We start from the raw sequence: 230,686 nt of genomic DNA, 5'->3' as shown, positions 1-230,686 counted from the left end.
GTCACGCAGCCACTGCACGGTCGAGCCACCGTTGAACACGGCACCTTCCAGGGCATAGGCCACTTCGCCACGCGGGCCGCAGCCGATGGTGGTGAGCATGCCGTGCTGCGACGTCACGGCCTTCTTGCCGGTGTTCATCAGCAGGAAGCAACCGGTGCCATAGGTGTTCTTGGCCTGACCAGGCTCGACGCACATCTGGCCGAACAAGGCGGCTTGCTGATCGCCGGCGATCCCGGCAATGGCGATGCCGCTCTTGGTATGGCCGTAAATTTCCGACGACGACTTGACCTCTGGAAGCATCTCGCGCGGGATGTCCAGGGTCTGCAGCATCTTCTCGTCCCACTCCAAAGTGTGGATGTTGAAGAGCATGGTGCGCGAGGCGTTGGTGTAGTCGGTGACGTGCACCTTGCCGCCGGTGAATTTCCAGATCAGCCAGCTATCGACGGTGCCGAACAGCAGTTCGCCGTTGCGTGCGCGCTCGCGGCTGCCTTCGACGTTGTCGAGGATCCACTTGAGCTTGGTGCCGGAAAAGTACGGGTCGACCACCAGGCCGGTGGTCTGCTTGATGTAGTCTTCCAGGCCATCGCGCTTGAGCTGCTGGCAGATCTCGGTGCTGCGTCGGCACTGCCATACCACGGCGTTGTAGATGGGGCGGCCGCTGTTCTTGTCCCACACCACGGTGGTTTCACGCTGGTTGGTGATGCCGATCGCCGCCACCTGGGCGTGGCTCAGGCCAGCCTGGGCCAGGGCTTCGACCATGGTCGCGCTCTGGGTGGCGAAGATCTCCATCGGGTCGTGCTCGACCCAGCCGGCCTGAGGATAGTGCTGGACGAATTCGCGCTGCGAGGTGCCGACGACATTGGCGTCGCGGTCGAAAATGATGGCCCGGGAGCTGGTGGTGCCCTGGTCCAGGGCAATGATGTAGTTCTTGTTGTCGGTATCGGTCATGTCGATGGCCTTGCGCAAGTGTGCAATAAATGCGGAATGTGGTGTTTGCGCAGGCTCAGGAGGCCTGCACCTTCGCTGCGGACGCTTCGGCCGACTCGCTGGCCGAGCTTGGCAAATGGCGTGCGATCAGTACCCGGTAGGCGCCGGCGCCCAGGCAGGCACCTACGATCGGCGCCACGATGGGAACGATGAAATAGGGAATCGTGCGGCCACCGGTGAAGGCTATTTCACCCCACCCGGCGATGAACGTCATCAGCTTTGGACCGAAATCCCTGGCCGGGTTCATGGCAAAGCCGGTCAGCGGGCCCATGGCACTGCCGATCACGGCGATCAGCAAGCCCACCAGCAGGGGCGCCATGGCCCCGCGCGGAAGACCGTTGTGCTCGTCGCCCAGAGCCATGATCACAGCCATCAGGATGGCGGTGATGACCATCTCGACCAGGAAGGCCTGACCGACGGAAAGCGCCGCATGGGGGTAGGTGGAGAAGATACTGGCCGTTTCAAGGCTCGCTTGCGTACCCCTGACGATGCCGTGGGTCTGTTCGTAATCGAAGAACAGGCTGCTGTACAGAGTGTAGACCAGCGCCGCGGAGCAGAACGCGCCGGCTACTTGAGCCAGAATGTAGAAAGGCAGTTTGCGTTTCTCGAAGCCGCCGAACAGGCACAGGGCGATGCTGACTGCCGGGTTCAGATGGGCCCCGGACACGCCGGCCGTGAGGTAGATCGCCATGCTCACGCCGACGCCCCAGATGATGCTGATCTCCCAGAGCCCCAGGCTGGCACCTGCGACCTTGAGCGCCGCGACGCAGCCTGTGCCGAAGAAGATAAGCAGTGCGGTGCCGAGAAACTCGGCCGTGCACTGGCCCGACAGGGTCGGTTGTTGCTGTGCGGTCATCGTGTATTACCCCAATTGTTTTTTTTGTCTGACGCGGTTTTCGGCGCCTGGAATCTGCCGTCGTGCGATCCCCATCGCACGCCGGAGTACAGCCTTCTTGCACATTGTACTATCGTGCCTATCTTCACAAACGAAAAAATATAGACAAGAAACGCCGCTGTCAAAGGTCGAAAGCGAACGAGTTCGTTCACTGTGTGCGAACTTTTCCGCGCATTTCCAGCAAAGCCACGGTTGGCGTGGCTTGCCTGCCTGTGTCCTAATGCCGGGCATGTTTTTTATTTGTCTGGAGTCCCTGCATGACACCCGCCCTGGACCTCTTGAAGAAGCACCGCGCCGAGCATCGGGTGCATGCCTATGAACATGATCCCAAGGCGGCTTCGTATGGGCTGGAAGCGGTGGAAAAGCTCGGTCTGGCCGCCGCGCAGGTATTCAAGACGCTGCTTGCGGCGACTGAAAGGAGCGAGCTGCTGGTGGCGGTGGTGCCCGTGACCGGCACGTTGGATCTCAAGGCGCTGGCACAGGCCGCGGGCGTGAAGAAGTGCGAGATGGCCGATCCGCAGGCGGCGCAGCGGGCCACGGGGTATCTGCTGGGCGGGATCAGCCCGCTGGGGCAGAAGAAGCGTTTGCGGACCTTCATCGATCAAACCGCCGAGGCATTGCCCAGCATGTTCGTCAGCGCCGGTCGGCGCGGGCTGGAAGTCGAGCTGGCGCCGCACTTGCTGGCCGAGCATACCCAGGGACGCTTCGCCGATATCGGCCGCGCCTGATGAACCAAGGAAATTATTCATCGACTTGACCAGTCGAACGCCGATAGCCAGACGGCTTGGCCACCACCCCCTTTCCGCAACAGCGAGGATTGCCATGCAACTGGATTTCCATCAGGTCGATGCGTTTACCCAACATCCCTTTGCTGGCAACCCGGCGATGGTCTACCGCCTCGATAGCTGGCTGGCCGATGAGCTGATGCAGAAGATCGCCGCCGAGCACAACCTGGCGGAGACCGCGTTCATGGTTCGCGAGGCTCAGGGCTGGCACATCCGCTGGTTCACCCCGCGCACCGAGGTCCCTTTGTGTGGCCATGCCACCCTGGCCAGCGCCTACGTGCTGTTTCATGTCTATGGGGAGACAGCGTCGAGCCTGTCGTTCGCCAGCCGTTCGGGCAACCTGACCGTCAGCCGCGAGGGCGACCGCCTGTGGCTCGACTTCCCGGCGATGATGCCCGAGGAGCAGTTGGGCCTGACCCTGGAGGTGGAACGTGCCTTGGGTTGCGAAGCGGTCGATGTAATGGCGGCGGCATCGCTGTTCGTCCTACTGGAGTCGGAGCAGGCGGTGCGCCAATGTCGTCCGAACATGGCGGCCCTGGCACGCTTGCCGTGGCCTGGGGTGATCATTACCGCCCGGGGCGACCATCAGGACTTCGTTTCGCGCTACTTCGCCCCTGCCATCGGCATCGACGAAGACGCGGTCACCGGTTCCACCCATTGCAGCCTCATCCCGTACTGGTCGAGGCGTCTGGTCAAGACCAGCCTCACCGCTTATCAATGCTCGGCCCGTGGTGGCGAGCTGTTTTGCCGGATGGAAGGCGGGCGGGTGAAGATCGGCGGCTATGCCACCTTGATCAGCAGCGGCCGCCTATTGCTCGGCCCCCAGCTCTGATTCAGCCGCAGCCAATGTGCCGGCCTGGTCGTCGAGCAGCGCCATGAACGCCCGCGCCGCATTCGACAGGGTCCGTTCGGTGTGCAGGATGTAGCCTAGCTGGCGGCTCAGCTGCACGCCGGGTAGTTGGAAGCGTGCCACCTGCTCGTCAAGCATGGTGCGCGGCAGCACGCTCCACGCCAGGCCTATCGACACCATCATCTTGATGGTTTCCAGGTAGTTGGTACTCATGGCGATGTTCGGGCTCAGGCCTTGCGCCTCGAACAGGCGGCTGACGATGTGGTGGGTGAAGGTATTGCCGCCCGGAAACACCGCCGGATGTTCGGCGATATCGCTGAGCTTCACCTGCGCCTGCAGGGCCAGTGGGTGCTCGGGGGCGGCGACGAAATCCAGCGGGTCGTGCCACACCGGTACCGAGCGCACCAGGTGATGCGGCTCGGGCGCCAGGGTGATTACCGCCAGCTCTGCGCGCCCGTGCAGGATCTCTTCATAGGCCACTTCCGAGTCGAGAAACTGGATGTCCAGGGCAACCTTGGGGTACATCCGCGTGTAGGTGCGCAGCAGCGAGGGCAATCGGTGCAGACCGATGTGGTGGCTGGTGGCAAGGGTCAAGCGGCCTGTCACGTCGCCGCTCAAGTTGGTCAAGGCGCGGCGGGTGTCTTCCAGCACATCGAGAATCTGGTAGGCGCGCGGCAGCAGGGCCCGGCCGGCTTCGGTCAGATTGACTTCACGGCCCAGGCGATCGAACAAGCGCACGCCCAACTGCGATTCCAGCCCGGCGATACGTTTGCTGATTGCCGGCTGAGTCAGGTGCAGGCGATCCCCGGCCCTGGAAAAACTGCCCACTTCGGCGATGGCTATAAATGCATTGAGACTGGCCAGGTCCATGCGCTGATTCCTTTTGGTTATCCAAAGTATGAAAATTATGAATTTGAGTTATTCAAGATAACCTCATAGCATCACCCCTACAAGCCAAGCGGTTATTGGCATAGAAAAGACAGCAAGACTGATGAGGAAACGTCTGATGGCCGGCAAAACGCTCTACGACAAGCTCTGGGATTCGCACTTGGTCAAGCAGCGCGACGATGGCTCGGCGCTGATCTACATTGACCGTCACATCATCCATGAAGTGACCTCGCCCCAAGCGTTCGAGGGCTTGCGCCTGGCCGGCCGTAAACCGTGGCGCATCGACGCCAACATTGCCACCCCCGACCACAACGTACCGACCACCCCGGAACGCAAGGGCGGCATTGACGCGATTGCCGACCAGGTGTCGCGTCTGCAGGTGCAGACCCTGGACGACAACTGCGATGAGTACGGCATCACCGAATTCAAGATGAACGACGTACGCCAGGGCATAGTCCACGTGATCGGTCCGGAGCAGGGCGCGACCTTGCCCGGCATGACCGTGGTCTGCGGCGATTCGCACACTTCGACCCATGGCGCATTCGGTGCCCTGGCCCATGGCATCGGTACCTCGGAGGTCGAGCACGTGCTCGCCACGCAGTGCCTGGTGGCCAAGAAGATGAAGAACATGCAGGTGTTGGTCGAAGGCACCTTGCCGTTTGGCGTGACCGCCAAGGACATCGTGCTGGCCGTGATCGGCAAGATAGGCACCGCCGGCGGCAATGGCCATGCCATCGAGTTTGCCGGCAGCGCCATTCGCGATCTGTCGGTTGAAGGCCGCATGACCATCTGCAACATGTCCATCGAGGCCGGCGCCCGCGTGGGCCTGGTGGCTGCCGATGAAAAGACCGTCGCCTACGTCAAGGGCCGGCCGTTCGCGCCCAGTGGCGCCGATTGGGACAAGGCGGTGGAGTCGTGGAAAGGGCTGGTGTCCGACGCCGATGCCCACTTTGACACCGTGGTACGCCTGGATGCGGCGCAGATCAAGCCGCAGGTCAGTTGGGGAACCTCACCGGAAATGGTCCTGGCCGTTGACCAGAACGTGCCGGACCCGGCGCGCGAGTCGGATCTGGTCAAGCGCGGCTCCATCGAGCGTGCCCTGAAATACATGGGCCTGACCGCCAACCAGGCGATCACCGACATTCAGCTCGACCGCGTATTCATCGGCTCGTGCACCAATTCTCGCATCGAAGACCTGCGCGCCGCTGCGGTGATCGCCAAGGGCCGCAAGGTGGCCTCGACCATCAAGCAGGCCATCGTCGTGCCAGGCTCTGGCCTGGTCAAGGCGCAGGCCGAGCGCGAGGGTCTGGACAAGATTTTCCTCGAGGCGGGCTTCGAATGGCGTGAGCCGGGCTGCTCCATGTGCCTGGCGATGAACCCGGACCGGCTGGAGTCGGGCGAGCACTGCGCATCGACCTCCAACCGCAACTTCGAGGGCCGCCAGGGCGCCGGTGGGCGTACCCACCTGGTCAGCCCGGCCATGGCCGCCGCAGCCGCCGTCGTCGGCCGATTCGTCGACGTTCGTGAATTGATCCAGGGGAACGCAGCATGAAAGCCTTCACTCGACACACCGGTCTGGTCGCTCCGTTGGATCGTGCCAACGTCGACACCGACCAGATCATTCCCAAGCAGTTCTTGAAGTCGATCAAGCGCACCGGCTTTGGCCCGAACCTGTTCGACGAATGGCGCTACCTGGATGTGGGCCAGCCTTACCAGGACAACTCCAAGCGTCCGCTGAACAAGGATTTCGTGCTCAATCACCAGCGCTACCAAGGTGCCAGCGTGCTGCTGGCGCGGGAGAACTTCGGTTGCGGTTCCAGCCGCGAGCATGCGCCCTGGGCGTTGGACGAGTACGGCTTTCGCGCGGTGATCGCGCCGAGCTATGCGGATATCTTCTTCAACAACAGCTTCAAGAACGGCTTATTGCCGATCATCCTCAGCGATGAGCAAGTGGATGAGTTGTTCCAGGAAGTCGAGGCCGCGCCGGGTTACCAGTTGACCGTGGACCTGGCGACCCAGAGCGTGACCAGCCCGAGCGGCAAGGTCTACAGCTTCGAGATCGACGAGTTTCGCAAGCATTGCCTGTTGAATGGGTTGGACGATATCGGCCTGACCTTGCAGGACGGTGAGGCGATTGCGACGTTCGAGGCCAAGCATCGGGCCAGCCAGCCTTGGTTGTTTCGTGATTGATTGATGTAGGCCCGCAAGGCCACCGAAAATCCAGGCAAAAGGAAGCCCAGCCCATGACCCGGCACACTCAAGTTGTGCAGAAACAGTTCGGCGAACAGGCGTCGGCCTACCTGAGCAGCACGGTTCACGCCCAGGGCGCTGAATTTGCGCTGCTCCAGGCGGAACTGGCGGGCCAGTCCGAGGCTCGGCTGCTGGACCTGGGGTGTGGCGCCGGCCACGTCAGCTTCCATTGCGCGCCACTGGTCAAGCAGGTGGTGGCCTATGATCTGTCGCAGCAGATGCTCGACGTGGTGGTCAGCGCAGCTCGCGAGCGAGGGTTGGGCAACGTAGACACGCAGCTCGGCCCGGCCGAGCGATTGCCGTTCGCCGATGGCGAGTTCGACTATGTGTTCAGCCGCTATTCGGCGCACCACTGGAGCGACCTCGGCCTGGCCCTGCGCGAAGTGCGCCGCGTACTCAAGCCCGGTGGCGTGGCCTGCTTCATCGACGTGATGTCGCCGGGCAGCCCGCTGCTCGATACCTATCTGCAGAGCGTGGAAGTGCTGCGCGACACCAGCCACGTGCGCGACTACAGTGCGGGCGAATGGCTCAGTCAAGTCAATGAAGCGGGTCTGCAGGTACGTGGGCACACTCGCCAGCGCCTGCGCCTGGAATACGCCTCGTGGGTCGAGCGCATGCGCACGCCCGAGGTGATGCGCGCGGCCATCCGCACCTTGCAGCAAGCCGTGGGCGCCGAGGTGCGCGAGTATTACCAGATCGACGACAATGGCTCGTTCAGCACCGACGTGCTGGTGTTGTGGGCCCAGCGTTGAGCATTCATTCACGGCCTGCCCGAGGGCATGCCGTATTACCGGAATTAACGAGGAACGCATGAGCAAGCAGATTCTGATTCTCCCAGGCGACGGCATCGGCCCGGAAATCATGGCCGAAGCGGTCAAGGTGCTGGAACTGGCCAACGACAAGTTCCAGCTGGGCTTCGAGCTCGCCCACGACGTGATCGGCGGCGCTGCCATCGACAAGCATGGCGTGCCGCTGGCCGACGAGACCCTGGAACGTGCCCGTGCCGCCGACGCGGTGCTGCTGGGTGCGGTGGGCGGGCCGAAATGGGACAAGATCGAACGCGATATTCGCCCGGAACGCGGACTGCTGAAGATTCGCTCGCAGTTGGGTCTGTTCGCCAACCTGCGTCCGGCCATCCTTTATCCGCAACTGGCCGATGCTTCCAGCCTGAAGCCGGAAATCGTTGCCGGGCTGGACATCCTGATCGTGCGTGAGCTGACTGGCGGGATCTACTTCGGCGCGCCGCGTGGTGTCCGCGAACTCGAAGGCGGCGAGCGCCAGGCCTACGACACGCTGCCCTACAGCGAAAGTGAGATCCGCCGCATCGTCCGCGTCGGCTTCGACATGGCCCAGGTGCGTGGCAAGAAGCTGTGCTCGGTGGACAAGGCCAACGTGTTGGCGTCGAGCCAGCTGTGGCGCGAAGTTGCCGAGGAGATCGGCAAGGATTATCCGGACGTGGAGTTGAGCCACATGTACGTCGACAACGCCGCGATGCAGTTGGTGCGCGCGCCGAAACAGTTCGATGTGATGGTTACCGACAACTTGTTCGGCGACATTCTTTCCGATGAGGCGTCGATGCTCACCGGCTCCATCGGCATGTTGCCTTCGGCGTCCCTGGACGCGCGCAACAAGGGCATGTACGAGCCGTGCCATGGCTCGGCGCCGGACATCGCCGGCCAAGGCATCGCCAACCCGCTGGCGACCATCCTTTCGGTGTCGATGATGCTGCGTTACAGCTTCAACCAGCATGACGCTGCCGCTGCCATCGAGCAGGCGGTCAGCCTGGTTCTGGACCAGGGCTTGCGCACCGGCGATATCTGGTCCGAAGGCAACGCACGGGTCGGTACGCAGGAAATGGGCGATGCAGTAGTCGCCGCGCTGCGGAATCTGTAATCTCTTGGGCCCGCTGCGACTTTCAATCGAAAGCAGCGGCCCACTTTTCAAGAAGGTGTAGTTGCGATGAAACGTGTAGGTCTGATCGGTTGGCGCGGTATGGTCGGTTCCGTGCTTATGCAGCGGATGCTGGAAGAGCAGGACTTCGATCTGATCGAGCCGGTGTTTTTCACCACTTCCAATGTAGGCGGCCAGGGCCCTGCGGTCGGCAAGGACATTGCCCCGCTCAAGGATGCCTACAGCATTGAAGAGCTGAAGACGCTTGACGTGATTCTGACCTGCCAGGGCGGCGACTACACCAGTGAGGTATTCCCCAAGCTGCGCGAGGCCGGCTGGCAGGGTTACTGGATCGACGCCGCTTCCAGCCTGCGCATGCAGGATGACGCGGTGATCGTGCTCGACCCGGTCAACCGCCGGGTGATCGACCAGCAACTGGATGCCGGCACCAAGAACTACATCGGTGGCAACTGCACCGTGAGCCTGATGCTGATGGGCTTGGGCGGGCTGTTCGAGGCCGGTCTGGTGGAGTGGATGAGTGCCATGACCTACCAGGCAGCTTCGGGCGCCGGTGCGCAGAACATGCGCGAGCTGATCAAGCAGATGGGCAGCACCCATGCCTCGGTGGCCGATGACCTGGCCAACCCGGCCAGTGCCATTCTCGACATCGATCGCAAGGTCGCCGAAGCCATGCGTGGCGAAGGTTTTCCGACCGAGAACTTCGGTGTGCCGCTGGCCGGCAGCCTGATCCCCTACATCGACAAGGAACTGCCGAATGGGCAGAGCCGTGAAGAGTGGAAGGCCCAGGCCGAGACGAACAAGATTCTGGGTCGCTTCAAGAGCCCGATTCCGGTGGATGGCATCTGCGTGCGCATCGGCGCCATGCGCTGCCACAGCCAGGCGTTGACCATCAAGTTGAACAAGGATGTGCCGATGGCGGACATCGAAGGGCTGATCAGCCAGCACAACCCGTGGGTCAAGCTGGTGCAGAACAGCCGCGAAGCGAGCATGCAGGAACTGACACCCACTCAAGTTACCGGCACGCTGAACATCCCGGTCGGGCGCCTGCGCAAGTTGAACATGGGCTCACAGTACCTGGGCGCGTTCACGGTCGGCGACCAGCTGTTGTGGGGCGCCGCCGAACCGCTGCGCCGCATGCTGCGGATCCTGCTGGAGCGCTGATTCCTCCAGCATGACCGCATCCACCGCTGACGCGGCTTGCGCCGCTGCTACGGGGGCGGTGCGCGGGGTGGTGCGAATCCCTGTAGCAGCGGTGCGAGCCGCGTCCGGGTTCAACGCGTTCTTTCAGGAATGCTGCACCCACCGCCGACGCGGCTCGCGCCGCTGCTACGGGGGTTGCGGTGTGGGGGGGTTATTGGGCTGGCAAGGTTTCAAGCGCGTGCTGCAGGCTGGCTTTCGACAATTCGCCGAGATGACTGCGCAGCAGTTTTCCTTCGCCGCTGTAGAACAGCGTGGTCGGCAGCGCGACTGAACCCAGCGCGCGGCCCAGTTCGCCCCGGGCGTCGAATAGCACCTGAGTCAAATCCAGCCCCGTCGTTCCAGCGAAACTCGCCACGATCTGCGCGGTTTCGCCATGGTTCACGAACAGAAAAAGCACCTCAGGGTGAAGTTTCTGCATTTCCAGCAGCACAGGCATTTCTCGCCTGCAGGGCGGGCACCAGCTTGCCCAGAGGTTGACTACCATAGGCTTGCCACCGTAGCTGCCCAGCGCTACGGGTTGGCCTGTGGCAGTGTGCAAGGTGACCTCGGGCAGCTGTGAGTGTCGCGCCTGCTGATACCAGTGGCTGCCGACGCTGGCGACCGTCCAGAACAACAGACCGCTGGCCAGGCTCCAGCCCAGCGTGCGGCGCATTGAAGGGCGCCGCCAGGCATACACCAACGCCGTCAGACCGCTGACCGCCAGCCCAGGCCACAGCAGGAAGCCACCGTCGCGGATATCGGGAATCTGCCAGAGATCCTGCCGATACTGGGCCCAATAGCTCAGCACGAAAGCTGCGCGCGCGACCACCAGGCACAGCAGGAACAGGCGAAAGATCAGCGCCTCGGGATTGCTGCCGACCCCCCTGCGAGCCATCTGCCAGCCCACGACACTGGCCAGGCCCAGGGCCAGCAGTATCAGCAGGTGATGCAGGGAAAGCGCGAATGGCCCCAAGGATAGACTGAGCATGGAGATGGGTCCTGATGAAATGATCCAGCGAGTATTGCGCAGGCAGGGTTAACCGATGGTTAACCAGATCCAGACCATTGTCGCTGTGTGCACTCGATATCAACCCGTAGGAGCGGTCCGTGGCCGCGAAGGGGCGGCGCGGTGTATCAGACAGACCGCAGCGCCAGCTTCGCGGCCAATGACCGCTCCTACAGGGGGGCGCTGTTCAGCGCATTGTAGGAGCGGTCCGTGGCCGCGAAGGGCCAGTGCAGTTCGCACAGATGCACCGCGCTGCGTTGTTCGCGGCCAATGACCGCTCCCACCCTGTATCAGGGGCATAATGTTGTGTTAATCACGGCCTGTCACTGTGGGGCCTTCATTCTTCGAGCGCTGTCATGCACGTATTGCTTTGCGAAGACGACGACCTGATCGCCAGCGGCATCGTCGCCGGGCTCAATGCCCAGGGTCTGAACGTCGACCGGGTGGCCACCGCCTCGGCCGCCCAGGCCATGCTGCAGGCAGCCAGCTTCGATGTGATGGTGCTGGATCTGGGCCTGCCCGACGAAGACGGCATCAAATTGCTTCACCGCCTGCGCCAGCGTGGCGAGGCCCTGCCGGTGCTGGTGTTGACCGCCCGCGACAGCGTCAGCGACCGTGTCGCCGGGCTGCAGGCCGGCGCCGATGACTACCTGCTCAAACCCTTCGATCTGCGCGAACTGTGCGCGCGCCTGCACACCCTGCAGCGCCGCGTGGCCGGCCGGGCCCTCAACCTGATCGAACATGGCCCTCTGCGGCATGATCCCAGCACCCGCCAGACCTGGCTCGGTGACCAGACCATCGACCTGTCCCGCCGCGAACAGGCGCTGTTGTACGCCCTTCTGCAGAACCGCGGCCGCGTGCTCTCCGGCGAGCAGCTCAAGGACAGCGTCTACGGCTTCAGTGACGAGGTGGAGAGCAACGCATTGAACGTGCACATTCACCATCTGCGCCGAAAACTGGGTAACGGTATCGTCGAAACCGTCCGCGGGCTGGGCTACCGCCTGGGCCCTGCCCACGCCGAAACCAAAGGGGTCCCATGAGCCTGCGACTGCGTTTGAGTCTGATCCTGGGTGCGGCCTTCGTGCTCATCTGGGCGCTCGCCGCCACCTGGATGTTCCGCGATCTGCGCAGCCAGATGATGTTCTCTCTGGACCAGCGGCTGGTGGCCTCGGCACGCATGGTCGCCGGCATGGTCGACCGTTTGCCGCAACCGCTCGCGGCACTTGGCGAAGGCACCCGCTTCAGTGCCGACCAATGGAGCATTCCCGATGGCATCGCCTGCCAGATCAGCTCGTTGCGCGGCGAGATCCTCGCTCGCAGCCACAGCAATGCCGACCAGGTGCTGGACGATGAGCGCACCGGTTTTCATGATCAGGAAATCGAAGGTGAACACTGGCGCAGTTTCACCCTGGCCCGGGAAGACGTGCGAATCACTACCGCCGACCGCGAACTGGAGCGCGAAGCCTTGAACCGTTCGGTCATGCTGGCTGCCTCCGCGCCGGTGCTGATGGCCCTGCTCGGCAGCATCGCGATGCTCTGGCTGGGCATCGGCAAGGGCCTGGCGCCTCTGAGCCGGATGTGCGAGGCGCTGCGCAAGCGTGATGTCGATGCCCTCGACCCGTTGGTGCTGAAGTCATTGCCGAGCGAACTGCAACCGTTGCTGGACACCCAAAACCAGCTGTTCCTGCGCATCGGCCGTACCCTCGAGCGCGAGCGGCAACTGACGGGTGACGCGGCGCACGAATTGCGCAGCCCGCTGACCGCGATCAAGACCCACTTGCAGGTGGCCCGCATGACCACCGGCCTTGCCCATGAACAGGCACTGGCCCATGCCGAGGAAGGCGCCGACCGGCTGCAGCGCACCCTCGAGCAGTTGCTGCTACTGGCGCGGGTCGAAGGCAGTCTGTCGTTCGACGATGGTGCATCGTGCAGCGCCGAACATGTGGCGCGACTGGCCATCGGCGACGCCAGTCAGGAGGACCGCTGGCGGGTCGAGTTGCACATGCCGCCGCAGTTGCCGTCGATCGCGTTGGGCATGCCGTCGACCCTCGCGGTACAGGCGCTGCGCAACCTGATCGACAATGCCCTGCGACACAGCCCCGATCAGGCGCCGGTGTGGCTGACGCTGGCCACCGAGCCTGGCTGGGTATGCTTCACGGTGCGCGACTTCGGCCCCGGCATCGGTGCCGAAGACCTGCAACACCTGACCCAGCGCTTCTGGCGCAGCCGCGCCAGTGCCGGCTGCGGGCTGGGCCTGGCGATCGTTCAGGCCATCGCCCAGCGTTGCGGGTGTACCCTGGACTTCGACAGTGGCGAAGATGGCCTGCGCGCCAGTTTCAGGATTCCGGTCCGGCCGGTGTGAGCGGCAGTGGCTCAGCGCGCCGAGAGCGCGCTGGCCAGTTGCTGCGGGTCATTGAAGGTCTTGATGTCCACCACTACGCCATCCTTGAGTTCCAGCCACTGCACGGTTTCGCGGTCGCCGTTGTAGCGCGGCGCCACCCGGCCTTCTTCGTCCAGCAGGATGCGGTAGTTGAGTTTCTTCATGCCTGGAATGGCGATCCACTTGGCCACCGAAGGCATGTGCTCGATATCCGCGATGTAGGCCGCATGCCGCGATTCGAGAAAGTCCTTGGGCCGCTTCTCCATGGCAGTGCCCATCAACTGGGCGGCGTCCATGCTGCGCGCGACGATGATCAACTGGGTCTGGTCGCTGAGCGAGTAGGGTTGTTCGAATTGGTCAAGCAGGGTCCAGGGGCCCAGGCGTTCACCGATTTCCGTGGCCTGGGCAGTAAGGGACAGCAAGCTGAGAAGTAATGCGCAGCAGTATTTCATTGCGGCAAGGTCCTGGGACAGTGGGGTTTACATTAGAGCGGATTGGCCAGGTGGGTACAAAGGTTTAGCGGCACCGTGGGTGACTTTTCCATGCTGGTCGATCGCCCGAGGTGTTGCCGGAGCGCGGCGCCGTGGCACAATTGCGCATGTCCAGACCCCAATGCCCTCGCTGCCATCGCCCCCTTGCACAGTGCCTGTGCGCCCTGATCCCGAACCTGCGCAGCCATACGCGGGTGCTGATTCTGCAGCACCCCAGCGAGGTCGATCACGCCCTCAACACCGCGCGCCTGGCTGCGTTGGGCCTGCAGCAGTGCGAAATCAGGGTCGGCGAAATCTTCGAAGACCTGCCCCAGTGGCTGGCCCAGCCGGGATATCAGCCCTGCCTGCTGTTTCCCGGCGAACACAGCGAAGCATTGAGCGCCTACGAGCCCGCCGCCCAGCCCAGGCTGCTGGTGGTACCGGATGGTACCTGGCGCAAGGCACGCAAACTGCTGCACCTCAATCCGTTACTGCCCGCCTTGCCCAGGGTTCAGTTGGCAGCCGCCGAGCCTTCGCGCTATCGGCTGCGCAAGGCACCCGGCCCCGGCGCGCTATCGACCCTTGAAGCCATCACCCAGGCGCTGGAAGTGCTCGAATCACCGGCATCCTTTCAGGCTTTGCTCAGGCCCTTCGACGCGCTTATCGAAGGTCAGATCGCTGCCATGGGCGAGGACGTCTATCGGCGCAACCATCAGCGCCATTGATGGATCGGCCAGCCGGCCTGTTCGGCATGCTCGCGCAGCACCGGGTCGGGATTGACCGCATGAGGCGACGGTACCTCCAGCAGCAGCGGCAGGTCGTTGCGTGAATCCGAATAGAAGCTTGCGCCTTCCAGGGTTTCACCCTCGTCGTGCATCCATTCGCGCAGGCGCTTGATCTTGCCCTCGCGGTAGGTCAGTACACCCACCGTATTGCCGCTGTAGGTACCGTGCTTGAGCTCGAGCTCGATGGCCAGCACATCGTCGACGCCCAGGCGCGCTGCGATGGGCCCGACCAGGTGAACGCCCGAGGCGGAAATGATCAGGATGCGATCACCGGCGGCGCGGTGGGCGGCGATGGTGCGCGCGGCGTCGCTGAAAATGATCGGCTCGATGAAATCTTCCACCCACGGCTCGACCAGGTGTTCGACCTCTTCCGGCGTGCGCCCGAGCATCGGCTCCAGGCTGAACGCCATGTAGTCTTCCATGGCCAGCCGGCCCTCGTTGTAGGCCTGCATCAGCTCGTGATCGCGGCGCATGAAGGACTCGGGGTCGACCCAGCCCAGGCGACCCATCTGTTCGCACCAGAGCGAAGCACAGTCACCGTGGATCAGGGTTTCGTCGAGATCGAAAATCGCTAGAGCCATATGAAACCTCCCTTGGAAAGACGCTCAGGCTACCTCACAAAGTGCGTCGGGCCCAATCGTCAGGGACACCTTGTGGCCGTCGGGCAGCAGGTCGGCGGCGGTACGGTTGAGCACGTCCACCAGCAACTGCACGCCACGGGCCTGCACCCGGTAGCGGATCACGTTGCCCAGCAGGCTATGGCTGCGGATCTCGCCGTCCAGTACACCGTCAGTCCCCAGCTCGATGGCTTCAGGGCGGATCGCCACGCGGGTGTGAATCGGTCGCTGCAGCAGGGCGCTGGCCTGGGTGGCATCGAGCAGGTTGTAGTTGCCGATGAAACCGGCAGCGAACGCATCGACCGGCGCCGTGTACAGGCTCTGCGCATCGCCGCTCTGGACGATGCGACCCTTGTTCATCAGGAAGATGCGGTCGCTCATGGTCAACGCCTCTTCCTGGTCGTGGGTGACGAAAATCGTGGTCAGGCCGAGCTCGCGCTGGATCTGCCGGATCTGCTCGCGCAGGTGCTTGCGGATACGCGCATCCAGCGCCGACAGGGGCTCGTCGAGCAGCAACAGGCGCGGGCGGGTGACCAGCGAGCGGGCCAGGGCCACCCGTTGGCACTGGCCGCCGGACAACTGATGGGGATAACGCCCGGCGAACTCGCCCAGCTCCACCAGTGCCAGGACCTCGCCCACGCGGCGGGTACTTTCGCCGCCCTTGACCTTTTGCATGCGCAAGCCGAACGCGACGTTCTGCTCCACGGTCATGTTGGGAAACAGCGCATAGCTCTGGAAGACCATGCCGATGTCGCGCTTTTGCGGGCCGAGCGGAGCAAGGTTTTGGCCATCGAGCAGGATCGTGCCGGCATTGATCGGGGTGAGCCCGGCAATGGCGCGCAACAGGGTCGACTTGCCGCAGCCCGAGGGCCCGAGCAGGGTGATGAATTCGCCTCGCTCGACCGTGAAGCTGATATCGCTGAATACCTCGGTAGTGCCGTAGCGCTTATCCAGTCTTTCGACGCTGACGAAGCTCATATCAGTCTTTGTCCTTGTTCAAGCGATTGGCACCCCAGGTGAGCAGCAACACGAAGAGAAAATAGGAGATCACCAGCGCACTGTTGAAGTGGCCACTGCTGTTACGCATGTTGTTCAGGTAGACCTGCAAGGTTTCGTAGCGGGTGCCCACCAGCAGGTTGGCGAACACGAATTCACCGAACAGGAACGAGAACGAGAGCAGCAGGGCGATCATCAAGCCCTTGCGCAGGTTGGGCAGCACCACCAGAACAGCCGCCTGGAACGTACTGGCGCCCAGCAGTTGCGCCGCGTCCATCAGGTCGCGCAGGTTGATCGCCTGCAGGTTGTTGGTGATGGCGCGGTACATGAACGGCAGGGCCACGGTGAAATAGCAGCCGATCAGGATCCAGGGTGTGCCCACCATGGCCAGCGGTCCCGAGCCGTACAGGTTCAACAGGCCAACCGAGGACACCACCGGGGGCACGGCGAAGGGCAACAGAATGAGAATGTTCATCAGCGCATCCAGCCGCGGAAAGTGGTAGTGCACCACGAACAGCAGCGGCAGGATCACCAGCACCGACAGCACCAGCGCACCGACGCAGACCACCAGCGACTGACCAAAGGCCTGGAGGAATCGCGGGTCGCCCCACAGCTGCAGGTACCACTTGAAGGTCAGCCCGCTGGGCAGGATCGACGCCGACCAACTGGTGGCGAACGAATACAGCAGGGTGCCGGCCAGCGGCAGCAGGAGAATCAGGAACAGCAGCCAGACCACGGTCTTGTGGTAGAGGCCGGGGGCGTCGAGTTCAGCGCGCGACATGGTAACTCCTGCGCAACAGCCATTGATGGGCCAGGGTGACCAGAGTCATCAGCCCCACCAGAATCATCGCCAAAGCGCTGGCCAGATTCGGGTCCAGACTGATGTCGCCGGCGACCATGGCGGCGATGCGGATCGGCAGCACGTTGAAATTGCCGGTGGTGAGCGCGTACACCGTGGCATACGCGCCCAGGGCATTGGCCAGCAGGATGACGAAGGTGCCCAGCAGTGCCGGTGTCAGCACCGGCAGGCCGATGTAGCGCCAGTAGGCCCAGCCGTTGGCACCGAGCAGGGCGGCGGATTCGCGCCAGTCTTCGCGCAGGGCGTCGAAAGCGGGATAGAGCAGCAGCACGCCCAGCGGGATCTGGAAATAGGTGTAGGTGATGATCAGGCCGGTCTTGGAGTACAGGTTGAAATCGTCGATCAGGCCGCTCTGCTTGAGCATCATGGTGATCGCGCCATTGAAACCCAGCAGGATGATGAAGGCGAAGGCCAGCGGCACGCCGGAGAAGTTGCTGGTCATGTTGGCGAAGGCGCTGACGAAGTCCCGCAGCCGCGAGTCGACCCGGCGCAAGGAGCTGGCGCCGATGACGGCGATGATGATGCCGAACAGGCTCGACCAGAAGCTGATTTCCAGGCTGAACTGGATGGCCTGGCGATAGAACCGCGAGCCGAAGGCCTTGCTGAAGTTGTCCAGGCTCCAGCCGGCGTCGGTCTGCACGCTGTGGACCGCCACCCAGGCCAGGGGAGCGATCTGGAAGACGAAAAAGAACAGGGCGAAGGGCACCAGCAGGAGCAGGGCCAGGGTTCTGCCACGGGTGGGGGTGGTCACTGCTGGAGGGCTCCGGGGTTGCGGGTTTCAGGGATGTCGGCGTTGGCTGCTTCGCGGCCGCTGACCGCTCCTACAGGTGTTGCGGGGTAGCGGAGGGGATCGGTGTTGGCCTCTTAGCGGGCCGAGCCCTCTGCCCGCGAAGAGGCCCTACCTGATGCACCGCGATCACTGCATCTCGAAGATCACCTGCTCCTGCCACTGCTGGGGCAGAGCCTTGGAGCTCGCTTCCCAGACGTCCGGATTCTTGATTGGCGTGACATGGCGATACTGCTCGGCTGGCAGCAGCTTGGCCGCGACATCATCCGGCAGCTTGATGTGGTCCGCACGGATCGGTCGGGCGTAGCCGCGTGCCAGGTTGATCTGCCCGGCATCGCTGAGGATGTACTCGCGGGCCAGCTTCGCAGCATTCGGGTGCTTGGCGTACTTGTTGATGATGGTGGTGTAGCCGGAAATCACCGACCCGTCCGAAGGAATCAGCACATCGAAGCGTTTCGGATCGATCTGGTCGCGATAGCTCAGGCCATTGAAGTCCCAGACCACACCCACTTCGATTTCGCCTTTTTCCAGGGTCTGGATGGTTGGGTTGGCCAGGGACAGGCGTTTCTGCTTGGCCAGTTCGGTGAACAGTTGCAGGCCCGGCGCCAGGTTGCTTTCATCGCCCTTGAAGGCGATCGCTGCCGCCAGCACGCCGTTGGCTGCCTGGGCTGCGGTGCTGACATCCCCAATGGCCACCTTGTACTTGCCGTTCTTCAGGTCTGCCCAGCTCTTTGGGGCATCTTCGGGTTTGACCAGCTGCTTGTTGACGATGAAAGCGATGGTGCCGGTGTAGGCCAGCATCCAGTGGCCATCGGCATCCTTGGCCCAGTCGGGGATCTGCGCCCAGGTGGACGGCTTGTAGGCCTGGGTCACGCCCTGTTTGGTGGCGATGGGGCCGAACGCTGCACCGACATCGCCAATATCGGCACTGGCGTTGTCTTTCTCGGCGGCGAACTTGGCCACTTCTTGCGCCGAGCTCATGTCGGTGTCCATGTGCTTGAGGCCGTACTTGTTGGCCAGGTCGTCCCAGGTGCCCTTCCAGTTGGCCCAGGCGTCGGGCATGCCGACGCTGTTGACCATGCCTTCGGTCTTGGCCGCGGCTTCAAGGGTTTGCAGATCGGTATCCGCGGCCGAGGCCACGTTGCACAACGCGATGCTCGAACCTAACAATGTGGCCAGGAAAAGCTTTTTCATCCGGTGCTCCTATAGGCGCCTATCGAAACGAGGGGGCGGTCGACGACTGGATTGATCTGGATTCAGCAATACCCGAGCCAACGTAGGTGACGCGCATGACATTTTGACGTCGAGCGCGTCGGCCACAGGCATGCCCAAGGCAGTCGTTCCCCTGGAGGCTAAGCGTAGACGAGATTTGCCGCTTTGATCGGTGCTACGGCAGGGCAGTTGCAAGCAGGCATGTACGGGAAAGCCCGCACATGCAGGGAATTGCTGCAGGACCGCGAGCCGGGCCCTGCAACCAAACGGATGTATCAGCGCATCAGTGCATCAGTGCATCAGTGGTTCACGGTAAACGCGAGCATCGCCGACAGCTGGCACATCGGCCGACCGCTTTCGGCATGCCACTGGTTGAATGCGGCCTGTACGGCCGCCTGATCGCGCTTGGAGCTGGGCACCTTGTCGACGATCTCCTGGGCGTTCAGCGCGGCCACCACGTCCCAGCTGGGAATGAAAGTGTCCTTGCCGATCATGCGCAGGAAACGCGGCGCCGACAGCCCACCCATCTGGTTGCCGTGCTTGGCGATGTACTGCCACAAGCCGGTGATGTCTTCCACCGGCCAGTCGGCGATGAAATCACCGAAACTGCCGTGCTCCATGGCCACGTCGAGAATCATCTGGGCGTTGCGTGGGACGCTCTTGAGCTTGCCGAAATGGCGAATGATGCGGGTGTCCTGCATCAGCCGTTCCAGGCGCTCGGCGCCCATGAGCACGATCTTCTCCGGGTCGAAGCCGAAGAACACCTCTTCGAAGGCAGGCCACTTGGAGTCGACCAGGCTGTGCTTCAGGCCTGCCCGAAAGACCCGCAGGGCCATGGTCGACAGGTAGCGGTCGGCGCTGATCTTGCGCAGTTGCGCCGCAGACTTGGCCGTCGGCAGACGCGCCTCCAGCGCTTTCTGCGAGCCGAAGCGATTAAGGCAGTATTCGTTCAGCCACTTGTAGTCTTGCATGGAGCCGGTGTCCTCAACTGCTGGATGAATGCACGGGCAGGTCGCCTTCGCGCAGCCAGACCTCGTCGATGCGGTGGTCCGGTGCCTTGTGCAGAACCATCTGCGCCCGATCGCGGGTCACCAGGATGTTTTCCGTGAGGTTCTTGAGGTTGACCTCTTCCCACAAATAGTCGGCGCGCGCCTGTGCAGCGTCGCCCGATAGAGTGGTCAGGCTCATGAAGCGTTCCATGTACCAATGACGAATGTCGGCGGTGGGCGCATCCAGATAGATGGAGAAGTCGTGGGCGTGGTCTAGTTGAAGAATGTTGAGCCCCTCCAGAATGAGGATGTCCGGCTGGTCGATCAGGTGGAAGTGCTCGTCGATGTCCTTGATCGCCTGGGAGTACACCGGCACCTGCAAACCGCGCGCACCTTGCCTGAGGTCGTGCAGGAACGCCTTCAAGTCGTCGGTGCGGTAGCTTTCCGGGAAGCCCTTGCGCGGCATCAACTGACGCTGTTCCAGAATCCGGTTGGGATACAGAAAGCCATCGGTGCTGACCACCTCGACCCGCGGTGCTTCCGGCCAGCCCTCGAATCGCTCCTTGAGCAGCGTGGACAGGGTGCTCTTGCCCACGGCGACGCTGCCGGCAATGGCCACCACGAAGGTGTGCCGATGGCCTTGATAATGCTTGCGGATGTGTTCGCTGATCCAGGCCAGCGGCGACTCTTCGCCGAGCGCCGTGGCGGGGTACTTGGTGTAGGTGTGGATGCTCAAGCGTGACCCACCATCGTGCGATTCAACCTGAGATTCGACTTAGCCACGCGGTGTGCTCAACAGTTGTGCGGTCTGGCCCAGACGCTTGCCCAGCGCTCGGCAAAGGGTTTTCTCGTGCTCGTCGAGCAGACGCTTGCCGTCGGCGCCTGCGTGGTGGCTGGCGCCATAGGGAGTGCCGCCGCCCTGGGTTTCCACCAGTGCCGACTCGCTATAGGGCAGCCCGGTGATGAGCATGCCGTGGTGCAACAGGGGCAGCAGCATCGACAGCAGGGTGGTTTCCTGACCGCCGTGCAGGCTGGCAGTGGAGGTGAACACCCCGGCCGGCTTGCCGACCAGGTCGCCACTGAGCCACAGGCTGCTGGTGCCGTCGAGGAAGTACTTGAGCGGCGCGGCCATGTTGCCGAAGCGCGTCGGGCTGCCGAGCGCCAGGCCGGCGCAGTTCTTCAGGTCGTCGAGGCTGGCGTATACCGCGCCTTGCTCGGGAATTGACGGTGCGACGGCCTCGCACTCGGTGGAGATCGCCGGCACGCAGCGCAGACGTGCCTCCAGCCCGCTGGATTCGACACCGCGGGCGATCTGTCGGGCCATCTCAGCGGTGGCGCCGTGGCGGCTGTAATAGAGCACCAGGATGTAAGGTGTGTTCACGACAGAATCTCCAGTACGTTTTCCGGTGGGCGGCCGATCACCGCGCGCTCGCCGTTGACCAGAATAGGCCGCTCGATCAGTTTCGGGTGCGCGACCATGGCGTTCACCAGATCGTCCTCACCCAATGTCGCGTCGGCCAGGTCCAGGGTCTTGTATTCTTCTTCACCAGTACGCAACAGGGCACGGGCACTGATGCCCAGCTTGCCCAGCAGGGCGTGCAAGGTGACCGCATCGGGAGGCGTTTCCAGATAGAGCACGATGACCGGCGCAAGCCCGCGGGCCTGCAGCAATTCCAGCGTCGCGCGCGATTTGGAGCAGCGTGGGTTGTGGTAAAGAGTGAGTTGGGTCATGGGGAAAAGTCGCCTCCGGCAGCCAGTGGCGGGTATTCTAACCACGTGGCGGTATTCGGTCGCCTTTTTCGCATGGCCGCAGGAATAAGGAAGGGTAGACCCATGAACTGGCGTATCAAGACCAACCTCGCGCCGTTGGCAGGGCTGCTGCTGGCTGCGGCACTGCTGGGCGGTTGCGGGGGCGACTACGGGCCCGATCAGCATGGCACGCAGGTCAGCGCCAAGACGCTGGACAAACAATGGCTGGTGGTCAACTACTGGGCCGTTTGGTGCGGACCGTGCCGTCGCGAGATCCCCGAACTCAATGCGCTGTCGCAGAGCCTGCAAGGGCAGGGCGTGCGCGTGCTCGGCGTGAATTTCGACAACCTTCAGGGTGACGAATTGAGTGCCGCCGCGAAGACCCTGGGAATCGACTTCACGGTGCTGGCCCAGGACCCGGCACCGCGCTTCGAGCTGCCGCGCAGTCAGGCCTTGCCCGTCACCTACCTCATCGATGCCCAAGGCAAGGTGCGCGACCAGTTGCTCGGTGAGCAGACCGCCGCCGGCATCAAGGCGCGCCTGACAAGCCTGCAGCGCGGCGAAGGCTGACACGCCGATCGCCCACCGCTGGTGCGACGCGCTCGGTAAAAGTGCATTTTGCGGTTTCCTCTATGGTCCGTTGCACAGGGCAATCTCCTGAATCTCAGCCCTGAAGCGCGCCATTGATTGTGGCGCACGGATTGCAAGCACCCTCGTACACAATGCAATCGATGCCGATTGCCCCCACACGACAACGGTGCCGTGCTGCCCGCTCTGATGAGCGAAGGCAGCCGGCGCCGTTTTTGTTTTGTAGCCAGCAGCGAGGAACGCCGATGACCCGTACTTCTGTCCGTAGCGTGTGCCCGTACTGCGGCGTCGGCTGCGGTATCGTCATGACCGTCGAGAATGATCGGGTGGTCAAGGTCAGCGGTGACAAGCAGCACCCGGCCAACGCCGGGCGCCTGTGCACCAAGGGCAGCACCTGCGCCCAGCCGCTGACTGATCCGGGCCGGATGCAGCATGCCTACGTGCGCCACGGGCGCGACCACGAGCCGGTGCAATCGAGCATGGACGCAGCCATCGCGGACGTCGGTGGCCGTTTGCGGCAGATCCTCGATGAACATGGCCCGGATGCACTTGCCTTCTACGTCTCCGGGCAGATGTCGCTGGAAGCCCAGTACCTGGTCAACAAACTGGCCAAGGGCTACGTTCGCACCCGGCACATCGAGTCCAACTCGCGGTTGTGCATGGCCAGTGCGGCCAGCGGCTACAAGCTGTCGTTGGGCGCCGACGGCCCGCCCGGCTCCTATGATGATTTCGATCACGCCGACGTGTTCCTGATAATCGGCGCGAACATGGCCGATTGTCATCCGATCCTGTTCCTGCGCCTGCTGGACCGACTCAAGGCGGGAGCCAGGATGATCGTGGTCGACCCGCGGCGCACGGCCACCGCCGACAAGGCCGACCTGTTCCTGCAGATCGAGCCGGGCACCGATCTGGCCTTGCTCAACGGCTTGTTGCACCTGCTGCATGCGAACGACGCTACCGACTCGTCTTTCATCGCAGCGCACACCGAGGGTTGGGACGAGCTGCCGGCCTTTCTGGCCGACTACACCCCGGCCCGGGTAGCCGAGATCACCGGCCTCGACGAACAGGCGATCCGGCAGGCCGCGCAGTGGATCGGTGGCGCCGCGAACTGGATGAGTTGCTGGACCATGGGGCTGAACCAGAGCATCCAGGGCACCTGGAATAGCAATGCGCTGTGCAACCTGCACCTGGCAACTGGCGCCATCTGCCGTCCGGGCAGCGGGCCGTTTTCCCTGACCGGCCAGCCCAATGCCATGGGCGGGCGCGAAATGGGCTACATGGGCCCTGGTCTGCCCGGCCAGCGTTCGTTGCTGGTGGACGCGGACCGGGCCCATGTCGAGCGGCTGTGGAACATCCCTTCCGGCAGCCTGCGCAAGGAAGGCAACGCCGGTACCATCGACCTGTTCCGGCAGATGGGCGAGGGCGCGATCAAGGCCTGCTGGATCATCTGCACCAACCCGGTGGCCAGTGTCGCCAACCGCCAGCAAGTGATCGAGGGCTTGCAGGCTGCCGAACTGGTGATCACCCAGGACGCGTTTCTCGATACCGAAACCAACCGCTACGCCGACGTGCTGCTGCCGGCCGCACTGTGGGCCGAGGCGGAAGGGGTGATGATCAACTCCGAGCGCAACATGACCCTGATGCCCAAGGCCGTGAATGCACCGGGTCAGGCCTTGGCCGACTGGCAGATCATCGCCCGGGTGGCCTGCGCCATGGGCTTCACCGAAGGCTTCGACTACGCCAGCGCCGAGCAGGTCTACCAGGAACTGCAACCGTTCGACAACCCGCAAAGCGGCTACGACATTCGTGGCGCAGGCTATGCGCAACTGCGCCAGCAGCCGCGGCAATGGCCCTCTGCGCCCGACCAGAACGATCCGCGCAGCCCGATTCGCTACCTGACCGACGCCGGGCCGCGTTTTCCGACCGCCAGCGGCCGCGGTCGCTTTTTCGCCCGTCCGCACCTGCCGCCCGCCGACCTGCCCGACGGACAGTTCGCAATGGTGCTCAACACCGGTCGTCTGCAGCACCAGTGGCATACCCTGACCAAGACCGGCAAGGTCGCTGCGTTGAACAAGCTCGATCCTGGCCCGTTCATCGAGATCCACCCCGACGACGCCGAGCGTCTGGGCATCGGCGAGGCCGATCAAGTGCAGGTACGCTCGCGGCGCGGCCAGGCGGTATTGCCGGCACGCATCAGCGACCGCGTGCGGCCAGGCAACTGCTTCGTGCCATTTCACTGGAACGATATGTACGGCAGCGACCTGGCCATCAATGCGTTGACCAGCGACGCTGCCGATCCACTGTCGCAACAGCCGGCGTTCAAGTATGCCGCCGTGGCCCTGCAACGGGTCGGCTCGCCGAAGATCAGCTTGCACAACCTCGATCCAGAGCGGGCTCACGCCGTTGCGCCGCTCGCCGGACAAGCGGGGACCCTGGTGCTCTGGGCCTCGCAGACCGGCAACGCGCAGACCATCGCCGAGCGCTGCGCGCAGACCCTGCGCGAACGCGGTGCCCTGGTGCTGCTGCGCGGCATGGACGCGATCACCCCCGCCGACCTGTTGGCCGCGCGCGACGTATTGCTGGTGACCAGTACCTTCGGCGACGGCGACGCACCGGACAACGCCGTGGGCCTGTGGGCGCAGCTGCAGGCCGAGGGCATCGAGCCCTGCTCGGGCCTGCGCTACGCTGTGCTGGCACTGGGCGATTCAAGTTACGGACAGTTCTGTGGCTTCGCCCGCAAGCTGGACGAACGCCTGCAGCAACTGGGTGGGCAGCGCCTGCTTGCCCGTGTCGAGTGCGAACCCGACGATCAGGAACTCGCCGAGCAGTGGACGCAGGCCGTCGGCCTGCTGCTGGCTGGCGCAGCGATTGGCAGCACGCCTTCGTTGGCGACGGCGACCCAGGACCCGCCGCTGTACACCCGCAAGCGGCCATGGCTGGCGCGGGTCCTGCACAATCAAGTGCTCAATGTAGCAGGTACCGAGAAGGAAGTTCGCCATGTGGTGTTCGACCTCCAGGACAGCGGACTGGTGTACGAGGCCGGCGATGCGCTTGGGGTGTGGCCGAGCAACTGCATGAGCCTGGTCGAAGAGCTGCTGGCGTGCCTGGGCCTGGACAGCAGCGAGCGGGTGATGCTCAAGGGGCAGGGCGAACAGCCGCTTGCGGTGGCGCTGCACAAGCATCTGGACATCACTCGCATCACCCCGCAGTGGCTGGCGTTCATTGGCCAGCGCTGCGCCGATCCGCTGCTGGCCACGCTGCTCGCGCCGGAGCGCGCCGGCGAGTTGCAGCAATGGCTGTGGGGTCGGCAACTGATCGACCTGCTCGAAGCCTTTTCCATCACGCTCACCACGCCGGAGCTGCTCGGTTTGCTCAAGCCACTGCAGCCGCGGCTGTATTCCATCAGCTCGAGTGCCCGCACCGACCCGCAGCAGGTGCACATCACCCTGTCGACGGTGCGCTATCACTGCAACGAGCGCGTGCGCAGCGGGGTGTGTTCGGGTTTTCTGGCGGATCGCTCGGCCGCCGCGCTGGTACCGATCTTCGTGCACAAGGCCAGCGGGTTTCGCGTACCCAGCCAAGCCGACACTCCGATGATCATGGTCGGGCCGGGGACGGGCATAGCGCCGTTTCGCGCCTTCCTCCACGAACGGCAGGCGCTCGGCCACAGCGGACGCAACTGGCTGCTGTTCGGCGAGCAGCGTGAGCTCAGCGACTTCTACTACCGCGACGAGCTGCACACCTGGCTGCGCAGTGGCCATCTGCACCGGCTGGACACTGCGTTCTCCAGGGATCAGGCGGAAAAGATCTACGTGCAGGACCGCCTGCGCCAGCACGGCGCTCAGGTCTGGCAATGGTTGCAGCAAGGTGGCCATTTCTATGTGTGCGGGGATGCCAGCCGGATGGCCAAGGATGTCGATGCGGTGCTGCGGCAGGTAGTGGCCGAGCACGGCGGCATGAGCGAGGTACAGACCGAGGCCTATATGGCGCAGCTCAGTCGCGACAAGCGCTACGTGCGGGATGTGTACTGAAACGGTGCGTGGTGCACTGGGATGGGTCTTGTTGTCAGTGAGGGCCTCTTCGCGGCGAGCCCTCTGGCTGCGAATAGACCCTACCTGACACCCACCAAACCACCCTGGCACGCAATCTGCTTCCACCTTAGACAAGTCCCGGTGATCAACGACGATCACCCCACCAGACAACCTCAATTCGACCATCAGGCAAAGGCGCCTGGAGCATTCGCTCCAGGCGTTTTTTTTTGCCCGATGGTCAAGGCACCGTGATTCGCTTGGAGATACCTATGAATGCGCTCGTGAACCTCAGGCCCCGGCAAAAGCTCATCGTTATCGGCAACGGCATGGTGGGTCATCATTGCGTCGAGCAACTGATCGAGCGCAGCGCGGTCGATCGCTACGAGATCCATGTCTTCGGCGAAGAGCGCCAGCGCGCCTACGATCGGGTGCACCTGTCCGAATACTTCGGCGGCTCGTGCGCCGAAACCCTGGCCCTGGGCGACGCCCAGCTGTATGGCCTGCACGGTGTCACCCTGCACCTGGGGCAGCCGGTACTCGAGATCGATCGCCAGGCCCGCGAAGTGGTCACTGCCACTGGGCGGCATGGCTACGATGTGCTGGTACTGGCCACCGGCTCGTTCCCCTTCGTGCCGCCGATCCCAGGTTGCGAAGGCAGCGCACGGCTGGTCTATCGCACCCTGGATGACCTGGACGCCATTCGCGCAGCGGCAGCCGGTGCGCGCCGTGGTGTGGTGGTCGGCGGCGGGCTGCTCGGCCTGGAAGCGGCGAATGCCTTGAAGTCGCTCGGCCTGGAAGCTCATGTAGTGGAATTCGCTCCGCGTCTGATGCCTGTGCAACTGGACGTCGACGGCGGCGCTGCCTTGCGTGCGCGCATTGAAGCACTGGGTGTGGGCGTGCACACCTCCCGTGCCACGCAGAACGTCGAGGCTGGCGAGACCCATCGCTACCGGATGAACTTCGACGGCGGCGAGTTTCTGGAAACCGACCTGATCGTGTTCTCCGCCGGCATTCGTCCCCAGGATGCGCTGGGCCGCGCCTGCGGGCTGGAGATCGCCGCCCGCGGCGGCATCGTCATCGACCCGCACTGCCGCAGCAGCGACCCGGCGGTGTATGCGATCGGCGAATGCGCTTCGTGGAACGGCAGCGTCTTCGGCCTGGTGGCGCCGGGCTACAGCATGGCCCGCAACGTCGCCTGCGAGCTGGCCGGGGAGGCGCCGGTGGCGTTCAGCGGGGCCGACATGTCGACCAAACTCAAGCTGCTGGGCGTCGACGTCGGCTCCATCGGTGATGCCCATGCCACTACGCCGGGCGCCAAGAGCTACCGTTTCATCGACGAAGCCAACGCCAGCTACCGTCGCCTGGTGGTGGACGCCAGCGGCAAGCAGGTGCTGGGCGCTGTACTGGTCGGCGACAACAGTTACTACGACACCCTGCTGCAATACGCCCAGAACGGCATCGCCCTGCCGGCCGACCCTTCGACGCTGATCCTGCCGTTGTCCGACGGCGCACCGACCCTGGGCGCCGATGCGTTGCCGGACACCGCCATGATCTGCTCCTGCCACAACGTCAGCAAAGGCGCGATTTGTTCTGCCATCGATGGAGGCTGTGGCGACCTGTCGGCGCTCAAGTCGCAGACCAAGGCCTGCACCGGTTGCGGCGGCTGCGCCGCGCTGCTCAAGCAAGTGTTCGAGCACGAGCTGATTGCCCGCGGCGTCAGCGTCGACAAGAGCCTGTGCGAACACTTCGCCTACACCCGCGCCGAGCTCTATGCCCTGGCCCGTGTCGAGGGCATCGCCAGCTTCGAGGACATGCTTGCCCGCCATGGCCGCGGCGCAGTGGGGTGCGACGTGTGCAAGCCCACCGTCGGCAACATCCTCGCCTCCTGCTGGAACCAGCCGATCATGGACCCCTCGCTGGTGCCGCTGCAGGACACCAACGACACGTTCATGGCCAACATGCAGAAGAACGGTACCTACTCGGTGGTACCGCGTATTCCGGGCGGTGAGATTACCCCGGACAAGCTGATCGCCATCGGCGTGGTGGCGAAGAAATACGATCTGTACACCAAGATCACCGGCGGCCAGCGCATCGACCTGTTCGGCGCCCAGTTGCACGAGTTGCCGGAGATCTGGAGCGAATTGATCGAAGCCGGCTTCGAGACCGGTCATGCCTACGGCAAGTCGACCCGCACGGTGAAATCCTGCGTGGGCAGTACCTGGTGCCGCTACGGCGTGCAGGACAGCGTCGCCATGGCCTTGCGCATCGAGGATCGCTACAAGGGCCTGCGTTCGCCGCACAAGCTCAAGTTCGCTGTCTCGGGCTGCACTCGCGAGTGCGCCGAGGCGCAGAGCAAGGACATCGGTGTGATTGCCACCGAGAAGGGCTGGAACCTGTATGTGTGCGGCAACGGCGGCATGCGTCCGCGGCACGCCGAGCTGTTCGCCACCGACTTGGACGATGAACAGTTGATCCGCTACATCGACCGTATCCTGATGTTCTACATCCGTACCGCCGACAAGCTGCAGCGCACCTCGGTGTGGCGCGAAAATCTCGAAGGCGGGCTGGAGTTTCTCAAGCAGGTCGTGCTGGAGGACAGCCTGGCCCTGGGCGCCGAACTCGAAGCGCAGATGCAACGGGTGGTCGATCACTATGAATGCGAATGGGCCAATGCCCTGAAGGATCCGGAAAAGCTCAAGCGCTTCCGCACCTTCGTCAACGACAAGCGTGCGGACCCCGGTGTGCAGTTCGTCAAGGAACGTGGCCAGCGCCGCCCGGCGCAGGCGGGCGATGTGGTCACATTGATCCCGGTGATGGAGGAGGTGTTGTGATGCAGGCAGCCAAGGCGGTGCAAGCGATGGGCTGGCAAGCAGTCTGCGATCGAGCGGACTTGATCGCCAATTCCGGTGTAGTGGTATGGCTGGACGGCGACCAGGTGGCCGTGTTCTACCTCCCCGAAGCGGGCGAGGGCAGGGTGCTGCACGCCATCAACAACCACGACCCGCGCTCGGGCGCCAATGTGCTGGGGCGTGGCATCGTCGGGTATCTGCAGGGCGAGCTGGTGGTGGCTGCGCCGCTGTACAAGCAGCATTACTGTTTCAGCGACGGGCGCTGCCTGGAGGCGCCGGATCAGGGCATCAGGGTGTGGCCGGTGCGCTTCAATGGTGATCGGGTGGAGATTGGCAGGGTCTAGGGTGGTCTTGCTGGCCTCTTCGCGGGCAGAGCCCGCTCCCACATTGGTGTGCGTACGCCGGACTATTGTGGGAGCGGGGCGGGCGGCGAGCTCTCTGCCCGCGAAGAGGCCCTCACTACCAAAGCAAACCCCATGGCCCAATGCTACGATTGGCGCCATGAACCTCGACAGCCGTATCAAATTCCGCCATTTGCTGTGCTTTCTCGAAATTGCCCGCCAGGGCAGCTTCGCCAAGGCCGCCGATGGCCTGTCCATCAGCCAGCCGGCGATTTCCAAGACGCTCAAGGAACTCGAAGACCTGTTGCAGACACGCCTGTTCGACCGCGACAAGAGCGGAGTCGAACTGACCGCCGCCGGCGTGCGCTTCATGCGCTATGCCGGGCCTTGTGTGCAGGCCTTGCGCGATGGCGTCAGCAGTCTGCGCGGCGAGCCCGACGAAGCCCCACAGGTGCGCATCGGTGTGCTGTCAACCGTGGAAAGCCAGCTGTTGCCCGAAGTACTCTGCCGCCTGCACGAACGCCACGCCGCATTGGTGGTCAGCGTGGCGACCGGGCCGGGGGCCTACCTGCTGGCGCAACTGCACGTCGGCGAGCTGGACCTGGTGATCGGCCGCATGACCGATAGCCCGCAGATCCAGGGCCTGTCGTTCGAACACCTGTACAGCGAATCCATGACGCTGGTGGTGCGCCCGGCGCATCCGCTGCTGGAGATGCGTCCGCCGAGCGCCGAGCAGGTCGGCCGTTACCCCTGGGTGCTGCCGCTGGCCGGCACGACCATCCGCAAGCATGCGGACAGTTTGTTCGTGCAGTGCGCCATCACGCCCTCGGCGCAACGTCTGGAAACGCTTTCACCGACCCTCAGCCGACGCTACGTCGCCAGCAGTGACGCCATCTGGGTGGCCCCGCGCGATGCGGTGCAGCGCGATATCGTCACCGGACAACTGTGCGAGCTCGATCTGGGCGTGCACGAGCCGGGCGGTTCGGTCGGCATTTGCCGCAACGCCGCATTGCCGCTGGCGTTGCCGGCCCAGTGGCTGTGTGAAGTGGTGCGTGAAGTGGCTGCGCACTACGGGCAGGCACCCAGCACTGCGTGACACATGTTTCATCCAGCCGCTGCCGAGCCACTTTCCTTTTGCTGGCCTGAACTTATCGTCTTTTTGCCTCTCTCATGCCGGTAGCCATTGGTCGTGGCCGCCTGATAAGCTCGCGGCCTCATTCGATTGCCCTTATGGCGCATGAACAAGGAAATAGCATGAAACAGCATCGGTTGGCGGCGGCAGTTGCCTTGGTCACCCTGGTCCTCGCAGGTTGCGATTCCCAGACCAGCGTCGAGCTCAAAACCCCGGCGCAGAAAGCTTCCTACGGTATCGGCCTGAACATGGGCAAGAGCCTGGCTCAGGAAGGTATGGACGATCTCGATTCCAAGGCCGTTGCCCTGGGTATCGAAGACGCCGTTGGCAAGAAAGAGCAGAAGATCAAGGACGACGACCTGGTCGCAGCCTTTGCCGACCTGCAGAAACGCGCCGAAGAACGCATGACCAAGATGAACGCCGAAGCGCAGACCGCCGGCAAGAAGTTCCTCGAGGACAATGCCAAGAAAGACGGCGTCGTCACTACCGCATCCGGCCTGCAGTACCAGGTCATCAAGAAAGCCGAGGGCGCCCAGCCCAAGCCGACCGATGTGGTCACCGTCCACTACGAAGGCAAGCTGATCGACGGCAAGGTCTTCGACAGCTCCATCGAGCGCGGCGCGCCCATCGATCTGCCGGTCAGCGGCGTGATCCCGGGTTGGGTCGAAGGCTTGCAACTGATGCACGTGGGCGAGAAGGTCAAGCTGTTCATCCCGGCTGACCTGGCCTACGGCGCCCAAAGCCCGAGCCCGACCATTCCAGCCAACTCGGTGCTGGTGTTCGACCTCGAGCTGATCGCTATCAAGGACGCTGCCAAGGCCGCCGCTGACGCTGCAGCCGAAACCGACGACGCTGAAGTCGAAGAAGCCGCTCCCGCCAAGTAACCCGCTGCGTTGTCCTGAACGCCCCGTCTCGACGGGGCGTTTTCGTTTGAACCGGGCCTGTGCCAAAGAGTCTTAAAGGAAGCGGCATTAGCTGTTTTCGGAACACTGCGTCAAGGATTTTCGTGGCTTTTTTGTGTGAGTAAAAAACGCCCGATTTGACCTCAGCCCTTGAAAACCGGGCAGGTCAGGCACGAAAAGCAGCTCTGTTCACAAGGTTATCCACAAATACTGTGGATAACCTCAAACTGTCATTCGGCACCGGAGGGCTCATGAAAGCACCGTGGAATTTCACCCGTTTCCTGCCCATTGCCGAGCGCGTCCTGAGTCGAGGCCGCCTGCCGGCCCTGATCTTCGCCGTGGCACGCAAGGGCAAGGGCTACCGGCTGGGCGCCCTTAAAGAAGACGTGCAACTGTTGCAGGCCCTGTGCCTGGCCTACTGGCGCGGCGAGTACCGCAGCATCAGCCCCAAGGCATTGGTGTCCATCGTTGCCGGCTTGGTCTACTTCGTCAGCCCCATCGACGCGATCCCGGATTTCCTGATCGGTGTCGGCATGCTCGACGACATCGCCGTGCTGGCTTGGGTGATGAAGACACTGTCCGGCGAGCTCGACGCGTTCCGCGCCTGGCGTCAGCGCCAGTCACCGGAAAAATTGCGGGTGCTCGAACGCCTGCCGGCTTCGGAGAAGGATCTGGAACTGGAGAAGTCCCATCGCTGAATCCGCTCGCTGAACTTGCTCGCTGACTTCGACGCGCAGTTAACGCCCCGAAGTCGGCAATCCCCTGTTAACATTCCGCCATTACGCTCGCATCGTCCGATGTGCGCGCTTATCGGGCGGGAGGATGCAATGGGGGTTCAGGTGATAAGCCGCGACGGCCAGCCGGAGTATGCGGTAGTGCCATGGGCCGAGTACCAGCGGCTGCTGGCTGCAGCTGCCGGTACCCCGGTCAGCGCCTCTGCAGATGTCGTCACGAACGCGCAGTCCGCTGCCGACCCTGTGGGCGCTGCAGCTGCACCACCACCCAGTTTCGAGCGCCTGCGTGAACTTCGCGAGGCCCGCGGCGTGCCGCTCGAAAGTCTGGCCCGCGCCGTAGGCATCAGCCCCTCCTACCTGTCGATGATAGAAACCGGCGAGCGCGAACCGGACGCCGCCATACGCCGCAGTCTCGCCTGGGAGCTGGGGGTGCCGGGCTGGAGCAGCAGCTCGTGAGCCTGCGCATCAGTCGCCTGCAATGGGAGGGCCTGCTCGGCGAGCTGGATCATGCTCGGCGCCAGCGGCACCTGCTCACCTATCGCGCGCTGCTCGAGCGCCTGGAACTGCCCACACCCGCCATGCAGACGCTCACGGCGGCACTCGAATACCTGGCCATGATCGACGCCCGCGCCGATCAGCCACTGCGCAGCTCCTTGGTGATAAGCCAGGGTGCCAGCCGCCTGCCGCGCACCGGTTTTTTCGAATGCGCGGAAAAACTCGGACGCTTCTGCGGTCCGTCGGATGGCGTTGCCGCCGCCTCCTGGCACGCCTCGGAAGTGGCGCGCGTGTTCGAATACGCCTATCCGCCGACTACCGTGGCCTGAGCCGCTAGGCCGACTCGGCGAGCTGCGTGTCGATCACGTGCACGCTGGACCCCAGGACTTCTTTGGCCAGGTGCTTGGCCTGCGAAGCCATTTCCGCCAGTTGGCTGCTATCCATGAGAGCGCAAGCCTCGGCCCGCAAGCGAACCACGCCGATGGACAGCGACAACAGCGCAAACCGTTGCTGCTCGCCGCGGCGATCCTTGGCCAAAAAACAGCCCGCGTGCAGATGCTCCGGGCGATAGAAGCGCCGGCACTGGTGCTGGAAATCTTCCTGTAACTGGCTCAGGCGACGGCACCAATCGGTCGGGCTGATGACCAGGATGAAATCGTCTCCGCCGATGTGACCGACAAAATCCCGGCTGGGGTCCACGCGTTCGCTCAGGCACTGGGCCAGGCACAGCAGCACTTCGTCGCCACGCGCGTAGCCGTAGATGTCGTTGAAAGGCTTGAAGTTGTCGATGTCAACATAGCAGATGATCGCCTCGCGGCCTTGTTCCAGCACACGGGTCAGGCACTGCTGGATCGGCACGTTGCCAGGCAGCACGGTCAAGGGGTTGGCATGCCGGGCCTGCTGGATTTTCAGCTCGGTGATCAGCTTGAGCACGTCGATGACCCGCCCCAGTCCCAGGTATTGTCCACCCTGGATGACAATGAAGTCTTCCTCGATCCGCTGCCGTGCACGCCCGGTCAGCAACCGGCTGACCTGTTGCAGCGACTGCTTGCTGTCTACTGCGAGAAAATCATTGCTCATCAGTCGGCTGATCGGCTTGCGCGCGAATAGTTCGGTGGCGAATGGCTTGAGCAAGGCGTCGGACAGCGAGTGTCGATGGACGATGCCGCAGGGGCGCCGGTCGCTGTCGACGACAGCGAGGGTGTTCAGGTTGGCCTGCAGGCGAAAGGCTTCCAGAACCTGCTGCGTCGGGGTATCGCGGTGCACCGCAGCCTGCTCGATGATCAGCGGTGCGAGATCGCTGCCGTGGTCGCCAAGGGGTGGATTGCCGTCCTCGAACCGCGGGATCAGCCCACGCACGTCCCGCGGCGGCTGTTCCTGAGGGCGGCAAAGCAGATAGCCCTGGACCAGGTCGACACCCATTTCGATCAATACCAGCAACTCCTCGACCAACTCGATGCCTTCGGCGATCACCTGCGCTCGAGAAGCCTTGGCGATCTGCAGGATGGAACCGACGAATTCGCGCTTGAGTGCATCCTGGTGAATGCCGTCGATGAAGTGTCGGTCGATCTTCACATAGTCCGGACGCAACTCGGACCACAGGCGCAGGCTTGAATAGCCTGCGCCCAGATCGTCCAGGGCAATCGAAAAGCCCATGGCGCGATAATGATGCAGCGCGTTGAACAGCAGTTGGAAATCGTCGGTAGGAGTCTGCTCGGTGAGTTCGATGACCACTTGGCTGGGGCTGATGCCGTAGCGCTGCAACAACTGCAAGGTACGGCCGTCCTCGTGCAGGGGTTCGAGCAGCGACTCGGGCGAGACGTTGAGAAACAGCTTGCCGTCCAGGCGCTGTTCGCTGAAGCGGCGGCAGGCGGTTTCCCGGCACATCACTTCCAGCTCGTTGAGCCGACCGGCCTGGCGCGCCACTGCGAACAGATTGATGGGCGAATGCAGCGGGCTGTTCGAGGGCCCTCGACTCAATGCCTCGAAGCCCAGGATCCGCCTTTGCGACAGTGACACGATCGGCTGGAACAAGCAGTGCACACCGCCTTGGGCAAGAATGGTGTCCAGGGCGCTGAGCTGTTCTATGACGGTCATCGGTTCCTACCTTGCTGAATGTCGTGCTGGCCAGTCGCGCGAACGGGTCGAAAGCCGCGGGCCAGACGCAAAAAAAGACCCGCTGCATACGCAGCGGGTCCCTATTTCACGACAGCTTCATGTCGGTTTGATGACCGTCCTGTCACCTATCCGTCAATGCAGGGCCAAGTCCCGGTCAATGCTTGGCCACCGATGTGTTGAGCTTCAGGTAGTCGAGCAGGATACGCCCGGTTTCCGCGAGGTAGGCGTCATCTTCCGGCTTGGTCTTGTCCGGATCGGCGCCCAGGGCATCCTCGTCTTCCTTCTTCAGCTCTTTCAGCGGTTCCTCGCCCTTGGCCTTGCGTCGAGTGTTTTCCAGGGCCAGTTGCTTGGCTTCGATATCGCTGTGCTGAGCGCGACGGTCGGCCTCGTTGAGGCTGACGGTCTTCTCTTTCATCAACTGCTCGGCCAAGGCCAGGCGATCGCGGATGTAGATGAACTCCGGGTCCTTGACGGTGCGGGCGTCGTGGTCGGCGGTCAGCTTGGCCAGGTACGGCTTGAACGGATCACTGGCCGGTTTGATGGCCGGGCGGATCGTGTCCCAGGGCATGGCTTCGGGCAGGGCGCTTTCACCGATTTCCTTGGTGTCGATGATCGACGGGTAGGCGATATCAGGCAGTACACCCTGATGCTGCGTGCTCTGCCCCGAGACACGGTAGAACTTCGCCAGGGTCAGCTTGAGCTCGCCGTGGTTGAGCGGCTGGATGGTCTGCACCGTGCCCTTGCCGAAGGTCTGGCCGCCGACGATCAACGCGCGGTGGTAGTCCTGCATGGCACCGGCGAAGATTTCCGACGCCGAAGCCGACAGGCGATTCACCAGCAGCGCCAGCGGGCCCTTGTAGAACGCACCGGGGTTTTCATCTTCAAGTACGTCGACGCGGCCATCGGCGTTGCGCACCAGCACGGTCGGACCTTTCTCGATGAACAGGCTGGTCAGTTCGGTGGCTTCCTGCAGGGAGCCACCGCCGTTGTTGCGCAGGTCGATGACCACGCCGTCGACTTTCTCTTTCTGCAATTCGGTGAGCAGCTTGCGTACATCGCGGGTGGTCGACTTGTAGTCCGGGTCACCGGCACGGAACGCCTTGAAGTCCAGGTAGAACGCAGGGATCTCGATGACGCCCAGCTTGTAGTCGCGGCCGTTTTCCTTGAGGTTGAGGATCGACTTTTTCGCCGCCTGTTCTTCAAGCTTGACCGCTTCGCGGGTGATCGAGACGATCTTGCTGGTCTGGTCGTTGGGCGCATTGGTGTGCGGAATCACTTCGAGGCGCACGGTGGAGCCTTTAGGGCCGCGAATCAGCTTGACCACTTCATCCAGGCGCCAGCCGACCACGTCGACCATTTCCTTGTCGCCTTGGGCAACACCGATGATCTTGTCGGCGGGGGCGACCTGCTTGGTCTTGTCGGCCGGGCCCGCGGGTACCAGGCGGACGATCTTGACCTGATCGTTGTCGCTTTGCAGGACCGCACCGATGCCTTCGAGCGACAGGCTCATGTTGATGTCGAAGTTTTCCGCGTTGTCCGGAGACAGGTAGTTGGTGTGCGGATCGTAGGACTGGGCGAAGGTATTGATGTACGCCTGGAAGATGTCTTCGGCGCGGGTCTGGTCCAGGCGCGCGAGCTGGTTCTTGTAGCGCTTGGACAGGGTGTCCTGGATCTGCGCTGCGTCCTTCCCGGCGATCTTCTGGCGCAGCACTTCATCTTTCACGCGCTTGCGCCACAGGTCGTCGAGCTCGGCCTCGTTTTTCAGCCAAGGGGCATCCTTGCGATCTACCAGCAAGGTTTCCTTGGTGGTGAAGTCGAACTTGTCGACGCCCTTGTTCAGTTCGGCCAGGGCGAAGTCCAGGCGTGCCTTGACCCGGTCCAGATAGCGTTTGTAGATGATGAAACCGGGATCCAGGTTGCCGTTCTTCAGGAAGTCGTCGAACTGGGTCTTCCACTTGTCGAACTCGGCGATGTCGGCCGCAGTGAAATAACTGCGCGAGGGATCGAGCAGCTTGATGTAGCTGTCGTAGATGATGACCGAGCGCGCATCGTTGAGCGGCGGCTTGCTGTAATGATGACGCTTGAGCAGTTCGACGACATTGAGGCTGGCCACCACTTCGTCGCGATCGGGCTGAAGTTTGTCCCAGCTGTTGGCAGCGAAGGTATTGACGGACATCGACAAGCTGCCGAGGCCGATACACAGCGCCAGGGCACTGCCGGGAATGAAATGCTTCATGCTGATTCGACGTGGGGGCAATTGATCACGCATATTAGGCCGTCTTTGAATTCGCCGGTTCCGTTGAAGCCGGACGCATAATGCGAAAAGCCCGACGCCAAGGCGTCGGGCTCAGTCATGACTCAACTATGGAGGCACCGTGAAGGCATTGCAAGGCGTGGAAGGACATGTGGAGTGGCTCGAACAACCGAGCCCGACGTGTGACGTAGGTCAAGTGAAGATTCGGGTGGCCGCGGCCGGCCTGAATCGGGCCGACCTGATGCAGCGCGCAGGCTTGTACCCGCCGCCGCCAGGCGCGAGCGATATCCTCGGCCTGGAATGCGCAGGCGTGATCAGCGAGGTCGGCGTGGGTTCTTCATGGCAGGTCGGCGACCGGGTCTGCACCTTGCTGTCCGGGGGTGGCATGGCCGAAGAAGTGGTGGTCGATGGTCGCCATGTGCTGCCGGTGCCCGAGGGACTGAGCCTGCACGAAGCGGCGGGCATCGTCGAAGTCTACGCGACGGTGTGGCTGAACCTGTTCCAGCTGGCCGACCTGCAGCCGGGCGAGAAGGTCCTGCTGCATGCTGGCGCCAGTGGCATCGGCTCGGCGGCGATCCAGCTGTGCAAGGCGTTCGGCAACCCGACCTGGGTCAGCGTCGGTTCCGCCGAGCGTCTGGCCTATTGCGAAGCGCTCGGTGCCCAGGGCGGCGTGGTGCGGGGCGACGGGCTTGAAGCGTTGAAGGATCTGGGGCCATTCAATGTGATCCTCGACCCGGTCGGCGCCAACTACAGCGAGCTGAACCTGGAGGTGGTGGCCCTTGACGGGCGCTGGGTGATGATCGGCCTGATGGGCGGTCGTGAAGCACAGTTCGACCTGGCCAAGGTCCTGGCCAAGCGTGTGCGGTTGCAGGGTTCTACCTTGCGCAGCCGTGACGATCAGTTCAAGGCCGACCTGCTCAGTGACCTGGGCCAGCAGGTATGGCCATTGTTCACCGAAGGGCGCCTGAAGTCGCAGTTGGCCAAGACGTTTCCGATCGCCGACGCCGAAGCGGCGTTCGAAGCGCTGGCAAGCAATCAAATTTCGGGAAAGGTGGTACTGGTGATCGACGAAACCCTGAGCTGAGCCCAGGGCTTGCGTCATGCGAACCCCGTGACCGGCTGCGAACGAGCGGTCACGGGGGTTCGGCGTAGCGGCAATCAGCGCATGTCTGGCAGGCGCGCTTCGCTTTTCACTTCGGTCAGGGCAACGGCTTCGGCTGGCAGCACGACGCGGGTCTTGGCCAGCAGCTCACCCATGCTCGAGAGCACGCGGTACATCGAGTATTCCTCGGTGTAGCGTACTTCGGCGTAGCGGGTGTTGGCGGTGTACAGCTCGTTCTCACTGTCGAGTACGTCGAGCAGGGTACGCTGGCCCAGGCCAAACTGGTCCTGATAGGCCGCTCGCACGCGGGTGGTGGTCTCGGCATATTCACGGGCGTACGGAATCTGCGTAGCTGCGTTCTTCATCGCGTTCCACGACAGCGCCATGTTCTCGTTCAGCTGACGCAGGGCATTGTTGCGAATGTCCATGGCCTGGTTGATGCGATGTGCATCGCCCTGCAGGCGGGCCTTGTCGCTGCCGCCACGGTACAGGTTGTAGCTCATGCTCACACCGGCACGCCAATCGGTGTTGTTGTGGCCGCGCTCGCCCGACAGGTTGTTGTTGGCACCGGTGGCCAGTTCGGCGTCGATCCGCGGGTAGAACGCGGACTTGGCGCCTGCGTACTGGCTTTCGGCAGCCTGTACGTCGGCCTGGGCCGATTTGAGGTACGGATTGTTTTCCATCATCGACTGGCGGGCGGCGTTCAGGTCGGCCGGCAGTTCGCCACGCATCGAAGGCAGGGGTTCCAGTTCGTCGGGCATGCGGCCCACGGCACTGAAGAAGGCCGCTTCGGCATCGGCCAGGTTGACCTGAGCGGTGTTGTAGTTGTTCTCGGCCAGGGCGCGACGAGCACGCGATTGGTCGACGTCGGCGGTGCTGCCCACACCGCGCTCGCTGCGCAGGCCGATCTGGTCGTTGACGCGCAGGTGCGCCTGCAGGTTGTTCTTGGCCAGGGTTACCAGTTCACGGTTGCGCAGTACGTCGAGGTACACCTGCACGGCGCGCAGGGCGAGGTCCTGAGCGGTAGCCTGAACATAGTAGGCACGCGAGGTAGCGGTAGAGCGGGTCCGGCCGACTTCACTGGAGGTGCTGGAACCGTCGAACAGCATCTGGCGCAGGCGCAACTCTGACTGGGTGTAGTTCAGTGTTTCCTTGTTGTGGTTGCCGCGCGCGCGGGTATTCAGGTTGTCCGAACGCTCGCGACCGTAGCCGGCAACGAAATCGACGCTGGGGCGGTAGGCACCCTGGGCGATCTTCACGTCCTCATCCGCGGCGAGGCGACTGTTGATGTTGGATGCCAACTCAGGGTGGTTATCCACGGTGCTCTGGATCGCCTCGGTGAGCGACATGGCTTGCGCGTGCGAGCACGCCATGGCCAACAAAATCGCGCTGCAGATGGGGGTGAAAACGCGCATTCGGGTGCTTCTCCGTGATGTGTGAAGTCGTGCAGACGCCAGAATGTTGGCGAATAACTCGTTTAAAAGTCCGTTTTGGGGTTGTAACAAGCGCAATCGAGGCGCCGAAAGCAGCGCGTTCAACGGAATTTTCACATGATATAGAGCAAAAAACAGTTATGCCATCATTCGTTTCGATGCTGGCAAATAGATTTCACTGCGCTCGAGGCGCGCGGCTTGAGCGGGGTTCAGTGCAAAAGAAGGCGCAAGGCCAGCGTTTTGGGGGGTGGCGCGGTACGGGCGAGATAAGACGGAAAAATGCGGTCGTATAGTGACGGAAAATTGTCACTTGGAATGAGGGGTGTATCAACCCTGATCCATCCTGAAGGACGAGATTAGTCAGTTGATTTCATTCAGGTTTTACCAAGGGCCGACCGTTCGTCGACATCATTGGGCAATGGGTGGTGACTTTTTGCGACACATGACTGGCAGCATCAACCGTCGGCTTCCGTTTCAAGCACGAGTCTTCAGGCGAGCGAGATAGACAGTCACTGCGATGGCGACGCCAATGAGCAACACACGCGTCCACGGCCAGGGCGCCAGCCAGCAGGACACAGCGATGCTGACCCACAGAGAAGCGATGGCAAATACCTTGGCTTTCCGGGGAATGCCTTCGCCGCCCAGGTAGGCCTTGAGCAACGGGCCCAGTTGCGGATGGCCAAGCAGCCACGCGTGGAAGCGCGGCGAGCTTCGCGCAAAGCAGGCCGCGGCAAGGAGCAGGAAAGGGGTAGTGGGCATCACCGGCAGGACGATACCGATGACGCCGAGACACACGCTGGTACAGCCAATGCCTAGAAGCAGATAGCGCAGCCATGTCGGCCGAGCGTTACCCACGGCCTGTGCTTCAGTGATGGCGAGGCTTGAGAATGGCAGGTTTCTCGTCCGGGGCGTTGCACAGCAGGTAAAGGGCTGTCAGCGCTTCGGGAATCTGCACGATCATGTCGTCCATGAGATTGGCATCGGCGGCAATGTCGGAAAATTCAGGCTGCTCATCGAACAGTCCGGAACCAACCATGATCGGCAGGAGCATCTCGCTGACTTCGTCTTCGGCGGTTTCGAACCAGGCGGCCTCGCGCAGGAATACCCCTTCCATGAAGCCGATGCACCAGCCGCGCAGGTCGGAGTCATCCGGCTCGTCTCCGAGGTCGAGGTCGCATGGCAGCTCGAATTCCTCGTCGCTGGCCAACTGGCGCGCGATATGCGCCTTGAGCTGGATCAGCGTGCCTTCGATCTCTTCGCGCTGGGCATCGTCGCTGTAGTGCGGCGGCTCGGCGAACAGGGCGTCGATCCACTCGCGCTCGGGAACTTCTTCGGAGCAGATGGAGAGGGCGGTCAGGTAGCCATGGGCGGCGACGTAGTCCAGCGCCTCGTCATGCAGCTCATCGGCGTCGAGGAAGGCTTGCAGGCGGGTCAGTTGCTCGGCGAAGGACATTAACAGGTTACCTTGGAAGACTATGCGGATACTGAATTCTAGGCCTTGTTAGGCCCTGTGCGCCACCCAAGGGGTGAAATGGCAGGATGTGCGGCTGCTGCGCCGCGGTGCTGGCACTGGGGTATACTGCCGCGGTCTTTCGCTCAGGCCCCGAGTTCACGGGGCGGTAACCCCCGCTTACGCAAAGGCGGATGCGGCAAAAGCGCTTTTCATCCAGCCTGTGCGGCCCGGGTGGTTTTACGATTTCTGGAGTGACCCATGCTCGAACAGGCTCAACGCGTTCTTAAGGACATCTTCGGCTACGACAGCTTCCGCGGTCGCCAGGGTGCCATTATCGAACGTGTGGCCCGCGGTGGCGATGCCTTGGTATTGATGCCCACCGGCGGTGGCAAATCGCTGTGCTTTCAAGTGCCGGCCCTGTTGCGCGAGGGCCTGGCGGTGGTGGTGTCGCCGCTCATCGCCCTGATGGACGACCAGGTCGCCACGCTCGAGGAACTCGGGGTGGCAGCCGCGGCGCTGAACTCCACGCTCAGTTCCGATGAACAGCGGGAGTTGGCCGCGCGCATTCGTCGCGGCGAAATCAAGATGCTGTACCTGGCGCCGGAGCGCCTTGTGCAGCCGCGCATGCTGGATTTCCTGCGCGGTCTGGACATTGCCCTGTTCGCCATCGACGAGGCCCACTGCGTTTCGCAATGGGGCCACGATTTCCGTCCCGAGTACCTGCAGCTGGGCCAGCTGGCCGAACAGTTTCCCCACGTGCCGCGTATCGCCCTGACAGCCACTGCCGACAAGCGCACGCGCGAGGAGATCGTCACCCGTCTGCACCTGCAGGACGCCGAGCGTTTCCTGTCCAGTTTCGACCGGCCCAACATTTTCTACCGCATCGTGCCCAAGGAAAGCCCGCGCAAACAGCTGCTGGCATTCCTCGCCGAGCGCCGCAGCGATGCCGGCATCGTTTATTGCCTGTCGCGCAAGAAAGTCGATGAAGTCGCCGCGTTCCTGTGTGAAAACAACTTTCCGGCGTTGCCCTACCACGCCGGTCTGCCTGCTGCGACGCGGGCCGCGAACCAGAAGCGCTTCCTCAACGAGGAAGGCCTGATCATGGTGGCCACCATCGCCTTCGGCATGGGCATCGACAAGCCCAACGTGCGTTTCGTGGCGCACATGGACCTGCCCAAGTCGCTGGAAGCCTACTACCAGGAAACCGGCCGGGCCGGCCGTGACGGCCTGCCGGCGGATGCCTGGATGGCCTACGGCCTGCAGGATGTGCTGATGCTCAAGCAGATGTTGCAGAATTCCGAAGGCGACGAGCGCCACAAGCGGCTCGAACAGCACAAGCTCGATGCCATGCTGGCGCTGTGCGAGGAAACCCGCTGCCGTCGTCAATCGTTGCTGGCCTATTTCGATGAAGAAATGCCCAATCCCTGCGGTCACTGCGACAACTGCGTCGACGGCGTGCAGACCTGGGATGCCACCGAGCCGGCGCGCCAGGCGTTGTCGGCCATCTACCGCACCGGGCAACGTTACGGCGTCGGTCATCTGGTGGACGTGCTGCTGGGCAAGGACACTGAAAAGGTGCGCAGTTTCGGCCACGACAAACTGGCGGTATTCGGTGTCGGCAAGGACCGCTCGGAAGGCGAGTGGCGTTCGCTGTATCGCCAGGTAGTCGCCCGCGGTCTGGCCGATATCGATCTTGAAGGCTACGGCGGCCTGCGTCTGAGCGACAGCTGTCGGCCGCTGCTGCGCGGCGAGGTGACGCTTGCGCTGCGCAAGGAAATCAAGCCGCAGACCTCTGCTCGCGGCAGTGGCTCGGCCAGCCCCGCCAGCCAGCTGGTGCGCGGCGAGGAGCGCGAACAGTGGGAAGCACTGCGCACCCTGCGGCGCAACCTGGCGCAGGAACATGCGGTGCCGCCCTACGTCATCTTCCCCGACTCGACCCTGCTTGAAATGCTGCGCAGCCAACCGACCAGCATGGCCGACATGGGGCGGGTCAGTGGCGTCGGCGCACGCAAGCTCGAGCGCTACGGCGAAGCGTTCCTGCAGGTACTGGCTGGCTCGGGCGGCGCGCAAGCGCTACGCGAGGTAGCCGATATCCGTCACGAGCTGATCAGCCTTGCCCGTGCTGGCATGACGCCCCTGCAGATCGCTGGCCAGTTACAGTGCAGTGAGAAGAATGTCTACAGCCTTCTGGCTGAAGCGATCGGCCAGCAGCAGCTGTCACTGGAGCAGGCGCTGGATCTTCCCGAGGAGCTGCTCAGTGAAATCCAGGACGCCTTTCTCGACGGCGAAGGTGAATTGCCCGGCGTCGCCGAGATTGCGGGGCAGTTCACCGGCCGTGTGCCCGAAGGCGTGCTGTATTGCGTACGTGCGGCGTTGCAGTCCGAATTCGAGGTGTGAGCGAGGCTGTCACTCGGCATGAGTCTTGCCTGTGGGCTAAGGTCATGATTAGCTGACTAATCATCAGCTCCGACCTTCACGCACGCGCTGCTTGTGCAAGGCTGTTTTTTCAAGAGAGATCTATGCCGTTAACTGATCAACATCGCTTCGGAATGCAGCTGGCGCATATGTCCCGTGGTTGGCGGGCCGAACTGGACCGCCGGCTGGCGGGTCTGGGATTGTCGCAGGCGCGTTGGCTGGTCCTGCTGCACCTGGCGCGGTTCGGCGAAGCGCCGACCCAGCGCGAGCTTGCGCAGAGCGTGGGCGTCGAAGGCCCGACCCTGGCACGCTTGCTGGACAGCCTCGAAGCCCAGGGCCTGGTCGAGCGTCAGGCCGTGGTCGAAGACCGTCGGGCCAAGAAGATCATGCTGTGCCCGCCCGCACGGCCGCTTATCGAGCAGATCGAAACCATCGCCAACGCCTTGCGTGCCGAGCTGTTCATGGGTGTCGACGAAGAAGAACTGAGCACCGCCATGCGGGTACACAGCCGCATTCTGGCGAATCTGGAAAAGAAATCCTGAAGTCAACGGGCCGTCACCCGCTTGGAGCAAGTGGGCCGTACGGGCTATAAAGTTATTGGATGTCGGTCTTCAAGGGATTCCCATGCAAGTGCGTATACCGTCGCGTTCAAGGTTTGCTTCACGTCGTCTGCTGGCATCGGTATGGGCCATTGCGCTGTGCTACTCCACGGCCGCCTCCGCGCTGGGCCTTGGCGAGCTTACCCTGCGCTCGTCGCTCAACCAGCCGTTTCGCGCCGATATTGCCTTGCTCGACACCGCAGGGCTGGAGCAGGACGACATCAGTGCCAGCCTGGCGACGGCCGAAGAGTTCGCCAGGGCGGGGGTGGAACGCAGTTTCTTCCTCAATGACCTGAAGTTCTCGCCCGATTTCAGCGGCGCGCGCAAGGTCATTCATGTCAGCTCCAGCAAAGTGGTTACCGAACCCTTCATGAGTTTCGTGATTCAGGTCGGTCGGCCGAATGGGCAGTTGCTTCGCGCCTTCACGGTGTTGCTCGACCCACCGGGGATGGGGCCGGGCCTCGCGGACCGCGCGCCGCAGCGCATCCAGCCAGTGCAGGCAAGTGCCCAGCCGCCCGCAGCAGCGCCGACCAAGCCCAGGGCCGCGAGTGCCGCTGCGCCGACTGCCAGTGAGCCTGCGAAACAGGCGCCTGCCAGGGCCGCTGCGCAGGACGCTGCGCAACTGGCCGCCGCCGCCCTGGAAAACCAGCAACTGCAGAAGAGCTTCGACGAAGTGCAGGCGCGCCTGCAGAGCCTGGAGGCGCAGGTAGCCGACAAGGACAAGCAGGTCGCCCAACTGCAGGCACGCATGGCCGAGACACCTGCGGCCGAGGCCGAGTCGCCCGCCGCTCCCGCAACGGCATCCGCTGCGCCTGCGGCAACGCCTGCGCCATCGCCCGCATCTGCCCCACCCGCAGCGGTTGCCACGCCAGCACCGGCACCGGCACCGGTGGAAGATGGCAGTGGCTGGTTGAACATCCTGGCCCTGGTTGCGGCACTGCTGCTGATCATTGCCCTGTTGCTGCTGTTGCGCCGCCAACGGCAGCGCAAGTCGGCCGCGCTGCAAGACGCGTTCGAGCCGGTCGTCACCCAGCCGGTGCGGGCGGCGTCGCTCGCCAGCGTGCCGGCCACTGCGCAGGTGGCCGCCACGGCGCCGATGCGTGCCGAGCCTGCGCCGGTGGTACGCCGTGAAACGCCGACGGCCACTGACGCCCTCGACGGTGCGAGCATTTATATTGCCTACGGCCGCTTCAACGAAGCCCTGGGCATTCTGCGTGACGGGCTGGCCAAGCAGCCGGAACGTACCGACCTGCGCGTGCGCATGCTTGAAGTGCTGGGCCAGCAAGGCAATGCGAAAGGCTTCGGCGAGCAGGAAAGCCTGTTGCTGGCTGCAGGATTCAGCGCAGCGACGCTGGCCGATATACGCAGCCGCTTTCCCAACCTCGAGCCTACGCCTGCGCAGGCACCGTCAACGGCAACCAATGGTCTGCCAGCGGCAGCAGCTGCAGTTGCACTGGCAACCACTGCGGCCGTTGCGGCATCGGTGCAGCCCGCTTCGAAGCCTGAGCCTGAGCCCGAGCCGGAAGCCGAACTGGAGTTCGAGCTGCCCGATCTCGATCTGGCGCCGCCTGAGCCATCAGCTCGGTCAACCCCGCCGCGCGAGCAGGAAGACGAATTTCAGCTCAACCTCGATGACCTGTCCATGGACGCCGATTGGGCGTTGGTCAGCCCATTCGATGATGCGCCGTCGCCCAAAGGCAAGCCGGCGGTCGTCGAGACGCCGCTCGAGGTCGAAATGGACCCTGCGTTCACCAGCAATCTGAAGGAGCTGCCGGAAGTCTTCGAGATGCCCGAAGAGCAGTTTCTCAGCGACTTCGCCGATGTCGAAGACGAGCCGTTCCTTCAGCAGGACGACGCCCCGCCCGGAAAGACCCAGGATGATATCGACAACGATTTCCTCGACAGCTTCATCGCCGACAGCGACCTGCCCGAGCTCGATGCCCTGACCGTGGATTTCGATGATCTGGAGCTGCAGCACGCTTCGGCGCAGAAACTCGATCAAGCCCAGCAGTTGCTCGATGAGGGCGATACCAACGAAGCCAGCGCGCTCCTGCACGAACTGCTGCGCGAAGGCGATGACTCCTGCAAGCAGGCAGCACGGCAGTTGCTGAATCGGATGGATGAAGCGTGAACGATGGGACCGCACACAAGCCTCAGGTGGTGATCACCTATTGCACCCAGTGCCAATGGCTGCTGCGCGCCGCGTGGCTGGCCCAGGAGCTGCTCAGCACCTTTGGCGAGGACCTGGGCCAGGTGGCCTTGGCGCCCGCCAGCGGCGGCCGCTTTCTCATCACCTGTGACGGCGTGCAGGTCTGGGAGCGCAGGGCCGATGGCGGCTTTCCCGAGGCCAAGGTGCTCAAGCAGCGCATCCGTGACCTGGTCGACCCCGCACGCGACCTGGGCCACAACGAAACCAGGCTCGCAACACCCGAGTAGACTTCCGCCTGCTCTGGATCAGTGCCGCCAGAACGCCGGCATGCACAGGATCAGCACGGTGATGATTTCCAGCCGGCCCAGCAGCATGCCCAGCGCCAGGATCCACTTCGCCGCATCCGGAAGCGTGGCGAAGTTGCCAGCTGGCCCTATCACCTCGCCCAGCCCCGGCCCTACACCGGAAACCGTGCTGGCGGCGCCGGTCAAGGCGGTCATCCAGTCCAGCCCCAGCAGTGACAATGCCAGGGCGATGATGCCGACGGTAAAGCCGAAGAAGAACGAGAACGTCAGGATCGACCTGACGATTTCCTCGTCGAGGCGATGGCCGTTGTATTTCTGTTTGATCACCGCGCGCGGATGAATCAGCTGGTTGAGGTTGGATTTGAGCAGTATATAGGCCACCTGGAAGCGGAATATCTTGATCCCGCCTGCGGTCGAGCCCGAGCAGCCGCCGATGAAGCCCAGGTAGAAAAACAGCATCAGCGAGAAATTGCCCCACAGGCTGTAGTCGCCCAAGGCGAAGCCGGTGGTGGTCACCACCGAGGTGACGTTCAGGGCCACGTGGCGGAATGCCGTCCACCATGGCAATTCGGTGGTTGCCCAGTACCAGGTACCCAGCACCAGCCAGGTGGCGATCAACAGGATCAGCATGCCCTGGACCTGCTGGTCGCGCAGCAGCGCCTGGCGGTTGCCGCGCAGGGTCGAGACGTAGAGCGCGAACGGCAGGCTGCCCAGAATCATCACCACGATGGCCACCCAGTGCACAGCCGGTTGCTGCCATTTGCCCAGGGACAGGTCGGACGTCGAGAAACCACCGGTGGAAATGGCCGACATCGCATGGTTGACCGCGTCGAACGGGCTCATCCCTGCCAACCAGAACCCCAGGGTGCCCAAGGCGGTGAAGCCGACATACACCAGCACGATGTACTTGGCGACCATGTGCGAGCGCGGCATGACTTTTTCAGAACGATCGCTGGATTCGGTCTGGAACAGCCGCATGCCACCAATGCGCAACAGCGGCAGAATGGCCACGGCCATGCCGATGAAGCCGATGCCGCCCAGCCAGTGCAGCATCGAGCGCCACATGAGGATGCCCGGTGACATCTCGTCCAGATGACTGAGCACCGTGGAGCCGGTGGCGGTAATGCCCGACATGCTTTCGAAAAAGGCGTCGGTGTAGCTGATGTGCTGAGTCAGCAGGAAGGGCAGGGCGGCGAACACGCACACCACCACCCAGCTGCTGACCGTGAGCAGGTACATGTCGCGCGGCCGCAGGTTGACGTTGTCGGGGCGGCCGGGCAGCACCAGCAGCAGGCCGGCGACGAAGGTGATCAGGCTGGCCCACAGGAACGACTGGATGTCCTCGGTGCGTTCGAACACCACCAGCGTGCCCATGGGCACGACCATGCTCACGGCCAGGGTGATCAGGAAGATGCCGATAATGAAACCGATGATGCGCAGGGTCGGCAACGCCATGGGGTCAGCTCTGGCCATGAAGGAAAGGGCCGCCATTCTACCTGCGGGCCGCAGCATGTAAACCCGGCAGGCGATGGCCGCTTGGGTCTAGAATAGCGGCTTATCGTTCGACAGGAGGTTGCCCATGGAGGCGCTCGAAGTTTTGCTCAATCGTGTTTCAGCTCCCCGGCTCATGGCGCCCGCGCCGACGGCCGCGCAGCGTGAAGTGCTGTTCCAGGCCGCGCTGCGCGCACCCGACCACGGCCAGCTGCGGCCGTGGCGTTTTCTCACCGTCGAAGGAGAAGGCTTGCAGCAGCTTGGCGAAGTCTTGGCCGAGGCCACTGCGCTCAACCCCGAGGCGGGCGAAGCGGCGTTGGAAAAAGCACGCAACATGCCGTTGCGCGCGCCCCTGGTGGTGGTAGTGATCGCCCGCTTGCAGGAGCACCGCAAGGTGCCGCAGAGCGAGCAACTGCTGGCCGCTGGCTGCGCCGCCCATGGCATTCTGCTGGCGGCCAACGCGCAAGGACTGGGAGGGGTGTGGCGCACCGGTGAGCTGTCCTATGCGCCTTATGTGGCCGGCAAACTGGGCCTGATCGAAGGCGAACAGATCATCGGCTTCCTGTACCTGGGCACGCCGGCGCGAGAGTTGCGCGAAGCGCCTGCGCTGGCTACCGCCGACTTCGTGCAAGCCTGGGGCGTCGAGGCCTGAAGCGTTCCGGCCTGAAACGAATGAGCGCGGCGGTCTAGGCCACTACCACCGGCACCGGGGGCAGGTCCAGGGTCGCGATCAGGCCGCCTTGGGGGTGGTTTTCCAGGTGCAGGCTGCCGCCATGTCGCTCGGCGGCGCGGCGCGCGATGGCCAGGCCCAGGCCATGACCAGCGGCGCTCTGCCCTGGCGCGCGAAAGAACGGCTCGCTCAGGCGCGCCAAATGTTCCTCCGCCACGCCCGGACCGTGATCGCGAACGCTGATGCGCACGCGCCCTTCCACCTGTTGCGCCGACAGCACGACCGGTGCGGGCCCGGGGTTGAAGCGCAGGGCGTTGCGCAACAGGTTGTCCACGGCCCGTTCGATCATGGTCGGCCAGCCCTGCAGCGCAAGGTGCGCGGCAATGTCCAATTCGATGGCCTGCTCCGGGACCGCGATCAAGGCATCCTTGCGTACGGCCTGCAGGAGCGCCGGCAGGTCCACATCCTCGGCCGTGGCCTGCTCAGCATCGACCCGCGCCAGCACCAGGATCTCGCTGATCAAGGCTTCAAGACGATCGCATTCGCGCGTCAGGCGCGGCCACAACAGTTCGCGCTGGGCGGGCTCGGCCCGTTCCGCCAGGGCCAAGGCGATGCGTAGCCGCGCCAGCGGCGAGCGCAACTCATGGGACACGTCACGCAACAGTTGTCGCTGGCTACCGATCAAGCTCTGCAAGCGTGCGCCCATGCGGTTGAAGTCGCGGGCCAGCACGCCGAATTCGTCGCGACGGCTGGCCAGCTGCGCCAGGCTGTTCTGCTGATAGGTGGTCTGCCCCAACTCGTGCACGGCACCGCGCAGCCGACTCAATGGGCGTGTGATGGACAATGTCACCATCAGGCTGAACAGCGTCAGCACGACCAGTGCGATCACCAGCGCGCTGATCGGCATGAGCAGGGAGTCGCGGTGCCACGAGTCGAGTTCGGGGTGCGGAATGCGGTAGATCAGCAAGTAGGTGTCGCCCGTGGTGGGGCTGGTGTAGTCCGCCGTCAGCCGACGCCATGGCAGGTCGCGATCGGCTTCGTTGTGGCGGGCCTCGAAGGCTTCGGCGCGACGCGGAAAGGTCCCCGGCACCACCGCCTCGCCGGCTTCGTTGAGCACTTGAGTGTCGATGCGATAGCGCCGCTTGCGCTGTTCGAGCAGTTCCTGGGCCGCCTCGGCACCTTTGCTTTCGTACCGCTCTACCCAGTCCTGGGCGAAATGCTTCACCGCCGGGTGCCGACTGAGGATCCAGGTGTCCTGGTTCAACATGTGGCCCAGCAGCACCGACAGACCGGCTACCAGGGCGATGGCCAGCCAGAAGCTGGCCAGGATGCGCCAGAACAGTGAACGCAAGGCAAATTCCTCAATGAAAGAAGCCCGGTACGCATGCGCGGACCGGGCTGGGGGCTTGCGCCGATATTACTGGGTTTTCTTGCCTTGCTGGGCTTTCCAGGCCTGGAATTCGGCCCATTCGGCGCGGCGCTCGTCCTGCTTCTTTTTCATTTCGTCGAACTGCTTCTGCTGCTCGGGCTTGAGCACCGCACGCACATCGGCCTGCGCCTTGTCGTGGTTGGCCTTGATTTCATCTTCCATGGCCTTGCGATCGGCTGCCGGCAGCTTGTCCAGGTACTTCTTGGTGATGTCGCGCTGCTGATGGCGTTCTTCGCCCATCAGTTTGCCCACCTGGGTGCGTTGTTCGTGGGTCAGGTCGAGCTGGGCGAACGGCTCGCCGCCACGAGGGCCTGGGCCGCCCTTGCCTGGGCCTGGGCCGAAACCGTCAGGGCCGCCCTGCGGCATGGCCATCGCCAGGGTCGGCAGGGTAGCGGCGAACAGCATTGCGAGTGTGGTCTTGCGCATGGTGAATCTCCTGTCTGGTTCCCGGTGTTTACCGGATGTGCCCAGTTTATGGAGATCAAGGTCAGGCGCGGTCAATGCCGCGTAAGGCTTGTGTAAAGACATGACGCGGGTGGCATTTACAAACCCCACCGTTTGCGCCGCACGCAGCGGCAGCTACTGCGCGTAGAAATAGCCACGGCTGCGCAGGGCCATGATCCGCGGGCGGCCGTCGGCATGCGGGCCGATCTTCTTGCGCAAATTGCTGACGTGCATGTCCAGGCTGCGGTCGTAGAGGGTGAGCCTGCGGCCCAGTGCGATCTGCGCCAGCTCCTGTTTCTCCAAGGGCTCGCCCGGCTGGCGCATGAGTGCCTCGAGCAGGCGGCTTTCGGACACCGTCAGGTTGATGTCGTGTTGATCGATGCTGACCACGCCGCGCGCCGGACTGAAGCACAGGTCGCCCAGCTCCATCTGCCCCGCCACGGCAACCGGGTGGCTGCGGCGCAGTACCGCGCGCAGGCGGGCGGTCAGTTCGCGCGGATCACAGGGTTTGGCCAGGTAGTCGTCGGCGCCCAGTTCCAGGCCCAGGATGCGATCCAGCGGTTCGCCCCGCGCCGAAAGCATCAGCACTGGCAGCTCGGCGTGTTCGCTGCGCAGCTGCTTGAGCAGTTCCAGGCCGCTGCCGTCGGGCAGCATCACGTCAAGCACCACGGCTGCCGGGGCCTGCTCGGCCAGGGCCTTGCGCGCGCTGCTGCCATCGTGGCAGGCACGGACCTGAAAACCTTCCTGGCTCAACCAGCTGTTCAGCAGTTCACACAGCTCGACGTCATCGTCGATCAGTAGCAGATCGCTCATTTAGATGTTCATTCAGGCGCAGGCAAGGTCTGCCGGAAAGGTTTGACCACCACGTCCTGGTAGACTCCGGCCGCAACGAACGGGTCGGCCTTGGCCCAGGTCTGCGCTTCGTCCAGAGACTCGAAGCGGGCTACGATGAGGCTGCCGGTGAAACCGTTATTGCCGGGATCATTGCTGTCGATGGCTGGGTGCGGCCCGGCCAGTACCAGTTGCCCGGCGGCTTCCAGCTGTTTCAGGCGCTCCAGGTGCGCAGGCCGCGCGGCCTGGCGTTTTTCCAGTGATTGGGGTACGTCGGTGGCGATGATGGCGTAGAGCATGTCAATCCTCGGTTTTAGGTGTTGTACGATCGGAATCATGCAGGTGACGGGACAGGTAGATACCCTGGCCCACCAGGAACAGCAAGGTCATGGCCAGGCTGCCGAACACTTTGAAGTCGACCCAGAACTGCTCGAACGTAAAGGCCACGAACAGGTTGGCGGCACCGCAGAACAAGAAGAAGACCACCCACGCAACGTTGAGTTTCGCCCAGATCGGGTCCGGCAGGGTCAGCGCGTGGCCCATCATGCGCTTGATCAGCAGTTGCTTGCCGATGAAATGGCTGCCGGCGAAGGCCAGGGCGAACAGCCAGTTGACCACCGGCGCCTTCCACTTGAGGAAGGTCTCGCTGTGAAAGGCCAGGGTCAGGCTGCCGAACACCAGGCAGGCGATCAGGGTCAGCCACTGGCCCTTTTCCAGTTTGCGCTGCTTGAGGAACAGCAGGCCATAGACGATCACCGAACTGGCGATCAGCACCTTGGTAGCGCTGAAAATGCCGCCCAGTTCGAAGCTGTGGCCCGCCAGGTCGACCATGTGCGGGTCGGTCTTGTAGACGATGAGGAACAGGAGCAGCGGGATGAAATCGATCAATTGTTTCACAGTGGCAGCCAGAAGCAGGATGTGGCGGCATAATAACAAACATCAATGACTGCGAAAGCGCCACTATGAATGTTGACCTGCACTGCCACAGCACCGCCTCCGACGGTGCCCTCGCGCCTGCCGTTCTGGTGCAGCGAGCCTTCGATCACGGCGTGCAGACCCTTGCCCTGACCGACCATGACACCCTGGAAGGCTTGCCAGAGGCCCGTGCGGCGGCCACAGCACTGAACATGCAGTGGGTCAGTGGTGTCGAAATGTCGTGCACCTGGGGCGGTGCGACCATCCACGTGCTCGGTTACAATTTCGCCCTGGATGCACCGCCGCTGGTGGCCGCACTCGACAGCCTGCACCACGGTCGCTGGCTACGCGCCGAAGAAATCGACCGACGCCTGGCGCTCAAGGGCATACCGGGTGCACTGGACGGTGCTCGGGCCATCCAGAAGGGTCTGGGCGACAGCGGCAATGCGCCGGCGCGCCCGCACTTCGCCGATTTCCTCGTGCAGCAGGGCCACGTCAAGGACCGCCAGGAAGCGTTCCGCAAGTGGCTGGGGGCGGGCAAGCTGGGTGACGTCAAGCAGCACTGGCCCACCCTCGAGGACACCGTGCGCACATTGCGCGAGGCGAAGGCGTGGATCAGCCTGGCTCACCCACTGCACTACGACTTCACGCGCAGCAAGCGGCGCAAGCTGATCGGCGACTACATCCAGGCCGGTGGCCATGCGATCGAGGTGGTCAACGGCATGCAGGCCGCCGAGCAGGTCGGCACGCTGTCCATCCTGGCTCGCGAGTTCGGCCTGATGGTCAGTGCCGGCAGCGACTTCCACGGCCCTGGCACGTGGGGTGAAATCGGTGTCTATCGCCCATTGCCCGTCGACCTGCCGCCGTTGTCCGCGCGGTTCAAGCACGACCCGTCAACTTCCGCCTGAACAGGATGCCAACGTGAGTCAATTTTTTCAGATCCATCCGCAGAACCCGCAGCCGCGGTTGATCAAGCAAGCGGTCGAGATCATTCGCGGCGGTGGCATCGTGATCTACCCCACCGATTCCTCCTACGCCATCGGTTGCCAGATCGGCGACAAGAACGCCGTGGAACGGGTGCGCCGTCTGCGGCAACTGGACGACAAGCACAACTTCGCGATCATCTGCTGCGATCTGTCGCAGCTGGGGCTGTTCGCCAAGGTCGATACGGCGGCGTTCCGCCTGCTCAAGGCGCACACGCCGGGGCCCTATACGTTCATCCTCAGTGCCACGCGTGAAGTGCCGCGCCTGCTGCTGCATCCCAAGCGCCGCACCATCGGCCTGCGCGTGCCTAGCCATCCGATCGCCCTGGCCTTGCTGGAAGAGCTGGGTGAGCCGCTGATGAGCGTGAGCCTGATCATGCCCGGCGCCAAGGAGCCGCTCAGCGACCCTTACGAAATGCGCCAGTTGCTGGAAAAGCAGGTCGATCTGATCATCGACGGTGGTTTCGGCGGCACCGAGGCGTCCACCGTGATCAACCTGGCCGATGGCGATCCGCAGGTGGTGCGCGTGGGCTGTGGCGATCCGGCACCGTTCGCGGCCATGGCGTGAGTGATCTGAGTGCGGTCGAAGATCCGCCAATGAATCTTGCCCAGGGCTCGCCCGAGCAGCTGCAACTGGCGCTGGTCTACGGTCAGGCGTTCACCCAGATGCCGCAGGACCTGTACATCCCGCCGGATGCACTGGAGGTGTTCCTCGAAGCATTCGAAGGCCCGCTCGACCTGCTGCTGTACCTGATTCGCAAGCAGAACATCGACATTCTCGACATTCCCGTCGCGGAAATCACCCGTCAGTACATGGGCTACGTCGAGCTGATGAAAACCGTACGCCTGGAGTTGGCCGCGGAATATCTGGTGATGGCCGCCATGCTTGCGGAGATCAAATCGCGCATGCTGCTGCCGCGCAGCGCTGTGGTCGAGGATGACGAGCACGACCCCCGAGCCGAGCTGATTCGCCGCCTGCAGGAGTATGAGCGCTTCAAGGCTGCCGCCGAAGGCATCGATACCCTCAAGCGGGTAGGGCGCGACCTTTACGTGCCCAGGCTCGATGCACCTCAGGCCAAGGTACGCAAGCTGCTGCCCGAGGTCAGCCTGGAAGAGCTGCTGATGTCGATGGCCGATGTGTTGCGCCGCAGCGACATGTTCGAAAGCCATCAGGTCAGCCGCGAGACGCTGTCGACTCGCGAACGCATGAGCCAGGTGCTCGAACGCCTGCGCGGTGGCGGCTTCGTACCCTTCGTCGAGCTGTTCGGGGCCGAGGAAGGCAAGCTCGGTGTGGTGGTGACTTTCATGGCCATCCTCGAGCTGGTCAAAGAGCAGTTGATCGAATTGGTGCAGAATGACGCCTTCGCCGCTATCCATGTGCGTGCCCGAGCTGAACAATGAATTTGACTGACCCGCGCGATCTGGCGCCGCTGCTCGAAGCCTTTCTGCTGGCCTCCGGAAAGCCTCAGTCTCTGGAACGCCTCCATGAGCTGTTCGAGGAGGCCGAGCGGCCGGAGCCGGCGGTGTTCAAGAAGGCGCTTGAAGTCCTGAGCAAATCCTGCGAAAAGCGCTCGTTCGAACTGGTCGAGGTCGCGTCCGGCTACCGCCTGCAGATCCGCGAGAAGTACGCGCCCTGGGTGGGCCGGCTCTGGGAAGAAAGGCCGCAGCGCTATTCCCGTGCGCTGCTGGAAACCATGGCCCTGATTGCCTATCGCCAGCCCATCACCCGCGGCGAGATCGAAGACGTGCGCGGTGTGGCGGTGAACAGCAATATCGTCAAGACGCTGGTGGAGCGTGAGTGGATCCGCGTGGTGGGTTATCGCGACGTGCCGGGTCGGCCGGCGATGTTCGCCACCACCAAGGCGTTTCTCGACCATTTCAACCTGAAGAGCCTCGATGAATTGCCGCCGCTGGCGGTTCTGCGCGAGATGGAACCTGAGTCGGTCCTCGACGACCACGATGAAGACGCGCCGGTGCCTGCGCATCTGCAGGCGTTGGCCGATGCCAGTGCCGAGGGTGAGGGCGAGGCCCCGGCCAAGGACGAGACCAGCTTCCGCTCGTTGCTGGTGGAACTGGATTCCATGGAGCAGGGCCTCAAGATCGACTTCGACGACCTGCTCCAGGAACCTGCGCCGACCGACGACGACCGCTGATTGCAAGGTAGACCTGTGGGAGCGGTCATCGGCCGCGAAAAGGGCGGCGCGGTGGGTCAGGTGGATCGCATCGAGGCTTTCGCGGCCACTGACCGCTCCTACGGGGGCGGTGCGGGCTTTCTGTGGGAGCGGGCTCTGCCCGCGAAAAGGGCGGCGCGGTGGGTCAGGTGGACCGCGGTGAGGCTTTCGCGGCCACTGACCGCTCCTACGGGGGCGGGGGGTGGACATGCTCCTCCAAGGTGCGCCCTTGGCCTGTGTGCGGCGTCCGGCAGCCGCCATACCGTACGCTTCCTGCGTTTGCCACATGCACCAATGCGGGCAAGTACCGCCCTCCAATGGAGCATTTAATTCATTAAATTTAGTTCTTGAAGTATTTGATTCTTAGATCTAGTCTCGTTCTCGACAGGCCTGCGCTAGCACCCAGGCCGCCATTGGCACTGACGTGAATCGGGGAACTGGACATGAGCGTGAAAGTACTTTTGAGCATGGCTGTAGCCACTGCGTTTTCGGCCTCGGCACTGGCTGCCGATTGGACCGTGGGTGCCAACGTCGGCAACGTGCCCTGGGAGTTCCAGGATGCCAAGGGCGACATCGTCGGCTTTGAAGTCGATGTGGTGAAGGAAGTCGCCAAGCGCGCCGGCAAGACCGTGGAGTTCGTCAACATTCCTTTCAACGGTCTGTTCAGCGCCGTGCAGTCCAAGCGCGCGGACATCGCCATTTCTTCGATCACCATCACCCCCAAACGCCTGGAATCGGTCGGGTTCGCCCAGCCGTACTACGACAGCGACCAGTCGCTCTCGGTGCTGACCAAGTCCGGCATCAAGGGTTTGGCCGACATGAGCGGCAAGGTGGTGGGCGTGGACACCGGTTCGACCGGCGACATGTGGGCCGCCAAGCATCAGGGCGAATACAAGTTCAAGGACATCTCGCGCTACGAAGGGCTGTCGCCGGCCATGCTCGACCTGGCGTCCGGGCGCATGGATGGCTACATCAGCGACATTCCCGCCGTGCTCTATTACATCAAGGACAAGCCGCAGTATGCCGTGGTCGCGCGCATCCCCACCGGCGAGAAGTACTCTTTGATGCACGCCAAAGGCTGGGCCGAAGGCGCGCGAGTGAACACGATCATCAGCGAGATGAAAAAAGACGGCGTGATCGCCGACCTGCACAAGAAGTGGTTCGGTGCGGCCGCCGCAGACGACTCCAGCACAGTGAAAGTCGTCGACGTTCCGCAATAAGCACCGCGCTTCGACCCGCCCGCTACCGGCCCACGACCAAGGTAACCGTTCATGGAGTTGCTACAGACTTTCTTCAACTGGGACGTGTTCGTCGACGCGCTGCCGTTGATGCTGCGCGGCCTTGGCGTGACCATATTGCTCGGCGTGGTGAGTATCGTACTGGGCCTGGCCGGCGGCCTGCTGCTGGCCATGCTCAGATTGTATGGCTACACCCCCGTGCGCTGGCTGGCACGGGTGTACATCGATGTGCTGCGGTCCATCCCGCTGCTGGTCCTGCTGGTGTTGATCTACTACGCCTTGCCCTTCGTCGGCATTCGCCTGTCGTCCTTCGCTGCCGCCACGGCCGCGCTGTCGCTGGTGTCGTGCGCCTATTCGGCGGAGATCTTCCGTTCCGGCATCGAGGCTATCCCCAAGGGTCAGTTCGAAGCGGCGGCTTCCCAGGGCATGAGCTTCTTCAACACCATGCGCGACGTGATCCTGCCGCAGGCCATGCGCATCGTTCTGCCGCCCATGACCAGCAACTGCATCAACGTCATGAAGGACACCGCCCTGGCCTCGGTGGTCGCCATGCCCGACCTGCTCAAGCAAGCCACCCAGGCCCAGGCGCTGTCTGCCAATCCAACGCCGCTGGTGGGGGCGGCGATCATGTACCTGTTGTTGCTGCTGCCACTGGTGCAGCTGGTCAGCTGGGTAGAGCGTCGCAACGGCAGCGGAGGCAAGCGCGCATGAGCAACGTCATCGAAATCGAACGGCTGGACAAATTCTACGGGCCATTCCAGGCCCTCAGCGACATCAACCTGACCGTCGCCCAGGGCGAAGTGGTGGTTATCCTGGGGCCTTCCGGGTCGGGGAAATCCACCCTGATTCGCTGCATCAACCTGCTAGAGCCCTACCAGGGTGGCGACATCCGGGTGTCCGGGCAGCGCGTGGAAACCGGCCCCAAGCTCGCCGGCATCCGCTGCGAAGTGGGCATGGTGTTTCAGAACTTCAATCTCTATCCCCACCTCACCGTGCTGGCCAATGTGGCCCTGGCGCCGGTGCGCGTGCGCGGCATGAACCGACGCGATGCCCAGGAGCGCGCGCGGCTGTTGCTGGAAAAGGTCGGCATGTCTGCGCATGCCGACAAGTACCCCAGCCAGTTGTCCGGGGGCCAGCAGCAACGGGTCGCGATCGCCCGGACCATGGCCATGGAACCGCGGGTGATCCTGTTCGACGAGCCGACCTCGGCGCTGGACCCGGAAATGGTCGGCGAAGTGCTCGACGTGATGCAGAACCTCGCCCGCTCCGGCGTGACCATGATCGTGGTGACCCACGAGATGGGCTTCGCGCGCAAGGTCGCCGACCGGGTGATCTTCATGGAAACCGGTCGCATCATCGAACAGAACCATCCCCAGGCCTTCTTCACCGCGCCCCAGGAACCCCGTACCCAGGCATTCCTGCAGGCCATCCTGCACCACTGACAGGCTCGACCCCTAACAAGCAACCGGGAGACTCACTTTGACTGCCCTCGATATCGACTACGTCCGTCGCCAATTTCCCGCACTCGCCGACGGCTACGGCTACCTGGACAACGCCGGCGGCTCGGCGGTACTCAAGCCGGTGGCCGAGCGCATCAGCCAGTACCTGCTCAACCACGCTGTGCAGTTGGGCGCTTCGTACGAGCCGTCGGTGCAAGCCGGTGCCAAGGTGCTGGAAGCACGGGCCTCGGTGGCCCAGTTGATCAACGCTCGCCACTCTGAAGAGTGTGTGATGGGCGGTTCGACCACCTTGTTGCTGCAGTTGCTGGCGCGGGCGATTGCGCCGTCGATCGGCGCGGGCGACGAGATCATCGTCACCCACAGCGACCACGAAGCCAACATCGGCCCCTGGCAGCGCCTGTGCCAAGAGCGCGGGGCCACCCTGCGCGTATGGTCGGTGGATCCGTCGAGCCTGGAGCTGGAGCTGCGCGACCTGGAGCAACTTCTCGGGCCGCGCACGCGTTACGTGGCGATGACCCACGCGTCGAACATTCTGGGCAGCGTCAACCCGGTCGCGCAGGTTGCCGAGCGCGTGCACGCCTGCGGTGCCAAGCTGGTGGTGGACGCGGTGGCGTACGCACCGCACCGTCTGGTCGATGTGCAGGCCAGCGGCGCCGACTATTACGTGTTCAGCTTCTACAAAGTGTTCGGCCCGCATTTCGCGGTGCTGTGGGGCAAGCGCGAACTGCTGCTGGAACTGCCCAGCCTCAACCATTTCTTCATCGGCCAGGACGTGCTGCCGTACAAGCTGCAGCCGGGCAACGTCAACTACGAACTGTCCTACGGTTGCATGGGCATCAGTGACTACCTGCTGGACATCGGCCGGCGCCTGGGCACCGAAGGCAGCGAGCGGCAGATCATGCAGGCGGCTTTCGATGCGTTCGAGGTGCAGGAAAACCTCTTGGCCGAGATTCTGCTGGGCTATCTACGCGACGCCGGCGGCGTGCGCATCATCGGCAAACCGCGGGTGACGGCGGGCGACCGGGTACCGACCATCAGCTTCGTCGTCGAGGGCGTGCAGTCCGAGGCCATCGTGCGACAGGTGGACGCGGCGCGCATCGGCATTCGTTTTGGTGACTTCTATGCCCGTCACTTGATCGAAGAACTGGGCCTGGCACCTCAGGGAGGGGTGGTACGCGTTTCCATTGCGCACTACAACACCGTCGATGAAATGACGCGGCTGGTGGAATGCCTGGCCCGAGCCATCGCAGACCTGCGTCCCAGCTGACCGCCATCGAGCCACTGAACCATGCCATTACCGCACACCCTTGAAGAACTGCGCAGCGCCATTGCGGTGGGGCAGGACAAACTCACTGCACGCATGCGCGATGCCGCCCAGTACGTGATCGAGCACCCCCATGATGTGGCGCTCAATACGGTCGCCGCCCTGGCCGCGCGTTCGCAGATTCCCGCTTCGGCGTTCATTCGCCTGGCCCAGGCCCTGGGCTATGGCGGCTTCAGCGATCTGCAGCGGGTGTGCAAGGCGCCGTTGGAAAAGGCCGGGCAGGGCAGCTTCAAGGAGCGTATTCGCCACTATCGAGGCGAACAGCTGCTGGACGACCCGACCGATGTGGGCGCCATGCTCGGCGCCTTCAGCCGGGCCAACATCGTCTCCCTCGAACACCTCGCCGAAGGGCAGCAGGTGCAGGCGCTGGAACAGGCCATTGCCCTGCTGCAACAGGCGCGCACCACGTTCGTGGTGGGCATGCGCCGTTCGTTTCCGATGGCCGCCTACCTCAGTTATGCCCTGAGCCGGGTCGGACGGCGCGCCGTACACATCAGCGGCCTGGGCGGCAGCCTGCGCGAGCAGGTCGGCGCGCTGCACAGTGATGACGTGCTGGTGGCGGTGAGCTTTCCCCCGTATGCCCAGGAAACCATCGACGCCTGCAACCAGGCGGTCGCAGCCGGGACGCCGATCGTTGCCATCACCGACAGCCTGCTCAGCCCGATCGGCCAATGCGCCTCGGTGATGATCGAAGTCGACGACGCCGAACTGCTTGGCTTTCGCTCATTGACCGCCGCGTTCTGCGTGGCCCAGACATTGGCCATGGGCCTGGCCTTCGCCGCAGGTGAAACCTTTGGCGGCATCGACCACGACGCTTTGAAAGATATCGACTGCTGAGGCCCCAGGCCCGGCACTTTGCCCAACCTGCTGGAGAGCCGTACCGTGACATCACCCCTAAGAGATCTGGTCGGCTATGGCCAGCAACGTCCCCAGGGTACCTGGCCCAATGGCGCCCGGCTGGCGATCAGCCTGGTCATCAACTACGAGGAAGGCTCCGAACGGTCCCTGGCCATGGGCGATCCCGATCAGGAAAGCATGACCGAGTGGGGCAGCTATCAGTTTCCCGATGGCGTACGCAACCTGGCCATGGAGTCGATGTACGAATATGGCTCGCGGGTCGGCATCTGGCGCATCCTGCAGATTCTGCAGAAGGCCAACGTGCCGGCCACGTTCCATGCCTGCGCGGTGGCCTTCGAGCAGAACCCCGACGTGGCGCGCGCGGCGGTCGAACTGGGCCACGAAGTGTGCAGCCATGGCTACCGCTGGGAGGAAGTGTTCCGCCTGACCGAGGAGCAGGAGCGCGAGCACATCCGCCTGGCCATCGAGTCCTTCCAGCGCACCTGCGGCAAGCGCCCGGTAGGCTGGTACTGCCGCTATGGCGCCAGCGTACGCACTCGTCGCCTGGTGGCTGAGGAGGGCGGGTTCCTCTATGACTCCGATGCCTACAACGATGACGTGCCGTACTTCGTCGACGTCGAAGGCAAACGCCACCTGGTGGTGCCGTACACCAGTGACGTGAATGATTTCCGCTACTGGAATTCGCCGGGCCTGTCCCAGGCTTCCGACTTTCTTGAATACATGAAGGAAAGCTTCGAGGTGCTGCACGAAGAATCTGCAGACGGCCTGCGCATGATGTCCGTCGGTCTGCACCCGCGCATGGTCGGACGCCCGGGCCGGGTGCGCGCCCTGCAGAAGTTCATCGAGTACGCGCAGGGCCATGAAGGTGTGTGGTTCGCCACCCGCGAGCAGATTGCCCAGGCGTGGCTGGAGCGTGATGCTGCCGCAGTGTGAATTCATACCACGCTGAACCCGGACGCGGCTCGCACCGCTGCTACACGAATTGCGGCGTTTGCGGCAATGGGTGCGGCTTGGGCCGACCTGTAGCAGCGGCGCAAGCCGCGTCGGCGGTGTACGCGATTGGTCTGGCCTACCGCGGTGAACCCGGACGCGGCTTGCACCGCTGCTACAGGAGGGCTTGTAACCCCGCTGGCAAGCCTTGGTTGGGTTTGGCCGGCGGGCGGGCGAAGCTGCCTTGGGTGGCCCGACCGGCCTGCAGGCGGTGCAACAACTGCGCCTGGGCCACGCCGCACGAGACTCCATCCACCACCGGAACCGGCAACCGCCCGGCCAACCCCCGTGCCAGCCCAGCCAGTGGGGCACCGGCGAGGATCAGCACGTCGGCGCCATCTTCGTTCACCGCCAGGTGGCTGAGCTCCAGTAGGCGCTCGGCATGATCTTCCTGAACGCTGCCGGCATCGCGCAACGGGCGGTCCAGATGGCGAATGCTGGCCAGACGGTCGAGCATGCCGTTCTGTGCCACGCACTCGCGGTACCAACTGGTGATGCGCCGGGAGATGGCGATGATCGAGATCCTCTGGCCCAGTTGGGCGGCCGTCATCAATGCCGCTTCGGTCATGCCCACCACCGGCACGTCCAGTACCTCCTTGAGCGCAAGCAGCCCGGGATCACCGAATGCTGCCACCAGTACTGCGTCGTAGCTGCCCAGGCGCTCCCCGGCGATCAGCGCCGTTGCGTGGGCGCCGAGCAGGGCTTCGAAGCGGGTCTCGATGTAAGCCACACCGCTCGCCGCGGTCGCCATCTGGATCTGCGTATCCGCAGCCGCCGTGCGGTGCGCTTCTGCCTCGATCAGGTCGGTGACACTGTGGGAGATATTGGGATTGATGATCAGCAGTCTCATGGCGGTTCCTGGCGGTCAGGTTGCGTGGGGCGTCAGCCGAAAATTGCCTGCAGGTCGACTTCGGCTTCTTCTTCCACCGATAGGTCCAGCGTCGCCTCGATGTGGTCCAGGTGCCCCAGCATCAAGGCGATGGCTGCCTCGACCTGGCCTCGCTCCATGGCTTCGACGATTTCGGTGTGCTCATGGTTGGGGCAGGCAGGCACGTTCGGCGAGTCGTACAGCAGAATGATCAGGCAAGTCAGCGAGGACAGCTCGCGCATCAGTTTGACCAGGGGCGGGCTGTCGACCATCTGCGCGATCAGCAGATGAAACTCGCCGGACAGGCGAATCACCGCGCGCTTGTCGCCTGTCTCGCGAGCGGCGCGTTCTTCAGCCACGTGGGCGTGCAGGCGACTGAACTGCTGGCTGTCGGCCTTGGCCACCAGGCTACGGATCAGCGCCGGCTCCAGAATGCGCCGGGCCTGAAAGACATGCCGGGCTTCCTCCACCGACGGGCTGGCGATGAACGCACCCCGATTGGGAATGGTGGTGACGACTCCCTCATGGGCCAGGCGCGCCAGCACCTCGCGGATGCGCGTGCGATTGACCTGGAACACCCCGGCCAGCTTCTCTTCCACCAGCTTGGTACCGGGGATCAGGCGGTGCTCCATCACGGCGTTGAGGATGCGCTCGTAGATGCCATCGCGGGTACTGCCGGTGCCCAGGATCTGCCCGGTACTGCGAACACGACGCGGGCGGGGGGAGAATGTTTGTTGATCGAGCACGTAAAGGCTCCTCGTAAGCTTCATTACTGTCAGATGGCGGATTGTCACAAAATGGTGTGCGGTTGTCCAAACATGCACCACGGCGACCCATAGGCTCGCAGCGATCGCTTTCCTGGCCGCGATCATCCCGTACTCACCGGCGCAGTCTGCGACCGCGAATGCCGCTGCGTGCGGTCACCGAGGCCCCGCTGTGCAGCCCCTGAGCTGCATAGGCCGGCTTTGAAACCAAGGCGGTTTCCAGCCAGTGCCACAAACATGGCATAACGGTTGCAAACTCTTTGCCACAAAGCCTCAGCCTTTAGTGACAATTGGAGAAGCCCGATGCCAGCTATTCGTTCGTCCACTACCTTGCTCAAGCGTGCCTTTTCGGCCTTGGTGTTGAGCCTCGGCATGATGGCCATGTCCCATGCCGACGAAGCCAAACCGGTCAAACTTGGTTATGCCAAGTGCGCCCACTGCACGCCGTTGTCCCTGACGCCGCAAAACGCCACCGGGGTGAAACTCGACGCCATTGCCTTCAACACCGGCAACGACGTGCTCACGGCGCTGCTGTCCAAGAGCATCGACGTGGCGCAGGTCACCTACCTGCATTACGCCACCGCGCTGGACAAGGGGTTCGACGTGGTGGCCGTGTCCGGGCAGATCAACGGCGGCTCACAGATTCTGGTGGGCAACGACCTGCCGCTGCAGCCAGGCGACTGGGTCGGCTTGAAGGCGCTCATCGACAAGTACAAGGCCGAAGACAAGCCTTTCCGTGTCGCCGCTTCGCGCGGCAACGCCCAGGATATCCATATGCGCGGGGCGTTCCTCAAGCACGGCATCGATATCAACAAGGATGTGCAATTCATCAACATCCCCAACCCGTCTGACCACGTGCAGGCACTGCGCCGCGGCGAAGTGGAGCTGATCACGTCGGTAGACCCGTTCGCCACGCAGATCCGCGAGGTCAAGGCGGCCAAGTTCTTCGACTTTCCCTACGACCAGGCGGCTGGCAAGTTGACCAACCTGATCGTTACCCGCTCCGATGTGATCGAGGACAACCGCAAGGGCGTCGAGGAAACAGTGCGTTCCATCGTCAAGGTCAATGACCTGATGGCCAACGACAAGCCGCTGTTCATCGACACCATCCAGAAAGTCACCGGGCTGGACAAGGCCATCGCCACCGGCGCGGTCGACAACCTCTACCCCGACTACGCCATGCACCGCGCCTCGGCGGTGGCCATTGCGCAAATGATGCGTGACCTCAAGTACATCAGCACCGATGTCAGCCAGCAGGTGGAGAAGAACCTGGACTACAGCTTTCTGGAAGCGGTGACCGGCAAGCCGAAAACCGAGCTGGGGTACTGAGATGAAAAGTACCGCCATCAAGGCGCACGGGGTCGGGCGAGGGCATGGCCCATCTCTGGGCCGGCGCCTGTACAAACGCATCGAGCGCGGCATCGTGCCGGTGCTGCTGCTGGTGGGCTGGGAGATCTTTTCCCGCTCCGGCATCTTGCCGCGGGCGCTGCTGCCGGCCCCGTCCCAGGTGATGATCGCCTGGGCCGACTGGGTCTTCGCCACCGACGGCAACACGCAGAGCTACAGCGGCCACTGGATCCTCGATGTAGCCGCCAGCTCGTTCCGGGTGTTCGCAGGCTTCGCTATCGCGGCTTTGCTCGGCGTCGGCGCAGGCATGGCCATCGGCTGGTCGCGCACCGCAGAAAACCTGTTCGAGCCGGTGCTGCAGATTCTGCGCCCGATACCGCCGGTGTCCTGGATTCCCCTGGCGATCATCTGGTTCGGCATCGCCGACAAACCGGCAATCTTTCTGGTGTTCATGGGGTCGTTCTTCCCGGTGCTGTTGAGCACCATTCACGGTGTCAAGAACTGCGACCGCAACCTGTTGCGCGCAGGCGCCATGACCGGTGGTACGCCAAGCAAACTATTGCTTTACATCGTCTTCCCGGCGGCGCTGCCGAGCATCTTCTCGGGCCTGCGCATCGCCATCGGCTCGGCGTGGATGCTCACGGTCACAGCGGAAATGGTCGCGGTGAAAAGCGGCGTCGGCTATGTGCTGTGGGATTCCTATTATTTCCTGCGTTACGACATCGTCATCGCCTCCATGGTCAGCATCGGCCTGCTGGGTTTTCTCAGTGACTATGCGATCAAGCGGGTGGGCGCATACCTGTTGCGCTGGCAGCGCGGTTCCACGTTGCAGAAGGAGGGCTGAGGCATGGCACTGATCACCATCGACCGCGTCTCGCGGGTGTTCGACGACCCCAAGCGACCCACCGGCATCGTTGCCCTGGACGACGTCAGCCTGACAGTGGCGCGCAACGAATTTCTCTGCCTGCTGGGCCCCAGTGGCTGCGGCAAGTCGACCCTGCTGAACATGATCGCCGGCTTCGATCACCCTACCCAGGGCACGGTCAGCGTGGGCGGGCAGTCGATCACCGCACCGGGGGCCGATCGTGGCGTGGTGTTCCAGCAAGCCAACCTGATGCCGTGGTTGCCGGTCTGGGAGAACGTTGCCTTTCACCTGAAGATGCGCGGCGTGGGCAAGGACATACGTCGTGAGAAAGCGCAGAAATTCATCGAAATGGTGGGTCTGACCGGCTTCGAGAATCACTTTCCCAGCGAACTCTCCGGCGGCATGAATCAGCGCGTGGGCATCGCCCGCGCATTGCTCATGAACCCTGAAGTGATCCTCATGGATGAGCCGTTCGGTGCGTTGGACGAGCAGACCAAGATGGACATGCACGCCGAGCTGATCCGGATCTGGCGCGAGAGCCAGAGCACTATCGTATTCGTCACCCACGGCATCGATGAGTCCTTGGCGCTGGGTACCCATGTGGCGGTGATGTCGGCCCGCCCAGGGCGCATCCGCGAGTTGCTGCCGATCGAGCTGGAACGTCCGCGCGACCCGACCAGCAAGGCCTTCAACGACTACAAGCGGCATATCCTGGCGCTGCTGCGCCCGGAGCCGGTACGGGAAAACGCCTGAGATGAAGACGCTGATCACCGGCAGCAGTGGCTTCGTCGGCCTGGCCTTGAGCGAGCACCTGCTGATGGCGGGTGAAGAAGTGATCGGTTTCGACCTGGGGCCGATTCCTGACGCCGCGCGAGCGGTTTTCGCCGAGTTGCCGGGACGCTTCATCGAGCATCGGGGCGATGTGCGCGATGCGACCGACCTGCGTACGCTCATGGGTCGCCATCGTCCCCAACGGGTGGTGACCCTGGCCGCCATCACCGCCGACGCCGACCGCGAGCGTCTGGCGCCACAGGCGATCTTCGAAGTGAACGTGGGCGGGGTGCTCGCGGCCATCGGCGCGAGCGCCGAGTGCGGCGTGTCGCGGCTGGTGCACATCAGCTCGGGCTCGGTCTACGGCAGCGCCGGGCGTCACGCGCCGTTGCTCGACGAAGCCCGTTCCGCCTTGGCCCCCGAGGGCCTGTACGGCCAATCCAAGCGCAGCGCCGAGGATGCGGCGCGGCGCCTTGCCCAACTGCATGGGTTGCCCTTGGTTATCGGCCGCCTGGGCACTTGCTTCGGGCCCTGGGAAGCCGACAGCGGCGTGCGCGACACCCTCAGCGCGCCCCTGCAACTGTTGCAAGTGGCCCGCCGTGGCGGCACGGCGATCCTCGCGCGCGACAGCCTGCGCGACTGGTTGTATGTCCGCGACGCCGCGCAGGCCATCGGCTGCCTGCTGGACCAGCCGCAGTGGCGATATCCCCTCTATAACCTGGCGGCGGGTTTCCAATGGCCGTTGAGTCAATGGTGCGCTCGTCTGGCCACACGCTTCCCGGACTTCCGCTGGCGTCTGGCGGCGCCGGGTGAAACGCCGAACATCGAGCTGTACGCCGACTACGATCGGGCGAGCATGGCGGTCGATCGCCTGCGCGAAGACTGCAGCTTCGTTCCGCGATTCGACATCGACGCTGCCGATCACGATTTTCATCACTGGCTTGCCCAGGTGGCAGGCCCCCAGACAAGGGTGAACCCATGATTCCCACCCCTTTGGCGAACGCATCGAGCATGGCGGGCCAGGTGTGCATCGTCACCGGTGCGGCCTCCGGCATCGGCCGCGCCATTGCCTGGCACCTGGCAAGCCACGGTGCCTGCGTGGTCATCGCCGATGTCACCACGGCTGTCATCGAGGGCGGCGAGCCAACCGCCGACCTGATTCGCGCCGCTGGCCATCAGGCCCTGTTCGTACAGACTGACGTTGCCGACAGTGCTCAGGTCGAAGCCTTGGTCGAAACCACGGTAGCGCGCTTCGGGCGCCTCGATGTGCTGGTCAATAACGCCTGCATCCGCCACGCGCGGCCCTTGCTCGAGCTTGACGAGGCCGACTGGCAGCGTGTCCTGGACGTCAATCTCGGGGGGGTCTACCGCTGTTGTCGGGCTGCCGTGCGGCAAATGGTCGGCCAGGCGATAGTGGGTGAGACCCGCGGACGCATCGTCAACCTGTCTTCGCAACACGGCATGATTGCCGCACCCCACGACTTGGCCTATGGCGTGAGCAAAGCGGCTGTGGATTACCTCACCCGGCAGGTCGCCAGCGACTATGCCGAGCAGCGCATCGTTTGCAACGCAGTGGCACCCGGCAAGATCCAGACCGGCGCCGGTGGCCGGGCGGTAGACCCGGCGGTGATGGCGCGGGCCACGCAGCGTACCCCCTGGCCGCGGTTGGGCCATCCCGACGATGTCGCCAAGGCCGTGCTGTTTCTGGCCAGCGCCGAGGCCAGCTTCATCACTGGCACCACGTTGATGGTGGACGGCGGGTGGATGGCCGCATGATCGACAATCCACTGGATCTACTGATTACCGGCACGGTGCTGCTGGACCCGGTCGACGGCCTTGCGCAGTCCGCGAGCCTGGGCATCCGTGGCCAACGCATCGCCCACGTCGGGCCAGCCGACCAGGCTGCGCCCAAAGCCGTGCGGCATCTGCACTTGCCGGGCCGGGTGGTGGTGCCCGGCTTCATCAATACCCATTACCATGCCGGCCTGAATTTCGTCCGTGGAGTGGCGCCGGACTGCGGCTTTGCGCCGTCCTACACCCCCGGCCTGCCGCAGGCTTCATGGCTCAGCCCGGAGGAAGCACTGGCGTTGTCCCGCCTCGGTGCACTGGAAGCGCTGCGGGCGGGTTGCACCACGCTTGCGGACAGCTTCGTGCATGCCGAGCACACCGTGGCAGGCATGGCCGAAACCGGTGTGCGCCTGTTCGCCAGCCAACGTCTGGCCGATGTCGATTTCGCCTCGGTGCTGCAAGGCACGCGGCGCTTCGACCTGAAGCGTGGCCTGGTCCAGCTGGACCATGCCGAGGCCTTCGTCGAACGCTGGGCAGGGCAGGCCGACGGACGCATCCAGGCCCACCTGACCGCTCACGCGCCCGATACCTGCTCGCTGGACTTCCTGCGCCAGATCGATGCCTTGGCCCGCCGGCATGGTCTGCAGATCAGCACGCACCTGGCGCAGAGCCAGGACGAACTGGATTGGGTGCGCGCTACCCACGACCGCTCGCCGGTGCAACTGCTCGATGAGCTGGGCATGCTCGATTCGCGCCTGCTGGCCGGTCACTGCATTCATGTGGATGACGAGGACATCGCCCGCATCGGCGCCTCGGGTGCTCATGTCGTGCACATCCCGGTCGGCAACGCCATGTCCGGCCGGGTAGCGCCCACGCGTCGCCTGTTGCAGGCCGGCGCGCGCCTGTGCCTGGCTACCGACACCATGCACGGCGACATGATCGAGGTCATGCGCTGGGCGCTGGCGGTAGGGCGGTTGAGTGCCGGGCAAGTAGCCGACGATTGGCAACCACGCGACGTGCTGCGCATGGCCACCGTCAACGGCGCCGCGGCGCTGGGTTGGGGCGACCATCTGGGTCGATTGGCGGTCGGCCAGTTGGCTGACCTGGCCATCCTCGACTATCGACAACTCCACCTCACTCCCTGCATCGATGCGCTGGGCAGTTTGGTGCACAACGCCACCGGGGCCGACGTCGAAACCGTGATCGTCGACGGTCGGGTGGTGATCGACCAAGGCCGCTCGACCCTGGTCGACGAAGCCTGTGTACGTGCCGCAGCCGACACCGTGTGCCGCGACCTGTGGCAACGTTGCGAAAACCCTCTGCGCGCCTATCCTTCCTCGCACGCGATCACTGGAGGTCCAGCATGACCCGCCGTATTCGCCTGGGCGTGCTTACGCCTTCCTCGAACACCGCACTGGAGCCACTGACCCAGGCGTTGATAGCCAGCCTGCCGGAAGTCAGCGTGCATTTCTCACGCTTCAGTGTCACCCAGATCGCCCTCAGTGCCGACGCGCTGGGCCAGTTCCAGCGCGAGCGGATTCTGGACGCGGCGCGCTTGCTGGCCGATGCCCATGTCGATGCAATCGGCTGGAGCGGCACCTCTGCCGGATGGCTGGGTTTCGATACCGACGTTGCGCTATGCCAGGCCATTTCCGAGGCCACGGCGATACCGGCGACGACCTCGGTGCTGGCACTGAACAAGGCGTTGCAGCGCTTCGGCATTCGCCGCCTGGGCCTGGTTTCGCCGTATCTGGCGGATGTACAGGCGAAGATCGTTGCCAACTATGCCGCGCTGGGTATCGATGCCAGCGCCGAAAGCCACCTGTCGCTGCAGGACAATTTCTCCTTTGCCGAAGTGGACGAAGCTACCCTGGATCGTCAGGTGGCCGAGGTGGTCGCGGCCGGTGCCGAGGCCATCACCACCTTCTGCACCAACCTGCACGCCGCTCACCGTGCCGAATCCTGGGAGCGCCAGCACGGGGTACCGGTGTTCGACACGGTGACGACGGTGCTCTGGGACGTGTTGAACATGACCGGCGTGGACACACGTCGCTTGACCGGCTGGGGCCGGCTACTGCTTGAAGAGGCTTGATATGCAACCTTTCGATACGGTTATTCGCAACGCTCGCGTGGTCACTGCCGCAGACACCTTCACCAGTGACATCGGCATTCGCGACGGGCGCATCGTCGCCCTGGCCCTGGAGCTGCCCCCAGGCCTTGCGGAAATCGACGCGGCCGGCCGGCACGTGACCCCGGGCGGCATCGACAGCCATGTGCACCTGGACCAGCCCACCGGCGACGGCTCGGTGATGGCCGATGATTTTTTCAGTGGCACGGTGTCGGCGGCCTGCGGTGGGACCACCACGGTGATTCCGTTCGCCTGTCAGCAGAAGGGCGAAACCCTGCGTGCAGCAGTGGATGACTACCATCGCCGGGCAGGCAACAAGCCGGTCATCGACTACGCGTTCCACCTGATCGTCACCGACCCGACCCCGCAGGTCTTGCGTGAAGAATTGCCGGCACTGATTGCCGAGGGCTATACCTCGTTCAAGATCTACATGACCTACGACGCGCTGAAACTGGGCGATCGGGAGATCCTCGAAACCCTGTCCGTGGCCCGCCGCGAAGGGGCCATGGTCATGCTGCATGCCGAGAACAGCGATTGCATCGCCTGGCTCACCGAGCGCCTGCTGGCGGCCGGGCTCGGCGCGCCGCGCTACCACGCCAGCTCGCGACCGATTCTGGTGGAACGCGAGGCCACGCACCGCGCCATTGCCTTGGCCGAACTGGTGGATGTGCCCATCCTCATCGTCCACGTATCGGGTCGCGAGGCCGTCGAGCAGATTCGCTGGGCGCAGAACCACGGCTTGAAGGTGTATGCCGAAACCTGCCCGCAATACCTGTTTCTGACCGCCGACTCGCTGGGCTGCGACGACAGCTTCGAAGGCGCCAAATGCATCTGCAGCCCACCGCCTCGGGACGCCGCAAACCAGCAGGTGATCTGGGACGGGCTGGAAAACGGTTCGTTCGAGATCTTCTCGTCCGACCACGCGCCGTTTCGTTACGACGGCCCCGATGGCAAGAAGGCCCACGGCGAAGACGTGTCGTTCGACCAGATCGCCAACGGCATTCCCGGTGTCGAAACCCGCATGGCGCTGTTGTGGTCCGAAGGCGTGCGCACCGGGCGCATCACGGCGCAAAGCTTCGTCGCGCTGACGTCGACCAACGCTGCAAAGATGTACGGGCTGTACCCGCGCAAGGGCAGTATCGCCATCGGCGCCGATGCCGATCTGGTGATCTGGGACGAAGGGCAGCCGGTGTCGATCAGCAACGAAATGCTGCACCACAATGTCGACTACACCCCTTACGCCGGCATGCAATTGAGCGCCTGGCCGGCCATCACGCTGTCGCGCGGCGAGGTGGTATGGGACGGTGAGCCGCGAGGCGAAGCAGGGCGGGGCCAGTTCTTGCCCTGCGAGCGTCCGGCACCGGCGCAGGTACGCCGGCGCAAGACCGAGTTGCCGGTATGAGCGCGGTCGAGCAGGTAGCCGAGCGGCTGATCCGCGCCTGGCGCGAGCATCGCCGGCAGCCGGTCGACGGTATGCGCCTGGACACCCAGGCGCAGGCGTATGAGGTGCAGCAGCGGGTGGCCGAGGCAATGGGCTGGTTCGCCCATGCGCCCGCACGGGCGTGGAAGCTGGGCGGGGCGCCCGCAGGTTTCATCAGCGCCGCCGGCGTGCCGGCCAGCGCGGTGCAGGCGTCCGGTTGGCAGGTGCCACCGGGCCACTGCCACGGGTTCGGTATCGAAGGCGAACTGTTCGTGCGGCTGTCCAGGGATCTGGATGAACATACCGACCTGGCTGGGGCGTATGCAGCCATCGACGCGTGGATGCCTGGCATCGAGTTGTGCGACACGCGCTGGGAGAACGGTGCCCAGGCCGATGCTTTGCTGCGACTGGCGGACCAGCAACTGAACCGGGGGTTGATTGTGGGCATGCCGGTGGCTTTGGCGTCCATCCCCGACTGGTCGGCCCAGGCCGCAATGCTGCGCATCGACGGCGAACAAGTGGTGCGTGGCCTGGGCAGCCACCCGTTCCGCGAACCGTTGAACTCCCTGCCGTGGCTGGCGCGACACGCTGTCGCACTGGGCAACCCCCTGCGCGCGGGCGATCTGATCGCCACCGGAAGCTGGACTGGCATCCACTGGGCGCCCCCAGGCGCCAGCATCGAAGTCGACTTCCCCGGCATCGGCGCCGTGACCCTCGCTACCTGACCCACCGCGTTGCGCCCTTCGCGGCCACGGACCGCTCCTACAGTGGTCATGCGCTGCCATGGGGATCGAGCGCCATACCCCGGCATTGGCGCCGTGACCCTCGCTACCTGACCCACCGCGTTGCGCCCTTCGCGACCAAGGACCGCTCCTACAGTGGTCATGCGCTGCCACGGGGATCGGGCGCCATCTCCCGTAGGAGCGGTCATCGGCCGCGAAAAGGGCGCCGCGGTACGCCTGACCCAACGCGTTGCGCCCTTCGCGGCCACGGACCGCTCCTACAGTGGTCATGCGCTGCCACGGGGATCAGCGCCATCTCCCGTGGGAGCGGTCATCGGCCGCGAAAAGGGCGCCGCGGTACGCCTGACCCACCGCGTTGCGCCCTTCGCGGCCACGGACCGCTCCTACGGGGAGGGGGGTGTGGCGCTGGTCATTGCCCCCGCGCATTCGTCGGGAAAAAAGAGTAGAGTGGCGCGCTTTTCCGATCTGCCCAAAGTTTTGTCATGAAAAGTTCCGCACCCGCCGCACCCGCCGCACCCGCCGCACCCAAGCGTTTCACCCTCAAGGTTGCCCTCTGGCTGCTCGACAGCCCCCGCCTGGGCCACAAGGTCAACGTCAAGCACCTGGCCGGACGCATGCTCAAGCAACCCGCGCGCGAAGGCGTGGTGGTCGCGCAGAGCCGCCTCGGCCAGTTGATGTGCCGCGATTGCGGCAACGCCCGCGACCAGCGCATCGGTCAGGAACTCCTGCGTCAGGCTGCCCGTGCCGGCGATGCAGGCGCCCAGACCGCCTTGAGCGATCTGCGCCGCGGCTGACACGCGGTTTGCCCCTGGCGGCCGATAGCCTCAGACTGCCGCTCATCGAATCCGCATGAGAGCACACCATGGCCCTGGACGTGACCAGCCTGTTGATTGGCCTGCTGGCGGCCGCCTTGCCCTGCCTGGCGCTGGCCTGGCAGCTGCAGCGCAAAAGCACCGCCGCCCTGGCCCAGGTCGCCTTGCTCGACGAGCGCCTGAGTAACGCCCAATTGGCCCAGGACGGCCTGAGCGCGCAGCTCGATGCCTGCCGCGATGAAGTCAGCGACCTCAGCCAGGCCAACTCGGCCAAGCAAGCCGAACTGGCTGGCCTGCGCCGCGAGGTCGAACTGCTGCAGAACGAACGCGACAATGCCCGCGATGCCGCCCACGCCTGGAGCATCGAGCGCAGCACCCGGGAAACCGAGCTGCGTCGCCTCGATGCCCAGTGCGCCGGGCTATCAGCCGAATTGCGCGAACAACAGGACAGCCACCAGCAACGCCTGAACGACCTGCAGGGTTCACGGGACGAGCTGCGCGCGCAGTTCGCCGAACTGGCGGGCAAGATCTTCGACGAGCGCGAGCAACGTTTCGCCGAAAACAGCCAGCAACGCCTGGGGCAACTGCTCGACCCGCTCAAGGAGCGTATCCAGTCGTTCGAAAAGCGCGTTGAAGAGAGCTACCAGAACGAGGCCCGCGAGCGCTTCTCCCTGGGCAAGGAACTGGAGCGCTTGCAACAGCTCAACCAGCGCCTGAGCACCGAAGCCACCAACCTGACCCAGGCCCTCAAGGGCCAGAAAACCCAGGGCAACTGGGGCGAGCTGATTCTGGAGCGGGTGCTGGAGCATGCCGGCCTGGAAAAGGGCCGCGAGTACCAGACCCAGGTCAGCCTCAAGGGGCCGGATGGCGAGCGCTTCCAGCCCGACGTGCTGATCATGCTGCCCGGCGACAAGCAGGTGGTGGTCGATTCCAAGGTCAGCCTCACTGCCTATCAGCAATACATCGCCGCCGAAGACGGCGCCATCGCCCAGGCGGCCCTGAAGCAGCACGTGCTGTCGCTGCGCAATCACGTCAAGGGCCTTTCGGGCAAGGATTACAGTCGCCTTGATGGCTTGCACAGCCTGGATTTCGTGCTGCTCTTCGTGCCCATCGAAGCGGCATTCTCGGCCGCGTTGCAGGCCGAGCCCAACTTGTTCCAGGAGGCCTTCGACCGGCAGATCGTCATCGTCAGCCCGACGACCTTGCTGGCCACCCTGCGCGTCATCGACAGCCTGTGGAAGCAGGAACGGCAAAGCCAGAACGCGCGCGAGATCGCCGAGCGCGCCGGGTGGCTGTATGACAAGTTCGTGCTGTTCATCCAGGATCTCGACGAAGTCGGCAACCGCCTGCAGCAGTTGGACAGGGCCTACGGCGCGGCGCGCAACAAACTCACCGAGGGACGTGGCAACCTGGTCAGCCGCAGCGAGCAACTCAAGCTGCTGGGCGCCCGTGCCAGCAAGAGCCTGCCGCCCGACCTGCTCGAACGCGCCATGACCGAGGCCCACCAGGACAGCGGCGCCGAGGCCGATGCCGACGGCGTGTCAGTGCCGGCCCAGGTGCCGGTTGAGTAGCGCCCGCAAGGCCGCAGGCTTCACGGGTTTGGCCAAGTAGTCCAGCCCAGCCGCGTGCACCAGGGCGACGGTCTCGGGGCGCGCGTCGGCGCTGATCACCACGCCCGGCACCGGCTCGGCCAGCGCGGTGCGCAGCCAGGCCATCAGTTGCGTACCGGTTTCGCCCTCGTCCAGGTGGTAATCCACCAACGCCAATTGCGGCCGCTTGCCAGCGGCCAGCAGCGCTGCGCAGTCCTGGCGATTGCGCGCGGTCCACACCTCGCACCCCCAGCGGCTGAGCAAGCTGTGCATGCCCAGCAGAATGCTGTCTTCGTTATCGACGCAGAGCACCCGTGCGCCACCCAGCGGCTGGCTGATGGGCAGCGGCGCGGGCAGGGCGGTTGCAGTGTCTGCGCCGGCCAGTGGTACGGTCACACTGAACACGCTGCCATGGCCGGGCCATGAGCGTACCTGCAGCGGGTGGCCGAGCACCCGGCACAGGCCGTCGGCAATCGCCAGGCCCAGCCCCAGGCCTTTCTCGGCACGGGTCTGGTGACTGTCCAGGCGCTTGAATTCTTCGAAGATCATTTCCAGCTTGTCGCGGGCAATGCCCGGGCCTCGGTCCCACACCTCCAGACTCAGCGCAGCAGGCTTGCGCCGCACGCCCAGCAGGATCGGGCCACGCCCATAGCGGAAGGCGTTGGTGAGGAAGTTCTGCAGCACGCGCCGCAACAGCTTGATGTCGCTGTCGACGCGCAGGCTGCTGCCCCTGAGGCGAAAATCCAGGCCCTGCTCCCGCGCCTGAGCCTTGAACTCCGGCCCTAGCGCGTCGAACAGTTCATTGAGCGCGAACCCCTTGCGGTCCGGGCTGATCTTGCCGTTCTCCAGACGGGAAATATCCAGCAGGTCGCTGATCAGGTCTTCGGCCGAGCGCAAGGAGTTGTCCATGTGCTGCACCAGTTGGCTGGCTTCGGCCGACAGGCCCGGCTGATGGGACAGCGCCGCAGAGAACAGCCGTGCCGCGTTGAGCGGCTGCATCAGGTCGTGGCTGACCGCGGCCAGGAAGCGCGTCTTGGACTGGTTCGCCGACTCGGCATGGCCCTTGGCTTCGGTCAGCGCCTGGTTCAGCTGGGACAGTTCGTGGGTGCGGTCGGTCACCCGTTGTTCCAGGCCTTCGTTGGCGTCCTTCAGCGCCTGTGCGGCTTCGCGGTAGGCGGTGATGTCGGTGAAGCTCATGACGAAGCCACCCCCCGGCATCGGGTTGCCGATCAGCTCGATGACCCGCCCGTTGGGAAACAGCCGCTCGGAGGTGTGCGCGCGACCCTGGCGCATCCAGTGCAGACGCCTGGCGACATGTACCTGCGCCTCGCCGGGCCCGCACAGGCCGCGCTCGGCGTTGTAGCGGATGATGTCGGCAATCGGCCGCCCCACGCTGATCAAGCCTTCCGGGTAATTGAACAGCTCGAGGTAGCGGTGGTTCCAGGCCACCAGACGCAGCGACTGGTCGATCACGCTGATGCCCTGGGTGATGTTCTCGATCGCGCCCTGCAGCAGGGCACGGTTGAACTGCAGCACTTCGCTGGCTTCGTCGGCGATACGCACAACGTCTTCGAGCTGCATGTCGCGGCCTTCGATGGCCGCCTTTACCACCGCTCGCGTCGACGAGCTGCCCAGCACACCGGCCAGCAGCCGTTCAGTGTGGGCAATCCACTCGCCATCGGCATTCTGGTTGGGGTTGAAACCCTTGCCTTGCCGATAGGCGTAGCGCAGAAAGCTTTGCCGTGCGCGCTCCTCGCCGACGAAGCGTGCCGCCAGGTTGAGCAGGTCATTGATCTGCACCGCCAGCAGCGAGCGGCCATGGGGCCCGGCATTGATCTCCTGGCCGATGAATCGCCCGGCTTGCCAGTGTTCGCTGACGCGGGTACGCGACAGCACCGAAACCCAGGCGAACAGAATGAAATTGCCGGCCAGCGACAGCACCACCCCTTGGGTCATGGGGCTGATGGGCAGGCCGAACGGGTTGCCGTGGATCCAGGCCAGGCCGGGGAACACGTCCAGCGGCAGGTTCAAGCTGTGCGCTGCCACCGGCAGCACCAAGGTGTAGAACCAGAGGAAGATGCCCACCGCCAACCCGGCGAAAACTCCGCGCCGGTTGGCCTGCTTCCAGTACAGCGCACCGAGCATTGCCGGGGTCAGCTGGGTTACGGCGGCAAAGGCAATCTGGCCGATGGTGGCCAGGCTCGCGGTGGAACCGAGCAGACGGTAGCTGACGTAGGCCAGCAGCAGGATCACCACGATGCTCACTCGGCGGACGCTGAGCATCCACTGGCGAAACACTTCAAAGGGCCGTTCCGCGCTTTGCCGACGCAGCAGCCAGGGCAGCAGCATGTCATTGGAAACCATGGTCGACAGCGCTACGCTGGCGACGATGACCATGCCGGTTGCCGCCGAGGCACCGCCGATGAAGGCCAGCAAGGCCAGGGCCGGGTGGGCTTCGGCCAGTGGCAGGCTGATGACGAACGAGTCGGGAATCACCGAGCTGGGCAGCAGCATCTGCCCGGCCAAGGCGATCGGCACCACGAACAGCCCGGCCAGGATCAGATAGGCGGGAAACACCCAGCGCGCCAGGCGCAGGTCCTGCGGGTCGGTGTTCTCCACCACGGTGACGTGGAACTGCCGTGGCAGGCAAAGAATCGCCATCATCGCCACCCCGGTCTGCACCACCATCGAGGGCCAATTGATGGTCTCCTTCCAGTACGCTTCCAGGCGTGGCGCCAGCATGGCCTGGTCGAGCAGGTCCTCGAAACCGTCGTACAGCCCGTAGGTGACGAAAATGCCCACGGCCAGAAACGCGAACAACTTCACCAGCGCCTCGAAGGCAATTGCCAGGACCATGCCGCGGTGGTGCTCGGTAACGTCCAGCGTGCGTGTGCCGAACAGGATGGTGAACAGCGCCAGTACCAGCGTCACCACCATGGCGGTGTCCTGTACGCGGGTGCCGGTGGCGTCGGCACCGGCGCCGATCAGCAGGTTCACGCCCAGCACGATGCCCTTGAGTTGCAGGGCGATGTAGGGCAGCACGCCGACCAGGCAGATCAGCGCCACCACCACGGCGAGGCTCTGCGACTTGCCATAGCGCGCCGCGATGAAGTCGGCAATCGAGGTTATGTTCTCCTGCTTGCTGATCATCACCATTTTCTGCTGCACCCACGGCGCCAGCAGCATCAGCAGCACCGGCCCCAGGTAGATCGGCAGGAACGCCCACAACTGCTCGGCCGCCTGGCCCACCGCGCCGAAAAACGTCCAGCTGGTGCAGTACACCGCCAGCGACAGGCTGTAGACCCAGGCCCGTACACGGGGCGGCAGGGGCGTGCTGCGGCGGTCGCCGTAGAAAGCGATGGCGAACATCACGGCCATGTAGGCCAGGGCGACGGTGGCGATCAATCCGCTGGACAACGACATCGATGACTCCGGAACGGGGCGGGCAGGCACCCGTCGAAGCGGGCACCCGCCAGTCTCGCACGGCGCACGCTGCGCCGTCAGCGCCGACCATGGTCGCAGCCACTGTCATCGAGTTGGGCGATAGGCGGTATAGCGTTATGCTGTGCGCCGACGATGCCGCCGCTGCCCATGGCTTCGTTGCCCCGCCAGAGCCCAGCCCACGCGGCATCATTCAGGTACAGGATCGATGAGTCAGCAGTCGCAGTTCGCCTTGCTCGGCAGGCGCCGTTTCCTGCCGTTTTTCGTGACCCAGGCCCTGGGTGCGTTCAACGACAACATCTTCAAGCAATCGCTGATCCTGACGATCCTCTACAAGCTTGCCATCGAGGGCGACCGCGGGGTTTGGGTCAACCTCTGCGCGCTGCTGTTCATCCTGCCGTTCTTTCTGTTCTCGGCGCTGGCCGGGCAGTTCGGCGAAAAGTTCGCCAAGGACCGCCTGATCCGCGCCATCAAGCTGGCCGAGATCGTCATCATGGCGGTGGGTGCGGTCGGGTTGGCTTTCGATCACCTGTGGCTGATGCTCGTCGCACTGTTCGCCATGGGCACCCATTCGGCGCTGTTCGGCCCGGTCAAGTACTCGATCATGCCTCAGGCGTTGCGGCCTGAAGAGCTGGTGGGGGGTAATGGCCTGGTGGAGATGGGCACGTTTCTGGCGATCCTGGCCGGTACCATCGGTGCGGGCGTGATGATGTCGTCCGCCCACTACGCCGGTGTCGTCGCCACCGCCGTGCTGTTGGTCGCCGTGCTCGGCTATGTCGCCAGCCGCAGCATCCCGCCGGTCAGCGCTGCCAATCCGGGGCTGGTGCTGGACTGGAACATCGCCCGGCAGACCTGGTTCACCCTGCGCCTGGGCCTGGGTCAGACCCGCGCGGTCTCGCGCTCGCTGGTCGGCAACTCCTGGTTCTGGTTCGTCGGCGCCGTCTACCTGACCCAGATTCCCGCCTATGCCCAGCAGTGGCTGGACGGCGACGAAACCGTGGTCACCTTGATCCTCACCGTGTTCTCGGTGGGCATCGCGCTGGGTTCGATGCTGTGCGAGCGCCTGTCCCGGCACAAGGTCGAGATGGGCCTGGTGCCCCTGGGGGCGCTCGGCCTGACGCTGTTCGGGCTGCTGCTTTGGTGGCACTCGGACGGCCTGGTGCCAACCGCGCAGCCACAAGGCTGGCTGACAGCGCTGGGCCATGGTCAGACCTGGTGGGTATTGCTGGATATCCTCGGCTTGGGCGTCTTCGGCGGGTTCTACATCGTCCCGCTGTACGCGCTGATCCAGTCACGCACCGCCACGGAGCAGCGCGCGCGGGTCATCGCGGCCAACAACATCCTCAATTCGCTGTTCATGGTGGTTTCGGCGATCGTTTCCATCCTCCTGCTCAGCGTCGCCAAGCTGAGCATTCCCCAGCTGTTCCTGGTCGTGTCGCTGGCCAATCTGGCCGTCAACGGGTACATCTTCAGCGCGGTGCCCGAGTTCGCTTCGCGCTTCCTGCTCTGGTTGCGGGGTCGTTGATCGCGGCGCCGCCGCCGGAGTGCTGACCAGGCCTAGAGCGATTCGGCGCGTCCGAGCACTACGCTGAGCGCGTTGCGTGCGTCGTCGAGCTGGACCAGCGTGGCATGCCGGGCGCCCAGAGCATCACCGTTCTCGATGGCAGTCAGGATTGCCTTGTGCCGCGGCAGGGCCAACTCGTGCAGGTTGGGTCGCCGGTTGGAATGACGCAGGGCCTCACGCAAGGCCAGCGACAACATGTTGCACAGGTGTGCGAGCAGGTCATTGTGAGTGGCATCGGCGATGCGGCTGTGGAAATCCAGGTCCGGCTGCAGCACGTCCTCGACCGACCCGGCCGCTTCCATGCGCTGGTAGGCCTCGCCAATCGAAGCCACTTCGGCCTCGGTGGCGTGCTGGGCGGCCAGCGCCGCCGCTGCCGGCTCGATGATGGTACGCACGCTGGTCAGCAAGGCGAAGAACTCGTTCTGCGGCGTGCTCTGCATCACCCAGTGCAGGACATCGGGGTCGAGCATGTGCCATTCACGGCGCGGCTTGACCACCGAACCCACCCGCGGCCTGGAATACACCAGACCCTTGGCCACCAACACGCGCGTGGCCTCGCGCAGCACCGGACGGCTGACCGCGTATTCTTCACACAGCAGGGCTTCGGCGGGCAAGCGATCGTCAGGCTTGAAGCGGCCGGAGACGATCTGCATTCCCAGCTCCTGGACGATCCGCGAGTGCATGCTTTTGCGATCTGAAGGCTTGCGATAATCCATGGGGTGCATTCGGTCCTTGGGGCAGGTAATGCGCGATGATAGCACCTGCGCGCCAAGTCTTCGGACGGGGTATCAGAGCCCTTGCTGCAGGTTCTTGCGCAACGCCAGCAGACTGCTCTGCAGCGCGCGCAGCTCGGCACTGCTGTGGCAGCTGGCCTTGACGATGTTGAGCGGTACCGACTCGGCTTTGTCGCGCAGGGCGCGGCCTTGGGGTGTCAGCTCGACGATCACCACGCGCTCGTCGTCCTTGCTGCGGGTACGGCTGAGCAAGCCTTCGGCCTCCAGGCGCTTGAGCAGGGGCGTCAGCGAGCCTGGGTCGGTCAGCAAGCGGGTGCTGATTTCGCCCACGGTCATGCCGTTCTTTTCCCACAGCACCATCATGGTCAGGTATTGCGGGTAGGTCAGGCCCAGTGCCTGCAACAAGGGCTTGTACACCTTGGTCATCAGCAGCGATGTCGAGTACAGCGAGAAACACAGCTGATTATCCAGCAGCAGGCTGTCGTCGGCGCTGACTGCCTCGTCGTGAATGGATTCGGTGTTCATGCTGATCCTTTTTCCATTGGTGCAAGTGCATTAGGCGATACGCCGTTCGCAGGTTTCGGCGCTTCGCTCGTTCCTTCGTGAAGCTGGTGTTGATTTCGAGCTACAAACACCGCGCATAGTTCGTTCGAGGTTGTGCAGCACTTCTACATCCTTCGGCGGCGGTGACACTGGTAGGATGCACGGCTGGGTGATGCACGACGGTGGATAGAGAGGCAGTATGTTCGAAACATTGCTCTACATTGCATTGGGTGCGGTGATGGGCACGCTGGGTGGGGTGTTCGGCATCGGCGGAGGCTTGATCGCGATCCCGGCACTCGGCGTGCTGTTCGGCGTGGACCAGCAACTGGCCCAGGGCACGTCGCTGGTGATGGTCGTGCCCAACGTACTCCTGGCGTTGTGGCGTTATCACCAGCGTCGCCCCATTCCGTGGCGACATGCATTACCGTTGGCCAGCGGTGGCCTGGTGTTCGCCTGGCTTGCCTCAATGCTTGCCGCAGGGCTGGATCCGGCGTCGATGCGGGTAGGCTTCGTGGCCTTCCTGCTGGCGCTGGTAGTCTACAACATTGCGCAGATGTTCCTGCGCCCCGTGAATGGTACGGGCGAGATGCGTCATGCCTGGCCGTGGCTGGGCGTACTGGGTGGCTTTTCCGGTGTGATCGGAGGCTTTTTCGGGGTTGGCGGCGCCGTGCTGGCCACGCCCGTGCTGACCAGCGTTTTCGGCACCACCCAGATCATGGCCCAAGGCCTGTCGCTGGCCCTGGCCGCGCCCAGTACCAGCGTGACCCTCTTGACCTATGCCGTGCACGATCACGTCGATTGGGCCATGGGTGTGCCAATGGCCATCGGCGGTCTGTTGAGCATCAGCTGGGGGGTAAAGATCGCCTACAGCCTTTCGGAAAAAGTCCTGCGCGGCAGCTTCTGCGTGTTCCTCTTGCTGTGCGCCATCCTGCTGTTGTTCAGGGTCTGAGGCCCGAGCCGCCAGACAAGGTGCCGACCTCGGCGGATTAATGCCACAATCGGCGCTTTCATTCGTCGTGACGAGCCTCCAGGTGGAAGACCAAGACACCCTGCAACCCCGCGAACGCACCGAGCGCGTATTGGCCGAAGTGCACGACGCCTGGGGCATGATCCGCGTGCTGGAAGTCGCCGACTACCGGTTCCTCGAGTTCGGCGACGCCATCGAACAAAGCTGCACGTTCACGGCCGACCCCAGCTGGCTGGAATACGACTACACCCGTGCCATGCTGGTGGGCGCGCTCTGCCATGCGCAACCCGAAAGCGCGCTGTTCCTGGGCCTCGGTGCAGGCACCCTGACCCAGGCGTGCCTGAAGTTCCTCCCGCTCGACGACGTCGAGTGCATCGAGCTGCGCCCGGACGTGCCTCGCCTGGCGATCGAATACATGGGCCTGGAAGACGATCCTAGGCTGTACATCCGCGTCGGCGACGCGCTCGAGCTGCTGCCCACCGCCGAAACCGCCGACCTGATCTTCGTCGACCTGTATACCGACCACGGTCCGGCGCCCGCCCACCTGGCCTGGCGGTTCCTGGAGCAGTGCCAGCAACGCCTGAACCCCGAGGGTTGGCTGATCATCAACCAATGGGCAGGTGACGATGGCAAGCCGCTTGGAGCGGCCTTGTTGCGCGGGCTCTACCAGCGACACTACTGGGAACTGCCGGTCAAGGAGGGCAATGTCATCGTCATGGTGCCGGCCGATTTCGAGCAGGTATTGGACATGCCCGGCCTGTGCCAGCGTGCCGAGACCCTGGCGCCCCAGCTGGGCTATTCGCTGCAGGGGCTGATCGAGCTGGTGCGCCCGGCCAGCTGAGGCAGTGCGCCGCGCCACTGGCGGCGCTATTGGCCTCGGAACAGGGCAGGGCGCTGCTGCTGCATGGCCGCCAGACCTTCGCGCGCGTCCTCGCTGGCGAACAGGCGCCCGCTGGTTGCGGCCAACTGACGGCTGGCGGCGCCTTCACCTTCGCTCACGGCCAGGCGTGCCGACGCCAGGGTCGCCTGTACACCCAGCGGTGCCTGCCGGGCAATCCGCTGAGCAAGCTGCAGGGCGTTGGGCAGCAGGTCTTCGCTGGCCATCACTTCCTGCACCAGACCCAGGCGCAATGCTTCATGGGCATCGAACTCATCGCCGGTCAGCAACCAGCGCATGGCGTTGCCCCAGCCGGCGATCTGCTGCAGGCGCAGAGTGGCACCTCCGAAAGGGAACAGCCCGCGCTGCACCTCCATCTGGGCAAAACGGGTATTGCTGGCGCACAGGTTGATGTCGGCCGCGAGCATCAGTTCGATGCCCACGGTCAGGCAATAACCTCGAGCTGCGACGATGACCGGCTTGCTCACCACCGGCCCGCCCGACACCCGCCAGGGATCGCAGCCCCCAGGCGGCACCTGCCAGCCCTGGCTGAGGCGCGTGCTCACCTCGGCCAGGTCCAGCCCCGCGGTGAAGTGCTCGCCATGGCAGAACACCAGAGCCACTCGAGCCGCCGGCTCGCGCTCGAACGTGCCATAGGCCAGGCTCAAGGCATCGAGCATGGGCAGATCGAAGGCGTTGCGTTTGGCAGGGCGGTCCAGGCCGATGAGCATGACGTGCTCGCGCAGCTCGCAACTGACCGTGCCAGGGCAGGGGGTGGGCATGACGGCATCCTCGGAGTGTTCTAAGTGAAAGGTTTCAGCTGCCGCACCTGCGCAGGCGTCTCTGCTAAAATAGACTGCGCCGTCATTTCGCGCAAAGCCCGCGTGGCTCTGCTGTCCACGCGGCACGATGGTTCAAAAAAGTCTCACGTCGCGGCCATTTTCAGGTATAGTGCGCGCCGGTCTTTAACCAGGCCACGTTTAGGTAGCGCAATCCCCCGAAGACAGCTTCGGCTGCATGTCCGTTCCGCGGACTCTCCCTAACGATTCTTTCATTCAATCGTTTTCGCAAATCCCCGCCGACAAAGCTGCCAGGGTGACTCTCGAGTCTTACAAGGCATGCGCAGCTTTGGAGCATGGGTCTTTGCGGATGCACTTAGAGGCAGACCCATGACCCAGGAAATCGGCGGCTTCGCCGCTCTCGAACTTCATCCGAACATTGTTGCCGCTGTAGTCGCTACCGGCTACGAAGAGCCTTCGGCTATTCAGCAACAATCGATCCCGATCATTCTCGCCGGTCATGACATGATCGGCCAGGCGCAGACAGGCACCGGCAAGACCGCGGCCTTCGCTCTGCCGATCCTGCATCGTATCGACCCGAGCAAGCGCGAGCCGCAAGCCCTGATCCTGGCGCCAACCCGTGAGTTGGCGCTACAAGTAGCCACTGCATTCGAAACCTACGCCAAGCAGATGCCTGGCGTTACCGTAGTGGCCGTGTACGGCGGTGCCCCGATGGGCCCGCAGTTGAAAGCAATCCGCAACGGCGCGCAAATCGTCGTCGCGACCCCCGGCCGTCTGTGCGACCACCTGCGCCGTGACGAGAAAGTCCTCGCCACCGTGAATCACCTGGTGCTCGACGAAGCCGACGAAATGCTCAAGCTGGGCTTCATGGATGACCTGGAAGTCATCTTCAAGGCCATGCCCGAGACTCGCCAGACCGTACTGTTCTCGGCCACCTTGCCGCAGTCGATCCGCGCGATCGCCGAACGTCACCTGCGTGACCCCAAGCACGTCAAGATCCAGACCAAGACTCAGACCGTCACCGCGATCGAGCAGGCTCACCTGCTGGTTCACGCCGACCAGAAGACCTCGGCTGTCCTGCGCCTGCTGGAAGTCGAAGAGTTCGACGCGCTGATCGCCTTCGTGCGCACCAAGCAAGCCACCCTCGACCTGGCCAGCGCCCTGGAAGCCAAAGGCTACAAGGCTGCGGCACTCAACGGTGACATCGCCCAGAACCAGCGCGAGCGCGTCATCGAGTCGCTCAAGGATGGTCGCCTGGACATCGTCGTCGCTACCGACGTCGCTGCCCGTGGTCTGGACGTACCGCGCATCACTCACGTGTTCAACGTCGACATGCCGTACGACCCCGAGTCCTATGTGCACCGTATCGGTCGTACTGGCCGTGCCGGTCGCGAAGGCCGTGCGCTGCTGCTGGTGACGCCACGTGAACGCCGCATGCTGCAGGTGATCGAGCGTGTGACCGGGCAGAAGGTTGCCGAGGTTCGCCTGCCCAACGGCCAGGCCGTGCTCGATGCGCGCATCAAGAAGCTGACCAACAGCCTGGCTCCGCTGGTCGCAGACGCCGAAAGCACCCATGGCGAGTTGCTCGATCGCCTGACCGCCGACATCGGTTGCAGCCCGCGCGCCCTGGCCGCGGCCCTGCTGCGCAAGGCCACCAATGGCCAGGCGCTGACCCTGGATGCGGTCGAGAAGGAGCAGCCTCTGGTGCCGACCAGCGCTCCGCGCGAACGCACCAGCAGCGGTGATCGCCCTGAGCGCAGTGACCGTGAGCGCCGCGCGCCAATGCCCTTGGGCGAAGGTCGCGCACGCTGCCGTACCGCCCTGGGTGCTCGCGACGGCATCGCCGCGAAGAACCTGCTTGGCGCCATCCTCAACGAAGGCGGGCTGGCCCGCGAAGCCATCGGTCGCATTCAGGTGCGCGACAGCTTCAGCCTGGTCGAGCTGCCGGAAGATGGTCTGGAGAGTCTGTTGAGCAAGCTCAAGGACACCCGTGTCGCTGGCAAGCAGTTGAAGCTGCGTCGCTATCGCGAAGACTGATCGCCTATAGTCTTCAGGCATAAAAAATCCCCGACTGGTTCGGGGATTTTTTTTGTCTTGATCGCGGCTCGTTCATCGCCAGCTCGAGCTCGCTCCTGTGGGAGCGGGCTCTGCCCGCGAAGCAGGCACCGCCGATCAATCAGTTCTTGGCTGGCGGCACTTGGGTAGCCGGAGTGGTACCTGGTGCGACCGGCATGCTCGAGTCGGACTTGGTAGCCTCCTGAGCTGCAGCCTTGTTCGACTCCATGGCCGCTTCGTTGGCCTTGGCGTTTTCCTTGGCGGCATCGTTCATCTTGTCTTGAGCCGAATCCATTTTTTCCTGCGCTTCCTGACGGTGCTCTGCAGCGTCTTGAGCCTTGTCTTCGGATTTCTTGTCGCAGGCAGCCAGGCCAAGGGTGGCAGCCAGCATCAGGGAGTAAGCGAGTGTCTTGCGCATGATGTTTCTCCTTATTGGGTATCTACGAGGCTAAGAGGGTGTGCGCCGGATATAAGTTCCATCACTGCGGTTATATATAAGTATCGGATCGCAATCAGGTTTTTCCATGACCTTGCTGTACCGATCAAGCACACGCGTGGTTTTCACGACGGCCCTGGCTGAAAAGGTCTGTACCCGGATGCTGGCCAACTCGCAGGCCCGAGCCCCCTTGAAATCCCGATCGGCGGCCCCATCTCCTTGTCATCCCGCCGCTCATAGGCGGCACCTGCCATCTGATTGGAGTTTGATGACCATGAGTGTGGAAACTCAAAAGGAAACCCTGGGCTTCCAGACCGAGGTGAAGCAACTGCTGCACCTCATGATCCATTCGCTGTATTCCAACAAGGAAATCTTCCTTCGCGAATTGATCTCGAACGCCTCCGACGCTGTCGACAAGCTGCGTTTCGAAGCGCTGGCCAAGCCTGAGCTGCTCGAAGGTGGCGGCGAGCTGAAAATTCGCATCAGCTTCGACAAGGCCGCCAAGACCGTTACCCTGGAAGACAACGGCATCGGCATGAATCGTGACGATGTAGTGACCCACCTGGGCACCATCGCCAAGTCCGGCACCGCGGACTTCATGAAGAACCTTACCGGCGACCAGAAGAAGGACTCGCACCTGATCGGTCAGTTCGGCGTGGGCTTCTATTCGGCTTTCATCGTCGCCGACCAGGTTGACGTGTACAGCCGTCGCGCCGGCAGCCCTGCCAGCGAAGGCGTGCATTGGTCCTCCAAGGGCGAGGGCGATTTCGAAGTCGCCAACGTCGAGAAGGCCGAACGTGGCACCCGTATCGTTCTGCACCTGAAAAGTGCCGAAGATGAATTCGCCGACGGTTACCGTCTGCGCAACATCATCAAGAAGTACTCCGACCACATTGCCCTGCCGATCGAGCTGCCCCAGGAAAGCTCGCCGGCCGAAGGCGAAGAGGCACCTGCGCAGGAATGGGAAACCGTCAACCGCGCCAGCGCCCTGTGGACCCGTCCGCGTACCGACATTAAGGACGAGGAATACCAGGAGTTCTACAAGCACGTCGGCCACGACTACGAGAACCCGCTGAGCTGGAGCCACAACAAGGTCGAAGGCAAGCTGGAATACACCTCGCTGCTGTATGTGCCCGCCCGTGCTCCGTTCGATCTGTACCAGCGCGAGGCACCGCGTGGTCTCAAGCTCTACGTGCAGCGCGTGTTCGTCATGGACCAGGCCGAATCGTTCCTGCCGCTGTACCTGCGCTTCATCAAGGGTGTGGTCGACTCCAACGACCTGTCGCTGAACGTGTCGCGCGAGATCCTGCAGAAAGACCCGATCATCGACTCGATGAAGACGGCGCTGACCAAGCGCGTCCTCGACATGCTCGAGAAGCTGGCCAAGAACGAGCCAGAGCAGTACAAGGGCTTCTGGAAGAACTTCGGTCAGGTCCTCAAGGAAGGTCCTGCGGAAGATTTCGCCAACAAGGAAAAGATCGCCGGCCTGCTGCGGTTCGCGTCCACCAGCGACGACAGCGGTGAACAGAGCGTTGGCCTGGCTGACTACCTGGCACGGGTCAAGGAAGGTCAGGACAAGGTCTACTATCTGTCCGGCGAGTCCTATGCCCAGGTCAGGAACAGCCCGCACCTGGAAGTCTTCCGCAAGAAGGGCATCGAAGTGCTGCTGCTGACCGATCGCATCGACGAGTGGCTGATGAGCTACCTGACCGAATTCGACGGCAAGGGCTTCGTCGACGTTGCCCGTGGCGACCTCGATCTGGGCAAGCTGGATTCGGAGGAAGACAAGAAAGCCCAGGAAGAAATCGCCAAGGACAAGGAAGGTCTGGTCGAGCGCCTGAAAGCGGCATTGGGTGATTCGGTCAGTGAAGTGCGGGTTTCCCATCGCCTCACCGATTCGCCGGCGATCCTGGCCATCGGCGAACAGGACCTGGGCATGCAGATGCGCCAGATTCTGGAAGCCAGCGGGCAGAAGGTGCCGGACTCCAAGCCGATCTTCGAATTCAACCCCAACCACCCGCTGATCGCCAAGCTGGATGTGGAGCAGAGCGAAGATCGTTTCGCCGACTTCTCCCATATCCTGTTCGATCAGGCGGCCCTGGCCGCTGGTGATAGCCTGAAAGATCCTGCCGCTTACGTTCGCCGTCTGAACAAGCTGCTGGTCGAGTTGTCCGTTTAAACAGTCCAGGTAAAAAGCCCGCTTCGGCGGGCTTTTTCGTTTTCAGTCATGACTTTTGGAGATGCAAGCGTGAGCACATTGACCGTTCAATCCGTTGTCTACCAAATCGACGGGCAGGCGTACGAAAGCCGCCTGGTCTACGACACCGATATCGTGTCGCCACGTCCGGGGCTGGTGATGGCGCCGAACTGGATGGGCGTCAGCGAAGGTGCCGAACGTATCGCCCAGTCGGTGGCTGCCAAGGGCTATGTGGTGCTGGTGGTCGACTTGTACGGTCAGGGTGTGCGTCCAGGCAATAACGATGAAGCGGCGGCTGCCATGACGCCGCTCAAGAACGATCGCGCCTTGTTGCGCAAGCGCATGCAGGTGGCGTTGCAGCAGCTGCACGAGCAGACGCATGCTGCGGTCGATCCAGCGCAATCCGCGGCCTTTGGTTTCTGTTTCGGCGGCTGCTGTGCGCTGGAGCTGGCACGTACCGGCGCGGCGCTCAAGGCAACCGTTTCGTTCCACGGCACACTCGACACGCCCAACCCGGCCGATGCCCATGACATCAAGGGTTCGATCCTGGTGCTGCACGGCGACGCCGACCCCCTGGTGCCGGCCGAACAGCTGCCCGCTTTCCGTTCCGAGATGAACTCGGCGGACGTGGATTGGCAGTTGACCAGCTATGGCGGGGCTTACCATTCGTTCACCGACACCGAGGCCAACAACCCAGGCGTGCAGATGTACAACGCGAAAGTCTCGGCTCGCGCGTTCCAGGCGATGCACAACCTGCTCGAGGAAGTGTTCCAGGCCTGAACCGTCCCTGCACTGATTCCGCGATACCTGTGGGAGCGGCCAGTGGCCGCGAAGAATACGCCGCGCGGTGTCAGGCACACCGTGTCAAGCCTTCGCGGCCGATGACCGCTCCTACATCAATTGCACAGCCACTGTAGGAGCGGGCCTGACTAAAACCGGGTGCTCGGCTATTGGACCTCGGCCAGGTACGTCTCGATATCGATCACTGCACTGGTCATCAGCTTGTGCACCGGGCAGTGGTCGGCCACCACGTCCAGATCATGGCGCTGCGCTTCCGTCAGGTTACCCAAGAGGGTGAGCTTGACCTGTAGACAGTACTTGCCGGTGGGTTCTTCGCTCGCATCGCGCTTGACCTCCACATTCACTCCTGTGAGCGGAATGTTCTTGCGTTGGGCGTAGAGCTTCAAGGTCAGGGCCTTGCAGGCACCCAGTGCGGCGTCGAAATAGTCGTGGGGGGAGGGTGCCGAGCCTGCACCGCCCAAGGCTTCGGGCAGGTCGGTGTGAAAAGCGTGTCGGCCATCGATATCGATGCTGTGGCGAAATCCGTCGCCAGGTTCGGTGATCACGGTGATAGCCATGGAAGTCCCTTCGTTGGTGTGCTCGAGTCACACTGTATAGAGGGTTGTGCCATCCAGGGGGTTCAACCGCAGTCGATCAACCGATTGCAGGCAAAAAAACGGCGCCCGCAGGCGCCGTCTTTCAGCAAGGCTGCGAACCCTACTGACCCTGCCAACGCTTGAGTACCAGCGTGGCATTGGTGCCGCCGAAGCCGAAGCTGTTGCTCATCACGGTATTGATTTCGACGTTTTCCTGGGTAACGGTCTGCACTGGCAGATCGGCTACGGCAGGGTCCAGCTCATCGATGTTGGCTGACCCGGCAATGAAGTTGCCTTCCATCATCAGCATGCAATAGATGGCTTCGTGCACGCCAGCGGCGCCCAGCGAGTGCCCGGACAGGCTCTTGGTCGAGCTGATGGCCGGATACTTGCCAGCGAAGACTTCACGCACACCCTTCATTTCGGCCACGTCGCCCACCGGCGTGGAAGTGCCATGGGTGTTCAGGTAGTCGATCGGGGTGTCGACGGTGGACAGCGCCTGCTGCATGCAGCGGATGGCGCCTTCGCCGCTTGGCGCAACCATGTCGTAGCCATCGGAAGTGGCGCCGTAGCCAACGATCTCGGCATAGATGTGCGCACCACGGGCCAGAGCGTGCTCCAGCTCCTCGACCACCACCATGCCGCCGCCGCCGGCGATGACGAAGCCATCGCGGTCGCTGTCGTAGGCACGCGACGCTTTTTCGGGCGTGTCGTTGCGCTTGCTGGACAAGGCACCCATGGCGTCGAACAGGAACGACTGGCTCCAGTGCTCCTCTTCACCACCGCCGGCGAACACCACGTCCTGCTTGCCCATCTGGATCTGCTCCATGGCCGTACCGATGCAGTGCGCGCTGGTGGCGCAGGCCGAGGCGATGGAGTAGTTCAAGCCCTTGATCTTGAAAGGGGTGGCCAGGCAGGCCGAAACGGTGCTGCTCATGGTGCGGGTGACCCGGTACGGACCGACGCGCTTGACGCCTTTCTCGCGCAGGATGTCCAGCGCTTCCATCTGGTTCAAGGTAGAGGCGCCGCCCGAGCCGGCGATCAGGCCGGTGCGCGGGTTGGACACCTGCTCGTCGGTGAGGCCGGAATCCTTGATGGCATCCTGCATGGCCAGGTAGGCGTATGCGGCCGCATGGCCGACGAAGCGGTACACCTTGCGGTCGATCAGCTCTTCCAGGTTGAGGTCGATGGAGCCGGAAACCTGGCTACGCAGACCCATTTCGGCATATTCCGGGTTGAAGCGGATGCCAGGGCGGCTTGCACGCAGGTTTGCGGAGACGGTGTCTTTGTCATTGCCCAGGCACGAAACGATGCCCAGACCAGTGATAACAACGCGGCGCATGCGGATAACCCTTAGAAATTTTCGGTGGATGTAAAGACGCCAACCCGAAGGCCGTCGGCGGTGTAGATCTCGCGGCCGTCGACGCTGACCGAGCCATCGGCGATGGCCATGTTCAGCTTGCCCTTGAGCACGCGCTTGATATGAATGTTGTACGTGACCTTCTTGGCCGTCGGCAGCACCTGGCCGAAGAACTTCACTTCGCCCGAGCCCAGTGCACGTCCACGGCCCGGCAGGTCCTGCCAGCCCAGGAAGAAACCGACCAGCTGCCACATGGCATCCAGGCCCAGGCAGCCCGGCATCACCGGATCGCCTTCGAAGTGGCAGGCGAAGAACCAAAGGTCCGGGTTGATATCCAGCTCGGCGACCAATTCACCCTTGCCGTACTTGCCACCTTCGGCGCTGATATGGGTGATACGGTCCACCATCAGCATGTTCGGGGCGGGCAGTTGCGCGTTACCTGGGCCGAACAGCTCGCCACGACTGCAGCGCAGCAGATCTTCCCGAGTAAAGGCGTTTTGTTTGGTCATGCGAGCTCCTCAATAGTCCCTGGTGGCAGGGGGCAGATCTTCCCGACCGACCAGAAGAATCAACGCCTGGGTCGGCAGCCTACACATAGACTATTGCGTTGTAGTGAAAGTCACAGCGCAAGCGATACGGAAGTACACTTGTTCACTGAAATTATAATGCCAGACAGCAGGCTTTGTCCGAATGGATGTACAAGACTGCCGCACTTTAGCATTTCTTGCCAGCAACGGGCGCTATCGCGAGGACATCCGGCCTCCATTCCACAGCGCGCGTTCAGCTCGTCCAGCGCAGCAGAACCTGTTGCAGATCTGCGCGTTTGAACGGTTTTGCCAGGTAATCGTTCATTCCGGCATCCAGGCAGGTGTCGCGGTCGCCCAGCAGCGCGTTGGCGGTCAAGGCGATGATCGGCAGCTCTGCGCGTCCGGGAATCTGGCGGATCTGTCGCGAGGCTTCGTAACCATCGAGTACCGGCAGACGGCAGTCCATCAGCACGACCGAATAGGGGTGTGCACGTACCTGGCTGACCGCTGCGGCCCCGTCGCTGACGACATCCACGGCGTAGCCCAGGCTGCGCAGCATGGCTTCGATCACTGTCTGGTTGACCGCGTTGTCTTCCACCAGCAATACGCTGTGGCCGATGCCGTCTTCTCTGCCGGACAGGTTGGGCACCGCCGTCGGGCGGGCCAGGCTTTGCTGGCTCAGCGCCAGCGGCATTTCCAGGGTGAACAGCGAGCCGTGCTTTTCCTTGCTTTGCGCACGCAGCGTGCCACCCATGCGTTCGGCCAGCGTACGCGCGATGGGCAGCCCCAGGCCGGTGCCACCATAGCGCCGCGAGATCGAGCTGTCGGCCTGGGCGAAGGCATCGAACATGCTCTCCAGTCGATCCTCGCCGATGCCTATCCCGGTATCGCGCACGGTACAGGTCAGCCAGATCAGTTGGTGATCCAGTACCTGCCAGTGCGCATTGATGTGTACCGCGCCTTCATCGGTGAACTTCAGCGCATTGCCGATCAGATTGACCAGAATCTGCCGGATGCGCGTCGGATCGCCCTCCACCTGCAACCCCTCGATGCCCTCGGCCAGCGTCAGCTCGAGCGCCAGCTTGCGTTGCCGAGCGGTGTGCTGAAAGGCCTGCACGCAACTGGTGATCAATTCGTGCAGGCCGAAACAGATGTGTTCCAGTTCCATCGCCGCTCGCTCGATGCGGGAAAAATCCAGAATGTCGTTGATGACTTTGAGCAGGTGCTCGGTGGACTCGGTTGCCACCTGGGCATAGTCGCGCTGTTCATGGCTCAGCACGGTGGTTTCGAGCAGCTGCAGCATGCCCAGCACGCCATTCATGGGGGTGCGCAGCTCGTGGCTCATCATCGCCAGGAAATCCGACTTGGCGCTGTTGGCGCGCTCCGCTTCCTCGCGGGTCTGGATCAGTTGCTGCATGGCCTGATGCTGTTCGTGGCTGGCCTTGGCCAGGGCGCTGGCAAGGTTATTGATATGCCCGGCCAGATGCCCCAGCTCGCTGTCGTCGACGATGGGCAGCGGCCTGTCGAACTCGCCCTGGCCGATGGCCTTGACCACCCGACTCATCTCGCTGATGGGTTGGGCCAGGCTGCGCGCCAGCCGCCGGGCCAGCAGATAGGTGAACAACAGCGCGAACAGTGCCAGCACGCCGGCCTTGAGGACGATTTCCTGCTGGCGTTCGCTGAAGGCGTCGTCGGACATGCCCACGATCACCCGGCCCAGGTAGTCGCCACTGCTGGCGCTGCCCAGGTGCTGTTGCACCTGCGCTCGGTGGTCCTCCAGAAATGCCCCACGGATCTGGATCGGCGCCTGGAACACTACGACATGGGCCGACCGGTGCTCGTTCCTGACCCGCTGCTCGACATAGGCCAGGCGCCGATCGGTCTGGTCCTGAATCTCCAGGAAACGTACGTGCGGGGTGGCCAGGGTTGCGCCGAGCAGCCCTTCGAGTACCGCGGCATTGTCGGTGACCACGCCGTATTCCGCGGCGGGGGCGAGCTGGTTGGCGATCAACTGGCCGGTATGATTGAGTTCCTGGCGCAGGTCCTGCAAACGCACGAAGGTAAAGAAACCGATCAGCAGCAGGGTCAGCAGCAGGGCCGGCCCGACGCTGATGATCTGGGTACGCGTATGAATGTCGCGGTTCAGGCGCAACTTCATGTCAGGGCGCGAGGCAATGGGAAAGTGGCGGACACGACGGGGCCTGAATCGAGTTGAACAGTCAGGCATGTTAACCGGTCAGAGCGACAATTCCAGTCGTATTGTTACCGGGGCGCAGGCCGGGACTGGTCGTGTCGAGGTGGCTCCGTATAATGCCCCTCATCGCCCTCAACTCGACCAAATGGATGGGATATGACTCTAGAGCAGCCGATAGCCGTGCTGGGAGGAGGTAGTTTCGGCACCGCCGTGGCCAACTTGCTGGCCGAGAACGGCCATTCGGTCCGCCAGTGGATGCGCGACCCTGAGCAGGCCGAGTCGATTCGCCTGAACCGGGAAAATCCGCGCTACCTCAAAGGCATCAAGATCCTGCCGGGGGTGATGCCGGTCACCGATCTGCCCGCGACCATCGCCGGCAGTGCGCTGATCTTCGTCGCGCTGCCCTCAAGCGCCTTGCGCAGCGTGCTGGCTCAGCATGCCGATCAGCTGAGCGGCAAGATGCTGGTCAGCCTGACCAAGGGTATCGAGGCGCAGACCTTCAAGCTGATGAGCGAGATTCTTGAAGAGGTTGCGCCAGATGCTCGTATCGGCGTGTTGTCAGGCCCCAACCTGGCCCGCGAGATCGCCGAACATGCCCTGACTGCCACGGTGGTGGCGAGCGCCGACGAAGCCCTCTGCGAGCGGGTCCAGGCCGTCCTCCACGGGCGCACGTTCCGCGTCTATGCCAGCAACGACCGCTTCGGCGTCGAGCTGGGCGGCGCGCTGAAGAACGTCTACGCGATCATTGCCGGCATGGCTGTGGCATTGGGCATGGGCGAGAACACCAAAAGCATGCTGATTACCCGTGCCCTGGCCGAGATGACGCGTTTTGCCGTCAGCCAGGGCGCCAACCCCATGACCTTTCTCGGCCTGGCCGGAGTCGGCGACCTCATCGTGACCTGCTCGTCGCCCAAGAGCCGCAACTATCAAGTAGGCTTCGCCCTGGGCGAGGGCCTGAGCCTGGAAGATGCCGTATCGCGCCTGGGCGAGGTGGCCGAGGGGGTCAACACGCTCAAGGTGCTCAAGGCCAAGGCCCAGGAACTGCAGGTCTATATGCCGCTGGTGGCAGGGTTGCATGCAATCCTGTTCGAAGGGCGTACGCTGAACCAGGTGATCGAGCTGCTGATGCGTGCCGAACCCAAGACCGATGTCGATTTCATTTCCACCAGTGGCTTCAACTGAGGAATACGCGATGAACCGTTCTTTCAACGATCCGGGCCGCGAGGCCATCCTTTTGCGCGTGCTCTGGATGCTGGTGTTCGTGCTGGTCTGGCAGGTTGCCCAGTTCCTGCTCGGTGCGCTGGTGCTGGTGCAACTCATCCATCGCCTGGTCCAGGGCGCGCCGAACGCTGCCATGATGACCTTCGGCGACAGTTTGAGCCGCTACCTGGCCCAGATCGGCCGCTTCGGCAGTTTCCACACCGAGCAGAAACCCTGGCCGTTTTCCGATTGGCCACAGGCGCGTCCCGCCGACGGAGAAGCAGCCTACGAGGCAGGCGCGGCCAGGCCTTTGGCCGACGAGCCCAAGCCATGAAGCTCTGGGTACTGCGCCACGGCGAAGCCGTCAGTCATGCCCGCAGCGATGCCGAGCGTGCCTTGACCTCGGTGGGCGAACGACAGGTGCTGACCAGCGCGGCGCGCCTGCACGATCAACCTCTGGATGCCATTCTCGCCAGCCCCTATGTACGCGCGCAGCAGACTGCCGCCCTGGTCCATGGCGCGCTGCACACCGCCTCGGAGGTGCAGACCGTGCCGTGGCTGACGCCCGAAAGCGATCCGCTGAAGGTCGTTGAACACTTGCAGAAACTGGGTCTGGAGAACGTGCTGCTGGTCAGCCACCAGCCGCTGGTGGGCAATCTGCTGAGCCTGCTGGTTCATGGCAACTTGCGCGAGCCGGAACCCATGCAGACCGCAAGCCTGGCCGAGCTGCACGGCGACTGGCCCCTGGCCGGGCTGATGTCCCTGCACGCCGTTCATCATCCCTAACTTGTCAGGAATACTCCCATGAGCCTGTGGCGCACCGAACCGGATCTCGAGCGCTTGAATGCGGCGCAGAAAAATACCATCGGCGAGTTGCTGGATATTCGCTTCGAAAGCTTCGATGCGCACTCCCTGACCGCCAGCATGGTCGTTGATGCACGCACCCATCAACCGTTCGGTCTGCTTCATGGCGGGGCCTCGGTGGTGCTGGCTGAAAGCCTGGGCTCGATGGCCAGTTTCCTCTGCATCGACACCGAGCGCTTCTACTGTGTGGGCCTGGAGGTGAACGCCAATCATCTGCGCGGGTTGCGCAGCGGCCGGGTGACGGGCGTGGCCCGTGCGGTGCACATTGGCCGCACCACTCACGTATGGGACATTCGTCTGCAGGGCGACGATGGCAAACCCAGCTGCATTTCGCGCCTGACGGTGGCCGTGGTGCCGCTGGGGCAGAACCCGCCGGCCCGGTGAGGAACGTGCGAACACTCGCCCGGCGCGCACGCTATCGTGTTGCCGGGCCCACCGCCCGTGCACCCGTAGCCCGTGCCGGGTGGGCGCGCTTTGCACTTCGATGACGAAACCGGAGCTAAGCTTGTCGCAGACTGTTTCAATCGCTTCCAGGTGATGCCTTGACTTGCAGCAGTCAACTGCCGAGGCTTGGCAGGTTGAAACAGGAGAAGACCTCGATGGAACTCGCTGCTACGCTCGTTTACGGCCCTCCGGGCCACCACGCCTTGCTGCCCTCATGAATGCCTCGAAGCGGCTGCTGCCGGTACTCGCCGCTCTGCTGGGCAGCGCCGCCCTGAGCACATCGGTCCTGAGCACCTCAGCCGTGGGCGCCGAACCGCCCGCGCCGCCGGACGCCAAGGTCGTCGACCAACGTCCTGCGGTCGACAAGGAACGCATCTATCCGCTGGGGTCGCTGCGCAAGATCAGCGGCAAGCTGCGCATGGACGGCCAGGTCAACGCCAGAGGCCAGGTCAGCGCCACCACGTATGAGCTTCCCGAAACCCAGACCGCGCGACAAGCCTTCAACGATGCCCGCGAGGCGCTGCAGCAGGGGGGGGCGCACACCTTGTACTGGTGTCAGGCGCGCGACTGCGGGGAAAGCAGCCTGTGGGTCAACGATGTCTTCGATGGCGCACGGCTGTCTGGGGCCGACGACCAGCAGGCGTTCGTGCTGCTGCGCCAGGCCGCTCCGGACGACAATACCCTGACCGCCCTCTACGCCATCACTCGCGGCAACCGTCGCGCCTATCTGCATGTCGAAACCTTCGTCGCCGATGCCCCGCTGGGTACCTTGCTGCCCACGCCGGCCACGGTGCTGCACGAATTGCGCAGCACCGGCGATCTCGATTACCCGGCCATGGGTGAAACGCCCGATGACACCTGGGTGGCCTTGCTGGCCCGCAGCCTGCAACTCGACAGTTCGATTCGGGTAAGCGTATCCGGTGTATCGAGTGCTGCGGCCGCCGCCTGGCGCGACGCCCTGGTCGCCAAGGGTGTGCGCGCGGCTCGCTTGGAAACCGGTACCGAAAGCGTCAAGGGGCTGCATCTGGAAATCATTCGTTGAGCCTGCGTTGCCTTTGGAGCATTGATGCCGAGTAACGATCGCCTGCTGGTACAGATTGTCTTGCTGGCCCTGCTCGGCGCCTGCCTTTGGGTACTGGCGCCGTTTTGTTCAGCCCTGCTGTGGGGTGCGATCCTGGCCTACGCCAGTTGGCCGCTGATGCGGTTGCTGACCCGCTGGCTCAATGGCCGCGAGTCGCTGGCAGCCGGCATTCTCACCGGCTGCTGGATGCTGCTGGTGGTGTTGCCGCTGGTCTGGCTTGGCTTCAACCTGGCCGATCACGTGCGCGATGCGACGGCGTTCATTCGTGACGTGCAGGTCGATGGGCTGCCCGATGCGCCCGACTGGCTGGCCGGCATTCCTCTGGTCGGTGCGAGCCTGGTCGGTATCTGGGACACCCTTGACGAGCAGGGCGCGGCGTTCCTGGCCAGCGTCAGGCCCTACCTGGGGCAAGTCGGCAATTTCCTGCTGGCGCGCAGCGCGCAGATCGGCGGCGGGATCCTCGAACTCACGCTGAGCCTGGTCTTCGTGTTCTTCTTCTATCGCGACGGGCCGCGCATGGCAGCCTTCGTGCTTCGGCTGTTGGAACGTCTGATCGGAGAGCGCGCCGGGTACTACATCGATCTGGTGGCAGGCACGGTGCAACGGGTGGTCAACGGGGTGATCGGTACCGCCGCCGCCCAGGCGATCCTGGCCTTGATCGGCTTCCTGATCGCCGGTGTGCCCGGGGCATTGGTACTTGGCATTGTCACCTTCCTGCTAAGCCTGATTCCCATGGGGCCGCCGCTGGCGTGGATTCCGGCCACCGCCTGGCTGGTGTGGCAGGGCGACTACGGCTACGCGATCTTCCTTGGCATCTGGGGGACTTTCGTCATCAGTGGCGTGGACAACGTCCTCAAACCTTATCTGATCAGCCGCGGCGGCAACTTGCCATTGGTGATCGTGCTGCTGGGTGTGTTTGGCGGACTGCTGGCCTTCGGTTTCATCGGCCTGTTCATCGGTCCGACCTTGCTGGCGGTGGCCTACAGCCTGCTGCACGACTGGACCCATACCGAACACAAGCCAATTTAGATCTGCTGCACCCTGTCGGGAGCCCCCCGGTGGGAGGGGGCAGTGGCCGCGAAAAAGCCGCCGCGGTGGGTCAGGCAGTCCGGGTGCACCCTTCGCGGCCGATGACCGCTCCTACACGGATTTCGCAACCCTTGTGGGAGCGGTCAGTGGCCGCGAAAACAGCGACGCGGTGTGTCAGGCAGTCCGGGTGCACTCTTCGCGGCCCGTGGCCGCGAAAAGGGCGGCGCGGTGTGTCGGGCAGTCCGGGTGCACTCTTCGCGGCCGATGACCGCTCCTACACGGATTTCGCAACCCTTGTGGGAGCGGTCAGTGACCGCGAAAAAAGCGACGCGGTGTGTCGGGTAGACCATGCCGCTCCATTCGCCGGCAAAGCCCGCTCCCACAAGGTGCGTGCAGTTGACAGGCTTCCCACCAGGTGACGAGCGCATGGCTGTGGATTACTTGGGGTACAGCGGCGGCAACCCGGCGTTTTCTGCGGAAGGCTCCAGGGGCGGCTCGGTGCGCAGGAGGCTGCCGATGGCGCGCCATAGCTCCTCGCCCTGCCAGTATTGGCCACTTTCGCTGTAGAGCGCGCCATTGAGCCCATCCAGGGCATCGGACAGTGGTACGAAGCGCGCCGTCATGTCGGCCAGCGTCTCCGGCTGCTGCCGGGCCCAGGCGTCCAGGGCCTGGCGCGTTGCCTGAGGATCATTGGCCTGGCAGGCGCGTTTGAGGTCGTCGAGCAAGGTGCGCGGGTTGGGCCCATTCTGTGCTGCGCGCAGTACCGCCGGCTGTCCACGAGCCCGCCACCACAAGGCGAAGCCGATCATGGTGGTGAACAGCAGCGTCACGCTGGCGAGTTTCCATGGCCACGCAAGATCGGGGTCGACATCGGCGGCGCCAACCGGGGTATCGACCATCAGGCTGGCGTTGCCGGCAACTTCCAGGCTGCGCGCGGGTAGACCGGTGCGCTCTAGATGGTCTTCATGGGTGTTCCACCAGACCACCTCGACACTTGGCAATTGCAGGGTGCCACTGCGCGCCGGTACCAGCGCCTCGCGTTCCTGGCGGCTGCCGATCAGACCCCGTTCACCGTTCTGGTTGTTCAACTGGGGCTGATCCGGGTAGCGTCGCAGGCCTTCCACTACGGTACTGGGCAAGGCCGGCAGCTGTGCGCTGGAGAGCCCCTCGGCCTTTACCTCCAGTGTGCGAGTCAGAGAATCGCCAACCTGGCTGCTCGGCGGGTCGGGGTTCCAGCTTTCACTCAGGCTCAGACTGCGTGCCGGCAACCACGGCGTGTCGGCGGGGTAGGCCGCTGGCACGCCCTTGACCGTCAAGGACATCTGCGCGGACGTCACCTTCATGAGCTTGCCGGGCCGCGGCGCGCTGTTGGCGCTGTCGCCAGGTGCGGTCGGCTCGACGGTGGTGGCGGTGAATGCCAGGGCGGGAATAATCAATTCGCCACTGCGTTGCGGATAGATCGCATAACGCATCTCGATCACCCCGTGGCGGACGCCGTTGATGATCTTCTCGAAGGTGCGCGAGCCGCCCAGCGGCTCGATGCGCGCGTCGGCCAGTTGCAGAGGCGTCAGGCTGCTGTCGTCGTACAGGGGCACCGAGTGATAGATGCGCAAGGTCAACACCGCCTGGGCCTGCACATAGACACTGTCTTCATCCAGGCTGGCGTCGATGAACACCGGGGCCATGTTGGCGCGCAGCGGCTGGTCGCTGTGCAGCACTTGCAGCACGATTGGCTGGCTGCGCAGTTCACCCAGTTGCAGCGCGGCAATGGTAACGCTGCCGGTCTGTCGCGGGAGCAGGGTGATGATCCAGCGGGTCGTGGCCTGGCGGTCGCCATCCAGGCTGGTCAGGCGATTGACCTGGCGCGTGTCGCGCACCTCGAACGGGCCTTCGAGTGGCGTCAGGTCGGGCTTGCCGAACTGCGTGACGTCGTTGGTCTCCAGGGTCAGTTCGACTGTTTCCCCTGAGTTGAGCCGTGAGCGATCGACGCTGGCCACCAGCGTGGCGGCATGCGCGCATTGGGCAAGCACGGCCAGGGTTGCACTGATGCAGAAGGCGCTGAAGCGACTCATCGACTCTTGTCCTGATGTTGTTGCTGTTCATACCAGAATTTGCGCCGCAACAGCTCGGCCGGATCGTCCGGAATCTGTCGCAGCCATTGTTCCAGGGCTTGGCGCTGTTCGGCATCCAGAGTGGTCTGGGCTGGCCGTGACGGCGGCCGGGTAGTGGACTCGTCATTCGGCGGCTGCGCCAGCGCCGAGGATTGTGCCTGGTTCTGTTCTCCTCCAGCCTGACCGGAGGGGTTTTCTCGACTGCTCTGCGCGTCGTTGTTGCCTGGGGAAGCGTCGGCCGCCGTGGACGCGTTCGGATCCTCGGCGTCCGGCGCCGTCGCGCCCGGTGCGCGGGGCCGGTCGGCCTGGTCCGTGGAAGCTGCGGGAGGCTCGGCCTGGGCCTGGCGGACGAGTTGTTCCACCAGCGTGCGGTTGTCCAGCGCCGGCTGCAGGTCCGGCTGGCGCTCCAGCGCCTGCTCATAGGCGTCCAGGGCAGCTTCCAGTTCGCCGCTGCGCGCCAGGGCGTTGCCGCGGTTGTAGTGGTCGCGGGCACTGTCGCCTTGGGCGAAGCGCTCGGCCGCCGCCGCGTAGTCCCCCGCCTCGTACAACGCCATGCCCTGCCACTGAGCGTCGGCGAAGCGCCGCGCGGCCTGGGCCGGACGCTGTTGTTCGAGCAGGGCCTGGCCTTGCTGATCGCGGCGCAACCAGAGGTCCTGAACATCGAAGGCATAGCTGGGCTGCGGCACCATCAACAGGCACAGCGGCAGGCAGAACAGCCAGCCGCGGCGGCCGGCGAGCGCCGCCAGCAACAACAGGGGCAGCAGCAGCCAGTGGCCTTGATCGGCCCAGCTGTCCAGCTGCTGTGTCTTGCCGTTGCCACGCAACACCGTGGGGCGGTCGAGAAGGCCCAGGTTGCGCAGGTCCAGATCGTCCAGACGCGCTTGTCGGTAGAGGCCGCCGACATCGGCAGCAAAGCTGCGCAGACCGACACTGTCCAGGCGCGGCAAGCGAATCGCGCCTTGCTCGTCCTTGAGGAAATCACCGTTCTCCTGCTTCACCGGCGCACCGTCACGGGTGCCGATACCCAGAATCAACAATTGTGGCGAGTGCTGGTCCAGCCGTTGGGCGATGCCTCGACGCTCGGCGTCGGACAGCTGCGACGCCAGCAGCAGGATGCGCCCCTGGCCCTGTTCCGCCTGGTCGAGCAAGTCCAGCGCGCGCTGTACGCCGAGGTCGGCGCGCTGGCCTTCGACTGGCATGATGGAGGGCTTGATCGCCTCCAGCAGGTTGCGACTGGTTCCCAGGTCGTCGGACAGCGGCACCAACACATGCGCGCTGCCGGCGTAGACGATAATGGCCGTCTGCGCATCGCGGCGTGCGTCGAGCAGGTCCAGCAGCTTGCGCCGCGCCTGCTCCAGGCGATTGGGTGCGACATCGGTGGCCAGCATCTCGGGGCTCAGGGCGAGCACCACCACCAACGGGTCGACGACGGTCCTGCCCGGCTGTTCGATACGCTGCCAGCTGGGTCCGAGCAGAGCCACCGCGGTCAACAGCCAGGCCAGGCCCAGCACTATCCAGGGCGCCTTGCTCTGCCGACCGCTGCCACCGTCCAGCAGGACTCCGTGAAAGTGGCGGGGCAGCAGCAATTGCCAGCGCCCCGCACGTTTCTGCCGGTGCCACAATTGCCACAGCAGCCAGACCAAAGCTGGCCAGGCCAGCAGCCACCAGGGGCGGAACCAATGCGGCCACGCGTCGATCATTTGCGCCTCCGCAGTTGCAACCGCTGCAGGCGCTCGCGCCATTGCGGAGCCGTCGGCAGAAAACGGCGTTTGCGCAGGAACAGTTGCAGCGGGTTGTTCGGCCATTTCTGGCGCACGACCAGCAACACGCTCAGCAGCAACGCCGCGCTCAGCGGCCAGCTATACAGCGCTTGCGCCGGTCGCGCCTGGGTGGGCTTCTGGTCGACCGGTTCCAGGGTGTCGAGGCTGGCGCCGATGGCTTGCAGCTGGTCCCCGTCGCGGGCACGGAAGTACTGACCGCCGGTGATCTGCGCGATTTCGCGCAGAGAGGGCTCGTCCAGGTCCAGGCTGGGATTGAGCCCCAGCATGCTCAGTGCGCCATCGGCGCTGGGGTCGGCGCCGATGCCGATGGTATGGATGCGCACATGCTCCTGGGCCGCCAGGCGCGCGGCAGTGATGGGATGGATCTGCCCGCCGTTATTGGCGCCGTCGGTGACCAGAATGAGCACTCGGCTTTGCGCCGGGCGCAGGCGCAGACGTTTGAGCGCCAGGCCGATGGCGTCGCCGATGGCGGTGTTCTTCCCGGCAATGCCGATGCGTGCTTCGTCGAGCCAGGTACGCACGGTGCGCCGGTCGAAGGTCAGCGGCGCCTGCACATAGGCCTTGCTGCCGAACAGGATCAGCCCGACCCGGTCGCCCTGGCGATGTTCGAGAAAGTCACCGAGCAGGCGTTGGACCAGCTCCAGCCGACTGATGTCCTCGTTCTGCCAACGCATGTCGGGGTAGTCCATGGATCCGGACACATCCACCGCCACCAGCAGGTCGCGCCCGCTCGCGGCAATGGGCAGGGGGTCGCCCAGCCACTGCGGACGCGCCGCCGCGATCAGCAGCAGTAGCCACAGCAGCACGTAGGGCGCCTGTTGCTGCCAGGTCGGCAGGCTGATGCGTGCCCGGCGCCCGGCCAGCCCCTCGAGCTCATCGAGGAAACTGACCTTGAGCGCCGCCTCGCCACTGTCGGCGGCCGGCAGCAGCACACGCAGCAGCCACGGCAGCGGCAGCAGGGCGAAGACCCACAGCCAGGCGAACTCAAACATGCTTGCGTATCCAGGTTTCGACCGACTGCTGCAGGCCGGCGATGGCTTTGTCGTCCAGCTTGCACTCAGGCTTGTAGACGCCTTCGACCAGTACCATCCAGCGCGTCAGGCCGGCGGCCGGGCAGCGATTGTCGAGGAATGCTAGCCACTGGCGACCATTGAGCACATGACTGTTGGCGTTCGGGTAGTGATTGCGACACAAGCGCTTGAGCAAGCCGTTGATCTGCTGCAGCCACGCCCCGGCAGGGGCGCCATCGTAGGGGCGGGGCAAGCGCGCCAGCTCTTCCAGCGCGCCCTGGCGCACCGGATCCAGAACTGGCTCGCCCACCATCGGCAGTACCGCTCGGCGGCGCAAGCGGTGGCGCCAGTGCCAGGCGGCCCAGCCAAGGCTCGGCAGCAGCACGGCGAGCAGCCACCAGCCTGGGGCGGGTGGCCAGAGGCCGATCGGCGGCGGCGCGATCAACGGCTGCAATTGCTCCAGGGTACTCATTTGAGTTTGCCCGGCCGCTGTGGATTGAGGTATTCGCGCAGCTGCTCGATCATCTCGCTCTGCGTGCTCAGCGGCATCAGCAGCACACGCAGCTTTTGCCCCAGGCGTTCCCAGCGGGCGATGCGCGCTTCGCTCAACGCGCGGTAGGCCAGGCGCATCTCCGGGTTCAGCGTATCGATCTCCATCTGCCTGCCACGCTGGGCGAAACGCAGCAGCCCGGCGGCCGGCAGCGCATGATCGAGCGGGTCGGACACCGGCAGCAACAGCAGGTCGCAGTGGCGCGACAGCAGGCTGAGCTGCTGCTCGGCGCCGTCGGTCAGCGCGCGCTCATCACAGATGACGATGGCCAGGCTGCCGGGACGCAACACTTCGCGCGCCCGACGCAGAGCCATGCCCAGCGCGTCCTTTTCCGGCAGCGCTTCGGTGTGCAGCGACTGGTTCACGCGCACCAGGCGGTTGAGCAACTGCAGCAAGCTCTGCTTGCTGCGTCGGGGCTTGATCTCGTAGTGCTCGCCGTCGCCGAACACCAGCCCGCCAACTCGATCGTTGTGCCCCAGCGCGGCCCAGCCGATCAACGCCGCGGCCTGGGCGGCGAGCACCGACTTGAACATCTGGCCCGAGCCGAAAAACAACCGCCGGCTTTGCTCGACGAGAATGAAGATGGGCCGCTCGCGCTCCTCGTGGAACAGCTTGGTGTGTGGCTCCTGAGTGCGCGCCGTGACCCGCCAATCGATGCTGCGCACATCGTCACCAGCCTGATAGACGCGCACCTGGTCGAAGTCCACACCGCGGCCGCGCAGTTTGGAGTGGTGCAGGCCGATCAAGGGGCTGCGCTGGGCCGGGGTGGAGAACAGCTGCACTTCGCGCACCCGATGGCGCATTTCGATCAGCTCGGCCAGGCTGATGCGAATGCCAGGCTCTGGCCGCGGCTCGTGGGTCATGGGGCTAGGCGACGGCCACGACGTCGAGGATGCGCTGGATCACGCGATCCTGATCGACCCCGGCGGCCTCCGCTTCGAACGACAGGATGATGCGATGGCGCAGCACGTCGAACAGCACGGCCTGGATGTCTTCCGGGCTGACGAAATCGCGTCCGGCCAGCCAGGCATGGGCACGTGCGCAGCGATCCAGGGAAATGGAGCCCCGCGGGCTGGCGCCATAGGCCAGCCATTCGCCGAGCTCGGCGTCGAACTTGCTTGGGGTGCGCGTCGCCATGACCAACTGCACCAGGTATTCCTCCACGGCGTCGGCCATGTACAGACCGAGGATCTCCTTGCGTGCGGCGAAGATGGCCTGCTGGCTGACACGGCGCTCGGGCTTGGTTTCGCCATTGAGCGCCTCGCCGCGAGCCTGCTGCAGGATGCGCCGTTCCACGGCCGCATCCGGGAAGCCGATCTTGACGTGCATCAGGAAGCGATCGAGCTGCGCTTCGGGCAGCGGGTAGGTGCCTTCCTGCTCGATCGGGTTCTGCGTCGCCATCACCAGGAACAGCGGAGACAGGTCGTAGGTGCTGCGACCGACACTGACCTGGCGCTCGGCCATGGCTTCGAGCAGGGCTGACTGCACCTTGGCAGGCGCACGGTTGATTTCGTCGGCCAGCACCAGATTATGGAAGATCGGCCCCTGCTGGAACACGAAGCTGCCGGTTTCGGGTCGATAGATCTCGGTGCCGGTTATGTCGGCCGGCAGCAGGTCCGGGGTGAACTGGATGCGGTGAAACTGTGCCTCGACGCCTTCGGCCAGTTCCTTGATGGCTTTGGTCTTGGCCAGCCCCGGAGCGCCCTCGACCAGCATGTGACCGTCTGCCAGCAGCACGATCAGCAGGCGCTCGACCAGTTTTTCCTGGCCAAGGATCTGCGTGGAAAGAAAGGTTCGCAGCGCCATCAGCGCTTCACGATGTTCCATCGTCGACGGTTCCTGAAAAAGGGACCGAGTACGCAGGTGAAGGCGTCTTGGCCGGGGGTCACTACTTTAATGCATTGGCGGGTGGCAAAGAAATCGGCGTGTTCGATCGGGCAGTTCTGTGTCCCGTAGGAGCGGCCACTGGCCGCGAAGAAGCTTGCACGGCCAGAGAGATCGGTTGGGTCGGCCGGCCATTTCGCGGCCACTGGCCGCTCCTACACGTATACAGATATACAGAGCTGCGGAGAGCAAGGTCAGTTGATTGCCAGTGTCCCGACACCCGCCAGCAAAATCCTCAATGTCTCGCCGATCTCCGCCAGTTCCGCCGCATCGCTGGCATGCTCGATTTCCAGCACATCATCGCCACCGAACACATCGGCATCTGCAGCGGCCACTTCCACCAGCAGGTGCTTGGCGCTCAGGGTCACCTTGAGGTCGCGCAGCAGGTAAGGCTCTTCGCCGAGGGTGATTTCCAGCTCTTCTTCGTCCGGAAAGCGCGTCATCAGAAACATTTCGCCAGCGCTGCCGTGGCAGCACAGCAGCGCCATGTCGTCTTCTTCTTCGTCACAGGGGTTGGCCAGCAACAGAGTGGCGGTGATGCGCATGCGGGAGAACCTGTCATATGAATGTGCCATGATTATACCCGACTACTGTCCGATCGGCTGGAACGCCCGTACCAGCGGTCTCGTACGACAACTCCTGCATGACCGAATATGTCGCCGCACCGCAAGAGTGCATGCCGGGCTCTGGGTAAGCTAGGTCGTTGGACCTCTTGAAATGTCGCCCCGCAGCGCCGGATTGGCTATGGTTGATCCGAACCGGGGTGACTTGCGACGCTTCACCCAATAACAAAGCCCAAGCGGAGTACCACAGATGGCGTTCTTCACCGCAGCCAGCAAAGCCGACTTCCAGCATCAACTGCAATCGGCCCTGGCTCAGCACATCAGCGAACAGGCACTGCCACAAGTGGCGCTGTTCGCCGATCAGTTCTTCGGCATCATCTCGTTGGACGAGCTCACCCAGCGGCGCCTCAGCGACCTGGCCGGTTGCACCCTGTCGGCCTGGCGCCTGTTGCAGCGCTTCGATCACGCCAAACCGCAGGTGCGCGTCTACAACCCCGATTACGAACGTCACGGCTGGCAGTCCACCCACACCGCCGTCGAAGTGCTGCATCACGACCTGCCGTTCCTGGTGGATTCGGTGCGCACCGAGCTCAACCGTCGCGGCTACAGCATCCATACCTTGCAGACCACCGTGCTCAGCGTGCGCCGCGGCGGCCAGGGCGAGTTGCTCGAAGTGCTGGCCAAGGGTGCCCAGGGCGAAGACGTCCTGCATGAATCGCTGATGTACCTGGAGATCGACCGTTGCGCCAACGCCGCCGAGCTCAGCGTGCTGGCCCGGGAGCTGGAACAGGTGCTGGGCGAAGTGCGCATGGCGGTGCAGGACTTCGAGCCGATGAAGGCCAAGGTCCGCGAGATGATCACGCTGGTGGAACAGACCGCGTTCGCCAGCGACGCGCAGGAGAAAGCCGAGATCACGGCGTTCCTCGAATGGTTGACCGACAACCACTTCACCTTCCTGGGCTACGAGGAGTTCGTGGTCGACGCCGATGCGCAGGGTGGCCAGCTTCGCTACGACCCGCAGTCCTTCCTGGGCCTGACCCGGCTGCTGCGTGCCGGCCTGACCAGCGAAGACCTGCATATCGAAGACTACGCCGTGCAGTACCTGCACGAGCCGATGCTGCTGTCCTTCGCCAAGGCCGCGCACCCCAGCCGAGTGCATCGCCCGGCCTATCCCGACTACGTGTCGATCCGTCAGATCGACGGCGACGGCAAGGTGCTCAAGGAATGCCGCTTCATGGGCCTGTACACCTCGTCGGTGTATGGCGAAAGCGTGCGCGAAATTCCCTACATCCGGCGCAAGGTCGCCGAGATCGAACGCCGCTCCGGTTTCCATGCCAAGGCGCACCTGGGCAAGGAACTGGCCCAGGTGGTCGAGGTGCTGCCGCGCGACGACCTGTTCCAGACCCCGATCGACGAGCTGTTCAGCACCGTCATGTCGATCGTGCAGATCCAGGAACGCAACAAGATTCGCGTGTTCCTGCGCAAGGACCCCTACGGGCGCTTCTGCTACTGCCTGGCCTACGTGCCGCGCGACGTGTACTCCACCGAAGTACGGCAGAAGATCCAGCAGGTGCTCATGGAGCGCCTCAAGGCCAGCGATTGCGAGTTCTGGACGTTCTTCTCCGAGTCCGTGCTGGCTCGCGTGCAGCTGATCCTGCGCGTGGACCCCAAGAGCCGTCTGGACATCGACCCGCAGCAACTGGAAAACGAAGTGATCCAGGCCTGCCGTTCGTGGCAGGACGACTACGCCAGCCTGACCATCGAAAGCTTCGGCGAGGCCGCCGGCACCAATGTGCTGGCCGACTTCCCGAAAGGCTTCCCGGCCGGTTTCCGCGAGCGCTTCGCCGCGCATTCGGCGGTAGTCGACATGCAGCACTTGCTGGCGCTGTCCGAATCGCGCCCGCTGGTGATGAGTTTCTACCAGCCACTGGCGCAGGGCGGCGAACGCCAGCTGCATTGCAAGCTGTACCACGCCGACACGCCGCTGGCGCTGTCCGACGTGTTGCCGATCCTCGAGAACCTGGGCCTGCGCGTACTGGGCGAATTCCCTTACCGCCTGCGTCATCGCAGCGGTCGCGAGTACTGGATCCACGACTTCGCCTTTACCTACAGCGAAGGCCTGAACCTCGATATCCAGCAACTCAACGACACGCTGCAGGATGCCTTCGTGCACATCGTGCGTGGCGACGCAGAGAACGATGCGTTCAACCGCCTGGTGCTCACCGCAGGCCTGCCATGGCGCGACGTCGCCTTGCTGCGTGCCTATGCGCGCTATCTCAAGCAGATCCGCCTGGGCTTCGACCTCGGCTACATCGCCAGCACCCTGAACAACCATACCGACATTGCCCGTGAACTGACGCGGCTGTTCAAGACCCGCTTCTACCTGGCGCGAAAGCTGGCAGGCGATGACCTGGATGACAAGCAGCAACGCCTGGAACAGGCCATCCTGAGTGCCTTGGATGACGTTCAAGTGCTCAACGAAGACCGCATCCTGCGTCGCTATCTGGACCTGATCAAGGCCACCCTGCGTACCAACTTCTACCAGCCCGATGCCAACGGCCAGGTCAAGTCGTACTTCAGCTTCAAGTTCAACCCCAAGCTGATTCCCGAACTGCCCAAGCCGGTGCCCAAGTTCGAGATCTTCGTCTACTCGCCGCGGGTCGAAGGCGTTCACCTGCGTTTCGGCAACGTCGCCCGCGGTGGCCTGCGCTGGTCGGACCGCGAGGAAGACTTCCGCACCGAGGTACTGGGCCTGGTCAAGGCGCAGCACGTGAAGAACTCGGTGATCGTGCCAGTGGGCGCCAAGGGCGGGTTCGTCCCGCGCAGGTTGCCGCTGGGCGGCAGCCGCGACGAGGTGCAGAACGAGGCCGTGGCCTGCTACCGCATCTTCATCTCCGGTCTGCTCGACATCACCGACAACCTCAAGGACGGCAGCGTGGTGCCGCCGGCCAACGTCGTGCGTCACGACGATGACGACCCGTACCTGGTAGTGGCCGCAGACAAGGGCACCGCGACCTTTTCCGACATCGCCAACGGCATTGCCATCGACTACGGCTTCTGGCTCGGCGATGCGTTCGCCTCCGGCGGCTCGGCGGGCTACGACCACAAGAAGATGGGCATCACCGCCAAAGGCGCCTGGGTTGGCGTGCAGCGGCATTTTCGCGAACGCGGCATCAACGTGCAGAAAGACAGCATCACCGTCATCGGCATCGGCGACATGGCCGGCGACGTGTTCGGCAATGGCTTGTTGATGTCCGACAAGCTGCAACTGGTGGCGGCTTTCAACCACCTGCACATCTTCATCGACCCCAACCCGGAACCGGCCAGCAGCTTCGCCGAGCGTCAGCGCCTGTACGACCTGCCACGCTCCGCGTGGAGCGACTACGACACCTCGATCATGTCAGCCGGTGGCGGCATCTTCTCGCGCAGCGCCAAGAGCATTGCCATCAGCGCGCAGATGAAAGAGCGCTTCGACATCAAGGCCGACAAGCTGACCCCGACAGAGTTGCTCAACGCGTTGCTCAAGGCGCCGGTCGACCTGTTGTGGAACGGCGGTATCGGTACCTACGTCAAGTCCAGTGACGAGAGCCACGCCGATGTCGGCGACAAGGCCAACGACGCCCTGCGCGTGAACGGCAACGAACTGCGCTGCAAAGTGGTGGGCGAGGGCGGCAACCTGGGCATGACCCAGCTGGGCCGTGTCGAGTTCGGCCTCAACGGCGGCGCGACCAACACCGACTTCATCGACAACGCAGCCGGGGTGGATTGCTCCGACCACGAAGTCAACATCAAGATCCTGCTCAACGAAGCCGTGCAGGCCGGGGACATGACCGAGAAGCAGCGCAACCTGCTGCTGGGCAGCATGACCGAGGAAGTCGGCCATCTGGTGCTGGGCAACAACTACAAGCAGACCCAGGCGCTGTCCCTGGCGGCGCGCAAGGCCTACGAGCGACTGGCCGAGTACCGTCGTCTGATGGCCGACCTGGAAGCACGCGGCAAGCTGGACCGCGCCATCGAGTTCCTGCCCACCGAGGAGCAGCTCAACGAGCGCGTCGCGAACAAGCAGGGCCTGACCCGAGCCGAACTGTCGGTACTGATCTCCTACAGCAAGATCGACCTCAACGAAGCGCTGCTGGCTTCGGCAGTACCTGACGACGTCTATCTGACTCGCGACATGGAGACGGCCTTCCCGCCGTCGCTGGTCAGCAAGTACGCCGAGGCCATGCGCAGCCACCGCCTCAAGCGCGAGATCGTCAGCACCCAGATCGCCAACGACCTGGTCAACAACATGGGCATCACCTTCGTGCAGCGCTTGAAGGAGTCCACTGGCATGACCCCGGCCAGCGTGGTCGGGGCCTACGCCATAGTGCGCGACATCTTCCACCTGCCGCACTGGTTCCGCCAGATCGAGGCGCTGGACTATCAGGTGTCTGCCGACGTCCAGCTGGCTTTGATGGACGAGCTGATGCGTCTGGGTCGACGGGCCACTCGCTGGTTCCTGCGCAGCCGCCGCAACGAGCTGGACGCCGGTCGCGATGTGGCGCATTTCGGTCCACACATCGCAGCGTTGGGGCTCAAGCTCGACGAGCTGCTCGAGGGGCCGACCCGCGAGCGGTGGCAGACCCGCTACCAGGGTTATGTCGAGTCTGGCGTACCGGAGTTGCTGGCACGCATGGTTGCCGGTACCAGCCACCTGTATACGCTGTTGCCGATCATCGAAGCGTCGGACGTCACCGGCCAGAATGCCGCCGAAGTGGCCAAGGCGTTCTTCGCCGTGGGCAGCAAGCTGGACCTGACCTGGTACCTGCAGCAGATCAGCAGCCTGCCGGTGGAGAACAATTGGCAGGCGCTGGCGCGCGAGGCCTTCCGCGACGACATCGACCTGCAGCAACGGGCAATCACCATTTCCGTGCTGAAGATGCAGGATGCGCCGGGTGATGTCGAAGAGCGCCTGGACCTGTGGCTGGAACAGCACGAGGTGATGGTCAAGCGCTGGCGCGCCATGCTCGACGAGATCAAGGCCGCCACGGGTACCGATTACGCCATGTATGCAGTGGCGAATCGCGAACTGATGGACCTGGCGTTGAGCGGAGGCGTGCAAGTCAGCTGAGGCGAGGTTGGCTTTTTCGCGGCCGATGACCGCTCCTACGGGTTATCCGTAGGAGCGGTCATCGGCCGCGAAGCGCTCACCGCCCATCTCTGACCCGATCACCGCCCACAAAAAAACCCGTCAAATGACGGGTTTTTTCGTTCAGCTCATTTCAGCGTGGCATCAAGCCTGAACCACTGGAATGTTCGCGTTGGCCGCAGCATCGCGGAACTCGGCGATCTGGTCGAAGCTGAGGTAGCGATAAACATCGGCAGCCATGCTGTCGATGCTGGCCGCGTAGCCCATGTACTCTTCGACGGTCGGCAGCTTGCCCAGAATGGACGCGACAGCGGCCAGTTCGGCGGATGCCAGGTACACGTTGGCACCATCGCCCAGGCGGTTCGGGAAGTTACGGGTCGAGGTGGATACTACGGTGGAGTTGGGTTCCACGCGTGCCTGGTTACCCATGCACAGCGAGCAGCCCGGCATCTCCATGCGTGCGCCAGCCTTGCCGTAGATGCCGTAGTAGCCTTCCTCGGTCAGCTGATGGGCATCCATCTTGGTCGGCGGCGACAGCCACAGACGCGTCGGCAGTTGGCCCTTGACCTTGTCGAGCAACTTGCCGGCAGCGCGGAAGTGGCCGATGTTGGTCATGCACGAACCGATGAACACTTCGTCGATCTTCTCGCCCTGAACGGTGGACAGCAGACGTGCATCGTCCGGATCGTTGGGTGCACACAGGACCGGCTCTTTCAAGTCGCTCAGGTCGATCTCGATGATTTCGGCGTATTCGGCGTCGGCATCGGCACTCAGCAGTTCCGGGTTGGCCAGCCACGCTTCCATGGCCTGCGCACGACGTTCCATGGTCCGCGCATCGCCGTAGCCTTCGCTGATCATCCAGCGCAGCAGGGTGATGTTGGACTTCAGGTATTCGGCAATGGCCTTTTCCGGCAGCTTGATGGTGCAACCGGCGGCAGAGCGCTCGGCCGAGGCGTCGGACAGTTCGAACGCCTGTTCCACGGTCAGCTCGTTCAAGCCTTCGATTTCCAGGATGCGGCCCGAGAAGGCGTTGATCTTGCCTTTCTTCTCGACGGTCAGCAGGCCTTTCTGAATGGCGTAGTACGGAATCGCGTGGACCAGATCGCGCAGGGTGATGCCTGGCTGCATGGTGCCCTTGAAGCGCACCAGCACCGACTCGGGCATGTCCAGCGGCATGACGCCGGTAGCGGCGGCGAAGGCCACCAGACCGGAACCGGCCGGGAACGAAATGCCGATCGGGAAGCGGGTGTGCGAGTCACCACCGGTGCCGACGGTATCGGGCAGCAGCATGCGGTTCAGCCAGCTGTGGATGATGCCGTCGCCTGGACGCAGGGACACGCCGCCACGGGTGCGGATGAAATCCGGCAGGGTGTGGTGGGTGGTCACGTCGATCGGCTTGGGATAGGCCGCGGTGTGGCAGAAGGACTGCATGACCAGGTCGGCGGAGAAGCCCAGGCACGCCAGGTCTTTCAGCTCGTCGCGGGTCATCGGGCCAGTGGTGTCCTGGGAACCGACGGTGGTCATCTTCGGCTCGCAGTAGGTGCCGGGACGCACGCCCTGGTTCTCTGGCAGGCCGCAGGCCTTGCCGACCATCTTCTGCGCCAGGGTGTAGCCCTTGCCGGTGTCGACCGGGGCTTCGGGCAGCTTGAACAGATCGGTCGGGCCCAGGCCCAGCTCGGCACGCGCCTTGTCGGTCAGGCCGCGACCGACGATCAGCGGGATACGACCGCCTGCACGGACTTCGTCGAGCAGTACCGGGGTCTTGAGCTCGAAGGTGGTGATCACTTCATCGCTGTCGTGCTTGCAGACCTTGCCCTGGTGCGGGTACAGGTCGATCACGTCACCCATGTTGATGTTCGACACGTCGAACTCGATCGGCAGGGCGCCGGCGTCTTCCATGGTGTTGTAGAAGATCGGAGCGATCTTGGTGCCGAAGCAGAAACCGCCGGCGCGCTTGTTCGGCACGTACGGGATGTCGGTACCGAAGAACCACAGCACCGAGTTGGTCGCCGACTTGCGCGACGAACCGGTACCGACCACGTCACCCACGTAGGCGACCGGGTAGCCGTCGGCGTACATCTGGGCAATCTGCTTCATCGGGCCGATCGAGCCCTGCACGTCGGGCACGATGCCTTCGCGGGCCATTTTCAGCATGGCCAGGGCGTGCAGCGGGATGTCCGGGCGCGACCAGGCGTCGGGCGCAGGGGAGAGGTCGTCGGTGTTGGTTTCGCCGGTGACCTTGAAGACCCGCAGGCTGATCTTGTCGGCCAGGGTCGGACGCTTCTTGAACCACTCGCCGTCGGCCCAGGATTGCAGCACGCCTTGAGCGTGGGCATTGCCGTGCTTGGCTTTTTCCGCGACGTCGTGGAAGGCATCGAACATCAGCAGGGTGAACTTGAGCTGTTCGGCGGCAACCGGCGCCAGGGTCGCGTCGTCGAGCAGTTCGACCATGGTGGCGATGTTGTAGCCACCCTGCATGGTGCCGAGCAGTTCAACGGCACGCTTGCTGTCGATCAGCGGCGAAGTGGCTTCGCCCTTGGCCAGGGCAGAGAGGAAACCGGCCTTGACGTAGGCGGCTTCGTCGACCCCTGGCGGTACGCGGTTGGTGATCAGGTCGACCAGGAAGGTTTCTTCGCCGGCAGGAGGGTTTTTCAGCAGCTCGACCAGGCCTGCGGTTTGTTCGGCGTTAAGCGGCTGGGGCACGATACCCTGGGCGGCACGCTCTTCGATGTGTTTGCGATAGGCTTCAAGCACAGTTATTACCCTCATCAGTGGTCCCGGAAGGGACGCTCATCCAGAGAACGCCTGCATCCATGCGCACGGTCTTTTCGGCCGTTCAGTCAGGAGGGCAGGTGTTCCATGCAGAAGCTGTTTTCAAAGTTTTACGCCTGTAGAAGGGAAATCTGATGAGGGCTGGCACCGGACGAGCGGTGCCAACACCCTTCTACTGGATCAACTGTGCTCGTGACGCTTTGAAAACAGCTTCCAATGGACATTGGCGCCTAAAAAGGCTGCATGATTCTACTTTATTTCGCGCAGGAAGTTAAGTTAAGCCCCACGATTTCTGGGGTGACCCCTGTTAGACAAAGGACTAACATGCGCCCGGTGTTCCACCGTCCAGCGTGCCGATCCGCCATGTCCAACCATTCCATCAAGACGCCCTGCGTGGGCCTGTGCTCCACCGTCTACGGTGACCTGGTATGCCGGGGCTGCAAGCGCTACCACCATGAAGTCATCCATTGGAACGGCTATGACGAAGCCCAGAAACGCGCGGTGTGGATCCGTCTGGAGCAGTTGCTGGTGCAGGTGATGGTGGCCAAGCTGGAAGTGTTCGACCCCTTGAAACTGCGCCAACAGCTGGAACAACGCAAGATCCGTTTCGTCGAGCGCCAGTCGGAGTACTGCTGGGCCTACCAGTTGATCGCCCGCGGCGCCCGCGTGATCAACAACCTGGAGGCCTATGGTCTGGTGCTGCTGCCCGAGTTCCGCGACTGGGATCTGCCACAGTTGCGCGATGCCATCGATCGGGAGTTCTTCATCCTGTCCGAGGCGCATTACCAGCGTTATATCGCGCCGGCGTTCGTGCGCGAGCTGACCGAACAGCGCATTATATGAATTTGCAGCGAGGCCTTCGCGGGCAGAGACCCGCTCCCACAGGGTCCGGCGCCAGTCTCTGTGGGAGCGGGTCTCTGCCCGCGAAGAGGCCCGCCTTGACACTCTCACAACCCCGGACATCCCCATGCTCATAGTCGCCGACGAAAACATCCCGCTGCTCGACGCATTTTTCGAAGGCTTCGGGGAAATACGCCGCTACCCAGGCCGCGCGATCGACCGCACTGCTGTCGCCGATGCCGACATCCTGCTGGTGCGCTCGGTGACTCAGGTCGATCGTACCCTGCTCGAAGGCAGCAACGTACGCTTCGTCGGCACCTGCACCATCGGCACCGACCACCTCGACCTCGATTACTTCGGCGAAGCCGGTATCCACTGGGCCAGCGCCCCGGGATGCAATGCCCGCGGTGTGGTCGACTACGTGCTGGGCAGCCTGCTGACCCTGAGCGAAATCGAAGGCCTGGCGTTGCCCCAGCGCTGCTATGGCATCGTCGGCGGCGGTCAGGTCGGTGGCCGCCTGGTGCAGGTACTGCGCGGCCTGGGCTGGGATGTGCGGGTGTGCGACCCTTTGCGCGCAGCAAGGGAGGGCGGTGACTTCGTCAGCCTGGAACACATCGTCGAGCATTGCGACGTGATCAGCCTGCACACACCGCTGACCCGCGGCGGCCCCCACCCGACCTGGCATCTGTTCGACGGCCCGCGCCTGCGCGCGCTCAAACCAGGTACCTGGCTGATCAATGCCGCGCGCGGCCCGGTGATCGACAACGCTGCATTGCTTGAAGTGCTGCTCGAACGCGAGGACCTGCAGGCGGTGCTCGACGTCTGGGAACACGAACCGGCGGTCGATCGGGCGCTGGCCGAGTGCTGCGTGATCGGCACCCCGCACATCGCTGGCTACAGCCTCGACGGTCGTCGTCGCGGCACGGCGCAGATCCATCAGGCGCTGTGCGACTTTCTTGGTCGCAGCGTCGATGTCCGCCTGGACGACCTGCTGCCCAGGCCCTGGCTCGGCGAAGTCAGCCTGAGTGCCGACAGCGACCCCGCCTGGGTACTGGCCATGCTCTGTCGTGGGGTCTACGACCCGCGGCGCGACGACGCCGACTTCCGGCGCAGCCTGGCCGTTGACGGCCGGCAAGACCTTCCTCATGACGCCGACAATGCCCGGCAGCGGCTGGCCTTCGACCAACTGCGCAAGCACTACCCGCCGCGTCGCGAAATCGAAGGGCTGCGCGTGCACATCGACGGTCCGGCGCCGGAGCTAGAACGCATCGTCGCGGCGCTGGGTGCGGTGCTGGTCTAGCGCAGCATCGCTGGCCGAATGGCAGAAAATCGAAACCCGGCCACCTGGACCGGGTTTCGAAGGCAGCGCAGCGGCGGGCTCGATCAGTCGTTGCCGACCGGCTTCACCACGTGCTCTTCCAGTTCGCGGCAGGCGTCCTGCACCATGTCTTCGGTGATGGGGACTTCGCGCCCCTGTTCATCGATGATCGCGCCCCCGACGGGCTCGTGGGGGTTCACGCGTACCACTTCGATGCTTTTCTGCGTGTCGTCATGCGAGCTCATGGCCTGTCTCCTCTTCAGGTGTGTGCGCCGTCTGCTTCGGGCCGCTTCCTAGCTGACTTTGTCCGTTTGATGGAGTTCCACTGTAGTCGATCGTGCGTCTGGGTGTAGGCTTGCAGATCATCTGAATACGGATCACCTCTCTTGCAGCTATTGTCTTCGGGTCAACGGCGCGGCTTGCGCCTGGCCTGGCGCTTCGTGCGCCCCTATCGCTGGCAGGCCGTCGGCGCGTTGCTGGCACTGCTGCTGACCGCCGGCATTACCCTGTCCATGGGCCAGGGCATTCGCCTGCTGGTCGACCAAGGCTTCATGACCCAGTCGGCACACCTGCTCAATCGTTCCATCGCCGTGTTCATGGTGCTGGTGCTGGCCTTGGCCACGGGCACGTTCGCGCGCTTCTACCTGGTGTCCTGGATCGGCGAGCGCTGCGTCGCCGATATCCGCAAGCAGGTGTTCGACCATCTGGTCCACTTGCACCCGGCGTTCTACGAAAACAACCGCAGTTCGGAAATCCAGTCACGACTGACCACCGACACGGCATTGCTGCAGTCGGTCATTGGCTCGTCGCTGTCGATGTTCCTGCGCAACCTGCTGATGGTGATCGGCGGGGTGGTGCTGTTGTTCGTCACCAACCCCAAGCTCACCAGTATCGTGGTGGTCGCTTTGCCACTGGTGCTGGCGCCGATCCTGATGTTCGGGCGTCAGGTGCGGCGTCTGTCGCGGCAGAGCCAGGACCGTATCGCCAATGTCGGCAGCTACGTGGCCGAAACCCTGACCCAGATCAAGACGGTGCAGGCCTACAATCACCAGGCCGAAGACCAGAAACGCTTCGCCGTCACCGTGGAGCAGGCGTTCGACACCGCCCGACAACGCATCGTCCAGCGTGCGTGGCTGATCGCGCTGGTGATCGTGCTGGTGCTGGGTGCTGTCGCGGTGATGCTCTGGGTCGGCGGCATGGACGTGATCGGCGGGCGCATTTCCGCCGGCGAGCTGGCCGCGTTCGTCTTCTACAGCCTGATCGTCGGCAGTGCCTTCGGCACCTTGAGCGAAGTGGTCGGTGAGCTGCAACGCGCTGCCGGTGCCGCGCAGCGCATTGCCGAGCTGTTGCAGGCGCGCAGCGATATCCAGCCGCCCAGCGTCGGTCTGCAGCAGCTGCCGCCGCGGGTCACGGGAGCGCTGGCGCTTGACGAAGTGATATTTGCCTACCCTGCGCGGGAAGCCGCACCCGCCATTCGAGGCCTGAGCCTGCAGGTCAGGCCGGGCGAAACCCTGGCCCTGGTCGGACCCTCCGGCGCAGGCAAGTCGACGCTGTTCGACTTGCTGCTGCGTTTCTACGACCCGCAGCAGGGCCGCATTCTCATCGACGGGGTCGACTTGCGTCAGTTGGATCCGCAGGACCTGCGTCGGCATTTCGCCACGGTGTCGCAGACCCCTGCGCTGTTCTTCGGCAGCGTCGAGGACAATATCCGCTATGGCCGGGCGGACGCCACGGCCGAGCAGGTCGAGGCGGCAGCACGCATCGCCCATGCCCACGACTTCATCATGCAGCTGCCGCAGGGCTATCAGACGCCGCTCGGCGATGCTGGCCTGGGGCTTTCGGGAGGTCAGCGTCAACGCCTGGCGATTGCGCGCGCCTTGCTGGTCGATGCCCCGATCCTGCTCCTGGACGAAGCCACCAGCGCTCTGGACGCGCAAAGCGAACACCTCATCCAGCAGGCCATGCCGACGTTGATGCAGGGTCGCACGACGCTCGTCATCGCCCACCGCCTGGCCACGGTACAGAACGCCGACCGTATTGCAGTCATGGATGAGGGGTGTCTGGTGGCGCTGGGAACCCACGCCGAGCTGGTGGCCAGCAACGCACTGTACGCGCGTCTGGCTCATTTGCAGTTCGGTCGCTAGCGCAGACGGCCCCCAGGGCTGGGGGCCGCGATCATCAACGGTACTGGCAGAGGTAGGCGGTTTCCACTTCCACGGTCAGTTGAAACTTGCTGTTGGCAGGCACGTTGAACTGGCTGCCGGCGGCGAAGGTTGCCCATTCGCTGGCACCGGGCAGCTTGACCGTGAGGGCGCCCGATACCACATGCATGATTTCAGCCTGGGCCGTCCCGAATTCATACTCGCCTGGCGCCATGACGCCGATGGTGGCGGGGCCGTCCGTTTCGGAAAAAGCAATGGACTTCACGGTGCCGTCGAAGTACTCGTTGACCTTGAACATGAGGCGGTTCCTTGCGGAGGATAGGAAAGGGCTGGCCAGTATGCCCAAGCCCTGGCAGGTCGTCATCCGCTTTACGGCGCCAGCACCATGGGCAAAAGTCGCGCCGTGTTGCGCGCGTCTTCAAGGGCTCGGTGCTGCTGGCCGCAGAACTGCAGGCCGACCAGTTGCAGGGCGCCGGTCAGAGCGAGCGGACGCGGTAACTGGCGGGCCTTGGCAAAGCGCTGCTTGAGATTGATGTGGGGTACTCGCGCCAGGGCGCTTTCCAGGTTGAGCCGCTGCCAGTCCTGCAGCAACTGCAGGCGGTCGTAATCGCCCCAACTCACCCAGCCCTGCAGTTGCCCTCGGTGAGGTGACAGCCACTGCTCGAAGTCTTTCCACACCTGGGTCAGCACCGCTGCCGCGTCCACGTCCGCTTGAGCGATGTGGGTCAGCTCTCGACAAAATGGGGTCAGGCTGAGGCGTCGCACAGGTTTGACGAATCGCTGGAAGTGGTCGACCTCGCGTCCGTCGCGGTTGACCAGGCTTGCACCGATCTCGATGATTTCCATTTCAGTGACCGGCCAACCACCTTCGTCGGTGGTGGCTTCCAGGTCGATGACCAGCCAATGCGGCATACCAGGCTCCCAGGCACATGCGCTTAGAGCCTAGAGCACAGCCGGATGCAAAGAGTTCCGATATCCCTGCAACCGTGTAACAGCGTTGCACGATAGCGCCTGCTGCGGGCAGCCGGGGCGTGCTGTGCACCAGCACAGGGTTTAGCAGTTGTCAGCTCGACGTAAAACCCCTAGCGTACGTGCTTCGCAAAACGGCTGGTGGGGGTTTTCTGTCTTGAGGTACGGTTATGTTAAGGCGGCCCTGCCACGTCTGTTGCTGGCCGCACTGGTTCCATGGATAGCAGCCCTATGGGCGTCGGGCGCACACGCGGCCCAGGAAGTGCGTATCGGCGCGGCGCATTTTCCGCCGTACGTCGTGCACCCCGAACAAGGCCGCAACGAAGGCCTGTTACCGTCGCTTATCGAGCAGCTCAACCAGGTGCAGACCCAATGGCATTTTGTTTTGGTGCCGACTTCGATCGCCCGGCGCTATCAGGATTTCGAGCGCGGCCGGGTCGACATGGCGATCTTCGAGAACCCGCTGTGGGGCTGGCAACGCATCAAGCACAGTGCGGTCGATCTGGGGCTGGAAGATGCCGAAGTCTTCGTGACGCTCAAGCAGGGCAATAACCAGGATTTCTTCGCCGATCTGAATGGCAAGCGCATGGCGCTGTTCTACGGCTATCACTACGCGTTCGCGGATTTCGACGCCAACCCGCAGTATCTGCTGCGAAGGTTCAACGCCGTGCTCACGTATTCCCACGAAAGCAACCTGATGATGGTGGTGCGCAAGCGGGCCGACATTGCGATGGTCACGCAATCATTTCTCAGCGATTTCATCGCCCGCAACCCGGATATCGGCGCACAACTGCTGGTTTCGCAACGGGTGGACCAGATCTATCGACACTACGCGCTGATACGCCCCGGTGCGCCGATCAATGCCGAGGAGTTCACTGCGCTGATGCAGCAGATGCACGCCAGCGGCAGGTTGCTGCCTATCTTTGCGCCAGCCAAGGTGGCTGTGCTGGAGCAGCCTGCTCGTCGTGTGGTCGTGCGCAACCCTGCAGCGAAGCCCTGAAAGGCCTAGCGATAGGATTGACGCCCCGAGACACGGGACACATACGCCCGGCTTTCGCGTTCAGCTTCCTCGCGAGTGGCGAAGGGGCCTTCCAGAGTCTTTTCCCGGGTGCTGAAAAAATAGAAACCGTTGACCGTGCTGAATCGTTCGGCACGAAAGTGCGTGGTTTCAACGAGGTCCTGCGCACGCTTGCCAAACATGATGTGCGTCCTGTGTAGAAATGGATCTTGGATGTGGATCGGGCGAGTTCACCGCCGGCGTCATCGTTGGCAGACGATGACGCCGGCGGCAAGAGCTTAAAGCATTTCTTCGGGCCGCACCCACTGGTCGAACTCGGCCTCGCTCAAGTAGCCCAGGGCCAATGCCGATTCACGCAGCGTCAAGCCTTCAGCGTAGGCCTTCTTGGCGATCTCGGCGGCCTTGTCGTAGCCGATGTGCGGGTTGAGTGCGGTGACCAGCATCAAGCCACGCTCGAGGTGCTCGCCCATGTGCTGCACGTCCGGCACCAGCCCGGCTACGCAGTGTTCCTGGAAATTGCGGCAGCCATCGGCCAGCAGCTTGATGGACTGCAGCAGGTTGTGAATGATCACCGGCTTGTACACGTTGAGCTGCAGGTGACCCTGGCTTGCGGCAATGCCGATGACCACGTCGTTGCCCATGACCTGGCAAGCCAGCATGGACAGCGCCTCGCACTGGGTCGGATTGACCTTGCCAGGCATGATGGAACTGCCCGGCTCGTTGGCAGGCAGTTTGATTTCGGCCAACCCTGCGCGAGGCCCTGAACCGAGCAGGCGGAAATCGTTGGCCAGTTTCATCAAGGCCACGGCGAGGGTCTTGAGAGCGCCCGAAAGACTGGTCAGCGGCTCGTGGCCGGCCAATGCCGCGAACTTGTTCGGCGCGGTGACGAAGGGCAGGCCAGACAGCGCAGCCAGCTCGGCGGCGATCGCTTCACCGAACCCTTTGGGCGCATTGAGCCCGGTACCCACTGCGGTGCCGCCCTGGGCCAGCTCGCACACGGCAGGCAAAGCGTTGCGAATGGCCTTCTGAGCGTATTCGAGCTGCGCCACGTAGGCCGAGACTTCCTGGCCGAAGGTGATCGGCGTGGCGTCCATCATGTGCGTGCGGCCGGTCTTGACCAATTGCATGTGGCGTCCGGCCAGCTCGGCCAGGCCCTCGCCAAGTACGGCGATTGCCGGCAGCAGGTCAGCCTGCACGGCTTGCACGGCGGCGATGTGCATGGCAGTAGGGAAGCAGTCGTTGGAGCTTTGCGAGCGATTGACGTGATCGTTCGGGTGCACTGGGGACTTGCCGCCGCGGCCCTTGCCGGCCAGTTCGTTGGCACGCCCGGCAATGACTTCATTGACGTTCATGTTGCTCTGCGTGCCGCTGCCAGTCTGCCAGACCACCAGGGGAAACTGATCGTCATGCTCGCCTGCAAGGACTTCGTTGGCGGCCTGCTCGATCAGTCGGGCGATGTCGGCCGGCAGGTCTCCGTTGCGATCGTTGACCCGCGCGGCGGCCTTCTTGATCAGTGCCAGGGCGTGCGAAACCGGCAGCGGCATGCGTTCCTCGCCAATGGCGAAATTCACCAGCGAACGTTGGGTCTGAGCGCCCCAGTAGGCCTCTTCAGGAACTTCGACCTGTCCCAGGCTGTCTGTTTCGATACGACTCATGCTGTTCATGCTCCTTGTTGTCGATCTCGCGTCACACCCCGAAGATGCACGGGCGGGTCATGCTGCAGTTCACCGGCAGCCTTGGCTGTTAGGGTACGTACCGGGCGTCTGGTTCCATGAAACTGCACGTGCCGTTCGTAGCCTGGGGTTGAGAGACGCACGAGCTTGAGCGCAGAATGATCGTTTCTGGGGTCTTACCTCGCCTGCTAGATAAGGAAACTCGATGACTCGTTTTCGCGCCATCTGCACCGCGGCTGTTCTCGTCTGTGCCAGTGGCCAGGTACTTGCCGACACCGCCAGCCACAACGCCAGCGCCGAAGCCTTCCTGATGATGGCTCATGCGGACAAGCTGGGTACGCCGGTGTACATGCAAGTGCAGCAAATGTTCGCTCAGCGCTTCGAGCAGACCAAGGCACCGGCCAGCAAGCAGGCGACCCTGGAAACCTATCAGGCCAAGGCCAATGCAGCGTTGGACCAGGCCATCGGCTGGCCCAAGCTCAAGCCCGACATGGTCAAGCTCTACACCACGAACTTCTCCGAGCAGGAGCTCAAGGACCTGGTCAAGTTCTACCAGTCGCCGCTGGGCAAGAAAGTGCTGGAAAAAATGCCTGCCGTGACCCAGCAGTCGGCGCAGCTGACCCAGCAGAAGCTGGAGAGCGCAGTGCCAGTGGTCAACAACCTGTTGGCTGACATGACCAAGGAGCTGGATCCACAGGGCGCCGCCAAGGCTGCTGCAGGTCCGGCCAAGCCAGCGAAGCCTTGACGGAGTCGCCACTGATGTCGATGAAGGACCGTATCGTATCCACCCTGCAGATGCTGCAACCCGAGCATCTGCAGGTGCTGGACGAAAGCCACATGCACAGCCGGGGCACCGAGACCCACTACAAGGCGGTGCTGGTCAGTGAGCGCTTCGCCGGCCTCAACAGCGTCAAGCGCCATCAGTTGGTGTACGGCACGCTCGGCGAGCTGATGGGTGAGTTCCATGCATTGGCGCTGCACACCTACACGCCTCAGGAATGGGCGCAGACAGGGGCCGCACCGGCGTCGCCCACCTGTGCTGGCGGTGGGCACTGAGTCAGGGAATTTGCTAGAATCTGCGACCCGCCAGCGGCATGCCGTTGGCGGGTTTTTTCATTTCTGTTCACTGGCCTGTCGCCTGACTCGTCCCGTGAACTGTCCCCCAAGAAAATCCGGTCCGGCCCTTGCGCGGTCGACCACCTGGAGCGTTTTACCCATGACCCAAGCGATCGTCGTGGCGGCACTGTACAAGTTCGTCACCCTGGAAGATTACGTCGAAATGCGTGAGCCGCTGCTGCAGGCCATGCTCGACAACGATATAAAAGGCACGCTGCTGATAGCCGCCGAAGGCATCAACGGCACCGTGTCCGGCACCCGCGAAGGCATCGACGGCTTGTTGGCCTGGCTCAAGCTCGATCCACGCATGGACGACATCGACCACAAGGAATCGTACTGCGACGAGCAGCCGTTCTATCGCACCAAGGTCAAGTTGAAGAAGGAAATCGTTACTCTGGGCGTCGCGGGAGTGGACCCCAACCTGACGGTCGGCACCTATGTCGAGCCGCAGGACTGGAATGCGTTGCTCGACGATCCTGAAGTGCTGCTGATCGACACTCGCAATGACTATGAAGTCGCCATCGGCACCTTTCAGGGCGCCGTGGACCCCAAGACCGCTTCGTTCCGCGAATTCCCGGATTACATCAAGGCGCATTTCGACCCAGCGGTGCACAAGAAGGTCGCCATGTTCTGCACCGGCGGCATCCGCTGCGAAAAAGCCTCCAGTTACATGCTCGGCGAAGGCTTCGAAGAGGTCTATCACCTCAAGGGCGGCATTCTCAAGTACCTGGAGCAGGTGCCTCAGCAGGAAAGCAAGTGGCAAGGTGACTGCTTCGTCTTCGACAATCGCGTCACGGTGCGCCACGACCTCAGCGAAGGCGATTACGATCAGTGCCATGCCTGTCGCACGCCGATCAGTGTCGACGATCGCGCCAGCGAGCACTACGTCCCCGGCGTCAGTTGCCCGCACTGCTGGAACAGCCTGAGCGAAAAGACCCGCAAGAGCGCCATTGATCGTCAGAAGCAGATCGAACTGGCCCGCGCGCGTAATCTGCCGCACCCTATCGGCCACAACTATCGCAAAGCTGCCCAGGATTGAGTCCATGTCGCGCAACCGCCTGATCTACGTGATGGACCCGATGTGCTCCTGGTGCTGGGGCTTCGCGCCCGTGGCCCAGGCCCTGATCGATCAGGCCGAGGCGGCAGGGGTCAAGACCCATATCGTAGTGGGCGGGCTGCGCAGCGGCGGCGCGGCGCTGGAGCCGACCACCCGTGATTACATTCTTGAGCACTGGCACGCGGTGCACGAGGCCAGCGGCCAGGCTTTCGAGTTCGAGGGCGCACTGCCGGCAGGCTTCGTCTACGACACCGAGCCGGCTTGCCGAGCGATCGTGGCGGTGCGCGAGCTGGCGCCCGATCTGGCCTGGCCGCTGGTCAAGCTGATCCAGCAGGCTTTCTACACCTTGGGCGTAGATGTAACCCAGCCGGTGCAGCTGGCTGCCCTGTCCGAACAGGCCGGTGTGCCGCGCATCGAGTTCGTCGAGGCTTTCGACAGCGATCTTCGTGTGCAAACCACCCAGGCCGATTTTGCCTGGGCACAGGGACTGGGCATTGCCGGCTTTCCCACCTTGCTCGCGGAGCGCGACGGCCAGTTGGCTTTGCTGACCAATGGCTATCGCCCCCTGGCCGATCTGGCGCCGCTGTTGGCCCGCTGGCTGGAACGTGCTGCCGATGCATGAGCGACCCGGCCCCGTCGGGGCGGCAGGTTCGCGAACCACGCCCGCGTCAGACCGCCTGAGCTGGGGCGAAATACGCCGGTTGGCATTGCAGCACAAGCGGACGCTGTGGACCGCCAATGGCGTCGCGGTACTCGCCACCTTGTGCAGCGTGCCGATACCCCTGTTGCTGCCGCTGCTGGTCGATGAGGTGCTGCTGGGGCATGCTGGCAGTGCCACGCGCTGGATGAGCCAAGTGTTGCCCACGGCGTGGCAAATCCCTGTCGGGTTCATCGGCCTGATGCTGGTGATCAGTTTCACTCTGCGTTGTGGCGCATTGCTTTTCAATGTCGTGCAGGCGCGGCTGTTCGCCGGGCTGGCCAAGGACGTGGTCTATCGCCTGCGTCTGCGTCTGATCGAACGCCTTAAGCGCATCTCCCTCAGTGAATACGAAAGCCTGGGCAGCGGGACCGTCACCACCCACCTGGTCACCGACCTGGAAACCCTGGACAAATTCGTCGGCGAGACCCTGAGCCGCTTTCTGGTGGCCGTGCTGACGCTCGCCGGCACCGCAGGCATCCTGATGTGGATGCACTGGAAACTGGCGCTGCTCATTCTGCTGTTCAACCCTCTGGTGGTATACGCCACGGTGGTGCTGGGCAAGCGCGTCAAACACTTGAAGAAGCTCGAGAACGACAGCACGGCGCGCTTCACCCAGGCACTCGGCGAAACCCTGGACGCCATCCAGGAAGTACGCGCCAGCAACCGCCAGGGTTATTTTCTGGGCCGCCTCGGCTTGCGCGCTCGCGAGGTGCGCGACTTTGCGGTCGCCTCGATGTGGAAGAGCGACGCGTCGGGCCGCGCCAGCGCGCTGCTGTTCCAGTTCGGCATTGATATCTTCCGCGCCGCAGCGATGCTCACGGTGCTGTTCTCCGACCTCAGCATTGGCCAGATGCTGGCAGTGTTCAGCTATCTCTGGTTCATGATTACCCCGGTGGAGCAGTTGTTGAACCTGCAATACGCCTACTACGCTGCAGGTGGGGCGCTAAGCCGGATTAATGAATTGCTCGCTCGCGCCGATGAACCCAGGTATCCGGGCGGCAGCGATCCGTTCCGTGACCGCGAGACGGTAGGCATCGACATTCGCGGCTTGAGCTTCGCCTATGCCGAGGACAAGGTGCTGGACCGGCTGGACCTGAGTATTGCGCCTGGCGAAAAGGTCGCCATCGTCGGCGCCAGCGGGGGAGGCAAGAGCACACTGGTGCAATTGCTGCTCGGGCTCTATACGCCGCAGGCCGGAGAGGTGCGCTTCGGCGGTACGTTGCAGCAGGCGATAGGCCTGGAAACCCTGCGCGATAACGTCGCGGTGGTGTTGCAGCATCCATCACTGTTCAACGATACCATTCGTGCCAACCTGACCATGGGGCGCACGGCCTGCGACCAGGCGTGCTGGAATGCGCTGCAGATTGCTCAGTTGGACAACACGGTGCGAGACATGCCCCAGGGCCTGGACAGCATCGTCGGCCGTTCGGGTGTTCGCCTTTCCGGAGGCCAGCGCCAGCGCTTGGCGATTGCTCGAATGGTGCTCGCCGAGCCCAAGGTGGTCATTCTCGACGAAGCCACCTCTGCGCTCGATGCGGCCACCGAGTACAACCTGCACCAGGCCCTTGCGCGATTCCTGCGCGGGCGCACTACGTTGATCATTGCCCACCGGCTGTCTGCGGTGAAGCAGGCCGACCGGGTGCTGGTATTCGACGGCGGCCGGATCGCCGAAGATGGAGATCACCAGCAGCTCATCGCGGAGGGCGGGCTGTATGCGCGTCTGTACGGTTATCTGCAACAGGTTTGAGTCCCTGCCTTGCGGCGCGGCCAGCCATGAAAAAAAAGATTCGGCATTGACGAAATCTGTGCCGGTCCTTTCCGAAACTAGCCTAGAGTGTGCCAGTGGTGATTGAAGTTCTGACTTGGACGTTGCCTGGATTGCTGAAGCAAGGAACCTCATGAAGCACACACAGACTCTCGATACGCCGAGATTGCTGGGGATTGTCTGGCCATTCATCGCCGTTGTGGGGTTGATGGCAATGCTGGGTTGCATCAGCCTCTACGCGCTGTCCGCGGTGCGTAGCTATGTCGCGGGCGAAAGCTTCTGGTCCAAGGGCCAGAAAGACGCGATCTACTACCTCAACCTGTACGCCGACAGCCGCGACGAGGAAGTCTTCCAGAAGTACCTGCGCGCCATCGCCATTCCCCAGGGCGGTCACCAGCTGCGGCTGGCCCTCGACCAGCCCGAGCCCGATCTGGCGGCTGCACGGTCGGGAATCCTGAAGGGCAACAACCACCCTGACGACATGCAGAACATCATCTGGCTGTACCGTCACTTCAGCGATGTGAGCTACATGTCCAGGGCCATCGCGCACTGGAAGATCGGCGACACCTACCTGGTCCAGCTCGACGCCCTTGCGCAGCAGATGCACTCGGCGCAGCAGGCCGGCACCGCCAGCGAAGCGGACATGGCGCGCTGGAAGCACCAGATCATGCTCATCAATGATGCGGTCACGCCTGCCGCGATGGCCTTCAGTGCGGCACTGGGCGAAGGCTCGCGCGCGGTGCAGTACCTGCTGGTGGTCAGCAACCTGCTGGTGGCACTGCTGTTGATCGTGCTGGCGCTGTGGCGCACGCGCAAATTGCTCAACCAGCGCCATGCTTTCGCCTATGCCTTGCAACTGGAAAAGGACCGTGCCCAGGTGACCCTGGCGTCGATCGGCGACGGGGTTATCACCACGGATGTCGAAGGCGCCATTCTCTACATGAACCCGGCCGCCGAGCGACTCACCCACTGGAGCGCCGATCAGGCCGTGGGGCTGCCGCTGGCGGCGCTGTTCAACCTGCTCGACGAGAACGCGGAGAAGGACAGCTTCACCCTGATCGACCACATCGTCAGTGGCGACCTGCGCGGCGGCAGCGAACACGCCAAGCTGATCCAGCGCCTGGACGGCAGCACGGTCTCGGTGACGCTGGTGGGTGCGCCGATCCAGACCGACCAGCACATCAGCGGTACCGTGCTGGTGCTGCACGATATGACCCAAGAGCGTCAGTACATCGCCAACCTGTCGTGGCAGGCCACGCACGATGCGCTGACCGGGCTGGCCAACCGCCGCGAATTCGAGTTCCGCCTCGAGCAGGCGCTTAGCGCCCTGCAGCGCTATCCGGGCTGCCACTCACTGATGTTCCTCGACCTCGATCAGTTCAAGCTGGTCAACGACACCTGCGGCCACGCGGCGGGCGACGAGCTGCTTCGCCACATTTGCGCACTGCTGCAGTCCGGGCTGCGCGAGGGTGATACCCTGGCCCGCCTGGGCGGTGACGAGTTCGGCATCCTCATCGAGAACTGCTCGGCCGCCGAATCGGAGAAACTGGCCGAAACGCTGCGCCACACCGTGCAGAACCTGCACTTCGTGTGGAAAGGGCGCCCGTTCGTCACCACTGTCAGCGTTGGCATGGTGCACCTGACCCAGGCCCCGATCACCCTCGAAGCCTCGATGCGCGCCGCCGACATGGCCTGCTACCTGGCCAAGGAACGCGGTCGCAACCGCGTTCAGGTCTACCACGCCGCCGACAGCGAACTGACCGTGCGGGTCGACGAGATGGCATGGGTCCAGCGCCTGCACATGGCCCTGGAGGAAAACCGGTTCTGCCTGTACGCACAGGAGATCGCCGCCCTGGGGATACAGGACGGACCGCCGGGTGGGCACATCGAGATCCTCCTGCGCCTGAGCGATGAAACCGGCCGCATCATCATGCCCGAAGTGTTCATCCCGGCTGCCGAACGCTACGGCCTTATGACCGCCCTGGACCGTTGGGTGGTGCAGAACGTATTCAAGGTCGTGCGCCAGACCCTTGACCAGCCCGACCAGGGGCCGTTGGCGGTGTGCGCGATCAACCTGTCCGGGATCAGCATCGGGGATGACGAATTCCTTGAATTCCTCCGCGAGCAATTTCGCTTGCATGCGATTCCCCCCGAGCTGATATGTTTCGAGATTACCGAGACCAGCGCCATCGCAAATCTCGGCAGCGCCATCCGTTTTATCAATGAATTGAAGGGCTTGGGTTGTCACTTTGCACTCGACGACTTCTGCGCCGGTATGTCTTCCTTTGCTTATTTGAAACATTTACCCGTTGATTATTTGAAAATCGACGGCAGCTTCGTTAAAGATATGTTGGACGACCCGATCAATCGGGCGATGGTGGAAGTGATCAACCATATTGGCCATGTCATGGGCAAGCGCACCATTGCCGAGTTTGTCGAGACGCCTCTGATAGAACAGGCCTTGCTGGAAATTGGTGTGGACTACGCACAAGGATACTTGATCGAGCGACCGCAGGTTTTCACCTGTGACAGTCTGCGCCGTCACCTGGGCAGACTGCGGCCGTTGCGCTTTGGCGTTCCCGACACTTTCCGATAAGGGCAATTTGCCGCTGTTCTTCACTTAATTAAATGGAGGTTTGCCAGTGAACGATCCTTTTATTCGCCTGGGTCCGCTGATGGACGCAAAAAGTTATCCCGAGTGGGCACAGAAACTGATCGAAGACTGTGCGCCGAACAAGCGTCGGGTCGTCGAGCATGAGGTTTACGCGCGCATGCGCGACAACCAGCTGAGCTCGCGCACCATGCGTCATTACCTGATCGGCGGCTGGCCCGTGGTAGAGCAGTTCTCGCTGTACATGGCGCAGAACCTGACCAAGACCCGTTTTGCCCGGCATCCGGGCGAGGACATGGCGCGGCGCTGGCTGATGCGCAACATCCGTGTCGAACTCAACCATGCCGATTATTGGGTGCACTGGAGCCAGGCGCATGGCGTCAGTCTCCAGGATCTCATTGCCCAGGACGTGCCGGCCGAGCTGCACGCGCTCAGCCATTGGTGCTGGCAAAGCTGTGCCACCGACTCACTGGCGGTCGCCATGGCGGCCACCAACTATGCCATCGAGGGTGCAACCGGCGAGTGGTCGGCAGTGGTCTGCGCCGACGACACCTATGCCCAGGCATTCCCCGAGCAGAACCGCAAGCGCGCCATGCGCTGGCTGAGCCTGCATGCCCAGTACGACGATGAGCATCCGTGGGAAGCACTGGAAATCATCTGCACCCTGGTTGGCAACCATGCTACCGAACTGCAGCAGGCCGAGCTGCGCAACGCCATCTGCAAAAGCTACGACTTCATGTTCCTGTTTCTGGAGCGCTGCATGGCGCTGGAGCTGCAGCGCACCACCACCCTGGACAAAAGGGTCGTGGCTTGAAGCGGGCTAGCGGCGTGACGCAGCACTAGCAGGATCGCCTCAGGCGGCGCCACGGTTGCGCGACAGGCTGGCTGGCCGGTCGTCACAACGGTCGGCGTCCGTCCTGAGGACACATTTCACTGGGCGTCGAACGCCCGGCCGTTGACCCCGATACTGTCGGGTCCCATCAAATACAGATAAACCGGCATGATCTGTTCGGGCAGCGGGTTGCGGCCTGGCTCCTCGGCTGGGTACGCCTGCGCCCGCATGGCCGTGCGCGTGGCACCTGGGTTGATACTGTTGGCGCGCATCGCGCTGACACCTTCCAGCTCGTCGGCGAGGGTCTGCATCAGGCCTTCGGTGGCGAACTTCGACACGCCATAGGCGCCCCAGTGTGCGCGTCCCTTGCGACCGACACTGCTGGAGGTAAAGGCTATCGAGCCATCCGCTGCCTGCTTGAGCAGCGGTAGCAACGCGCGAGTGAGCATGAAGGTGGCGTTCACGTTGACCTGCATCACCTGGACGAACTCGTCGTCGGGCAGCACGTCGAGTGGCGTGCGCGGGCCAATGATCGAGGCGTTGTGCAGCAGGCCATCGAGGCGGCCGAACGTGCGCTCGATCATCTCTGCCAATTGCGCGTACTGCTCGCTTCGCGCGCTCTGCAGGTCGAAGGTGATGACCACGGGCTGGGCATGCCCGGCGGCTTCGATCTCGTCGTACACGCTGGTCAGGTTGGATTCGGTCTTGCCCAGCAGCAGAACGGTCGCGCCATGGGCAGCGAAGGTTTTCGCGGCGGCAGCGCCGATGCCACGGCCGGCACCGGTCACCAGGATGATGCGCCCGGCCAGCAGGTCGGGGCGGGCTGAGTAATCGAACATGGAAACTCCTGGAAAGTTGTACGGTTCAGCAGCCGCAAAGGGCCTGGTCGAGCACGCGGCGCAGATCCGACGGGTGATCGACCACCACGTCGGCGCCCCAGTGATCCGGGTTGTCGTCGGGATGGATGTAGCCGTAGCGCACTGCTGCCGTCCTGGTGCCGGCATCGCGGCCCGACTCGATGTCGCGCAGATCATCACCGACGAACAGCACGCTGGCCGGGTCCAGGTCGAGCTTGCTGCACGCCAGCAGCACGGGTTCGGGGTCCGGCTTGCTGCGCGTCACGTGGTCGGGGCAGATCAGCACGGCCGAACGCTGCGCCAGCCCCAGCTGCTGCATGATGGGCTCGGCGAAGCGCAACGGCTTGTTGGTCACCACGCCCCAGATCAGCTTGGCCTGCTCGATGTCCGCGAGCAGTTGCGCCATGCCTTCGTAGAGATGGCTGTGGACCGCGCAGCCGTGTTGGTAACGCTCGAGGAACTCCAGGCGCAAGGCCTCGAACTCCGCTGACTCGGGCGCCAGGTCGAACGACGCCTGGACCATGGCCTTGGCCCCGCCGGAGATCACGTCGCGCACACGTTGCTCGTCGATCGGCGGCAGGTCGCGCTCGGCGCGCATGGCCTGGCAGATGGCGATGAAGTCCGGCGCGGTGTCGAGCAGCGTGCCGTCCATATCGAAAAGTACCGCTCGAAGGCGCATGCTCATTCCTCGCGAAGGGTCTGGATCATGTAGTTGACGTCGACGTCCGCAGCCAGCTTGTAATGCTTGGTCAGCGGGTTGTAGGTCAGGCCGGTGATGTCCTTGACGGTCAGTCCGGCCTCGCGGCTCCAGGCGCCGAGCTCGGAAGGGCGGATGAATTTCTTGAAATCATGGGTGCCGCGGGGCAGCAGCTTCATGATGTACTCGGCGCCGATGATCGCGAACAGGTACGCCTTGGGGTTGCGGTTGATGGTCGAGAAGAACACCTGGCCGCCAGGCTTGACCATGCGGAAGCAGGCGCGGATCACCGATGAAGGGTCCGGCACGTGCTCGAGCATTTCCAGGCAGGTGACCACATCGAAGCGCTGCGGGCATTCGGCCGACAAGGCTTCCGCGGTGATCTGGCGGTATTCCACTTCCACCCCGGACTCCAGCTGGTGCAGGCGGGCGACCGCCAGCGGCGCCTCGCCCATGTCGATGCCGGTGACCTTGGCACCGCGCAAGGCCATGGCCTCGCTCAGGATGCCGCCGCCACACCCCACATCCAGAATCTGCTTGCCCGCCAGGTTGACGCGCTCGTCGATCCAGTTGACGCGCAACGGATTGATGTCGTGCAGCGGCTTGAACTCGCTGTTGCGGTCCCACCAGCGGTGCGCCAGGGCTTCGAACTTGGCGATTTCAGCGTGGTCGACGTTGCTCATTGGGTGTCCTCTAAACGATATGATTCTTGAATTCTGTGGGGCCGGGTATCGCAGCCGTCATTGTCCGGCGGCGATACGCTCGCCCCAGGCACATGCCTTGTCGCGCAGCAGTCGTTCGTCCAGGCGGGTCAGGCGACCTTCGTCGAGCAGTTGCCTGCCGGCGACCCAGACATGCCGGACGCAGTCGCGGCTACTGGCGTAGATCAGTTGCGACACCGGGTCGTAGACCGGCTGCTGAGCCAGTCTGGACAGGTCGAATGACGCCAGGTCGGCGGCCTTGCCAACTTCCAGCGAGCCGATATGAGCCTCCATGCCCAGCGCCCGGGCACCATTGAGGGTAGCCATGCGCAGCGCGCGATGGGCATCCAGTGCGGTCGCCGAACCCGCCACGGCCTTGGCCAGCAGCGCTGCAGTGCGCGTATCGCCGAGCAGGTCGAGGCTGTTGTTGCTTGCCGCACCATCGGTGCCCACGGCCACGTTGACGCCGGCTTGCCAGAGCTTCTCCACCGGACAGAAGCCACTGGCCAACTTGAGGTTGGACACCGGGCAGTGCACGACGTTGCTGTTGCTTTCCATCAGCAGCGCAAGGTCGGCGTCGTCCACCTGGGTCATGTGCACCGCCTGGAAGCGCGGCCCCAACAAGCCGAGGCGGGCGAGCCTGGCCAACGGACGCTCGCCGCTCTGTTGCAGGGCATCGTGCACCTCGCCTGCGGTTTCGTGAACGTGCATGTGGATGGCGGCGTCCAGCTCGTCCGCCAGCACTCGGATCTTCTCCAGATTCTCGTCGCTGACCGTGTAGGGCGCATGGGGGCCGAAGGCAATGCTGACGCGCGGATGGTGCTTGAGGTCGTTGAACAGCTCGACACCCTTGTGCAGCGCCTCGTCGGCATCACGCGCGCCGGGGATGGGAAAGTTCAGCACCGGCACGGTGATCTGCGCGCGCATGCCGCTGGCGTGCACGCGCTCGGCGGCCACTTCTGGAAAGAAATACATGTCCGAAAAACAGGTGATGCCGCCTTGCAGTTGCTCGGCGATGGCCAGGTCGGTGCCGTCGCGGACGAACGCCTCGCTGACCCAGCGTGCCTCGGCGGGCCAGATGTGTCGTTCGAGCCAGGTCATCAGCGGCAGATCGTCGGCCAGGCCACGGAACAGCGTCATGGCCGCGTGCCCATGAGCATTGACCAGTCCCGGAGCGAGCAGCTGGCCCGGCAGTTCGCGGGTTTCGCGTGCCTGCAGCCGGGCGGCTGCGCTGCGTGGCCCGATGAAGGCAATCTGGCCGTCGCGGATGCCCAGGGCATGCTCCTCGAGCACGACACCGGCGGGCTCGACCGGTACCAGCCAGGTGGGCAGTAGCAGCAGGTCCAAGGCGGTATCGACATCGGGCATGGCAAGTTCCGGGGCTTCGGCAGGTGATGGCGAAGTATACCCGAGCGTCTTGGACGGGGGCTCGCTATAATCGAGCGCTTTTGGTGTCTGAGTACGGAGTGGGGCATGCGTGATCGATTGTTGGCGGCGGAACGGGTCAAAGCCGTTGATTGGCGAGGTGACGCGTTGCACCTGATCGACCAGCGCGCGCTGCCTGCGCAGCAAGTCTGGCACGCCTGTGTCGATGCACCTGGGGTGGTGGATGCAATCCGCTCCGGGGTCGTGGCGGGTGCCTCTGCCGTTGCCATCAGTGTCGCCTATGCGGTGGTGCTGGCCGCACGCTTGCACCGCGCGGCCGGGCCTGACTGGCGCGCCGCGCTGGACGAGGACCTGCGCCTGCTGGCCGCGGTTCGCCCGGCCACCGCTCACCTGTTCTGGGCGCTGGAGCGCATGCGCGAGCGCCTGGGCCGGGTGCTTGCGGACGAGGACCCACTGCCCGCGCTCGAAGCCGAAGCCTTGGCCATCCATGAAAGCGACCGCGAAGCCAACCTGACCATGGCCCAGTTGGGCGTGGAACTGATCCGTCGGCACCAGGGCAATCTGCAGACCGTGCTGACCCATGGCAATGCCGGTGCCCTGGCCACCGGCGGGTTCGGCACGGCGCTGGGGGTGGTGCGCGGCGCGTTCCACGACGGCATGCTCGAACGTGTCTATGTCGATGAAACCCGGCCGGGCCTGCAAGGCTCGCGCCTGACCGCCTGGGAGTTGTCCAGCGAGGGTGTCCCGGTGACCGTGGCCGCCGACTCGGCAGCCGCACACCTGATGAAAAGCAAAGGCATCACCTGGGTGATCGTCGGCGCCGAGCGAATTGCCGCCAACGGCGATGTCGCCGCCCGGATCGGCACCTATCAGCTGGCGGTCTGCGCGATGCACCACGGCGTTCGTTTCATGGTGGTGGCCGCCAGCGCGGCAATCGACATGGCGCTGGAGAGCGGCGATGACATTCCCTTGCTCGAGCGCGATGCCCGGGAGCTGCTGGAAGTGTCCGGGACGCGCATCGGCGCGGACGTCGATGGGTTCAACCCGGTCCACGATGTGACGCCGGCCGATCTGATCGACGTGATCGTCACTGAAAAAGGCATCGTCGAGCGGCCAGATGCGACCAAGCTGGCGCAACTGATGTGTCGCCGGCGCCTGCATTGAGCGCGCCGTATCGAAAAACAGACCTTTTTTCGATGTGCGGCTGGCCTAGCAGCGCCGCAGCGCCATGTCAGAGGCGTGATGTCCTTCGATCAAGGGTCCTGTCAGGGCTTAAGGGGATAGGTGTCTGACGGCGATTGTGCTACCATCCGGCGGTTTTCGGGGGTGCATCGCGGTGTTCCCCCAACGCCGTGGGTCCAAGGCGTAACTCGTTGATTTGTCGTAAGTCGCCGTTGGCATCGGCCAGCGGTGGCAAGCTTCGTTCTTCTCACAGGGAGGCAACGGAGTTTCACCAGAAAAAGGAATCAGGCTTCTCATGGGCGAACTGGCCAAAGAAATCCTCCCGGTCAATATCGAAGACGAGCTGAGACAGTCCTACCTCGACTACGCCATGAGCGTGATCGTCGGTCGTGCACTGCCTGATGCACGTGATGGCTTGAAGCCCGTGCATCGCCGCGTTCTGTTTGCGATGAGTGAGCTGGGCAACGATTGGAACAAACCCTACAAGAAATCGGCTCGTGTGGTCGGTGACGTGATCGGTAAGTACCACCCGCACGGTGATACCGCGGTCTATGACACCATCGTGCGCATGGCCCAGCCGTTCTCGCTGCGCTACCTGCTGGTCGATGGCCAGGGCAACTTCGGTTCCGTGGACGGCGACAACGCCGCCGCTATGCGTTACACCGAAGTGCGCATGACCAAGCTGGCCCACGAGCTGCTGGCCGACCTGCACAAGGAAACCGTCGACTGGGTACCCAACTACGACGGTACCGAGCTGATCCCTGCGGTCATGCCGACGCGCATTCCCAACCTGCTGGTCAACGGTTCCAGCGGTATCGCCGTGGGCATGGCGACCAACATCCCGCCGCACAACCTGGGCGAGGTGCTCGACGGCTGCCTGGCGGTCATCGACAACCCGGACGTCACCATCGATGAACTGATGCAGTTCATTCCCGGGCCGGACTTCCCGACGGCCGCCATCATCAACGGTCGCCAGGGCATCATCGAGGCGTACCGCACCGGTCGCGGCCGGATCTACATGCGCGCCCGCTCCCATGTCGAGGACATCGACAAGGTCGGCGGCCGCCAGCAGATCGTCGTCACCGAGCTGCCGTACCAGTTGAACAAGGCCCGCCTGATCGAGAAGATCGCCGAGCTGGTGAAAGAGAAGAAACTCGAAGGCATCTCCGAGTTGCGCGACGAGTCCGACAAGGACGGCATGCGCATCGTCATCGAGCTGCGCCGCGGTGAAGTGCCGGAGGTAATCCTCAACAACCTCTATGCCCAGACCCAGCTGCAGGCCGTGTTCGGGATCAACATCGTTGCCCTGATCGACAATCGTCCGCGCATCCTCAACCTCAAGGACCTGCTCGAAGCCTTCGTTCGCCACCGCCGTGAAGTCGTCACCCGGCGCACCGTGTTCGAACTGCGCAAGGCGCGTGAACGCGGCCACATTCTCGAAGGCCAGGCGGTTGCGCTGTCCAACATTGATCCGGTCATCGCCCTGATCAAGGCCTCGCCGACGCCGTCCGAAGCCAAGGAAGCGCTGATCAGCACGCCGTGGGAGTCCAGCGCCGTGGTGGCCATGGTCGAGCGTGCCGGTGCCGAGTCCTCGCGTCCGGAAAACCTCGATCCGCAGTACGGCCTGCGCGACGGCAAGTATTTCCTGTCGCCGGAACAGGCCCAGGCCATCCTCGAGCTGCGTCTGCATCGCCTGACCGGTCTGGAACACGAGAAGCTGCTGGCCGAGTACCAGGAGATCCTCAACCAGATTGCCGAGCTGATCCGCATCCTCAACAGCGCCGAGCGCCTGATGGAAGTGATCCGCGAAGAGCTGGAACTGATCCGCTCCGAATATGGTGATGTGCGGCGGACCGAGATCCTCGATTCGCGCCTCGACCTGACGCTGGGCGACATGATCCCGGAAGAAGAGCGCGTGGTGACCATTTCCCACAGCGGCTACGCCAAGACCCAGCCACTGTCGTCCTACCAGGCCCAGCGCCGGGGCGGCAAGGGCAAGTCGGCCACCGGCGTCAAGGACGAGGACTACATCTCGCACCTGCTGGTCGCCAACAGCCATGCCACGCTGCTGCTGTTTTCCAGCAAGGGCAAGGTGTACTGGCTCAAGACCTACGAAATTCCCGAGGCGTCCCGTGCTGCGCGCGGCCGTCCGCTGGTCAACCTGCTGCCGCTGGATGATGGCGAGTACATCACCACCATGCTGCAGATCGACCTCGAGGCCCTGCAGGCCACCGCCGGCGCCGACGAAGACCTCGACGACGCCGACGATACCGTCATCGAGGGCGAAATCGTCGAGGCCGAAGAAGTCGTCGAAGCGGTTGAAGGCGAGGAGGGCGATACCCCTGAACTGGTGGCCGAGCCTACCGGTGCCTACATCTTCATGGCGACGGCCTTCGGTACGGTCAAGAAGACGCCGTTGGCGCAGTTCGCCCGTCCGCGCTCCAGCGGCCTGATCGCCTTGAAGCTCAAGGAAGGCGACACCCTGATCGCCGCAGCCATCACCGACGGCGCCAAGGAAGTCATGCTGTTCTCCGACGCCGGCAAGGTGATCCGCTTCGCCGAAGGCGTGGTGCGGCAGATGGGTCGTGGTGCCCGCGGTATCCGCGGCATGCGCCTGGGCAAGGGCCAGCAGCTGATTTCCATGCTGATCCCCGAGTCCGGCGCGCAGATTCTCACCGCTTCCGAGCGCGGCTTCGGCAAGCGTACGCCGTTGAGCAAGTTCCCCCGTCGCGGCCGTGGCGGCCAGGGCGTGATCGCCATGGTCACCAAGGAGCGCAACGGCAAGCTGGTTGGCGCGATCCAGTCTCAGGAAGGCGAAGAGATCATGCTCATCTCCGACCAGGGCACGCTGGTGCGCACCCGTGTCGGCGAAGTCTCGAGCCTGGGCCGCAACACCCAGGGCGTGACCCTGATCAAGCTGATCACCGACGAGAAGCTGGTGGGCCTGGAGCGAGTCCAGGAGCCATCGGAAGTCGAGGATGACGAGCTGGAAGAGGGTTTCGAAGCCGTTGAGGGTGCCGAAGGCGTCGATGCAGTCGATGCGGTCGATTCCGAAGTGGACCAAGCTGATGTCAAGCCCGATGCCGCCGACGATCTGCCGGAGGAGTAAGCTGTAGGGCAGGGGATCGGCGCCGAGCCCTCTGCCCGCGAAGGCATCACTGCCGATCTTCCGGCGGACACACCCGGGCCAGCCCCGAATTCAAGCAGAGCGAGAGTGGATGTGAGCAATCGAGCCTTTAACTTCTGCGCAGGCCCCGCTGCGCTTCCCGAAGCCGTACTGCAACGCGCCCAGGCGGAAATGCTGAACTGGCGTGGCAAGGGTCTCTCGGTGATGGAGATGAGCCATCGCAGCGAGGACTACACCGCCATCGCCGAAAAAGCCGAACAGGACCTGCGCGATCTGCTTGGGGTCCCGTCCAACTACAAGGTGCTGTTTCTGCAAGGCGGCGCCAGCCAGCAGTTCGCCGAGATCCCGCTGAACCTGCTTCCCGAAAGTGGCACGGCGGACTATGTCGAAACCGGCATCTGGTCGAAGAAGGCCATCGAGGAAGCACGTCGCTACGGCAACATCAACGTCGCTGCCAGCGCCAAGCCCTACGACTACCAGGCCATTCCAGGCCAGAACGAATGGAAGCTGACGCCTGGCGCGGCCTACGTCCACTACGCCTCCAATGAAACCATCGGTGGCCTGCAGTTCGACTGGGTGCCGCAGACCGGTGATACGCCCCTGGTCGTCGACATGTCCTCGGACATTCTCTCGCGCCCTGTCGACGTCTCCCAGTTCGGCCTGATCTACGCCGGCGCACAGAAGAACATCGGTCCCAGCGGCCTGGTGGTGGTGATCGTCCGCGAGGACTTGCTGGGCAAGGCCCGCAGTGCCTGTCCGACCATGCTCGACTACAAGATCGCCGCCGACAACGGCTCGATGTACAACACCCCGGCGACCTACTCCTGGTACCTCTCGGGCCTGGTATTCGAGTGGCTCAAGGAGCAGGGCGGCGTTGCCGCCATGGAAGCGCGCAACCGTGCCAAGAAAGACCGCCTGTACGGCTTCATCGACGCCAGCGACTTCTACAGCAACCCGATCTCGCTCAACGCCCGCTCCTGGATGAACGTGCCGTTTCGTCTGGCCGACGAGCGCCTGGACAAGGCGTTCCTGGCCGGCGCCGATGCGCGCGGTCTGCTCAACCTCAAGGGTCACCGTTCGGTCGGTGGCATGCGCGCCTCCATCTACAACGCCCTGGGCCTTGACGCCATCGAAGCGCTGGTCGGTTACATGGTGGAGTTCGAAAAGGAAAACGGCTGATGTCCGAACATGAACTCAAGGCCCTGCGGGTACGCATCGACAGCCTCGACGAAAAGATTCTCGAGCTGATCAGTGATCGCGCTCGCTGCGCCGAAGAAGTCGCGCGAGTCAAGATGGCTGCGCTGGCCGAAGGCGAGGTGCCGGTGTTCTATCGGCCCGAACGCGAGGCGCAGGTGCTCAAGCGGGTGATGGAGCGCAACAAGGGGCCGCTCAGCAACGAGGAGATGGCGCGCCTGTTCCGCGAGGTCATGTCGTCTTGCCTGGCGTTGGAGAACCCGCTCAAGGTTGCCTACCTGGGCCCCGAGGGCACGTTCACCCAGGCAGCCGCCATGAAGCACTTCGGCCACGCGGTGATCAGCAAGCCCATGGCCGCGATCGACGAAGTCTTCCGCGAGGTGGTTGCAGGCGCAGTGAACTTCGGTGTGGTGCCAGTGGAAAACTCCACCGAAGGCGCGGTGAACCACACTCTCGACAGCTTCCTCGAACACGACATGGTGATCTGCGGCGAAGTCGAGCTGCGCATCCACCACCACCTGCTGATCGGCGACAACACCAAGACCGACAGCATCAGTCGCATCTATTCCCACGCACAGTCGCTGGCGCAATGCCGCAAGTGGCTGGACGCGCACTACCCGAACGTCGAACGCATCGCGGTCGCCAGCAACGCCGAAGCGGCGAAGCGGGTCAAGGGCGAATGGAACTCGGCGGCCATCGCCGGCGACATGGCGGCCGGCCTGTATGGCCTGGAGCGCCTGGCCGAGAAGATCGAAGACCGTCCGGACAACGCCACGCGATTCCTGATCATCGGCAGCCAGGAAGTGCCGCCCACCGGCGACGACAAGACCTCGATCATCGTGTCCATGAGCAATCGGCCGGGTGCGCTGCACGAGCTGTTGGTGCCGTTTCACGACAACGGCATCGACCTTACCCGAATCGAGACGCGGCCATCGCGCAGCGGCAAATGGACCTACGTGTTCTTCATCGATTTCATCGGCCACCATCGCGACCCGTTGATCAAGGGCGTGCTGGAGCAGATCAGTCAGGAAGCCGTGGCACTCAAGGTGCTGGGCTCATATCCCAAAGCGGTTCTTTAACAGAAGGGTTAGTACGCATGACCGATTTCCTTGCCCTGGCCCAGACCGGCGTTCAGCAGCTGTCCCCCTACGTTCCCGGCAAGCCGGTGGATGAGCTGGCCAGAGAGCTGAACCTGGATCCCGCCAACATCATCAAGTTGGCCAGCAACGAGAACCCGTTGGGTGCAAGCCCCAAGAGCCGTGCCGCGATCGAGCGCGAACTCGCCGAGCTCACACGCTACCCCGACGGCAATGGCTTCGACCTCAAGACCCTGCTGGCGCAGCAGTGCCGCGTACAGCTCGACCAGGTGACCCTGGGCAACGGCTCCAACGACATTCTCGAACTGGTCGCGCGGGCCTACCTGGCGCCTGGCTTGAACGCGGTGTTCAGCGAGCACGCCTTCGCCGTCTATCCATTGGTCGTGCAGGCCGTGAATGCCGGTGCGCGGGTCATCCCGGCCAAGCAGTTCGGCCATGACCTGCCAGCGATGCTGGCAGCGATCGACGACAAGACCCGCGTGGTGTTCCTGGCCAACCCGAACAACCCGACCGGCACCTGGTTCGGCCCGCAGGCGCTGGAAGACTTCCTTGCCGCAGTGCCGCCCAGCGTGGTCGTGGTGCTCGACGAGGCCTATATCGAGTACGCCGTCGGTGGCGAGCTGCCCGACGGCCTCGACTACCTGGCGCGCTACCCGAACCTGCTGGTCTCGCGCACCTTTTCCAAGGCCTACGGCCTGGCCGCGTTGCGGGTGGGCTATGGCTTGTCTTCGCCGGTCATTGCCGATGTGCTCAATCGTGTCCGCCAGCCGTTCAACGTGAACAGCCTGGCATTGGCTGCCGCCTGCGCGGCGCTGACGGACACCGACTACCTGCAGCGCAGCCGCGAACTCAACAGTGCCGGCATGCAGCAGCTGGAGGCGGGTTTCGCCGAGCTGGGCCTGGAATGGATTCCCTCCAAGGGCAATTTCATTGCCGTGGACGTGGGGCGTGATGCCGGGCCGGTGTATCAGGGCCTGCTGCGCGAAGGTGTGATCGTGCGCCCGGTGGCCGGCTATGGCATGCCCAACCACTTGCGCGTGACCATCGGCCTGGCCACGGAAAACAGTCGTTTCCTGGAGGCGTTGCGCCAGGTGCTGGCCCGTGTCTGAGTTCACGCAATTGCAACCGGGCGCTGCCAGAATAGGCCGCCTGGTGGTTGTGGGGCTGGGACTGATCGGCGGCTCGTTCGCCAAGGGCATCAAGCAAAGTGGTTTGGCCGATGAAGTGGTGGGGGTCGATCTCGATTCGCGCGCCTGCCTGCGGGCCGTCGAGTTGGGCGTGGTCGACCGCTGCGAAGCGGAGCTGGCCCGTGCCTGTGTCGGCGCCGACGTGATCCAGTTGGCGGTGCCGATCCTGGGCATGGAAAAACTGCTCGCAGCCCTGGCCCGGCTCGATCTGGGCCAGGCCGTGATCACCGATGTCGGCAGCGCCAAGGGAAATGTGGTGCGGGCCTTTCGCGACGCCTTTGGCGGGGACCTTTCACGCTTCGTCCCAGGCCATCCGATTGCCGGTTCCGAGCAGAGCGGGGTAGAGGCGGCCAATGCCGAGCTGTTCAAGCGGCACAAGGTGATCCTCACGCCGCTGGCCGAAACCACGCCCCAGGCGCTGCAACGCGTCGATGGCCTGTGGCGCGCCTTGGGTGCGGACGTCGAGCACATGCAGGTCGAGCGCCACGACGAGGTGCTTGCCGCCACCAGTCACCTGCCGCACCTGCTGGCGTTCGGCCTGGTCGATTCGCTGGCCAAGCGCAGTGAAAACCTGGAAATCTTCCGCTACGCTGCTGGCGGGTTCCGTGACTTCACAAGGATCGCCGGCAGTGACCCGGTCATGTGGCACGACATCTTCCTCGCCAACCGCGAGGCTGTACTGCGCACACTCGATACATTTCGCAGCGACCTCGACGCCTTGCGCGACGCGGTCGATGCAGGGGATGGGCATCACCTGCTGGGCGTGTTCACACGCGCCAAGGTAGCCCGCGAGCATTTCAGTAAAATCCTGGCCCGTCGGGCCTATGTGGACGCTATGAACTCCAACGACGACCTGATCTTCCTGGGCAAACCCGGCGGCAGCCTCAAAGGCCGCATTCGCGTACCGGGTGACAAATCCATTTCGCACCGTTCGATCATGCTCGGCTCCCTGGCCGAGGGTACTACCGAAGTCGAAGGCTTCCTCGAAGGCGAGGACGCCCTGGCGACCCTGCAGGCCTTCCGCGACATGGGCGTGGTCATCGAAGGCCCGAACCAGGGCCGCGTGACCATCCACGGTGTTGGTCTGCACGGATTGCAGGCGCCGCCGGGGCCGATCTACCTGGGCAACTCCGGGACCTCGATGCGCCTGCTCGCCGGTATTCTTGCGGCGCAGAGCTTCGACACCACGCTGACCGGCGATGCCTCGCTGTCCAAGCGCCCGATGAACCGCGTGGCCAACCCGCTGCGGGAAATGGGCGCGGTCATCGAGACGGCTGCCGAGGGTCGTCCGCCGATGGTCATTCGCGGCGGGCAGCGGCTCAAGGCACTCGACTACACGCTGCCGATGGCCTCCGCACAGGTCAAATCCTGCCTGCTGCTGGCCGGCTTGTGGGCCGAGGGCAAGACCACCACCACCGAGCCGGCACCGACCCGCGACCACACCGAGCGGATGCTGCGCGGCTTCGGCTATCCGGTGGAGGTCAATGGCCCGCAGGCGTCGGTCGAGTCCGGCCACACGCTGAAGGCGACCCATATCGAAGTGCCCGGTGACATCTCGTCCTCAGCATTCTTCCTGGTGGCCGCCTCGATCGCCGAAGGTTCGGACCTGACTCTGGAGCACGTGGGTATCAACCCGACGCGTACGGGTGTCATCGATATCCTGCGCCTGATGGGTGCCGACATCACCCTGGAGAACCAGCGTGAAGTAGGTGGCGAGCCGGTTGCCGACCTGCACGTGCGCGCGGCGCGCCTCAAGGGTATCGAGATTCCCGAAGCGTTGGTGCCGCTGGCAATCGACGAATTTCCGGTGCTGTTCGTGGCCGCGGCCTGCGCCGAAGGGCGCACCGTGCTGCGCGGTGCCGAAGAGCTGCGGGTCAAGGAATCCGACCGTATCCAGGTCATGGCCGACGGTCTGAAGAAGCTTGGCGTGAAATGCGAGCCCACTGCCGATGGCATCGTCATCGACGGTGTCGGTCATGGCGTGCCGGCCATGGGCGGCGGCGAAGTCCACGGCCACGGCGATCACCGCATAGCCATGGCCTTCAGCGTTGCCTCGCTGCGCGCCAGTGCGCCGATCCGCATCCACGACTGTGCCAACGTCGCCACTTCGTTCCCCAACTTCCTCGGTCTCTGCGCCCAGGTGGGTATCAACGTAGCCGAAGAGGGCGCGTCGTGAACCAGGCGCCGGTCATCACCATCGACGGGCCAAGCGGTTCGGGCAAGGGCACCATCGCCGGTATCCTCGCCAAGCGCCTGGGCTGGAAGCTGCTCGATTCAGGCGCGCTGTATCGCTTGCTGGCCTACGCCGCACGCAACCATGGGGTCGACCTGAGCAACGAAGCATCGCTGATGGTGATGGCGGCGCACCTCGATGTGCAGTTCATTGCCGCCGCCGATGGCCAGCCGCAGCGCATCGTGCTGGAAGGCGATGACGTCACCCGCGACATCCGCAACGAGCAGGTCGGTGCCGGTGCTTCTCAGGTCGCGGCCCTGCCAGCGGTGCGCGACGCGCTGCTGCAGCGCCAGCGGGCATTCCAGGAGTCGCCGGGCCTGGTGGCCGACGGTCGCGACATGGGCACGGTGGTCTTCCCGGATGCGGCGCTGAAGGTGTTTCTCACCGCCAGCGCCGAGGAACGTGCCCGCAGACGTTACTTGCAGTTGAAGGCTGCGGGCAACGATGTTAGTCTGTCGAGTCTGCTAGATGAGATACGTGCACGCGATGAGCGTGACACCCAGCGCGCAGTGGCCCCGCTCAAGCCGGCGGCCGATGCCATACAGCTGGATTCCACGGAGTTGTCCATCGAGCAGGTGTTGGAACGCATCATGAGCGAGATCGCACTACGCGACATCGCCGGGTGACGAAGAAGCCATACGGGAACCCAGTCAACATCCCGGTGGCTTTCTTTTACTTGAACGAAACCCACGTTGTCTGGAGCGTGGCTGATGGGCGTATGTTTCGCCCAAATCTACAGGAATTAAAATGAGCGAAAGCTTTGCAGAACTCTTTGAAGAAAGCCTAAAAACTCTCAATCTTCAGCCAGGCGCAATCATCACCGGTATCGTTGTCGATATCGACGGTGACTGGGTTACTGTCCACGCCGGCCTGAAGTCCGAGGGTGTCATCCCGCTCGAGCAGTTCTACAACGACGCTGGCGAACTGACCATCAAGGTCGGTGACGAAGTTCACGTTGCGCTGGACGCGGTAGAAGACGGCTTTGGCGAAACCAAGCTGTCCCGCGAAAAAGCCAAGCGTGCCGAGTGCTGGATCGTTCTGGAAGCAGCTTTCGCCGCCGAGGAAGTGGTCAAGGGCGTTATCAACGGTAAGGTTAAGGGCGGCTTCACTGTCGACGTTAACGGCATCCGTGCGTTCCTGCCTGGTTCCCTGGTCGATGTCCGCCCTGTGCGCGACACCACCCACCTGGAAGGTAAAGAGCTCGAGTTCAAGGTCATCAAGCTGGACCAGAAGCGCAACAACGTTGTCGTTTCCCGTCGCAGTGTCCTGGAAGCCGAGAACTCCGCCGAGCGCGAAGCTCTGCTGGAATCCCTGCAGGAAGGTCAGCAAGTCAAGGGTATCGTCAAGAACCTCACGGATTACGGCGCATTCGTCGATCTGGGTGGCGTCGATGGCCTGCTGCACATCACCGACATGGCCTGGAAGCGCATCAAGCATCCATCGGAAATCGTCAACGTTGGCGACGAGATCGATGTCAAGGTCCTGAAGTACGACCGCGAGCGCAACCGTGTTTCCCTGGGCTTGAAGCAGCTGGGCGAAGATCCATGGGTTGCCATCAAGGCACGTTACCCAGAGAGCACCCGCGTCATGGCGCGCGTCACCAACCTGACCGACTACGGCTGCTTCGCAGAGCTGGAAGAAGGCGTGGAAGGCCTGGTACACGTTTCCGAAATGGACTGGACCAACAAGAACATCCACCCTTCGAAAGTCGTACAAGTCGGCGACGAAGTGGAAGTCATGGTTCTGGACATCGACGAAGAGCGTCGTCGTATCTCCCTGGGCATCAAGCAGTGCAAGTCGAACCCGTGGGAAGACTTCTCTGGCCAGTTCAACAAGGGTGACAAGATCTCCGGCACCATCAAGTCGATCACCGATTTCGGTATCTTCATTGGTCTGGACGGCGGCATCGACGGTCTGGTTCACCTGTCCGACATTTCCTGGAACGAAGTGGGCGAAGAAGCCGTACGTCGTTTCAAGAAGGGCGACGAGCTCGACACCGTCATCCTGTCGGTAGATCCAGAGCGCGAGCGCATTTCCCTGGGCATCAAGCAGCTGGAAGACGATCCGTTCTCCAACTACGTTGCTGTCAATGACAAAGGCGCTATCGTTCGCGGTACCGTTAAGGAAGTTGACGCCAAGGGCGCTGTAATCACCCTGGCCGACGACATCGAAGCCACTTTGAAAGCTTCCGAAATCAGCCGTGACCGCGTTGAAGACGCGCGCAACGTTCTGAAGGAAGGCGAAGAAGTCGAAGCCAAGATCATCAGCGTCGACCGCAAGTCCCGCGTCATCCAACTGTCGATCAAATCGAAAGACGTTGAAGACGAGAAAGAAGCTATCCAGAGCCTGCGCGAGAAGCCAGCCACTTCGGATATCGCTGCCGGTCCGACCACTCTGGGCGACCTGCTGCGTGCTCAGATGGAAAAGCAGAACTAAGTTCTGTTTGACCTGTAGAAAAAGGGCGACTTCGGTCGCCCTTTTTTATGCCTGCGATTTGTACTACGCCGGGGCTGAAAATGGCGGGGGCCGAACTAACCACGGCCTTGGATGCTCAAAGGTACAAGTGAATACCCAAGGATCTCCAGGGATGAAAACCGTAGTAACCGCAGTCCTGTTCGTAGTAGTTGGTTTGACGTCCGCGTGCTCCACCACCTCGGTGGTCAAACGGGATTATCGGGGCATGCAGGCATTGCAGATCAATTGCAGTGGCCTGGGCTCTTCCTGGAGCAAGTGCTACGACAAAGCGCAGCACGCCTGCCGCGCGAACGGCTACAAGGTCTTGGCAAAGACCTCGGATATCAAGGAAGAGCCAGAGGATGGCTTCCTTGGCTGGAATCCGGGCATGGCCAGTCGAACCATGTTCGTGCGCTGCAATGATCAGGGTTGAGTTGCCCCTGAAGATCTTCTGCCCCCCCCCCTCAGCTGATCCATGGCTGTGCAATGACATACGAATGGTTACAAACTTTACCGTCACCATTCGTACACCTGCCTGAAGTAAATTAGCAATCGGTCATCTACTTGGATAGGGTAGGTGGCGTATTGCTGAGCATCGTTTGCGATTGAATCCTTACCCCTTGAATCCGTGTCCCTCCCAGAAGTAGACAAGGCCCGAGTCATGAAATTTACCCTGCTCATAGCAGCATTGCTGCTGGTGACCGCCTGCGCTGCCACCTCCACGTCCCATGGCAAGCGCGGCAGTCGTGGATTGCACATCAATTGCTCCGGGCTGACCTCGTCCTGGGCCCAGTGTGAGAAAGAGGCGGAATCGGCCTGCGGCCCTGCCGGTTATCGCACCCTTGCCAAGTCCAGCGACGTCAAGGAAGAACCGGACGACTATGTGTTCGGTCTCAACCCCGCCGGTTATTCCACGCGCAGCATGATCGTCAAATGCCGCAAGAGCACTGCGTTCAAATAGTGCGCAGACAACTCATTTTCAAGAAGTCAAGAGTCGGGCTGTTCAAATCTGCCAAGCCATGCTAAAACCTTCTAAGCACTGATCTAGCTGCTTGATAAAGAAGGGAAAAATATGACGAAGTCGGAATTGATCGAACGTATTGTCACCCATCAAGGTCTACTTTCATCCAAGGATGTGGAATTGGCCATCAAGACCATGCTCGAGCAAATGTCGCAGTGCCTGGCTACAGGTGACAGGATCGAGATACGCGGTTTCGGCAGCTTTTCCCTGCACTATCGCGCACCACGGGTCGGGCGTAATCCCAAGACCGGTCAGTCGGTGAGTCTGGATGGCAAGTTCGTCCCGCATTTCAAGCCCGGCAAGGAATTGCGCGATCGGGTGAACGAAGACGAAGAACTCGCTTGATCGACGTTGAAGGAGAAGGCTTTGCGTAATCTCAAGAAGTTGCTGCTGGTGCTGATTTTCCTGGCAGTCGCTGCTGTGGTGCTGGTGTTCGTACTGGAGAACCAGCAGGCCGTTGCGCTGAGCGCCCTTGGGTGGTCCACCCCGTCGTTGCCGGTGTCGGTGTTCGTGCTGGCGGGAGTGCTGGCAGGCATGCTGATTGGCCCACTGTTTGGTTGGTATATCGCGCTGAGCAGCAAGCGCCGTTGGCGCAAGCAGCTGCGCGCCAAGGCCCGGGCAGAGCAACGTGCAACGCTTGCGACCGCACCAGCTGATCCGAATGCCACTGTTGCCGCACCTCAGCAGGCAGTTGTGAAGTAATACGTCCCCGATACGGCGCCAGCCGCAGAAACATCGCGTATTACCGTGTGTCCTGATTGAGCGGCATTTCCTGCGCCGTGTTTGCGCGTTCTGTTGCACAATAGTCGCAGACCGTTTTCCAGGACCCACAATGTCATTTTCATTCCGTTACGGGCGTCACCTTTCAGGTGCCATTCTGGCTCTTGCATGGCTGGGCCTGGCAGGGTGTTCTTCCCCCAAGACCGCCATCTACGAACACGAGAACTTTGCCGATTCCGGTACGTTTTCTCGCAACTACCCGGTCAGCGACATCGCCTCCTGTGAAGCCGCGCGCCGCGCATTGCTCAGCCAGGGCTACATCATCACCAGCAACGATCCGCGCCAAGTCAGTGGGCACAAGAGCTTCCAGCAAACCGGCGAGAGCCACCTGGAGATCAGTTTCAACGTGGTCTGCGTCGCCGATGCCAGCAGCGAGCACAGCTCCACGCTGTTCGCCAATGCCCTCCAGGATCGCTATGCGCTGAAGAAGGTCAACAACTCGGCGAGCGTGGGCGTGGGCGTATTGGGTTCGGTCTCCATGCCAATCGGTTCCACCGACGATTCCATGGTCAAGGTGGCCAGTGAAACGGTGGCGTCGGATAAATTCTATGACCGCTATTTCTCTTTGGTAGAAAGCTTCATGCCGGTCCCGGCGAAAAAAACCGTTTCGACCCCACCGGCAAAGGAAGAGCTGGGTGTGCCGGACACGGCGCCTGCGGCACTTGCAGCTCCGACTGCATCGGCGGCAGCTGCGACTGCGAAGCCAGTGGTGCCGGTGGCCGCGCCGCTGGTTCAGCCGACCCCAGCCGCCGCTCAGGTGCAGCAGGCGGAGGTAGCGCCCGAGCAGGAGGCTTCGCAGCCTGTCGCGCCCCCGGCACAACCGGCACCCATAGAAGTCATCCCGGTTCCCGAGGCCACCGAGGCGACGCCTGAGGTCGTACCGCAGGCGCCCGCCGCAGAGGCACCCGTTTCGCAGCCTTGAGCGGGCGCGCTCGGGTCACTGACGGCTTGCGCGGCGGTACTCGCCGGGCGTCATGGCGCACCAGCGCTTGAAGGCACGCTGGAACGCCTCGGCCGACGTGAATCCCAGCAGATAGGCTATTTCGCCGAACGCAAGTTCGGTATCACGGATGTAGGTCTGTGCCAGGTCACGGCGGGTGTCGTTGAGAATCGAGCGGAACTGCGTGCCCTCATGGGCCAGCTTGCGCCGCAAGGTCCAGGCCGGCATCTTCAGGCAGGCAGCGATTTCGTCCAGCGTCGGCTCGCGTCCGCCGTTGAGCAATGAGCCCAGCAGTTGGGTGACCCGCTCACCGACGCTGCGCACGCGCGTCAGCTGCTCCAGTTCCTGTTCGCACAGCTGCAACAAATGCTGCCAGGTGCTTGGGCAGTGCTCGGGGTTGCGCAGGTTCAGGCTGGCGTGGGTCAGACGCAGTTGATTGTGCTCGCAATTGAAGGCGGTATGCGCGGGGTAGTGCGCCGCGTAGCCAGGCGCGTCGAATTCGATTTCCATCCGCTGTGCAGCCACGTTCTGGCCTGCAAGTACGCTCAGTTGCTGCAGCCAGCCGGTCAGCAGGGAGTCCACCACGAAACGGTTGTAGGCGTTGTAGGGGCTGATCGAATAGAACCGCAGCCAGGCGCCTTCGCGGTCTTCGTGAAAACTCGATTGCCCACGATAGTTGGCGGCGTACAGGCGTTCGAAACGAATCAGCGTGCGCGCCGCCTCGCGCACCGTCGGTGCCTGAGCGGCCGTGACGCCAGCCAGGCCTGCCTGGCTCAGGCGGCTTGCCTGGCCGATGCGCAGGCCCAGTGCGGGGTCGCCGGTAAGTGCGATTGCCGCATGGCCCAAGCGCATATAGCGGGCGATGGTCAGTCGCGCCCCGGCAACGTTGAGCCGGCTCGGCTCCAGCCCATACTGCGCCAACAGTGGCAACGGGTCGTGGCCGTGGCTGCGCACCGCCTGCGCCAGGCTGTGCGCGAAGCCGACGGACAGGTCACCGAGTTTGATGCGCTGGCCGCTCACACGCCTACAGCCATAGATTGATCAGCCGCGCACCACGCCCGTCGCCGACCTGGCTGAAACGCTCGCGCTGGCGGGCGAAGCTGTGCCCTTCGTAGAACTGATTCCAGAAGTGCCCGCCCATGAACACGGTCATGCTCGCCAATGGCGCGCTCTCTGCGACCAGCCGCTGCCAGGCCTGTGCCTCGCTGACCTCGCCGGGCACCAGGGCAGCATCGCCTGGCGTTGCGTCAATGCGAAAGCCGCGCCATGGCTCGGACCAGCGCCCACGACCGAGCACCGAAGCAGGCACTGCGAGCAATTGCACGTCTTGCTGGCGCAACTGTGCATGACTCGCCGGATGCCAGCTGTCGGTGCCGATCAGCACGGCAAGTTTGCCCGCTGGGGTGTCGAACACGTTGAACGGTGCATCGCCCAGGGGCTGTACGTAGCGGCGAGTGGGATGGCTGGTGAAATGCTGGAGCTGTGGCTGACCCAGGACGGAGCCATCGGCAGCGAATACGACACTGGTGTTGTACAGCGGGCCGTTGTCGGTCCGCAGGCGACCCTCGACGACCGAGGGTTTGGGCAGGATGATCGAGCCTGCCACCAAGGTCACCCCGAACTGCCTGGCGAGGCCGCCAAACAGCTGCTGGTACTGCTCGGCCATGCTCGCGGCCTTCATGCGCAGGTAGGCGTCGGCGAAGCGGTCTTCGCCCTGGGCCATGGCCCAGCCGCCAAGCAGGCGCAATGGGTTGCTGGCGGCCAGCCATTGTTCGGCATCGCGACGCTGCACGACCTGGTAGAACTCGTTCTTCTCGCCCACCGCCCACAACCAGGTGCCGATGTGCTCGGGCAAGACCACGATGGTCTTGCTGCCGACAAGGCCTGCATCTTGGGCATGCTGCAGGTATCCGGACAGTTTCAGGCGCAGGCGCTCGACGCTCTGGTAGTCCGCCGGGAACAGTTCGGGCTGGATCCCCAACAGGTTGCCGCGCTCGGAAGGGACGCCGTCTACCCCATCGAGCTCGATGCGCAGGTCGGACAGGTAGTGCCCGGCGGGGCGCTGGGTGGTCCACAGCGCATAGGTACTCAACGCCGCCAGGCAAAGCAGGGCAACCACGGACATCAGGATTTTGCGCATGAGGGACAACAACCGGCTCCTGTTCGTGAATCCGCACTAGGGTAGACGTCGCGTGCGGCATGATCAATGACTTGTCATTTCGGGTCATTGAGGCGCGCGGCTCGGGTGTCTACTGTTTCACCCAACCTGTGACCGAGCCCGCCGCAAGAGGCTTGGCACTTTTCCGTGATCCGCCTGTGGAGTCCCCATGGCCGCTGCTTCCTATCCTCACCTGCTGTCCCCGCTGGACCTGGGCTTCACCACCTTGCGCAACCGCAGCTTGATGGGCTCCATGCACACGGGCCTCGAGGAAAAGCCCGGTGGCTTCGAGCGCATGGCGGCGTATTTCGCCGAGCGTGCGCGGGGTGGGGTCGGCCTCATCGTCACCGGCGGCATCGCCCCGAACGAAGAGGGCGGGGTGTATGCCGGGGCGGCAAAGCTGAGCACGCCCGAGGAAGCGCAGCGGCATGAAATCGTCACTCAGGCGGTGCACGCGGCGGGCGGCAAGATCTGCCTGCAGATACTGCATGCCGGTCGTTACGCCTACAGCCCCAGGCTGGTGGCGCCCAGCGCCATTCAGGCGCCGATCAACCCGTTCAAGCCTCTGGAACTGGACGAGGAGGGCATTCAGAAACAGATTGCAGACTTCGTCGGCTGTGCCCGGCTGGCCCAGTCGGCCGGCTACGACGGCGTTGAAATCATGGGGTCGGAGGGCTACTTCATCAACCAGTTCCTGGCGGCTCACAGCAACCAGCGCAGCGATCGCTGGGGCGGCAGCTATGCCAATCGCATGCGCCTGGCGGTGGAGATCGTTGGGCAGGTGCGGCAGGCGGTCGGGCGCGAGTTCATCATCATCTTTCGCCTGTCGATGCTCGATCTGATCGAAGGCGGCAGCATCTGGGAGGAAGTGGTCGAGCTGGCGCAAGCCATCGAGGCTGCTGGGGCCACCTTGATCAACACGGGCATCGGCTGGCACGAAGCGCGCATTCCGACCATCGCTACCAAAGTGCCACGTGCGGCGTTCAGCAAGGTCACCGCCAAGCTGCGCACGGCGGTGCGCCTGCCGCTGATCACCACCAATCGCATCAACACCCCGGAGGTGGCCGAGCGCATCCTCGCCGAGGGCGACGCGGACATGGTTTCGATGGCCCGGCCGTTTCTGGCCGACCCCGAATTCATCAACAAGGCCGCGGCCAATCGCGGCGACGAGATCAACACCTGCATTGCCTGCAATCAGGCCTGTCTGGATCACACCTTCGCCGGCAAATTGACCAGTTGCCTGGTCAATCCGCGGGCCTGCCATGAGACCGAGCTCAATTACCTGCCCGTGACTCAGGTGCGCAGGATTGCCGTGGTCGGCGCCGGGCCGGCCGGGCTGGCCGCAGCGACCGTGGCCGCCGAGCGCGGTCATGCAGTGACCCTGTTCGATTCCCGCGATGAAATCGGCGGTCAGTTCAACGTGGCCAAGCGCATTCCCGGCAAGGAAGAATTCAACGAAACCCTGCGTTATTTCGACCGTCGGCTGGCGCGCCTCGGCGTCGACGTGCGCCTGGGTGCGCGGGTCGATGTTGCCGCGCTGGTGAACGGCGGTTTCGACGAGATCGTACTGGCCACCGGGATTGCCCCGCGGCTGCCCGACATCCCGGGTATCGACCACCCCATGGTGCTCGGCTACCTCGACGTGCTGCTCGAGAGGCGGCCTGTGGGCCCGCGTGTGGCGGTGATCGGCGCCGGTGGCATCGGCTTCGACGTCAGCGAGTTCCTTGTGCATCAGGGGCCGTTCACCAGCCTCGATCGCGAGGCGTTCTGGAAGGAGTGGGGTATCGATCTGACACTGCAGGCCCGCGGCGGCGTGGCCGGTGTTGCCGCGCAGACCCATGCACCGGCGCGCGAGGTGTATCTGCTGCAGCGCAAGGCTGGCAAGGTGGGCGACGGCCTGGGCAAGACCACCGGCTGGATCCACCGCGCCGGTCTGAAGAAAAAGGGCGTGCGCATGGTCAACAGCGTCGAGTACCTAAAGATCGACGACGACGGCTTGCACGTTCGGGTCGCCGGGGGCGAGCCACGGGTGCTGCCAGTGGACAACGTGGTGATCTGCGCGGGGCAGGATCCGTTGCGCGAGCTGGAACAGGGGCTGCGCGAGGCCGGGCAGCGCGTGCACCTCATCGGCGGCGCCGACGTGGCTGCCGAACTGGACGCCAAGCGTGCGATCGATCAAGGCTCGCGCCTGGCGGCGGTGCTGTAGAATCGGCCGCTGCGTCGCCTTTTCTTTTCTTCGGCCGGTCAGGCATCCATGCTTCTCGATCTACCGCGTGCACCGCTGCAACCCTTGCGACTTTCCTGGCTCGGCGCGGCCGGCATAGAGGCTGCCGTGCTGCGCCTGGACCTCGTTGACCCGCTCATCAGCGGCAACAAGGCATTCAAGTTGCAACATCACCTGCTGGCCGCCCAGGCCAGTGGCTGCGGCGGCATCATCAGCCTGGGCGGTGCCCATTCCAATCACCTGCATGCCTTGGCCGCCGCCGGTAAGCGCCTGGGTCTGCATACGGTCGGGCTGCTGCGCGGCCATGCTCAGGTCACACCGACCGTGACCGACCTGCAACGATGGGGAATGCAGCTGCACTGGCTGGGTTACGAAGGCTATCGCCAGCGCCACCGGGACGATTTCTGGGCCCCCTGGCAGGCGCGCTACCCCGATCTGCTACCGGTACCCGAGGGCGGCGGTGGGCTGCTGGGGGCCAAGGGCTGCGCCGTCCTGCCCTTGCAGGTGCAGGCGCAGCTCGCAGACATGGGGTGGGACGATTTCGATGGCTGGTGGCTGGCCGTGGGTACCGGCACGACATTGGCCGGCCTGGTCCTCGCCGAAGCCGGCCGCCGCTGGGTGTACGGGGCGGTGGCGGTAGGGCCGAAGCATGGCGTGAACGAGCAGGTGAGTGCACTGTGTGGCGACCAGGGTCATAGCTTGATCGACGCCAGTCGTGGCGGCTTTGCCAGGATGGACAGCGAACTGCTGGCGTTCATGCACGCCTGCGAAGCCGAGTCGGGCATTGCGTTGGAGCCGGTGTACACGGCCAAGGCGCTGTGGGCCTTGCGCGATGCCTGTGCGGCAGGCTCGCTGCGGCCGGGCTGTCGTCTGGTGTTTGTGCACACCGGTGGTCTGCAGGGATGGCGCGCCGCCGCCTGAACGCTCAGTCGCGATGCGGCAGCATGCGTCGCAGGGTATTGTCACGACGCAGGTAATGGTGGGCCAGGCCCAGCACGCCGTGCAGGCCGATCAACCAATAGCCCCAGCCGGCAATGCTCATGTGCCATTCCTGCAAGCGTCCGCCAAGATCGCGGTCCTCGGCGATCAGGTGGGGCAGTTCGATGCCCCAGAACGATACGGACCTGTTCTGGGCGCTGAGGATCAGCCAGCCCAGCAGCGGCAGACCGATCATCAGTGCATAGAGTGCGGCGTGCATCAGGCCCGCCAGGCGCGTCTGCCACACCGGCAGCGGCGGAACGATGCGCGGCGTGACCCCCAGGCTGCGCACCAGCAGCCGCAGCCAGACCAGCAACCCCACGCTCAAGCCCAGCATGAAGTGGAACTGCACGATCAGCGCGCGTGCGCCACTGCCTCTGACGAACTGGCCACGCAGCTCGATGCAGGCATAGGTGGCGGCCAGCAGGACCAGCATCGACCAGTGCAGGGCAATGGACAGACTCCCATAGCGGGCGTGGGTGTTTCTCCAGTTCATCGGGCGACTACTCGAGCGGTTATGCACAGGGTATCGGGCCGGTGGTGAACATCTTTAGCGGGCACTGCGGTTCACACGCCCGGCAGGGCCGGCCAGGCGTCGGCGACCAGGAAAACCCGTTCGGCTTCCTGCCAGTCGCCGTGGTCGTCGCGGGTCAGACGCACGAGCATCTGTGCCGCGGCGAGCGGGTCCAGTTGCTGCATCCAGGCCTTGAGCTGGTCGGGTGCCCAGGCGTCCGCTGCGGCGAGGCGAGCCGGCGCCAGCCAGGCATCGCGCGGCAACGGCTGCCAGCGCCCGTCCGGGCGTTGCTCGACGAAAATCGGCCAATCGCGCTGATGCACCCAGCGTCCGCGCAGATGATCAGGGTGGGCATGCTCGGGTGCCTGGGCCTGGCCGGGCCAGGGGTAGAACAGGTAGCCGCCGAGCCACAGGTGCGCGTCGAACTGCTCGATGCCCAGCGCCAGAATGGCCTCGCGACCCTCGCTGGAGGTGGAGATGGGCAACTGGTGCTCGGTCAGGTGAGTCAGCTTGCGACCCAGCCGATCCTGGCTGTTGGGGCCCAGCCACTGGAAAGCATCGCGACCGTCGGCGGCCACTGGGCCCAGGTAAAGCTTGATCGCCAGTTCCAGATGATGCACGCCATCACGGTCGCGGATCACCATGTCGAGCTCGCCCAGGGTGTGCTTGTCACGGCGGATCGGCAGGTTGGCCGCCAGTGGCTCGATACCGGGAGCCTGCTGCAGGGCGAACTGCCAGAGGCGCTCGTAGTACAGGCCCAGGCGCCGGGTAGGGGCCTGCGCCAGCCAGTCGAGCAGCGGTTGGCTGGCGTTGTCCAGACCCTGCAGCCACGCCTGCAGGTGCTCGGGCTGTTCGGCCCAGGTGCTGCCTGCCAGTGGATGACGTTGCTGCCAGGGCGCCGTGTGCAGCAGGGGCGGGGCGAGGATCACCCAAGCCAGGTCGCGCACCTGGGGCTGGCGCAGGCGGCGCGGAAAGTCGGCGAGGGCGGCGAATGGATTCATTGGGACGATCCCGGTCAATGGCGCGGTGGTGGAAAGGGTTTTGTGCAGCAACGGCTTTACTCCATAATCCAGGTCCGTATTTGTGTCCGCAATCGACGGTTGCGCGACAGCGTTGTGGAATGTGCCTGGCGCATCCCGATAGCCAGACCAGACCCAAACAGGAGCCTCATGGAGCAATTTCGCAACATCGGTATCATTGGCCGCCTCGGCAGCTCGCAGGTGCTCGATACCATTCGCCGCCTCAAGCGCTTCCTGCTGGACAGGCACATGCATGTCATTCTCGAGGACACCATCGCCGAAGTGCTGCCGGGGCACAACCTGCAGACGTCATCGCGCAAGATGCTGGGCGAGGTCTGTGACCTGGTCATCGTGGTCGGCGGCGACGGCAGCCTGCTGGGCGCAGCGCGGGCTCTGGCGCGACACAATACGCCGGTGCTGGGCATCAACCGCGGCAGCCTGGGGTTTCTTACCGACATCCGCCCCGACGAGCTCGAGGTCAAGGTGGCCGAGGTACTCGATGGTCACTACCTGGTCGAAAACCGTTTTCTGCTCGAGGCCGAGGTTCGCCGCCATGGCGAGGCCATCGGCCAGGGCGACGCGCTCAACGATGTGGTGCTGCACCCCGGCAAGTCGACCCGCATGATCGAGTTCGAAATCTACATCGACGGCCAGTTCGTCTGCAGCCAGAAGGCCGACGGCCTGATCCTGGCCACGCCGACCGGCTCCACCGCCTACGCACTGTCGGCCGGCGGGCCGATCATGCATCCCAAGCTCGATGCCATCGTGATCGTACCCATGTACCCGCACACCCTGTCGGGTCGGCCGATCGTCGTCGATGGCAACAGCGAGATGAAAATCGTTGTCTCAAAGAACATGCAGATCTACCCGCAGGTTTCATGCGATGGCCAGAACCATTTCACCTGCGCCCCGGGCGACACCGTCACGGTGCGCAAGAAATCGCAGAAACTGCGCCTGATCCACCCCCTGGACCACAACTACTACGAAGTGTGCCGGACCAAACTCGGCTGGGGCAGCCGGCTCGGCAATACCGGAGGCGATTGATGCTTGACCCGGCGCGAAGTTATGACCTGATCGGCGATGTGCACGGCTGCGCGCATACCCTCGAACATCTGCTCGACCGGCTGGGCTATCACAAGCAGGGCGGCGTATGGCGGCATGCCTCGCGCCAGGCGCTGTTCCTTGGCGACATCATTGACCGCGGGCCGCGCATCCGCGAGGCGCTGCACATCGTCCACGACATGGTCGAGGCCGATCAGGCGCGCTGCATCATGGGTAATCACGAGTTCAATGCGTTGGGCTGGAGCACCCCGGCATTGCCCGGCAGCGGCAAGCAGTACGTGCGCGAGCACGTGCCGCGGCACGAGCGTCTGCTGCAGGCGACGCTGGACCAGTTCGCCCACCACCCCGGCGACTGGCACGATTTCCTCGGCTGGTTCTACGAGTTGCCGCTGTTCCTCGATGCCGAGCGCTTTCGCCTGGTGCACGCGTGCTGGGATGCCGGCCTGATCGAACCTTTGCGCCGCCAGCACCCGGATGGCTGCATCGACGCCCATTTTCTCCAGGCGTCGGCGGTCAAGGGCAGTTTTGCCTGCCAGGTCTTTGATCGACTGTTGCGCGGCACTGACATGCGCCTGCCCGACGGCCTGACCTTGACGGGCGCCGATGGCCTGAGCCGCGCGTTCTTTCGCACCAAGTTCTGGGAAGACGACCCGCAAACCTATGGCGACGTGGTATTCCAGCCCGATGCTTTGCCTGACGACGTGGCCTGCGCGCCCTTGAGTCAGGAACAGAAAAGCGCTCTGCTGCGTTACGGAGTCGATGAGCCGTTGCTGTTCGTCGGTCACTACTGGCGCAGCGGGCGACCGGCGGCGATACGCCCGAACCTGGCCTGCCTGGACTACAGCGCGGTGCTGTACGGCAAACTGGTGGCGTACCGCCTGGATCAGGAAACCCGCATCGATCCGCGCAAGTTCGCGTGGGTCGATGTCGAGCGCCCGGAGGCGTTTTGATGAGTGCCATTGCTGTATTGCGTCTGCCACTGAACGCCGACTTGAGTGGCTTCGTGGGTCTTCTGCGGCGTTTGAAGGTGCCCCATCGCGTCAGCGAGGAGCAGGGCAGTCAGGTGTTATGGGTACCCGACGAGCGTCTGGCGCAGGATGTTCGCGAGCTGTACCAGCGCTACCCCGAGGGCAGTGCCGAGGTCGATCCTGAATTGATGGCGCGGCATGCGCCGGTGCGCGGTCCGGGTTTCGCCCAGCAGCTCAAGGCAAGCCCTGCCACTGCCCTGGTGCTGCTGGCCTGTCTGGTGGTGGCGGGGTTGACGCTGCTGGGCGAGAACCTGGGCAACCTGCGCTGGCTGACCTTTCTCGATTTTCAGGTCAACGGTGAGTACATCTATTTCACGCCCCTGGCCGATACCTTGGCCAGTGGCCAGTGGTGGCGGCTGTTCAGCCCCATGCTGATTCATTTCGGCCTGCTGCATCTGGCGATGAACGCCTTGTGGTACTGGGAGCTTGGGCGACGCATCGAGGCGCTGCAGGGGCGGATCAATCTGATCGGTCTGACCCTGTCGTTCAGCCTGGTCTCCAACGTGGTCCAGTACCTGGTCAGCGGGCCCAGTCTGTTCGGCGGTTTGTCGGGCGTGCTGTATGGCTTGCTGGGGCACTGCTGGCTGTACCAGTGGCTGGCGCCGAACCCGATCTACCGCCTGCCGCGCGGCGTGCTGGTGATGATGCTGGTGTGGCTGGCGCTGTGCATGAGCGGGCTGGTCAGCGTGCTGGGCTTCGGCGAAATCGCCAATGGCGCGCACGTCGGTGGCCTGCTGATCGGCTGCGCGACCGGCCTGGTCGGCGGCTTTCTGGCCCGCCGCAAGATTCGCTGAACGCGAGCCGCGTTGGCGGTGGGTGCGGTATGCCTGATGTTCCGCGGTGTCCGATTCGCGGCCACAGACCGCTCCTACAGAGTATCAGCAAGGATGCACCGTCCCTGTAGCAGCGGCGCAAGCCGCGTCGGCGTTGGATGCAGTGTGCCTGATGCTCCGCGGTGAGGCCGGACGCGGCTTGCGCCGCTGCTACAAGGAAACGCAAGCCGCGTCGGCGGTGGGTGCGGTTGGAAATTGGTCGGCTGCTCTTTCGGTCCGGGGTAACTGCGGGCACAATGCGGGTCCTTTTTTTGGCTGGCCATGCCTGGGGCCTCGAAATGATCAATACGCCGTATTACCTCATCGACAAACAGAAGCTCTTGGGCAACCTGGAAAAGATCGCCTATGTGCGTGAACACTCCGGGGCCAAGGCGTTGCTGGCGCTCAAGTGCTTCGCCACCTGGTCGGTGTTCGACCTGATGGAGCAGTACATGGACGGCACCACGTCGTCGTCGCTCTACGAGCTCAAGCTGGGTCGGCAGAAGTTCGCCGGCGAAACCCACGCCTACAGCGTGGCCTGGGCCGACGACGAGATCGAGGAGATGCTCGCCAACTGCGACAAGATCATCTTCAACTCGATCGGCCAACTGCAGCGTTTCGCCCAGGCGTCCCAAGGCAAGACTCGCGGCCTGCGGGTCAACCCTCAGGTGAGCAGTTCCGACTACCTGCTGGCCGACCCCGCGCGTCCGTTCAGCCGTCTGGGCGAATGGGACCCGGCCAAGGTCGAGACCGTGATCGAGCAGATCTCCGGCTTCATGTTCCACAACAACTGCGAGAACGGTGATTTCGCCCTGTTCGACCAGATGCTGGGGACCATCGAAGAACGCTTCGGTCACCTGCTGCACAAGGTCGAGTGGGTCAGCCTCGGTGGCGGCATTCATTTCACCGGCGAAGGCTACGCACTGGACGAGTTCTGCGCCCGGCTCAAGGCCTTTTCGCAGAAGTACGGCGTGCAGGTGTACCTGGAGCCTGGCGAGGCGGCGATCACCAACAGCGCCTCGCTGGAAGTCACTGTGCTCGACACCCTCTACAACGGCAAGCACCTCGCCGTGGTCGACAGCTCGATCGAAGCGCACATGCTCGACCTGCTGATCTACCGGCTCAATGCGAAGCTTGCGCCCAGCAGCGGCGAGCACACCTACATGGTGTGCGGAAAATCCTGCCTGGCCGGGGATATTTTCGGCGAATACCCCTTCGAGCGTCCGTTGGCCATCGGCGATCGCCTGTCGTTCGTCGATGCGGCGGGCTACACCATGGTCAAGAAGAACTGGTTCAACGGCTTGAAGATGCCGTCCATCGTAGTGAAACAACTCGACGGTACAGTCGAGGTGGTTCGTGAGTTTGGTTTCGAAGACTACCTGTCCAGCCTTTCGTAAGCGGACAGCCGAGGAGAAGTGAATAAATTGAAGAAGAACGTTCTTATCATTGGTGCAGGAGGTGTTGCCAAGGTGGTGGCCCACAAGTGCGCGCAGCACAACGATGAACTTGGTCGTATTGCCATCGCGTCGCGCAACATCTCCAAATGCCAGGCCATCACCGACAGCGTCAAGGCCAAGGGCAGCCTCAAGCAGCCCGCCGACATCAAGGCTTTCGCGCTCGATGCGCTGGATGTTGAGGCGACCAAGGCGCTCATCGTGGAAACCGAATCGCAGATCGTCATCAACGTCGGTTCCGCCTTTCTGAACATGTCGGTACTGCGTGCCTGCATCGACACCGGCGTGGCCTACCTGGACACCGCCATCCACGAAGAACCGGGCAAGGTCTGCGAAACGCCGCCCTGGTATGGCAACTACGAGTGGAAACACCTGGAAGAGTGCCAGCAGAAAAACGTGACGGCCATTCTGGGTGTGGGCTTCGATCCGGGTGTGGTCAATGCCTATGCTGCGCTGGCGCAGCAACAGCATTTCGATCGTATCGATTCGATCGACATACTGGACGTCAATGCCGGATCCCACGGCAAATATTTCGCCACCAATTTCGATCCGGAGATCAATTTCCGCGAGTTCACCGGGCAGGTCTGGAGCTGGCAGAACAGCCAGTGGACCAGCAACACCATGTTCGAAGTCAAGCGCACCGATGACCTGCCGGTGGTGGGTTCGCAGAACCTGTACCTGACCGGGCATGACGAAGTGCATTCGCTGTCGAAGAATCTCGATGTGCCCAACGTGCGCTTCTGGATGAGCTTCGGTGAGCATTACATCAATGTGTTCACAGTGCTGAAGAATCTCGGCCTGCTGTCCGAGCAGCCGGTGACGACTGCCGAAGGCCTGCAGGTGGTACCGCTCAAGGTGGTCAAGGCAGTCCTGCCGGATCCGTCGTCGCTGGCACCGGGCTATACGGGCAAGACCTGCATTGGCGATCTGGTCAAGGGCACTCGCAACGGCCAGCCGCACGAAATGTTCATCTACAACGTGGCGGATCACGAAGACGCCTACGCCGAAACCGACAGCCAGGGTATTTCCTACACCGCGGGTGTGCCGCCCGTGGCTGCTGCCCTGTTGGTCGCCCGCGGCGAATGGGACGTGCAGCGCATGGCCAACGTCGAAGAGCTGCCGGCCGAGCCGTTCCTCAGGGCGCTCGACGCCATGGGCCTGCCGACGCGCATCAAGGACGCCTCCGGCGATCGTGCCTGGGATGCCAGTGCGTAATCCGCTGTAAATGCTGTTGTAGGAGCGGTCTGTGGCCGCGAAAAGGGCCCCGCGGATTGTCTGGTGCACCGCGGTGTCTGGTTCGCGGCCACTGGCCGCTCCTACAGGAAGCTGCGGATTGTCTGGTGCACCGCGGTGTCTGGTTCGCGGCCACTGGCCGCTCCTACGGGAAGCTGCGTAGAGTGATCCCTGTAGCATATCAACAGGGGTCGCGGTATTTAGTGGATTAACCGTTCGTCTGGCGCGAGTCGGGAATTTTGGAACATCAAGTTGCTATCAGTGGCCTGATATTTTGTAACGTTCCCACTCTCGTGCGAGGCAATAACAATGATCAAGACTGACCGCAAATGGATGGTGGCGCTGTGCGCCGCCGGCGTGGCAATGGCGTTGAGCGGTTGCGCTCGCGATCCGGAAAAACGCTCGGTTTCCGAACTCGCCGTAAGCGGCACCAAAAGCATGTTCCGCACCGATTCGGACATGCAGACCGTTCTGAACAAATTCGCCAGCTTCGATGCCAAGGCCGTGGAGAAGATCACGGCAGTCGAGGCACGGCAGCAACCCACCATCGCCGACGCCGTGAAAGGCGTGCTCGCCGATGAGAAACGCGACAGCGCCCCGACTGCACTGGTCCCCGGTGTCACCACTCGTGACATCACCGTGCCTGGCGCCGCAGGCTCGTTGCCAGCAACTGTCTACACGCCTGAAGGCACCGGCCCGTTCCCGGTGGTCCTGTATTTCCACGGCGGTGGTTGGGTATTTGCCGATCGCAAGGTGTATGACGGCGGCGCTCGCGGGATCTCCAAGCAAGCCAATGCCGTGGTCGTCTCCGTGGACTACCGCCGCGCGCCCGAAAACAAGTTTCCTGCAGCTCACGAAGATGCTCTGGCGGCCTATCGCTGGTTGAGCAAGAACGCCGCTTCGCTCAACGGTGACGCGAAGCGCCTGGCACTGGCCGGTGAAAGCGCTGGCGGCAACCTCGCCGTGGCAACCGCCGTGGCCGCACACAAGGCCGGGTTGACCGCGCCCAAGCACGTACTGTCGGTCTATCCGGTCGCTCAGTCCAACACCGAAACCGAGTCCTATCGCAAATACGCCGACGCCATGCCCCTCAACCGCCCGATGATGCTGTGGTTCATCGACAACGTGACCAAAGGTCCGGCCGACGCCAAGGATCCACGTATCGACCTGGTGCATGCCGACCTCAAGGGCCTGCCACCGGTCACCGTGATCAACGCCGAAATCGACCCACTGCGTGACGATGGTGCCCAGCTGGAACAGGCGCTGCGTACTGCAGGCGTCAGCGTCGAGCGCAAGGTCTATCCAGGCGTGACCCACGAATTCTTCGGCACCGCAGCCGTGGTGAAAAAAGCCGAAGAAGCGCAGGCCTATGCCGGTGAGCGTCTGAAAGCCGACCTGGCCAAATAACAAGAACATCCACCGTGATAAAGACCTGAACCGAGCCGAGGTGTGCACATGAGCCATTCTTCAGACACTCAATATCCAGACAGTCAATTGCCAGACAATCGACTGACCGTCACTCCACTGGTGTTTCAGCCCTCATTCGAGCAGGTGCCCGACGACGAGGAAGACACCAGCCGAGAGCTGACAGAAGTGATGCGCGGCATTCTGGACACGACGTTCGAAGATGGCGGCCACGCGCTGCGTGGCGTGCATGCCAAGGCTCATGGGTTGGTACGCGGGCACGTCACGGTGCTCGATGGCCTTCCTGCGCCGTTGGCGCAGGGGGCTTTTGCCACCCCTGGAAGGTTGCCTGTGGTAATGCGCTTTTCTACCAATCCCGGTGATCTGCTGGACGACAAGGTTTCGACCCCACGGGGCCTTGGCTTGAAGATCGTCGGGGTACAGGGTGCTCGCTTGCCGGGCAGTGAGGGGGACGTCACCCAGGATTTCGTCATGCAGAACGCCAAGGCGTTCACGGCAGCCACGCCCAAGGCGTTCCTGAAGAATCTCAAGCTGCTGGCCAAGACCACCGACAAAGGTCCGGGCCTGAAGAAAGCCTTTTCGGCGCTTCTGCGCGGTGTGGAGTCGGTGATCGAAACCATGGGCGGCGAGAGCGGCACGCTGAAGAGCATGGGTGGGCATCCGCTGACCCATGTGCTCGGTGAAACCTTCTACAGTGTGGTGCCGTTTCTGTATGGCGAGCATTACGCCAAGCTGGCGGTGGTGCCGGTAGCACCGACGCTGACCGAGTTGACGGATCAACCTGTCGACCTGGACGATAAACCGGACGGCCTGCGTGAAGCGGTCAGTCACTATTTTGCAAGCCATGGGGGTACGTGGGAAGTGCGTATCCAACTGGCCACCGATCTCGACGAAATGCCGATCGAGGACGCTTCGAAAGTCTGGTCCGAAGAACTGAGCCCCTACGTCACTGTGGCGCGTATCGAAGTGCCGGCGCAGGCGGCCTGGAGCGAAGACTCTATTCAGACCATCAACGAGCAGATGTCATTCAGCCCTTGGCACGGTCTGGCTGCGCACCGTCCTCTGGGTGGCGTCATGCGCGTGCGCAAGCCGACCTATGAAATGTCCGCAGGCTTTCGCGCCCTGCACAACGGCTGCCCGATTCACGAGCCGCGCTGAACCCGCTGGCCGGGGGTCAGTGCCCGGCCGACGCGTAGGCTGGAAACCGGGTGGTGAAGGTGGTGCCGGCTTGAGCGCTGGACACTACCTCAACGATACCGCCATGGGCCTTGGCAATCTCGCTGACGATGAACAGGCCAAGGCCCACGCTGCGTACTTCGCGGCCTGCCTCCGAGCCCCGTGTCATGGGCGAGAAGATCGAGCTCAACTGGGCTTCGTCGATCGCTTTGCCCTGATTGTGCACGGTGATTTCGACCGCGCCCTGGGCGGCCGCGACCCGCACCTCGATCGGACTGGTGCCATCGCCATAGGTCATGGCGTTGGACACCAGATTGCCCAGCAACTGTGCCAGACGGTCTGCATCGGCCTGGCAGAACAACGCCTCGTCGCTGGCGCTGAAGACGATCGTCCGTTGCGGGTAGAGCAGGCGCAGTGAATCCACGGCGGCCGCAATGGCGCGGTCCAGCTGCACCGGTGCACGGCTGACGGCCAGGCCCTGGCCGATGCGAGCCTGGGTGAAGTCCAGAAGATCGTTGATCAGCCGCTGCGAACGTGCGGTGGCATCGCTGATATGGCCGAGCATCGCGCTCTGGCGCTCGGACATGTCCAGCGAACGCAGATACTGTGCAGCCATGGACACCACTTGCAGCGGGTTGCGCAAGTCGTGGCTGACGATGCCGATCATCTGCTCGGCGAACAGGGCGCGGTCGACGGCCAGTTCACGTTGCCGATTGAGTTCGTGCTCGAGCGCGACATGACGCTGCAGGGCGTCCTCGGCCTGTCGCTTGGCCTGCAGCAGTTCCTGTTCGAAACGGATTCGGTCGGCGACGATGAACGCCGATATCTCGTCGAATACACCGCCGCTGTGATCGCGGCGACTGGCGTTGAGTACCATCGGCGTGACCTTGCCGTCGGCCGTCAGGAAGTCCAGCTTGACCTCGGCAATCGAGCGCTGCATCACCAGCAACGGCATCCAGTGCGTCTGATAGAAGATGCGGCCGCCTACGGTCAGCAACTCCTGCAACTTGCGCACTCCGATCAATTGTTCGCAGGTGTAGCCCAGCCAGTGGCAGAAGGTCTGGTTGACTTTGAGGATAAGGCCCTTGTCGTTGGTCAGCAGAAGGGCGCATGGCGCTTGCTGATAGAGCGCCTCGGCATCGGGGATGCCTGGGGGCTCGGCGATCATGCCGGCAAGCGGCCGTAGGTCTGGGCCAGGAACGCCTCGATGGCGTCAATGCAGGCCACAGGCTGGCTCAGGTGCGGGCAGTGGCCCTCGTTCTCGATGACTACCATGCGGCAGTCCGCGATTGCTTCGGTCAGGTACTGGCCAACGGCTCTGGGCGCAATGAAGTCGTCCGAAGACTGGATCACCAGTACCGGCCCGCGGAGCTCGCGCACGTCAGTGCGGCTATCGGTGAGGAATGTGACGCGGGCAAAACGCTTGGCGATGTCCGGGTCGGTCTGGCAGAAACTGTTGGTCAGCTCGACGCCCAGTTCCGGGTGTTCGGGATTGCCCATGATGCTCGGCGCCATGGCGCTGGACCAGCCCAGGTAGTTGCTTTCGAGGGTCGCGAGCAGGGCGTCGATGTCGTCGCGGCTGAAGCCGCCGGGGTAGTCCGCATCGGTAATGTAGCAGGGCGACGGGCCGACCATGGCATGGGCGCCGATCAATCCGGGGCTGCGGTTGGCGGCCATGGCGCCGGCCATCGCGCCGACCGAATGGCCGATGAACACCACCGGACCCTCGCCGAACTCCTGGATGATCTCGACGATGTCGTCGGCGTAGCCCGCCAGTGTCGAGTACTTGTCGATGTCGTAGGCGCCGACATCCGAATTGCCGCAGCCGACCATGTCGAACAGCACGGTCCGGTAATGCTTGGCAAACGTCGGCTCGACCAGCCGCCACATGTTCTGGTCGCAGCCAAAACCGTGGGCGAACACCAGCGTCAACGGACCTTGGCCCTTGACCACCACATTGTTGCGAGCCTGAACCGACATCCGTGAAATTCCTGTTTGCGCAAGCGAGCATGCGGGGCCAATCGGACCGCTAGTCTACCGGAGCATAGCCACCAGCGTCAGGCTCGCCAGCGCTTTCACACGGTGTTTTTTCTCACGTGTTCGAGCAGTGCCTGCAGCGGATGACGGACCGTGTGGCCTTCTTCGCGCTTGACCTGGCTGCGGCAGGAGTAACCGTCGGCAAGCAGATTGCCAGCGTCGTGATAACGGGCCAGCAACGGCTGCCAGGATTGCCCATAGATGACCTTGGAGGTGGCGACATTGCGTGCCTCGTGGCCGTAGGTGCCGGACATGCCGCAGCAGCCACTCGCCAGCACCTGCAGGGTCGCGCCCAGGCGGCTGAACACCTGTTGCCAATGGGTGATGCTGCCGGGCTCGTTGGTCTTTTCGGTGCAGTGCGGCAACAGCTGGTAGACCCCGGCGGTGCCCGGCTGCTGGGTTTGTGGCAGCACCTGGGCCAGCCATTCCTGAGGCAACAGCACGGTAGGGGCGTGGTCCTGGCCCAGGGTCTTGGCGTACTCCTGGCGATACACCAGGGTCATGGCCGGGTCCAGGCCTACCAAGGCGATACCGCTTGCCTGGAGCTGGCGCAACGACTGCGCATTGTGCCGCGCGGCCTTGTCGAAGGCACCGAGAAATCCCTGTACCTGGAGCGGCTTGCCGTTGGCCGCGAAGGGCGCCAGGTAGATGTCGAAACCCAGTCGTGCGATCAGTTCGAGCCAGTCGGCCATGACCGGTGTGTCGAAGTAACGGGTGAAGGCATCCTGCACCAGGACCACGCTGCGCTGACGCTGCTCGGTGGTCAGCCGGGCGAGCTGCTCGGCGCTCGCCGGGCGTACGTTCCAGTCCCGGCAGTGGGCCTGGAAATCGACCAGGCTGAGCAACGGGCTGTCGACCATGCCGGCCACGTGCTGCAGCGCACGATGCACCGGCGTGAACGACATGACCGCGTTGTAGGCCCGTGGAAAGCGCGCCAGGTACGGAATGCTGAATTCCAGCGAGCCGATCAGGTAATCCTTCAGCGGGCGCAGGTAGCGGCCGTGATAGAGCTGCAGAAAACGCGAACGGAATTCCGGTACGTTGACCTTCACCGGGCACTGTCCTGCGCACGACTTGCAGGCCAGGCAACCGGCCATGGCGTCGTAGACCTCATGGGAAAAATCTTCGCGGCCCATGCGCCGGGCCAGGCTGTTGCGGGCGCGTTCGAACAGGCTGCCGCTGGCGGTGTGCAGTACGTTGGCGCCGTGCAGGCCCTGCAGGCGCAGCCATTCGCGAATCAGCGAGGCGCGTCCCTTGGGCGAATGAATGCGGTTGCGCGTGGCTTTCCATGACGGGCACATGGCGTCGTTCGGGTCGAAGTTGTAGCAGGCACCGTTGCCGTTGCAGTGCAGCGCACTGTCGTAGCTGCGCCAGACGCGCTCGTCGATGCGGCGATCCAGTTCGCCGCGCAGGGTGACCTCGTCGACTTGGGTAAGGCGTGCACTGGCAACGCTGGCCGGCGTAGCGATCTTGCCCGGATTGAGCTGGTTGAACGGGTCGAAGGCGGCCTTGAGCGCCTGCAGCGCCGGGTACAGCTCGCCGAAATACTCGGGTACGTATTGCGAGCGCAGGCCCTTGCCGTGCTCGCCCCAGAGCAAGCCGCCGTGGCGCTGCGTGAGGGCCGCGACCTGATCGGAGATGGGCCGGATCAGGGCCGCCTGGCGCGGGTCCTTCATGTCCAGGATCGGCCGCACGTGCAGCACCCCGGCATCGACATGGCCGAACATGCCGTATTGCAGGCCGTGACTGTCGAGCAAGGCGCGGAATTCGCCGATGTAGGCCGCCAGGTTGTGCGGGGGCACCGCGGTGTCCTCGACGAACGGCTGCGGCCGGGCCTCGCCCTGAACGTTGCCGAGCAAGCCGACCGCCCGCTTGCGCATGGCATACACGCGACCCACCGCCAGGGCGCCGACCGCCAGGGTGTGCCCCAGGCGCCGTACCGTGGTGTCCTGCTGCAGGTGGGCGATGAACTGCTCGACACGCTGCTCGACCACCTCCAGGTCGTCGCCGCTGAATTCCACCAGGTTGATGCCCAGGGTCGGCGCCTGTGCGTCAGTGGGGAAGTATTCGGCCACGCCATGCCAGACGATGTCGTTCATTGCCAGCAAGAGGACTTTGGAATCGACGGTTTCGATCGACAGTGGCTGGTGCGCCATCAACGCGTTGGCATCGTTCAGCGCATCCATGAAGCCGGCGTAGCGCACATTCACCAGAATCGAATGCTTGGGGATCGGCAGCACGTTCAACTTGGCCTCGACGATGAAGCCCAGCGAGCCTTCCGAACCGCACAGCACGCTGTTCAGGTTGAAGCGCCCGTCGGCCTCGCGCAGGTGGGCCAGGTCGTAGCCGGTCAGGCAGCGGTTGAGCTTGGGGAACACCGTGTCGATCAGCTCGGCCTGCTCGTCGGCGATCGTCGATGCGCAGCGATAGACTTCGGCGATCCGCCCGTCGCCATCCCGGCTGGCCTGCAATTGCGCGGCATCGAGGGTGTGGCTGTGCAGCCGCTCGCCACCCAGCAGCAGGGTGGTCAGTTCCAGCACGTGGTCGCGGGTCTTGCCGTAGGTGCAGCTGCCCTGGCCGCTGGCGTCGGTGTTGATCATGCCGCCAATGGTTGCGCGGTTAGAGGTCGACAGCTCGGGCGCGAAGAACAGACCGTGAGGCTTCAGGGCAGCGTTGAGCTGGTCCTTGACCACGCCGCTCTGCACCCGCACCCAGCGCTGCTCGACGTTGATCTCCAGCACCTGGTTCATGTGCCGGGAGAGGTCCACCACCAGGCCATCGGTCAGCGACTGGCCGTTGGTGCCGGTACCGCCGCCGCGCGGGGTCAGTACCACGCCGCGATGTTCCGGCTGGCTGGCCAGGCGCGCCAGCAACTGCACGTCGGCCTCATGCCGGGGAAACACTGCTGCCTGGGGCAGGCGCTGATAGATCGAGTTGTCGGTGGCCAGGACCGTGCGGGTGGCGTAATCGTCGACGATCTCGCCCTGGAAGCCTGCACCTTCGAGCTGACGCAGCAGTGCCTGGTAAGGCGCAAGGGGGGCTTTTTGGCGGGACAGTTCGGCGATCATGGCAGTCGGTATCCGGCGGGGTTAATAGTCTGCATGCGAAATGTGCAGGCAGGCAGGGGACACTGCTCGCCGCGGTCGCTCTGCAGAATAGGCCTGCGCACGTTGCAGGTCGCTTGCAACGCAGGGGGTGTGGACGTATTTTCGCGAATGCACGACGAGCTGGCAAACGTATATCCTTCGGTTTTTGCATGAGTTCAATGAATGAATCCCAGACGGCTCACGCCCTCCATGTCGTTGTTGCTGGCGTTCGAAGCGGCCGGCCGCCACGGCAGTTTCACTCGGGCGGCGGCCGAGCTGGCGCTGACCCAAAGTGCAGTGAGCCGACAGGTGCAGGCGCTCGAAGCGCTGCTGGAAGTGACGCTGTTCAGGCGTGAAGGCAGGCACATCGAGCTGACGGCGGCGGGCGCGCTGTATCAGCATGAACTGGCCGGAGCGCTGGCGCGCATTCGTGGCGCTACCCTGCAGACCATTTCGCACCGTGCCGAGGCCGATACCCTGCACCTGGCGGTGCTGCCTACGTTCGCTTCCAAATGGCTGATGCCGCGGATGGGCGATTTCTACGCTCGTCATCCCGGCAGCCTGGTGCATATCCATTCGCGAATCGTGGGTGGAGACCTGTCCGAAGGCGCACAGGACATGAGCGCGATCATCTGCGCGGGGTCGGGGCAGTGGCCGGGCTATCTGGCGCACCGGCTGCTCTCGGAGAAGCTGGTGGTGGTGGCCAGCCCCAAGGCCTTGCCTGAGCATGCCCAGGTGTCGGTGCAGGACGCCGCTCGGCAATTGTTGCTGGGCGTGGTGTCGCGCCCGCATGCCTGGTCGGACTGGTTCGCCAGCGTCGGGCTGGCAGGCTCGCCGAGCATGCGCCTGGGGCCGAGCTTCGAGCACACCGCGCATTTGATTCAGGCCGTCATCGCCGCCATCGGGATCGGGCTGGTGCCGCGCATCCTGGTGCAGGACGAGCTCGCCCAGGGTGAGTTGGTGACCCTCTTCGAACCCATGGAAAGCGGGCGCGGGTACTACCTGGCGTACCCGACGCACAACCAGCACTTGCCGTCGCTGGTAGCCTTTCGCGAGTGGCTGTTGTCCATTCCGTTTCCGGACAGTTGATCGGATACCCGATCCCCTGTGGGAGCGGTCATCGGCCGCGAAGGGCGCCCTGCGTATTATCTGCCGTACCGCGGCGCTCATTTCGCGGCCACAGACCGTTCCTACATGTTCTGTAGCAACTTCGCCAACCAACCATCGAAGCGGCCAGCTGTCAGAGTGCCACTGACCATGAGGAATCCCTGTGTTTCATATCTATGCGACTGTCGCCTTCCTGTATGTTGCGCTGCGCTTCGTCTACCCGCTGCCCCTGGCCACCGGCTGGCGCGTGCTGATCGGCCTGGCACTGCTGGCCGCGTCCAAGTACCACATGTTGATCCTCGCCTTCACCGGGACGATGTACTCGCCCGAAGTGCCGTACGCGGTGGCCTATGGCGCTGGGTGGGCCTTCACCGCGTTTGCCCTGTTGTTCGTGTTCGTGCTGGTGCTGGACCTTGGCATCCTGTTGACCTGCCTGGTCCGGCGCCATCGCCCGTCACGTGAAGCCCTGGTCAAGTGGCGCTGCGGCGTCGCGGCCCTGGCGGTAGCAGTCTCGGGTTTTGGCGTGGCCCAGGCCACCCGCGTGCCGGAGGTGCGTCAGCTGGAGCTGGAGATTCCCGGGCTTGCCGCGTCGATGGACGGCTTCAGGCTGGTGCAGCTGTCCGACCTGCACATCAGCGTGCTGTTTCCCGAGCCCTGGGTGGCAGAAGTGGTCAAGCGCAGCAACGCGCTGAAGCCGGACCTGGTGGTGATCACCGGCGACCTGATCGACGGGACCCTGCAGGCGCGTGCCACGGATGTGCGGCCGTTGGCGCAACTGCGTGCCCGCAATGGCGTGATCGCCATTCCCGGCAACCATGAATACTACTTTGGCAACGAAGGCTGGATGGCCAGATTTCGCGAAGCCGGCATGCACAGCTTGATCAACCAGCATGAAGTGGTTGGCGACGCGCGCGGGCAGTTGATCATCGCCGGTATCACCGACAAGGTCGCCACGCAGTACGGCGGCAGTGCGCCGGACCTGGAGTTGGCCCTGCGCGGCGCACCGGCCGGGGCACCGATCGTCTTGCTCAACCATCGTCCTGCAGGGATCGATCAGGCGATCGCCGCGGGTGTCGATCTCCAGCTTTCCGGGCACACCCATGGGGGGATGATTCGCGGTTTCGATCAGGTGGTGGCCAAGGCCAACGAAGGCTTCGTCTCGGGTCTGTATCGGCGCGCCGGCCTGCAGTTGTACGTCAGCAACGGCAGTGGGTTGTGGAACGGCTTTCCGATCCGCCTGGGCGTACCGTCCGAGATCACCGAGTTCACGTTACGCGCAGTACCGTCCGGCCAATGAAACGGCAGCGCAGGGGAATCAACGGCGCAGGCCGTACTCACTTGTCTGACGCGTGTTCAATCAAAACAGGGGCGAGCAGATGAGCAATGCATTCAAGGTCGGCGATGCGGTGCGCTGGAATTCCGAAGCGGGCGAGATCCACGGCAAGGTGACCAAGGTCCACGTCAAGGATGTGGAGTTCATGGGCAAGCACCGTCCGGCGTCCAAGGACGAACCGCAGTACGAGGTGAAGAGCGACAAGACCGGGCATTCGGCGCTCCATCACGCCGATGCCTTGCACAAGGCGTGATGCGGCGCCGGCCTGTCGATGATCTGTAGGAGCGGTCTATGGCCGCGAACCTGGCAGCGCGGTGGATCAGGCAGTGCGCGGGACCCTTTTCGCGGCCGCTGACCGCTCCTACAGGTCACTGGCGAGGCATGACGCGGCTTGCGCCGCTGCTACAGGGGAGGGTTATTTGAAATCCGCAGCGCTATGCCGTTCCGGCACTTGGGTCGCTTCATCGCCCCAGGTGCGGTTGATCCGTTGGCCGCGTTGCACCGCAGGACGTTGGGCGATCTCTTCGGCCCAGCGCTGTAGGTGAGGGTACTCCTCGACCGACAGAAACTGCGCCGCATCGTACAGGTTGCCGCGGACCAGTTGCCCATACCAGGGCCAGATGGCGATATCGGCGACGGTGTAGTCACTGCCGGCCACGTAGCGGGTCTTGGCCAATTGCTTGTCCAGCACATCAAGCTGGCGCTTGGCTTCCATGGTGAAGCGGTTGATCGGGTATTCCAGCTTCTCTGGCGCATAGGCGTAGAAATGCCCGAAGCCGCCGCCCAGGTAGGGGGCTGCGCCCATCTGCCAGAACAGCCAGTTCATGGCTTCGGTACGCGCCACGAGGTCTGTGGGTAGAAACGCACCGAATTTCTGCGCCAGATACAGCAGGATGGATCCCGACTCGAACACCCGTACGCTGCCGCCTTCGCTGCGGTCCAGCATGGCAGGGATTTTCGAGTTCGGATTGATTTCCACGAAACCACTGGAGAACTGATCGCCATCACCGATGCGAATCGGCCAGGCATCGTATTCAGCTTCGGCGTGGCCCAGTTCCAACAGCTCCTCGAGCATGATGCTGACCTTCACACCGTTGGGCGTTGCCAGCGAATAGAGCTGCAGCGGGTGCTTGCCCAGCGGCAATGGCTGTTCGTGGGTGGCGCCAGCAGTGGGTCGATTGGTCTTGGAGAATTGACCACCGGAATCTGCGTCGTTTTTCCAGACCTTGGGCGGAACGTAAGGGTTGGAGCTCATGCTGATTGCCTCCTGAGGTGCTTGAGATGTGCCTTCACGGTGCCTGAACACCCGTGGCTGGCATGGGAAGTATGGGGTGAAGATAGGACTTGGCCCGGGCCGGTACAGTTCATCCCCGTACCGTTCAAGACCCGTTACAGCACCGTCGAGCAGCAACCAGCTGTTTTTCAAGAATATTTGTTGCGCATGGGGTTTCCTGTGGAAAAGAAACCTGATAAATTCCCGCTCGTTCATGCAGAGGCCAGCAATTGGCACTTCTTGCACCGGATACAGGGGCGTCGCCAAGCGGTAAGGCAGCAGGTTTTGATCCTGCCATGCGTTGGTTCGAATCCAGCCGCCCCTGCCATTAACCGGTCACTTGAACCAGCATTCTTGCTCTATCTCTCTCTCCCCACAATATACTGTGCATCGATCCCGTTGCGATCGCTTCTATTGACGGCGCCTCAAACATCGCACGGCGAAACGCCTGTGGTCGCTACCTTGGCCTTCTGGCACCTCTTGCGTCTGGAACTGTGCGGTCAGGCCACTGCCTATAAGGCATAGCGATGCAACCATTGATATCACCTTGATAGGGTAGTTGGAGGCGTTCTGAATCACACGACAAACGTGGCAACTGCTTTCCAGGTCGAGCGTCTGCGCCGGGTGTTGGAAGAAGCGGGTTTCGATCCAGGCGACGCTCGGACTCATGCTGCCATGGAGCAGCTGCAAGCGTCGGTTGCTCATCCAAGCCTTGCAAGCGATGACGCGGGACTTCTGCCGCACGCCGCAAGCGATGCGCGTGAACGCGCCGCACTCGAAAGCTTCAAGGAGACCCAGGAGCGTTACCGCCTTGCCGTCAAGGCGACCAACGACGCGATCTGGGATTGGGACCTGAGCGGTAATCATGTGGTCTGGAACGAGGCGCTGGAACAGGCCTATGGGCATCCTCTGGCTTCGGTTGAAGCGACAGGGGAATGGTGGATCGAGCACATTCATCCAGATGATCGCGGCCGCGTCGACAGCTCCATCCATGCGGTGATCGACGGCACGCTGTCGGCGTGGTCCGGTGAATACCGTTTCCAGCGACACGACGGCACCTATGCCGAAGTACTCGACCGCGGCCACGTGATCCGCAATGCCGAAGGCCGGGCGGTGCGCATGATCGGCGCGATGCTCGACCTGACCCGCACCCGTGCTGCCGAGAGCGCGCTGCGCGAGAGCGAAGAACGCTTCCGCAAGATTCTTGAAAACATCGAATCGGCCTTTGCCATCGTCGAGGTCAAGTTCGACGAGCAGGATCTGCCGGTCGATTACCGGTTTCTGGAAGCCAACCCGGCGTTCGAGCGCCAGGCCGGGGTCAACCTGCGTGGGCGTTGGGTGACCGAATTCGCTCCGGACCTGGAACAATTCTGGTTCGACACCTATGGCCATGTGGCCAAGACCGGCGAGCCCGCGACGTTCGAGAACTACGCCGAAGCGTTCAAGCGCTGGTTCGATGTGCGGGCGGTGAAGTTCGGTTCCAGCGACGAGCGCATCATAGCCATCATCTTCAGCGACGTTACCGAGCGGCGTAATGCCGAGGAGCGGTTGCGCGCCAGCGAGGCCGTGGCCCGGGAAAACATCGAGCGCGTCCAGCTGGCACTGGCGGCCGGGGCCATCATCGGGACGTGGCACTGGCATCTGCCAACCGATCGTTTTGCGGTCGATGAGGGGTTTGCGGCGGCGTTCGGGCTGGACCCGAAACTGGGCCGCGAAGGCCTGAGCCTGGAGACGATCGTGGCCACTGTGCATCCCGATGACCGGGAGGGGCTGGCTGCCGCCATCGATGAAGTGATCCAGCGCGGTGGCAGTTATTCCCATCAGTATCGCGTGCGCCGAGCCGACGGCCACTATTACTGGATCGAGGCCAACGGTCGCGTCGAGAACGATGCCCAAGGCCAGCCACTGCGTTTTCCAGGCGTGCTGATCGACGTCGAGGCGCGGCGCTCGGTCGAGGCCGAGCGCGATCGGGCCCTGTCTGCGTTGCGCGCCCTCAACGATACGCTGGAACAACGAGTGACCGAGCGCACGGTCAAGCTGATCCAGGCCGAAGAAAAACTGCGCCAGTCGCAGAAAATGGAAGCGGTCGGCCAGCTCACCGGTGGTCTGGCCCATGATTTCAACAACCTGCTGGCTGGCATTTCCGGCGCGCTGGAGCTGATGAGCACGCGCATCGCCCAAGGCCGCTGGATGGAAACCGACAAGTACATCAGCACCGCGCAGGGTGCCACCAAGCGCGCGGCGGCGCTGACCCACCGTTTGCTGGCCTTCTCGCGGCGGCAGACCCTCGACCCGCGGCCTACCGATGTCAACGTGCTGATGGAAGGCATGACCGAGCTGATCCAGCGCACGGTAGGCCCCAGTATTCGCGTGGAAACGGTCGGCGCCATCAACCTGTGGCCGACTCTCGTCGATGTCAGCCAGTTGGAAAACGCATTGCTGAACCTGTGCATCAACGCCCGCGATGCCATGCCCGACGGGGGGCAGATCACCATCGAGACGGCCAACCGCTGGATGGACCGCGAAGCCGCCCGTACTCATGACATTCCCGAAGGGCAATACCTGTCGGTCAGCGTCACCGACACCGGTACGGGCATGTCGCCGGATGTCATCGCCAAGGCGTTCGATCCGTTTTTCACCACCAAGCCCATCGGCCAGGGCACCGGCCTGGGCCTGTCGATGATCTATGGCTTCGCCAACCAGTCGGGTGGCCAGGTGCGGATCTATTCCGAGCTGGGGCAGGGCACCACCATGCGCATCTACCTGCCGCGCTATTACGGCCAGGTCGATGACGAACCGCCGGAAACCCGCGAATCACTGGCCGCAGCCGCCCATGCGGGAGAAACCATCCTCGTCGTGGATGACGAACCGACGGTGCGCATGCTGCTGACCGACGTGCTCGGCGATCTGGGCTACACCCTGATCGAGGCGGCAGATAGCCTGGCCGGGCTGAAGGTGTTGCAGTCGGATGTACGCATCGACCTGCTGATCACCGATGTCGGTTTGCCGGGCGGCATGAACGGTCGACAGATGGCCGATGCCGGACGCGAGGTGCGCTCCGATCTCAAAGTACTGTTCATCACTGGTTATGCGGAAAATGCGGCGATCGGCAACGGCTATCTGGGGCCGGACATGCAAGTGTTGACCAAGCCGTTCGCCATGGACACCCTGGCTGCCAGGGTCCGGGAGCTGATGAGCCCTTGAACCGCGCGCCGTTGTGCGCGTGCTTTTGCAGGAGTTGCCGATGAACCCACTCGTTGCCACCGCGGCAGATCTGGAGCCCGGCTGGCAGTCGCGATGCCGCCTTGGTTCGGTGGAGATTCCCGTGCACTACATGCGTGGCGGTACGTCGACTGGCGTTGTCTTGTGGGAGCCGTTGCTGCCTGCCGACAGCCTGCTGCGCGAGCAACTGCTGCGCCACTTGATGGGTGTGCCTGCCGTGGCCAGCCACCCCGGCAATCGGCAGATCACCGGCCTGGGCCGTGGCCCTGCGACCAGTAATAAAGTCTTCGTGATGAACACTGAACGCGTGGGTGATGCCGTGCGTTTGGTCAGCACCCTGGCGCAGCTGGCCAGCGATCACGCCGAGGTCGACTGGAGCGTCAACTGCGGCAACATGTCCAGTGCGCTGCTGCTGTGGGCGCTGGACATGGGGCTGGTCGAAGCGTCGGCCGGCGGCCTGTGCGAAGTCGACATTCGCAATACCAACACCGGCGTGATCACCTCGGCGCGCATGCAGCGCGATGCGCAAGGTTGTTTCGTCGAGACGGCGATTCCCGGCGTGATGGGCGAGTATCCGGCGGTCGATCTGTTTCTCCATGCGCCGGTGGGCAACAAGACCGGCGCCCTGCTGCCGACCGGAGCGGTCATCGACCGCATCGAGGGCATCGAGGTGTCCTGCGTGGACGTAGCGGTGCCGATGGTCATCGTGGAGGCGCGCAGCCTGGGCAAGACCGGCCATGAACCTGTCGCGACACTGGCGGCCGATCAGGCGTTCATGGCGAAGCTTCGCACCCTGTGGACCCAGGCCGGGTTGAAAATGGGCTTGCGTCGCAAGGATGGCGTGTTGATGACTGCCGCCGAACTGGCGCGCAGCGAGACCATCCCCAAGATCTGCATCGTCGCTGCAGCGCATGATGGCGGCAACATCGCCGTGCGCTACTTCACGCCCCAGACCGGCCACGCCTCCATGGCCGTATCCGGTGGTTGCTGCCTGGCTGCCGCCTGCCTGGTGCCGGGCACCACTGCCCATCGAGTGGCCTCGGGTATTGCCACGCCGGGTGCATCCCTCATGGATATCCAGGTCAGCATCGAAAACCCGGCCGGGCGCCTGGACACCACGGTGGTCGCGGCGTTGGACGCTGGGCACCTGCAGATCCACAGCGCTGCCTACCGCCGCAGCACGCAGATCCTCATGCGCGGCCATGTGCCGCTGTATGGGGCTTCGAGTGAACTGCAGCAGGCATTGCTCGGCGTACAGACCTGATCTGCCGACCTTGATCGCCTCGATCGGTAGCCTCGCAGGCTGGCCGGATTCTGCGCTGATTGACCATCGAGCCGAAGGCATGGCCGGGCAGGGTGAGTGCGCTGCTTGCCCTTGGGATGCGGACACGGGCGATTGATCGACATGGCGCATTGCAAGTTGCGCCCAGGCTTTCTATCATCGCCGCGGGTGCACCGCTGCATACGGCAGGGGGCAGGTTAAAGTTCAGCGTTGGTCGGGCCGCCAGCGGAGAGCTATCGTGCCTGCAAAAAGACCGGCGACACCTCCCATTCCCCGTCCTCAACAGCTCACCGAACGCGCTTTGGCGGCGCTCGAACGCTTCTCGCACATCGAGGCCGTCAGCGGCATCGTGTTGCTGCTCGCCGCGATCACCGCACTGGTCTGGGCCAATAGCTCGATAGGAGATTCCTACGAGCACTTCTGGCATACCCAGGTCACCTTGGGCCTCGGCGATTTCAGCGTTTCGCAGTCCCTGCACTTTCTGGTCAATGATGGCCTGATGACCATTTTCTTTCTGGTGGTGGGTGCCGAGATACGCCAGGAAATCAAGGATGGCGCGCTGGCCAACCTGCAGCTGGCAGCCCTGCCGCTGGGTGCGGCACTGGGTGGCGTGCTGATGCCCGCCTTGCTCTACCTTGCCCTCAACCACGGCACTCCGGCCAGCGCCGGCTGGGCAGTGCCGACCGCTACCGACATCGCCTTCGCCGTGGGCGTGCTGGCGCTGCTGGGTAAATCCATTCCCGCCAGCGTGCGGATCCTGCTGCTGGCACTGGCGATCATCGACGATATCGTCGCCATCCTGATCATCGCGGTGTTCTATACGGCCAGCCTCGATTACCTGGGTCTGCTGGTGGCCGTGGCCGGGTTGCTGCTGGTGCTGCTGTTCCAGCGTATGGGTATCAGCAAGGCATATGCCTATGTGTTGCCGGGCGCGATCGTCTGGTTCGGCCTGCTCAAGACGGGCGTGCATCCCACCCTGGCCGGGGTGATTCTAGGTTTGATGACGCCGGTCCATTCCAAGCCGATGAGCGAGCGCCCGGTGGATATCATCCGCCGCAACTTCAACGAGCTGATGGAGCGCTTCACCCCCGGCAGCGACAACCGCGAGGCAGTGGCCGAGCCGCTCAGGCAATTGCGTGATGCGCAGCGTGAAGTGCTGCCGCCGGTGCAGCGGATACAGGTGGGGCTGCATGTGTGGGTGGCCTTCGGTGTCATGCCGCTGTTTGCCCTGGCCAATGCCGGGGTGAGTTTCGCCGGCGCCAACCTCAGTGATGCGGTGTCGCAGCATGTGTTTGGCGGTGTGATGCTGGCCCTGGTGCTGGGCAAACCGCTGGGCGTGCTGCTGATGAGCTTTCTGCTGGTCAGGCAGAACATCTGCAGGCTGCCCGAGGGCGTGACCTGGAGTGGGGTAGGCTTGGTCGGTCTGCTTGCCGGGATCGGCTTCACCATGTCGATCTTCATTGCTTCGCTGGCGTTCTCCGACCCGACCCTGCTGGCGTCGGCCAAGCTCAGTGTGCTGGCGGCCTCCACGGTGGCGGCGGTGCTGGGTCTGGTCTGGGGCAAGCTCAGCTTCGGCAAGGCGCGGCTTGGGTGACACCGATGGCCTGAGCTTGTGCTGGCTTTTGTGGGAGGACTGAGCTTGTGCTGGCTTTTGTGGGAGCGGGCTCTGCCCGCGAAGAGGCCAGCGTGGACCTCTTCGCGGGCAGAGCCCGCTCCCACATGAATCTGCTGCAGCCCACATGAATCTGCTGCAGCCCACATGAATCTGCTGCTGGCCATATGAGTCTGCTTTGGCAAGAGGCTGGGTGTTCATGGAAGCGCGTGGCCGGCCGATAGCCCTGTATCGGTTCCGCGCATTCTCTTTCAGGCCACTCATGCTCAAGTCCAGCTTCACCTCTCCGGCATCCTCCGCCAGGCCAGCGAGCAGCACCTCCCTGGCGCAGGCCTCGTTGGTCACCTTTTGCGCCAGCCTCGCCGTGGTCTTTGCGCTGGCGGTCGCCCTGTCCCTGTATTTCGCCCACGGTCTGGATCGCACCGAGCGCGCCCAGGGTCAGTCGATGGTACAGAAAAGCATCGAGGCCGAACGCCGGCTCCTGCAACTGACCATCAAGGACTACTCGTTCTGGGGTGAGGCCTATCGACATCTGCACCTCAAGGTGGACATGGAATGGGCCTACGTGCGGGAAAACTTCGGTCCGGCGTTGTACGACGATTTCGGCTACCAGGCGGCGTTCGTCATCGGGCCGGGCAATCGCTCGGTGTATGCCGTGATCGACGGCAAGTACGAAACCATAGCGGCCGCGGATTGGCTGGGCCGCCCCGTCGATGAGTGGGTCGCCGCCGCACGCGCCCTGGCCGACGACGAAAAAGTCTTCACGATACTGACCAGCCTGGCCGGTACACCGGCCCTGGTGGTGGCGGCAGCGATCACGCCCAGCACCGACCCTACTGTGCAGACCGACGACCGGCCGCCGTCGGTCATGCTGGTGGTCAATCGTCTCGATCCGCAGCGGCTTCAGGCGCTGGGCGAGAACATGGGCCTGCGCGGGCTGCGTATGGCTCGTGCCGACGATGCCACGGCCGCCCATGCACGGCTCGAAGCCGAGCACGGCACCAGCCTGGACCTGCAATGGGACGCGGCAAGGCCTGGGCGGCAGATGATCATCGTGGTGTTGCCCATGATCATTCTGGCGACGCTGATCATCCTCGGCATGACTCGGGTCATGCTGCGGCGCAATACCCGCGCGGCGCGCGCCCTTGACAGCAGCCACGAACTGCTGCGCGACAGCCAAGTGGCGCTGGCGCTGAGCGAGTCGCGCTTTCGCGACGTGGCCGAAGCCAGCTCCGACTGGATCTGGGAAACCGATGGCGAAGGCCATGTCACCTACCTGTCCGATCGCTTCGAAACGGTCACTGGGGTGGGCAAGGCGCAATGGCTGGGCATCTCGATCGACGACCTGGTCGAATTGCACCAGGGCACGCTCCTGGCGTGGCTGCGCGGCAATCCAGGGCAGGGCAACCTGACCACCGAATGCAGCTATATGGACGTGCACCAGCAACGGCGCACCGCGCGGATCGCTGCGCGAACCATCGGCGATCAAGGCTTTCGGGGTACCGCCACCGATGTCACCGAGGAGATCGAAGCGCGGCGACGGGTCGAGTACCTGTCGCGCCACGACGTGCTGACCGGCCTGCCCAACCGCAGCCAGTTGCGCGACTACCTGGAAAGCCGTCTGGAAAACGCGCTCGCCGCCCGCCAGCCACTGGTCATGCTGACCATCGATCTGGATCGCTTCAAGCCGGTCAACGACCTGCTCGGCCATGCTACCGGCGACCGCGTGCTGTACCAGATCGGCGAGCGCATCAGGCAGTGCGTGCGCAGCCAGGACATCGTCGCCCGGGTCGGTGGCGACGAATTCGTCATGGTCGTATCGGGTGCGGTCGGGCATACGGAGATCGAGGCACTGTGTCGACGGCTGATCGAGCTGATCGAGCAGGTCATCGAGGTCGACGATCATGATATCCATGTCAGCGCCAGTATCGGCATTGCCGTGTCGCCGGGCGATGCAGCGCACGCCCCTGAACTGCTGCGCTATTCGGACATCGCCTTGTACGAGGCGAAGGCGAGCGGGCGCGGCACCTGGCGTTTCTATGATGGCGACATGAATGAACGGATCATCGAGCGTCGGCGTCTGGAAAGCGACCTGCGCTATGCCATCAAGCACGGCGAGTTACGCCTGCAATACCAGCCGCGCTTCCGCATTGCCGACGGCCAGATGGTCGGGGCCGAGGCGCTGGTGCGCTGGCAGCATCCACAGCGTGGCCTGCTGGCGCCCGATGCATTCATTCCGATCGCCGAAGACACGGGCTTGATCACCGCACTTGGCGACTGGGTGATGAACGCGGCCTGCCGGCAGGCCAGTCAATGGCCTGAGGAGCTGTTCGTGTCGGTTAACGTGTCGTCCAAGGAGTTCCAGAGCGGACATCTGGTGGCGCGGGTCAAGGCCGCCTTGTTGCGGTCGGGTCTGGCGGCGGCGAGGCTGGAGCTTGAGGTTACCGAAAGCGTGATGCTCGAAGATGCCGACAATGCGTTGACCCTGATGCGAGCCCTGAAGGCACTGGGTGTACGCCTGGCCATGGATGATTTTGGCACCGGCTATTCATCGCTGAGCTACCTGCGCACGTTTCCCTTCGATGGGCTCAAGATCGACCGCAGTTTCGTCGGCAGGCTGGGCGACAGCCAGCCCGACCTGGCCATCATCGAGGCGGTGATCGGCCTGGGTCGGGCACTGTCGCTGACGGTGACGGCCGAAGGCGTGGAAACGCTGGAACAGTTGCAGCTGCTGGACTCGGTGGCGTGCGATGAGGGCCAGGGTTATTACCTGAGTCGACCCCTCGAAAGCGCGCGGTTCGAAGAGCTGCTGCTGGCCAGTTGTTCGCGGTGATCGGTTAGGGCAATCATCAGCGCCCGGTGGTATCGCATGGACCGCCGACGCGGCTTGCGCCGCTGCTACAGGGGCTGCGGTGGTGTGGGGGGGCGCCTGCACTCTCCGCGGGAGCGGTGCCGCGAAAGGGCACCGCGGATTATCTGACACACCGCGTCGACGGCTTCGCGGCCACAGACCGCTCCCACGAAGGCCCTCGAGCAACACCTCCATCCCCTGTAGCAGCGGCGCGAGCCGCGTCCGGGCGCAACCCGTGGCTGCGGGGTATACGCCCACCATCACTGACCGGGCCGGTGTAGCCTTTCCAACGCCTGCAACTGCATCAGCAACGGATGATACGGCGCGCGGGTACCTGCACCGTCGGCGTCGCCGAACACGCCTGCGGGACAATAACGGCCGTCGTCCCAACCCGGATAGTCCAGAAACGGGTACCAACACAGCCCCTGCACATCGACGCCGCGTTGCAGCGCCACTGCCAGCTGGCTGCCCACGTAGTCCAGCCAAGGCCCTCGCGCATCACCCTCGGCGCCGGTTTCGGCCAGCAGGATCGGCCGCGCGTAACGCCGATGGAGCTCAGCCAGCAGCCCGGCCAACGGGCGAAACTCGGGGTGCCCGCGCAGGATCCGTTCGCCATTGTGCCGCCACTGGTTCTGCGGGTAGAAGTTGGCCCCGATGATGTCCAGGTACGCTTCACAGCCGCCCAGCCCCGGCCACTGCCTACCGGCCAGCATGTCCCAGGCCTGGAACTGCGACAGCCGCTGACCCTCGGCGCGGTCCTGGTCCACGGCGCGTGATGAGTCCGGCACGACGTGAATCAGCGGGTCGCACTGAACGAAACGCGCCGCGGGCGCCTGCGCGCGAATGGCCTCGATCGCCTCGATGCTGGCGCGCACCAACTGATGCTTGAGTTCCAGCCCACGGCCATGCGCGCCGGGGTTGAAATAGCCGACGTCGCCGCCGGCCCAGCTCCAGAACGACATCTCGTTGATGGGGGAACAAAAGGGCGCTTCGAAGCCTTCATCGACCATCAACCGTGCCGCGGCCCCGGCGAAGCGCGCAAAGCGTTCGACGAATTCGGGTCGCCAGATATCCAGGCCATCCGGGTAGCCGTAGTGACACAGGTCCCACACCACCTGCAGATTGCACTCGCGTGCGGCGCGCAGCAGGGGCAGGAAACTGCTCCAGTCGTAATACCCTGAACGCTGTTCGATCACATGCCAGCGCAGGCCGTCGCGCGCGGCGCCAATGCCACTGGCCAGCAGCTGGCGATAGTCATGGGCCGCCCAGCGCAAGTGGCCGGTGCTGGCCTGCACATCCACACGTTCACCATCGCGCCGCCGCTGCGCGGCGCATTCGTAGCCGGCCATGATGAAGGTATTGAACAGGCCAGGCGGCTTCAAGCGCCTTGCTCGTCGAGCGGCGCCAACGCCCCGGCTCCCTCGGTCGGCAAGGCTTGTTGCTCGATCCGCTGATACAGCGCCAGCGCCTGGCCCACGACCTGATCCATGTTGTAGTACTTGTAGGTGCCCAGTCGCCCGAGAAAGGTAACCCCCGGCGTCTCGTCCGCCAGCGCCTTGTAGCGTTGGTACAGCTGGGCGTTTTCGGGCCGCGGAATGGGGTAGTAGGGGTCGCCTTCGGCGCAGGGGTATTCGTAGGTGATGCTGGTGTGTGGATGTTGCTGACCGGTGAGGTGCTTGTACTCGGTGATGCGCGTGTAGGGCACGGCTTCATCGGGGTAGTTGACCACGGCCACCCCCTGCAACTGTGGCTGCTGCAGGGTCTTGTGTTCGAAGCGCAGCGACCGATAGGGCAGGCGACCCAGGCGGAACTCGAAGTATTCGTCCACCGGGCCGCAATAGACCAGTTGGGCATAGGCCAACTGTTCACGCACCTGGGCGAAATCGGTGTCCAGCAACACGTCGATGCGCGGATGGTCGAGCATGTTCTCGAACAGGCGCGTGTAGCCTTCGAGCGGCATGGCCTGAAAGCTGTCGGTGAAGTAGCGGTCGTCGGCAGTGGTGCGCGTGGGGATCCGCGAGGTCACCGACTTGTCCAGCTGTGACGGGTCCAGGCCCCACTGCTTGCGGGTGTAGCCCCGGAAGAACTTCTGGTAGAGCTCTTCGCCGATCTGATTGATCACCACGTCCTCTGAGGTACGGATGCACTCGACCGGCTGTGCCCGTTCGGCAAGAAAGCGCTCGGCCTGGGCCTCGTCCATCTGCAAGTCGAACAGCGTATTGAGCGTGGTCAGGTTGATCGGGATCGGTACCCGATGATCGTCGACCTGGGCCAGCACCCGATGCTCGTAAGGGCGCCACTGGGTGAAACGCGACAGATAGTCGACGATGCGCGGGGCATTGGTATGAAAGATGTGCGGCCCGTAGCGGTGGACCATGACGCCCGCCGCATCCAGATGGTCGTAGGCGTTGCCGCCGATGTGATCACGGCGGTCGATCACCAGCACGTTCAGGCCCAGGCCTGCGGCCAGGCGCTCGGCAATGACGCTGCCGGCGAAGCCGGCACCCACCACCAGGTAATCATAGGGGCGTCCATCGCTGTACGCGGACGGACCACGGCAGGCGCTGTCGAAGGTTACCTGAGGCATTCGATCTGCTCCTTCATGGCGTTGCAGGTCTTGTCCCACGACATGCCATCCAAAGCGGCATCGGCCTGGATGACCACGCTGTCGCGGGCTTCGGCACCCAGTGCGTATTCCACCGCAGCGATGAATGCAGCGGGGGTGTCGGCGATGGTCACTGCACCACTGGTGCCGTAGCCGCTGATGACGTCGGCGATCGGTGTCGACACCACCGGCCGCCCGCCGGCAAGGTATTCGGGGGTCTTGGTCGGGCTGATGAAGCGCGTGGAAGCATTGATCGCGAACGGCATGAGGGCGACGTCCCAGCCGGCCAGGTAGTGGGGCAATTGCTCATACTGCTTCGCCCCGAGGTAGTGAATGTTGGCGCGTCTTGGCAAGGTCTGCGGATCGATCTTGACCACCGGGCCGATCAGTACGATCTGCCACTGTGGCCGCTGCCGGGCCAGCTCATCGACCAGGTGGATGTCGAAACGCTCGTCGATGACACCGAAGAAGCCTAGTCGCGGGTGGCCGATCGCAGCCTGATCGCTCGGGTCGGGCAGCAACGCCCGAGCCTGGGCGAAGTGAGCGATGTCGACACTGCTGGGCATGGCGTGCGCATTGCCGTGCTGATGGCGCTTGGCTTCCCACAGACTCTGCCCACCGGTGAACACCACATCGGCACGCGCCAACAGTTGGCGTTCCCTTTCGATGAGTTCCGGCGGAGCGCCCATGAACGCGGACAACTCGTCCATGCAATCGAAGATGGTCACCTGGCCGTGCAGATGGTCGGTGAACGCCAGGCTCATCGGGGTCAGGTACCACAGCAGCAGTTCGGCGTCGCGGTGCTGGGCCAGGTAGCCATCGAGCAGGTCGCGCTGCATCGCGATGACATGCTCGTGGGGAGTGCCCGCCGGTAGCTGCGGCACCAGCACGGTCACGCCGTGTGCTGGATGGCTGGCCAGCAACTGCGGCTGCACGTGCTCGGCGAACACCGGTTCTTCGAAGAACAGCACATCGTAGCTCTGCGCCAGGCGCGACATGAGGTGCTGGGGTCGCTGGTAGACGAACCCCCAGCGCAAGTGCGACAGGCACAACATCAGCGGCCGGCCTGTTGGCGCCGGGGTGCGATCTGGGCTGGACAGTGGGGCAGGGGTAAAGCCGGGCGGCGCCACATCGGTCATGGGGGTGTCCTTGGTCAGTGCCTGAATCGGGACTGAAGCCAGGTTGAGCTGGCTTCGACGCCACCCGTATGGATGTTGCAAGGCAGTGCGGCGAGCGAGTGCATGCGCGCCATGCGTTGGTACTGATTGAGACGCCGTCGCTGCAGGCGGCGTTCAACTTTGATTTGTCGATAGCCCGCGATGTGCCAACCGTCTGGCTGCCGCCTGGAACTCCGCGCCACCGCGCGCGCCCATAGTTTCATAGGCCTGATCCCGTCGTCGTATCACGCAGGTGCTATCCCTTGATCTTGACCGGTGCGCCTGCGGGCGACGGGAGCGACGGCGATGATTCTAGTCACAGGCGGTACGGGTTACGTCGGCGCACAGGTGGTGCTGCAGCTGCTTGCCCATGGGCAGACTGTGGTGATCTTCGACAACCTCTGCAACAGCTCGCGTGCAAGCCTGGAGCGTATTGCCCGGCTGGGCGGGCGGCGTGCCCGCTTCGTGCTCGGCGATGTGCGCAACCGGGCGCAGCTGGATGCCCTGTTCGCGGATTTTCCCATCGCTGCGGTAATTCACTGCGCAGGCTTGAAAGCGGTTGGCGAGAGCGTGCGCGAGCCGTTGCGCTATTACGACAGCAATGTCGGCGGCAGCATTGCGCTGTGCCAGGCGATGGCGGCCGCCGGTGTCTTCACGTTGATTTTCAGCTCTTCGGCGACGGTCTATGGCGACTGCGCCACAATGCCCATCGACGAAACCTGCGCCACCGGATTGCCGACCAACCCATACGGTTTTTCCAAGCTGATGGCGGAGAACGTCATGATCAGCCTGGCGGCTTCGGATGCGCGCTGGTCGGTCGGGCTGTTGCGCTATTTCAACCCCATCGGCGCCCACGAATCGGGCGAGCTGGGCGAGGCGCCGGCACAGGTGCCGAACAACCTGCTGCCGTATCTGCTGCAGGTGGCCAGTGGGCGGCGCGACGTCCTGCAGGTATTCGGCAACGACTACGCCACGCCGGACGGCACCGGCGTTCGTGATTACGTGCATGTGATGGACCTGGCCGAAGGGCACTGGCGGGCTTTGCAGGCATTGTTGGGCGGCAGCGGCGTGCGCGTCTGGAATCTGGGAACCGGGCGGGGGTATTCGGTATTGGAGGTGGTCGATGCTTTCACCCGCACCTGCGGCGTGCCCATCGCCCTGACCTTCGAGCCCAGGCGCACGGGCGACGTGGCGCAGTGCTGGGCGGACCCGGGCAAGGCGCGCCGCGAGCTGGGCTGGCAGGCCCGACGCAGCCTGGACGACATGCTGCGCGACGCCTGGCGCTGGGAGTGCCGCCTGGCGGCAGAACACCGGCCCATCGTCTATACAACCGAAACCTCCCCCACGATCCCTGTAGCAGCGGCGCAAGCCGCGTCCGGATACGCCGCGGTGTGATAGCCGGATCGCATGCACCGCCGACGCGGCTTGCGCCGCTGCTACAGGGCTGCGGTGGTGTGTGGGGGCGCCTGCACTCTCCGTGGGAGCGGTCATCGGCCGCGAAAGGGTACCGCGGATTATCTGGCACACCGCGGCGACAACTTCGCGGCCCCAGACTGCTCCCACGCAGGCCCTTGAGGAACACCTCCGTCCCCTGTAGCAGCGGCGCAAGCCGCGTCCGGATACGCCGCGGTGTGACAGCCGAACTGCATGCACCGCCGACGCGGCTCGCGCCGCTGCTACAGGGCTGCGGTGGTGTGTGGGGGCGCCTGCACTCTCCGTGGGAGCGGTCATCGGCCGCGAAAGGGTACCGCGGATTATCTGGCACACCGCGGCGACAACTTCGCGGCCACAGACCGCTCCCACGCAGCCCCTCGAGGAACGCCTCCGTCCCCTGTAGCAGCGGCGCAAGCCGCGTCCGGATACGCCGCGGTGTGACAGCCGGATCGCATGCACCGCCGACGCGGCTTGCGCCGCTGCTACAGGGGCTGCGGTGGTGTGGGGGATGTGCGTGATGAGCCCACCGTCGTCAGCAGTCTGCGAATTATCTGGCACACCGCGGCGACAACTTCGCGGCCACAGACCGCTCCCACGCAGGCCCTTGAGGAACACCTCCGTCCCCTGTAGCAGCGGCGCAAGCCGCGTCCGGATACGCCGCGGTGTGACAGCCGAACTGCATGCACCGCCGACGCGGCTCGCGCCGCTGCTACAGGGCTGCGGTGGTGTGTGGGGGCGCCTGCACTCTCCGTGGGAGCGGTCATCGGCCGCGAAGGGGCACTGCGAATTATCTGGCACACCGCGGCGACAACTTCGCGGCCACAGACCGCTCCCACGCAGGCCCTTGAGGAACACCTCCGTCCCCCGTAGCAGCGGCGCAAGCCGCGTCCGGACACGCCGCGGTGTGGCAGCCGGATCGCATGCACCGCCGACGCGGCTTGCGCCGCTGCTACAGGGGCTGCGGTGGTGTGTGGGGGCGCCTGCACTCTCCGTGGGAGCGGTCATCGGCCGCGAAAGGGTACCGCGGATTATCTGGCACACCGCGGCGACAACTTCGCGGCCACAGACCGCTCCCACGCAGCCCCTAGAGGAACACCTCCGTCCCCTGTAGCAGCGGCGCAAGCCGCGTCCGGATATGCCGCGGTGTGACAGCCGGATCACATGCACCGCCGACGCGGCTTGCGCCGCTGCTACAGGGCTGCGGTGGTGTGGGGGATGTGCGTGACAAGCCCACCGTCGCCAGCAGTCTGCGAATTATCTGGCACACCGCGGCGACAACTTCGCGGCCCCAGACCGCTCCCACGCAGGCCCTTGAGGAACACCTCTGTCCCCTGTAGCAGCGGCGCAAGCCGCGTCCGGATACGCCGCGGTGTGACAGACGGACCGCATGCACGGCCGACGCGGCTTGCGCCGCTGCTACAGGATTTCAGTGCATCGGTTCGCTGCGGGGTGTTGGATACCCCGCAGCATTTGGGTTTACAACACCACGCTCGGCAGCCAGAGGGAGATGGCCGGAATGTAGGTGACCAGCATCAGCACCAGGAACAGCGCCAGATAGAAGGGCAGCAGCGCCTTGACCGTGGCTTCGATGGTCACCTTGCCGACCGCTGCACCGACGAACAGCACGGCACCCACCGGCGGTGTGATCAGGCCTATGCCCAGGTTGACCAGCATGATCATGCCGAAATGCACCGGATCCACACCCACGCTGACGATCACCGGCAACAGGATCGGTGTGAGGATCAGAATCAACGGCGCCATATCCATGATCGTGCCCAGCATCAGCAACATCACGTTGATGCACATCAGGATCACGTAGCGGTTGTCCGACAGCGTCAGGAACGCCGTAGTGATCTTCATCGGAATTTCCATCAGCGTCAGGATGTAGCCGAAGCTGGCAGCGAAACCGATCAGAATCATCACGATGGAAATGGTCCGCGCTGCCCGGTGCATCAGCTTGGGCAGGTCACGCCATTTGTAATCGCGGTAGATGAACATGGTCACGAAGAACGACCACAGCACGGCGATGGCTGCCGATTCGGTCGCGGTGAACACGCCCGAGAGAATGCCGCCGAGAATGATCACCAGCGCCATCAGTCCCCACAGCGCCTCACCGGCGATCTTCAGCGCCTGACGCATTGGAATGACTTCGCCCTTGGGATAGTTGCGCTTGCGCGCAAATATCATGCACAGGCCCATCATCACCGCACTGAGCAACAGCCCCGGCATGATCCCGGCCATGAACAGCGAAGCGATCGACACCGAGCCGCCAGCGGCCAGCGAGTACAGCACCGAGTTGTGGCTCGGTGGCGTCAGCAAGGCCTGGACCGAGCCGCTGACGGTAACGGCCGTGGAGAAATCACGCGGATAGCCGGCGCGTTCCATTTCCGGAATCAGCACCGAACCCACCGACGCAGTATCGGCGACGGACGAGCCGGAGATGGCCCCGAAAAAGGTCGAAGCGACGATGTTGACCAGCGACAGGCCTCCGCGCACGAAGCCCACCAGCACGCCGGCGAAGGCCACCAGCCGGCGCGACATGCCGCCTTCGGCCATGATCGCACCCGCCAGCACGAAGAACGGAATGGCCAGCAGCGAGAATTTGTTCACCCCGCCGGCGATCTGGATCATCAGGGCGTCGGCCGGAATGTCGATCCACCAGGCCCCGATCAGCGCCGACAGACCCAGCGCATAGGCCACCGGCATGCCCACCAGGATCAAGGCGATGAAGCTGCCCAACAGTATGAGAGCATCCATTTACGCAGCACCTTCACTGGCTTCTACGACGTCGAACCGCATCACGGCGCGGTGGCTTTGGTCACCCAGGAACAGCTTTTCCAGGATGAATATCAAGGTCACGATGCCGCCGATCGGAATGGGCAGGTAGGAAATGCCTACCCGCATGGAGGGAATTTCACCCAGGTACTGGTTCCAGGTGTTAGCGCACAGCTTGAAGCCCTTGAAGATCATGAACAGCGCGACCACCGCCATCAGCACCTGAACCGCGAAGGCGGCCATTCGACGCGTCTGTGCCGGCATGCGGTCCACCGCCATGGCCACCGCCATATGCGCGCCGGCGCGGTAGCTGCCGGCGGCGCCGAAGAAGGTGAAGACCACCATCAGCAGGATCGCCACCGGCTCCGGCCAGCTGGAACCGCTGCCCAGCGCGTAGCGGGTAAAGATGCCCCATGGAATGATCAGGGTCATGGTCAGGACCGACAAGCCGGCGATCCCGATGCACACCCGGTAAAGCAGGTCGTTGAAACGCAGCACAGTGTTTTTCATGAGGCTCACCCAGCGGCGGGGGAGCGGGCACAGGCCCGGTCCCCCGTGGTGTTGACGGACAGGCTTACTTGACGGCTTCGATGCGGGTGATCAGCTCTTTGTACGGCGCGCCGTACTTGTCGCGCACCGGCTGGGTCGCATCGTAGAAGGCTTTCTTCTGCTCGGGCGTGAGGGCGATGAACTCCACGCCACCGGCCTTGAGCTTGGCTTCGGCTTCGCTGGATTTCTTGTCCCACAGAACACGCTCTTCCATCTGTGCTTCGCGAGAGAGCTTTTTCACCAGCGCCTGTTGCTCGGGGTTGAGCTTGTTCCAGGTGATCTTCGACATCACGATCGGCTCGGGGAGGATCAGGTGTTCGGTGAGCGTGTAGAACTTGGCGTTCTGGTAGTGGTTGTGTTCGAGCATGGTCGGCGGGTTGTTCTCGGCGCCGTCGATCACGCCGGTCTGCAGGGCGCTGAAGATCTCGCCGGTGGCCATGGCGATACCGTTGCCGCCCATGGTGTTGATGGTTTCGATGAACACCGGGTTGCCCTGCACGCGGATCTTCATGCCCTTGAGGTCACTGATCTGGCGTACCGGCTTCTTGGTGTAGAGGTTGCGTGTACCGCCGTCCATCCAGCCCAGCGCGACCAGGTTGAATTCGGAGTTGGTGATCTTGTCGAGAATCTCCTGACCGATCTCGCCGTCGATGATGCTGCGCATGTGGGCCTGGTCGCGGAAGATGAACGGCAGGTTGAACACGTTCACGTCCGGTACTACCGGGCCGACGATGCCCAGGCTGACGCGGGTCATCTGCACCGCGTTGCTCTGCACCTGTTCGACCACTTCCTTCTCGGAACCCAGGACACCGCCTGCGAACATCTTGAAGCTGATCTCGCCCTTGCTCTGCTCTTCGAGTTTCTTGCCCATGGCCTGCTCGGCCACCACCGGCGGGTAGCCGGCCGGGTGCACTTCGGCGAACTTGATCTTGATCTCGGCCTGCGCCAACCCGGACAGGCAGAAGGCGAGCGGGAGGGCGGCTACGAGTAACGTGCGTTTGAAATCCATGGATAACTCCAGCGTTGTTGTTGTTTTAAAGTCGCAAAGGATTCAGTTGTCGCCGAACGGCCCGGCGGCAACGAAGGCGCCGCCCTGATAGACCCTCGCCGGATCGTCGGCGGCAGGCATCGGCTGGGCTTCGATCTTGTCGCGAAACACTTCCGAGCTGTCCTTGGGTGTGAAGCCCAAGTGCGCGGCAAAACGGTTGTCCCACCACAGATCACGGTTGGCCGAAGCCCCGTAGACCACCGTGTGGCCGACGTTCGGGGTGAACAGGCTCAGCTCGATGAGGCGGGTCAGGTCGTCGAAGCTGAGCCAGGTGCTCATCATCCGGCGATTGGCGGGCTCGGGAAACGAAGAGCCGATGCGGATGCTGACGGTTTCGATGCCGTAGCGATCGAAGTAGAACGTCGCGAGGTCTTCGCCGTAGGACTTGGACAGGCCGTAATAGCTGTCCGGACGCCGGGGCGAGTGGGCGTCGATGGTCTGGTCCTGCTTGTAGAAACCGATCACGTGGTTGGAACTGGCGAACACCACGCGCTTGACACCATGCCGGCGCGCGGCTTCGTAGATATGGAAGACCCCGCAGATATTGGGCCCCAGGATGTCTTCGAACGCGTGCTCCACCGACACCCCGCCAAAATGCACGATGGCGTCCACGCCTTGCACCAGCTCGTGCACTGCCTGCTTGTCGGCGAGGTCGCACAACTGGAATTCTTCCTGGGTATCGGAACAAGTAGCTGTATCGGTAGAGGCGGGAAGCGGGACGATATCGGAGAGCCGCAGGGTGCGGGCGAAGGGTTTCAGACTTTCTCGCAGCACCTTCCCCAGACCGCCGGCGGCGCCGGTCAGGAGAAGGCGATCGAAGGGATTCTGGACGGAGTGAGTGCCTGTCATGAGCGAGTCCTTTTATCGTTATTATTTTGTCATCTGTTGTCGTATGACTTATTTCGGATTATCGACAGCTCTCGGCGATCTTGTCAACGCGACTAATGTCGAAATACACCAAGGTCGAATGCCGCTCGCGGTCGGTACGGGCTGGCTACAGGCGAATCCAGCGCTGGCGCATCCAGCCGCTCAAGGCATCCACCGCCAGTACCAGCGCCAGCATGGCCAGAATGAGCGTGCTGGCCCGTGCTTCCTGGAACAGGCTCAGGCTCACGTAGAGCATCTGTCCCAGCCCGCCGGCACCGACGAAGCCGAGGATGCTGGCCATGCGGATATTGTTTTCCCAGCGGTACAGGGTGTAGGCCAGCAGTTGCGGCCACAGATTGGGCAAGGTGCCGTAACAGAAGGCCAGCCAGGCATTGCCGCCCTGCAGGCGGATGGCGGCGGCGGGTGCGGCGGGGGTGTTTTCCAGGGCCTCGGCAAACAGACGGCCGAGTACCCCGGCAGTGTGCAGCGCCAGGGCCAGGGTGCCGGCATTCGGCCCCAGGCCTGCGGCGAGCACCATCAACACCGCCCAGACCAGTTCGGGAATGGCCCGCAGGGCATTGAGCGCCAGTTTTGTCACGCCTTGCGCCAGCCAGCCCAGGCGCCCGGCCGCGGGGATGGCCAGCAGCAGACCGGCGAGCGCCGCCAGCAGGGTGCCCAGCGCCGACATCGCCAGGGTTTCCAGCGCACCATGGCCCACCGCTCGCAGGTGCGTTGCACTGAGGTCAGGCGACATGAAGCGTGCCGCGTAGCTGGTCATGTGCTGCAGGCTGTCGACATTGCCCAGGGTGAACAGGTCCAGCCCCAGATAGACGAAGGAGCCGACCACCGCCAGCGCCATCGCCAGTACCAGCAGCAGATTGCCCAGACGCCTCATGCGAAGCGTCCTCTAAGCAGGCGGCTGAGCAGGTCCGCGAGCAACACCAGGGCGATGAACGTCAGCAGCATGCTGGCCACCTCGGCCGAGGCGAACATGCGCATCGACAGGTCGATCTGCTGGCCCAGGCCGCCGGCGCCGACGAAGCCCATCACCACCGAAGCGCGCACCGCGCATTCCCAGCGGTACACGGTGTAGGACGTCAGCTCGGCGGCAGCGGCCGGGAGAATGCCGTAGGCGAACGCGGCCAGCCGACCGGCGCCGGCGCGCAGCAGGGCCTGGGCCGGGCGCTGGTCGACCGACTCACAGATCTCGGCATACACCTTGCCGAGCATGCCGGCGTAGGTGATGGCGATGGCCAGCACGCCTGCCGTCGGGCCCAGGCCGACGGCGCGAACGAACAGCAGGGCCCAGACGATTTCCGGCACGCTGCGCAGAAAAATCAGCACGCCACGCACCGGCCAGCGCACACAGGTGCCGGCCCAACCAGGCCGGGCGCCGAGGCTGGCTGCGGACAGCGACAGCGCGCGGCTGGCCAGCAGGCTGGCGGGGATGGCCAAGCTCAGCGCCAGGGCCATGCCGGCCGTGGCGATGGCCAGGGTCTGCAGGGTGGCGTCCAGCAGCAGCGCGAGAAATACCGGGTCGTGGGCGGGCGGCCAGAAGTCGGCGAGAAAGGCCCCCATGGATTGGGTGCTGGCCGGGTCGAACAGTACCCATGGATCGAGCTCGGCCAGGCGTACGCCCGGCCACAACAACAGCACCGCCAGGGCGGCAAGCAGAAAGCGCGGCAGCGCGGCAGGGTCGCGTCGGTCCCTGCTCAGCATCGCGGCAGCCAGTGAGCAGGGGTGTCGGCCGGCGTTTGCACGCGGCTCAGGTGTTCGTTCGCGTACAGCGCCTCCAGGCGCTGCGCGGTGACCTGCGCGGCCTCCAGGTCGAACGCGATCTGGCCGTCGCGCACGCCGACGATCCGTGGGAAGCAGGCCAACGCCAGCTCCACCGTGTGCAGGCTGGCCACCAGCGTGACATGCTGTTCGGTGGCGTGCTGGCAGAGCATGTCCAGCGTGTGCCTGGCCAGTCGCGGGTCCATCGCCGAGACGGGCTCGTCCGCCAGCAACAGCTCCGGCGCCTGGTACAGGGCGCGGGCGATGCCGACGCGCTGCAACTGGCCGCCGGACAGTTGCTGGCACTGGGCGAACAGCTTGTCGTCCAGGTCCAGCCGCGCCAGCAGCGCACGGGCACCGTCGATGTCCACCGGGTGCAGCAGGTTGAGCAGGCTCTTGCCCAGCCCCCATTGCCCCAGCTTGCCGGCCAGCACGGCAGTCACCACCCGTTGCCGCGGCGGCAGGGGCGGGGCCTGATGGATCAGCGCGATACGCGCGCGCAGGCGCTGGCGCGCGCGACTGCCGAGGCGCCAGGGCTGCATGCCCAGCACATCCAGCTCGCCGGCGCTGGGCGGTTGGGCGGTTGCCAGCACGTTGAGCAGGCTGGACTTGCCAGCGCCCGAAGGGCCGATGATTGCCACGCGCTCGCCGGGCTCGATGCTCAGGTTGACATCGCGCAGGGCCTGCACACCGTTGCGGTGGCGCAGGTCGATGGCCGACAGGCGCAGGGTCATTTCAACAGGTCGGCAGCGCGAGCGGCGTCCTCGATGCCCTTGTAGTTCTCAGGCTTGGTGGCGATGAAGCGGCTGGCCGCCTGCAGGTCGAGAATGGCCTTGTCGTCAGGCTTGGCCGGGTCGAGGGCGAGGAAGGCCTGTTTGATCTTTTCTGCCAGGGCCGGGTCCAGGGTACCGCGCACGGTCCAGTTGTAGTCGAAGTAGGTCGGCGTGGTGGCGAACACCTTGACCTTGTTGGTATCGACCTTGCCGCTGTTGACCAGCTTGTCCCACACGCTGGCATTGAGCACGCCGGCGTCGACCTTGCCTGCCTGCACCCACGCCGCGGTGGCGTCATGGGCGCCGGAGTAGGCAACCCGGCTGAAGTAGGTTTCCGGCTTGATGTTGTCCTGCAGCATGAAGTAGCGCGGCATCAGGCTGCCGGAGGTCGACGAGATCGAACCGAAGGCGAAGGTCTTGCCCTTGAGGTCGGCCAGCGATTTGACGTTCGGGTCGCTGGTGATGAACTTGCTGGTGAACTGCGCATCCTGCTCGCGCTGCACCAGGGGAATGGCGTTACCGGTCTTCAGGTTCACCTGAACGAAGGTGAAACCGCCCAGCCAGGCCATGTCCAGGCGATCGGTCGCCAGCGCCTCGACCACTGCAGGGTAGTCGGCCACCGGCACGAACTCGACCTTCATGCCGATCTTCTGCTCGAGGTAGGCGCCCAGCGGCTTGAACTTGCGCAGCAGTTCGGTGGGCGCCTCGTCCGGGATGGCCGAAACCCGCAAGACATCGGCGGCGAAGCTGGTGACGGCGCTGGCGCAAAGAGCGAGGCCGGCGACCAGTGATAGGGAGCGCTTGAACATGGTGGGTCTCCGAAAGATGACGCAAGCAGCACGGGCAGGGCCCGGCGCGCTTAGATAGAGGTGGCGCGATTATAAGAGTCACTGCAGGAAAGGCCAGCTTTGATAGAATTCGCAGCCTGATTCCAGGACGTCGAGAATGCTGCCATGAATTCGCCTATCCGTTTGACCCAGTACAGCCATGGAGCCGGTTGCGGCTGCAAGATTTCGCCCAAGGTATTGGAGGTGATTCTGGCCGGCAGCGGCGCACAGAACCTGGACCCGAAGCTGTGGGTCGGCAACGCTTCGCGCGACGACGCTGCGGTGTACGCCATCGACGAAGAGCGCGGGGTGGTGTCGACCACCGACTTCTTCATGCCCATCGTCGATGACCCCTTCGATTTCGGGCGCATCGCCGCCACCAACGCCATCAGCGACATCTATGCCATGGGCGGCGATCCGTTGATGGCCATCGCCATTCTCGGCTGGCCGGTCAACCTGCTGCCCCCGGAAGTTGCCCGCGAGGTGATCCGCGGCGGTCGGGCGGTGTGCGACGCGGCCGGCATTCCCCTGGCCGGTGGGCATTCGATCGACGCTCCCGAACCCATCTTCGGCCTGGCGGTGACCGGCCTGGTCGACAAGCGCCACATGAAACGCAACGACACCGCCCAGGTCGGCGACCGCCTGTACCTGACCAAGCCGCTGGGCATCGGCATCCTCACCACCGCAGAGAAGAAATCCCGGTTGCGCGAAGAAGACGTGGGCGTGGCCCGCGACTGGATGTGCACGCTGAACAAGCCCGGTAGCCGCTTCGGCAAGCTGCGCGAGGTCACCGCGATGACCGACGTCACCGGTTTCGGCCTGCTCGGGCATCTGGTCGAAATGGCCGATGGCGCCCAGCTGACTGCCCGCCTGGAGTACGCCGCCGTGCCGCGCCTGCCGGGCATCGACCACTACCTGCGCGAGGGCTGCGTGCCTGGCGGCACCCAGCGCAACTTCGACAGCTACGGCGAACGCATCGCTGCCCTGAGCGACGAGCAGCGTGACCTGCTCTGCGATCCGCAGACCAGCGGCGGACTGCTGGTTGCCGTCAGCGCTGCCGGTGAAGCCGAGTTCGTCGCGCTGGCCGCCGAACTGGGTCTGCAACTGGCGCCCATCGGCACCATGATCGAGCGCCAGCCCCACGCTGTCGAGGTGTTCTGATGCGTGACGACAGCAACGACTACCGCGCGTTGTTTCTCGGCGAGGTGCCGATGATGGACGCGCGCGCCCCGGTCGAATTCGACAAGGGCGCATTTCCCGGCGTGCACAACCTGCCCTTGATGGACGACCTGGAACGGCAGAAAGTCGGTACCTGCTACAAGCAGCATGGCCAGCAAGCCGCCATCGAGTTGGGGCACCGGCTGGTGTCCGGCGAGATCAAGGCACGCCGGGTCGACGCCTGGGTGGCATTCGCCAAGGCTCATCCCGAGGGCTACCTGTATTGCTTCCGCGGCGGCCTGCGCTCGCAGACCGTACAGCGCTGGTTGCGCGAGGCGGGCGTCGAGTACCCGCGGGTACTGGGCGGCTACAAGGCCATGCGCAGCTTTCTGCTCGACACCCTGGAACAGGCCGTCGAACAGTGCCAGTTCGTCGTGCTGGGCGGCATGACCGGCACCGGCAAGACCGACGTACTGGCGCAATTGAGCAACGCCCTGGACCTGGAAGGCCACGCCAACCACCGCGGTTCCAGCTTCGGCAAGCGTGCGACCGGGCAGCCTGCGCAGATCGATTTCGAGAACAGCCTGGCAATCGACGTGTTGAAGAAGCGGGCCGCCGGCATCGAGCAGTTCGTGCTCGAGGACGAGAGCCGCCTGGTGGGCAGTTGCAACGTGCCGTTGAGCCTGCATCAGGGCATGCAGGCGTATCCATTGGTTTGGCTGGAAGACAGCTTCCAGAATCGCGTCAAGCGTATCCTGCGCGACTACGTGGTAGACCTGTGCGCAGACTTCGTCGGGTTGTATGGCGAGCGCGGTGAAGCGCTGTTTGCCGAGCGTCTGCTGCAGAGTCTGGACCGCATCCACAAGCGCCTGGGCGGCGAGCGTCACCAGCGTCTGCAGGGCCTGATGCAGGCCGCGCTGGAAGAGCAGCGGCGCTATGGCCTGGTCGACCTGCACCGTGGCTGGATCGAAGGCTTGCTGCACGAGTACTACGACCCGATGTACGCCTATCAACGCGAGAGCAAGGCGGCGCGCATCGAGTTCGCCGGCGATCAGGCAGCCGTCGTCGACTACCTGCGCGAGCGTCTGGCCAGGGGCTGAAGACGGCGAGTGCAGCCTTCAGCGTGGCCAGCCTTGGCTCAGTTGATCCGCGGGTGCTGTTGCACCAGCACTTCGCGCTTGGCTTGCAGCGCGGCGATCTCGCTGTCGATGTCCTCGATCTTCTGCTCGATGTTGTCGTGGTGCTCGACCAGCAGTTCACGCGCTTCGGCGATGTCCGACGCCGCTGGTGCGGCGCCGCGCAATGGCTTGTTGGCCGTTTCCTTCATGGTGATGGCGGTGATGAAGCCGACCACTGCGAACACCATCAGGTAATAGGCAGGCATGTACAGGTCGTCGGTGCTTTCCACCAGCCAGGCCACGGCCGTCGGTGTCAGGCCGGCAATCAGTACCGATACGTTGAATGCACTGGCCAGGGCGCTGTAGCGGATGTGCGTGGGAAACATTGCCGGCAACGTGGATGCCATGACGCCGATGAAGAAGTTCAGCACCACGGCCAGCATCAGCAGCCCGGCGAAGATCCAACCGATCTGGCCGCTGTTGATCAGCATGAAGGCCGGAATGGCCAGGAAGAACAGGCCGATGCTGCCGAACAGAATGAAAGGCTTGCGGCCGAACTTGTCGCTGGCGAAGCCGATCAGCGGTTGGGCGAACAGCATGCCGACCATGATTGCGATGATAATCAGCACGCCATGGCTTTCACTGTAGTGCAGGTTGTGCGACAGGTAGCTGGGCATGTAGGTGAGCAGCATGTAGTAGGTGACGTTGGTCACCGCCACGATGCCGATGCAGGTCAGCAGGCTGCGCCAGTGCTTGGTTGCCACTTCCTTGAACGATACCTTCGGGCCGCCGGCCAGGCCTTCGCGGTCGCCTTGTTCGAGCTTTTCGACATGCTGCTGGAACGCTGGGGTTTCTTCCAGCGCATGGCGCAGGTAGAGGCCGATCATGCCCAGCGGCAGGGCCAGGAAAAACGGCACGCGCCAGCCCCAGTCGAGGAACTTCTCTTCGCCGATCACTGCAGAGATGCCCACCACCACGCCGGCACCGAGCACGAAACCGGCAATCGAGCCGAAGTCCAGCCAACTGCCGAGGAAACCGCGCTTGCGGTCCGGAGCGTACTCGGCGACGAAGATCGACGCGCCGGTGTATTCACCGCCCACCGAGAAGCCCTGAGCCATCTTCGCCAACAGCAGGAGGATGGGCGCCCAGATGCCGATGGAGGCATAGGATGGAATCAAGCCGATCGCAAACGTACTCAACGACATGATCACGATGGTGGCAGCCAGGACTTTCTGTCGTCCATACTTGTCGCCCAGGGCGCCGAAGAACAGGCCACCCAGCGGGCGAATCAGGAAGGGCACGGAGAAGGTGGCCAAGGCCGCGATCATCTGCACGCTGGGATCGACGTCCGGGAAGAACACTTTGCCCAAGGCGTAGGCCACGAAGCCGTAGACGCCGAAGTCGAACCATTCCATGGCATTGCCAAGCGCGGCGGCGGTGATCGCCTTGCGCATCTTGACGTCGTCGACGATGGTGATGTCGTTCAACCCGATCGGGTTGACGGTTTTTCTGCGAGATTTCATGGGTGTTTCTCTTGTGTCAAAGCGGCTTGTCCCCATGAGATACAAAATGACACTAAAAAATTCAGTGGTGACGGCGATTTAGTATCGCGGCGGTTGTCCCGGCGCCAGCGTACCCGTGGGAGCGACAGATCGCCCAAGACGAAGACGTCAAAAAACCGGATAATGTCGGCCATTCGTTTTAGCTGTCATCAGGTGCTGCCCCATGGAAATCAAGGTCAATTTTCTCGACAACCTTCGACTTGAAGCCAAGTTCGACGATTTCACGGTGGTGGCCGACCAACCGATCCGCTACAAGGGCGACGGCTCGGCGCCGGGCCCGTTCGACTACTTCCTGGCATCCTCGGCGTTGTGCGCGGCGTACTTCGTCAAGCTCTACTGCAACACCCGCAATATTTCCACCGACAATATCCGCCTGTCGCAGAACAACATCGTCGACCCGGAGAACCGCTACAACCAGATCTTCAAGATCCAGGTCGAACTGCCAGCGGACATGTCGGCCAAGGACCGCCAGGGCATCCTGCGCTCGATCGACCGCTGCACCGTGAAGAAGGTCGTGCAGACCGGCCCGGATTTCATCATCGAGGAGGTCGACAACCTCGACGCCGACGCCCAGGCCTTGCTGATGCCCGCGCAGGCGGAAGGTGCGAGCACCTATGTGCTGGGCAAGGACCTGCCGCTGGAGCAGACCATCGCCGATATGTCCGCGATCCTTGCCGGGCTGGGGATGAAGATCGAGATCGCCTCGTGGCGCAACATCGTGCCCAACGTCTGGTCGTTGCACATCCGCGATGCCTACTCGCCGATGTGCTTCACCAACGGCAAAGGGGCGACCAAGGAAAGCGCGCTGGCGTCGGCCCTCGGTGAATTCATCGAGCGGCTCAACTGCAATTTCTTCTACAACGACCAGTTCTGGGGCGAAGACATCGCCAATGCGGCCTTCGTGCACTACCCCGACGAACGCTGGTTCCAGCCGGGCCGCAAGGATGCGCTGCCTGCCCAGATACTCGATGCCCACTGCCTGGCCATCTACAACGCCGACGGCGAACTGCGCGGCTCTCACCTCTACGACACCAACTCGGGCAACGTGGAGCGGGGCATCTGTTCGCTGCCTTTCGTGCGCCAGTCCGACGGCGAGACGGTGTATTTCCCGTCCAACCTGATCGAGAACCTCTACCTGAGCAACGGCATGAGCGCCGGCAACACCTTGGCCGAGGCCCAGGTGCAATGCCTGTCGGAGATTTTCGAACGCGCGGTCAAGCGCGAGATTCTCGAGGGTGAACTGGCGCTGCCCGACGTCCCGGCCGAGGTGCTGGCGCGCTACCCCGGCATCCAGGCCGGCATTCAGGGGCTGGAGGAGCAGGGCTTTCCGGTGCTGGTCAAGGACGCCTCTCTGGGTGGCCGTTTCCCGGTGATGTGCGTGACCTTGATGAACCCGCGCACCGGCGGCGTGTTTGCCTCGTTCGGCGCCCATCCAAGCCTTGAAGTGGCGCTCGAACGCAGCCTCACCGAGTTGCTACAAGGTCGCAGTTTCGAGGGGCTCAATGACTTGCCGCAGCCAACCTTCGAAAGCCATGCACTGATGGAGCCGAACAACTTCGTCGAACATTTCATCGATTCCAGCGGCGTGGTGTCGTGGCGCTTCTTCAGCGCCAAGGCTGATTTTGCCTTTGTCGATTGGGATTTCACTGCGCAGGGAGAGAACGCCAACGCCGAGGAAGCGGCGACGTTGTTCGCGATTCTCGCCGACATGGGCAAGCAGGTGTACATGGCGGTCTATGAGCACTTGGGCGCCAAGGCGTGCCGGATCCTGGTTCCGGGGTATTCGGAGATCTATCCGATCGAGGATCTGATCTGGGACAACACCAACAAGGCGCTGTTTTTCCGCGAAGACATTCTCAACCTGCACCAGCTCGATGACGATGCACTGGGCAATCTGTTGCAGCGCCTGGAGGAGTCGGAGCTGGACGACTACACCGATATCCGCACCTTGATCGGTATCGAGTTCGACGAGAACACCGTGTGGGGGCAGTTGACCATTCTGGAGTTGAAGGTGCTGATCCAACTGGTACTGGAGCGCTTCGACGACGCCAAGGAACTGGTCGAGATGTTCCTGCAGTACAACGCCAATACGCTGGAGCGCGGCCTGTTCTTCCAGGCGCTGAACGTGGCGCTCGAGGTGCAGCTGGACAGCGACCTGGACATGGCCGACTACGAGGTCAATTTCCGCCGTATGTTCGGAGACGCGCGGATGGAGGCGGCGCTGGGATCCGTGGATGGCAGCGTGCGTTTCCACGGCCTGACCCCGACCAGCATGAAGCTCGAAGGCCTGGACCGTCACCTGCGCCTGATCGACAGCTACAAGAAATTGCACAGCGCCCGCGCCAGGGCCTGATCACCGCGCTGCCTTTTTCGCGGCCGATGACCGCTCCTACGGAAAATTCAGCCCCCCGTAGGAGCGGTCATCGGCCGCGAAGAACACGCTGCGGCCTGTCTGATCCCCCGCGGTGCCCTTTTCGCGGCCATGGACCGCTCCTACGGAAAATTCAGCCCCCCGTAGGAGCGGCCATCGGCCGCGAAGAACGCGCTGCGGACTGTCTGATCCCCCGCGGCGCCCTTTTCGCGGCCATGGACCGCTCCTACGGAAAATTCAGCCCCCCGTAGGAGCGGTCATCGGCCGCGAAGAACACGCTGCGGCCTGTCTGATCCCCCGCGGCGCCCTTTTCGCGGCCATGGACCGCTCCTACGGAAAATTCAGCCCCCCGTAGGAGCGGTCATCGGCCGCGAAGAACGCGCTGCGGACTGCCTGATCCACCGCGCTGCCCTTTTCGCGGCCACGGGCCGCTCCTACGGAAAACTCAGCCCTCCGTAGGAGCGGCCATCGGCCGCGAAGAACACGCTGCGGACTGCCTGATCCACCGCGCCGCCCTTTTCGCGGCCATGGACCGCTCCTACGGAAAATTCAGCCCCCCGTAGGAGCGGTCATCGGCCGCGAAGAACGCGCTGCGGACTGCCTGATCCACCGCGGTGCCCTTTTCGCGGCCACGGACCGTTCCTACGAAAAAAGGGAAGCACCGACTTCATGGCGTGGCAGGCAGGTAATGATCCAGCAGACGCTGGATGGAGCCGTTGCGGTGCAGCGTCTCCACCGCTTTGCGCAGATTGCTCACCACGCGCGGCGAGCACGTCTTCGAACACGCCAGGTAAAGGTCCGTGGTCATCAACACCGGGCTCATCAGCAGCGGCTGCTCGGAGACCTGGCGCCAGATGTACCGCGATTCGGGCACCCCGTTGAACCAGGCATCGACACGCCCCAGCAGCAGCATCTGCGCCGGGTTTTCACCGATGCGCAACGGATAGATCTGTGACGCATCGAACCCTTCGTCGTACAGTTTGCGCTCCTGCGCACTGCCCATGCCCACGGCGATCCGTCGATAGGTCCGGCGTGCCTGGGCAAAGCTGTCGACGCGCTTGTCGAGGGTGAAAAACGCCCGGTCCATGCTCATGATCGGGGCGATCCAAGTGTAGCTGGTTTCCCTGTCGGGAGTCCGCGACAGCGGCACGATGAGCATGTCCTGCCCGTGCTGCACAGTCCGTTGCGCGCGAAGCCAGGGCAGCACATTGATATTCATGTGATAACCCGCCAGCGTCATGGCCTGCCGGGCGGCGTCAGCGACGATGCCTTGCTGGCCCGCGTCGCCCGCCATGCTCAACGGCGGCGCCTCGGGCATGTACAGATCGAAGGTGCGCGGGTGTGCGGCCCAGGCAGCCGGGAGGAGGGCGCTGCACAGCAGCAGACCGCGGACAGACTTCAACAGCAATCCGCAAGTGCGGCTCAGATGACCCATGGCAACGATCCGATGACTTTCAATGGCAGGCTCCAGGACGGCCAGCATAGTCGCTAATGGCGCTACCTGCTCGCGTGGGAACCGCGTCGACCTCAGCCGCTCCATATCCGATACATACCTACGCACTGAGGACACTCCAGGTGGAGACCAAGCAAAGCTGGTCGTTCGATGCAGCGCAGATCGCGCAGGCACAGCGCTTCAACAAGACCCTCGAGCGCCTGCCGCGGTTCCGCATCCGCAACCGCGTCACGCCGATGCTGATCCAGACCCTGCTGCGTGCCGGCCAGCTGGGCAAGGCACTCAAGCCTGTCAGGCATGGCCTGGTCATCGAGAGCCGTGTGCTGGTCAGCGCCGATGCCGTGCCGGTGAGCGTGCGCATCATCCGTCCGCAGGGGCCGGCCAAGGGCTTGGTGCTGGACTTCCATGGCGGCGGCTGGGTGATCGGCAACGCGCAGATGAACGATGACGTGAACATCGCCCTGGTGCAGGCCTGCGACGTGGCGGTGATATCGGTGGACTACCGGCTGGCCGTGTCGACCCCGCTGCAGGGCTTGCTCGACGACTGTCTGGCGGCTACTCGCTGCGTGCTGGGTGGCGGCTTCCCCGAGTTCGAGGGTCTGCCGGTGATCATGGTCGGTGAGTCTGCCGGTGGTCACCTGGCAGCGGCCACATTGTTGCAGCTCAAGCGGTGGCCGGCGCTGCTGCAACGCGTGTGCGGGGCGCTGCTGTATTACGGGGTGTTCGATCTGACCGGCACGCCCAGCGTGCGCCAGGCCGGTCCCGACACTTTGGTACTGGACGGGCCGGGCATGGTCGAGGCATTCCGCCGCCTGACTCCCGACCTGGCCGACGAGCAGCGGCGGCAACCGTCGCTGTCGCCGCTGTATGGCGACCTGGACGGACTGCCGCCAGCGCTGATGTTCGTGGGGGAACTGGACCCACTGCGCGACGATACCCTGCTGATGGCCGAGCGCTGGGGCAGGGAGGCCGCCGTGGATCTGCGCCTGTTGCCGGCCTCGCCCCATGGCTTCATCCACTTCCCCACGCCCATGGCCGCGCGAGCGCTGACGTACAGCCATGAATGGATCGTCCGCCTGCTGGCGGCACGCGCTGCGCAAGATCCTCCCGGATGAGTTGAAATACGTTGGCGTGCTCGCCAGAATGCCCGCCCCTGCGGGCCTGAACGGCGCGCGGTCAACCCGGAGAATCGTTGCCTCGTGAACCCGCAGAGCTTGTCTCACCGCCTGGAGCGGGTCGCCGCCCAGGTCCCCACCGGCGCGCATCTGGCTGACATCGGTTCGGATCATGCCTACCTGCCGGTGGCCTTGGTGTTGCGCGGCATCGTCTCTCGGGCGGTGGTCGGGGAGGTCGCCCGGACACCGTTTCTGGCGGCCCGGCGCAGCGTTGACGAGAACGGGCTGGCGCATTGCATCAGCGTGCGGCAGGCCGGCGGCCTGGCGGCAATCGAGGCGAGCGACCGGATCACGGCCGTGACCCTGTGCGGGATGGGCGGCGAAACCATTCGCGACATTCTGCAGGCGGGCAAAGCTCGTTTGAGCACCGGCGAGCGGTTGATCCTGCAGCCCAATGGCGGTGAACGCCACCTGCGGCAGTGGTTGATGGACAATGGCTATGGCATCCGCCATGAAGAGGTGCTGCGGGAGAACCGCTTCGACTACGAGATCATCGTCGCCGACCCTGGCGAATCGGTCACGTACAGTCCACAGGAACTGTTTTTCGGGCCCGTGCAACTGCAGCAGCGCACGCCGGCGTTCCTGGCCAAGTGGCAGCGCCTGCTGCACCTCAAGCGCCGCACCCTCGAACGCCTGGCCCACGCCCGGCAGACCGGGCTCGACGGCAAACGCAAGGAGCTGGCCGAACACATCGACTGGATCGAATCCCTGAATCCCCGCTGACCCTACGCAACTGCCCGCGGGAGCAGATCCCGTGTGGGAGCGGTCCGTGGCCGCGAACCAGACGCCGCGGTGTACCAGACACACCGCGGCGGCCTTTCGCGGCCGCTGACCGCTCCCACGCATACAAGCACGGATCTACCAATCAATCGCCTGCCCATCCCAGGCCCAGAAGCTGCCGGTCTGCGTCGGCCCGTGCTGGCCGATCAATTCGAGCAGGCAGCGCGCGGCGAAATCGGGGTCGAACAATTTGCCGGCCGGCACGTTGGCTTGAAAGGGCTGGGACAAGCGGGTGTCGGTGGTGCCCGGGTGCAAGGCCAGGACCGTGGCGGCGGGGTTCAAACGCTTGAGCTCGATGCTGGCGGTGCGCAGCAGCTGGTTGAGCGCCGCCTTGCTGGCGCGATAGCTGTACCAGCCACCCAGACGGTTGTCGCCGATCGAACCGACGCGGGCCGACAGCGCCGCGAAGGTCGCCGGCTGTCTGCGCAACAACGGCAGCAGATGCTTGAGCAGCAGCACCGGCGCAAAGGCATTGGTGGCAAAGCTGGCCTGCAGACTGCTCAGCTCCAGTTGCGCCAGACCTTTTTCCGGCCGCGCGCCGTCCTGATGCAGAATGCCCAACGTACTGATCACCAGGTGCAAATGAGCGCAATCGGCCGCCACCGCAGCGGCCAGCCGCTGCAGTGCCTGTTCATCTCGCGCATCGCAATCGAGGCTGACCAAACGAGGCCCATGGCGCTCAGCCAAAGCCGCCAACTCGGCGCTGGTCGTGGCTCGCCGGGAAACCGCAAACACCTGGGCGACATCCTCACGCTGCAACAACTGCTCGCACAATGCCAGGCCGATGCCCTGGCTGGCGCCACAGATCAGCGCAGACGCACTGCCGGATAGATCGGGTATCAACGCCATGGTCCACCGCCCTGCCAGAAGATCGTACCGATAGGACCGAGAACCACCCTCAAACGTTCTCCTGTAGCAATTGCCAGCTCATGCACGGCGTGCCATGGTGCCCACCTTTTTTCAGGAGACACGCCATGGCCGCCACCATCCATATCGCTGCCGCACTGCTGCTCAACGAGCAAGGGCAAACGTTACTGGTGCGCAAGCGCGGCACCCGCGCCTTCATGCAGCCAGGCGGCAAGATCGAATCGGGCGAGCAGCCTGCCCAGGCACTGGTTCGTGAGTTGGAAGAGGAGTTGGGCATCGCGGTTGATCCCGCCGAAGCCAGGTTTCTGGGTACCTACACGGCCGTGGCCGCCAATGAGCCCGGCCATGAAGTGCAATGCGAGCTCTTTCAAGTACGCATCAAGGCCCAGGTCAGCCCTGCTGCGGAAATCGAAGAAGCGCTGTGGGTCGATGCCACAACGGTGGCCAAGCTCAAACTGGCCCCGCTGACAGGTGACCAGATTTTGCCGCTGCATTACCTCTGAAGCGCAGGCCCGATCCGCTTCAGGCCTGATCGACAGCAGGACTTGCGCTGTCGGCCTCGAGCGCCAGCTTCGCCCGGTCCGCCTTGCTGATGTAACGGTCCTTGCTCTGCGGCGCCAGCTTGGCGCTGGTCTTCTTGGCATGTGCTTGCAACAGCTGTTTGATTTTCTTGCGGCGATTCATGGCATGGTCCAGGCGGAAAGTGGGTCGATGATACCAGTACGGCTCATCAGCCCGCTCGCCGCGCCCGATCAGAAGCTGTACTTGGCCGTCAGCATCAGGTTGCGTGGATTGCCGTAGCTGTCGCCGCCATAGCTGGCCGAGTTGGCGATGGCATTGTAGTACTTGCGGTCGAACACGTTGTTGGCATTCACCTGCAGGTCCAGGTTGCGGTTGACCTGATAGCCGGCCATCAGATCGGTGACGGCATAGCCGCCCTGTTCCAGGCGGTAGCGGCTGCCGTCGGCCAGGTCGATGTCGTTGTACAGGCGGCTCTGCCAGGAGAAGGTGCCACCTACGCGCAGTTTTTCCAACGGGCCCTGGAAACGGTAGCTGGTGGTGACCTTGAACAGATGCTCGGGAATGTCGGTGTCGAAGCGCTGGTTTTCGTTCGCCGGGTTCGCGTTGTCCTTGAGCGTGTGTACCCGCGCGTAGGTGTAGCCACCGCCGACCTGCCAGTTTTCGGTCAGCGCCCCTTGCAGCTCGAAGTCGATACCTTGGCTGCGCACTTCGCCCGAGGCTTCGTAGCAGCTGAGCTGCGGGCAGTTTTCGACGAAGATCTGCACCGCACGGTTTTCCTGGTCGACCCGGAACAGCGCCAGGCTGGCGTTCAGCGCGCCGTCGAAATACTCACCCTTGATGCCGATCTCGTAGTTCTTGCCAACGATCGGCTTGACCGGCGTGCCGCTGGTGTCCTGCGCGCTCTGCGGCGTGAAGATATCGCTGTAGCTGGCATACACCGAGTGGTGGTCGTCCAGCGTGTAGATCAGACCGGCGTAGCGGGTGACGTTGCGAGTCACCTTGTAGTCGCCTTCGCCGTCGCGATTGTCATAGTCGTACCAATCCACCCGACCACCCAGGATCAGCTTCAGCGGGTCGGCAAGGATCAACCGTGTGGTCAGGTAGACGCCATCCTGGGTGGTCACCTCGCGGCCGTTGTCGGTGTGAGTGAAGTTGGGTTTGCCGGCGTCGATCGGCCAGTTGGTGTCGTAGGGGTCGTAGTTGTGGGTGGTCATGTCGTAGATGCGCTTGCTGGCGCCCACGACCAGTTCGTGGGTCCGCCCGAACGCCTGGAACGGGCCGCTGGCAAAGGCATCGAGGCCGGCCTGGTTTTCGTCGTGAGCGGACTGGTACACGGTACGCGCCAGCGTGTTGTCGACCCAGCGCGATTGATACGAGCCGGAGAACAAGCCGTTCTGTTCGGCATAGTTGGCATTGACCTGCAGGTTCCAGTCGTTGGCCAGCCGCTGGCGCACCTCGGCGAACACGGTATTGATCTCCTGATCCTTGTTCTCCCATTTGGTGCCCGGATTGTAGGACCGCGGCAAGTCCAAGTGATGGCCGTCCTGACCGATCATCGAGGAACCCCAGAAGTAGTTGGTCTTGTCCTTCTGATGGGAAAAACCGAGGGTCAGCAGGGTGTCTTCGCCCAGGTCCGCCTCGGTGACGGCGTAGAACAGACCGTGATCTTCCTCGACGCCGTCGATGAAACTGTTCGCGTCTCGGTACGAACCCACCACTCGGCCCCGCAGCGTGCCGGCCTCGTTGAGCGGGCTGGACGCGTCGATCTCGCCGCGGTAGTCGTCGTGGCTGCCGGCAGCGCCGGTCAGGGTCACCTTCTGCTCGGCCAATGGCCGTTTGCGCACCAGGTTGATCGCCGCCGAGGGGTTGCCGGCACCGGTGACCAGGCCCGTGGCACCGCGCACGACCTCGACCCGATCGAACATGGCCAGGTTGGGCTGGGCACCGATGGTCACGCCCGAATAGCCGCTGGGTATGCCGTCGTACATCAGGTTGTCGATGTCGAAGCCGCGCGCCGAATAGGCCTGGCGGCCGGGGCCGTTGGCATAGTTGAGGAACAGTCCCGGAGTGGCGCGCACCGCATCGTTGATGCTGGTCATGGCCTGGTCATCCATGCGCTGACGGGTGATCACGGTCACCGATTGCGGCGTTTCGCGCAGGCTCAGCGGCAGCTTGGTGGCGGTTGCCATGGCGCCGGTGGTGTAGGACTGCGAGCCTTCGGTGAAGCTGCCCAGCTGGAACGAATCCGAGGTGATCTGGCTGGCACCCAATTCGATGACGCCCGGGGCCGTCTGTCCTTGGGCCTGGGTGCCGTCGGCGGCCATTGCCGGGGCCATCGTGGCCATGCAGATGGCCACGGCCAACAGATTGCGCGGAGCGTGGGGGCGTTGCAGCGGGGTAGGGCGTGACATGTAAAGCTTCCTGGCCAGACAAGGTTAATGCGAATCGTTAGCACTATTGTCTCAGAAAATTCCTACACATGGCGCATGCGTACCAAAAAAACCATTTTCCTTTCTGCGGGCTGCTCGCTCGCTTGTAGGAGCGGTCATCGGCCGCGAACCCGGCGCCGCGGTGCATCAGCCGATCCGTGGCGCTCNCGCTTGTAGGAGCGGGCATGGCCTACAGGGCCGGCGCGTCACCCATATGTCACATTTCATGTCTAGCTTCAGTCATCACACCCCGGGCGCCGGCCATTTCCTCTACCGCAAAGAGCCGCCATGGAAATCGATATCTTCAAAGACCTGCTGGTCCCCGTCATCGGTGGTCTGGGCATCTTCATGCTCGGCCTGGAGTTCATGTCCGACGGCATCAACAACCTGGCGGCCAATCGCATGCGCGCCTGGCTCGCCAAGCTGGCCGGCACACCGGTCAAAGGCCTGGCCGCCGGCACCGTGATCACCGGCGTGCTGCAATCGAGCACGGCCATGACGGTCATGGTGGTGGGCCTGGTCAATGCCGGCGTGGTCGGCCTGCGACCCGCCATCAGCGTGATCATGGGGGCCAACATCGGCACGACCCTGGGCAACGGCCTCATCGCCATGCCGCTAGGCCCACTGGGGCTGATCTTCGCCGGGGTGTTCGCTCTGGTCTATGTGTTCAGCAAAAGCGAGAAAACCCGTCACCTGGCCCTGGCCATCATTGGCTTCTCGTTGATCTTCTATGGCCTGAACCTGCTCACCGGCGGCCTCAAACCCCTGCGCGGCCTGCCCGAGGTGATGTCGGTCATTTCCAGTCTGCAGGCCGACAGCTACACCGGCCTGGCCATCTGCGTGCTGACCGCCGCAGGCATCACCGCCATGATCCACTCCTCGTCGGCGACCATCGGCATCGTCATGGGCCTGGGCGCCGCGGGCATTCTGGACTGGCAGACCGCCGTGGCGTTTTCCCTGGGCGCCGATCTGGGCACCACCGTCACCTCATGGCTGGCCTCGCTGAACCTGTCGAAGAACGCCAAGCGCGCCGCTTACGCGCACATCGCCTTCAACTTCATCGGCGTGGCGGTGATGTTTCCGCTGTTCTTCCTGTCCATGGACATCCTGCAGGGCGCTATGGGCCTGTTCGGCATGGACGTCACCCGCTCGGAAATGGTCGACGGCAAGGAAAGCTTCCCGCTGGTGCCCGTGGCAGTGGGGCTCTATTCGATCGGCTTCAATATCTTCAACACCGCGCTGATGTTTCCCTTCATCGGGGTGTTCGACCGCGTGCTGTCGCGCATCGGCGCCAGCCGCAGCGACGAAGAGGACTACGCCGTGCCGCGCTATCTCGACCGCGCCGCGCTGGCCAGCGTGAACACCGGTGTCGCGGCGGTGAGCCGGGAACTGACCCGCCATGGCCAAGGCATGGGTTTGCTGCTGGATGCGGCGCGCGGCCAGTCCCAGGCGCTGAAGAACGCCATGGAACATGAGCACGCGCTGGACACCCTCAGCCAGGAGATCCGCGGCTACACCGCGCAGATGTTCAAGAATGACCTGACTGCCCGCCAGACCAATCTGCTCGCCAGCCTGATCGAGGAAGAGGATTTCAGCGCGAGCCTGACGCGGACCCTGTCGCAGATCACCCGCCGCATCGAGCGCCAGGTGTTCAGCGCCAACGCGCGCAAGATCATCGACGCCATCCTCGATATCGTCGAGCCGGCGGTGCGCAAGGGACCGCAAGGGGTCTACCTGCCCAACGCCCATGCCAAGGACCTGCTGGCCCTGCGTGAACGTTGCCTGCAGGGCGAGCAGAAGCTCGGCTGGGATGAACGCGGCGCCATTCTGGCGTTGCTGGGCAGCGCCGAACGGGCGTTGAATCTGGTTCAGCGCATCACTGAGGAACGCCTGTCGGTGTCACGCGAGCTGGACCAGGTCGATCCGGCCGCAGCGGCCGACCACGCCCCGGCAGGGGTGTTGGCCAAGCCGCTGTAACCGACCTCGGTGCTAGCGGGCAGCGGCCGCTGGCGAGGCGTGGTACCAGGGCCGCAGCAGGCTGAGCAGGCCCAATAGCGCCATGCCTGCACCCACCCAAAGGGGTGCTCGCAGGCCCAGCCCGGCATCGATCACCGCGCCGCCGGCCCAACTACCCAGTGCCAGCCCGGCAGTGATGACCGAGGTGTGCAGGGTGTTGACCAGTGCGCCGGGCTCGGCGGCTTTCATCACCCGCGCGACCATGGCCGGGTTCAATGCCACCCCGGTCAGGCCGACCGTGAGGAAGCAGGCCAGGTTCAGCCAGAACACCTGGCCAGCCAGGGCGAATCCGCCCAAGGCCAGCACCAGCAGTGCCAGACCCCAACCCAGCGCCGCGTAGGTATGCCGATCGGCGATGCGGCCCACCACCATGTTGCCGAGCACGTTGGCCACGCCGTACAGCGCCAGCAACGGCGCCACCTGGGCGGGCGCCACGCCGACTTCCTCGATGAGGATCGGCGTGCAATAGCTGAACGCGGCGAAGGTGGCGCCGATGATCAGCCCGCTGGTGACATAGGCACCCCACAGGCTGCGGTTCTTCAGGCTGATCCATTGGCTGCCCAGCGACGGCTCGTCTCCAGCCTCGGCGCGAGGCAGGCGGGTGGCAACCAGCACCGTGCACAGCGAGGCCAGCGCCACTACCAACCAGGCACTGGCACGCCAGCCATAGTGATGTTCGACCCAGGCGGTCGCCGGCACACCGGCCACCGGCGACAGCATGAGCCCGGCCAGCACCACCGAAATGGCCCGGCCGCGGTCCTGCAGGCTGACCAACCCTGCGCACAGGGTCATGCACAGGCCGATGCAGGCCGCGCTGGAAACCCCCATGACGATCCGGGCCAGGGCCAGCACCGTATAGGTGGGCGCGGCCGCGGCCAATGCGCCAGCCAGCACATACACCGCCAGCAGCCCGACCAGCGCCCGCTGGTTGCTGATCCCGCGCGACAGCAGCAGAACCGTGACCGGTGGCCCGCCCAGGGCCATGCCCAGCGCATACAGGGCGATCAGGTTGCCGACCTGAGCCAGGCTCACGGAAAACGCCGAGGCCAGGGCAGGCATCATGCCGGCTACCATGAACTCGGCGGTCACCAGCGAGAAAATCGTCAAACCCAACAGGTAGACGGTCGGCGGAAGCTTGGAACGGGTGGTCATGAGCATCTCGGACAAAAATGAAGCTGGCTACCCTAGGGATTCTTGAACGAATGGTCAAATAACCATTGGCGCTGTACTCATGCCCGACGACGGTCGGCGCCGACGCTTGCATCGCGCGGGCGGCGCGGCGATGCTCACAGGCTTTTCCCACCGAGAGCGCGCTGTCATGCCCTGCGTAATGCAAAGCCCTGCCGAATTGGCCATGGATGAAACCTTCTGGAAGGACGTTGCAGCGCGTTACCCGCGCGACGACGGGCCGATCAACCTCGACGGCGGGTATTTCGGGCGCATGAGCGAAGGCGTGGTACAGGCCTACGAAGACGCGATCAGGCAGGTCAACCGCGGCAACTCGGTGCAGGTCCGCGAGCATTTCGACAAGCACCAGGCCGAGGCCATCCGCCACCAACTCGGCGAGCTGATGGGCCTGCCTGCCGACGAACTGACCTTCGCCCGCAGCGCATCCGAAGCACTGTACTCGCTGATCCGCAATTACCAGCGCCTGCAGCCGGGCGACCAGGTGCTGATCAGCGACCTCGACTACGGTTCGGTGCAGGGCGCTTTCGACTGGCTGCAACAGGCGCGCGGGGTCGAGCTGGTCACCCTGGTCCATGCCCACCCTGCAACCCACGACGGCCTGCTGCACAGCTACCGTGAGGCCTTCGCCACCCACCCACGGCTCAAGCTCATGGCGTTGACCCACGTCACCCACCGCACCGGCCTGGTCATGCCGGTCAAAGCCATCGCCACCGAGGCCAAGGCGCACGGGATCGACGTGATTCTCGACGGCGCGCACTCGCTGGGCCAGATGGAAGTCGATCTGGCCGACATGGGCGTGGAAATGGCCGGCTTCAACCTGCAGAAATGGATCGGCGCGCCGCTCAGCCTCGGGGTCATTCACGTACGCCGCGAGCGCCTGGCCGATTTCGCTCCCGACATGGGCAACCCCAGCTACCCGGCCGACGACATACGCTGCCTGACGCCCTACGGCACGCCCAATGTGCCGGCGCTGATGAGCCTGCCGACCGTGTTTGCCGAACATGAGGCGCTCGGCGGCTGGCAGGTCAAGGGTGCGCGCCTGCGCTACCTGCGCGACCTCTGGTTACCTGCGGCGCGCGTGCTGCCCGGCATTGAAGTGCTCACGCCGGACGATCCACGGCTGACGTGCGGCATCGCCTCGTTCCGCTTTCGCGACGTGGAGGATCAACAAGGCAAGATCGATCAATTGCTGGCGCAGTTCAACCTCTTCACGGTGGCCCGTGCCGGCTCGGCCTGTGGGCCCTGCATACGGGTAACGCCAGGCATAAACACCACGCCGGCCGACATGCACGCCCTGGTAGACGCCCTGACGTTGATGAGCAAGTGAGTGAACGCGGTTGCAATGCAAGATCTGCGCGGCGGGCGCCGCGCAGATCCAAATCACCCAAGGGCAGGGCGCCCCCAGGTCGGCCTCAACGGTTGGGGGTTACCCGCCAGATAGTGTTGGCCAAGTCATCGGCGATGATCAACGCACCGCGCGGGTCGACCGTGACGCCCACCGGGCGGCCGCGGGTCTTGCCATCGTCGCCGCGGAAGCCGGTGGCGAAGTCGATCGGCTCGCCAGCGGGTTTGTCACCGGCGAACGGCACGAAGATCACCTTGTAGCCCACGGGATTGTCGCGGTTCCAGCTGCCGTGCTCACCGACGAACGCACCCTGGGCAAATTTCTCGCCCATGGCCGGGATCGAGAAGTCCACCCCCAGTGCAGCGACGTGGGAGCCCAGGCTGTAGTCGGGCTTGACTGCGGCGGCGACTTTCGCCGGGTTCTGCGGCTGAGCGCGGGAATCCACGTTCTGGCCCCAATAGCTGTACGGCCAGCCATAGAACTGGCCTTCACGTACCGAGCTCAGGTAGTCGGGCACCAGGTCCGGGCCCAGTTCGTCTCGTTCGTTGACCACTGCCCATAGCTGGCCGGTCCCCGGCTGAATGGTCAGCGCCGTCGGGTTGCGTATACCGGTCGCGTAGGGCTTGTGCGCACCGGTCTGCGCATCGATCTGCCAGACCATGGCGCGGTCGATCTCGACCTCCATGCCGCGCTCGGTCACGTTGCTGTTGGAGCCGATGCCCACGTACAGGTAGCGCGCGTCGTCGCTGATGGCCAGCGACTTGGTCCAGTGGTGGTTGATCGCCGACGGCAGGTCGGCCAGTTTGGTCGGCGCCGCGCTGGCTTTGGTCTGCCCGTCGGTGTAGTCGAAGCGCACCAGCGCATCCTGATTGGCCACGTACAGTTTGCCGTTGGCATAGGCCAGGCCGTAGGGCGCGTTGAGATTTTCCGCAAACACCGTTTTCAGCTCATAGGTGCCGTCGCCATCTGCGTCACGCAGCAGGGTCAGGCGGTTGCCGCCTTTGACCTGGGTATTGCCCTGGGCCTTGATGTAGCTGGCGATCACATCCTTGGGCTTGAGCTTGGCGGCGCTGCCACCGCGACCCTCGGCCACCAGGATGTCGCCGTTGGGCAGGACCAGGGTCTGCCGCGGGATGGCCAGGCCGGTGGCGATCGCGCTGATGGTATAGCCCTGCGGCACGGTCGGCTTGCTGTCACCCCACGCCACCGGCTCGGCGATCTTCATGCTCGGCAGAAGGCCGCGCTGCGCTTCCGGCAACTTCGGGTCGGGCCCGCGTGCCTGGGTGCTGTCGGCTTCGCTGCCGCAGCCGGCGAGCAGCAACGCCACGCTCAAGGCCGTCAATGCGCCTGAATATTTCATCGAACACCTCCCGAACGCAGATTGCTCAAACCGACCCATGCCGCTACCAGCGACAGTACGGTCACCACCACCGACATGACCAACCCGGTCGGCATCACCGCCCAGGCATCCTTGGCATGCTCGAAGGCGTTCACCAGCCCCAGCACCCACGTGACCAGCAGCAGCAGAAAATACAGCACCGCACGTCCGCCTTTGTGCTCGGCACGGACCAGATTGATCAAGGCGAAGACCAGCGCCAGTCCGCAGAACACCAAACCCCCGGCGATGAGCCAGGCAGCGAAGTTGCTCCACTGGATTTGATAGCTCTGGTAGTAGGCGATATCACTGAGCAGGGCGCCGAGAAACAGCGGTACGGTGCCGGCCAGGAAAATCGCATGCAGCGGGCCTGGCCTGTGTCGATAGGCGAGTTGGGTAGAAGTGGTCACGATTGTTCCTCATCGTTGGACAACATCGGCACGGGTGTACCGGCTCGTCAGGGGCGCAGGGTGCGCATAGAAGGGATCGCCGGCGCCAACCGTTAGTTCACCAGGCTTCGTGTCGAAATATTTTGCGCAGCACCTGCGCAGCCGAGCGCAATGGCCCGGGCCAGACACCACCGGCCGTCGGCCGCCGCGATCTTCCTTCAAGCAATCGCCTCGAGTGGCCGATATAACGCCAGCCCATGCTTTCGCAGGGTTTCCCTTCTCGAGGTCTGTCATGTTCAAAACGTCTCTGCGCGCACAGGTCCTGGCGCTGCTGGCCAGCGGGTTGCTCATCCTGCTGCTGATTGCCCTGGGCAGCTTCAAGTTTCTTGCGGCCAGCCTGGACGACTACACGGCGCTGGTGGCGGGGCCCCTGCGCGCCACTGAACTGGTCGACCGGGCCAACGTTCAGTTCAAGACCCAGGTGCAGGAATGGAAGAATGTGCTGCTGCGTGGGAAGGATGCCAAGGCGGCGGACAAGTATTGGGCGCAGTTCGAGGAGCAGGAACGCGCGGTGGCGACGACCCTGCAAGCGCTCGGCGAGCTGCCGGGGGTGCCCGCGGGCATCAGCCAGAATGCACAACGCCTGCGCGCCGAACACGCGACATTGGGTGCGGCCTATCGCAAGGGTCGGGATGCCTTTCTGGCCAGCGGCGCCGATGCTGCCAGCGGTGACCGCGCCGTGGCAGGCGTCGACCGCGCTACCAGCGAGCAGCTCAATGCTCTGGTAACCGAACTGCGCGCGCTTGCCGAACAACAATCGCTGCTGATCAACCAGCAGGGCCACCAGGCGATCACCTGGGGCATCGTCATCATGCTGGCGTCGGGCCTGTTGATCACGGCCCTGAGCCTGTGGCTGGTCAACCGCAATCTGGTCACCCCGGTACGCGATCTGATCGACTACGTGGCACGCCTGAGCCAGGGGCAACTGGCCGAGCGGGTGGTCAGCCATCGCCGTGACGAACTGGGTCGCCTGGCCGTGGCGGCGAACACCCTGCGTGATTTTCTCGCCGACACCTTCACCCGCCTGCAGCGCAGCACGGCCAATCTGGACCAGGCCAGCGGCGAGCTCAACACTATCGCTGCGGTCATGCTGCAAGGCACCAGCGAGCAATTCGAACGCACTGATCAGGTGGCCACGGCGATGCAGGAGATGTCTGCCACCGCCCAGGAAGTCGCACGGCATGCCGCCGGCGCGGCCACTGCGGCGGATGACGCCGACCGCGAAGCGCAGAGCGGCGAGCAGGCAATGCAGGCGACCATCCATACCATCACCCGCATGCGCGGCGAAATTGCCGTGACCGGCGACGTCATCCGCCAGTTGCGTGACGACAGCGGCCGCATCGGCAAGGTATTGGAGGTGATCCGCGGGATTGCCGATCAGACCAATCTGCTGGCGCTCAATGCGGCCATCGAAGCCGCGCGCGCGGGCGATGCCGGCCGCGGGTTTGCTGTGGTGGCCGACGAAGTGCGCACCCTGGCGCAGCGTACTGCCGCCTCCACCCAGGAAATCCATCAGATCATCGACACCGTGCAGACCGGCGCGGTGAACGCCGTGCAGGCCATCGAAAGCGGGCAGAAGCGCAGTGACGAAGGTGCCGAGCAGGTGGTCGCGGCGGGTCAGACCCTGACCCGCATCACGCAGACCATCGAAGCGATCAGGGACATGAATCGGCAGATCGCCACTGCCGCCGAGGAACAGAACGCCGTGGTCGACGACATCGCGCAGAACCTGGTGGAAATCACCGCCATCGCCACCACCAATCAGGGCAACGTCGATCGCACCCAGGCTGCCAGCAGCCACCTGCATCAATTGTCGGCGGAACTGGCTCAGGTCACTGCACGCATCAAAGCGGCCTGATCGACCGCTTTGCCACCAGCTGGCGCTACGTGCCCTTGGGCAGCAGCCGCGCCAGCTTGCGCATTTCCACCTCGGCCTTGGCCAGTTCCGCGGCCGAGGCCTTCTCCCAGATTCGCTGCAACGGTTGCAGGTCGGTCTCGACCTTGGCCTGGATGCACCACTGGTGATGGTCATGCCATGAACCGAGCGCCGACTGCACCGCCTTGAGGGATTTCTCCGCCTTGGGCGACAGCGGCGACAGGTCTCCGAATGCCTGGATCAGATAGCGCGTGCGCTTGACCAGGATCCGCAGCTCGTGGCGGTCGAAGTCGGCATCCTTCAATGCCCGCCGCAGCTTGCGAACGTGTTTGTCTAGCGTTTTCACCACGCGTTTTTCGAACGCTCGCGAGTGGCTGCCCAGGTCGCTGGCGCGGAACGCCGCCGACCAGGTGTCCAGAGCACTGAACAGGGCATTCAGGCTCGAATGGTCGACGATCACCCGATGCTCGCCTGCAAGACGCGCGCGGCGTTTGTCGGCCGCGTCCTGCAGCCCACGCCGTTCCAGTTCCTGGACCATGACTTCCAGGTCGCGGGTGGGCGTGGTGAAGCGGCCCACGTCCTTGGCTGCAGTCAGCAGAGGCTGCATCGCCGACAGTGAACGGACGGGTATCAACAGGCTGCGGATGCGCCGTACGGCAATGCGCAGATCGTGCAGTGCCTCTTCGTCGGTCTCTGCCTGCAGACGCACCCGCGCATGAAAGAGCGCCACTTCCAGTGCGATGATCTCCTTCACATAGCTGTCGACAAATGCCATCGAATCCTCCAATAGATAGTCACGCAGCGTCGTCGAGAACGCCTGTTCTGAGATAGACACGGAGGCCAGAACAACGTTGCCCAAGTGCCCTGATGAATATGTTTGCAAATACATCAGCCGCAAACGGATGACTGATTTCCCCATCTGCTAAACCTCGAGGGCCTGGTGCGGTCACACCTACACTTTCCACCTCAGGCATGCGCTGCACGTCCCACCAGGAGCTATTCGATGACTGTGAAGTCAGAACCCGTCGAACCCTCGACCTTCAACCCGCCGGTATTCTGGATATCGGCCATCCTGCTGTTGCTGCTGGTGCTGTTCGCCAGCCTGATGCCACAGCAGGCGCAAACGTTCTTCGCCGTGGTGCAGGACTGGATTTTCACCAATGTCAGCTGGTTCTACATTCTCGCCGTGGCAATCATCCTGGGCACCGTGGTGTTCTTGGGCGTCAGCCGCTACGGCGACATCAAACTGGGCCCGGACCACAGCACCCCCGACTACAGCAGCATGACCTGGTTCGCCATGCTCTTCTCGGCAGGCATGGGCATCGGCCTGATGTTCTTCGGCGTCGCCGAGCCGGTCATGCATTTCCTCAATCCGCCCTACGGTGAAGGTGACACCGTTGCCGCCGCGGGCGAGGCGATGAAAATCACCTTTTTCCATTGGGGCCTGCACGCCTGGGCCATCTACGCCATCGTCGCCTTGATCCTGGCCTATTTCAGCTTTCGCCACGGCCTGCCGCTGACCCTGCGTTCAGCGCTTTATCCGCTGATCGGCGAGCGCATCTACGGCCCCATCGGGCACGCCGTGGACATCTTCGCCATCATCGGTACGGTGCTGGGTGTGGCTACTTCGCTGGGCTTCGGCGTGGCGCAGATCAACACCGGCCTCAACGCGCTGTTCGGCGTTCCGGTGTCGATCCCGATCCAGATCGCCCTGATCATCGGCACCACGGCGCTGGCCACTCTTTCGGTGGTGTCGGGGCTGGACAAGGGCATCCGCCGGCTGTCCGAACTCAACCTCGGGCTGGCCGTACTGCTGATGGCCATGGTGATGATTCTCGGCCCCACCGTGCTGATCCTGCAGACCTTCGTGCAGAACACTGGCGGGTACCTGAGCGAGATCGTCAGCCGCACGCTCAACCTCAACGCCTACCAGCCCACTGACTGGATCGGCGGCTGGACCCTGTTCTACTGGGGCTGGTGGCTGGCGTGGTCGCCGTTCGTGGGGCTGTTCATCGCGCGCATCTCGCGCGGCCGTACCATCCGTGAATTCGTGACCGGCGTACTGCTGGTGCCCACCGCGTTCACCCTGTTGTGGATGACCGTGTTCGGCAACACCGCGATCCACATGATTCTCGACCAGGGCATGGTTGACCTGGGTATTGCGGTGGACAAGGACACCTCGTTGGCGCTGTTCGCGTTTCTCCAGCACTTCCCGTTTTCCGGGGTGATCAGCGCGCTGGCGATCATCATGGTGGTGGTGTTCTTCGTGACGTCCGCGGATTCCGGCGCCATGGTGGTGGACATGCTTGCGTCCGGCGGCTCGGAGAACACCCCCGTGCGCCAGCGCATCTTCTGGGCCTCGAGCATGGGTCTGGTGGCGATCGCGCTGCTGCTCGCCGACGGCCTCAAGGCCTTGCAGACCGCGACCATCGCCAGCGCGCTGCCCTTTACCCTGGCGCTGTTGCTGAGCATGCGCGGCCTGCTCAAGGCGCTCAAACTCGACGCTACCAAGCGTGACCTGCGTCACCAGGCACTGGCCATCTCGCCAAGCACGCCTCGGACCGGCGGCACCTGGCAGCGCCGCTTGCGTACCTTGGCGATGTTTCCACGGCGTGCTCACGTGGTTCGTTTCATCGAGGACGTGGCGCGTCCGGCGTGCCTTGGCGTCGCCGAGGAGTGGCGCCTGCAGGGTTACGACTGCACCGTGGAAGACGGCGAGGAGGGCGGGGTGCGCCTGAGTGTCGGCCCCACCGACACCGCCTTCATCTACGAGATCAGGCCCCATGCCTATGCCACTCCCAGCTTCGTCATGAGCGGGCCGCCGGGCGAAGAGCGCAAGTACTTCCGCGCTGAAGTGCACCTGCGCGAGGGTGGCCAGGATCACGACGTGATGGGCTGGTCCCGTGACGAGGTGATCGGCGACATTCTCGATCACTACGAGCGGCACATGCACTTCCTGCACCTGGTGGGTTGAGCTTCACGCCGTTTCATTTTGCAATGGCCGGGCGGTAACATGCCGGCCATTGCCAATCACTGATTTGAGGAACATTCCATGGCCCATGACGACATCACGTTCCTTCCGGACCCCGACCCCGAGTCGATTTCCTCGGACGTCGCAGGTTTCGGCGGCCTGCTGGTGACCACCCAGATCCCGACCCGCGCCGACGGCAGCCTGGAGCTGGGCAGCATCACCGAGCAAAGCGAGTGCACGCTGCAGGCGCTGAAAGTGGCATTGGAAGCAGCGGGCAGTTCGCTCGATCGTGTGCTGCACCTGACCATCTACCTGACCGACATGGCTGATCGTCCCGCCTTCAACGAGGTCTACCAGCGCTTCTTCGCCAAGCCCTGGCCGGTGCGCGCGGCGGTGGGCATCACCGCACTCGCTGCCCCAGGCATGCGCGTGGAAGTCACCGCTATGGCGGCCAAGGGCTGATCGCGCAGGAGAGCAGCATGATCGAAGTCACCGAGGTTTCCATCGCGCAACTGCGCGCCGCGCTGGAAAGCGGCCAGACCACCGCAGTCGAGCTGGTCCAGGCCTACCTGGAGCGCATTGCCGCCTACGACGGCGCCGACACGCCCACCGCGCTGAACGCGCTGGTGGTGCCGAACCCCGCGGCGCTGGCCGAAGCCCATGCGGCCGATGCGCGCCGCGCCAGTGGCCAGTCACTGGGGCCGCTCGATGGCATCCCCTACACCGCCAAGGACAGCTACCTGGTCAAGGGGCTGACCGCCGCTTCCGGCAGCCCGGCCTTCGCCGGGCTGGTGGCGCAGCGCGATGCCTTCACCGTCGAGCGTCTGCGCGCGGCCGGGGCGATCTGCCTGGGCAAGACCAACATGCCGCCGATGGCCAATGGTGGCATGCAGCGCGGCGTCTACGGACGCGCCGAAAGCCCGTACAACGCCGACTTTCTCACGGCGCCTTTTGCGTCCGGCTCGTCGAATGGCGCCGGTACCGCAACTGCCGCCAGTTTCGCTGCCTTCGGCCTGGCCGAAGAAACCTGGTCCAGCGGGCGAGGTCCGGCGTCCAACAACGGCCTGTGCGCTTACACGCCCTCGCGCGGGATCATCTCGGTGCGAGGCAACTGGCCGCTGACGCCGACCATGGACGTGGTCGTGCCATTTGCTCGCACCATGGCCGATCTGCTGGAAATCCTCGATGTGGTGGTTGCCGACGACCCCGACACGCGTGGCGATCTGTGGCGCCTGCAACCCTGGGTGCCGATACCCAAGGTCGCCAGCGTGCGCCCGGCGTCCTACCTGGAACTGGCCGCGCCTGCGCAGGCACTGGCGGGCAAGCGTTTTGGAGTTCCGCGCATGTACATCAATGCCGACCCGCTGGCAGGCACGGCGGCGCAGCCGGGCATCGGCGGCCCAACCGGGCAGCGCATCCACACCCGTGCTTCGGTGATCGAACTGTGGCAGCAGGCACGGCGTGCCCTCGAGGCGGCTGGCGCCGAAGTCGTGGAAGTGGACTTTCCCCTGGTGTCCAATTGCGAAGGCGACCGACCGGGTGCGCCGACCGTGTTCAACCGCGGCATCGTCGACCCGGCGTTCCTCCACCATGAGCTGTGGGACCTCACGGCCTGGGCGTTCGACGATTTCCTGCGCGCCAATGGCGACCCGGCGCTCAACCGCCTGGTGGACGTCGATGGGCCGCTGATCTTTCCACACGACCCCGGCACGCTGCCCAACCGCGAAGGCGACCTGGCCGCCGGCATGGACGAGTACGTGAAGATGGCCGAGCGGGGCATCACCCCGTGGGACCGGATCGACACCCTGGCCGACGGCCTGCGTGCACTGGAGCACACCCGCAAGATCGACCTGGAAGACTGGTTGCAGGCACTGCAGCTGGATGCCGTGGTGTTCCCAACCGTCGCCGATGTGGCGCCGGCCAATGCCGACGTCGACCCGGCCGCGGCGGACATCGCCTGGAGCAATGGTGTGTGGGTGGCCAACGGCAATCTGGCGATCCGCCATTTGGGCGTCCCTACCGTGACCGTGCCGATGGGCCTGATGGCTGACATCGGCATGCCGGTGGGGCTCACGTTCGCCGGCCGCGCCTACGACGACACGCAACTGCTGCGTTTCGCTGCGGCGTTCGAGGCCACCGGCCAGCGCCGCGTGATCCCGCCCCGCACGCCACCCCTGCAGCGCTAGGCGCATGTACGACACCGGGGCGTCATGGCGCCCCGGTGTCAGCCGCCGCGCTGGCCATCGGTGCGGTCCATGAGCTCGTTCCAGATGTACATGACGGCGTAGGCACGCCATGGCCGCCAGTCTTCGCTGCGCAGCCGTTGATGACCGGGCTTGAGCAACTCGGGGTGCGCGCGCGTGATCTCCTGCATGATCACCAGATCGCTGCCCGGCCAGGCATCGGCATCGCGCCAGGCACGCATCGCCACGTATTCGACCGTCCACGGACCAATGCCCGGCAGTGCCAGCAGGCCCTGGCGCAAGGGCGTCAGGTCGGTACGCGCGTGTTCATCGACGAACGCTTCGATCTGCAGTTGTTCACTGGCGACCGCGGCGGCGAAGTTCTGCAATGCCGCCACTCGCTTGCCTGGCATGCCGATCCGCTCGAGGTCGACTGCGGCGAGGGCGGCCGGGGTGGGGAACTGCCATGCGACCTGAGGGTGCTGCGCCTGCGCCACCGGCCGCCCGGCACGCTCGGCCAGACGCCCGGCAATGGTGGTGGCCGCCTTGACGCTGACTTGCTGGCCGACGATGGTGCGCACGATCAGCTCGAAAGTCGACCAGGTGCCAGGCACACGCAGTCCCGGCGTCTGCAGCAGCAGACGGCCTAGCCAGGGGTCACTGTCCAGGGCCGCGTGCAACTGCCGAGGATCGAGATCCAGATCGAACATGCGCCGCAGGCGTGGCACCAGAGCGGGCAGGTGAACGCCGGCCGGGCCTTCGATACGCGCGATCAGACAGTCACGGGTCGGGTCCTGGCGGACACTGAGCAGGCCTTCGTCACCCCGCCATTCGACGGTGCGCAGGTACACGCCGTCGATGACGGTCTCGACCAGGGCACTGGAGCGCCCGCCGAAGAACCTGAGCAGGCGCTGCCAGTCGAAGGGCGGCTGGTAGAACAACTCGATGTCGGTACTGAGTGAGGGCATGGTAAAAACTCCTTGCCGGTTCAGACCGTGCATCCCGCCACTTTGCTGCATCCACCGCCGACGCGGCTCGCGCCGCTGCTACAGTCAATTCCCGTCGAGGCGGCTTGGCGCATTCCCCTGTAGCAGCGGCGCAAGCCGCGTCCGGCCTCACCGCGTTCATCCAGACACACCGCCTCAACCGCCGACGCGGCTTGCGCCGCTGCTACATTCAATCCCCGCCGACCTGTAGCAGCGGCGCAAGCCGCGTCCGGCCTCACCGCGTTCATCCAGACATACCGCTCAGCCCCCGACGCGGCTCGCGCCGCTGCTACAGACAATTCCCGTCGAGGCGGCTTGGCGCATTCCCCTGTAGCAGCGGCGCAAGCCGCGTCCGGCCTCACCGCGTTCATCCAGACACACCGCCTTGCCCGCCGACGCGGCTCGCGCCGCTGCTACATTCAATCGCCGTTAAGGCGGCATGCCGCATTCCCCTGTAGCAGCGGCGCAAGCCGCGTCCGGCCTCACCGCGTTCATCCAGACACACCGCCTTGCCCGCCGACGCGGCTCGCGCCGCTGCTACAGACAATTCCCGTCGAGGCGGCTTGGCGCATTCCCCTGTAGCAGCGGCGCAAGCCGCGTCCGGCCTCACCGCGTTCATCCAGACACACCGCCTTGCCCGCCGACGCGGCTTGCGCCGCTGCTACAGACCATCCGATTACTTGGCTGCTGCCGGGCGCTTGATCATCAGCAGGGCTACGATCAGCGCCAGCACCGCCACGCCGGTGGCCAGCAGGCCGAGGGATTCCAGGCCGAATTGACGAATGCCCAGGCCACCGAAAATCGCGCCCAGACCAATGCCGGCATTGGCCGCCGAGATGTTCAGCGACGCCGCCAGGGCCTGGGCCTTGGCGCCAGCCTGCATGACGCGTACCTGGCAGATCGGAAACAGCGCCGTATAGGCAATGCCCCAGGCAATCAGCGCCGCGATCAGCCAGGCTCGCTGCTCGGCGAACGCCACGGCAGCGGTCATGCCCGCGCCCAGCACCAGCAAAAACACCACCATCGCGCCCAGCGGACGCCGGTCGACCATGCTGCCACCCAGATGATTACCCAGCATACCGACTGCGCCGAAGCCCATCAGCCACCAGCCGACCTGACCCGCTGGCACGCCACCCAGGCGCTCGAGGATGTCGGCCAGGTAGGTGTAGGCAGTGAACATGGCGGTAAAGGTCAGCACCGACAGCAATACATGGGCCAGGAAACGCGGCTGACGCAGGATCGCCGTCTGCTTCTCGCCGACCGCGGCGGCGGGCGAGCCGGGCAGTTTCGGCATCACCAAGTGCATCAGCACGCCGATCAGCAGCGACACCGCGGCCAGCACCCAGAAGCTCCCGCGCCAGCCGATCAGGTCGGCGGCCACGGTGCCCAGCGGGACACCAAACACCAACGCTGCGGAAATGCCCAGATATACCTTGGCCACAGCCTTGCCCGATTGCCCAGGCGCAGCCAGTTGCCCTGCGGTTTCACTGGCGGTGCCCCAGAATACTGGCAACGCCAGGGCTGGAATGAAGCGCGCGATGGCCAGCACCCAGATATTGGTGGACACCGCCGCCAGCACGTTGGACGCTGCGAACACCAGCAGAATCAGGGTGAACAGCTTCTTGCGCTCGACGTGCGCCAGGCGCGCCGTCAGATACGGTCCGAACAGCATCACGGTGAATGCGAACAGGGTCACCACCTGACCGGCCAGGGCAATGGAAATGTCCAGGTCCCGCGCCAGGCTCGGCAACAAACCAACGATCAGGAACTCGGTGGTCACGATGATGAAGGCCGCTACGGCCATGATCAGGATCTGCACGCCGGAAGCGCTGCTGCGCGAGGCAGACGGCGCGGCTTCGGCGATTGAGGAAGAAGACATCGAACTTAACTCCGGAAAGATTTTGTAATAGCCTATTGGGGAAGCGCTGGAAAATCCCGGCCATTAATTACCTTGTGAATTGAACTGAATTCACCAATCGGAGGTGCAATGTTTTCCTCGGAGCGCCTCAAGGGCATCGACGTCTTCGTCAGCGTCGCCGACCTGGGCAGTTTCACCGCCGCCGCCGAACGCCTGAACCTCAGCAACTCGGCGGTCAGCAAGGGGGTCGCGCGCCTGGAAGCGCGGCTCGGCGTACGGCTGTTCCAGCGCACCACGCGGCGCCTGGCGCTGACCGAGGCAGGGCAGACGTTCTACCGCACCTGCACCAGCGTACTGGCCGACCTCGAAGAGGTCGAACTGGCCATGAGCGCCGAGCAGCGCGAACCCCATGGCCACCTGCGCATCGACCTGCCTGCGTCCTACGGCCGATTGCACGTGCTGCCACTGATTCTCGAGTTCGCTGCCCGGCATCCCCGGTTGCAACCCCACGTGTCGTTCTCGGACCGCTTCGTCGACCCTGTCCAGGAAGGCATCGACATCGTCGTGCGCATCGGAGGTTCGGACGCCTGGCCGAGCAACGTCGGGCGGCGCTTCCTGGGGCGCCAGCGGCTGGTGTTCTGCGCAGCACCCGCCTACCTGCACGAGCACGGTACGCCACAGGGCGAGCGCGAGCTGGAACAACACCGCTGCGTCGGCTATGGGCAGACCGATGGCACTGTCTATCCGTGGTACTTCAAGGGCCGCCAGGCCGGCGACATGGAGCGGCGGACCATTCATCCGCACGTGGCCGTTGGCGACGGCGAAGGGCAGGTGATGGCCGTGCTTGCCGGGCAGGGCATCGCCCAGCTGCCGACCTGGCTGATCCAGCGACACCTGGACAGCGGCGCCCTGGTCGAAGTGCTCGCGCCATTGGCCACCGACGGCCTGGCAATGAACCTGGTGTGGCTGAAAAGCCGTGAAGCCCTGCCCAAGGTGCATGCCCTGCTGGAGTTCCTCACCGCGCGACTGACCCCGACCGGCTCGGTTGCCTAGTGGTCTATGGCCCAGGGCCGGGATTTCGCTTTACGCACTCGGCACACCGTTTAAAATGCCAGCATCCATTGGAGGCCTCCGCATGTCGTCATTCGCCCACATGATCGAAAACATCACCCCTGATATCTACGAAAGCCTCAAGCTGGCCGTCGAAATCGGCAAATGGTCCGACGGCCGCAAGCTGACCGCCGAGCAGAAGGAACTGACCCTGCAGGCCATCATCGCCTGGGAAGTGAAGAACCTGCCCGAAGACCAGCGCACCGGTTACATGGGCCCGCAGGAGTGCGCCTCGAAGTCCGCGCCGATCGAAAACATCCTGTTCAAGTCGGATTCGATCCATTGACCTGCGATCTCTTTGCGCAAGACACCCTGCAGGAGCTCGGTCGCGGTGCGGCCAGCAAGATGTCCGCACAGCTGGAGGCGCCGGTCGTGCAATACCAGCTGCTTCTGGGCGATACGCGGATTGCCGTCAATCCGTTGATCGGCAGCAAGCTGCGCCTGGAGTTTCTCGGCGCCATCCACTGCGTGAACTGCGGCCGCAAGACCAAGACCAGTTTCAGCCAAGGCTACTGCTACCCCTGCATGACCAAGCTGGCCCAGTGCGACGTGTGCATCATGGCTCCGGAAAAATGCCACTACGACGCCGGGACCTGCCGCGATCCGTCCTGGGGCGAGCAGTTCTGCATGACCGATCATGTGGTCTATCTGGCCAACTCTTCAGGGGTCAAGGTCGGCATCACCCGGGCCAGCCAGCTGCCTACCCGCTGGCTCGACCAAGGCGCCAGCCAGGCACTGCCGATCATGCGTGTGGCGACCCGCCAGCAATCCGGGCTGGTCGAAGATCTGTTCCGCTCGCAGGTCGCGGACCGCACAAACTGGCGCGCGCTGCTCAAGGGTGACGCCCCGGCGGTGGATCTGGTGGCCATCCGTGAGCAGTTGTTCGACAGCTGCGCGGCGGGTATCCACATGCTGCAGGATCGCTTCGGCCTGCAGGCCATCCAGGCCTTGAACGATGTCGAGCCCATCGAGATCCGCTACCCGGTACACACTTACCCGAGCAAGATCGCCAGCTTCAACCTGGACAAGAACCCGATTGCCGAAGGCACGTTGCTGGGCGTCAAGGGTCAATACCTGATCTTCGATTCCGGCGTCATCAATATTCGCAAGTACACGGCTTACCAATTGGCCGTGCATCAGTAGAAGGGTTTTCGCATGCGTACCGAACAACCGAAAATGATCTACCTGAAAGACTATCAGGCGCCCGATTATCTGATCGACGAGACGCACCTGACCTTTGAGTTGTTCGACGATCACAGCCTGGTCCACGCGCAGCTGGTCATGCGCCGCAACCCGGCGCGCGGGGCTGGGCTGCCGCCGCTGGTGCTCGACGGCGAGTTGATGGAGCTGCTCGGCGTCAAACTCGACGACAGCGACCTGAATGCTGCCGACTACCTGCTGACGGCCGAAAGCCTGACCCTGCAGCCGCGCAGCGAGGCGTTCACCGTCGACACCAGCGTGCGCATCCACCCCGAAACCAACACCGCACTGGAAGGGCTGTACAAGTCCACGGGCATGTTCTGCACCCAGTGCGAAGCCGAAGGCTTCCGCAAGATCACCTACTACCTCGACCGTCCCGACGTGATGAGCCGCTTCACCACCACGTTGATCGCCGACCAGCAGCAGTACCCGATCCTGCTGTCCAACGGCAACCCGGTCGGCAACGGCCCCCAGGAAGATGGCCGCCACTGGGCCACCTGGGAAGACCCGTTCGTGAAACCGGCCTACCTGTTCGCGCTGGTGGCCGGTGACCTGTGGTGCGTGGAAGACAGCTTCACCACGGTCAGTGGTCGCGATGTGGCGCTGCGCATCTATGTCGAGCCGGAGAACATCGACAAGTGCGCCCACGCCATGACCAGCCTGAAGAAGTCCATGCGCTGGGACGAAGAAGCCTACGGCCGTGAGTACGACCTGGACATCTTCATGATCGTCGCGGTCAACGACTTCAACATGGGCGCCATGGAAAACAAGGGCCTGAACATCTTCAACTCCAGCGCCGTGCTGGCCCGCGCGGAAACCGCCACCGACGCCGCCCACCAGCGGGTCGAGGCGATCGTCGCCCACGAGTATTTCCACAACTGGTCGGGCAACCGGGTGACCTGCCGCGACTGGTTCCAGTTGTCGCTCAAGGAAGGCTTCACCGTCTACCGCGATGCAGGCTTCAGCGCCGACATGCATTCGCCGACCGTCAAGCGCATCCAGGACGTCGCCTACCTGCGCACCCACCAGTTCGCCGAAGATGCCGGCCCGATGGCCCACGCGGTACGCCCCGACAGCTTCATCGAGATCTCCAACTTCTACACCTTGACCGTGTACGAGAAGGGCTCGGAAGTGGTCGGCATGCTGCACACCCTGCTGGGCGCCGAAGGCTTCCGCAAGGGCAGCGACCTGTACTTCGAGCGTCACGATGGCCAGGCCGTGACCTGCGACGACTTCATCAGCGCGATGGAAGACGCCAACGGTGTCGAGCTCAAGCAGTTCAAGCGCTGGTACAGCCAGGCGGGCACGCCGCGCCTTCAGGTCAGCGAACACTACGATGCGCAAGCTCGCACCTACAGCTTGACCCTGCGCCAGAGCTGCCCCGAGACCCCGGACAAGGTCGAGAAGCTGCCATTCGTGATTCCCGTTGCGCTGGGCCTGCTGGACGCCAGTGGCCGCGAGCTGCCATTGCGTTTGCGCGACGAGGCCGCGGCGGTCGGTACCAGCCGTGTGCTGGCGGTGACCGAGGCCGAACAGACCTTCACCTTCGTCGACATCGCCGAGCAACCGCTGCCGTCGCTGCTGCGCGGTTTCAGTGCGCCGGTCAAACTGATCTTCCCGTATACCCGTGACCAGTTGATGTTCCTCATGCAGCACGACAGCGACGGCTTCAACCGCTGGGATGCCGGCCAGCAGCTGTCGGTGCAGGTGCTGCAGGAAATGATTGGCCAGTACCAGCGCGGCGAGCCGTTGTCGATGGATTCACGCCTGCTCACGGCGTTGGCCAGTGTGCTGGAAGACACCGAACTGGATCAGGCGATGGTGGCAGAGATGCTGTCGCTGCCCAGCGAGGCCTACCTGGCCGAGATCAGCGAAGTGGCCGATGTCGACGCCATCCATGCCGCCCGCGAATTCGCCCGCAAGCAGCTGGCCGATGGTCTGTTCGATGGGTTGTGGGCGCGCTACCAAGCCAATCGCGAGGTCTCCAGGGCTACTGCGTACGTGGCCGAGAAAGAGCATTTCGCCCGCCGCGCGCTGCAGAACATCGCGTTGTCCTACCTGATGCTCAGCGGACGTCCCGAAGTGCTCGCCGCTACCCTCGAACAATATGATGCCTGCGACAACATGACCGAGCGCCTGACGGCCCTGGCGGTGTTGGTCAACTCGCCATTCGAGACGGAGAAGGCCAAGGCCTTGCAGGCATTCGCCGAGCATTTCAAGGACAACCCGTTGGTCATGGATCAGTGGTTCAGTGTCCAGGCGGCAAGCGGTTTGCCGGGTGGGTTGGCACGGGTCAAGGCGCTGATGCAGCATCCGGCATTCACCTTGAAGAACCCGAACAAGGTCCGTGCGCTGATCGGTGCGTTCGCCGGTCAGAATCTGATCAACTTCCATGCGGCCGACGGCTCGGGCTACCGCTTCCTGGCCGATCTGGTGATCGAGCTCAATGCCCTGAACCCGCAGATCGCATCGCGCCAACTGTCGCCGCTGACCCGCTGGAGAAAGTACGACAGCGCCCGTCAGGCACTGATGAAAGCCGAACTGGAGCGCATCCCCGCCTCAGGCCCGCTGTCCAGCGACGTCTACGAAGTAGTCAGCAAAAGCCTCGCGTAACCCGCGTGACAGCGGCGCTCCCGGACGCGGCTTGCGCCGCTGCTACAGACAACTCAATCCCTGTAGCAGCGGCGCAAGCCGCGTCGGCGGCACCCACGGTATGTCAGACTCGGACAGCACACCGTAGACCGGGACGCGGCTCGCGCCGCTGCTACAGGATCAAGTGCTGACCTTCAGCCCCACCAACCCCAGGATGATCAGACCCACACTGACCATCCGCATCAGCGCCATCGACTCGCCGAACAGCACGATACCGGCAATCACCGTACCCACTGCACCGACCCCAGTCCAGATGGCGTAGGCTGTGCCCAAGGGCAGCTCACGCATGGCCAGGCCGAGCAGGCCGAGGCTCGCCGCCATGGCGGCAACGGTCAATACGGTAGGAAGGGGGCGGGTAAAGCCGTCGGTGTACTTCAGGCCAATGGCCCAGCACACTTCGAACAGACCGGCGAAAAACAACAGTAACCAGGACATGGAAAAACCCTCATCGAAGATGGGGTCGTCCCCGTTTGCAGGAAAAGTGGCGCCGGGTCGTCCCGGCGCCGAACACCATGTTGCCCATCCTTGCCCGATGGATCAAGTACG

General features: G+C 63.8%; 199 protein-coding genes, 1 tRNA gene and 3 pseudogenes (1 of these 203 cut by a window edge). 119 read left to right on the top strand and 84 right to left on the bottom strand.

Annotation, left to right across the window (positions count from 1 at the left end; genetic code table 11):
* Positions 1-948, bottom strand: partial view of a glycerol kinase GlpK gene (gene glpK / locus IFT57_RS02700; RefSeq protein ID WP_122713609.1) — the 5' portion only. The gene continues 555 nt to the left of window position 1, outside the view; only the first 948 of its 1,503 coding nucleotides appear in the window; it begins with the start codon at positions 946-948; its stop codon lies off the left edge, out of view.
* Between the two features lie 55 nt (positions 949-1,003).
* Entirely contained in the window at positions 1,004-1,843 is an 840-nt protein-coding gene (locus IFT57_RS02695) for an MIP/aquaporin family protein (protein ID WP_192150373.1), read from the bottom strand.
* A 296-nt stretch (positions 1,844-2,139) separates the two neighbouring features.
* On the opposite strand from IFT57_RS02695, the gene ybaK reads away from it, so the two are divergent.
* Both ybaK and IFT57_RS02685 read left to right on the top strand, forming a co-directional pair.
* Positions 2,140-2,610 (top strand): Cys-tRNA(Pro) deacylase, encoded by a 471-nt coding sequence (gene ybaK, locus IFT57_RS02690; RefSeq protein ID WP_122797304.1) that lies wholly within the window; start codon positions 2,140-2,142, stop codon positions 2,608-2,610.
* 94 nt (positions 2,611-2,704) lie between these two features.
* A complete protein-coding gene (locus IFT57_RS02685) occupies positions 2,705-3,499 on the top strand; it encodes a PhzF family phenazine biosynthesis protein (RefSeq protein ID WP_122797305.1) in 795 nt (264 codons plus the stop codon).
* Here IFT57_RS02685 and IFT57_RS02680 read toward each other — a convergent pair.
* Positions 3,476-4,387: a LysR family transcriptional regulator gene (locus IFT57_RS02680; RefSeq protein ID WP_122801116.1), complete on the bottom strand. Its 912-nt coding sequence runs from the start codon at positions 4,385-4,387 to the stop codon at positions 3,476-3,478. The genes IFT57_RS02685 and IFT57_RS02680 overlap by 24 nt on opposite strands.
* 136 nt (positions 4,388-4,523) lie before the next feature.
* On the opposite strand from IFT57_RS02680, the gene leuC reads away from it, so the two are divergent.
* The 5 genes from leuC to asd all read left to right on the top strand — a co-directional run bounded on the left by leuC (position 4,524) and on the right by asd (position 9,727).
* On the top strand, positions 4,524-5,957 hold the full coding sequence (gene leuC / locus IFT57_RS02675) for a 3-isopropylmalate dehydratase large subunit (RefSeq protein WP_122713207.1): 1,434 nt from the start codon (positions 4,524-4,526) through the stop codon (positions 5,955-5,957).
* Positions 5,954-6,595, top strand: a complete 642-nt coding sequence (gene leuD / locus IFT57_RS02670; protein ID WP_122713206.1) for a 3-isopropylmalate dehydratase small subunit — start codon at positions 5,954-5,956, stop codon at positions 6,593-6,595. The genes leuC and leuD overlap by 4 nt, the downstream gene beginning before the upstream one ends.
* 53 nt (positions 6,596-6,648) lie before the next feature.
* The gene (locus tag IFT57_RS02665) at positions 6,649-7,407 is read left to right on the top strand and encodes a class I SAM-dependent methyltransferase (protein WP_192150371.1); all 759 of its coding nucleotides are present in this window, start codon (positions 6,649-6,651) and stop codon (positions 7,405-7,407) included.
* Positions 7,408-7,465: 58 nt separating this feature from the next.
* Positions 7,466-8,548 (top strand): 3-isopropylmalate dehydrogenase, encoded by a 1,083-nt coding sequence (gene leuB, locus IFT57_RS02660; RefSeq protein WP_192150369.1) that lies wholly within the window; start codon positions 7,466-7,468, stop codon positions 8,546-8,548.
* 66 nt (positions 8,549-8,614) lie between these two features.
* Positions 8,615-9,727, top strand: a complete 1,113-nt coding sequence (gene asd / locus IFT57_RS02655) for an aspartate-semialdehyde dehydrogenase (RefSeq protein ID WP_122713203.1) — start codon at positions 8,615-8,617, stop codon at positions 9,725-9,727.
* Positions 9,728-9,917: 190 nt separating this feature from the next.
* On the opposite strand, the gene IFT57_RS02650 is transcribed toward asd, so the two are convergent.
* Complete coding sequence (locus IFT57_RS02650) at positions 9,918-10,733, bottom strand: TlpA disulfide reductase family protein (protein ID WP_192150367.1); 816 nt, start codon at positions 10,731-10,733, stop codon at positions 9,918-9,920.
* A 374-nt stretch (positions 10,734-11,107) separates the two neighbouring features.
* Between IFT57_RS02650 and IFT57_RS02645 the strand changes: the two genes are divergently transcribed.
* Both IFT57_RS02645 and IFT57_RS02640 read left to right on the top strand, forming a co-directional pair.
* Positions 11,108-11,791, top strand: coding sequence for a response regulator (locus IFT57_RS02645; protein ID WP_122797310.1), 684 nt, complete (start codon positions 11,108-11,110; stop codon positions 11,789-11,791).
* Entirely contained in the window at positions 11,788-13,113 is a 1,326-nt protein-coding gene (locus IFT57_RS02640) for an ATP-binding protein (RefSeq protein ID WP_192150365.1), read from the top strand. The genes IFT57_RS02645 and IFT57_RS02640 overlap by 4 nt, the downstream gene beginning before the upstream one ends.
* An 11-nt stretch (positions 13,114-13,124) precedes the next feature.
* Here IFT57_RS02640 and IFT57_RS02635 read toward each other — a convergent pair whose 3' ends face one another.
* Positions 13,125-13,583 (bottom strand): FAD/FMN-containing dehydrogenase, encoded by a 459-nt coding sequence (locus IFT57_RS02635; protein WP_122479205.1) that lies wholly within the window; start codon positions 13,581-13,583, stop codon positions 13,125-13,127.
* Positions 13,584-13,729: 146 nt separating this feature from the next.
* On the opposite strand from IFT57_RS02635, the gene IFT57_RS02630 reads away from it, so the two are divergent.
* The gene (locus IFT57_RS02630) at positions 13,730-14,326 is read left to right on the top strand and encodes a tRNA-uridine aminocarboxypropyltransferase (RefSeq protein ID WP_192150363.1); all 597 of its coding nucleotides are present in this window, start codon (positions 13,730-13,732) and stop codon (positions 14,324-14,326) included.
* On the opposite strand, the gene IFT57_RS02625 is transcribed toward IFT57_RS02630, so the two are convergent.
* The 9 genes from IFT57_RS02625 to arsC form a co-directional block, all read right to left on the bottom strand.
* Complete coding sequence (locus IFT57_RS02625; RefSeq protein ID WP_192150361.1) at positions 14,314-14,967, bottom strand: HAD family hydrolase; 654 nt, start codon at positions 14,965-14,967, stop codon at positions 14,314-14,316. The genes IFT57_RS02630 and IFT57_RS02625 overlap by 13 nt on opposite strands.
* 24 nt (positions 14,968-14,991) lie before the next feature.
* Positions 14,992-15,981, bottom strand: a complete 990-nt coding sequence (locus IFT57_RS02620) for an ABC transporter ATP-binding protein (RefSeq protein WP_192150358.1) — start codon at positions 15,979-15,981, stop codon at positions 14,992-14,994.
* Position 15,982: 1 nt separating this feature from the next.
* The gene (locus tag IFT57_RS02615) at positions 15,983-16,780 is read right to left on the bottom strand and encodes an ABC transporter permease (protein ID WP_122713195.1); all 798 of its coding nucleotides are present in this window, start codon (positions 16,778-16,780) and stop codon (positions 15,983-15,985) included.
* Entirely contained in the window at positions 16,767-17,609 is an 843-nt protein-coding gene (locus tag IFT57_RS02610) for an ABC transporter permease subunit (RefSeq protein ID WP_192150356.1), read from the bottom strand. Before IFT57_RS02610 ends, IFT57_RS02615 begins: the two co-directional genes overlap by 14 nt.
* A gap of 165 nt (positions 17,610-17,774) precedes the next feature.
* Complete coding sequence (locus IFT57_RS02605) at positions 17,775-18,839, bottom strand: ABC transporter substrate-binding protein (protein ID WP_122713193.1); 1,065 nt, start codon at positions 18,837-18,839, stop codon at positions 17,775-17,777.
* A 317-nt stretch (positions 18,840-19,156) separates the two neighbouring features.
* Positions 19,157-19,828 carry a DNA-3-methyladenine glycosylase I gene (locus IFT57_RS02600; RefSeq protein ID WP_192150354.1) on the bottom strand — a complete coding sequence of 224 codons (672 nt, stop codon included), beginning with the start codon at positions 19,826-19,828 and terminating at the stop codon, positions 19,157-19,159.
* A gap of 13 nt (positions 19,829-19,841) precedes the next feature.
* Complete coding sequence (locus IFT57_RS02595) at positions 19,842-20,582, bottom strand: type I pantothenate kinase (protein ID WP_122713191.1); 741 nt, start codon at positions 20,580-20,582, stop codon at positions 19,842-19,844.
* 39 nt (positions 20,583-20,621) lie between these two features.
* On the bottom strand, positions 20,622-21,227 hold the full coding sequence (gene wrbA, locus IFT57_RS02590; RefSeq protein WP_122713190.1) for an NAD(P)H:quinone oxidoreductase: 606 nt from the start codon (positions 21,225-21,227) through the stop codon (positions 20,622-20,624).
* Positions 21,224-21,577 carry an arsenate reductase (glutaredoxin) gene (gene arsC, locus IFT57_RS02585; protein WP_192150352.1) on the bottom strand — a complete coding sequence of 118 codons (354 nt, stop codon included), beginning with the start codon at positions 21,575-21,577 and terminating at the stop codon, positions 21,224-21,226. The genes wrbA and arsC overlap by 4 nt, the downstream gene beginning before the upstream one ends.
* A 102-nt stretch (positions 21,578-21,679) precedes the next feature.
* Between arsC and IFT57_RS02580 the strand changes: the two genes are divergently transcribed.
* The 9 genes from IFT57_RS02580 to IFT57_RS02540 all read left to right on the top strand — a co-directional run bounded on the left by IFT57_RS02580 (position 21,680) and on the right by IFT57_RS02540 (position 32,996).
* Complete coding sequence (locus IFT57_RS02580; RefSeq protein ID WP_192150350.1) at positions 21,680-22,165, top strand: TlpA disulfide reductase family protein; 486 nt, start codon at positions 21,680-21,682, stop codon at positions 22,163-22,165.
* A gap of 263 nt (positions 22,166-22,428) precedes the next feature.
* Positions 22,429-26,214 (top strand): bifunctional nitrate reductase/sulfite reductase flavoprotein subunit alpha, encoded by a 3,786-nt coding sequence (locus IFT57_RS02575; protein ID WP_192150348.1) that lies wholly within the window; start codon positions 22,429-22,431, stop codon positions 26,212-26,214.
* Between the two features lie 269 nt (positions 26,215-26,483).
* Positions 26,484-29,045, top strand: coding sequence for a nitrite reductase large subunit NirB (nirB, locus tag IFT57_RS02570; protein WP_192150347.1), 2,562 nt, complete (start codon positions 26,484-26,486; stop codon positions 29,043-29,045).
* Complete coding sequence (gene nirD / locus IFT57_RS02565; protein WP_192150345.1) at positions 29,045-29,407, top strand: nitrite reductase small subunit NirD; 363 nt, start codon at positions 29,045-29,047, stop codon at positions 29,405-29,407. Before nirB ends, nirD begins: the two co-directional genes overlap by 1 nt.
* A gap of 157 nt (positions 29,408-29,564) precedes the next feature.
* Positions 29,565-30,500, top strand: a complete 936-nt coding sequence (gene pcaQ, locus IFT57_RS02560) for a pca operon transcription factor PcaQ (protein WP_192150343.1) — start codon at positions 29,565-29,567, stop codon at positions 30,498-30,500.
* A gap of 158 nt (positions 30,501-30,658) precedes the next feature.
* Complete coding sequence (locus tag IFT57_RS02555) at positions 30,659-31,420, top strand: FKBP-type peptidyl-prolyl cis-trans isomerase (RefSeq protein ID WP_122713182.1); 762 nt, start codon at positions 30,659-30,661, stop codon at positions 31,418-31,420.
* A gap of 269 nt (positions 31,421-31,689) precedes the next feature.
* Positions 31,690-32,136 carry a YkvA family protein gene (locus tag IFT57_RS02550; RefSeq protein WP_122479188.1) on the top strand — a complete coding sequence of 149 codons (447 nt, stop codon included), beginning with the start codon at positions 31,690-31,692 and terminating at the stop codon, positions 32,134-32,136.
* A gap of 129 nt (positions 32,137-32,265) precedes the next feature.
* The gene (locus IFT57_RS02545) at positions 32,266-32,628 is read left to right on the top strand and encodes a helix-turn-helix domain-containing protein (protein WP_192150341.1); all 363 of its coding nucleotides are present in this window, start codon (positions 32,266-32,268) and stop codon (positions 32,626-32,628) included.
* Positions 32,625-32,996 carry a hypothetical protein gene (locus IFT57_RS02540; protein WP_192150339.1) on the top strand — a complete coding sequence of 124 codons (372 nt, stop codon included), beginning with the start codon at positions 32,625-32,627 and terminating at the stop codon, positions 32,994-32,996. Before IFT57_RS02545 ends, IFT57_RS02540 begins: the two co-directional genes overlap by 4 nt.
* A gap of 4 nt (positions 32,997-33,000) precedes the next feature.
* On the opposite strand, the gene IFT57_RS02535 is transcribed toward IFT57_RS02540, so the two are convergent.
* Together IFT57_RS02535 and IFT57_RS02530 are read right to left on the bottom strand one after the other, a co-directional pair.
* Positions 33,001-34,764, bottom strand: a complete 1,764-nt coding sequence (locus IFT57_RS02535) for a bifunctional diguanylate cyclase/phosphodiesterase (protein WP_192150337.1) — start codon at positions 34,762-34,764, stop codon at positions 33,001-33,003.
* A 175-nt stretch (positions 34,765-34,939) separates the two neighbouring features.
* Positions 34,940-37,021, bottom strand: coding sequence for a carboxy terminal-processing peptidase (locus IFT57_RS02530; protein WP_192150865.1), 2,082 nt, complete (start codon positions 37,019-37,021; stop codon positions 34,940-34,942).
* Between the two features lie 139 nt (positions 37,022-37,160).
* Between IFT57_RS02530 and IFT57_RS02525 the strand changes: the two genes are divergently transcribed.
* Positions 37,161-38,123, top strand: coding sequence for a zinc-binding dehydrogenase (locus IFT57_RS02525; protein ID WP_122797327.1), 963 nt, complete (start codon positions 37,161-37,163; stop codon positions 38,121-38,123).
* Between the two features lie 74 nt (positions 38,124-38,197).
* Here the strand turns inward: IFT57_RS02525 and IFT57_RS02520 are convergent, their stop codons facing one another.
* From IFT57_RS02520 to IFT57_RS02510, 3 genes are all read right to left on the bottom strand, one after another.
* On the bottom strand, positions 38,198-39,556 hold the full coding sequence (locus IFT57_RS02520) for a TolC family outer membrane protein (RefSeq protein ID WP_122797328.1): 1,359 nt from the start codon (positions 39,554-39,556) through the stop codon (positions 38,198-38,200).
* A 492-nt stretch (positions 39,557-40,048) separates the two neighbouring features.
* Positions 40,049-40,429, bottom strand: a complete 381-nt coding sequence (locus tag IFT57_RS02515) for a DUF454 family protein (protein WP_192150335.1) — start codon at positions 40,427-40,429, stop codon at positions 40,049-40,051.
* 10 nt (positions 40,430-40,439) lie between these two features.
* A complete protein-coding gene (locus IFT57_RS02510) occupies positions 40,440-41,027 on the bottom strand; it encodes a UPF0149 family protein (protein WP_090356978.1) in 588 nt (195 codons plus the stop codon).
* A gap of 258 nt (positions 41,028-41,285) precedes the next feature.
* Here IFT57_RS02510 and recQ point away from each other — a divergent pair, with 258 nt between their 5' ends.
* The 4 genes from recQ to IFT57_RS02490 all read left to right on the top strand — a co-directional run bounded on the left by recQ (position 41,286) and on the right by IFT57_RS02490 (position 46,477).
* Complete coding sequence (gene recQ, locus IFT57_RS02505) at positions 41,286-43,424, top strand: DNA helicase RecQ (protein ID WP_192150333.1); 2,139 nt, start codon at positions 41,286-41,288, stop codon at positions 43,422-43,424.
* A gap of 122 nt (positions 43,425-43,546) precedes the next feature.
* Entirely contained in the window at positions 43,547-43,984 is a 438-nt protein-coding gene (locus IFT57_RS02500) for a MarR family transcriptional regulator (protein WP_122797331.1), read from the top strand.
* An 82-nt stretch (positions 43,985-44,066) separates the two neighbouring features.
* Positions 44,067-46,172, top strand: coding sequence for a FimV/HubP family polar landmark protein (locus tag IFT57_RS02495; protein ID WP_192150331.1), 2,106 nt, complete (start codon positions 44,067-44,069; stop codon positions 46,170-46,172).
* Positions 46,169-46,477, top strand: a complete 309-nt coding sequence (locus IFT57_RS02490; protein ID WP_192150329.1) for a SelT/SelW/SelH family protein — start codon at positions 46,169-46,171, stop codon at positions 46,475-46,477. The genes IFT57_RS02495 and IFT57_RS02490 overlap by 4 nt, the downstream gene beginning before the upstream one ends.
* Before the next feature lie 18 nt (positions 46,478-46,495).
* Here IFT57_RS02490 and IFT57_RS02485 read toward each other — a convergent pair whose 3' ends face one another.
* On the bottom strand, positions 46,496-47,950 hold the full coding sequence (locus IFT57_RS02485; protein ID WP_185793857.1) for a TrkH family potassium uptake protein: 1,455 nt from the start codon (positions 47,948-47,950) through the stop codon (positions 46,496-46,498).
* Between the two features lie 124 nt (positions 47,951-48,074).
* On the opposite strand from IFT57_RS02485, the gene IFT57_RS02480 reads away from it, so the two are divergent.
* Positions 48,075-48,638 (top strand): NAD(P)H nitroreductase, encoded by a 564-nt coding sequence (locus tag IFT57_RS02480; RefSeq protein ID WP_122713169.1) that lies wholly within the window; start codon positions 48,075-48,077, stop codon positions 48,636-48,638.
* 34 nt (positions 48,639-48,672) lie between these two features.
* Here IFT57_RS02480 and IFT57_RS02475 read toward each other — a convergent pair whose 3' ends face one another.
* The 5 genes from IFT57_RS02475 to IFT57_RS02455 all read right to left on the bottom strand — a co-directional run bounded on the left by IFT57_RS02475 (position 48,673) and on the right by IFT57_RS02455 (position 52,257).
* A complete protein-coding gene (locus tag IFT57_RS02475; protein WP_192150327.1) occupies positions 48,673-50,007 on the bottom strand; it encodes a sensor histidine kinase in 1,335 nt (444 codons plus the stop codon).
* Positions 50,008-50,073: 66 nt separating this feature from the next.
* Complete coding sequence (locus tag IFT57_RS02470) at positions 50,074-50,511, bottom strand: Spy/CpxP family protein refolding chaperone (protein ID WP_122479172.1); 438 nt, start codon at positions 50,509-50,511, stop codon at positions 50,074-50,076.
* Between the two features lie 153 nt (positions 50,512-50,664).
* Positions 50,665-51,342, bottom strand: a complete 678-nt coding sequence (locus IFT57_RS02465; protein WP_122797336.1) for a response regulator transcription factor — start codon at positions 51,340-51,342, stop codon at positions 50,665-50,667.
* Between the two features lie 8 nt (positions 51,343-51,350).
* Positions 51,351-51,659, bottom strand: a complete 309-nt coding sequence (locus tag IFT57_RS02460; protein WP_192150325.1) for a YciI family protein — start codon at positions 51,657-51,659, stop codon at positions 51,351-51,353.
* A gap of 1 nt (position 51,660) precedes the next feature.
* On the bottom strand, positions 51,661-52,257 hold the full coding sequence (locus tag IFT57_RS02455) for a septation protein A (RefSeq protein ID WP_122713165.1): 597 nt from the start codon (positions 52,255-52,257) through the stop codon (positions 51,661-51,663).
* A 65-nt stretch (positions 52,258-52,322) separates the two neighbouring features.
* Here IFT57_RS02455 and IFT57_RS02450 point away from each other — a divergent pair, with 65 nt between their 5' ends.
* The 10 genes from IFT57_RS02450 (at position 52,323) to IFT57_RS02405 (ending at position 61,242) form a co-directional block, all read left to right on the top strand.
* A complete protein-coding gene (locus IFT57_RS02450; protein ID WP_192150323.1) occupies positions 52,323-53,183 on the top strand; it encodes a PHP domain-containing protein in 861 nt (286 codons plus the stop codon).
* Positions 53,184-53,196: 13 nt separating this feature from the next.
* Positions 53,197-53,826 carry an L-threonylcarbamoyladenylate synthase gene (locus IFT57_RS02445; RefSeq protein ID WP_122479167.1) on the top strand — a complete coding sequence of 210 codons (630 nt, stop codon included), beginning with the start codon at positions 53,197-53,199 and terminating at the stop codon, positions 53,824-53,826.
* A gap of 131 nt (positions 53,827-53,957) precedes the next feature.
* Complete coding sequence (locus IFT57_RS02440) at positions 53,958-54,659, top strand: segregation and condensation protein A (protein WP_192150863.1); 702 nt, start codon at positions 53,958-53,960, stop codon at positions 54,657-54,659.
* Positions 54,656-55,411, top strand: coding sequence for an SMC-Scp complex subunit ScpB (gene scpB / locus IFT57_RS02435; RefSeq protein ID WP_192150321.1), 756 nt, complete (start codon positions 54,656-54,658; stop codon positions 55,409-55,411). The genes IFT57_RS02440 and scpB overlap by 4 nt, the downstream gene beginning before the upstream one ends.
* A 461-nt stretch (positions 55,412-55,872) precedes the next feature.
* Positions 55,873-56,649, top strand: a complete 777-nt coding sequence (locus IFT57_RS02430; protein WP_192150319.1) for a transporter substrate-binding domain-containing protein — start codon at positions 55,873-55,875, stop codon at positions 56,647-56,649.
* 51 nt (positions 56,650-56,700) lie between these two features.
* Positions 56,701-57,378 (top strand): amino acid ABC transporter permease, encoded by a 678-nt coding sequence (locus tag IFT57_RS02425; protein ID WP_122479164.1) that lies wholly within the window; start codon positions 56,701-56,703, stop codon positions 57,376-57,378.
* Positions 57,375-58,109 carry an amino acid ABC transporter ATP-binding protein gene (locus IFT57_RS02420; RefSeq protein ID WP_122479163.1) on the top strand — a complete coding sequence of 245 codons (735 nt, stop codon included), beginning with the start codon at positions 57,375-57,377 and terminating at the stop codon, positions 58,107-58,109. Before IFT57_RS02425 ends, IFT57_RS02420 begins: the two co-directional genes overlap by 4 nt.
* Before the next feature lie 37 nt (positions 58,110-58,146).
* Positions 58,147-59,394, top strand: a complete 1,248-nt coding sequence (locus IFT57_RS02415; protein ID WP_192150317.1) for a cysteine desulfurase-like protein — start codon at positions 58,147-58,149, stop codon at positions 59,392-59,394.
* A gap of 21 nt (positions 59,395-59,415) precedes the next feature.
* Positions 59,416-60,288 carry a MurR/RpiR family transcriptional regulator gene (locus IFT57_RS02410; protein WP_192150315.1) on the top strand — a complete coding sequence of 291 codons (873 nt, stop codon included), beginning with the start codon at positions 59,416-59,418 and terminating at the stop codon, positions 60,286-60,288.
* Positions 60,289-60,333: 45 nt separating this feature from the next.
* On the top strand, positions 60,334-61,242 hold the full coding sequence (locus IFT57_RS02405; RefSeq protein ID WP_122799912.1) for a polysaccharide deacetylase family protein: 909 nt from the start codon (positions 60,334-60,336) through the stop codon (positions 61,240-61,242).
* A 172-nt stretch (positions 61,243-61,414) separates the two neighbouring features.
* On the opposite strand, the gene IFT57_RS02400 is transcribed toward IFT57_RS02405, so the two are convergent.
* Both IFT57_RS02400 and IFT57_RS02395 read right to left on the bottom strand, forming a co-directional pair.
* The gene (locus IFT57_RS02400) at positions 61,415-62,149 is read right to left on the bottom strand and encodes an aspartate/glutamate racemase family protein (protein WP_192150313.1); all 735 of its coding nucleotides are present in this window, start codon (positions 62,147-62,149) and stop codon (positions 61,415-61,417) included.
* Positions 62,150-62,181: 32 nt separating this feature from the next.
* Positions 62,182-62,913: a GntR family transcriptional regulator gene (locus IFT57_RS02395; protein ID WP_342030326.1), complete on the bottom strand. Its 732-nt coding sequence runs from the start codon at positions 62,911-62,913 to the stop codon at positions 62,182-62,184.
* 321 nt (positions 62,914-63,234) lie between these two features.
* Here IFT57_RS02395 and IFT57_RS02390 point away from each other — a divergent pair, with 321 nt between their 5' ends.
* The 11 genes from IFT57_RS02390 to rmuC all read left to right on the top strand — a co-directional run bounded on the left by IFT57_RS02390 (position 63,235) and on the right by rmuC (position 74,376).
* Positions 63,235-64,260: an ABC transporter substrate-binding protein gene (locus IFT57_RS02390; RefSeq protein WP_056843238.1), complete on the top strand. Its 1,026-nt coding sequence runs from the start codon at positions 63,235-63,237 to the stop codon at positions 64,258-64,260.
* 1 nt (position 64,261) lies between these two features.
* Complete coding sequence (locus IFT57_RS02385) at positions 64,262-65,122, top strand: ABC transporter permease (protein WP_122713151.1); 861 nt, start codon at positions 64,262-64,264, stop codon at positions 65,120-65,122.
* A gap of 3 nt (positions 65,123-65,125) precedes the next feature.
* Positions 65,126-65,896 carry an ABC transporter ATP-binding protein gene (locus IFT57_RS02380; RefSeq protein WP_192150311.1) on the top strand — a complete coding sequence of 257 codons (771 nt, stop codon included), beginning with the start codon at positions 65,126-65,128 and terminating at the stop codon, positions 65,894-65,896.
* Between the two features lies 1 nt (position 65,897).
* The gene (locus tag IFT57_RS02375) at positions 65,898-66,896 is read left to right on the top strand and encodes an NAD-dependent epimerase/dehydratase family protein (RefSeq protein WP_192150309.1); all 999 of its coding nucleotides are present in this window, start codon (positions 65,898-65,900) and stop codon (positions 66,894-66,896) included.
* Entirely contained in the window at positions 66,893-67,690 is a 798-nt protein-coding gene (locus IFT57_RS02370) for an SDR family NAD(P)-dependent oxidoreductase (RefSeq protein WP_199868681.1), read from the top strand. The genes IFT57_RS02375 and IFT57_RS02370 overlap by 4 nt, the downstream gene beginning before the upstream one ends.
* Positions 67,687-69,069, top strand: coding sequence for an amidohydrolase family protein (locus tag IFT57_RS02365; protein WP_192150307.1), 1,383 nt, complete (start codon positions 67,687-67,689; stop codon positions 69,067-69,069). Before IFT57_RS02370 ends, IFT57_RS02365 begins: the two co-directional genes overlap by 4 nt.
* Positions 69,066-69,794 carry a maleate cis-trans isomerase family protein gene (locus tag IFT57_RS02360; protein WP_192150305.1) on the top strand — a complete coding sequence of 243 codons (729 nt, stop codon included), beginning with the start codon at positions 69,066-69,068 and terminating at the stop codon, positions 69,792-69,794. The genes IFT57_RS02365 and IFT57_RS02360 overlap by 4 nt, the downstream gene beginning before the upstream one ends.
* 1 nt (position 69,795) lies before the next feature.
* Positions 69,796-71,232 carry a dihydropyrimidinase gene (hydA, locus tag IFT57_RS02355; protein ID WP_192150302.1) on the top strand — a complete coding sequence of 479 codons (1,437 nt, stop codon included), beginning with the start codon at positions 69,796-69,798 and terminating at the stop codon, positions 71,230-71,232.
* Entirely contained in the window at positions 71,229-71,975 is a 747-nt protein-coding gene (locus IFT57_RS02350) for a 2-keto-4-pentenoate hydratase (RefSeq protein ID WP_192150300.1), read from the top strand. Before hydA ends, IFT57_RS02350 begins: the two co-directional genes overlap by 4 nt.
* A 500-nt stretch (positions 71,976-72,475) precedes the next feature.
* A complete protein-coding gene (locus tag IFT57_RS02345) occupies positions 72,476-72,787 on the top strand; it encodes a sel1 repeat family protein (RefSeq protein WP_192150291.1) in 312 nt (103 codons plus the stop codon).
* A 182-nt stretch (positions 72,788-72,969) separates the two neighbouring features.
* The gene (gene rmuC / locus IFT57_RS02340) at positions 72,970-74,376 is read left to right on the top strand and encodes a DNA recombination protein RmuC (protein WP_192150859.1); all 1,407 of its coding nucleotides are present in this window, start codon (positions 72,970-72,972) and stop codon (positions 74,374-74,376) included.
* On the opposite strand, the gene IFT57_RS02335 is transcribed toward rmuC, so the two are convergent.
* The gene (locus IFT57_RS02335; RefSeq protein ID WP_192150289.1) at positions 74,347-77,817 is read right to left on the bottom strand and encodes a hybrid sensor histidine kinase/response regulator; all 3,471 of its coding nucleotides are present in this window, start codon (positions 77,815-77,817) and stop codon (positions 74,347-74,349) included. The genes rmuC and IFT57_RS02335 overlap by 30 nt on opposite strands.
* Before the next feature lie 2 nt (positions 77,818-77,819).
* Here IFT57_RS02335 and IFT57_RS02330 point away from each other — a divergent pair, with 2 nt between their 5' ends.
* On the top strand, positions 77,820-78,047 hold the full coding sequence (locus IFT57_RS02330) for a hypothetical protein (protein ID WP_192150287.1): 228 nt from the start codon (positions 77,820-77,822) through the stop codon (positions 78,045-78,047).
* Positions 78,044-79,348, top strand: a pseudogene (locus tag IFT57_RS02325) (MFS transporter); the annotation flags it as partial. The gene IFT57_RS02330 and the pseudogene IFT57_RS02325, both read left to right, overlap by 4 nt.
* Positions 79,349-79,392: 44 nt before the next feature.
* Here the strand turns inward: IFT57_RS02325 and IFT57_RS02320 are convergent.
* Positions 79,393-80,115 (bottom strand): FadR/GntR family transcriptional regulator, encoded by a 723-nt coding sequence (locus IFT57_RS02320; protein ID WP_192150286.1) that lies wholly within the window; start codon positions 80,113-80,115, stop codon positions 79,393-79,395.
* A gap of 72 nt (positions 80,116-80,187) precedes the next feature.
* Positions 80,188-80,658 carry a MarR family winged helix-turn-helix transcriptional regulator gene (locus IFT57_RS02315; RefSeq protein ID WP_122713140.1) on the bottom strand — a complete coding sequence of 157 codons (471 nt, stop codon included), beginning with the start codon at positions 80,656-80,658 and terminating at the stop codon, positions 80,188-80,190.
* Positions 80,659-80,875: 217 nt separating this feature from the next.
* Between IFT57_RS02315 and IFT57_RS02310 the strand changes: the two genes are divergently transcribed.
* Complete coding sequence (locus IFT57_RS02310; protein ID WP_122797358.1) at positions 80,876-81,625, top strand: sulfite exporter TauE/SafE family protein; 750 nt, start codon at positions 80,876-80,878, stop codon at positions 81,623-81,625.
* Positions 81,626-81,782: 157 nt separating this feature from the next.
* Positions 81,783-82,484: a spermidine synthase gene (locus IFT57_RS02305; protein WP_192150857.1), complete on the top strand. Its 702-nt coding sequence runs from the start codon at positions 81,783-81,785 to the stop codon at positions 82,482-82,484.
* Positions 82,485-82,510: 26 nt separating this feature from the next.
* Here the strand turns inward: IFT57_RS02305 and IFT57_RS02300 are convergent, their stop codons facing one another.
* The gene (locus IFT57_RS02300; RefSeq protein ID WP_192150284.1) at positions 82,511-83,302 is read right to left on the bottom strand and encodes a crotonase/enoyl-CoA hydratase family protein; all 792 of its coding nucleotides are present in this window, start codon (positions 83,300-83,302) and stop codon (positions 82,511-82,513) included.
* Between the two features lie 353 nt (positions 83,303-83,655).
* On the opposite strand from IFT57_RS02300, the pseudogene IFT57_RS02295 reads away from it, so the two are divergent.
* Positions 83,656-85,357, top strand: a pseudogene (locus IFT57_RS02295) (DEAD/DEAH box helicase).
* Positions 85,358-85,496: 139 nt separating this feature from the next.
* Here the strand turns inward: IFT57_RS02295 and IFT57_RS02290 are convergent.
* A complete protein-coding gene (locus IFT57_RS02290; protein ID WP_122479134.1) occupies positions 85,497-85,793 on the bottom strand; it encodes a hypothetical protein in 297 nt (98 codons plus the stop codon).
* 292 nt (positions 85,794-86,085) lie between these two features.
* Here IFT57_RS02290 and htpG point away from each other — a divergent pair, with 292 nt between their 5' ends.
* Positions 86,086-87,990, top strand: a complete 1,905-nt coding sequence (htpG, locus tag IFT57_RS02285) for a molecular chaperone HtpG (protein ID WP_122713604.1) — start codon at positions 86,086-86,088, stop codon at positions 87,988-87,990.
* A gap of 69 nt (positions 87,991-88,059) precedes the next feature.
* On the top strand, positions 88,060-88,788 hold the full coding sequence (locus IFT57_RS02280; protein WP_192150282.1) for a dienelactone hydrolase family protein: 729 nt from the start codon (positions 88,060-88,062) through the stop codon (positions 88,786-88,788).
* A 167-nt stretch (positions 88,789-88,955) separates the two neighbouring features.
* Here the strand turns inward: IFT57_RS02280 and IFT57_RS02275 are convergent, their stop codons facing one another.
* The 4 genes from IFT57_RS02275 to IFT57_RS02260 all read right to left on the bottom strand — a co-directional run bounded on the left by IFT57_RS02275 (position 88,956) and on the right by IFT57_RS02260 (position 93,429).
* Positions 88,956-89,366: an OsmC family protein gene (locus IFT57_RS02275; RefSeq protein ID WP_192150280.1), complete on the bottom strand. Its 411-nt coding sequence runs from the start codon at positions 89,364-89,366 to the stop codon at positions 88,956-88,958.
* Between the two features lie 139 nt (positions 89,367-89,505).
* Positions 89,506-90,726, bottom strand: a complete 1,221-nt coding sequence (fabB, locus tag IFT57_RS02270) for a beta-ketoacyl-ACP synthase I (protein ID WP_122479131.1) — start codon at positions 90,724-90,726, stop codon at positions 89,506-89,508.
* Positions 90,727-90,737: 11 nt separating this feature from the next.
* A complete protein-coding gene (fabA, locus tag IFT57_RS02265) occupies positions 90,738-91,253 on the bottom strand; it encodes a 3-hydroxyacyl-[acyl-carrier-protein] dehydratase FabA (protein WP_122479130.1) in 516 nt (171 codons plus the stop codon).
* 271 nt (positions 91,254-91,524) lie between these two features.
* Positions 91,525-93,429 (bottom strand): ATP-binding protein, encoded by a 1,905-nt coding sequence (locus tag IFT57_RS02260; RefSeq protein ID WP_192150279.1) that lies wholly within the window; start codon positions 93,427-93,429, stop codon positions 91,525-91,527.
* 192 nt (positions 93,430-93,621) lie between these two features.
* Here IFT57_RS02260 and IFT57_RS02255 point away from each other — a divergent pair, with 192 nt between their 5' ends.
* The 6 genes from IFT57_RS02255 (at position 93,622) to IFT57_RS02230 (ending at position 98,083) form a co-directional block, all read left to right on the top strand.
* Positions 93,622-94,647 (top strand): NAD(P)H-dependent glycerol-3-phosphate dehydrogenase, encoded by a 1,026-nt coding sequence (locus IFT57_RS02255; protein ID WP_192150277.1) that lies wholly within the window; start codon positions 93,622-93,624, stop codon positions 94,645-94,647.
* Positions 94,648-94,657: 10 nt separating this feature from the next.
* On the top strand, positions 94,658-94,999 hold the full coding sequence (locus tag IFT57_RS02250; protein WP_192150275.1) for a DUF4389 domain-containing protein: 342 nt from the start codon (positions 94,658-94,660) through the stop codon (positions 94,997-94,999).
* A complete protein-coding gene (gene sixA / locus IFT57_RS02245) occupies positions 94,996-95,451 on the top strand; it encodes a phosphohistidine phosphatase SixA (protein WP_192150273.1) in 456 nt (151 codons plus the stop codon). Before IFT57_RS02250 ends, sixA begins: the two co-directional genes overlap by 4 nt.
* Positions 95,452-95,469: 18 nt before the next feature.
* A complete protein-coding gene (locus IFT57_RS02240; RefSeq protein ID WP_192049610.1) occupies positions 95,470-95,913 on the top strand; it encodes a hotdog fold thioesterase in 444 nt (147 codons plus the stop codon).
* A 274-nt stretch (positions 95,914-96,187) separates the two neighbouring features.
* The gene (locus tag IFT57_RS02235; RefSeq protein WP_122797369.1) at positions 96,188-97,015 is read left to right on the top strand and encodes a DUF4892 domain-containing protein; all 828 of its coding nucleotides are present in this window, start codon (positions 96,188-96,190) and stop codon (positions 97,013-97,015) included.
* 24 nt (positions 97,016-97,039) lie between these two features.
* Positions 97,040-98,083 (top strand): AI-2E family transporter, encoded by a 1,044-nt coding sequence (locus IFT57_RS02230; protein ID WP_192150271.1) that lies wholly within the window; start codon positions 97,040-97,042, stop codon positions 98,081-98,083.
* A 437-nt stretch (positions 98,084-98,520) separates the two neighbouring features.
* On the opposite strand, the gene IFT57_RS02225 is transcribed toward IFT57_RS02230, so the two are convergent.
* The 7 genes from IFT57_RS02225 to IFT57_RS02195 form a co-directional block, all read right to left on the bottom strand.
* Positions 98,521-100,155, bottom strand: coding sequence for a BatD family protein (locus IFT57_RS02225; RefSeq protein ID WP_192150269.1), 1,635 nt, complete (start codon positions 100,153-100,155; stop codon positions 98,521-98,523).
* On the bottom strand, positions 100,152-101,894 hold the full coding sequence (locus tag IFT57_RS02220; protein ID WP_192150267.1) for a VWA domain-containing protein: 1,743 nt from the start codon (positions 101,892-101,894) through the stop codon (positions 100,152-100,154). The genes IFT57_RS02225 and IFT57_RS02220 overlap by 4 nt, the downstream gene beginning before the upstream one ends.
* Entirely contained in the window at positions 101,891-102,967 is a 1,077-nt protein-coding gene (locus IFT57_RS02215) for a vWA domain-containing protein (RefSeq protein WP_192150265.1), read from the bottom strand. Before IFT57_RS02215 ends, IFT57_RS02220 begins: the two co-directional genes overlap by 4 nt.
* A complete protein-coding gene (locus IFT57_RS02210) occupies positions 102,960-103,457 on the bottom strand; it encodes a DUF4381 domain-containing protein (RefSeq protein ID WP_122799761.1) in 498 nt (165 codons plus the stop codon). The genes IFT57_RS02215 and IFT57_RS02210 overlap by 8 nt, the downstream gene beginning before the upstream one ends.
* A complete protein-coding gene (locus IFT57_RS02205; RefSeq protein ID WP_192150264.1) occupies positions 103,454-104,398 on the bottom strand; it encodes a DUF58 domain-containing protein in 945 nt (314 codons plus the stop codon). Before IFT57_RS02205 ends, IFT57_RS02210 begins: the two co-directional genes overlap by 4 nt.
* Positions 104,399-104,402: 4 nt before the next feature.
* Positions 104,403-105,362: an AAA family ATPase gene (locus IFT57_RS02200; RefSeq protein WP_122479105.1), complete on the bottom strand. Its 960-nt coding sequence runs from the start codon at positions 105,360-105,362 to the stop codon at positions 104,403-104,405.
* 251 nt (positions 105,363-105,613) lie between these two features.
* On the bottom strand, positions 105,614-105,964 hold the full coding sequence (locus IFT57_RS02195; RefSeq protein ID WP_192150262.1) for a hypothetical protein: 351 nt from the start codon (positions 105,962-105,964) through the stop codon (positions 105,614-105,616).
* A gap of 268 nt (positions 105,965-106,232) precedes the next feature.
* Between IFT57_RS02195 and IFT57_RS02190 the strand changes: the two genes are divergently transcribed.
* Positions 106,233-111,092, top strand: a complete 4,860-nt coding sequence (locus IFT57_RS02190) for an NAD-glutamate dehydrogenase (RefSeq protein ID WP_192150260.1) — start codon at positions 106,233-106,235, stop codon at positions 111,090-111,092.
* A gap of 162 nt (positions 111,093-111,254) precedes the next feature.
* Here the strand turns inward: IFT57_RS02190 and acnB are convergent, their stop codons facing one another.
* Positions 111,255-113,864, bottom strand: coding sequence for a bifunctional aconitate hydratase 2/2-methylisocitrate dehydratase (acnB, locus tag IFT57_RS02185; RefSeq protein ID WP_192150855.1), 2,610 nt, complete (start codon positions 113,862-113,864; stop codon positions 111,255-111,257).
* 381 nt (positions 113,865-114,245) lie between these two features.
* Here acnB and IFT57_RS02180 point away from each other — a divergent pair, with 381 nt between their 5' ends.
* On the top strand, positions 114,246-114,725 hold the full coding sequence (locus IFT57_RS02180) for a DUF1289 domain-containing protein (protein WP_192150258.1): 480 nt from the start codon (positions 114,246-114,248) through the stop codon (positions 114,723-114,725).
* A 124-nt stretch (positions 114,726-114,849) separates the two neighbouring features.
* Positions 114,850-116,022 carry a 4-phosphoerythronate dehydrogenase PdxB gene (pdxB, locus tag IFT57_RS02175; RefSeq protein ID WP_192150256.1) on the top strand — a complete coding sequence of 391 codons (1,173 nt, stop codon included), beginning with the start codon at positions 114,850-114,852 and terminating at the stop codon, positions 116,020-116,022.
* Between the two features lie 83 nt (positions 116,023-116,105).
* On the opposite strand, the gene IFT57_RS02170 is transcribed toward pdxB, so the two are convergent.
* Positions 116,106-116,285 carry a PA1571 family protein gene (locus tag IFT57_RS02170; RefSeq protein WP_122797379.1) on the bottom strand — a complete coding sequence of 60 codons (180 nt, stop codon included), beginning with the start codon at positions 116,283-116,285 and terminating at the stop codon, positions 116,106-116,108.
* A 141-nt stretch (positions 116,286-116,426) separates the two neighbouring features.
* On the opposite strand from IFT57_RS02170, the gene IFT57_RS02165 reads away from it, so the two are divergent.
* On the top strand, positions 116,427-118,184 hold the full coding sequence (locus tag IFT57_RS02165; RefSeq protein ID WP_122799766.1) for an ABC transporter transmembrane domain-containing protein: 1,758 nt from the start codon (positions 116,427-116,429) through the stop codon (positions 118,182-118,184).
* Between the two features lie 34 nt (positions 118,185-118,218).
* On the opposite strand, the gene ppnP is transcribed toward IFT57_RS02165, so the two are convergent.
* Together ppnP and IFT57_RS02155 are read right to left on the bottom strand one after the other, a co-directional pair.
* The gene (ppnP, locus tag IFT57_RS02160) at positions 118,219-118,500 is read right to left on the bottom strand and encodes a pyrimidine/purine nucleoside phosphorylase (protein WP_122797381.1); all 282 of its coding nucleotides are present in this window, start codon (positions 118,498-118,500) and stop codon (positions 118,219-118,221) included.
* 71 nt (positions 118,501-118,571) lie between these two features.
* On the bottom strand, positions 118,572-119,114 hold the full coding sequence (locus IFT57_RS02155; RefSeq protein ID WP_192150254.1) for an exonuclease domain-containing protein: 543 nt from the start codon (positions 119,112-119,114) through the stop codon (positions 118,572-118,574).
* Positions 119,115-119,328: 214 nt separating this feature from the next.
* On the opposite strand from IFT57_RS02155, the gene IFT57_RS02150 reads away from it, so the two are divergent.
* Entirely contained in the window at positions 119,329-120,171 is an 843-nt protein-coding gene (locus IFT57_RS02150) for a substrate-binding periplasmic protein (RefSeq protein ID WP_446731176.1), read from the top strand.
* A gap of 5 nt (positions 120,172-120,176) precedes the next feature.
* On the opposite strand, the gene IFT57_RS02145 is transcribed toward IFT57_RS02150, so the two are convergent.
* The gene (locus tag IFT57_RS02145) at positions 120,177-120,371 is read right to left on the bottom strand and encodes a DUF6316 family protein (protein ID WP_122479086.1); all 195 of its coding nucleotides are present in this window, start codon (positions 120,369-120,371) and stop codon (positions 120,177-120,179) included.
* 96 nt (positions 120,372-120,467) lie between these two features.
* Positions 120,468-121,844, bottom strand: a complete 1,377-nt coding sequence (locus IFT57_RS02140; protein WP_192150252.1) for a class II fumarate hydratase — start codon at positions 121,842-121,844, stop codon at positions 120,468-120,470.
* Positions 121,845-122,067: 223 nt separating this feature from the next.
* On the opposite strand from IFT57_RS02140, the gene IFT57_RS02135 reads away from it, so the two are divergent.
* The 7 genes from IFT57_RS02135 to IFT57_RS02105 all read left to right on the top strand — a co-directional run bounded on the left by IFT57_RS02135 (position 122,068) and on the right by IFT57_RS02105 (position 129,925).
* A complete protein-coding gene (locus IFT57_RS02135; RefSeq protein WP_122479082.1) occupies positions 122,068-122,607 on the top strand; it encodes a DUF2059 domain-containing protein in 540 nt (179 codons plus the stop codon).
* Between the two features lie 14 nt (positions 122,608-122,621).
* Positions 122,622-122,918 carry a BolA family protein gene (locus IFT57_RS02130; protein WP_122797384.1) on the top strand — a complete coding sequence of 99 codons (297 nt, stop codon included), beginning with the start codon at positions 122,622-122,624 and terminating at the stop codon, positions 122,916-122,918.
* A 160-nt stretch (positions 122,919-123,078) separates the two neighbouring features.
* Entirely contained in the window at positions 123,079-124,017 is a 939-nt protein-coding gene (gene trhO, locus IFT57_RS02125; protein ID WP_192049575.1) for an oxygen-dependent tRNA uridine(34) hydroxylase TrhO, read from the top strand.
* 4 nt (positions 124,018-124,021) lie between these two features.
* A complete protein-coding gene (locus tag IFT57_RS02120) occupies positions 124,022-124,657 on the top strand; it encodes a DsbA family protein (protein WP_122797386.1) in 636 nt (211 codons plus the stop codon).
* The gene (locus IFT57_RS02115) at positions 124,650-126,482 is read left to right on the top strand and encodes an ABC transporter ATP-binding protein (RefSeq protein WP_192150250.1); all 1,833 of its coding nucleotides are present in this window, start codon (positions 124,650-124,652) and stop codon (positions 126,480-126,482) included. Before IFT57_RS02120 ends, IFT57_RS02115 begins: the two co-directional genes overlap by 8 nt.
* A gap of 151 nt (positions 126,483-126,633) precedes the next feature.
* Entirely contained in the window at positions 126,634-129,096 is a 2,463-nt protein-coding gene (locus IFT57_RS02110) for an EAL domain-containing protein (RefSeq protein WP_122797388.1), read from the top strand.
* Positions 129,097-129,142: 46 nt separating this feature from the next.
* Positions 129,143-129,925: a TenA family transcriptional regulator gene (locus IFT57_RS02105; protein ID WP_122479071.1), complete on the top strand. Its 783-nt coding sequence runs from the start codon at positions 129,143-129,145 to the stop codon at positions 129,923-129,925.
* A gap of 116 nt (positions 129,926-130,041) precedes the next feature.
* Here the strand turns inward: IFT57_RS02105 and IFT57_RS02100 are convergent, their stop codons facing one another.
* From IFT57_RS02100 to IFT57_RS02085, 4 genes are read right to left on the bottom strand one after another with little or no spacing between them, the layout of a single operon-like run.
* Positions 130,042-130,782 carry a YciK family oxidoreductase gene (locus IFT57_RS02100; RefSeq protein WP_122797389.1) on the bottom strand — a complete coding sequence of 247 codons (741 nt, stop codon included), beginning with the start codon at positions 130,780-130,782 and terminating at the stop codon, positions 130,042-130,044.
* A gap of 25 nt (positions 130,783-130,807) precedes the next feature.
* Positions 130,808-131,479: an N-acetylmuramic acid 6-phosphate phosphatase MupP gene (gene mupP / locus IFT57_RS02095; RefSeq protein ID WP_122713104.1), complete on the bottom strand. Its 672-nt coding sequence runs from the start codon at positions 131,477-131,479 to the stop codon at positions 130,808-130,810.
* Positions 131,480-131,481: 2 nt separating this feature from the next.
* The gene (ubiG, locus tag IFT57_RS02090; protein ID WP_122713103.1) at positions 131,482-132,180 is read right to left on the bottom strand and encodes a bifunctional 2-polyprenyl-6-hydroxyphenol methylase/3-demethylubiquinol 3-O-methyltransferase UbiG; all 699 of its coding nucleotides are present in this window, start codon (positions 132,178-132,180) and stop codon (positions 131,482-131,484) included.
* Positions 132,181-132,237: 57 nt separating this feature from the next.
* Entirely contained in the window at positions 132,238-133,566 is a 1,329-nt protein-coding gene (locus tag IFT57_RS02085) for a TRZ/ATZ family hydrolase (RefSeq protein ID WP_192150248.1), read from the bottom strand.
* Positions 133,567-133,671: 105 nt separating this feature from the next.
* Between IFT57_RS02085 and mtnA the strand changes: the two genes are divergently transcribed.
* The 13 genes from mtnA (at position 133,672) to IFT57_RS02020 (ending at position 148,781) form a co-directional block, all read left to right on the top strand.
* Complete coding sequence (mtnA, locus tag IFT57_RS02080) at positions 133,672-134,748, top strand: S-methyl-5-thioribose-1-phosphate isomerase (protein ID WP_192150246.1); 1,077 nt, start codon at positions 133,672-133,674, stop codon at positions 134,746-134,748.
* 313 nt (positions 134,749-135,061) lie between these two features.
* Positions 135,062-137,875, top strand: a complete 2,814-nt coding sequence (gyrA, locus tag IFT57_RS02075) for a DNA gyrase subunit A (RefSeq protein ID WP_192150244.1) — start codon at positions 135,062-135,064, stop codon at positions 137,873-137,875.
* Between the two features lie 111 nt (positions 137,876-137,986).
* Complete coding sequence (gene serC, locus IFT57_RS02070; protein WP_192150242.1) at positions 137,987-139,072, top strand: 3-phosphoserine/phosphohydroxythreonine transaminase; 1,086 nt, start codon at positions 137,987-137,989, stop codon at positions 139,070-139,072.
* Entirely contained in the window at positions 139,072-140,166 is a 1,095-nt protein-coding gene (gene pheA / locus IFT57_RS02065; RefSeq protein ID WP_122479059.1) for a prephenate dehydratase, read from the top strand. Before serC ends, pheA begins: the two co-directional genes overlap by 1 nt.
* Positions 140,167-140,183: 17 nt before the next feature.
* Positions 140,184-141,293, top strand: a complete 1,110-nt coding sequence (hisC, locus tag IFT57_RS02060; RefSeq protein ID WP_192150240.1) for a histidinol-phosphate transaminase — start codon at positions 140,184-140,186, stop codon at positions 141,291-141,293.
* Positions 141,286-143,547: a bifunctional prephenate dehydrogenase/3-phosphoshikimate 1-carboxyvinyltransferase gene (locus IFT57_RS02055; RefSeq protein WP_446731175.1), complete on the top strand. Its 2,262-nt coding sequence runs from the start codon at positions 141,286-141,288 to the stop codon at positions 143,545-143,547. The genes hisC and IFT57_RS02055 overlap by 8 nt, the downstream gene beginning before the upstream one ends.
* Positions 143,544-144,230 (top strand): (d)CMP kinase, encoded by a 687-nt coding sequence (gene cmk / locus IFT57_RS02050; RefSeq protein ID WP_122713098.1) that lies wholly within the window; start codon positions 143,544-143,546, stop codon positions 144,228-144,230. The genes IFT57_RS02055 and cmk overlap by 4 nt, the downstream gene beginning before the upstream one ends.
* A gap of 121 nt (positions 144,231-144,351) precedes the next feature.
* Entirely contained in the window at positions 144,352-146,040 is a 1,689-nt protein-coding gene (gene rpsA / locus IFT57_RS02045) for a 30S ribosomal protein S1 (RefSeq protein WP_122713097.1), read from the top strand.
* 151 nt (positions 146,041-146,191) lie between these two features.
* Complete coding sequence (locus IFT57_RS02040; RefSeq protein ID WP_192150238.1) at positions 146,192-146,491, top strand: hypothetical protein; 300 nt, start codon at positions 146,192-146,194, stop codon at positions 146,489-146,491.
* A 228-nt stretch (positions 146,492-146,719) separates the two neighbouring features.
* On the top strand, positions 146,720-147,019 hold the full coding sequence (locus tag IFT57_RS02035; protein ID WP_122797396.1) for a hypothetical protein: 300 nt from the start codon (positions 146,720-146,722) through the stop codon (positions 147,017-147,019).
* A gap of 111 nt (positions 147,020-147,130) precedes the next feature.
* Positions 147,131-147,424, top strand: a complete 294-nt coding sequence (ihfB, locus tag IFT57_RS02030; RefSeq protein ID WP_043187734.1) for an integration host factor subunit beta — start codon at positions 147,131-147,133, stop codon at positions 147,422-147,424.
* 21 nt (positions 147,425-147,445) lie between these two features.
* The gene (locus tag IFT57_RS02025; protein ID WP_192150236.1) at positions 147,446-147,781 is read left to right on the top strand and encodes a LapA family protein; all 336 of its coding nucleotides are present in this window, start codon (positions 147,446-147,448) and stop codon (positions 147,779-147,781) included.
* A 130-nt stretch (positions 147,782-147,911) separates the two neighbouring features.
* The gene (locus IFT57_RS02020) at positions 147,912-148,781 is read left to right on the top strand and encodes a DUF2242 domain-containing protein (protein WP_192150234.1); all 870 of its coding nucleotides are present in this window, start codon (positions 147,912-147,914) and stop codon (positions 148,779-148,781) included.
* 15 nt (positions 148,782-148,796) lie between these two features.
* Here the strand turns inward: IFT57_RS02020 and IFT57_RS02015 are convergent, their stop codons facing one another.
* Together IFT57_RS02015 and IFT57_RS02010 are read right to left on the bottom strand one after the other, a co-directional pair.
* Entirely contained in the window at positions 148,797-149,819 is a 1,023-nt protein-coding gene (locus IFT57_RS02015; RefSeq protein ID WP_192150232.1) for an AraC family transcriptional regulator ligand-binding domain-containing protein, read from the bottom strand.
* 4 nt (positions 149,820-149,823) lie between these two features.
* Positions 149,824-150,939 (bottom strand): nitrilase-related carbon-nitrogen hydrolase, encoded by a 1,116-nt coding sequence (locus tag IFT57_RS02010; protein WP_192150849.1) that lies wholly within the window; start codon positions 150,937-150,939, stop codon positions 149,824-149,826.
* A gap of 187 nt (positions 150,940-151,126) precedes the next feature.
* Between IFT57_RS02010 and IFT57_RS02005 the strand changes: the two genes are divergently transcribed.
* Complete coding sequence (locus IFT57_RS02005; protein ID WP_192150230.1) at positions 151,127-153,163, top strand: NADPH-dependent 2,4-dienoyl-CoA reductase; 2,037 nt, start codon at positions 151,127-151,129, stop codon at positions 153,161-153,163.
* 48 nt (positions 153,164-153,211) lie between these two features.
* A complete protein-coding gene (locus tag IFT57_RS02000; protein ID WP_192150228.1) occupies positions 153,212-154,102 on the top strand; it encodes a 1-aminocyclopropane-1-carboxylate deaminase/D-cysteine desulfhydrase in 891 nt (296 codons plus the stop codon).
* A 4-nt stretch (positions 154,103-154,106) separates the two neighbouring features.
* Here the strand turns inward: IFT57_RS02000 and IFT57_RS01995 are convergent, their stop codons facing one another.
* Both IFT57_RS01995 and IFT57_RS01990 read right to left on the bottom strand, forming a co-directional pair.
* The gene (locus IFT57_RS01995; RefSeq protein WP_192150226.1) at positions 154,107-154,655 is read right to left on the bottom strand and encodes a cytochrome b; all 549 of its coding nucleotides are present in this window, start codon (positions 154,653-154,655) and stop codon (positions 154,107-154,109) included.
* A gap of 71 nt (positions 154,656-154,726) precedes the next feature.
* Positions 154,727-155,674 carry a DUF1853 family protein gene (locus IFT57_RS01990; RefSeq protein ID WP_244657231.1) on the bottom strand — a complete coding sequence of 316 codons (948 nt, stop codon included), beginning with the start codon at positions 155,672-155,674 and terminating at the stop codon, positions 154,727-154,729.
* Positions 155,675-155,842: 168 nt separating this feature from the next.
* Between IFT57_RS01990 and IFT57_RS01985 the strand changes: the two genes are divergently transcribed.
* The 7 genes from IFT57_RS01985 (at position 155,843) to IFT57_RS01955 (ending at position 163,864) form a co-directional block, all read left to right on the top strand.
* Complete coding sequence (locus IFT57_RS01985; RefSeq protein ID WP_122479037.1) at positions 155,843-156,736, top strand: NAD(+) kinase; 894 nt, start codon at positions 155,843-155,845, stop codon at positions 156,734-156,736.
* A complete protein-coding gene (locus IFT57_RS01980) occupies positions 156,736-157,704 on the top strand; it encodes a metallophosphoesterase (protein ID WP_122713087.1) in 969 nt (322 codons plus the stop codon). The genes IFT57_RS01985 and IFT57_RS01980 overlap by 1 nt, the downstream gene beginning before the upstream one ends.
* Entirely contained in the window at positions 157,704-158,576 is an 873-nt protein-coding gene (locus tag IFT57_RS01975) for a rhomboid family intramembrane serine protease (RefSeq protein ID WP_192150222.1), read from the top strand. The genes IFT57_RS01980 and IFT57_RS01975 overlap by 1 nt, the downstream gene beginning before the upstream one ends.
* Positions 158,577-158,893: 317 nt before the next feature.
* Positions 158,894-159,991: a carboxynorspermidine decarboxylase gene (locus tag IFT57_RS01970; protein WP_122479703.1), complete on the top strand. Its 1,098-nt coding sequence runs from the start codon at positions 158,894-158,896 to the stop codon at positions 159,989-159,991.
* 27 nt (positions 159,992-160,018) lie between these two features.
* Positions 160,019-161,263 (top strand): saccharopine dehydrogenase family protein, encoded by a 1,245-nt coding sequence (locus IFT57_RS01965; protein ID WP_192150220.1) that lies wholly within the window; start codon positions 160,019-160,021, stop codon positions 161,261-161,263.
* Positions 161,264-161,590: 327 nt separating this feature from the next.
* Positions 161,591-162,688: an alpha/beta hydrolase gene (locus IFT57_RS01960; protein ID WP_199868678.1), complete on the top strand. Its 1,098-nt coding sequence runs from the start codon at positions 161,591-161,593 to the stop codon at positions 162,686-162,688.
* A gap of 48 nt (positions 162,689-162,736) precedes the next feature.
* Positions 162,737-163,864, top strand: a complete 1,128-nt coding sequence (locus IFT57_RS01955) for a catalase family protein (RefSeq protein ID WP_192150218.1) — start codon at positions 162,737-162,739, stop codon at positions 163,862-163,864.
* 16 nt (positions 163,865-163,880) lie between these two features.
* Here IFT57_RS01955 and IFT57_RS01950 read toward each other — a convergent pair whose 3' ends face one another.
* From IFT57_RS01950 to ydiJ, 3 genes are all read right to left on the bottom strand, one after another.
* Positions 163,881-165,050, bottom strand: a complete 1,170-nt coding sequence (locus tag IFT57_RS01950) for a PAS domain-containing sensor histidine kinase (RefSeq protein ID WP_192150216.1) — start codon at positions 165,048-165,050, stop codon at positions 163,881-163,883.
* Positions 165,047-165,862, bottom strand: a complete 816-nt coding sequence (locus IFT57_RS01945; protein ID WP_192150215.1) for an alpha/beta fold hydrolase — start codon at positions 165,860-165,862, stop codon at positions 165,047-165,049. The genes IFT57_RS01950 and IFT57_RS01945 overlap by 4 nt, the downstream gene beginning before the upstream one ends.
* A gap of 95 nt (positions 165,863-165,957) precedes the next feature.
* The gene (ydiJ, locus tag IFT57_RS01940; protein WP_192150213.1) at positions 165,958-168,987 is read right to left on the bottom strand and encodes a D-2-hydroxyglutarate dehydrogenase YdiJ; all 3,030 of its coding nucleotides are present in this window, start codon (positions 168,985-168,987) and stop codon (positions 165,958-165,960) included.
* A gap of 201 nt (positions 168,988-169,188) precedes the next feature.
* Between ydiJ and IFT57_RS01935 the strand changes: the two genes are divergently transcribed.
* The 3 genes from IFT57_RS01935 to IFT57_RS01925 all read left to right on the top strand — a co-directional run bounded on the left by IFT57_RS01935 (position 169,189) and on the right by IFT57_RS01925 (position 171,698).
* Positions 169,189-170,094, top strand: coding sequence for a LysR substrate-binding domain-containing protein (locus tag IFT57_RS01935; RefSeq protein ID WP_192150211.1), 906 nt, complete (start codon positions 169,189-169,191; stop codon positions 170,092-170,094).
* Between the two features lie 181 nt (positions 170,095-170,275).
* Positions 170,276-171,409 (top strand): metallophosphoesterase, encoded by a 1,134-nt coding sequence (locus tag IFT57_RS01930; RefSeq protein WP_192150209.1) that lies wholly within the window; start codon positions 170,276-170,278, stop codon positions 171,407-171,409.
* A 79-nt stretch (positions 171,410-171,488) separates the two neighbouring features.
* Entirely contained in the window at positions 171,489-171,698 is a 210-nt protein-coding gene (locus IFT57_RS01925; protein ID WP_122713597.1) for a DUF2945 domain-containing protein, read from the top strand.
* Positions 171,699-171,860: 162 nt separating this feature from the next.
* Here the strand turns inward: IFT57_RS01925 and yghU are convergent, their stop codons facing one another.
* Positions 171,861-172,700, bottom strand: coding sequence for a glutathione-dependent disulfide-bond oxidoreductase (gene yghU, locus IFT57_RS01920; protein WP_192150208.1), 840 nt, complete (start codon positions 172,698-172,700; stop codon positions 171,861-171,863).
* Positions 172,701-172,971: 271 nt separating this feature from the next.
* On the opposite strand from yghU, the gene IFT57_RS01915 reads away from it, so the two are divergent.
* The 5 genes from IFT57_RS01915 (at position 172,972) to IFT57_RS01895 (ending at position 181,667) form a co-directional block, all read left to right on the top strand.
* Positions 172,972-173,046: transfer RNA gene (locus IFT57_RS01915), tRNA-Gln, on the top strand.
* Positions 173,047-173,393: 347 nt separating this feature from the next.
* Complete coding sequence (locus tag IFT57_RS01910) at positions 173,394-175,922, top strand: PAS domain-containing protein (RefSeq protein ID WP_192150845.1); 2,529 nt, start codon at positions 173,394-173,396, stop codon at positions 175,920-175,922.
* Positions 175,923-175,962: 40 nt separating this feature from the next.
* Positions 175,963-177,204, top strand: a complete 1,242-nt coding sequence (locus tag IFT57_RS01905) for a PrpF domain-containing protein (protein WP_192150206.1) — start codon at positions 175,963-175,965, stop codon at positions 177,202-177,204.
* A 256-nt stretch (positions 177,205-177,460) separates the two neighbouring features.
* Entirely contained in the window at positions 177,461-178,816 is a 1,356-nt protein-coding gene (gene nhaA, locus IFT57_RS01900) for a Na+/H+ antiporter NhaA (protein ID WP_192150204.1), read from the top strand.
* A gap of 280 nt (positions 178,817-179,096) precedes the next feature.
* The gene (locus IFT57_RS01895; RefSeq protein ID WP_192150202.1) at positions 179,097-181,667 is read left to right on the top strand and encodes a bifunctional diguanylate cyclase/phosphodiesterase; all 2,571 of its coding nucleotides are present in this window, start codon (positions 179,097-179,099) and stop codon (positions 181,665-181,667) included.
* Positions 181,668-181,945: 278 nt separating this feature from the next.
* Here the strand turns inward: IFT57_RS01895 and IFT57_RS01890 are convergent, their stop codons facing one another.
* The 3 genes from IFT57_RS01890 to IFT57_RS01880 are packed head-to-tail and all read right to left on the bottom strand — an operon-like array spanning position 181,946 to position 185,345.
* On the bottom strand, positions 181,946-183,034 hold the full coding sequence (locus tag IFT57_RS01890) for a beta-glucosidase (RefSeq protein ID WP_192150840.1): 1,089 nt from the start codon (positions 183,032-183,034) through the stop codon (positions 181,946-181,948).
* A 29-nt stretch (positions 183,035-183,063) separates the two neighbouring features.
* The gene (gene glf, locus IFT57_RS01885; protein ID WP_192150200.1) at positions 183,064-184,272 is read right to left on the bottom strand and encodes a UDP-galactopyranose mutase; all 1,209 of its coding nucleotides are present in this window, start codon (positions 184,270-184,272) and stop codon (positions 183,064-183,066) included.
* On the bottom strand, positions 184,260-185,345 hold the full coding sequence (locus tag IFT57_RS01880) for a glycosyltransferase family 1 protein (protein WP_244657248.1): 1,086 nt from the start codon (positions 185,343-185,345) through the stop codon (positions 184,260-184,262). The genes glf and IFT57_RS01880 overlap by 13 nt, the downstream gene beginning before the upstream one ends.
* A gap of 408 nt (positions 185,346-185,753) precedes the next feature.
* Between IFT57_RS01880 and galE the strand changes: the two genes are divergently transcribed.
* Entirely contained in the window at positions 185,754-186,842 is a 1,089-nt protein-coding gene (galE, locus tag IFT57_RS01875; protein ID WP_192150196.1) for a UDP-glucose 4-epimerase GalE, read from the top strand.
* A 1,515-nt stretch (positions 186,843-188,357) separates the two neighbouring features.
* Here the strand turns inward: galE and IFT57_RS01870 are convergent.
* The 8 genes from IFT57_RS01870 to IFT57_RS01835 all read right to left on the bottom strand — a co-directional run bounded on the left by IFT57_RS01870 (position 188,358) and on the right by IFT57_RS01835 (position 195,478).
* Complete coding sequence (locus IFT57_RS01870) at positions 188,358-189,638, bottom strand: TRAP transporter large permease (protein ID WP_122713069.1); 1,281 nt, start codon at positions 189,636-189,638, stop codon at positions 188,358-188,360.
* Positions 189,639-190,166: a TRAP transporter small permease gene (locus IFT57_RS01865; RefSeq protein WP_192150194.1), complete on the bottom strand. Its 528-nt coding sequence runs from the start codon at positions 190,164-190,166 to the stop codon at positions 189,639-189,641.
* 64 nt (positions 190,167-190,230) lie between these two features.
* Positions 190,231-191,214 carry a TRAP transporter substrate-binding protein gene (locus IFT57_RS01860; protein ID WP_122713067.1) on the bottom strand — a complete coding sequence of 328 codons (984 nt, stop codon included), beginning with the start codon at positions 191,212-191,214 and terminating at the stop codon, positions 190,231-190,233.
* Between the two features lie 42 nt (positions 191,215-191,256).
* A complete protein-coding gene (locus IFT57_RS01855; protein ID WP_192150192.1) occupies positions 191,257-192,102 on the bottom strand; it encodes an NAD-dependent epimerase/dehydratase family protein in 846 nt (281 codons plus the stop codon).
* Between the two features lie 145 nt (positions 192,103-192,247).
* Positions 192,248-193,015, bottom strand: a complete 768-nt coding sequence (phnE, locus tag IFT57_RS01850; RefSeq protein ID WP_192150190.1) for a phosphonate ABC transporter, permease protein PhnE — start codon at positions 193,013-193,015, stop codon at positions 192,248-192,250.
* Positions 193,012-193,839 carry a PhnE/PtxC family ABC transporter permease gene (locus IFT57_RS01845; protein WP_192150188.1) on the bottom strand — a complete coding sequence of 276 codons (828 nt, stop codon included), beginning with the start codon at positions 193,837-193,839 and terminating at the stop codon, positions 193,012-193,014. Before IFT57_RS01845 ends, phnE begins: the two co-directional genes overlap by 4 nt.
* Positions 193,833-194,630 (bottom strand): phosphonate ABC transporter ATP-binding protein, encoded by a 798-nt coding sequence (locus tag IFT57_RS01840; RefSeq protein WP_192150186.1) that lies wholly within the window; start codon positions 194,628-194,630, stop codon positions 193,833-193,835. Before IFT57_RS01840 ends, IFT57_RS01845 begins: the two co-directional genes overlap by 7 nt.
* Positions 194,627-195,478, bottom strand: a complete 852-nt coding sequence (locus IFT57_RS01835) for a putative selenate ABC transporter substrate-binding protein (protein WP_122713062.1) — start codon at positions 195,476-195,478, stop codon at positions 194,627-194,629. The genes IFT57_RS01840 and IFT57_RS01835 overlap by 4 nt, the downstream gene beginning before the upstream one ends.
* 144 nt (positions 195,479-195,622) lie before the next feature.
* On the opposite strand from IFT57_RS01835, the gene selD reads away from it, so the two are divergent.
* Positions 195,623-196,657 carry a selenide, water dikinase SelD gene (selD, locus tag IFT57_RS01830; protein ID WP_122713061.1) on the top strand — a complete coding sequence of 345 codons (1,035 nt, stop codon included), beginning with the start codon at positions 195,623-195,625 and terminating at the stop codon, positions 196,655-196,657.
* Complete coding sequence (gene mnmH, locus IFT57_RS01825) at positions 196,657-197,754, top strand: tRNA 2-selenouridine(34) synthase MnmH (RefSeq protein WP_122713060.1); 1,098 nt, start codon at positions 196,657-196,659, stop codon at positions 197,752-197,754. The genes selD and mnmH overlap by 1 nt, the downstream gene beginning before the upstream one ends.
* A gap of 38 nt (positions 197,755-197,792) precedes the next feature.
* Here mnmH and proP read toward each other — a convergent pair whose 3' ends face one another.
* On the bottom strand, positions 197,793-199,295 hold the full coding sequence (gene proP, locus IFT57_RS01820; RefSeq protein WP_122713059.1) for a glycine betaine/L-proline transporter ProP: 1,503 nt from the start codon (positions 199,293-199,295) through the stop codon (positions 197,793-197,795).
* A gap of 202 nt (positions 199,296-199,497) precedes the next feature.
* Between proP and IFT57_RS01815 the strand changes: the two genes are divergently transcribed.
* Positions 199,498-201,687, top strand: coding sequence for an OsmC domain/YcaO domain-containing protein (locus IFT57_RS01815; protein WP_192150184.1), 2,190 nt, complete (start codon positions 199,498-199,500; stop codon positions 201,685-201,687).
* A 685-nt stretch (positions 201,688-202,372) separates the two neighbouring features.
* Here the strand turns inward: IFT57_RS01815 and IFT57_RS01810 are convergent.
* Complete coding sequence (locus IFT57_RS01810) at positions 202,373-203,140, bottom strand: substrate-binding periplasmic protein (RefSeq protein WP_192150182.1); 768 nt, start codon at positions 203,138-203,140, stop codon at positions 202,373-202,375.
* A gap of 140 nt (positions 203,141-203,280) precedes the next feature.
* On the opposite strand from IFT57_RS01810, the gene IFT57_RS01805 reads away from it, so the two are divergent.
* Complete coding sequence (locus IFT57_RS01805; protein WP_342030325.1) at positions 203,281-204,273, top strand: alpha/beta hydrolase; 993 nt, start codon at positions 203,281-203,283, stop codon at positions 204,271-204,273.
* A gap of 84 nt (positions 204,274-204,357) precedes the next feature.
* Positions 204,358-205,056 carry a tRNA (adenine(22)-N(1))-methyltransferase TrmK gene (locus tag IFT57_RS01800; RefSeq protein WP_192150178.1) on the top strand — a complete coding sequence of 233 codons (699 nt, stop codon included), beginning with the start codon at positions 204,358-204,360 and terminating at the stop codon, positions 205,054-205,056.
* Between the two features lie 135 nt (positions 205,057-205,191).
* Here IFT57_RS01800 and IFT57_RS01795 read toward each other — a convergent pair whose 3' ends face one another.
* Positions 205,192-205,962: an SDR family NAD(P)-dependent oxidoreductase gene (locus tag IFT57_RS01795; protein ID WP_192150176.1), complete on the bottom strand. Its 771-nt coding sequence runs from the start codon at positions 205,960-205,962 to the stop codon at positions 205,192-205,194.
* Positions 205,963-206,087: 125 nt separating this feature from the next.
* On the opposite strand from IFT57_RS01795, the gene IFT57_RS01790 reads away from it, so the two are divergent.
* Entirely contained in the window at positions 206,088-206,483 is a 396-nt protein-coding gene (locus IFT57_RS01790; protein WP_192150174.1) for an NUDIX hydrolase, read from the top strand.
* A gap of 19 nt (positions 206,484-206,502) precedes the next feature.
* On the opposite strand, the gene IFT57_RS01785 is transcribed toward IFT57_RS01790, so the two are convergent.
* Together IFT57_RS01785 and IFT57_RS01780 are read right to left on the bottom strand one after the other, a co-directional pair.
* Positions 206,503-206,664 carry a DUF2986 domain-containing protein gene (locus tag IFT57_RS01785; protein ID WP_192150172.1) on the bottom strand — a complete coding sequence of 54 codons (162 nt, stop codon included), beginning with the start codon at positions 206,662-206,664 and terminating at the stop codon, positions 206,503-206,505.
* A 68-nt stretch (positions 206,665-206,732) separates the two neighbouring features.
* A complete protein-coding gene (locus IFT57_RS01780; RefSeq protein ID WP_192150170.1) occupies positions 206,733-208,913 on the bottom strand; it encodes a TonB-dependent siderophore receptor in 2,181 nt (726 codons plus the stop codon).
* 306 nt (positions 208,914-209,219) lie between these two features.
* On the opposite strand from IFT57_RS01780, the gene IFT57_RS01775 reads away from it, so the two are divergent.
* Complete coding sequence (locus IFT57_RS01775; RefSeq protein WP_192150168.1) at positions 209,220-210,908, top strand: Na/Pi cotransporter family protein; 1,689 nt, start codon at positions 209,220-209,222, stop codon at positions 210,906-210,908.
* Between the two features lie 12 nt (positions 210,909-210,920).
* On the opposite strand, the gene IFT57_RS01770 is transcribed toward IFT57_RS01775, so the two are convergent.
* Positions 210,921-212,099, bottom strand: coding sequence for an MFS transporter (locus tag IFT57_RS01770; RefSeq protein ID WP_122797482.1), 1,179 nt, complete (start codon positions 212,097-212,099; stop codon positions 210,921-210,923).
* Between the two features lie 178 nt (positions 212,100-212,277).
* On the opposite strand from IFT57_RS01770, the gene IFT57_RS01765 reads away from it, so the two are divergent.
* The gene (locus IFT57_RS01765; RefSeq protein WP_192150838.1) at positions 212,278-213,462 is read left to right on the top strand and encodes an aminotransferase class V-fold PLP-dependent enzyme; all 1,185 of its coding nucleotides are present in this window, start codon (positions 212,278-212,280) and stop codon (positions 213,460-213,462) included.
* Positions 213,463-213,547: 85 nt separating this feature from the next.
* Here IFT57_RS01765 and IFT57_RS01760 read toward each other — a convergent pair whose 3' ends face one another.
* A complete protein-coding gene (locus IFT57_RS01760; protein WP_192150166.1) occupies positions 213,548-214,840 on the bottom strand; it encodes a PQQ-dependent sugar dehydrogenase in 1,293 nt (430 codons plus the stop codon).
* Positions 214,837-215,265 (bottom strand): DUF2231 domain-containing protein, encoded by a 429-nt coding sequence (locus tag IFT57_RS01755; RefSeq protein WP_122713049.1) that lies wholly within the window; start codon positions 215,263-215,265, stop codon positions 214,837-214,839. Before IFT57_RS01755 ends, IFT57_RS01760 begins: the two co-directional genes overlap by 4 nt.
* 271 nt (positions 215,266-215,536) lie before the next feature.
* Between IFT57_RS01755 and IFT57_RS27220 the strand changes: the two are divergent.
* Positions 215,537-216,226 (top strand): annotated as a pseudogene (locus IFT57_RS27220) (methyl-accepting chemotaxis protein); the annotation flags it as partial.
* A 165-nt stretch (positions 216,227-216,391) separates the two neighbouring features.
* Positions 216,392-217,162, top strand: coding sequence for a methyl-accepting chemotaxis protein (locus tag IFT57_RS27215; protein WP_446731184.1), 771 nt, complete (start codon positions 216,392-216,394; stop codon positions 217,160-217,162).
* A gap of 25 nt (positions 217,163-217,187) precedes the next feature.
* On the opposite strand, the gene IFT57_RS01745 is transcribed toward IFT57_RS27215, so the two are convergent.
* Positions 217,188-217,955 (bottom strand): CHAD domain-containing protein, encoded by a 768-nt coding sequence (locus tag IFT57_RS01745; RefSeq protein ID WP_192150162.1) that lies wholly within the window; start codon positions 217,953-217,955, stop codon positions 217,188-217,190.
* A gap of 228 nt (positions 217,956-218,183) precedes the next feature.
* On the opposite strand from IFT57_RS01745, the gene IFT57_RS01740 reads away from it, so the two are divergent.
* The 3 genes from IFT57_RS01740 to IFT57_RS01730 all read left to right on the top strand — a co-directional run bounded on the left by IFT57_RS01740 (position 218,184) and on the right by IFT57_RS01730 (position 222,337).
* Positions 218,184-220,154 carry a BCCT family transporter gene (locus IFT57_RS01740; protein WP_192150160.1) on the top strand — a complete coding sequence of 657 codons (1,971 nt, stop codon included), beginning with the start codon at positions 218,184-218,186 and terminating at the stop codon, positions 220,152-220,154.
* A 78-nt stretch (positions 220,155-220,232) separates the two neighbouring features.
* Positions 220,233-220,613, top strand: a complete 381-nt coding sequence (locus IFT57_RS01735) for a RidA family protein (protein WP_192150158.1) — start codon at positions 220,233-220,235, stop codon at positions 220,611-220,613.
* Between the two features lie 17 nt (positions 220,614-220,630).
* On the top strand, positions 220,631-222,337 hold the full coding sequence (locus IFT57_RS01730) for an amidase (RefSeq protein ID WP_192150156.1): 1,707 nt from the start codon (positions 220,631-220,633) through the stop codon (positions 222,335-222,337).
* Between the two features lie 38 nt (positions 222,338-222,375).
* On the opposite strand, the gene IFT57_RS01725 is transcribed toward IFT57_RS01730, so the two are convergent.
* Positions 222,376-223,302: a DNA-3-methyladenine glycosylase family protein gene (locus IFT57_RS01725; RefSeq protein ID WP_122797437.1), complete on the bottom strand. Its 927-nt coding sequence runs from the start codon at positions 223,300-223,302 to the stop codon at positions 222,376-222,378.
* Positions 223,303-223,996: 694 nt separating this feature from the next.
* A complete protein-coding gene (locus tag IFT57_RS01720) occupies positions 223,997-225,199 on the bottom strand; it encodes an MFS transporter (RefSeq protein ID WP_122800500.1) in 1,203 nt (400 codons plus the stop codon).
* Positions 225,200-225,307: 108 nt separating this feature from the next.
* On the opposite strand from IFT57_RS01720, the gene IFT57_RS01715 reads away from it, so the two are divergent.
* The 4 genes from IFT57_RS01715 (at position 225,308) to pepN (ending at position 230,101) form a co-directional block, all read left to right on the top strand.
* Positions 225,308-226,231, top strand: coding sequence for a LysR family transcriptional regulator (locus IFT57_RS01715; protein ID WP_192150154.1), 924 nt, complete (start codon positions 225,308-225,310; stop codon positions 226,229-226,231).
* An 82-nt stretch (positions 226,232-226,313) separates the two neighbouring features.
* The gene (locus IFT57_RS01710; RefSeq protein ID WP_122713040.1) at positions 226,314-226,574 is read left to right on the top strand and encodes a YeaC family protein; all 261 of its coding nucleotides are present in this window, start codon (positions 226,314-226,316) and stop codon (positions 226,572-226,574) included.
* Positions 226,575-226,600: 26 nt separating this feature from the next.
* The gene (locus IFT57_RS01705) at positions 226,601-227,431 is read left to right on the top strand and encodes a DUF2797 domain-containing protein (protein ID WP_192150836.1); all 831 of its coding nucleotides are present in this window, start codon (positions 226,601-226,603) and stop codon (positions 227,429-227,431) included.
* A gap of 12 nt (positions 227,432-227,443) precedes the next feature.
* The gene (gene pepN / locus IFT57_RS01700) at positions 227,444-230,101 is read left to right on the top strand and encodes an aminopeptidase N (RefSeq protein WP_192150152.1); all 2,658 of its coding nucleotides are present in this window, start codon (positions 227,444-227,446) and stop codon (positions 230,099-230,101) included.
* Between the two features lie 159 nt (positions 230,102-230,260).
* Here the strand turns inward: pepN and sugE are convergent, their stop codons facing one another.
* Positions 230,261-230,575: a quaternary ammonium compound efflux SMR transporter SugE gene (gene sugE, locus IFT57_RS01695; protein WP_122478945.1), complete on the bottom strand. Its 315-nt coding sequence runs from the start codon at positions 230,573-230,575 to the stop codon at positions 230,261-230,263.
* Between the last annotated feature and the right edge of the window lie 111 nt (positions 230,576-230,686).

Origin of the sequence: Pseudomonas sp. CFBP 13719 (assembly GCF_014842095.1) — a bacterium.
Classification (GTDB): Bacteria; Pseudomonadota; Gammaproteobacteria; order Pseudomonadales; family Pseudomonadaceae; genus Aquipseudomonas.
The sequence above is the reverse complement of the archived record's forward strand: the minus strand, read 5'-3'. Positions and strand labels throughout refer to the sequence as shown.

Bases quoted from the DNA above. Each gene is read 5' to 3' on its own strand.
- IFT57_RS01960 (WP_199868678.1), top strand. From the start codon at position 161,591: ATGATCAAGACTGACCGCAAATGGATGGTGGCGCTGTGCGCCGCCGGC.
- IFT57_RS01935 (WP_192150211.1), top strand. From the start codon at position 169,189: ATGAATCCCAGACGGCTCACGCCCTCCATGTCGTTGTTGCTGGCGTTC.
- ubiG (WP_122713103.1), bottom strand. From the start codon at position 132,180: ATGAGCAACGTCGACCACGCTGAAATCGCCAAGTTCGAAGCCCTGGCG.
- IFT57_RS02460 (WP_192150325.1), bottom strand. From the start codon at position 51,659: ATGCTCTACGCCATCATCGCCACCGACGTACCCCAATCACTGGAAAAA.
- trhO (WP_192049575.1), top strand. From the start codon at position 123,079: ATGACCCAAGCGATCGTCGTGGCGGCACTGTACAAGTTCGTCACCCTG.
- IFT57_RS02450 (WP_192150323.1), top strand. From the start codon at position 52,323: ATGAATGTTGACCTGCACTGCCACAGCACCGCCTCCGACGGTGCCCTC.
- mnmH (WP_122713060.1), top strand. From the start codon at position 196,657: ATGCGTGACGACAGCAACGACTACCGCGCGTTGTTTCTCGGCGAGGTG.
- IFT57_RS01995 (WP_192150226.1), bottom strand. From the start codon at position 154,655: ATGAACTGGAGAAACACCCACGCCCGCTATGGGAGTCTGTCCATTGCC.
- selD (WP_122713061.1), top strand. From the start codon at position 195,623: ATGAATTCGCCTATCCGTTTGACCCAGTACAGCCATGGAGCCGGTTGC.
- IFT57_RS01710 (WP_122713040.1), top strand. From the start codon at position 226,314: ATGTCGTCATTCGCCCACATGATCGAAAACATCACCCCTGATATCTAC.
- IFT57_RS01890 (WP_192150840.1), bottom strand. From the start codon at position 183,034: ATGGCCGGCTACGAATGCGCCGCGCAGCGGCGGCGCGATGGTGAACGT.
- IFT57_RS02200 (WP_122479105.1), bottom strand. From the start codon at position 105,362: ATGGAACATCGTGAAGCGCTGATGGCGCTGCGAACCTTTCTTTCCACG.
- IFT57_RS02545 (WP_192150341.1), top strand. From the start codon at position 32,266: ATGGGGGTTCAGGTGATAAGCCGCGACGGCCAGCCGGAGTATGCGGTA.
- IFT57_RS02600 (WP_192150354.1), bottom strand. From the start codon at position 19,828: ATGCAAGACTACAAGTGGCTGAACGAATACTGCCTTAATCGCTTCGGC.
- IFT57_RS02310 (WP_122797358.1), top strand. From the start codon at position 80,876: ATGTTCGAAACATTGCTCTACATTGCATTGGGTGCGGTGATGGGCACG.
- IFT57_RS02330 (WP_192150287.1), top strand. From the start codon at position 77,820: ATGACTCCGGAACGGGGCGGGCAGGCACCCGTCGAAGCGGGCACCCGC.
- IFT57_RS02215 (WP_192150265.1), bottom strand. From the start codon at position 102,967: ATGTTTGAGTTCGCCTGGCTGTGGGTCTTCGCCCTGCTGCCGCTGCCG.
- IFT57_RS02190 (WP_192150260.1), top strand. From the start codon at position 106,233: ATGGCGTTCTTCACCGCAGCCAGCAAAGCCGACTTCCAGCATCAACTG.
- IFT57_RS01765 (WP_192150838.1), top strand. From the start codon at position 212,278: ATGCAAAGCCCTGCCGAATTGGCCATGGATGAAACCTTCTGGAAGGAC.
- IFT57_RS02345 (WP_192150291.1), top strand. From the start codon at position 72,476: ATGAAAAGTTCCGCACCCGCCGCACCCGCCGCACCCGCCGCACCCAAG.
- IFT57_RS02020 (WP_192150234.1), top strand. From the start codon at position 147,912: ATGTCATTTTCATTCCGTTACGGGCGTCACCTTTCAGGTGCCATTCTG.
- fabB (WP_122479131.1), bottom strand. From the start codon at position 90,726: ATGCGCCGCGTTGTTATCACTGGTCTGGGCATCGTTTCGTGCCTGGGC.
- IFT57_RS02530 (WP_192150865.1), bottom strand. From the start codon at position 37,021: ATGAAGCATTTCATTCCCGGCAGTGCCCTGGCGCTGTGTATCGGCCTC.
- proP (WP_122713059.1), bottom strand. From the start codon at position 199,295: ATGAAATCTCGCAGAAAAACCGTCAACCCGATCGGGTTGAACGACATC.
- IFT57_RS02400 (WP_192150313.1), bottom strand. From the start codon at position 62,149: ATGAGACTGCTGATCATCAATCCCAATATCTCCCACAGTGTCACCGAC.
- ihfB (WP_043187734.1), top strand. From the start codon at position 147,131: ATGACGAAGTCGGAATTGATCGAACGTATTGTCACCCATCAAGGTCTA.
- IFT57_RS02625 (WP_192150361.1), bottom strand. From the start codon at position 14,967: ATGGCTCTAGCGATTTTCGATCTCGACGAAACCCTGATCCACGGTGAC.
- hisC (WP_192150240.1), top strand. From the start codon at position 140,184: ATGACCGATTTCCTTGCCCTGGCCCAGACCGGCGTTCAGCAGCTGTCC.
- ybaK (WP_122797304.1), top strand. From the start codon at position 2,140: ATGACACCCGCCCTGGACCTCTTGAAGAAGCACCGCGCCGAGCATCGG.
- IFT57_RS02315 (WP_122713140.1), bottom strand. From the start codon at position 80,658: ATGAACACCGAATCCATTCACGACGAGGCAGTCAGCGCCGACGACAGC.
- hydA (WP_192150302.1), top strand. From the start codon at position 69,796: ATGCAACCTTTCGATACGGTTATTCGCAACGCTCGCGTGGTCACTGCC.
- IFT57_RS02510 (WP_090356978.1), bottom strand. From the start codon at position 41,027: ATGTCCTTCGCCGAGCAACTGACCCGCCTGCAAGCCTTCCTCGACGCC.
- scpB (WP_192150321.1), top strand. From the start codon at position 54,656: ATGAATTTGACTGACCCGCGCGATCTGGCGCCGCTGCTCGAAGCCTTT.
- IFT57_RS02580 (WP_192150350.1), top strand. From the start codon at position 21,680: ATGAACTGGCGTATCAAGACCAACCTCGCGCCGTTGGCAGGGCTGCTG.
- IFT57_RS01740 (WP_192150160.1), top strand. From the start codon at position 218,184: ATGACTGTGAAGTCAGAACCCGTCGAACCCTCGACCTTCAACCCGCCG.
- IFT57_RS02010 (WP_192150849.1), bottom strand. From the start codon at position 150,939: ATGCGCAAAATCCTGATGTCCGTGGTTGCCCTGCTTTGCCTGGCGGCG.
- IFT57_RS02130 (WP_122797384.1), top strand. From the start codon at position 122,622: ATGTCGATGAAGGACCGTATCGTATCCACCCTGCAGATGCTGCAACCC.
- IFT57_RS02555 (WP_122713182.1), top strand. From the start codon at position 30,659: ATGAAACAGCATCGGTTGGCGGCGGCAGTTGCCTTGGTCACCCTGGTC.
- IFT57_RS02255 (WP_192150277.1), top strand. From the start codon at position 93,622: ATGACTCTAGAGCAGCCGATAGCCGTGCTGGGAGGAGGTAGTTTCGGC.
- mupP (WP_122713104.1), bottom strand. From the start codon at position 131,479: ATGCGCCTTCGAGCGGTACTTTTCGATATGGACGGCACGCTGCTCGAC.
- IFT57_RS01985 (WP_122479037.1), top strand. From the start codon at position 155,843: ATGGAGCAATTTCGCAACATCGGTATCATTGGCCGCCTCGGCAGCTCG.
- IFT57_RS01865 (WP_192150194.1), bottom strand. From the start codon at position 190,166: ATGAAAAACACTGTGCTGCGTTTCAACGACCTGCTTTACCGGGTGTGC.
- arsC (WP_192150352.1), bottom strand. From the start codon at position 21,577: ATGACCCAACTCACTCTTTACCACAACCCACGCTGCTCCAAATCGCGC.
- IFT57_RS02110 (WP_122797388.1), top strand. From the start codon at position 126,634: ATGAAGCACACACAGACTCTCGATACGCCGAGATTGCTGGGGATTGTC.
- nirB (WP_192150347.1), top strand. From the start codon at position 26,484: ATGAATGCGCTCGTGAACCTCAGGCCCCGGCAAAAGCTCATCGTTATC.
- IFT57_RS02320 (WP_192150286.1), bottom strand. From the start codon at position 80,115: ATGGATTATCGCAAGCCTTCAGATCGCAAAAGCATGCACTCGCGGATC.
- IFT57_RS02360 (WP_192150305.1), top strand. From the start codon at position 69,066: ATGACCCGCCGTATTCGCCTGGGCGTGCTTACGCCTTCCTCGAACACC.
- gyrA (WP_192150244.1), top strand. From the start codon at position 135,062: ATGGGCGAACTGGCCAAAGAAATCCTCCCGGTCAATATCGAAGACGAG.
- recQ (WP_192150333.1), top strand. From the start codon at position 41,286: ATGCTCGAACAGGCTCAACGCGTTCTTAAGGACATCTTCGGCTACGAC.
- IFT57_RS02305 (WP_192150857.1), top strand. From the start codon at position 81,783: ATGATCCGCGTGCTGGAAGTCGCCGACTACCGGTTCCTCGAGTTCGGC.
- nirD (WP_192150345.1), top strand. From the start codon at position 29,045: ATGCAGGCAGCCAAGGCGGTGCAAGCGATGGGCTGGCAAGCAGTCTGC.
- IFT57_RS02155 (WP_192150254.1), bottom strand. From the start codon at position 119,114: ATGCCGCATTGGCTGGTCATCGACCTGGAAGCCACCACCGACGAAGGT.
- phnE (WP_192150190.1), bottom strand. From the start codon at position 193,015: ATGAGGCGTCTGGGCAATCTGCTGCTGGTACTGGCGATGGCGCTGGCG.
- IFT57_RS01895 (WP_192150202.1), top strand. From the start codon at position 179,097: ATGCTCAAGTCCAGCTTCACCTCTCCGGCATCCTCCGCCAGGCCAGCG.
- IFT57_RS02350 (WP_192150300.1), top strand. From the start codon at position 71,229: ATGAGCGCGGTCGAGCAGGTAGCCGAGCGGCTGATCCGCGCCTGGCGC.
- IFT57_RS02210 (WP_122799761.1), bottom strand. From the start codon at position 103,457: ATGAGTACCCTGGAGCAATTGCAGCCGTTGATCGCGCCGCCGCCGATC.
- leuB (WP_192150369.1), top strand. From the start codon at position 7,466: ATGAGCAAGCAGATTCTGATTCTCCCAGGCGACGGCATCGGCCCGGAA.
- IFT57_RS02170 (WP_122797379.1), bottom strand. From the start codon at position 116,285: ATGAGCTCGCATGACGACACGCAGAAAAGCATCGAAGTGGTACGCGTG.
- IFT57_RS02550 (WP_122479188.1), top strand. From the start codon at position 31,690: ATGAAAGCACCGTGGAATTTCACCCGTTTCCTGCCCATTGCCGAGCGC.
- IFT57_RS02495 (WP_192150331.1), top strand. From the start codon at position 44,067: ATGCAAGTGCGTATACCGTCGCGTTCAAGGTTTGCTTCACGTCGTCTG.
- IFT57_RS02650 (WP_192150367.1), bottom strand. From the start codon at position 10,733: ATGCTCAGTCTATCCTTGGGGCCATTCGCGCTTTCCCTGCATCACCTG.
- IFT57_RS02685 (WP_122797305.1), top strand. From the start codon at position 2,705: ATGCAACTGGATTTCCATCAGGTCGATGCGTTTACCCAACATCCCTTT.
- IFT57_RS02335 (WP_192150289.1), bottom strand. From the start codon at position 77,817: ATGTCGTTGTCCAGCGGATTGATCGCCACCGTCGCCCTGGCCTACATG.
- IFT57_RS02665 (WP_192150371.1), top strand. From the start codon at position 6,649: ATGACCCGGCACACTCAAGTTGTGCAGAAACAGTTCGGCGAACAGGCG.
- htpG (WP_122713604.1), top strand. From the start codon at position 86,086: ATGAGTGTGGAAACTCAAAAGGAAACCCTGGGCTTCCAGACCGAGGTG.
- IFT57_RS02120 (WP_122797386.1), top strand. From the start codon at position 124,022: ATGTCGCGCAACCGCCTGATCTACGTGATGGACCCGATGTGCTCCTGG.
- IFT57_RS01785 (WP_192150172.1), bottom strand. From the start codon at position 206,664: ATGAATCGCCGCAAGAAAATCAAACAGCTGTTGCAAGCACATGCCAAG.
- IFT57_RS01715 (WP_192150154.1), top strand. From the start codon at position 225,308: ATGTTTTCCTCGGAGCGCCTCAAGGGCATCGACGTCTTCGTCAGCGTC.
- leuD (WP_122713206.1), top strand. From the start codon at position 5,954: ATGAAAGCCTTCACTCGACACACCGGTCTGGTCGCTCCGTTGGATCGT.
- IFT57_RS01795 (WP_192150176.1), bottom strand. From the start codon at position 205,962: ATGGCGTTGATACCCGATCTATCCGGCAGTGCGTCTGCGCTGATCTGT.
- IFT57_RS01955 (WP_192150218.1), top strand. From the start codon at position 162,737: ATGAGCCATTCTTCAGACACTCAATATCCAGACAGTCAATTGCCAGAC.
- pdxB (WP_192150256.1), top strand. From the start codon at position 114,850: ATGCTCATAGTCGCCGACGAAAACATCCCGCTGCTCGACGCATTTTTC.
- IFT57_RS02485 (WP_185793857.1), bottom strand. From the start codon at position 47,950: ATGGCGTTGCCGACCCTGCGCATCATCGGTTTCATTATCGGCATCTTC.
- IFT57_RS02430 (WP_192150319.1), top strand. From the start codon at position 55,873: ATGAGCGTGAAAGTACTTTTGAGCATGGCTGTAGCCACTGCGTTTTCG.
- IFT57_RS02240 (WP_192049610.1), top strand. From the start codon at position 95,470: ATGAGCCTGTGGCGCACCGAACCGGATCTCGAGCGCTTGAATGCGGCG.
- IFT57_RS02085 (WP_192150248.1), bottom strand. From the start codon at position 133,566: ATGCCCGATGTCGATACCGCCTTGGACCTGCTGCTACTGCCCACCTGG.
- pheA (WP_122479059.1), top strand. From the start codon at position 139,072: ATGTCCGAACATGAACTCAAGGCCCTGCGGGTACGCATCGACAGCCTC.
- IFT57_RS01950 (WP_192150216.1), bottom strand. From the start codon at position 165,050: ATGATCGCCGAGCCCCCAGGCATCCCCGATGCCGAGGCGCTCTATCAG.
- IFT57_RS02290 (WP_122479134.1), bottom strand. From the start codon at position 85,793: ATGCGCAAGACACTCGCTTACTCCCTGATGCTGGCTGCCACCCTTGGC.
- IFT57_RS02630 (WP_192150363.1), top strand. From the start codon at position 13,730: ATGTCCAGACCCCAATGCCCTCGCTGCCATCGCCCCCTTGCACAGTGC.
- IFT57_RS01855 (WP_192150192.1), bottom strand. From the start codon at position 192,102: ATGACAGGCACTCACTCCGTCCAGAATCCCTTCGATCGCCTTCTCCTG.
- IFT57_RS02640 (WP_192150365.1), top strand. From the start codon at position 11,788: ATGAGCCTGCGACTGCGTTTGAGTCTGATCCTGGGTGCGGCCTTCGTG.
- ydiJ (WP_192150213.1), bottom strand. From the start codon at position 168,987: ATGATCGCCGAACTGTCCCGCCAAAAAGCCCCCCTTGCGCCTTACCAG.
- IFT57_RS01810 (WP_192150182.1), bottom strand. From the start codon at position 203,140: ATGGGTCATCTGAGCCGCACTTGCGGATTGCTGTTGAAGTCTGTCCGC.
- IFT57_RS02115 (WP_192150250.1), top strand. From the start codon at position 124,650: ATGCATGAGCGACCCGGCCCCGTCGGGGCGGCAGGTTCGCGAACCACG.
- IFT57_RS01760 (WP_192150166.1), bottom strand. From the start codon at position 214,840: ATGAAATATTCAGGCGCATTGACGGCCTTGAGCGTGGCGTTGCTGCTC.
- IFT57_RS02480 (WP_122713169.1), top strand. From the start codon at position 48,075: ATGGAGGCGCTCGAAGTTTTGCTCAATCGTGTTTCAGCTCCCCGGCTC.
- IFT57_RS02140 (WP_192150252.1), bottom strand. From the start codon at position 121,844: ATGAGTCGTATCGAAACAGACAGCCTGGGACAGGTCGAAGTTCCTGAA.
- IFT57_RS02220 (WP_192150267.1), bottom strand. From the start codon at position 101,894: ATGATCGACGCGTGGCCGCATTGGTTCCGCCCCTGGTGGCTGCTGGCC.
- IFT57_RS02575 (WP_192150348.1), top strand. From the start codon at position 22,429: ATGACCCGTACTTCTGTCCGTAGCGTGTGCCCGTACTGCGGCGTCGGC.
- IFT57_RS02230 (WP_192150271.1), top strand. From the start codon at position 97,040: ATGCCGAGTAACGATCGCCTGCTGGTACAGATTGTCTTGCTGGCCCTG.
- leuC (WP_122713207.1), top strand. From the start codon at position 4,524: ATGGCCGGCAAAACGCTCTACGACAAGCTCTGGGATTCGCACTTGGTC.
- glf (WP_192150200.1), bottom strand. From the start codon at position 184,272: ATGCCTCAGGTAACCTTCGACAGCGCCTGCCGTGGTCCGTCCGCGTAC.
- sugE (WP_122478945.1), bottom strand. From the start codon at position 230,575: ATGTCCTGGTTACTGTTGTTTTTCGCCGGTCTGTTCGAAGTGTGCTGG.
- IFT57_RS01975 (WP_192150222.1), top strand. From the start codon at position 157,704: ATGAGTGCCATTGCTGTATTGCGTCTGCCACTGAACGCCGACTTGAGT.
- IFT57_RS02275 (WP_192150280.1), bottom strand. From the start codon at position 89,366: ATGGCTATCACCGTGATCACCGAACCTGGCGACGGATTTCGCCACAGC.
- IFT57_RS02375 (WP_192150309.1), top strand. From the start codon at position 65,898: ATGAAGACGCTGATCACCGGCAGCAGTGGCTTCGTCGGCCTGGCCTTG.
- IFT57_RS01905 (WP_192150206.1), top strand. From the start codon at position 175,963: ATGAACCCACTCGTTGCCACCGCGGCAGATCTGGAGCCCGGCTGGCAG.
- IFT57_RS02605 (WP_122713193.1), bottom strand. From the start codon at position 18,839: ATGAAAAAGCTTTTCCTGGCCACATTGTTAGGTTCGAGCATCGCGTTG.
- pcaQ (WP_192150343.1), top strand. From the start codon at position 29,565: ATGAACCTCGACAGCCGTATCAAATTCCGCCATTTGCTGTGCTTTCTC.
- IFT57_RS01990 (WP_244657231.1), bottom strand. From the start codon at position 155,674: ATGAATCCATTCGCCGCCCTCGCCGACTTTCCGCGCCGCCTGCGCCAG.
- IFT57_RS02005 (WP_192150230.1), top strand. From the start codon at position 151,127: ATGGCCGCTGCTTCCTATCCTCACCTGCTGTCCCCGCTGGACCTGGGC.
- IFT57_RS02235 (WP_122797369.1), top strand. From the start codon at position 96,188: ATGAATGCCTCGAAGCGGCTGCTGCCGGTACTCGCCGCTCTGCTGGGC.
- mtnA (WP_192150246.1), top strand. From the start codon at position 133,672: ATGCGTGATCGATTGTTGGCGGCGGAACGGGTCAAAGCCGTTGATTGG.
- IFT57_RS02520 (WP_122797328.1), bottom strand. From the start codon at position 39,556: ATGCGCGTTTTCACCCCCATCTGCAGCGCGATTTTGTTGGCCATGGCG.
- IFT57_RS01780 (WP_192150170.1), bottom strand. From the start codon at position 208,913: ATGTCACGCCCTACCCCGCTGCAACGCCCCCACGCTCCGCGCAATCTG.
- IFT57_RS02380 (WP_192150311.1), top strand. From the start codon at position 65,126: ATGGCACTGATCACCATCGACCGCGTCTCGCGGGTGTTCGACGACCCC.
- IFT57_RS27215 (WP_446731184.1), top strand. From the start codon at position 216,392: ATGCTGCAAGGCACCAGCGAGCAATTCGAACGCACTGATCAGGTGGCC.
- IFT57_RS02615 (WP_122713195.1), bottom strand. From the start codon at position 16,780: ATGTCGCGCGCTGAACTCGACGCCCCCGGCCTCTACCACAAGACCGTG.
- IFT57_RS02410 (WP_192150315.1), top strand. From the start codon at position 59,416: ATGCCATTACCGCACACCCTTGAAGAACTGCGCAGCGCCATTGCGGTG.
- IFT57_RS02145 (WP_122479086.1), bottom strand. From the start codon at position 120,371: ATGTTTGGCAAGCGTGCGCAGGACCTCGTTGAAACCACGCACTTTCGT.
- IFT57_RS02465 (WP_122797336.1), bottom strand. From the start codon at position 51,342: ATGAGCGATCTGCTACTGATCGACGATGACGTCGAGCTGTGTGAACTG.
- IFT57_RS01970 (WP_122479703.1), top strand. From the start codon at position 158,894: ATGATCAATACGCCGTATTACCTCATCGACAAACAGAAGCTCTTGGGC.
- IFT57_RS02370 (WP_199868681.1), top strand. From the start codon at position 66,893: ATGATTCCCACCCCTTTGGCGAACGCATCGAGCATGGCGGGCCAGGTG.
- IFT57_RS02635 (WP_122479205.1), bottom strand. From the start codon at position 13,583: ATGAAATACTGCTGCGCATTACTTCTCAGCTTGCTGTCCCTTACTGCC.
- IFT57_RS02645 (WP_122797310.1), top strand. From the start codon at position 11,108: ATGCACGTATTGCTTTGCGAAGACGACGACCTGATCGCCAGCGGCATC.
- IFT57_RS01870 (WP_122713069.1), bottom strand. From the start codon at position 189,638: ATGGATGCTCTCATACTGTTGGGCAGCTTCATCGCCTTGATCCTGGTG.
- IFT57_RS02100 (WP_122797389.1), bottom strand. From the start codon at position 130,782: ATGTTCGATTACTCAGCCCGCCCCGACCTGCTGGCCGGGCGCATCATC.
- pepN (WP_192150152.1), top strand. From the start codon at position 227,444: ATGCGTACCGAACAACCGAAAATGATCTACCTGAAAGACTATCAGGCG.
- IFT57_RS02425 (WP_122479164.1), top strand. From the start codon at position 56,701: ATGGAGTTGCTACAGACTTTCTTCAACTGGGACGTGTTCGTCGACGCG.
- IFT57_RS01945 (WP_192150215.1), bottom strand. From the start codon at position 165,862: ATGTCGGTTCAGGCTCGCAACAATGTGGTGGTCAAGGGCCAAGGTCCG.
- IFT57_RS02500 (WP_122797331.1), top strand. From the start codon at position 43,547: ATGCCGTTAACTGATCAACATCGCTTCGGAATGCAGCTGGCGCATATG.
- fabA (WP_122479130.1), bottom strand. From the start codon at position 91,253: ATGACCAAACAAAACGCCTTTACTCGGGAAGATCTGCTGCGCTGCAGT.
- galE (WP_192150196.1), top strand. From the start codon at position 185,754: ATGATTCTAGTCACAGGCGGTACGGGTTACGTCGGCGCACAGGTGGTG.
- IFT57_RS02470 (WP_122479172.1), bottom strand. From the start codon at position 50,511: ATGCGCAAGACCACACTCGCAATGCTGTTCGCCGCTACCCTGCCGACC.
- IFT57_RS02205 (WP_192150264.1), bottom strand. From the start codon at position 104,398: ATGACCCACGAGCCGCGGCCAGAGCCTGGCATTCGCATCAGCCTGGCC.
- yghU (WP_192150208.1), bottom strand. From the start codon at position 172,700: ATGAGCTCCAACCCTTACGTTCCGCCCAAGGTCTGGAAAAACGACGCA.
- IFT57_RS02260 (WP_192150279.1), bottom strand. From the start codon at position 93,429: ATGAAGTTGCGCCTGAACCGCGACATTCATACGCGTACCCAGATCATC.
- IFT57_RS02195 (WP_192150262.1), bottom strand. From the start codon at position 105,964: ATGCGCATCACCGCCACTCTGTTGCTGGCCAACCCCTGTGACGAAGAA.
- IFT57_RS02620 (WP_192150358.1), bottom strand. From the start codon at position 15,981: ATGAGCTTCGTCAGCGTCGAAAGACTGGATAAGCGCTACGGCACTACC.
- rpsA (WP_122713097.1), top strand. From the start codon at position 144,352: ATGAGCGAAAGCTTTGCAGAACTCTTTGAAGAAAGCCTAAAAACTCTC.
- IFT57_RS02365 (WP_192150307.1), top strand. From the start codon at position 67,687: ATGATCGACAATCCACTGGATCTACTGATTACCGGCACGGTGCTGCTG.
- IFT57_RS02225 (WP_192150269.1), bottom strand. From the start codon at position 100,155: ATGAGTCGCTTCAGCGCCTTCTGCATCAGTGCAACCCTGGCCGTGCTT.
- IFT57_RS02135 (WP_122479082.1), top strand. From the start codon at position 122,068: ATGACTCGTTTTCGCGCCATCTGCACCGCGGCTGTTCTCGTCTGTGCC.
- IFT57_RS02040 (WP_192150238.1), top strand. From the start codon at position 146,192: ATGAAAACCGTAGTAACCGCAGTCCTGTTCGTAGTAGTTGGTTTGACG.
- IFT57_RS01925 (WP_122713597.1), top strand. From the start codon at position 171,489: ATGAGCAATGCATTCAAGGTCGGCGATGCGGTGCGCTGGAATTCCGAA.
- IFT57_RS01775 (WP_192150168.1), top strand. From the start codon at position 209,220: ATGGAAATCGATATCTTCAAAGACCTGCTGGTCCCCGTCATCGGTGGT.
- IFT57_RS02420 (WP_122479163.1), top strand. From the start codon at position 57,375: ATGAGCAACGTCATCGAAATCGAACGGCTGGACAAATTCTACGGGCCA.
- sixA (WP_192150273.1), top strand. From the start codon at position 94,996: ATGAAGCTCTGGGTACTGCGCCACGGCGAAGCCGTCAGTCATGCCCGC.
- IFT57_RS01910 (WP_192150845.1), top strand. From the start codon at position 173,394: ATGGAGCAGCTGCAAGCGTCGGTTGCTCATCCAAGCCTTGCAAGCGAT.
- IFT57_RS01745 (WP_192150162.1), bottom strand. From the start codon at position 217,955: ATGGCATTTGTCGACAGCTATGTGAAGGAGATCATCGCACTGGAAGTG.
- IFT57_RS01790 (WP_192150174.1), top strand. From the start codon at position 206,088: ATGGCCGCCACCATCCATATCGCTGCCGCACTGCTGCTCAACGAGCAA.
- IFT57_RS01880 (WP_244657248.1), bottom strand. From the start codon at position 185,345: ATGTTGTGCCTGTCGCACTTGCGCTGGGGGTTCGTCTACCAGCGACCC.
- IFT57_RS02695 (WP_192150373.1), bottom strand. From the start codon at position 1,843: ATGACCGCACAGCAACAACCGACCCTGTCGGGCCAGTGCACGGCCGAG.
- IFT57_RS02250 (WP_192150275.1), top strand. From the start codon at position 94,658: ATGAACCGTTCTTTCAACGATCCGGGCCGCGAGGCCATCCTTTTGCGC.
- IFT57_RS02300 (WP_192150284.1), bottom strand. From the start codon at position 83,302: ATGCCCACCCCCTGCCCTGGCACGGTCAGTTGCGAGCTGCGCGAGCAC.
- IFT57_RS02180 (WP_192150258.1), top strand. From the start codon at position 114,246: ATGTCCAACCATTCCATCAAGACGCCCTGCGTGGGCCTGTGCTCCACC.
- IFT57_RS01980 (WP_122713087.1), top strand. From the start codon at position 156,736: ATGCTTGACCCGGCGCGAAGTTATGACCTGATCGGCGATGTGCACGGC.
- IFT57_RS01725 (WP_122797437.1), bottom strand. From the start codon at position 223,302: ATGCCCTCACTCAGTACCGACATCGAGTTGTTCTACCAGCCGCCCTTC.
- IFT57_RS02385 (WP_122713151.1), top strand. From the start codon at position 64,262: ATGAAAAGTACCGCCATCAAGGCGCACGGGGTCGGGCGAGGGCATGGC.
- IFT57_RS02000 (WP_192150228.1), top strand. From the start codon at position 153,212: ATGCTTCTCGATCTACCGCGTGCACCGCTGCAACCCTTGCGACTTTCC.
- IFT57_RS02035 (WP_122797396.1), top strand. From the start codon at position 146,720: ATGAAATTTACCCTGCTCATAGCAGCATTGCTGCTGGTGACCGCCTGC.
- IFT57_RS02680 (WP_122801116.1), bottom strand. From the start codon at position 4,387: ATGGACCTGGCCAGTCTCAATGCATTTATAGCCATCGCCGAAGTGGGC.
- IFT57_RS02390 (WP_056843238.1), top strand. From the start codon at position 63,235: ATGCCAGCTATTCGTTCGTCCACTACCTTGCTCAAGCGTGCCTTTTCG.
- ppnP (WP_122797381.1), bottom strand. From the start codon at position 118,500: ATGTTCAAGGTCAACGAGTACTTCGACGGCACCGTGAAGTCCATTGCT.
- IFT57_RS01720 (WP_122800500.1), bottom strand. From the start codon at position 225,199: ATGTCTTCTTCCTCAATCGCCGAAGCCGCGCCGTCTGCCTCGCGCAGC.
- IFT57_RS01835 (WP_122713062.1), bottom strand. From the start codon at position 195,478: ATGTTCAAGCGCTCCCTATCACTGGTCGCCGGCCTCGCTCTTTGCGCC.
- IFT57_RS01735 (WP_192150158.1), top strand. From the start codon at position 220,233: ATGGCCCATGACGACATCACGTTCCTTCCGGACCCCGACCCCGAGTCG.
- IFT57_RS01845 (WP_192150188.1), bottom strand. From the start codon at position 193,839: ATGCTGAGCAGGGACCGACGCGACCCTGCCGCGCTGCCGCGCTTTCTG.
- IFT57_RS01730 (WP_192150156.1), top strand. From the start codon at position 220,631: ATGATCGAAGTCACCGAGGTTTCCATCGCGCAACTGCGCGCCGCGCTG.
- IFT57_RS01840 (WP_192150186.1), bottom strand. From the start codon at position 194,630: ATGACCCTGCGCCTGTCGGCCATCGACCTGCGCCACCGCAACGGTGTG.
- asd (WP_122713203.1), top strand. From the start codon at position 8,615: ATGAAACGTGTAGGTCTGATCGGTTGGCGCGGTATGGTCGGTTCCGTG.
- IFT57_RS01815 (WP_192150184.1), top strand. From the start codon at position 199,498: ATGGAAATCAAGGTCAATTTTCTCGACAACCTTCGACTTGAAGCCAAG.
- IFT57_RS01770 (WP_122797482.1), bottom strand. From the start codon at position 212,099: ATGACCACCCGTTCCAAGCTTCCGCCGACCGTCTACCTGTTGGGTTTG.
- IFT57_RS02535 (WP_192150337.1), bottom strand. From the start codon at position 34,764: ATGACCGTCATAGAACAGCTCAGCGCCCTGGACACCATTCTTGCCCAA.
- IFT57_RS01860 (WP_122713067.1), bottom strand. From the start codon at position 191,214: ATGGATTTCAAACGCACGTTACTCGTAGCCGCCCTCCCGCTCGCCTTC.